This is a genomic window from Enterobacter roggenkampii (assembly GCF_001729805.1).
GTDB classification, from domain to species: Bacteria; Pseudomonadota; Gammaproteobacteria; order Enterobacterales; family Enterobacteriaceae; genus Enterobacter; species Enterobacter roggenkampii.
The window spans coordinates 4,180,097-4,408,276 of record NZ_CP017184.1 but is presented as its reverse complement, the minus strand read 5'-3'; the positions used below and the strand labels follow the sequence as shown (position 1 = coordinate 4,408,276).

The window sequence follows — 228,180 nt, the reverse complement described above, 5'->3', positions numbered from 1 at the left end:
TTAAAAACGTGTTGCTCGATGCTGATCGGCTCGCGCTTGCCTTTACGCTGCAGGTAGACAATCTCCGTCACCAGTTTGCCGCTGGCGTTACGCAGTTCGCGCCGATCGCCCGTGTCAGTCAGCGTCCAGCCCTTCGGCAACTGCGGCTGCCAGGCGCTAATCGGCCAGTGGCTGAGCATCACGTCGGCCAGCACCTGGCTGGCGGGCGGCAACTGCGGCACAACGATCGACTGCTCGGTATGAATACCGGTCTCATCGTACGTCGCCAGGAACAGACGAATGCCCACGGAAGAGAGCCCGGCCAGCGTCACTTTATGCGCATCCGCGTTGAGCATCACCAGCAGGGACTGCGTTTGCCCGTTAAAGCTGCCGGTCAGCAGCTGCTGGGAGCTTACCGCCGGGCTAATGCCGGGCGGCGGGAGCGTAACGCGGGTTCCCGGCTGGAGCCAGGCCTGGGGACGCGTCTCTTGGGTATCGGTCGAATGGCTGCAGCCTGCCAGCAGCAGCGCCGCGGTTAGCGCGACGGCGCGGTAAAAAGCGTTCATTTACGTTTTCTCTCTTTCTTATCCGGCATCGCCAGCGGCGCCAGCAGGAAGGCGGTAAAAATACCGCTCACCAGCACGATACCAAAGCTGCTAATGGCCTGCGTGGCGCTGAAGACGAGCATGCCCAGCGTCAGCAGCGTGGTCATCATCGCCAGCGTAATCGCCAGCATCGAGGTCAGCGGCGTGCCGCGCGGGTTGCTGAAAAACAGCGTGTAGTTAATGCCAATGCCGAGCACCAGCACCAGCGCCAGCAGTGAAAACAGGTTTACCGGGTGGCCCGTTGCAGCCAGTACCGCCAGCCCGCAGCTCAGCGAGAGCACGGACGGCACCAGGCTTATCAGCCCCTTACGCCAGCCGAGGCGCACCATCGCCCCGCAGGCAATCACCCCCAGCGCGGCAAACAGGAGCCCCGTCAGCAGCGTGCGGTAGAGGGCAAACAGGGTGTCAAAACTGGCTTTGCGATCGACCCAGACGACACCGTCATGGCGCGCGGCCAGCTCGCCGAGGGCCGCGCTGTTTTTTGCGTCGTCCACCGGCACGAGCACGCCGCTTTGACCGTCGGGCAGGGTCAGCCAGAGCAGACGCCAGCCTTCGCTGGCCGGGCTTTTAAGCCACGCGTCCACGCTGACCGGCATGGCGTCCAGATTCGGGGAGACGGCGTTGAGCCCTGCGCTTTTCAGCACGTTCGTTACCGCAGGCGCGGCGTTTTGCAGCAGCGTAAGATCGCTTTTCTGGCGGGCCAGCGAGTTCAGCGGCAGGGTGCGCCAGCGGGTAATTTCTCCCGCTTTCTGCGCCTCTGCCAGCGCCGGGGTAAAGGCTTCCAGCCGCTCCAGCGTTTGCTGAGGCGAAGCGCCATGAACCACAAACCATTTCTGATCCACGCTCTGTCCGGTCAGGGCGGTAATGGCCTTCTCCTGCGTCAGAATATCTTTCGGCAACGCCTGCAGCTGGGCGATGTCGTCGTCCACCTTCAGCGTGCTTATTCCCACGGCGGAGAGCAGCGCCAGCGCGACGGGAAGACCAATTGACAGTTTTTTACTGCGTCGCCAGGCGGCCAGCCAGCGCAGCATCAGGACCATAAAGGGAACCGGGCGCACCGGTAACCCGCGGCACAACCACGGATGCCAGAAAATCACCGTCAGGCAGGAGGCGCTCAGCCCCACGGCAGCGAACACCGCCATCTGGCGGATCCCGGGGAAGGGGGCCAGCATCATAATCAGGTAGGCGGCGACGGTCGTCAGCAGCGCCAGCAGCAGCGCATTGCGAACTTTGGCCAGGCTTTGCCAGGGAGAATGCTCCGCGCCGTGTACCATCCGTTCGGTCAGGTAGTAAAGCGTGTAGTCTGCCGAAATTCCGATGATGCTCATGCTCATCACCAGCGTCATCAGGTGCAGCTCGCCAAAGAGCAGCAGCGTCACCACCGTCCCCGCCAGCGCGCCGATGGCAATGGAGAGCACGCTCAGCAGCAGCGGGCGCAGAGAGCGGAACACCGCCACGATGAGCAGGAACACGCCAAGCAGGGTGGCGATACCCAGCGTCGAAACATCACGTTTGGCCTGCTGGCTGGCGTAATCGCTGTAGAACACGGTCCCGCGGGAAAGCAGCTGTGCCTGAGGGTAGTGGGCTTTCAGCGTCTCCTGCAGCGCGTTAAGCGTCGTCACGAGCCGGTGGGTCTGCTGCATATCAAATGATGAGCCCGCCAGCTCGCCGTGGAGCAGATACCAGTAGTTTCCCGCCTCATCTTTTGCGACCAGCCAGCCGTCCATCAGCCGCAGCTTCTGGCCGTTTTGCGCCAGAGCGAGCTGCGAGCCGCGCATCAGCATCAGGGGATCGTTTTGCAGCTCTTTACCGCTGACGCCGGAAAAGGCCGAGTAGAGCTGAGATAAAATCCACTGCGCCTGCGCTTCTCCGCCGTTTTGCAGGCGGGCGCGGGTGGCGGGGTCAATCAGGCCATTTCGGTGCTGCCAGAAGAACTCTCCCCAGGCCTTTTGCCCGGCGGCGTCCATCGGGCCTTTGACCTCGCTGAGCGAATCAGTGCTTTGCAGCAGCGCCAGCCACTGCTGTGCCACGCGCGGATCCGGCTCTTTGCCGGGGCTGACCAGCCAGACCAGCTGGCGGTCGAGACGCTGCATAAACCCGTCGTTGAGCGCCGGCGGGATCGCCCCCAGCGTCTGCTTCGGCAGCATGGCCAGCACGCTGCTGTTCAGTCGCGCGCCGGGCAGCAGCGACAGCAACACGCCCAGCAGAATCAGGCATAACGTGGCCCACAGCAGCGCCGGGCGCAGGGATTTACGGTGCGGCAAAGCGTTGGCGTTCGTCATCGGTCAGGCTGGCGGGCGTCAGTTGGTGGTGAGAAAGGGCGATATCGGTACGGTCGCCCTGTTTGTCGTTGAGGCGAATCGTTTCCAGATAGGTCGCGCCGCCCAGATCGAGGGTGGCGAAAATCTTGTCCAGCGGCGTCGTTTTTGGCGTAAGCACCAGCGACCAGCGGCCCGCTCCCAGGTCTTTAAAATCGATGCGGAAGTTCTCTTCCAGCACCTTGCGGTCCGCCTGGAACAGGGCGCGCAGAAGATGGTTGAACTGGAACATCTGCGGATTATTGTCGGCAGTGATGGTTTGCGGCGGCTGGCCGTTAATCGCCTGCACCATCCGCTTGTCGTCCAGCAGGAGCGTCATCGGAAACGGCGCTTTTTGATCCCACAGCAGGCCGCTGTCGCGGGCGATCAGCATCTCGCCCTGCGAGCGCAGCGGCTGCGGCATATCTTTTATCGTGCGAACCTGTTCGAAATGCGCGCGCACCACGGGCTGCTCGGTGAAGCGCTGCTGCAGCTCATCCAGCGTCACGGCGCTGACCAGCGGGCTGACGATCAGCGCCAGTAAAGGCAACCATTTCATGGTGTTACTCCCATACGTTCAAACAGTATTGCCGGGCTCACAAAGCACATTTCGCGGGTCGCTTCTTCCACCGCCACCTGAATGGTGTAACCGGTGGTCGTGCGTTTGCCGGTCTGCGCATCGAAAATTTGATAGGCAATGCGCAGGCGGTTTTCATACTCTTCAATGTGCGCGCGGACGCGAATACGCTGCTCAAAGGTCACCGCATCGCGGTATTTCACCCGGGTGTCGACGACGGGCCAGACGTAGCCGGAGGCCTTCATCTGGCGATAGCCATAATCAAACTGATTGAGCAGCGCCTCGCGGGCGATCTCAAAGTAGCGGAAATAGTTACCGTGCCAGACCACGCCCATCATATCGACGTCGTGGAACGGAACGGTGATCTCGACTTCAGTCGTAAAGCGGGGATCGGTTAGCACCCTTTACTCCTTCTCACTGGACTCTGGCAGATGCCAGAAATCGAAAAAATTAAACCAGTCGAGCGGCGACATGAGGGCGTAATGTTCCAGCCGCTGCGCATAGCGATCGACGGTATCTTGCAGTGCCTGCTGGCGTTCACCGCGCGGCAGGCGCAGCGGGTCGGCAAACGGCTCGCAGTGCAGGACGAGCTTACCCTGCTGGCGCAGGGCGAAAATCAGCACCACCGGGCAGCGCAGGATGGAGGCCAGGATAAACGGCCCCTGTGGGAACGGTGCAGGCTGGCCCATGAATCGGCTCCAGATCACGCGCCATTCGCCGCCGCGCTGCGGATTCACCGCGATGCGATCCCCCACAATCGCGACCCATTCACCGCGCTCAAGCTTCTCTTTGATGGCAATGGCGGTGTCCGGGCCGATGTCGGTGACCGACATCAAATTCACGCCAGCTTCGGGCGCCATTTCGCTCATGATTTGCTTAAAGCGCTGGGCGTTCTCGCTGAAAACCAGGGCGTTGATGATTTTACTGCCTTCCAGCTGAGCCAGGGCCCGGCAGGCCTCTACGTCGCCAAGGTGCGAGGCCAGCAGCAGTTTGCCCTGTGGAGCCGCGATGTTTAACGCTTCGCTCGCGCCGGGGGCAAAGACAATATCGCGATGAAGCTTCAGCTCGCCGCGCCAGCTGGCGACTTTATCCAGCATCGCGTTGCCGAAGCGCATGAAATGGAAAAAGCTGTTAAGCCGTGAGGGAACAGGCATGCTCCGCTGACGCAGTTCTTGCTTCACTCTCGCCATCCACTGCCGCGAGGCCTGCCGCGCCGGACGCGCGATAAGCCAGTACACGCCGATAACCGGCCACAACAGCACGGTAAAGGCCCGCCGACCCAGTAGTTCCCAGACGCGCAGCATCAGGCGCATCCCCCACAGACCCTTGACCTCGTCCTGCTGCGCCCAGTGCTGGCGGCGTCGACGGAAAAGCAGGCCGGGCATGCGGGGCAGCATGCCGAAGAAGAGCCGGGTATGCATCAGGGAGATCCGCACGTTATCTTTTAGCGCGTCGAAGTGGGACAAACCGTCCTGCGGATAGGTCACGCGCGTGGGCAGAAAGACGCTGGTGTTGCCCTGCCAGTAGAGACGAACCATCACTTCGGTGTCAAAGTCCATCCGCTTGCCGAGCGGTTCGCGCGCTGCCAGCCGCAGCGTGGGTGAAACCGGATAGACCCGAAAGCCGCACATGCTGTCTTTAAGCTGCAGCGATAAGGTTTCAATCCACACCCAAACGTGGGTGATCCAGCGCCCGTAAAGTCGGGAGCGCGGAATAGAGTCATCGTAAATGGGCTGGCCGGAAATCAGCGCGTCCGGGTGGCGCTCCGCCAGCGCCAGCAGTTTGGGGATATCTTCAATGGCGTGTTGACCGTCCGCATCCACCTGCACGGCGTGGGTGTAACCCGTCCGCGCGCACTCCTCCAGCCCTCTGATGACCGCGGCACCTTTTCCGGCGTTTTGCGCCAGACGAACCAGCGTCATCTGCGGCTGCTCCGCCGCCAGGCGCTCAAGCTCCTGACGGGTTACTGCGTCGCTGCCGTCATCCACCACCAGGCACGGCAGGCCGAACGGCGCGAGACGTGACAGCACGCTGGCAATCATCGCGCCGTGGTTGTAGCACGGGATCAGCACGCAGGGACGAAAGATTACTGACATAGACGAATTTTCCCGCTGCTGGCGGTGTGGCGCTCAGCCCCGGCATGGCGTTGATAGCTGAAGGTCAGCATCTGACGTTCGGCATGCCACTCAAGCATCAGCGTCACCGTGGTTTCCGGCAGCAGTGGTGCCTGAAACTTCACGTTTTGAATGCTGTGAAAGCGATAGCCCGGTGCCAGTAACGTCGTGGCGTAGTGCATCACCCAGTCAAGCTGCGCAACGCCGGGCAGCAGCGGTTGTACGGCGAAATGGCCCTGAAACCAGAACAGCGTTGCGTCGAGATGCAAAACGATCTCCAGCTTCTCCGGCTGTGTCTGGTGGCGCTCAATTTCATGAATTTTCATGAAATAACTCCTCTAACTGCGCATAGACACGCTTGTTCATACTGTTTACCGGCATTTCATCAACGATGCGCCAGTAGCGCGGCACCGCGACGGGTTCAAGCCACGGCAGCAGGGCGCGACGCCAGGCGAACTCCTGCGCTTTTTTATCCTGCACATACCCGCGCTGACGGGCCGTTTCATCCAGAACCAGCAGGGCGCCAATCCCCTGACGACCCCCGCGCGTGACCGGCAGGGCGGCCGCTTCGCAAATACCGTCGAGCTCCAGCAGGCGGCGTTCGATCTCGTTAAGCGAGATGCGTTTTTCTTCAATTTTGACCACTCGCCCGCGGCGACCGGCGATGCTGAAAAGCCCCTCGCTGTCGAAGTGCAGGATATCGTCGAGCTGGAGCCCTTCTGGCTCATGGATCAGTGGCGACGTAACGCGACAGGCGTCATCTTCCTGATGGAAGATCACGCCGGGGAACGGTAGCCAGGGCACGTTATCCTCCTGACGATGGCGCCAGGCGAGGATCCCGGTTTCGGTACTGCCATAAATTTCATCCGGCCAAAGGTTAAGCCAGCCGGAGGTGGTCGAGACGTCACGCCAGGGCAGCATTCCACCTGCTGAAATCAGCATCCTGACGGGCGGCGCGGCAAGCTCGGTATCCAGGCGCTTCAGGAACGCCGGGCTGCTGATGAACAGGTATTGCCTGTCAGGAGGCAGGGCGGCCAGTTGTTCTGCGTAATAGAGCATCGCGGCATGCAGCGGCAGGCCCAGCGCCATCGGCAAGACGATACGGAATGTCAGGCCATACAGATGTTGCGGTACGACCGAGGCCACAATGCTGCATCCGGCCAGACGCTCACCAAAGCGGTTAGCCAGCAGGCGGGCTTCGCGATCCAGACTGACGATGTGCTTAACCACCCGGCGCGGGGTGCCCGTGGAGCCTGAGGTGAACAGTTCAACGAAGCGGTTTTCGTCAATGATCGGCAGAGGCACCCAGTGGCTGGCTGTCTGGTGGCTGGAGGCCACCACAATCTGTTTCCCATGAAAACCAAGAGTCCGATCGCTCAGAACGCCGCTAAACAAAGATTGCTGTTCTTCAAGCTGCGAGACGCGGCTATGGCCGGGAATGACCGGTGTTTTACCGGCGTGCAGCGAGGCCAGCAGCGCAACAATAAACAGGTAGCTGTTTTCAAAGCACAGCGCCCAGCGCTCGCCTTCCTGCTGACGCAGGGTCTCGACCAGTAAGGTTACGTCGTGGCGCAACTGGCCCAGCGTCCAGGTACGATCGTCAAGCCAGGCAACAGGCGTGTCGTCAGGGCGCGGCGCATTTAACCACTGGCCCAGCGGAAGGGGGTTAGTCATTGTGCATCTCTTTTTTTATCACCCGCTGGCGCACCAGCCACTCTGCTGCCATCAGCATCCCCATCAGGATGTAAGCCACCATACCGTTCCATAGCGTCCACAGATGCATGTCGCCGTGGAGGACGGTAAACAGCGCCATCGTGCCGTTGCCGACGAAAAAACCGCACCAGACGAGGGTCACCTTACGGGTATAGCGCACGCCCTCCGGGGGCAAGTTTGGCTCGCGCAAGCGCGCCAGTCGTTCGACAAGCGGCATCGCTGTCCACAGCGAACCGCCAAACACGGCCAGCATGACAAGGTTGACGACCACCGGGTAGAGCAGCAGCCACTGGTGGGCTTTCAGCAGGTAGCTTGCCGTGCAGAGGGCGATCCCCGCCAGCGCCACGCACTGCACCACATACCGCATCGGGCTTGTGTTCCGCTGCGCCTGACGCAGCCGCAGCAGTAACACCAGAGCCATCACGGGTAATAGCCACTGCAGGCTGTTATGCGCCAGCCCAAATCCAACCAGGAAGGGCCACGCCAGCAGCATCAACCCCGTCAGAAGTGGGATGATCGGGAATGTCCGTCCGCCGCGCACGACGTCTTACTCTTCGCGCAGAAGCTGTTCGACGGCGTCTACCACATCCTGAACGGTACGAACCGATTTGAAGGTTTCCGGCTTGATTTTCTTGCCCGTTTTCTTCTGCAGATGAACAATCATGTCCACCGCATCAATGCTGTCCAGCTCCAGGTCTTCGTAAAGACGGGCTTCAGGGGTAATATCCTGCGGGTCGATTTCAAACAGTCGGGTCAGAAGGCCACAGACTTCCTGATAAATGGTTTCTTGTTCGGTCATCGTGATCACATCTCAGGCGCGTTGAGCGTTGATAAAGGACGCCAGCGTGGCGACGGAAAAGAAGTGCTGGCGCATCTCTTCGCTTTCAGCAGAAAGCACCACGCCATACTGGTTTTTCACGGCCAGACCCAGTTCCAGCGCGTCGATAGAGTCGAGACCCAGCCCATCGCCAAACAGCGCGGCATCGGTATCAATATCCTCTGCGGTAAGCTCGTCCAGATTCAGCGTGGTGATAATGAGATTCTTAATTTCAAGATAAAGCGCTTGCATCATTAATTCCTGACAAAGATTGAAGGCCTGATGTTAATCGATGCTGTAGATGCCGGTTTAACTGCCTTGCCGCCAGCGCCGGTTCTTGTTCATTTGCATCGTAAAATTCGTCGATGTTCACGCGGTCGCGGACATCCACGGTGAAGACAGGTTTTTCTGGCGGCACATCATACCAGCGACTTTTTTTATCCAGCAGATGTTCGCTACAGTGGATCAGCACCACCCGCAGATCGCTGTTACAGCGCACGGCGATATTTGCTGCGCCGCGCTGGAGGGAAATAGCTTCGCCAGACCGGGTACGTGTGCCTTCCGGGAAGATTAACAGCGTGTCGCCCTGAGCCAGACGCTGCTGGCTTGCAGCCAGCAGAGGCTCGGCTTCGCTGTTAATCAGGTAATCCGCCGCGCGGATGACGCCGCTGACAAACGGATTGCGCAGCAGCGCGCTTTTCACCAGACAGTCGGTTTCTGGCATCACCGATGCCAGAATCACGTAGTCAATTAACGTGGGGTGGTTAGCCACCACCAGACAACCCCGATCGTTGCGCAGGGCGTCAAGATTGTGAATGCGATAGTCCAGTACCCCGAGGCCACGGGCAACGGTCAGGAAGAAGCGGAAGCTGGCCGCAATGCTGCGCCGCGCAAGGCGACGGCGGTTGGTGCGGTCGCGCTGGACGATCAGCAGCAGGTTGAACCATACCAGTGACAGCAGCAGCCCGCCCACGCCAAACAGCACGAAGCAGAATCCGGTCATCACCAGACGCCATAACCAGTTAATTCGGGCAGTCAGGCGGTTCATGCGCGCGTCCATTGCCACAGCAAACGTTCGCCGGGTACCACAAACTGGCGTGCCTCGCTGAGATAGCGTTGCAGGAACACCAGGCTTTGCGGAAGGGCGGGTTCATCCCCCGTGCAGCCGCTGCGGGTTTCACACTGCAATTCCTTGCCGGATTCAATCACCAGCGCCAGCGCGTAGGGCCAGGTGGGCATCTGGTGCGGTAACGCCGGGTGGTAAAATTCCGGCAGTGCGCCGTCAAAATCGACCAGCAAGACGCGGGAGTAGCCCGCCTGCAGCAGGCTCAGGACTTCACATAATGCCTGCTGGAAGGTGTCCAGCCCGGCAGAAATGGATGACGAGACGATTGCCTGGCGTGCGGTAATCGTGAGATTGCCCACCGCCGAGTTGTGCACGGACATGGCGAAGTCGGTAGGCGATACGGATTGCCCCGTCGCCAGAGCATGCAGAATACGGTAGTTGCGCTCCAGCTCGCCGTGGCGGCTGGAATAGACGACGGCATCAATGGCGTGGTGTTGCAGCATAGCGAGACCAATGTCCACCGCCAGCTTACTGCCTGAATTGAGGCGGCGCGCGGTCATCATGGGTAAAGCGGTCAGCCGGGGAAGCGGGGCCGCTGGATCGACGGGCAGCTGCAGGCGTGACCACGCCTGCCACTCTGTGGCATCGCTGAGTCCTGGGGCTCTCGCCTGCCAGTCGATAATGTTCAGTGAAAATTTCATCTACGCGCGTCCGCGAAAAAAACCGTATTCAAAGGGCAGACCTGGCCACCCGGGCAGCTAAGCTGCTCTATTGTTCACGTTTGGTGCATATCAGCAGGGTATGCCCGACCCCAAGGTTATCCAGACGCTGTTCAACGCTGAAACCTGCGCTCTCCAGGTAACGATAAAACGCCTCTACGCTGTAAAACCGGCTATTGCCATTCGCCATACAGGTGAAATAGAGCGAGGTGGCATTCAGGCTGAAAGAGGCCGCTTCAAACTTCTGGGCATCCCAGAAAAGCTCCATGATGCACAAACGTGCGCCTGGCTTCATGACCTGTGCGACGCGCGTCAGCATGGCGACAATCTGATCCGGAGAGAAACAATCCAGAAACTGGCTCATCCACCAGACGTCGGCCTCACCCGGCAAGGCTGCTGGGCTAAGCATATCGACAGCATGGAATCCAATACGATGAGAAAAACCTGCTTTTGCGATGTTTTCCTGCGCCAGCGCTATCTGCTGCGGCAGGTCGAGGATCGTCACGGCAACATTTTCGTCATAGCGGCAGCAGCGTAACGCCCATTTACCCGTATTTCCGCCCACATCGTACAATTTTGTCGGCGAGCTTGCGAATATATATGGCAAAGCGGCGTCAAACGCGGCGTCGGAATAGTAATGATCAAAGGCGAACCAGCTCTCTTTCGCCTGAGCCGGTAATTGGGATAATGCCGGATAGATGGTTGGCCAGTTGCCAAACACCGCTAATCCCGCAGGTTTTTCTTCCTTCAGGGCGTCCGCCAGGTGAAATAGCCCTTTGTAACAAACGTCCTGAGTGAAATCCATATTTACGCGGGTCATTTCATCGTGCAGTAAAAAGTGGCCCACTTTCGCCAGAAAATAACGTCCATGCTGTTGGGTAACGATCCGCCCGCTTAATCCCATATCCAGCAGTACGCTGACGCCATAGCTGCCGAGCGTGCTGTGTTCGGTTATTTCCTCGAGGCTGGCACCCTCTTTACCTTGTTTATCGAGCCAGGCGAGAATGCCTGAGTTACGCAGACAAAGCGCGGTCTGAAATAACATCGGAGCAAAAGCGATGCGTTGCGCTTCGGTAATGGCATCCAGTGCGCTGAGCGTATCCTTTTCGTACATTGCTGCGTAACCTTTCAGGGCAAGAAATAAGGGTTATCGGGCCATATGCGGCCCGACTTTAGAAAAATATTACAGTGCGGCGCCCGCGGAGAGGTTCAGCTGAATATCGTGGTCGAGGTTATTCACCCAACGGTTATAATTTTTGTGAATTTTACCGTCAGCCGCTTTCAGGTTCATACTGCTTTCGTAGTTAATGGAATAGCTTGTTGCGGAATAAGGAATACGAACGTCGACCGAGTGGTCGCGCGCCTGCAGACGACCTTTGATAACGCCCGGACCGGCTTCCGTCATGATCCAGTCACGTTTTTGTCCTGCTTTCAAAATCGCTGTTTTTACCTGGTCGGCGGTATGACCCGCGCTCACAGTAGAGTGAACCTGAGCGATTGGGGCAGTACGCGCACAGCCTGCCAGTGCGCCAACGAATACGGCGGCAGCACACCATTTAACGATCTTTTTCATCAACAACTCCATATCAATAATAACAATTAAAGGTAGTGGTTTTTACAAATAATATTCATCCGGCGTTTCTTATGTGCCAGATGTTTTTTTAATCAATATTAATGTTTGCATTACGTTGACGCGAAGGCGGGCATAATAACATGGAAAATAATTAACAATTTCATTTTTTTTAATTTGCGTTAAATCATGATTTGCGTTTCAACGTAATGCGACCGACGTAAACAAAAACAGAATTAATATTTCCTTAACGCAAATAAAAATACCGCGACAGGTTATGAACGCGGTAATTTAAGGCGGATTATTGGCGGTTTAAACCTACCTATACAGGTAGGTCAGCTACCCAGGCAACCGGCTTTTCGGCCTTCCCGGCCCGAGCAAAATGGCCAGCTTGCTGCCGCCTTTGGTGGTCTCCATCCAGATCTTACACACGCTGGTCAGGGGGACCGAGAGCAGCATACCGACCGGGCCCAGCAGCCATCCCCAAACCAGTAAGGATAAAAAGACGACCAGCGTCGACATGCCGAGCCGGTGCCCCATCATGCGTGGTTCGAGAATATTGCCCAGCACCATGTGCACGACGAGGAATAACGCGCCGACCAGCATACATTCGTAGAAACCGTTAAACAGAAACGCCTGAATCATCGGCGGCACGGCGGAAAGCACCGCGCCAATGTTGGGCACGTAGTTCAGCAGAAACGCCAGCACGCCCCACATCAGCGCGAACTGCACGTTCATCAGCATCAGCCCCAGCCAGACGATGATCCCGGTCCAGACGCTTAGCAGCGTTTTCAGCGCCAGATATTTAGAGACGCCCTTCAGCGCCCGGTGTAAGCCAGCAATGTGAATTTGTGGGTTATTCAGTGCAAAGCGCAGCTTATAGGGGACGTGGCGGACTTCAAACAGCATAAACACCACCGTCATGACCAGCAGCAGAATGCTGGCCATCGCGCCGGAAAGCCCCGTCATCAAGGTGGTGGCGTAGGTCATGACCTTCTCGGAGTCCATCCTGCGCAGCATCCGTTCGGGTGAGATATGCAGATTAAGGAAAGGCACCATCTCCTGGAGTGCGACGATCTTCCGCGTCAGCTCTTTGTTGTACTGCGGCAGCATGGTGGAGAATTCACTCAGCGAGGCCGCCAGCACGCCGAAGAGCGCCGTCAGGGCAATCAGCATCACGATGACGACGATAGTGATGGCGACCGGGCGGCTAACGCCCCGGCGCAGAAACCAGGTGACCAGCGGATTAAGCACAATGGCAAAAAAGAGCGCCAGCAGGAGCTGAACTATGATGTCGGCGGCCGCATGGATACCCGCAAGGATAACCACCAGACAGGCGAGCTTTAATAAGATGTGGAGTCCTGCTTTGTCGGACGGGTTAGCGATCATGCGCGTTCCTTAATGTGATGACCCGGTAAGTGTAGTGCCCGGGCCTCGCTTCGTCTGGCACCGTTAATCTGAAAGTCGCTGCTGATTTTCTTATTGGGGCGTGGTAATAGTGAAACACTGTTGTAAAAAATCCAGGTAGAACCCCATGCCCGAACCTGCCGCTGAACCGGCACTGAGCGGACTGCGCCTCAATCTGCGCATCGTTTCCGTTGTGATTTTTAACTTTGCCAGCTATCTCACCATCGGCCTGCCGCTGGCGGTTCTGCCGGGCTATGTCCATGACGTGATGGGCTTCAGTGCCTTCTGGGCGGGGCTGGTGATTAGCCTGCAGTATTTCGCCACGCTCCTGAGCCGCCCGCATGCCGGGCGATACGCGGACACGTTCGGTCCAAAAAGCATCGTGGTGGTGGGATTGTGCGGCTGCTTCCTCAGTGGCCTGAGCTACCTGCTGGCTGCCTCAGCCAGCCACTGGCCGCTGGTCAGCCTGGCGCTGCTCTGCCTGGGCCGCGTCATCCTCGGCATTGGGCAAAGCCTGGCGGGAACCGGCTCGACGCTCTGGGGCGTGGGGGTTGTCGGGACGCCACACATTGGTCGGGTGATCTCCTGGAACGGGATTGTCACCTACGGCGCGATGGCGCTCGGTGCGCCGCTCGGCGTGGCCTGCTATGCGTTTGGCGGGCTGTATGGACTGTCGCTCACCATTATGGCGGTCGCGCTTGTGGCGATTCTGTTTGCGCTGCCGCGCCCGAAAGTGAAGGCCAGCAAGGGCAAGCCGCTGCCGTTCCGGGCGGTGCTCGGGCGGGTCTGGCCATACGGGATGGCGCTGGCGCTGGCGACCACCGGCTTCGGGGTCATCGCCACCTTCATTACCCTGTTCTATGACGCCAAAGGCTGGGACGGCGCGGCCTTTGCGTTAACCCTGTTTAGCTGTGCGTTTGTTGGGGCGCGCCTGCTTTTCCCTAACGGCATCAACCGTCTGGGCGGGCTGAACGTGGCGACGATCTGCTTTGCGGTAGAGATTGTCGGGCTGCTGTTGACCGGCGTAGCCAGCGCGCCCTGGATGGCGAAAATGGGCGTATTTCTCGCGGGAGCCGGTTTTTCACTGGTCTTCCCGGCGCTGGGCGTGGTCGCGGTGAAAGCGGTGCCGCAGCAGAACCAGGGGGCGGCGCTGGCGACCTATACGGTGTTTATGGATATGTCGTTGGGCATTACCGGGCCGCTGGCAGGGCTGGTAATGGCCTGGGCGGGGGTACCGGTGATCTATCTTGCCGCGGCGGGTCTGGTCATGATGGCATTGCTGCTGACGTGGCGGCTAAAAAAATGGCCCCCGGTGCAGGCACCGGAGGCCACGTCATCATCGTGAAACGTTACTGGATTACGATGGTGTTAATGATGTTTTCAGCAGCCGTCTGCGCTTTCTGCTGATCTTCCGCTGGCAGGGTGATCTGCAGGGTCAGGAGTTTGTTATCGACCTTGCCCAGCACGACAGAGGAGTACGCGGTCTGGCCCTTCGCAGAGATGATGCTGTCCAGCTGCTGCAGCTTATGGCCTTTCAGCTCGATGGATTTATTGGTCACGACCTGCAGCTGCGGGTCGCGGCCGCGCTGCTGATCTTCCAGACGTTTGGACAGGACCGCCAGATCTTCGCTGGTGTCGTCGCCCACAATCACAATGACCGCTTTCTGCCCGGTTGCGTCGGAGTAAACGTGCATGTTATTCGCCTGAGTGCCCAGCTTGCCGCTCTGGTCAGTCATATCGGCTGGCAGAGAGAAGCTGAGTTTGCCATCCATCAGATTCACCGGCTGGCCGGTCGCATTGCTTTCTGCGGATGCGCCCTGAGCAGGCGTTTTCGTGTCGCTGTTATCACAGGCTGCAAGACCCACAACCAGCAGGCCAATCCCGACATATTTAACCAGATTGCGCATTGACTTCTTCCTTTCGATAAACGGCCATAACGGCTCATTCGCTCATCTTATCACAACTGATCAAGCGAACCCTTAACCAGCCTGCAATGCCGTGATTTCAGATTTATCTGCCAGCCTTTTCAGCAGCATATTCAGCAGCACGCCGTACATGGGCAGGAAGAATACAATGCTGATGAGCACCTTGAAGCAGTAGTCCACCAGCGCGATTTCCATCCAGTGTTCGGCCATGAACGCATCCGGGCTACGCCAGAAGGCGATGAAGAAGAAGGCCAGCGTATCGCTCACGTTACCGAACAGCGTGGAGGCGGTGGGTGCCATCCACCAGCGATGATTCTGACGCAGGCGATTAAACACGTGCACGTCCAGAATCTGCCCCAGCGCGTAGGCCATAAAGCTTGCTGCGGCGATACGGGCGACAAACAGGTTAAAGTGGGTTAACGCCTCAAAGCCCTGCCAGCTTCCCATATAAAACAGGGACGAAACCCCGTACGAGATGAACAGCGCCGGGAGCATGACCGCAAAAATAATGCGGCGAGCCAGCGGTGCGCCAAAAATACGCACGGTCAGATCGGTGGCGAGGAAAATAAACGGAAAGCTGAATGCGCCCCAGGTGGTATGAAAACCAAAGATGGAGATAGGGAGCTGCACCAGATAGTTGCTGGAGGTGATCACCAGCAAATGGAAAAGCGAAAGCCAGAACAACGCTTTTACGCGCTGTGATTCAGAAAACTGCGTCATATTGTGACCTTTTTATACGTTGGGGTGAGGGAACCCAATAAAAACCGCAGCATGATACTGCTTTGGCGGGACATTGCAATGGTTAGTTTTTACGCAATCGTTAACCTGGTTTGCATTGACCGCAACGGGGCGTAAACTACAGCCGTTTTTACCTGACCGAGAAGATCATGACCGACCTGTTTTCCAGCCCAGACCACACTCTTGATGCCCAGGGCCTTCGCTGCCCGGAACCGGTAATGATGGTACGTAAAACCGTGCGCAACATGCAGACCGGTGAAACGCTGCTGATCGTTGCCGACGACCCTGCCACCACGCGCGACATTCCCGGTTTTTGTACCTTTATGGAGCATGAACTGGTGGCGCAGCAGACGGAAACGCTGCCGTACCGGTATTTGATTCGTAAGGGGTAGCCCTGACTTATTTGGGGGGAGGTTGAGGGTATCAGGCCGCACCCATGCTTGAACCTGTTCCTGAATATTTAAAAGCGAGTTTAACGGTAGATGACCTGCCTCTGGACGTCCCTGCCTTCGAACCGGAAGTTGATCAGTTGGGAAGCTATTGCCCGCTATTAACGCAGTTGCTGTTGGCTCGTTCACTTTCAGAGAGTGATGAAAGAGTGGCTGGAGATTTGTTGCAAGGCTTAGTTGAGCTGTATAGCGGTATGTTGAAAGCACCGCGCTGGTTGCGTACAAATGAAGGCATCTTGCCACTGTGAAAAAAGTCGGGTGGCGCTAACGCTTACCCGACCTACGGGACTAGAGCCGTTGTAGGCCGGGTAAGGCGAAGCCGCCACCCGGCAAGAATACGGCCTCTGCGGCCTGATGCCCTCTCCCACAGGGAGAGGGAGAACGTCATCCCTTCATCCACGCCCTGATCCCATCCAGGAACATCTGCGTTGCCATCATGACCAGAATCAGCCCCATCAGGCGCTCCAGCGCGTTTACCCCTTTTTCGCCCAGCAGGCGCAGGAACAGGGACGACTGCAGCAGGATGATAAACGTCCCGCCCCAGGCAATCAGCAGGGCAATGACCAGATGGCTCATCTGATTCGGATACTGGTGCGACAGCAGCATCAGCGTCGCCAGAATGGTCGGCCCCGCGACGAGCGGGATCGCCAGCGGCACAATAAACGGCTCTTCACCCGCAGGCAGGCCGCTGCTGCTGCCTTCCGCGCTCGGGAAAATCATCTTAATCGCAATCAGGAACAGAATAATCCCGCCGGAAATCGACACGGTTTCAGCGCGCAGGTTCAGGAAGGCGAGGATTTTTTCACCCGCAAACAGGAAGATAAACATCACCAGCAGGGCGATGAGCAGCTCGCGGATCATGATCGCCCGGCGGCGCTTCGGCTCGGTGTGCTTCAGCACCGACATGAAGATCGGCAGGTTACCCAGGGGATCCATTATCAGGATCAATAAAACCGCGGCGGAAATGATTTCACTCATGTAAATTATCCCTGAATTTCTCTAAGGTTATTATGATAATTAGCTGTATTTCTGATTGCCGGGCAATCATCGATTAATTTCGCTTGCGACTTTGGCAGCATTTTGTAAGGTGAAGCATATCCCAGTTCAATACTGGCTTGCACAATCAGCACACACCCTCAGCAGGAAAAAAATGCTATGAAAAACGTTGGTTTTATCGGCTGGCGCGGTATGGTCGGCTCTGTACTCATGCAACGCATGGTTGAAGAGCGCGATTTCGACGCTATCCGCCCGGTCTTCTTCTCCACTTCTCAGCTCGGCCAGGCTGCTCCGTCCTTTGGTGGTACCACAGGCACGTTGCAGGATGCTTACGATCTGGAAGCGCTGAAGGCACTCGACATTATTGTGACCTGCCAGGGCGGCGATTATACCAACGAAATCTATCCAAAGCTGCGTGAAAGCGGCTGGCAGGGCTACTGGATTGACGCGGCCTCGTCGCTGCGCATGAAAGACGATGCCATTATCATTCTCGACCCGGTTAACCAGGGCGTGATCGCCGATGGCCTGAACAACGGCGTAAAAACCTTTGTTGGCGGTAACTGCACCGTCAGCCTGATGCTGATGTCCCTCGGCGGCCTGTTCGCGCAGGATCTGGTGGAGTGGGTCTCCGTGGCGACCTACCAGGCGGCGTCCGGCGGCGGCGCGCGTCATATGCGCGAGCTGCTGACCCAGATGGGCCAGCTGCACCAGAGCGTCGCGACCGAGCTGGCAAACCCGGCGTCGGCTATTCTCGATATCGAGCGTAAAGTGACCGAGCTGACCCGCAGCGGCGAGCTGCCGGTGGATAACTTTGGCGTACCGCTGGCCGGTGGCCTGATCCCGTGGATCGACAAGCAGCTGGATAACGGCCAGACCCGCGAAGAGTGGAAAGGCCAGGCCGAGACCAACAAAATCCTCAATACCGCGAACACCATTCCGGTTGACGGTCTGTGCGTGCGTATCGGCGCGCTGCGCTGCCACAGCCAGGCCTTCACCATTAAACTGAAAAAAGATGTGTCTATTCCGACCGTGGAAGAGCTGCTGGCCGCGCACAACCCGTGGGCGAAAGTGGTGCCAAACGATCGCGATATCACCATGCGCGAGCTGACCCCGGCAGCGGTGACCGGCACGCTGACCACGCCGGTTGGCCGTCTGCGTAAGCTGAACATGGGGCCGGAGTATCTCTCCGCGTTCACCGTCGGTGACCAGCTCCTGTGGGGCGCCGCTGAGCCGCTGCGCCGCATGCTGCGCCAGCTGGCGTAATAATTTGTTAAATACCGGGGGTGATTTTCACCCCTTTTTTTTGCGTACTACATGGAGTAACACGCGTATGTCTTATTTTTTATCAGGAGTCATTTAGAGCGTTGGCTATGCTTTAAGGAAGAGTCATTTCTTACCTGAGGTTCGAACGGAGCAGAATGGATGCACATTTTTGTGCTGTCCCGTTCAGGTCACATTAAAAGTCGTCCCGGAGCGCTTAAAAAGGACGACATAAAAACAGGATGAATACCATGTCCGATCGTGTGGATAGAGACGTGATTAATGCGCTTATTGCGGGTCATTTCGCTGACCCCTTTTCTGTGCTTGGGATGCACCGTACTGAGGCAGGTCTGGAAGTTCGTGCCCTGTTGCCGGATGCCACAGAAGTCTGGGTGATTGAACCCAAAACCGGCCGCAAAGTCGGTAACCTTGAATGCCTCGATTCCCGTGGCTTCTTCTCGGGCGTGATGCCCCGTCGTAAAAATCCTTTTCGCTATCAGCTCGCCGTTCTCTGGCACGGTCAGCAAAACCTGATTGACGATCCCTACAGCTTTGGCCCTCTGCTTAAAGAGATGGATGCCTGGCTGCTCTCCGAAGGGACGCATCTTCGCCCTTATGAAACGCTGGGCGCCCATGCCGATACCATGGACGGCATCACCGGCACGCGGTTCTCCGTGTGGGCGCCCAATGCCCAGCGCGTCTCCGTTGTCGGCCAGTTCAACTACTGGGACGGCCGCCGTCACCCGATGCGCCTGCGTCGGGAAACCGGCATCTGGGAGCTGTTTATCCCCGGGGCACACCACGGGCAGCTTTATAAATTCGAGATGATCGACGCCCACGGCAAGCTGCGCATTAAAGCCGACCCGTATGCCTTCGAAGCGCAGATGCGCCCGGATACCGCGTCGCTGATCTGCGGCCTGCCGGAGAAGGTCGTCCAGACGGAGGAGCGTAAACAGGCCAACCGTTTTGATGCGCCAATATCCGTCTATGAAGTCCATCTCGGCTCCTGGCGCCGCCATACCGATAACAACTTCTGGCTGAGTTACCGGGAGCTTGCCGACCAGCTGGTGCCATACGCCAAATGGATGGGCTTTACCCACCTTGAGCTGCTGCCGGTCAACGAGCATCCGTTCGACGGCAGCTGGGGCTATCAGCCCACCGGGCTGTATGCGCCGACCCGCCGCTTCGGCACCCGCGACGACTTCCGCTATTTCATTGATGCCGCGCACGCCGCCGGGCTGAACGTCATCCTCGACTGGGTGCCGGGCCACTTCCCGGCGGATGATTTCGCGCTGGCAGAGTTTGACGGCACGAAGCTGTACGAGCACAGCGATCCGCGCGAAGGCTATCACCAGGACTGGAACACGCTGATCTACAACTACGGTCGCCGTGAGGTCTCAAACTACCTGGTCGGGAATGCCCTGTACTGGATCGAGCGGTTTGGCATCGATGCCCTGCGCGTGGATGCGGTGGCGTCGATGATCTACCGCGACTACAGCCGCAAAGAGGGGGAGTGGATCCCGAACGAGTTTGGTGGCCGCGAAAACCTGGAAGCGATTGAATTCCTGCGTAATACCAACCGCATTATCGGCGAGCAGGTGGACGGTGCCGTGACCATGGCGGAAGAGTCAACCGACTTTGCGGGCGTCTCCCGTCCGCCGTCATCAGGCGGCCTGGGGTTCTGGTATAAGTGGAACCTGGGCTGGATGCACGACACGCTCGACTACATGAAGCTGGATCCGGTTCACCGTAAGTATCATCACGACAAGCTGACGTTCGGGATGCTCTACAACTACACCGAAAACTTCATGCTGCCGCTGTCGCACGATGAAGTGGTACACGGTAAAAAATCGATTCTCGACCGCATGCCGGGCGACGCGTGGCAGAAGTTTGCCAACCTGCGCGCCTATTACGGCTGGATGTTTGCCTTCCCGGGCAAGAAACTGCTGTTCATGGGCAATGAGTTCGCCCAGGGGCGCGAGTGGAACCACGACGCCAGCCTCGACTGGCATCTGCTGGAAGGCGGCGACAACTGGCACCACGGCGTGCAGCGTCTGGTGCGCGATCTGAACCTGACCTATCGCCACCACAAAGCGCTGCACGAACTCGACTTCGATCCGTACGGCTTTGAATGGCTGGTGGTGGACGACCACGAGCGCTCGGTGTTTGTCTTTGTGCGTCGTGACAAAGCGGGTAACGAGATCATCGTCGCCAGCAACTTTACGCCGGTGCCGCGCGAACATTACCGCTTCGGCATTAACCAGCCGGGCAAATGGCGCGAAATTCTGAATACCGACTCGATGCACTACCACGGCAGCAACGCCGGTAACGGTGGGCTGGTACAGAGCGACGCCATTGAAAGCCACGGGCGACCCAACTCCCTGAGCCTGACGCTGCCGCCGCTTGGCACCATCTGGCTGATGCGGGAGGGCGAATGACGCAGCTTACGGCAGGTAAACCCGAACCGCTCGGGGCGCATTTTGACGGAAAAGGGGTGAACTTCACCCTCTTTTCCGCTCACGCCGAGCGGGTTGAACTGTGCGTGTTTGACGGGGAAGGTAACGAGCACCGTTACGATTTACCTGCGCGCACGGGGGATACCTGGCACGGCTACCTGGCCGGAGGACGGCCCGGTATGCAGTACGGCTTTCGCGTTCACGGTCCGTGGGATCCCGCGCAGGGGCACTGGTTTAACCCGGCGAAGCTGCTGATTGATCCGTGCGCGCACCGCGTGGACGGCGAATTTAAAGATGATCCGCTCTTCCACGTGGGCTACGGCGAGCCCGACCACCGCGACAGCGCGCCCGTCGCGCCAAAAAGCGTGGTGGTGAACGATCTTTATGACTGGGAAGACGATGCCCCGCCGCAGACGCCGTGGGGCAAGACCGTTATTTATGAAGCCCACGTCAAAGGGCTGACGTACCTGCATCCGTCGATCCCCAAAGAGATGCGCGGCACCTACAAGGCGCTCGGGCATCCCACCATGATCGCCTACCTGAAACACCTCGGCATCACCGCCCTGGAACTGCTCCCCGTCGCCCATTTTGCCAGCGAGCCGCGTCTGCAGCGGCTGGGGCTGAGCAACTACTGGGGCTATAACCCGCTGGCGATGTTCGCGCTCGAGCCGCGCTATGCCGTCCATCCGGAAAAGGCGCGGGACGAGTTCCGCGATGCGGTGAAGGCGCTCCACGCGGCGGGCATTGAGGTCATTCTGGACGTGGTGCTGAACCACAGCGCAGAAAGCGATCTCGACGGCCCGACGCTCTCCATGCGCGGAATTGATAACCGTAGCTATTATTGGATCAGGCACGATGGCGATTATGAGAACTGGACCGGCTGCGGTAACACGCTCAATCTCAGCCATCCGGCGGTCACGCATTTTGCGTATGAATGCCTGAAATACTGGGTGGAGACGTTCCACGTCGACGGTTTTCGTTTCGACCTGGCGCCCGTCATGGGACGCACGCCGGCGTTCAGTCAGCAGGCGCCATTGTTTGAGGCGATAAAAAACTGTCCGGTGCTCTCGCAGGTGAAGCTGATTGCCGAGCCGTGGGACATTGGTGAAGGCGGTTATCAGGTCGGGAATTTCCCGCCGCTGTTTGCCGAGTGGAACGACCACTACCGCGACGCCGTACGCCGCTTCTGGCTGGAGCGGAACCTGTCGCTGGGGGAATTTGCCGAGCGCTTTGCCGCGTCGAGCGATCTCTTTAAGCGCGACGGCAAACGCCCGTCGGCCACCGTTAATCTGTTGACGGCGCACGACGGTTTTACGCTCAGGGACTGCGTTTGTTTCAATCAGAAACACAATGAGGCGAACGGCGAAGAGAATCGCGATGGCACTAACAATAACCATAGCTTTAATCATGGTATAGAAGGGTTAGGCGGAAGTCTGGATGTGATAGAGCGGCGACGCGCCAGCGTTCATGCGCTGCTGACAACGCTTTTACTGTCGCAGGGCACGCCGATGCTGCTGGCAGGCGACGAGCATGGTCACAGCCAGCACGGTAACAACAACGCCTATTGCCAGGACAACACCTTAACCTGGCTCGACTGGGGTGAAGCCAACAGCGGGCTGATTCATTTTACCGCTGCGCTGATCCATCTTCGCCAGCAGATCCCCGCGCTGACCGCCAACAGCTGGTGGGAAGAGGGTGACGGCAACGTTCGCTGGCTGAATAAAGACGCGCAACCGTTAAGCGCGCAAGAGTGGCAACACGGCGTACCACGCCTGCAAATCCTGCTGTCGGATAAATGGCTGGTCACGCTGAACGCGACGGATGACGTCGCAGAGATTGTTTTACCTGACGGGGAGTGGCGAGCCGTTCCCCCCTTTGCCGGAGCGGATAATCCGGTAGTAATGGCTGTCTGGCACGGGCCTGCGCACGGAGTGTGCGTATTCCAAAGATGATAAAAAAGGAGTTAGTCATGGTTAGATTAGAGAAGAACGATCCCTTAATGTTGGCACGCCAGCTACCATTAAAAACGGTTGCCCTGATACTTGCGGGCGGGCGTGGTACCCGTCTGAAAGATTTGACCATCAAGCGCGCCAAGCCGGCCGTTCACTTTGGTGGTAAGTTCCGTATTATCGACTTTGCGCTCTCCAACTGCCTGAACTCGGGCATTCGCCGCATTGGCGTCATCACGCAGTATCAGTCGCACACCCTGGTGCAGCATATTCAGCGCGGCTGGTCATTCTTCAGCGAAGAGATGAACGAATTTGTCGATCTCCTTCCTGCGCAGCAGCGCGTTCACGGCGAGAACTGGTATCGCGGGACAGCGGATGCGGTCACCCAGAACCTCGACATCATTCGTCGCTATAACGCGGAATACATTGTGATCCTCGCCGGGGACCACATCTACAAGCAAGATTACTCCCACATGCTTATCGACCACGTCGAAAAAGGGGCGCGCTGCACCGTGGCGTGTCTGCCCGTGCCCGTTGCTGAAGCGACGGCGTTTGGCGTCATGCACGTGGATGCCGACGACAAAATTATCGACTTCGTTGAAAAACCGGCGAACCCGCCAACCATGCCGGGCGATGACACCAAATCGCTCGCCAGCATGGGGATCTATGTCTTTGACGCAGATTATCTTTATGAGCTGCTGGAAGAAGACGACAAAGACGAAAACTCAAGCCACGACTTCGGTAAAGACATCATTCCGAAAATCACCAAAGCTGGCATGGCGTATGCACATCCTTTCCCGCTGTCCTGCGTGCAGTCCGACCCGAATGCGGAACCGTACTGGCGCGATGTGGGCACGCTGGAAGCGTACTGGAAAGCGAACCTCGATCTGGCATCGGTCACGCCTGAACTGGATATGTACGACCAGAACTGGCCGATTCGTACCCATATGGAGTCGCTGCCGCCAGCCAAATTCGTGCAGGACCGCTCCGGCAGCCACGGCATGACGCTGAACTCGCTGGTGTCCGGCGGGTGCATCATCTCCGGTTCGGTCGTGGTGCAGTCGGTGCTGTTCCCGCGCGTGCGGATAAATTCATTCTGTAATATCGATTCGGCAGTCTTATTGCCGGACGTCTGGGTAGGGCGCTCGTGTCGTCTGCGTCGTTGCGTGATCGACCGTGCCTGCGTCATCCCTGAAGGGATGGTCATTGGGGAGAATGCGGAAGAAGACGCGCGTCGTTTCTACCGTTCGGAAGAGGGGATCGTGTTAGTCACACGGGAAATGTTGCGGAAGCTGCAAATCAAACAGGAGCGATGATGCAGGTTTTACACGTATGTTCTGAGATGTTCCCGTTATTAAAAACGGGCGGTCTGGCAGATGTGCTTGGCGCATTACCGGCGGCGCAAATCGCCGGAGGCGTGGATACCCGAGTCCTGCTGCCCGCCTTTCCGGATATCCGGCGCGGTATACCTGATGCAAAAGTGGTGACCCGCCGTGAAACGTTTGCCGGACGCATTACCCTGCTGTTTGGACATTACAATGGCGTAGGGATTTACCTGATCGACGCGCCGCATTTATACGATCGCCCGGGTAGCCCGTATCACGATACGAACCTGTTCGCCTATACCGACAACGTGCTGCGCTTTGCGCTGCTCGGCTGGGTTGGAGCAGAAATGGCGACGGGGCTGGATCCGTTCTGGCGTCCGGATGTGGTGCACGCGCACGACTGGCACGCCGGGCTTGCCCCGGCGTATCTCGCCGCGCGCGGCCACCCGGCGAAATCGGTCTTTACCGTGCATAACCTGGCCTATCAGGGGATGTACTACGCCCATCACATGAATGACATCGATCTGCCATGGTCGTTCTTTAACATGCACGGTCTGGAGTTTAACGGGCAGATCTCGTTCCTGAAGGCGGGGCTGTACTACGCCGATCACATCACGGCGGTGAGCCCAACCTACGCGCGTGAGATCACCCAGCCGGCATTTGGCTACGGCATGGAAGGGTTGCTGCAGCAGCGCCACCGCGAAGGCCGCCTGTCGGGCATTCTGAACGGCGTGGATGAACAGATCTGGAGCCCGGAAACCGATCTCCTGCTGGCGGCGCGCTATGGCCGTGATTCCGTGGAAGACAAAGCGGAAAACAAACGCCAGCTGCAGATTGCGATGGGCCTGAAGGTTAACGACAAAGTGCCGCTGTTCGCCGTCGTAAGCCGCCTGACCAGCCAGAAAGGGCTGGATCTGGTGCTGGAGGCGCTGCCCGGTTTACTGGAGCAGGGCGGGCAGCTGGCGCTGCTCGGCGCGGGCGACCCGGTATTGCAGGAAGGTTTCCTTGCCGCCGCCGCGGAACATCCGGGGCAGGTGGGCGTACAGATTGGCTACCACGAGGCATTTTCGCACCGCATTATGGGCGGCGCGGACGTCATCCTGGTGCCGAGCCGTTTCGAACCCTGCGGCCTGACGCAGCTTTACGGCCTGAAATACGGCACCCTGCCGCTGGTGCGCCGCACGGGCGGGCTGGCGGATACGGTATCGGATAGCTCACTGGAAAACCTGGCGGACGGTATCGCCAGCGGGTTTGTCTTTGAGGACAGTAATGCCTGGTCGCTGCTTCGGGCGATTCGGCGTGCTTTCGTCTTGTGGTCCCGTCCATCGCTGTGGCGCTACGTCCAACGCCAGGCGATGTCCATGGACTTTAGCTGGCACGTTGCGGCGCAGTCATACCGCGATCTCTATCAACGCTTGATGTAACGAGGCGAAGTTACTGATATGAACGCTCCATTTAGCTACTCTTCACCCACGCTCAGCGTTGAGGCGTTAAAGCACTCCATCGCCTACAAGCTGATGTTCACCATCGGGAAAGATCCGGTTATTGCCAACAAGCACGAGTGGCTGAACGCCACCCTGTTTGCGGTGCGCGACCGCTTAGTTGAACGCTGGCTGCGCTCAAACCGCGCCCAGCTCTCGCAGGAGACGCGTCAGGTTTACTATCTGTCGATGGAATTTTTGATTGGCCGCACGCTATCCAATGCGCTGTTGTCGCTCGGTATTTATGACGACGTCAAAACCGCACTGGAAGAGATGGGGTTAGATTTAGAAGAACTGATCGACGAAGAGAACGACCCGGGCCTCGGTAACGGCGGTCTGGGACGTCTTGCCGCCTGCTTCCTCGACTCGCTGGCGACGCTGGCGCTGCCGGGCCGCGGCTACGGTATTCGCTACGATTACGGCATGTTCAAACAGAACATCGTTGACGGGCGCCAGAAAGAGTCCCCGGACTACTGGCTGGAGTACGGCAACCCGTGGGAGTTCAAGCGCCACAACACGCGCTACAAGGTGCGCTTTGGCGGGCGTATTCAGCAGGAAGGAAAAAAATCCCGCTGGGTGGAAACGGAAGAGATCCTGGCCGTGGCCTACGACCAGATCATCCCCGGCTACGACACCGATGCCACCAACACGCTGCGCCTGTGGAGCGCTCAGGCCAGTAGCGAAATTAACCTCGGTAAATTTAACCAGGGTGACTACTTCGCGGCGGTGGAGGATAAAAACCACTCCGAGAACGTATCCCGCGTGCTGTACCCGGATGACTCGACCTACTCAGGCCGCGAGCTGCGCCTGCGTCAGGAGTACTTCCTCGTTTCGGCGACCATTCAGGATATCCTCAGCCGCCACCATCAGCTGCACAAAACCTACGCCAACCTGGCGGAGAAAACCGCGATCCACCTTAATGACACCCACCCGGTGCTCTCTATTCCGGAGCTGATGCGCCTGCTGATCGACGAGCATAAGTTCAGCTGGGACGACGCCTTTGAGGTGACCTGCCAGGTGTTCTCGTACACCAACCACACGCTGATGAGCGAAGCGCTGGAGACGTGGCCGGTGGACATGCTCGGCAAAATCCTGCCGCGCCATCTGCAGATTATCTTTGAGATTAACGACTACTTCCTCAAGACGCTGCAGGAGCAGTATCCGAACGATACCGGCCTGCTGAGCCGCGCGTCCATCATTGATGAGTCGAACGGCCGCCGCGTGCGCATGGCCTGGCTGGCGGTTGTCATCAGCCACAAGGTCAACGGCGTGTCCGAGCTCCACTCGAACCTGATGGTGCAGTCGCTGTTTGCGGACTTCGCGAAGATCTTCCCGACGCGGTTCTGCAACGTGACCAACGGCGTCACCCCGCGCCGCTGGCTGGCGCTGGCCAACCAGCCGCTCTCGGAGGTGCTGGACGAGAATATCGGCCGCACCTGGCGTACCGATTTGAGCCAGCTGAGCGAGCTGGAACAGCATATTGATTTCCCGACGGTGAACAAAGCCGTGCGCGAAGCCAAGCTGCTGAACAAAAAGCGTCTGGCGGTCTGGCTGGCGATGCACCTGAACGTGGTGGCAAACCCGAAAGCGCTGTTCGACGTGCAGATCAAACGCATCCACGAATACAAGCGTCAGCTGATGAACGTGCTGCACGTGATCACCCATTACAACCGGATTAAGGCCGACCCGACGGCCGAATGGGTGCCGCGCGTGAAGATCTTCGCCGGTAAGGCGGCGTCGGCCTACTACATGGCGAAGCACATTATTCATCTCATCAACGACGTGGCGAAGGTGGTTAACCAGGATCCGGATATTGGCGACAAGCTGAAGGTGGTATTCATTCCGAACTACAGCGTCAGCCTGGCGCAGCTGATCATCCCGGCGGCGGATCTCTCTGAGCAGATTTCTACGGCGGGCACGGAGGCATCCGGCACCAGTAACATGAAGTTTGCCCTTAACGGCGCGCTGACCATCGGCACGCTGGACGGGGCGAACGTCGAGATGCTGGAGCACGTGGGCGAAGAGAATATCTTTATCTTCGGTAATACGACGGAAGAGGTAGAGGCGCTGCGCAGGAAAGGCTACTCGCCGCGTCAATATTACGAAGAGGATGAAGAGTTGCGTCAGGTGCTGACGCAGATTGCAACCGGCGTGTTTAGCCCTGATGAACCGAGCCGCTACCGCGATCTGGTGGATTCGCTGATTAACTTTGGCGATCACTACCAGGTGCTGGCGGATTACCGTAGCTACGTCGACTGTCAGGATAAGGTGGACGAACTGTATCGCCAGCCTGAGAAGTGGACCAGCGCCGCGATGTACAACATCGCCAATATGGGCTATTTCTCGTCAGACAGGACCATCAAGGAGTATGCCGAGACGATCTGGCATATTGATCCGGTGAGGTTGTAAAAACAAAGCCCGGTGGCGCTGCGCTTACCGGGCCTACGGGATCGAGTAGGCCGGGTAAGGCGGAGCCGCCACCCGGCTTTTTTGTATTAGGACGCCAGCGACAGCTCGCGTTTCGCCGCATGTTGCAGCAACCACTGCGCCACGCGAGACTGCTGTTCGGCGTTGAGCCACATCCCTTCTTTGGTACGGCGCCAGATAGCATCATCCAGACGACGCACCCACTCGTGCTCAACCAGATAACGCAGCTCGGCTTCGTACAGCTCGTGGCCGAAATACTCGCCCAGATCGGCAATCTCTTTTGCATCACCCAGGATCAGCTCGGTATTGCTGCCGTAGGTGCGGGCATAGTGACGCGCCATCCCTTCGGTGATGAACGGGAAGCGACGGCGCAGCTTCGCGGCGTAATCATCGCGGTTATCGCCGATATCACCGCCGGGCAGTACCGCACCTTTGGTCCATGCCGGGCCAATGCCTTTGTAGTACGGCGCCAGTTTTTCCAGCGCGTGCTCGGCCAGCTTGCGGTAGGTGGTGAGCTTGCCGCCAAATACGGAGAGCAGCGGCGCCTGACCGTCAACGTCGTGAATATCGAGCGTATAGTCGCGGGTAATGGCCTGCGGTGAGTCAGACTCGTCATCGCACAGCGGACGCACGCCGGAGTAGGTCCAGACCACGTCGTCGCGCGACAGCTGTTTCTTAAAGTGCGCGTTATACACTTTAAGCAGGTAGTTCACTTCGCTCTCGTCGATCTCGACGTTCTTCGGATCGCCTTTGTACTCCACGTCGGTGGTGCCGATGATCGAGAATTCGTCCATCCACGGGATCACAAACACGATGCGCTTGTCTTCGTTCTGCAGAATGTAGGCCTGCTTCTGAGTATGCACGCGCGGCACCACAATGTGGCTGCCCTTTATCAGGCGGATGCCGTACGGGGAGGGCAGATGCATGCCGTCGTCAAAGAACTGCTTCACCCACGGGCCGGTGGCGTTCACCAGGCCGCGCGCTTTCCAGCTGAACTTCTCGCCGGTATCGATATCTTCCGCCTCGACAACCCACAGGCCGTTTTCACGACGGGCAGCGGTCGCGCGGGTGCGGGTTTTCACCTCGCCGCCTTTCTTCTCAACCATCTGCGCGTTCGCCAGCACCAGGCGGGCATCGTCCACCCAACAGTCGGAATATTCGAATCCGCGCACGATTTCTCGCTTAAGGACCGATTCTGAGCCAAAACGCAACCCTTTCGAACCCGGGAGGCTGGTGCGTTTACCCAGATGATCGTACATAAACAGACCAATGCGGATCATCCACGCCGGACGCAGATGCGGGCGATGGGGCAGGCGGAAGCGCATCGGAATCGCCAGATGCGGGGCCATTTTCAGCAGCACTTCACGTTCGGCCAGCGCTTCGCTGACCAGGCGGAATTCGTAGTGTTCCAGGTAGCGCAGGCCACCGTGAATCAGTTTGGAGCTGGCGGACGACGTCGCGCAGGCGAGATCGTTAGCTTCCAGCATCAGTACGGATAAACCGCGTCCTGCGGCATCGACCGCAATACCGGCACCGTTGATGCCACCGCCTATCACAATCAGATCTTTGGTTTCCATAACACCCTCATGCACTTTCGTTAAAGCTCAGAAATGTTCGATATCGCTCATAATAGCAAAGGAACGCGCTTTTGGTAACATCAAAAAAACAATTTAGAGTGATATGGATAACATAATGGCGTTTACCCGCCGCCAGGACGTACACTACGGGGTAAAATCTTGTCGTTGACCACTGTTAAGAGAACACCATGGATCAGTTTGAATGTATTAACGTAGAAGAAGCCCACCAGAAGATGCACCAGGGAAAAGCGGTGCTGGTGGACATCCGCGATCCGCAGAGTTTTGCGATGGGCCATACGCCGGGCGCGTTTCATCTCACCAACGACACGCTCGGCGCGTTTATGCGCGATAACGACTTCGACACGCCGGTGATGGTCATGTGCTACCACGGCAACAGCAGCAAAGGCGCGGCGCAGTATCTGCTTCAGCAGGGTTACGACGCGGTTTACAGCGTCGACGGCGGTTTCGATGCCTGGCATCGTCATTTCCCGGCGGAAGTGGAATACGCGTTTGAGCGCTGATCCCGCTATACTGTCCCCTTTTGTGTGGAAATAAGCGACCGCTGCCCATGTTGATGATCACCTCTTTTACCAACCCGCGCGTCGCCCAGGCGTTTGTCGACTATATGGCGACGCAGGGCGTTATTCTTACTATTCAGCAACATACGCAGACCGACGTCTGGCTGGCCGATGAGAGCCAGGCCGGGCGGGTAAACGAGGAGCTGGCGCGTTTTCTTGAGAACCCTGGCGACCCGCGCTATCTCGCGGCCAGCTGGCAATCCGGACAGACCGGCAGCGGATTGCAGTACAGCCGCTTTCCCTTCCTTGCCACCCTTCGCGAGCGCGCGGGCCCGTTTACGCTGCTGCTGATGGCGGCCTGCATCATCGTCTTTATTATCATGAACGTGGTCGGCGACCAGAGCGTGATGATTGCCCTGGCGTGGCCCTATGATCCGTCGCTTGAGTTTGACGTATGGCGCTACTTTAGCCACGCGCTGATGCACTTCTCGGTGATGCATATCCTCTTCAACCTGCTCTGGTGGTGGTATCTCGGCGGTGCCGTTGAAAAGCGTCTGGGCAGCGGCAAGCTGATCGTTATCACCATCATCAGCGCGCTGTTGAGCGGCTACGTACAGCACAAGTTCAGCGGGCCGTGGTTTGGCGGGCTGTCGGGTGTCGTCTATGCCCTGATGGGCTACGTCTGGCTTCGCGGGGAGCGCGATCCGCAAAGCGGCATCTATCTGCAACGCGGATTGATAACCTTTGCGTTAATATGGCTAATTGCCGGATGGTTTGATCTGTTTGGTATGTCTATCGCCAACGGTGCGCACGTCGCCGGGCTGGCCGTGGGGCTGGCGATGGCCTTTGCCGACACGCTCCATGCGCGAAAACGAACATAATTCTCAGGGATAATTGATGAAACAAACACAACGTCATGACGCCATTATCGAACTGGTAAAAAAACAGGGATACGTCAGCACCGAAGAGCTGGTGGAGCAGTTTGCCGTCAGCCCACAAACCATCCGTCGTGACCTGAACGACCTGGCCGATCAGAACCGCATCCTTCGCCACCACGGCGGCGCGGCGCTGCCGTCCAGCTCGGTCAACACCTCCTGGCACGACCGAAAAGCGACGCAGACGGCGGAGAAAGAGCGCATTGCCCGCAAGGTCGCCAGCCAGATCCCGAACGGGGCGACGCTGTTTATTGATATCGGCACCACGCCGGAAGCGGTCGCCCATGCGCTGCTGGATCACGAGAACCTGCGCGTGGTCACCAACAACCTGAACGTCGCCAATACCCTGATGCAAAAAGACGATTTCCGCATCATCCTCGCGGGCGGCGAGCTACGCAGCCGCGACGGCGGGATTATCGGTGAAGCGACCCTCGACTTTATCTCTCAGTTCCGCCTCGACTTCGGCATTCTGGGCATCAGCGGCATCGACAGCGACGGTTCGCTGCTGGAGTTTGATTACCACGAGGTGCGCACCAAGCGCGCGATCATTGAAAACTCACGCCACGTGATGCTGGTGGTGGATCACTCGAAGTTTGGCCGTAACGCGATGGTGAACATGGGCAGCATCAGCATGGTGGATGCGGTCTATACCGACGTGATGCCGCCGGCGGGCGTGATGCAGGTAATTAAAGATAATAATTTGCAGCTGGAACTGTGCTAACGGTTGTGTCGGGTGGCGCTGCGCTTACCCGACCTACAAATTGTTTTCCCTCTCCCTGTGGGAGAGGGCATCAGACCGCACAAAACTAAACGCCGTACCCCATCATCTTCAACAGCTGCTGCGCATGCTGCACCGCATCCTGTCGATGCGCCACGCCCAGCTTCTGGTACAGGTTGCGGATATGCGTTTTGATGGTGGTCGCCGCCACCGCCAGCTCGCCGGCAATCTGCTCGTTGCTGTAGCCTGAATAGATCAGCCCCAGAACCTGCCATTCGCGCTGGGTAAGCGGACTGGTGCGGATAAGCTCCGGCACTTCAGGGTGGTTTAGCAGACGTTCAACGAAGTTCTCATCGAAATGCGCAAACTTGTGGCGATGATGCTGGTTAATCTCGCGCAGAATGCGCTGGGCGCGATGCTGATCCAGCTCCGGCAGCGTGTTGAGCTGAATCAGCTGACGCAGCTGCTGGGCCATCACTTCCCCTTCAATCACAAAGTGGCTGATAAACCCGGTGCGGTTTGCCAGCTGTAGCGCCTCCAGCAGCACGCGCTGGGCATCGTTTTTACGGCCCGCCTGCCAGTAGAGCTGATTTTGCAGCAGCAGGTTGCGGTTCAGGTCGCTCATCAGGCGCAGGCTGCGCGCGTTCTCGTTCAGCTCTTCCAGCACAATCTCAGCGGGCTCTAATTCACCGAGCAGGATCTGCGCGCGGGCAATGTTGCGCCACTGGCTCTGCAGGAAGTGGTTGTTGGCAAATTCCGGTTTTGGCGTCTGACGCAGCCAGTTGGCGGCGGATTTTTTATCGCCGGTCATCTGCCAGTAAATCACCCGGACCTTGTCGGCGTTTGACACCCAGTCGCTATGATACTGGCCGTTGCCGAGCAGGTTTTCCAGGCGGTTAAGATGGTTGCGGGCGTTATCGAGATCGCCGCGCGCCAGCGAGCACTGCACCAGCAGCGCCAGGCACTGCAGCTGCTGCTGAGGCTGGAAACTGGAAAGAACATCCACACCCTGGCGGGCGCAGCTTTCTGCTTCATCCAGACGCGACCATGCCCACAGTAATTGAGCGCGAATACGCAGCAGGAACTCGTGCATCGGCAGCTGTTCCAGATGCTGCTCGCGAATCAGCTGGAACGCTTTCTCCTGGTTTTCCCAGGCGGCCTGCAGGAACCCCTGCGCGAATAAAATCTCGCTCTGCTGGATCAGGCTCCACAGCGCGTAGTGCCAGACATCATGACGACGCGCCATCTGTTCGGTTTGCTGCATCAGTGAAAGCGAGCGCGTGAGGTCGCCTTTGCAGTGCAGCACTTCGCCGTGTACGGAGGTCGCCACGATGCGGCTGTAGAAGTTGGCCAGCGGCAGTTCATCCAGCGCGACCATTGCCAGCCGTTCCGCTTCGTCCGGGTCGCCGTCGTTAATGGCCACCTGAGCGCGCAGCGCGTTGAACTCGCCGTGCAGGGTGGTATCCATCTCGCTTTCCATCTCCTGCTCGGCGCGCGCCAGCAGGGTGTTCACTTCGCTGTAGCGATGCTGGCTCTGCATCAGCCAGGCCTGCAGCAGCACCAGACGCGGATTCTCCAGCAGGCTTTCCCACGGCAGGGCTTTGAGGGACTCTTCCAGCAGGGTCAGCTCGCTGTGGTTAAACAGGCCCCACGCGTGATTGAGGAGGATATCGCGCAGCATGCTGGCATCCCCGGCGGCGAGCGCGTGGTGGATGGCCTCGCTCGGGAAGCCCTGTGCCATCCAGCTTTCGGCAGCGGCGCGGTGGATCTCCGGCAGTTCAACCGCCAGCTCCCACTGACAGCGCTGGCGCAGGAAGCTACCAAACAGCGGATGATAGCTAAACCACTCGCCGGGATCGTCCATGCGCGTCAGGAAAAGGCCCTGACGTTCAATCTCTTCGAGCTGAAGCTGACCGTTTTCACAGCCCGTTACCCGCACGATCAGCGCATCGTTCATGGAGCGCAGCAGCGAGCTTTTCAGCAGGAAATTACGCGTCGAGGGATCGACGCTGTCCAGCACCTCATCCACCAGGTAATCAGAGAGGTGGCTGGCGTTGATGCCGGCCAGACGGCGCGCTGACTGGTGCGCCGGACTGTTGTTTTGCCGGGCAGAGAGGGCAATCAGCTGCAGCGCCGTTGCCCAGCCTGCGACGTCATCACACAGACGGCTGCTTTCGGCGGCCTCAATCGGTGAGTTCAGGCGGCAGTCGAAGAACTGTTTCGCTTCCTGGTGGGTAAAAGCAAGCTGTTGGCTACCCACTTCCAGAAGCTGATCGCGCACGCGCAGGTTGGCAATACCCAACTGCGGCAGGTTGCGTGACAGCACCACTAACGTCAGGTTTTCCGGCTGATGGCGCAGGAAGAAACGCATCGATTCATGAATCACCGGGTTAGTGATGAGATGGTAATCATCAATCACCACGTAAAGCGGGCGATGCCATTCAGCCAGTTCGATAAACAGCTGAGAGAAAAGGGAGGACAGGCTGGCGTACTGGCGCTTTTGCACCATCACCTCACTGGCGACGCAGTGTCCATGGGTGGCTTGCTGTATGGCGGCAATCAGATAGCTGGCAAAACGTTCTTGCTGGTTATCGCCCTCATCAAGGGAGTACCAGCCAAGATCGCTCTTACCTGCGGCCCATTGCGAGATGAGCGTTGTTTTTCCATAACCTGCAGGGCTCGTAACCAGCGCCAGTCGGAAATTATGCGCGCCGGAAAGTTTAGCCAACAGACGCTCGCGGACCACTGTATGGTCAAGACGAACCGGGCGACTTAATTTAGACGGAATCAACATAGGTTTCACTTCACTGTGGGGAACGAGATATTTTATTTTTTTTGCGCTTCGTAATTAATACGATATAAGGTCGGTCAGAAAGAGAACTATTGCAAGTTATGTCTGGATTTGGTGGCTCTGAATTTGCACTCTGTCACAAAACATTCAGGCAGATGATGGAACTTTCTGGAAAGGGCTTTAATGCCGCGTCAATGCTGGCTTGTATGGTTGTGCTGCGGCTGCGCTGAAACTGGTTTCAGGAAGGGATAGTGACGTCAAATTTAATAAAGTGTGGGTAAAGTTCAGCGAGAATAATACCTTTCCTGGTTATGACATCCTGTTGCAAAAATATTATTCCAGGTAAGTAATTATTTCGGCAGGGTTTAATTTCATCCGAAACTGCATTTCATTTCTTTGACATTCTCCTCGGTTACTTTTTTATCTTCCGGGCACACTCGAACTATGCTCTGAGAGTGGCCTTGATCACACTTTTCTGCTCATCCCCGCTACTCCTCCCTGTCTAATCCCCTACGGGAGGAGGAAGAGGTGAAATGAGCCAGGCACACTAGCGCCAACTTGTGTTTTCTTTCTAAAGGATGCCGATCCCCTATGTCACAGCCTACCTTCAACAAAGCTCAATTCCAGGCTGCCCTGACGCGTCAGTGGCAGCGTTTTGGCCTTCATGCTGCAAACGAGATGACGCCTCACCAGTGGTGGCAGGCAGTGAGCGGTGCGCTCTCAGAGCAGCTGGATGCTCAACCTCTGGCAAAACCGGCAAACGGGCAGCGCCATGTAAACTACATTTCAATGGAGTTCCTGATTGGCCGTCTGACGGGCAACAACCTGTTGAACCTCGGCTGGTATCAGGAGGTGGGTGATGTGCTGAAAGAGCACGATATTAACCTGACCGACCTGCTGGAAGAAGAGATTGACCCCGCGCTGGGCAACGGTGGTCTGGGCCGTCTGGCGGCCTGTTTCCTGGATTCCATGGCGACCGTCGGCCAGTCGGCGATTGGTTACGGTCTGAACTACCAGTACGGCCTGTTCCGTCAGTCCTTCGCTGACGGCCATCAGATGGAAGCGCCGGACGACTGGCATCGCAATACCTACCCGTGGTTCCGCCATAACGCGCAGCTGGACGTGCAGGTTGGCATTGGCGGGAAAGTGACGAAACAAGGTCTCTGGGAGCCTGCGTTCACCATTACCGGCGAAGCCTGGGATCTGCCGGTGCTTGGCTACCGTAACGGCGTGGCGCAGCCGCTGCGTCTGTGGCAGGCGAAGCACGCCCATCCGTTTAACCTGACCAAATTTAACGACGGCGATTTCCTGCGTGCCGAGCAGCAGGGCATCGACGCCGAGAAGCTGACCAAAGTTCTCTACCCGAACGACAACCACCTGGCCGGTAAAAAGCTGCGCCTGATGCAGCAGTACTTCCAGTGCGCCTGCTCCGTGGCGGACATTCTGCGTCGCCATCACCTGGCGGGCCGCAAGCTGGCGCAGCTGCCGGACTTCGAAGTCATTCAGCTCAACGACACGCACCCGACCATTGCCATCCCGGAACTGCTGCGCGTGCTGATTGACGAGCATCAGCTGAGCTGGGACGACGCCTGGTCCATCACCAGCCGTACCTTTGCCTACACCAACCACACCCTGATGCCGGAAGCGCTCGAATGCTGGGATGAGAAGCTGGTGAAAGCGCTGCTGCCGCGCCACATGCAGATCATCAACAAGATTAACGACCAGTTTAAAACCCTGGTGGATAAAACCTGGCCGGGCAACAAAGCGGTCTGGGCGAAGCTGGCGGTGGTTCACGATAAGCAGGTACGCATGGCGAACATGTGCGTAGTTAGCGGCTTTGCGGTGAACGGCGTGGCGGCGCTGCACTCGGATCTGGTGGTCAAAGATCTGTTCCCGGAATACCACCAGCTGTGGCCGACCAAATTCCACAACGTGACCAACGGCATTACGCCGCGTCGCTGGATCAAGCAGTGCAACCCGCTGCTGGCTGGCCTGCTGGACAAGACCCTGAAGAAAGAGTGGGCCAACGATCTGGACCAGCTCATCAACCTGGAAAAATACGCTGACGACGCGAAATTCCGCGAACAGTACCGCTCGATCAAGCTGGAGAACAAAGTTCGCCTGGCGGCGTTCGTGAAAGCGCGCACCGGGATTGAGATCAACCCAAATGCGATTTTCGATATCCAGATCAAACGCCTGCACGAGTACAAACGTCAGCACCTGAACCTGCTGCACATTCTGGCGCTGTACAAAGAGATCCGCGAGAACCCGCAGGCTGACCGCGTGCCGCGCGTGTTCCTGTTCGGCGCGAAGGCGGCGCCGGGCTACTACCTGGCGAAAAACATTATCCTCGCCATCAATAAAGTGGCGGCGGCGATCAACAGCGATCCGAACGTGGGCGACAAGCTGAAGGTGGTATTCCTGCCGGATTACTGCGTCTCGGCGGCTGAAATGCTGATCCCGGCGGCGGATATCTCCGAGCAGATCTCAACCGCAGGAAAAGAAGCCTCCGGTACCGGCAACATGAAGCTGGCGCTGAACGGCGCGCTGACCGTCGGCACGCTGGACGGGGCGAACGTCGAAATCGCCGAGAAGGTGGGCGAAGAGAATATCTTTATCTTCGGCCACACCGTGGAAGAGGTGAAAGCCATCAAGGCCAAAGGCTACGACCCGGTGAAATGGCGTAAGAAAGACAAAGTGCTGGACGCGGTGCTGAAGGAGCTGGAGAGCGGCAAATACAGCGACGGCGACAAGCACGCGTTTGACCAGATGCTGCACAGCATGGACAAACACGGCGGTGACCCGTATCTGGTCATGGCGGACTTCACGGCCTACGTTGAAGCGCAAAAACAGGTCGACGTGCTGTATCGCGACCAGGAAGCGTGGACCCGGGCGTGCATTCTGAACACCGCCCGCTGCGGTATGTTCAGCTCTGACCGCTCAATCCGTGATTATCAGGCCCGTATCTGGCAGGCAAAACGCTAAGGAAGCGCGATGGAGAGTAAACGTCTGGACAGTGCCGCGCAGGCGGCGGGAATTAGCCTCAGTTACATTAATGCTCACGGCAAACCACAGTCTATTGGCGCCGACACCAAAAGACGTTTGCTGGATGCCATGCACAAAACCGACGCGAAAGCGTCGGCTGCGCCGGTGCCGAACGTGAAGGTATTCACCGCAGGTAAAAAGATGCCGCTCGCGGTGGAAGGGCGCGGCGAGTTTAGCTGGCTGCTCACGACCGAAGAGGGGCATCAGCACAAAGGCCACGCCACCGGCGGCAAAACCCTTAACCTTCCGGCGAAGCTGCCGGAGGGCTACCACACCCTGACGCTCACCCAGGACGATCGGCGTTTCCACTGCCGGGTGATCGTCGCGCCAAAACGCTGCTACGAGCCGCAGGCGCTGCTCGAAGGGAAAAAGCTGTGGGGCGCCTGCGTGCAGCTCTACACGCTGCGCTCCGACAGCAACTGGGGGATCGGTGATTTTGGCGATCTGAAGAACATGCTGGCATCCGTGGGCGAGCGCGGCGGCGCGTTTATCGGCCTCAACCCGATCCATGCCCTCTATCCGGCCAACCCGGAGAGCGCCAGCCCGTACAGCCCGTCCTCCCGTCGCTGGCTGAACGTGATTTATATCGACGTTAACGCCTTAGATGATTTCAAAAACAGCAAAGAGGCGCAGGCCTGGTGGAAACTCAGTACCACGCAGCAGGCGCTGAAGCAGGCGCGCGAAGCCGACTGGGTGGACTATTCCACCGTCACGGCGCTGAAAATGGCCGCGCTGCGCCTGGCGTGGAAAGGCTTTTCGCAGCGCGATGACGAGCAGATGGCGGCGTTCCGCCAGTTCGTGACGCAGGAGGGCGAGAGCCTGTACTGGCAGGCGGCGTTCGATGCGCTGCACGCGTATCAGGTGAAAGAGGACGAAATGCGCTGGGGCTGGCCGGTCTGGCCTGAAGCGTATCAATCCGTCGACACGCCGGAAGTGAAAGCGTTCTGTAAAAAATATGCTGATGAAGTGGACTTCTACCTGTGGCTGCAGTGGCTGGCGTACAGCCAGTTTGCCGCCTGCTGGCAGGTGAGCCAGGGCTATAAAATGCCGATTGGCCTGTACCGCGATCTGGCCGTCGGTGTGGCAGAGGGCGGCGCGGAAACCTGGTGCGACCGTGAACTCTACTGCCTGAAGGCCTCCGTCGGCGCGCCACCGGATATCCTGGGGCCGCTCGGCCAGAACTGGGGCTTACCGCCGATGGATCCACACGTCATGGCGGCGCGCGCCTACGAGCCGTTTATCGACCTGCTGCGCGCCAACATGCAGAACTGCGGGGCGCTGCGTATCGACCACGTGATGTCTGTGCTGCGCCTGTGGTGGATCCCGTACGGTGAAACGGCGGATCACGGGGCATACGTGCAGTATCCGGTTGACGATCTGCTGTCGATCCTGGCCCTGGAAAGCAAGCGTCACCAGTGCATGGTGATCGGTGAAGATCTCGGTACCGTGCCGGTGGAGATTGTCAGCAAGCTCCGCGACAGCGGCGTCTACTCCTATAAAGTGCTCTATTTTGAAAACGACCATGAGAAAACCTTCCGCGCGCCACAAGCGTACCCTGAACAGTCAATGGCAGTCGCGACGACGCATGACCTTCCTACGCTTCGTGGCTATTGGGAAAGCGGCGATCTGACCCTTGGCAAAACGCTGGGCCTGTATCCTGACGAAGAGGTGTTACGCGGTCTTTATCAGGATCGCGAGCTCTCCAAACAGGGGCTGCTGGATGCGCTGCATAAGCATGGCTGTCTGCCGAAGCGCGCCGGGCATAAAGCGTCGCTGATGGCGATGACTGCGACACTCAACCGCGGTTTGCAGCGCTATATTGCCGACAGCAACAGTGCGCTGCTGGGCCTGCAGCCGGAAGACTGGATTGATATGGCGGAGCCGGTGAACATCCCGGGTACCAGCTATCAGTACAAGAACTGGCGTCGCAAGCTGTCCACCACGCTTGAGGCGATGTTTGCCGATGACGGGGTGAACAGGCTGATCAAGGATTTGGATAAGCGGCGAAAAGCTGCTGGTAAGAAGTAATAAAAAACCCGCCAGTGGCGGGTTTTTTATTATCAGGTAGTGCTCATGTAGGTCGGGTAAGGCGTAGCCGCCACCCGACTTAGGGCATCAGACCACCATATTCAGCAGCAGCACCCCGACCAGACCGCACACCGAAATAATGGTTTCCAGCGCGGACCAGGACTTGATGGTTTCACCGATCGTCAGGTTGAAGTACTCCTTGAACAGCCAGAAGCCCGGATCGTTTACGTGAGAGAAAATCACGCTACCGGAACCGACGGCGATAACCATCAGCTCAGGGCTCACGCCCGTGGTGGCAATCAGCGGCGCAACGATGCCGCCTGCGGTGATCGCTGCAACGGTCGCAGAACCCAGCGCAATACGCAGAACCGCGGCAATAGACCAGGCCATCAGTAGCGGCGACACGTTGGTTTCATGCATCATGGCAGCGATGTATTTGTCCACGCCGCTGTCGACCAGAACCTGTTTGAACGCACCGCCACCGCCGATGATCAGCAGCATCATGGCAATGATTTTGATGGAAGAGGTCAGCGTGTCGTTGATCTGATCCATGGAGCGGCCGCGGTTCAGACCGAAAGTGAACATCGCGATCAGCACGGCAATCAGCGTTGCCATCACCGGGTCACCCAGGAATTCTGCAACGGACAGGAACGCATGACCTTTTGGCAGAACCATCTCTGCCACGGCGCGCATCGCCATCAGGATCACCGGTACCAGAGAGGTCCAGACGCTGACGCCAAAGCCAGGCATCTCTTCTTCGGTGAAGGTTTTGGCGCTGTACAGACCTTCCGGAATCGGCTTATCAATGCCTTTCAGGAAGCGGGCATAAACCGGGCCTGCCAGAATCACCGTTGGGATCGCCAGAATCGTGCCGAACAGAAGGGTTTTACCCATGTCGGCGTGGAAGATGGTGGCGATAGCGGTTGGGCCCGGGTGCGGCGGCAGGAAGCCGTGGGTCACGGACAGCGCCGCGGCCATTGGCACACCGACATACAGCAGCGGGATGCTCGCGGCAGCCGCAATGGTGAACACCAGCGGCAGCATCAGCACGAAGCCTACTTCATAGAACAGCGCGAAACCAACGGTAAAGCCGGTTAACACCACTGCCCACTGAATGTTCTTCTTACCAAATTTGTCGATAAGCGTGGTGGCAATACGCTGGGCGCCACCGCAGTCCGCCAGCATTTTACCGAGCATGGCGCCGAAGCCCATGATCAACGCCAGGCTGCCGAGCGTGCCGCCGACACCGGCTTTAATCGAGCTGATAACTTTAACCAGCGGCATCCCCTGCATCAGACCGACTGCAAGTGCCACCAGAACCAGAGCGATAAATCCGTTCATTTTGAAGCGGATCATCAAGAGCAGTAATAACACAACACCGATAGCAACGATGACTAATGGCATGATTTACCTGGCCTTTGAATTGTTATGGGTAACGTCATTGTTTCAACGACAAATTCCGGTTGTCCCAACTGGGAACAGAGAAGTAACGGCACTAATACTGATGCCTTTTAAACGATTAAGTTTAGTCGGCTGTTATGAGTGTGCTTAGTGCCCATGAGAATGATACGGGTAACATGGCGTGATTGAGAATCACCCTGGAAGGCAAAATGTGAATTATGAGACGCAGGTCAACATATAGAGGGGAGTGAAGAGGGGGAGCAGGGTTTTGTAGGCCCGGTAAGCGCAGCGCCACCGGGCAATACAGACGGGCAATGAATCAGTAGTAAGAGTGCTCGCCGCGCTGGTGTTCGGTCAGGTCACGCACGCCTTTCAGTTCCGGGAACTCGTTCAGCAGCTGCTTCTCGATCCCTTCTTTCAGGGTGACATCGACCATTGAACAGCCGTTACAGCCGCCGCCAAACTGCAGAATGGCAAAACCTTCGTCGGTAATTTCCATCAGGGAAACACGACCGCCATGGCCAGCCAGCTGCGGGTTAATCTGGGATTGCAGTAGATACTCAACGCGCTCCATCAGCGGGGCATCGTCAGACACTTTACGCATTTTCGCGTTCGGTGCTTTCAGGGTCAGCTGAGATCCCAGCTGATCGGTGACGAAGTCGATCTCCGCATCTTCAAGATACGGTGCGCTTAGCTCATCAACATAGGCGGTGAGCTGTTCAAATTTAAGGGCAGTGTCGGTGGCTTCCACGGCGTCCGGAGGACAATAAGAAACACCACATTCTGCATTCGGCGTGCCTGGATTGATCACAAACACACGGATCTGCGTCCCTTCTTCCTGATTTGCCAGCAGTTTGGCAAAGTGCGCTTGTGCAGAATCGGAAATACGGATCATAGCTTTGGCCTAATAGTTGACTAAATTACCTGGGTATAATCATACGCCCATTGAAGAAGGGCTACAAGGTACGGCACAGACACCATACCTGAACCGACGCGGCGCCGCTTTGCAAAAGCAGTCGGGAAAGTTCAGCAACGGTACTGCCTGTGGTGACGACATCATCCACAATCGCGATATGGAGACCGTCGACCGGCAATTCAAGGCGAAAGGCATTTTTGAGGTTTCTTTTGCGAAGCCGGGCGCTGAGCTGATGCTGGATGGCGGTGGCATGAACACGCGTCAGCGCGCGGGCATCATACTGACAGCCAAGCCACCGGGCGAGGGGACGGCAGATCAGGTCGCTCTGATTGTAACCGCGTCGCCAGTGGCGGCGTCGGTAGAGGGGGACATTCACCACCCTGTCGATTTTCGGCAATGCGCGGTGGCGCCGCGCCTGCAAAACCGCCAGCAGTAGCAGTCGCGCAAGGGGCTGTGCCAGGGAACTCTGGCCGGAAAACTTCAGCGCGTGAATCAGCCTGCTCAGCGGCGGAACATAATCATCCACCGCCACCAGCGCGCTCCACGGCGGGGATTTTTTCAGGCACCGGCCACAGGGCAAAGAGGGATTTGTGGCCGGTAAACCACATTGTGGACAGATCCCGATACGCCATTGCAGCGATCGCGTACAGACGGAGCAGATGCCCCACCTGCTGAGTGCCAGCGGCATTCGGCATAGCCAGCACAACCCAGGTACTGTTAGCATGTGCAACCTCCATGTGAAAAAGAGAACAGTAACTGATGAAGACGCTGTGGTGGCAGACCGTCGGAACGGGAAATTGCCATCTTGTGCTGCTGCACGGATGGGGACTGAATGCTGAAGTGTGGCGTTGCGTAAGCGAGGAACTTGCCTCGCAATTTACGCTGCATCTGGTGGATTTGCCGGGTTATGGCCGCAGCCGCGGCTTTGGCGCGATGTCGCTTGATGAGATGGCGCAGCAGGTTCTGGACACCGCGCCGCAAAACGCTGTCTGGCTGGGCTGGAGCCTGGGCGGGCTGGTGGCAAGCAAGATTGCGCTGGATAACCCCGGGCGCGTGAGCGCGCTGGTTACCGTTGCCTCGTCACCCTGCTTTAGCGCGCAGGACGCGTGGCCGGGGATCAAGCCTGAAGTGCTGGCAGGGTTCCAGCAGCAGCTAAGCGACGATTTCCAGCGGACGGTGGAGCGTTTTCTCGCGCTGCAGACGATGGGTACAGAAACCGCGCGTCAGGACGCGCGCACGCTGAAGCAGACCGTGCTGTCGCTGCCGATGCCTGACGTTGAGGTGCTTAACGGGGGGCTTGAGATACTCAAGACGATCGATCTGCGTGAACCGCTGGCGTCGCTGGCGCTTCCGCACCTGCGTATGTATGGCTATCTGGACGGGCTGGTTCCGCGTAAGGTGGTTCCACTGCTGGATAACCTGTGGCCGGAAAGCCAATCAATGGTGGTCGCTAAAGCGGCACACGCGCCATTTATTTCACATCCTGGCGAGTTTTGTTCGGCGCTGTCCGCCTTTATTCGCGCAGTGCCCACCACTCCCTGAGGCAGGCTTTTCCTTCCGGGCAATGTTTACAGCTGCCGGACAGACAACCGTCCGGCTCTTCCTGAATGCGCACCGCTTTCCCCATGGCTTCCAGTCTTTCCAGCATGGCGTCGATCATCGGCTGCGGCGTATGCAGGCTGAGGCTCAGCTGTTTCGCCTCCATTCGCCCCTGCAGTGCCAGCAGGTCACGAACCTGAATCAACGATGCCATGGGGTGTGCTCCTTAGTGACAGTCGCCTGCCGGGCTGTTGCAGCAGGTTGCGGCGGTTTTACGGTTTGCCAGCAGGTCGATGTCGACGCGGCTGCGTGCCCGCCGCAGCAGGCCGAGAACGATCACGTTAAACAGCACAACCGCGAGAATGCAGACCAGGCTGTAGCGCGGGTGCTGGCTGAAATTAACGGTTTGATAAAACAGCGTCGCCAGCGAATACGCGATGTTTAATCCCCACAGGATGGAGAAGCCCATCCAGCCGCGGCTGGACTCGCGGGCAATCGCCCCCATCACGGAGATGCATGGAATATAGAGCAGAACGAAGATGAGGTAGCTGTAGGCCGCGGACGCGCTGCCAAACTTCTCGCCCATCACGCCCATGGCACCGGTCGCCATCTCGCCGTCGCCTTTGCTCGCCTCAATCGGGTTCGCCAGCACGCTCAGGCTGAAGGTGTCCTTCAGGCTCTGCCAGGTTTCCTCTACGGCACCCAGCAGTTCGTCACCGAGGTGAAACTCCGCCGGGTTAAATTCCTGCTCCTGAATGTTCTCGGCGGTGTAGAGCGTGTTCAGGGTACCGACAACCACCTCTTTTGCCATCGCGCCGGTAAACAGCCCGACGGTTGCCTGCCAGTTATCCTCATGCACGCCAATCGGTTTGAAGACCGGCGTGATGACGCGGCTGACGGAGGCGAGGGCTGAGTCGTTAATGTTATCCGCTGCCTGTCCACTCAGGGTAAAGCTGTTCAGCGCGCTCAGGAAAACGCTGACGATGACAATCACCTTACCGGCGCGCAGGACGAAGCCTTTCAGGCGCTGCCAGGTCTGGATCGCCAGGCTTTTCAGATGGGGGACGTGGTACACCGGCAGCTCCATCACGAACGGTGACGCTTCACCGCGCATGATGGTGTGTTTCAGCATTAAGCCGGTCAGGATCGCCATCACGATGCCCAGCACGTACAGCGAGAAGACCGCCAGCGCGCCCTGCTGGCCAAAGAAGGCTGCCGCAAAGACCGCAAAGATCGCCAGACGGGCACCGCAGGACATAAACGGCGCCATCATGATGGTCATCAGACGCTCGCGCGGTGCATCCAGCGTGCGCGCGCCCATCACCGACGGCACGTTACAGCCGAAGCCGACGATCAGCGGGACGAAGGATTTGCCCGGCAGGCCCAGCGCCTGCATCAGACGATCCATCACGAACGCCGCGCGCGCCATGTAGCCGGAATCTTCCAGGAACGAGAGGAACAGGTACATCATGCCGATCTGCGGCACCAGCGGCAGAACGGTATTGATACCGCCGCCGATCCCCTGCGCGAGGAAGATGGTGAGCCATTCCGGGAAGTGCAGGGTGTAGCCCACCCACTGAATGCCGTGCACGAAGACCGCGACGGAACCGGCGTCAAAAATCGGCTGCAGCGCGCCACCGATGTTAATGGCGAGCAGGAACATCACGTACATCACCAGCAGGAAGATGGGCAAACCGAGGAAGCGGTTGAGCACAATCTTATCCACCGCCGCCGTAAAGCGGCTGGGTTCTGCCGTCAGCGCGTTACTGACCACGTCGCAGATCGAGGCGATAGCCTGGTAACGGGCATCGGCGATGTGCAGCGCCGGGTCGTCCAGCTCGTCGCTAAGACGGGCCACCGTCACGTCCAGCTTATCGGCCGCATGACCGGCATAAGCGCGGCTGTAAATATCCCCTTCCAGCATCTGCAGGCCAAGCCACAGGCGCTGTTTCGCAGGCATGGCTTTGTCCATCTCCTGCGCCAGCACGTTGGCTTCGCGCAGGAGAGGCTGGGCGTAATGCACCAGCTCAACGTCGCGATTTCCCGCGTGACGGTCAATGGCCAGCTTCAGCGCATCAATACCGCGCGCGCGCGTCGAGACCAGCGGAACGACCGGGCACCCGAGGCGCGCGGAGAGGGCATCAACGTCGATGCGTAGCTTTTGTTTCTCTGCGATGTCGAGCATGTTGAGCGCCACGATGCAGGGGATACCCAGCTCCAGCAGCTGCAGCGTCAGATAGAGGTTACGCTCGAGGTTTGAGGCATCGACCACGTTGATCAGCAGATCCGCGTCGCCGCCAAGAATGTAGTGACAGGCGATTTGCTCATCGAGCGAAGTTTGCGACGAAATGGTGGTTAAGGAGTAGGTACCGGGAAGGTCAACCAGCGTCACCTGGTTGTCTGTCGTCGTGAACTGGCCCTCTTTACGTTCAACCGTTACGCCCGCCCAGTTGCCCACGCGCTGGCGAGCCCCGGTCAGCTGGTTAAAAAGCGTAGTCTTGCCGGAATTAGGATTGCCAATTAAGCCAATAGTTAACTTTTTCATTTTTCTGGACTCACTGAAACCGCTGGCTTGTTATCGGGATAAGGCTTCGACTTCTATTAACGCGAGGTCTTTTTTACGCAGGACCAGATTCACGCGTCGGGTTTCGATATGAACCGGATCCCCTAACGGCGCCACGCGTACGACCTGGAATGACGAGCCGGGCAGCATGCCAAGCGACAGCAGCTTTTGCCGATAGGCCGGGCTAATTTCGCGGGTAAAACCGGTAATCTTCCATGCACTGTCTGGAGTGAATTGCATAACGCCTGATTCCACGAAAGGTTAAATTATCTACTATGCGATGATAATGAGAATAGTTTTTATCAGCAATATTAAAACTGTGACGGAATGTTGTTTACGGTATTAATTTACGGCCTGTTTGACCTTGCTCAATATTTGCTGCAATGCCGGGAAAACGAAAAGAGAGGTATTTGTTAACGGGGTGATAATTCGTGGTTTAAATATGGCTACACGCTATTTATTTTAATTCCCTGCGGCCTGCTTGCCGGGCGGCACTGCGTTTGCCCGGCCTACAAAACCGTAGGCCCGGTAAGCGTAGCGCCACCGGGCATGTACAACCTTAGCGTTTTTTACCCATCGCGGCCGCCAGCGCATCCATCATCGCGCTGTTGCCTGCAGGCTGGGCGTCACGTCCACGCGGCTTCGCGGCTTTCGCGGCCGGACGCTGCTGCTCGCGGCCCCCGCCGTTGCCGCCGCGGCGCGCGCTGGTGTCACCCGGCTGCTCGTCCAGACGCATGGTCAGGGCGATACGCTTGCGCTGCAGATCCACTTCCAGCACTTTGACCTTCACGATGTCGCCCGCTTTGACCACGGTGTGCGGGTCTTCAACGAACTTGTCGGCAAGGGATGAGATATGGACCAGGCCATCCTGATGCACGCCGATATCCACAAACGCGCCAAAGTTGGTGACGTTGGTCACCGCACCTTCCAGCACCATCCCTGGCAGCAGGTCGTTCATGGTCTCGATACCGTCAGCAAAGGTCGCCGTTTTGAACTCAGGACGCGGATCGCGGCCCGGTTTTTCCAGCTCTTTAATAATGTCGGTAACGGTTGGCACACCAAATTTGTCGTCAGTGAAATCAACGGCTTTCAGGTTGCGCAGGGCGCTGCTGTCGCCCATGAGATCCTTCAGCGCCTGCTGGGTGGCGGCCAGGATGCGTTCCACCACCGGGTACGCTTCCGGGTGAACGGTGGAGGCATCGAGCGGGTTATCGCCGTGGTTGATGCGCAGGAAGCCCGCGCACTGCTCAAACGCTTTTGGCCCCAGACGGCTTACCTTCAGCAGCTGCTGACGGTTCTGGAACTGGCCGTTCTCATCGCGCCAGGCGACGATGTTTTGCGCCATCATGCGGGTTAAGCCCGCTACGCGGGTCAGCAGAGGGACGGAGGCGGTGTTCAGGTCAACGCCAACGGCGTTTACGCAGTCTTCCACCACCGCATCCAGCTTGCGCGCCAGCTGAGTCTGGCTCACGTCATGCTGATACTGGCCCACGCCGATCGATTTCGGGTCGATCTTCACCAGTTCCGCCAGCGGATCCTGCAGGCGGCGAGCGATCGAGACCGCACCGCGCAGGGAAACGTCCAGGTCCGGGAACTCCTGGGCCGCCAGCTCGGACGCGGAATAGACGGACGCCCCGGCCTCGCTGACGATCACTTTCTGCGCCGTCACTTTCGGGAACTGCTTCTGCACGTCGAGGTAGAAACGTTCGGTTTCGCGGGACGCCGTACCGTTGCCGATGGCGACAAGTTCGACGTTGTATTTTTCGCACAGCGCCGCCACCACGACGGCCGCTTTCGCTGCCTGGCCGGTATGCGGATAGATGGTGTCGGTGGCGACCAGCTTGCCGGTGCCGTCAACGACAGCGACTTTTACACCGGTACGCAGACCCGGATCGAGACCCATGGTCGCGCGCAGGCCAGCAGGGGCGGCCATCAGCAGGTCGTGCAGGTTGCGGGCGAAGACGTTGATGGCTTCATCTTCGGCGCGTTCGCGCACGGTGCCCATCAGCTCGGTTTCGAGGTGCATCAGCACCTTGATGCGCCAGGTCCAGCTCACCACGCCTTTGCGCCAGCTGTCAGCCGGGGCGTTGTTCAGGCGCAGGCCGAGATGGTCGATGATGATCTGCTCGCAGTGGCTCTCTTTCGGCGGCTCGTCAAACTGCGGGTCGGCGTTCAGGGAGAGCTGCAGCACGCCTTCGTTGCGGCCGCGGAACATTGCCAGCGCGCGGTGGGAAGGGGTGGTGGAAATCGGTTCGTGGTGATCGAAGTAGTCGCGGAATTTCGCGCCTTCTTCCTCTTTACCCGCGACGACGGTAGAGACGATGTGGGCGTTCTTCCACAGATAATCACGCACTTTAGCGAGGAGGGCGGCATCTTCCGCGAAGCGCTCCATCAGAATGTAGCGCGCGCCGTCGAGGGCGGCCTTGGTGTCCGCTACGCCTTTGTCGGCGTCGATGAATTTCGCCGCTTCGGTATCCGGATCGTGGGACGGCTCGTTCCACAACAGGTCGGCCAGCGGCTCAAGACCCGCTTCAATTGCAATCTGTCCGCGCGTGCGGCGCTTCGGCTTGTACGGCAGATAGAGGTCTTCGAGTTCGGTTTTGCTCAGGGTGCCATTGATGGCGCTTTCCAGTTCGCTGGTCAGCTTGCCCTGTTCGCCGATGGATTTGAGGATCGCCTGACGACGTTCTTCCAGTTCGCGCAGATAACCCAGACGGGTCTCCAGGTTACGCAGCTGCGTGTCATCCAGACCGCCGGTGACTTCCTTACGATAGCGTGCAATAAACGGCACGGTGTTCCCTTCATCAAGCAGGCGAACGGCAGCTTCTACCTGTTCGGCTCTGGCCTGAAGTTCACCCGCAATAATGCGGCAGAGCGAATCTTTCATCATGGCTTTATCATCTGTTGAGTCGAAAAAATCAGGGGATAGTTATACGGGCTGACACGGCAAAATGCCAGCCGGGGAGGGCGCTCTCGGACTATTTTACGTAGACGATCTCATTAACGTACCAGCTGGCTTCACCGGCTGGGGTTTGCACGACGGCCAGATCGCCCACTTCCTTTTTCAGCAGCGCGCGGGCCATCGGGGAGTCGATGGAGATGTAATCCTTACGACCAAAAATTTCATCGTAGCCGACGATGCGAAAACGCAGGGTGTCACCGTCGTCGTTTTCAATCTCCACCCACGCGCCGAAGAAGACTTTGCCCTCCTGCTGCGGGGAGTAATCGACGATTTTCAGGTTCTCAAGGCACTTCGTCAGATAGCGTACACGGCGGTCAATTTCGCGCAGCCGCTTCTTGTTGTACTGGTAGTCAGCGTTTTCGCTGCGATCGCCCAGGCTCGCGGCCCAGGTCACCTTTTTGGTCACCTCAGGACGCTCTTCGCGCCAGAGGAAATCCATCTCTTTTTTGAGCTTCTCGTACCCTTCGCGGGTGATCAGGGGCGTTTTCATGGTGCTGCCTTTGCTGCCGGTTCTCTGTTTTGCGCACAATACGTACCACACAGTGTAACAGACAGGATTAATAATAATTTATGTGGTGAAATGAAAAGATAAGCTGCTGTTAAATATGCTTTGTAACAATTTCGACTAGAATTTATACCAGAATTAACTGGTCGAATACGTGCACTTTTTTAGAATACGCTGTTACAAAGACTATCCGAACCTTTGGGAGTACACACAATGCAAGAAAACTATAAAATTCTGGTCGTGGATGACGACATGCGCCTGCGTGCGCTGCTGGAGCGTTATCTGACCGAGCAGGGCTTCCAGGTTCGCAGCGTCGCGAACGCTGAGCAAATGGATCGTCTGTTGACCCGTGAATCTTTCCATCTGATGGTTCTCGACCTGATGCTGCCAGGCGAAGACGGGCTCTCTATCTGCCGCCGTCTGCGCAGCCAGAGCAACCCGATGCCGATCATTATGGTAACGGCGAAGGGCGAAGAAGTTGACCGTATCGTGGGCCTCGAAATCGGCGCCGACGACTACATTCCAAAACCGTTTAACCCGCGTGAACTGCTGGCGCGCATTCGCGCCGTGCTGCGCCGTCAGGCGAACGAGCTGCCGGGCGCACCGTCGCAGGAAGAAGCCGTTATTGCCTTCGGCAAGTTCAAGCTGAACCTCGGCACGCGCGAAATGTTCCGTGAAGACGAGCCAATGCCGCTCACCAGCGGCGAGTTCGCGGTGCTGAAAGCGCTGGTTAGCCACCCGCGTGAGCCGCTCTCCCGCGACAAGCTGATGAACCTGGCGCGTGGTCGCGAATACTCCGCAATGGAACGCTCTATCGACGTGCAGATCTCCCGTCTGCGCCGCATGGTGGAAGAAGATCCGGCGCATCCTCGTTATATTCAGACCGTATGGGGTCTGGGCTACGTGTTCGTTCCGGACGGCTCTAAAGCATGAGGCGAATGCGCTTCTCGCCGCGAAGCTCGTTTGCCCGCACCCTGTTACTGATCGTCACCCTGCTGTTCGTCAGCCTGGTGACGACCTACCTGGTGGTGCTGAACTTTGCGATCCTGCCGAGCCTCCAGCAGTTTAATAAGGTCCTGGCCTACGAAGTGCGTATGCTGATGACCGATAAGCTGCAGCTGGAGGACGGCACGCAGCTGGTTGTTCCCCCGGCGTTTCGTCGTGAAATCTACCGAGAACTGGGCATCTCGCTCTACTCGAATGAAGCGGCGGAAGACGCGGGTCTGCGCTGGGCGCAACACTACGAATTTCTCAGCCAGCAGATGGCGCAGCAGCTGGGTGGCCCGACGGAAGTGCGCGTCGAGGTCAACAAAAGCTCGCCCGTTGTTTGGCTGAAAACCTGGCTGTCACCCAACATCTGGGTGCGCGTCCCGCTGACCGAAATCCATCAGGGCGATTTCTCGCCGCTGTTCCGCTATACCCTGGCGATTATGCTGCTGGCGATAGGCGGAGCCTGGCTGTTTATCCGAATACAAAACCGACCGCTGGTCGACCTGGAGCACGCTGCGCTGCAGGTCGGTAAAGGCATTATTCCTCCTCCGCTGCGCGAGTATGGCGCCTCGGAAGTCCGCTCGGTGACGCGTGCGTTTAACCATATGGCGGCAGGCGTGAAGCAGCTGGCGGATGACCGTACGCTGCTGATGGCGGGGGTGAGCCATGACCTGCGCACCCCCCTGACGCGTATTCGTCTGGCGACGGAGATGATGGGGGAAGAGGATGGTTACCTTGCCGAGTCCATTAACAAGGACATCGAAGAGTGCAACGCCATCATCGAGCAGTTCATCGACTACCTGCGCACCGGCCAGGAGATGCCGATGGAAATGGCGGACCTGAACGCGGTGCTGGGTGAAGTGGTGGCGGCAGAAAGCGGCTACGAGCGTGAAATTGATACTGACCTTCAGGCCGGTGAAATTCAGGTTCGTATGCACCCGCTCTCCATTAAGCGCGCGGTGGCGAACATGGTGGTCAACGCGGCGCGCTACGGTAACGGCTGGATCAAAGTCAGCAGCGGGTCTGAGCTCAACCGCGCCTGGTTCCAGGTGGAAGACGACGGTCCGGGCATCAAGCCCGAGCAGCGTAAGCATCTGTTCCAGCCGTTTGTGCGCGGCGACAGCGCACGCAGCACCAGCGGTACGGGCTTAGGCCTGGCGATTGTGCAGCGTATTGTGGATAACCATAACGGGTTGCTGGAGATTGGTACCAGCGAGCGGGGCGGGTTGAGCATTCGCGCCTGGTTGCCGGTTCCGGTCACGCGGGGGCAGGTGAAAGAGAGTTGAAAAAAGGGTGGCACGAGCCACCCTTTTTTGTAGGTCGGGTAAGGCGAAGCCGCCACCCGACATGGACTACAGTTTTGGACCCGCGCTCACCAGCGCAGCACCCGCCGGGGTATCGGTATACTTCTCGAAGTTCTCGATAAACAGCTTCGCCAGCGATTCCGCTTTCTCGCGCCACTGTTCAGGCGAACCGTACGTATTGCGCGGGTCGAGGATATGCGTATCCACACCCGGCAGCGACGTTGGGATCGCCAGGTCAAACATTGGCAGCGTGAAGGTTTCGGCGTCGTCAAGAGAACCATCCAGAATGGCGTCGATAATGGCGCGGGTATCTTTGATGGAGATACGTTTGCCGGTACCGTTCCAGCCGGTGTTCACCAGGTATGCCTGCGCGCCGGATGCCTGCATGCGTTTCACCAGCACTTCAGCGTACTGCGTCGGGTGCAGCGACAGGAAGGCTGCGCCGAAGCAGGCGGAGAAGGTTGGGGTTGGCTCCGTCACGCCGCGCTCGGTACCCGCCAGCTTGGCGGTGAAACCGGAGAGGAAGTGGTACTGCGTCTGGCTGGCCGTCAGGCGAGACACCGGCGGCAACACGCCGAACGCATCCGCCGTCAGGAAAATGACCTTCGTGGCATGACCCGCTTTTGACACCGGCTTCACGATGTTGTCGATGTGGTAGATCGGATAAGAGACGCGGGTGTTTTCCGTTTTCGACGCATCGTCGAAGTCGATGGAGCCGTCGGCACGCACGGTGACGTTTTCCAGCAGCGCATCGCGACGGATCGCGTGGAAGATATCCGGCTCGGCCTCTTCAGACAGGCGAATGGTCTTCGCGTAGCAGCCGCCTTCAAAGTTGAATACGCCGTCGTCATCCCAGCCGTGTTCGTCATCACCAATCAGACGACGTTTTGGATCGGTAGACAGGGTGGTTTTCCCGGTGCCGGACAGGCCGAAGAAGACCGCCACGTCGCCTTTTTCACCGACGTTAGCCGAGCAGTGCATGGAGGCAATGCCCCGCAGCGGCAGCAGGTAGTTCATGACCGAGAACATCCCTTTCTTCATTTCGCCGCCATACCAGGTACCGCCGATCAGCTGGATACGCTCGGTCAGGTTGAAGGCAACAAAGTTTTCGGAGTTCAGACCCTGCTCTTTCCACTGTGGGTTGGTGCATTTCGCGCCGTTCATCACGATGAAATCAGGGGTGAAGTCCTGCAGCTCTTCGTCGGTTGGACGAATAAACATGTTTTTCACGAAATGCGCCTGCCAGGCCACTTCGGTGATAAAACGTACGGAGAGACGGGTGTCGGCGTTAGCGCCGCAGAAAGCGTCGACAATAAACAAACGCTTGCCGGAAAGTTGATGTGTGACGAGCCCTTTCAGGTGCTGCCAGGTTTCCGGAGAGAGCGGTTTGTTGTCGTTCTTCCCTTTGCCCTTGTCAGCCCACCACAGCGTATCGCGGGTGGTTTCGTCTCGGACGATATACTTATCTTTCGGCGAACGACCGGTAAAAATACCGGTATCGACGGCGATAGCACCAAGATTCGTCAACACACCGCGCTCGTATCCTTCCAGTGCTGGATTGAGCTCTTCCTGATACAGCGTATCGTAGTCGGGGTTGTAGACGACTTCCTGGACGTCGTGAATACCATAAGCCTTGAGATCTTGCGGGGTTAAACCAGTAACACGCATATCACTGCTCCTTAGCCAATATGTACTGCCTGAAATTGTAGGGTTTTTCTGAGGTTGTTTACCGCGACGGGGCTCATAGATTCACGCATCTGGACAAAACCCTTACTAACGGAAAACGCTGCGACTCCAGTCACAGCGCAGGCGGATTATCGCAGGAATCGCTTTTTTGTTGGGGAAAATGTTCCGAAAAGGTTAAAGGCTGGTGATTTTATCGGAAAGAATGTGAATGTAATCGCATACACGTAAGAAAATTACGTAAGAGTTACATTGGGAAAACGATTCAGCTTGGGGGGTGTTTTTTTACCCCTCAACCCAGCCCTCTTCCCAAACGGAAGAGGGTGAGGGGAAAGAGGTTTAGTGAACCTGCGGATCCGCCGGGGAGGCGTTGTTGCGGATCTCAGCGATATCCATCGAATTGAACACATAGTGCGTACCGCAGTAGTCACAGTGCATATCAATTTCGCCGTCTTCCGCCATGATGCTGTCGATCTCTTCATCCGGCAGGGTTTTCAGTGCGCCAGCGCAGCGCTCGCGGGAGCAGGTGCACTTAAACTCAACGGACTGCGGGTCGTAGACGGTCACTTCTTCTTCGTGGTACAGACGCCACAGCACGTCGGTCGCCGACAGGTTGAACAGCTCTTCCGCCTTGATGGTTTCGGTCAGTGTTGCCAGGTGCTCGAAATCATTGGTCTGCGCGTCCTGCGCAGGCAGAACCTGCAGCAGCATGCCGCCAGCAGCAGGCTGACCGTCCACTTCACCGGTGCGGATGAAGAGACGCGTCGGCAGCTGTTCAGAACGCATGAAGTAATCTTCCAGGCAGGCTGCCAGGGTATCGCCTTCCAGACCGACCACGCCCTGATAGCGTTCACCTTCCTCCGGGGAGATGGTGATCACCAGGTAGCCATTACCTACCAGCGTTTTGAGGTCAGCATTTTCAGGCACGTCGCCCTGAACGCGCGCCACGCCGCGCATCTGCTGCTGGTTATTGCCGTTGATCACCGCCAGCGACATTGGGCCGTCACCCTGCAGCTGCACGGTGATATCGCCGGCAAACTTCAGCGTTGCGGTCAGCAGGCTGGTGGCAACCAGCAGTTCGCCCAACAGGGTCTTCACCGGCAGCGGGTAGTTGTGGTTTTCCAGAATCTGTTTCCAGGTTTCGGATACGGTGACCAGTTCGCCGCGCACGGCGAATTGTTCAAACAGATAGCGGTGTAATTGGTCGTGTTGGGCCATTTTCATCTCTCGTGCGGGTGAGGGTTACTCGCTCTCACCGTGTTTAAATTTCATCAGATCGCGGCGCTCTTTTTTATCCGGTCGCCGGTCCGGGTGGGGCATGGTCAGCGCATTCATTTTGCGCGCCAGCGCGGTCTTCTCGCGCTTTTCTATGCTTTCCGCCGTCTCTTCATAAAGCAGGACGGCTTCCGGGGCGGGCCGTCGTTGTTCGGTAATGGCTTTAATCACTACCGTACGTTCATCGTTGCCCTGACGCAGCGTTAAGGTGGCATTCAGCTCAACCAGCTTGCTTGGTTTGCTGCGCTGGCCGTTGTAATGCACCTTTCCGCCGTCAATCATTTCGCGGGCAAGGGCGCGCGTTTTATAAAAACGCGCCGCCCACAGCCATTTATCCAGTCTTACCCCGTCAGAGGGTTTTTCTTTCATGGCCTCTCCTTCACGGTCAGTGAGGGGATCATCTGGCGGTAGTCGTTCAGTCCCGGGTGGCGCAGATAGCTTTTTTCAGCCAGGCCAGAGTCAGGATTGGTGACGCCCAGACAATAGCGAATGCCAAACCTTGCCGCGGAATCCAGAATGGGCTCGCTGTCGTCAATGAACAGCGTACGTTCCGGCTGCAAGCCCGTCTCTTCCTTCACCGCATGCCACAACCGCTGATCCTCTTTCGGATAACCAAATGTGTGGGTGGAAAGTAATAAATCAAGGTGTGATGCCAGACCCGTATGCTCCAGCTTCACGGCCAGGTTATGGGGATGCGCATTGGTCAGCAAAATACGGCGTTTGCCGCTTGCTTTCAGCGCATCCAGGAACGGAACCGTATCCTCGCGCAGTACGGCGCGTGGACCCTGGGCGGTGGTCATGGCACAAATATCCAGACCGAGGCGCTCGCTCCAGTAGTCCAGACAGTACCAGTTTAGCGTATGTTGCACGGCGCTATATTGCGAACGAATGAATGCCTGCGCTTCTGCCGGGGAGATTCCCTGCTGCTCGCCATAGGATTCCGGCACCAGCGTTTGCCAGAAATAGTTATCAAAGGCGAGATCGAGCAGCGTGCCGTCCATATCCAGCAGAACGGTGTCGACCTGCTGCCAGTCGATATCAAGATGCATAGGGGGGAACTCCAGCCAGAAGAAACGTGCGCGACAGGGTAGCACATCTTGTCGCGCAACGACGTTATCAGATCAGGCTCTCAGAGGAGGGGATCAGCTTAGGATTGAGGCAATTTTCATAATATTGCTGGATCTCTGCAAGCCGGGTGCGCGAGCGCTGGTAGCGTCGCAGGGCCATAAAGCCGTTCCAGAAAATGGCGATCAGCATCGCGGTCATCAGCAGAGAGGTGCCGATGTAGCGCCATAAACCTGCGCTATCTGGCATCCGGTGCAGGCCGATATGGCGCGTGCCGTTGGCGTCGGTATAAACACTCGTGACAATCCCTTCTGCGCTGAACGGCGTTTGCATCAGCATCTGCGCCAGGCGCTGGAACTGGCTCCACTGCTCCTGCGCCGGGTAGTCATAAAGCGCCACCTGCGGGTAAGGCTGATCGACCAGGTCGCTGCCTTCATCGCTTGCAATCACAAAGCCGCCCGGTGCCGGGCTGTTCAGCGCCTGAGCCGCCCGGGTGGTCTCGCGCATCATAAACGGTGATGTGGAGGTGGCGACCAGGTTATCCAGCGATTCAGCACTCACCGGACGCAGCAGCACGTTGACGCCATCCAGTCGTCCCGCTTCGGCGCGCTTTACCAGCGAGTCCCAGTCTTTACTGTTCCCGAGGTTGACCAGGGCATTTTTAAGACGTATGCACTCATCCTGCGAAGAACAGAGATCCTGCGTTTTCAGAACGATGTCACCAAAATCATCCAGCAGAACCATGCCTGATTTTTGAATGGCCGAACGCAGCGCAGGGCTGACGCGCGAATCATCGTCCGGTTTCGGGTGCAGCTGGCGGTTAACCGTCTGAGTAAGCGCCGTGGCTTTATTCACCACTTCTGATTCCGGCAGCGGCAGCGGCGGTGCGTCGTTCCAGATAATTTGCGAGCAATCGAAAGGCATGAACGGCGAGTTCTGACGCGTGTTCCATGCCCCCGGCGTGTGAATATTACACATCCCGGTTCCCTTCAGGCGCAGCGTGTCCCCCACGCGCACACCGGCTTCATCCAGTTTGTTGACGCTGGTCGCTTCAATGGTTTGCGCCCCTTTGATCCACGACAGGGTGAATTTGATGGGCATATCCAGCGGCACGAAAAGCAGCAGCATGACTAAGACCAGCGCCGCGCCCCCGGCAATGACCGTGCTGCGAAGCCAGTGCTGAAGCGGGAAATTTTTCACTTCATCATGCAGGGATAAGAAGCGCCCCTGACGCACAACGTGGCGGTCAAGGTAGATATCAATATCGGTTTTCTGGCCTAAATCCTGCGCGATCCACGGTTGCCAGTGGCGCGGGTAAATCAGGTCAATAATCCCGAGCGAGATATTGTTGAGGTGTTCCTGATCGTTTTCACCGAACAGACCCCAGCGCTTTGGCGTCCCGCGCAGGCAGTGGATCTCGCGCAACGAGGTTTTGGCCGGCGGAGCAAAGAGCCCCCAAAGCCCGCCCGCCAGCAGCAGCACCGCACCGCCCGCCAGCCAGGGGACAAACACATCCGGCGTCAGCAGGCAGAAAAAAAAGAGCAGGAAGGCGGCGACGATCAGTAGGGCTTCACGAATGCCGTCCGGGCGGCTCAGGGCGTACTCTTCATGCGTCTCCTGACGAATGTTCAGCAGTTCGATCTGCTCTGTCTCTTCGCCACGAATAGAAGCCTGCGTCGAACTGGCGCGCTCCAGCGCAAAACGCGGGGCTTCCTGAAGATATTCATTCAGCGTGTGACCGTTAAGCGAGATAACCAGAGGTAATGAATCGGTGTGAATCAGCTCAACGCTGTTTTCGTCATTAATGTATTGCTCCCAGGACGGAGGGAGATGCACTTCGACGGAATCAAGGTAATAGCGCCACTTGTTGGGGTCATCAGTCGTGATGCCGTAGCGCGTGATGGAACGCGTCACGCAGAGCACGGTATCACTCTGCGCATTAAGCTTTAACGCCACGGGCGCAGCGGTGGCACCCGTTGGCCCAGGCGTGAGCTGAGTACGGTTCAGGATTTCGAGATAGTTTTCAACCGCATCGCGCTCGTCTTGCGTGAGTTTACGCGTGGTCGCGCCCGCAAATGCAGTTAAAAAAGGCAGGCGATAACGGCGCTGTATGCGGCGCCTGTACAACCACCCTGCAACCAATGCGCCGGCCAGCATAGCAGCGAGAACAATCAAAATGGTGCTCATGCTTTCCCCATCTTACTTATCTTCTTACAGGTGTAGTCAGTAGCACCTTTACATTGAATGAGAGTCTGTGGCTGGCTATCGGCAAGTATGGAGTCGAACTTGAGCATTCTGAAGCGCATCCCAGTGACCGGTGATGATAGCAAAGCCTGTTATGGCGCGATATCAGCAAATTCCTGGAAACATTTCAACCTCTTGACATTTGTTTTGAATTGAGGACTGATCCCTGTTACGTTGCATAAATGTAAATAAAGAACGATTGACATTGCCGAAACCGTGCGGCGTATCGCACAATAACGCCAGTTCTCACTGCTAAGACCCATCACGATGAGCAAACCACTACAAAAACCCACCATTCTGAATGTTGAAACAGTCGCCAAATCGCGCCTGTTTAATGTCGAAAGTGTGGATCTGGAGTTCAGCAACGGTGTGCGTCGCGTTTATGAACGTATGCGCCCCTCGTCGCGCGAAGCGGTGATGATTGTGCCGATTGTCGACGATCATCTGATTTTGATCCGCGAATACGCTGTGGGAACGGAATCTTACGAGCTTGGGTTCTCGAAAGGGCTGATCGACCCGGGCGAAACCGTCTTTGAAGCGGCAAACCGCGAGCTGAAAGAAGAGGTGGGGTTCGGGGCGAATGAGCTTTCATTCCTGAAAAAACTGAGCATGGCGCCGTCCTATTTTTCCAGCAAAATGAATATCGTGGTGGCGGAAGATCTCTATCCTGAATCGCTGGAAGGGGATGAGCCGGAGCCGCTGCCGCAGGTTCGCTGGCCGCTGGCGCACCTGATGGATCTGCTGGAAGACCCTGACTTTAATGAGGCTCGCAACGTGAGCGCGCTGTTCCTGGTACGGGAGTGGTTGAAAGGGCAGGGGCGGCTGTAGCCCATAAAAAATGCCGGGTGGCGGCTTCGCCTGACCCGGCCTACGCTGTGTTGCCCGGTTTTTACCGGGCATTTTTACATTTAGAACAGCTCGTGCGTTTCGCCGTTATCGATAATCTCTGTACCCACCTCATGCACCGCCTGTGTGGTTGGCTGTGTGCCCTCGATGAAATACTCCTCGCGACTATTACCGCCGTTGGCGAGCTGGCCCGTGCTGCGGTCGATATTGACCGTCACCACGCCAGGCGGTGGCGTCAGCGGCTGCTCCGGCACGCCTTCAAGAACGGCCTTCATGTAGGCGTCCCAGGCTGGCTGCGCGCTCTTCGCGCCGCCTTCGTAGCCGGAAATCTGATCTTTAATCGCGCCGGAGGCCGTGGTACGCCCTAAATCGCGGCGGTGATCGTCGAAGCCGATCCAGACCGAGGTCACCACGCCCGGACCGTAACCGGAGAACCACGCGTCTTTCGAGCTGTTGGTTGTCCCCGTTTTACCGCCGATATCATGGCGCTGCAGATCGCGTCCTGCGCGCCAGCCGGTACCCTGCCAGCCTGGCTCACCGAAGATGTTGGTGTTCAGCGCGCTTTTGATCAGGAAAGACAGCGGCGTGTTGATCACATGCGGGGCGTATTCCTGCGCGCCGGTCTGCGCCACCAGCGCCTGATTCGCCTGCTCGAGCTGCGGCTGCGGCACCACGCCGTTCTGCTGCTCCTGCGACACGGCAGGATCTTCCATGTCCTTGTTTTCAAGTACTTCAGATTTCGGCGTATTGCCATAAATGACCGGAATATCGCAGTCAGGGCAGGCAATTTTCGGCTTCGCCTCGAACAGCACGCCGCCCTGATCGTTCTCGATCTTGCTGATGAAGTACGGGTCAATCAGGAAGCCGCCGTTGGCCATCACCGAGTATCCACGCGCGACCTGAAGCGGCGTAAAGGAGGCTGAGCCTAACGCCAGCGACTCGGTGCGAACGATGTTCTGCGCCGGGAAACCGAAGCGCTGCAGATACTCTGCGGCATAGTCGACGCCCATGGCGCGCATGGCACGCACCATCACCACGTTTTTCGACTGTCCCAGACCCTGACGAAGACGAATCGGGCCGGCATATTCCGCAGGGGAGTTTTTAGGCTGCCAGTCGGAACCCGCCCCCGCATCCCAGCGGGAGATTGGCACGTCGTTGAGGATGCTGGCGAGGGTCAGGCCCTTATCCATCGCGGCCGTGTAGAGGAACGGTTTGATATTGGAACCGACCTGACGCAGCGCCTGGGTGGCACGGTTAAATTTGCTCTGGTTGAAATCGAACCCGCCGACCAGGGCCAGTACAGCACCGTTCTGCGGATTGATAGAAACCAGGGCCGAGTTGACGTCCGGCACCTGCGCCAGCCACCAGGATTCGCCAACCTTGCGCACCCAGATTTGCTGCCCGGTCTGCACCGCATCGGTCACTTTACGCGGCGTGGCGCCCTGCAGGGTATCCGAGCGGTACGGACGCGCCCAACGGATACCGTCCATGCGCAGGGAGACGGACGTACCGTCCGCCAGCGTCGCAACGGCTTCCTGAGGATCGGCCTGCGTCACCACCGCAGGAAGGAGCGGCCCGTAGGTAGGCAGTGCTCTCAGCGTACTGATGATTTTTTTGCTGTCCCACGCGCTTTCGCCCACCTTCCAGAGCACGTTTGACGGGCCGCGATAGCCGTGACGCATATCGTAGTCCATCACGTTGTTGCGCACCGCGTCCTGCGCCGCCTGCTGCACTTTACGGGTGACGGTGGTGTACACGCGATAGCCATCTTCATAGGCCTTGTCGCCATAGCGATTCACCATCTCCTGGCGAACCATTTCGGTCAGGTAAGGCGCAGAGAAGGCGATCTCCGGAGCATGGTAGTTAGCGTCAATGACGTCGTTGCGCGCCTGGTCGTACTCGCTCTGGCTGATATAGCCTTCGCTCAGCATACGTGACAGGACGACGTTACGACGCGCGGTGGCGCGATCGAGCGAGTAGAGCGGGTTAAACGTGGACGGCGCTTTTGGCAGACCGGCGATAGTGGCCATTTCGCTTAAGGTGAGTTGCTCCACAGGCTTACCGAAGTACACCTGCGCAGCCGCCCCCACGCCATAGGCACGGTAGCCCAGGTAGATTTTATTGAGGTACAGCTCAAGGATCTCGTCTTTGCTCAGCAGCTGCTCAATACGGATCGCCAGGAACACCTCTTTGATCTTACGGGTCAGCGTCTTTTCAGGGCTGAGGAAGAAGTTACGCGCCAGCTGCTGCGTAATGGTACTCGCCCCCTGAGAGGCGTGACCAGAGAACAACGCAATGCTCGCGGCACGGAAAATCCCCACCGGATCGACACCGTGGTGCTCGTAAAAACGGCTGTCCTCCGTGGCGATAAAGGCTTTCACCATCACGGGTGGAATTTGGTTTAAGGTCAGCGGGATACGACGCTTCTCGCCATACTGCGCCATGAGCTCGCCATCGGCGCTATAGACCTGCATCGGGATCTGGAGACGCACATCGCGAAGCGTGGCGACATCAGGTAGCTGTGGCTCAATATATTTGTACAAACCGTAAATCGAGCCTGCTCCCAGCAGAATGCAACAGACTGCAAGGATGAATAAATACTTTACGAACTTCACCGGAGATTTCCCATTTGGTTTCACTTGGGCAGTTTCTAAACAATCGCGCGGTAGTATAAAGGCAAGCCTGATTCATTGATATAGCCGTCAGGGCGACGGGCGATAAGGAGATCGTGAAGCATGGCCTTCAAAACATGGCAAACGGGCGTTCATATTCAACAGGATAGGGTGCTGATCGTGGCGCTGGACCGGGATAAGTCCGGCTGGCGTCTGCGGCGCTGGTGGGCAATCCCGCTGGGCGAAGGCATCATTCGTGACGGCAAAATTTGCCAGCCAGAACAGCTGGTTGATGCGTTGCGCGACTGGCGAAAAACGCTGCCGCACGCCCATCGGGTGTTCCTCTCTTTCCCGGCAGCACGCACTCTGCAGCGGTCGCTTCCTCGCCCGACCGTTGCGCTGCGCGACAGCGAGCAGCTCTCATGGCTGGGTAGCGCGCTCGCCCGCGAACTGGAGATGTCTGCCGATACCCTCTGTTTCGACTACGCCCAGGATACCTTCAGCAATACCTTTCACGTGACGGCCGCACAAAACAACGAGGTCGATACCCTTCTGGCGCTGGCGAAAACGCTGCGTTTGCGGCTGGTGACCATTACCCCGGATGCCAGCGCGCTGACGAATCTTCTTCCCGCAGTGGCGCCGGCGCAGTGCGTTGCCTGGCGGGACGATCGGCAGTGGCTCTGGGCGATGCGCCACCAGTGGGGACGCCGCTTAACTACCGAAGCAAAAAACGTGGCTGAGCTGGCGGCGCTGCTGGCGCTTGGTCCGGATGACATCGCGCTGTTTGATTGCCAACGTGATCCGTGGGAAATCCTGGAACGCTGTCATGCTCCGCTGCCGGAATGCGGGGCTGATTATACCGTCGCGCTGGCGTTGGCCATGAGCGAGGTGCCCGGATGAGCATCCTGAATTTTCTGCCCTGGCGACAGCAGCGGCGCGCGCGATGCCTGCGCTTCTGGGGCGCAATGTGTATCGGCACAGTACTGTTGATGTTCGTAGTCATTGTTTGTCTGCGGATGAACCAGTTCGTGAAACTGCGCGTGCTGCAAACGGATCTGACGGGAATGCAGTCCGTGCAGCACGCGCTTGTCGCCCGGCAAAAACTGGCCGCACAGGCGCAGCTCCCCGTGCAAACCAGGCAACGACGCGCATGGCAACCGGTGCTGGAATCCCTTTCCAGCGCCATTCCTTCACAGGTCTGGCTGACAGAGCTGCGCTATCAGCCGCCTGCGCTGATATTGACTGGTTATGCCATCACCTTGCCGGCCATCTCTGCCCTGCGCGATGGGGTGGGACAACTCGCGGGCTTTACGTCCGGGACAGCGGGCGAGCTTCGGCAGGATAGCCGGGGGCACTGGCTGTTTACGCTTCATCTCAAAAGTGAGGGGTAACGCGTGAATACCTTGTTAGAACGCTGGTGCGAAAGCCGTCCCTGGCATCGGGTACTCTGCTGGTGCCTGGGGAGTCTCCTGGCAGGGCTGGTCGCGTGGGGCGCGTTGCTCAGACCGGTAGACAGGCAGTGTGCTGAACAACAACGCCAGCTGATTGAGAATGTAAGCACTAATGCATCGTTATGGCCTGTTGTCAGAAAGGGGCCGTTTCGTCCGGACGCTGCAAAGGCACGGGAGCTGGCGCCATTCTCCCCGCTCGATTTTCAGAACGATGAGACGACGCTGGTTCACTGGAAGCCGCTGCAGAATGGAGGGGAACTGACGCTGGATACGGAGTGGCAGGCCATTCCGGAACTTTTTTCCCGTCTGGCACAGCAGGATGTGCAGATCGCCGCTTTCGCGATTGCGCCACAAGGTACGGCGTTACGCCTGCAGCTGGAGCTGGAACATGCGAAATAGCGCGCGATGTTTGCTGGTTTGCTCAGTGCTGCTATTGACCGGTATGCGCGATCCGTTTCGTCCCCCGGACGATCCTTGCGCCATTGGCGAACTGGCGCAGTGGCGCTTTCGCGGCCTGGTGGAAGGGCAGGAGACTATCGGCATTTTATAGGATGGGCAAAAGCGCTGGCACCGGCTGAAAACGCATGAGCGCTTCCCGGCTGGCTGGAGGATAACCGCCGTCAATGCAGCGGAGCTGGCGGTTGATGTGGGTGACACCTGTGACCCGGGAAAATGGACGTGGCAACGAGAAGGAACGGACAAAAATGAATTTACGGATAATGCTGTGGCTGCTGGCGTTCAGCCAACCGCTGTGGGCCGCCGCGCCAAAACCGGTCACGCTGGTGGTGGATGACGTGCCTGTGGTCCAGGTGTTACAGGCCCTGGTCGCACAGGAGAACCGTAATCTGGTGGTATCGCCTGATGTCAGCGGTACGCTTTCGCTTAACCTGACGCGCGTCCCCTGGAGGCAGGCGTTACGGACGGTCGTCTCCAGCGCCGGACTCGTCTTGCGCGAGGAGGGCGGTATTTTTTATGTGCATACCGCGGCCTGGCAGCGTGAACAGCGGGAGCGTTCAGAACAGGAACAGGCGCGTCGACAGCTTGATGCCCCGCTGGTCACTCAGGGCATTCCCTTTTCCTATGCGGACGCCGGGGAGCTGCAAAAAGCCGCGGAAAAACTCCTGAGCCCAAAGGGGAGTTTATCCGTCGACAAACGTACTAACCGCCTGCTGATTCGGGATAACCAGGCTGCGGTGGATACGCTGCGGCGCTGGGCCGCCGAGATGGATATTCCCGTCGAGCAGGTCGAACTGGCGGCGCATATTGTGACCATTAACGAAAAAAGCCTGCGTGAGCTTGGGGTGAAGTGGAATCTCGCCGACGCTACCGACGCGGGCAAGGTGGGGCAGCTCACGACGCTGGGCAGCGATCTTTCTGTCGCCAGCGCCACCAGCCACGTGGGGTTTAATATCGGTCGGATTAACGGCAGGTTGCTTGATCTGGAACTTTCAGCGTTGGAGCAAAAACAGCAGGTCGATATTATCGCCAGCCCGCGGCTGTTGGCCTCGCATATGCAACCTGCCAGTATCAAGCAGGGCAGCGAAATTCCGTATCAGGTCTCAAGCGGGGAAAGCGGCGCCACCTCCGTTGAGTTTAAAGAGGCGGTACTCGGAATGGAGGTCACACCGGTAGTATTGCCGGGGGGACGCGTGCGCCTGAAATTACACATCAGCGAAAATATGCCGGGACAGGTTCTGCAGCAGGCCGATGGCGAAACGCTGGCTATCGATAAGCAGGAGATAGAGACCCAGGTGGAGGTAAAAAGTGGAGAAACGCTGGCGTTGGGCGGAATATTTTCCCAGAAGAACAAAACCGGCACTGACAGCGTACCGGGGCTTGGGAGCATCCCCTGGATTGGATCGCTTTTTCGCCATGACGGGAAAGACAACGAACGGCGTGAATTAGTGGTGTTTATTACACCACGTCTGGTCGGTATTCGCTGACGGGTAACGATCCCCGCAATGATTTTGCATTCAGTTTGTTGCAGATGTTTGACGTGGGGCATGAATTAGCATACAAGGAGTACCGATTTGAGTTGGACTTACGTCTTATTACCTTATGCGCCCGGCGCGGTGATTTAATCAGTTGCCAAACAAGCCGGAGTATTGAGATAATTTTTAGTCTGACTCTCGCTCTATTGCATATGAGGTTTCAGTTCATGTCCTGCTACGCCGGGTGTCTGCGAAGCGGGGATTACCATTAACGAATAGTCTTAGTAGTACCGATAAAATGGCAGAGAAACGCAATATCTTTCTGGTTGGGCCTATGGGTGCCGGCAAAAGCACTATTGGGCGTCAGTTAGCTCAACAACTCAATATGGAATTTTACGATTCTGATCAAGAGATTGAGAAACGAACCGGAGCTGATGTGGGCTGGGTTTTCGACGTAGAAGGCGAAGAAGGTTTCCGTGACCGAGAAGAAAAAGTGATCAACGAACTCACGGAAAAACAGGGCATCGTTCTGGCAACAGGCGGCGGCTCTGTGAAATCTCGCGAAACCCGCAACCGTCTCTCCGCCCGTGGCGTAGTGGTCTATCTTGAGACGACCATTGAGAAACAGCTGGCACGTACGCAGCGCGATAAAAAGCGCCCGCTGCTGCAGGTTGAAACGCCACCACGCGAAGTTCTGGAAGCGTTGGCCGATGAACGCAATCCGCTGTATGAAGAGATTGCCGATGTGACCATTCGTACCGACGACCAGAGCGCTAAAGTGGTTGCAAACCAGATTATTCATATGCTGGAAAGCAACTGATTCTGGCTTTATATACACTCGCCTGCGGGTAAAAGCATTAAAGGTGGATGTCGCGTCATGGAGAGGATTACAGTTACTCTCGGGGAACGTAGTTACCCTATCACCATCGCGGCTGGTTTGTTTAACGACCCAGCTTCCTTTTTACCACTGAAAGCGGGTGATCAGGCGATGCTGGTCACCAACGAGACGCTGGCTCCGCTTTATCTCGACCGCGTACGCCACCTGCTTGAGCAGGCGGGCGTAAAAGTCGACAGTGTGATTCTCCCCGATGGCGAGCAGTATAAAAGCCTGACGGTACTGGATACCGTCTTTACCGCATTGCTGCAAAAACCGCATGGTCGCGATACAACACTGCTTGCCCTGGGCGGCGGTGTTGTGGGCGATCTGACCGGCTTTGCGGCCGCAAGCTATCAGCGTGGTGTCCGCTTTATCCAAATCCCTACCACGCTGCTGTCCCAGGTCGACTCCTCTGTGGGTGGCAAAACGGCAGTGAACCATCCGCTCGGCAAAAACATGATTGGCGCGTTCTACCAGCCCGCATCGGTGGTGGTGGATCTCGACTGTCTGAAAACCCTGCCGAAGCGCGAGCTGGCTTCGGGTCTGGCGGAAGTGATCAAATACGGCATTATTCTGGATGGCGAGTTCTTTAGCTGGCTTGAAGAGAATATGGATGCGCTGCTGGGCCTCGATGAGGCAAAACTGGCATACTGCATTCGTCGTTGCTGTGAGCTGAAAGCAGAAGTTGTTGCCGCAGACGAGCGTGAAACGGGCTTACGTGCTTTACTGAATCTTGGGCATACGTTTGGTCACGCGATTGAAGCCGAAATGGGTTACGGCAACTGGCTGCACGGTGAAGCCGTCGCGGCCGGCATGGTGATGGCTGCCCGCACCTCTGAACGCCTTGGGCAGTTCAAACCGGAAGAGACGGCACGTATCATTGCGCTGCTTGAGCGTGCAGGTTTGCCGGTGAACGGGCCGCAGGAGATGTCGGCGCAAGCGTATTTACCCCACATGATGCGCGATAAAAAAGTATTGGCAGGTGAGATGCGTCTTGTACTCCCGCTTGCAATAGGGAAGAGTGAAGTGCGCGGCGGAGTGCCGCACGATGTCGTTCTTGGCGCTATCGCTGACTGTCAGCAAGCGTAACAACTAGAAAGGTCAGGCCACTGTCGCAGGTGGTCGTTTAGCTTCAGGTGAAATGCAAAGTCGTTGGCATAAGCCTTTGAGTGGGGTGTTAAATGGATGAATTCAAACCAGAAGACGAGCTGAAACCCGATCCCAGCGATCGTCGTACTGGTCGTTCTCGTCAATCTTCAGAACGTGATAACGAGCCGCAGATCAACTTTGACGATGTTGATCTGGATGCAGACGATCGTCGCCCTTCGCGCAGCCGCAACGCGCACGAAGAGCGAGCAGAAGAGGATTATGAGTCCGAAGAAGATTCAATGGACGAACAGCCTGTAGAGCGTCGCCCGCGTAAACGTAAAAAAGCCGCTGCGCCAAAACCGGCTTCCCGCCAGTACATTATGATGGGCCTTGGCGTTCTGGTGCTTGTGCTGCTGATTGTCGGCATTGGCTCCGCGCTTAAAGCACCGTCAACGAACTCAACCGAGCAAACGGCTTCCGCTGAGAAGAGCATCAACCTTTCCGGTAACGATGCGTCCAATCAGGCGAATGGCGCACAGCCAGCGCCGGGTGCTACTTCCGCAGAGCAGACCGCCGGTAACACCACAGCGCCGCAGGATGTTTCTCTGCCGCCCGTTTCTTCAACCCCAGCTCAGGGTCAGGCACCTGCTGCGCCAGAAGGTCAGCAGCGTGTGGAAGTTCAGGGAGACCTGAACAATGCGCTGACGCAGCCGCAGAACCAGCAGCAGGTTGATAACGTCGTGGTTAACTCTACGCTGCCAACTGAACCTGCAACCGTTGCCCCGATTCGCGGCGGTAACGCTCAGCCGCAAACGGCCGCGACGGAAACCAAACCGCACCAGACGCAGACTACAACACGTCCTGAACGTAAGCAGGCAGTGATTGAGCCTAAGCGTGAAACCAAACCTCAGGCAGTGGTAAAAGCGCCTGAAGTGAAAGCCGTACCGGCCCAGCCGAAACGCACGGAAACGGCTGCGGTGAGCGAGCCTGCTAAAGCGCCCGTCACGCAGACTGCGCCGAAAGCCACGGCGACCACCACGGCACCGGCTGCCACAGCGGCACCAGCCGCGACGGCAACCGCATCCAGCAGCGCGGCAGGTAAAACGGCAGGTAACGTCGGTTCGCTGAAGTCTGCGCCTTCCAGCAACTACACGCTGCAGCTGAGCAGTTCGTCTAACTACGACAACCTCAACAGCTGGGCGAAGAAATCAAATCTGAAAAACTATGTTGTTTATCAGACGACCCGTAACGGTCAGCCGTGGTATGTGCTGGTGAGCGGTGTTTATTCGTCAAAAGATGAAGCAAAACGTGCCGTAGCGGCGCTGCCAGCTGACGTTCAGGCGAAGAACCCATGGGCGAAGCCGATTCATCAGGTTCAGGCCGATCTGAAGTAATGTTTAAAGCGCAGGATGCTGTCGGAGCTTTCTCCACAGCCGGAGAAGGTGTAATCAGTTAGTCAGCATGAAAAAAAATCGCGCTTTTCTGAAATGGGCAGGGGGGAAATACCCCCTGCTCGATGATATTAAAAAGCACCTGCCTGAAGGCGAGTGTCTTATCGAACCTTTCGTGGGTGCGGGATCGGTGTTCCTCAACACCGATTTTTCTCGTTATATCCTGGCGGATATCAACAGCGACCTTATCAGCCTCTATAACATCGTTAAGCTCCGTACCGATGAGTATGTCGCAGAGGCGCGCAAGCTGTTTACGCCCGAGAACAATAACCCGGACGTTTACTACCAGTTCCGCGCGGAGTTTAACCAGAGCCAGGATCCGTTCCGCAGAGCCCTGCTGTTCCTCTATCTCAATCGTCATGGTTACAACGGCCTGTGCCGGTATAACCTGCGCGGGGAATTTAACGTGCCGTTTGGTCGCTACAAGCGCCCGTATTTCCCACAGGACGAGCTTTATCACTTTGCTGAAAAAGCGCAGAACGCGGAGTTTCATTGCCTCTCCTATGAAGAGTGTATGGAACTGGCAGGCGTCAATTCGGTGGTTTACTGTGACCCCCCATACGCGCCGCTGTCTGCGACGGCGAACTTCACCGCCTACCACACCAACAGCTTCAGCCCTGCCGAGCAGGCGCGTCTGGCGGAGATGGCGGAAAAGCTGGTCAGCAAAAGAATTCCGGTGTTAATTTCGAATCACGACACGCCTGATACGCGCGAATGGTACAAAGCCGCGAAGCATTTTCAGGTTAAGGTGCGGCGTAGCATTAGCAGCAACGGCGGCACACGTAAAAAGGTGGACGAACTCCTGGCTCTTTATCGCCCCTGAGCCGTTTTGCCCGCCGGTAAACACATTTCAAGGAGAAGCGGATGAAACAGTTTTTGATTGCTCCCTCAATTCTGTCGGCCGATTTTGCCCGCCTGGGTGAAGATACCGCCAACGCACTGGCGGCTGGCGCGGATGTCGTCCATTTCGACGTGATGGATAACCACTACGTTCCTAACCTGACCATCGGTCCGATGGTGCTCAAGGCGCTGCGTAACTATGGCATTACCGCCCCGATCGACGTTCACCTGATGGTGAAACCGGTTGATCGCATCGTGCCTGACTTCGCCGCGGCGGGTGCCAGCATCATCACCTTCCATCCGGAAGCCTCTGAACATGTGGATCGCACGCTGCAGCTGATCAAAGAGAACGGCTGTAAAGCGGGTCTGGTGTTTAACCCGGCCACGCCGCTGAGCTATCTCGACTATGTCATGGACAAGCTGGACGTGATCCTGCTGATGTCCGTTAACCCGGGCTTTGGCGGCCAGTCATTCATCCCTCACACGCTGGATAAGCTGCGTGAAGTCCGCCGTCGTATTGACGAGTCAGGCTACGACATTCGTCTGGAAGTAGACGGCGGCGTGAAAGTGAATAACATTGGTGAAATTGCGGCGGCAGGCGCGGATATGTTCGTTGCCGGTTCTGCCATTTTCGACCAACCGGATTACAAAAAAGTCATTGATGAAATGCGCCGCGAGCTGGCGAAGGTAAGTCATGGATAAATTACAGGCTATTCGGGGTGTGGCATTCGACCTCGACGGCACGCTGGTTGACAGCGCGCCGGGCTTAACGAGCGCCGTCGACCAGGCGCTGTATGCACTTGAACTCCCCGTTGCGGGTGAAGAGCGCGTCGTCACGTGGATTGGCAACGGCGCCGATGTTCTGATGGCGCGCGCGTTGACGTGGGCGCGTCAGGAGCGTGCGTCGCAGCGTTCCGCCCAGGGTAAACCGAGCGTCGATCACGCGGATATCCCGCAGGAAGAGCAGCTGCGTATTCTGCGCAAACTGTTCGATCGTTTCTATGAAGAGACCGTCGAGGGGGGCAGCTTCCTGTTCCCGGACGTTCAGGAAACGCTGAACGCGCTGCACGCGAAGGGCATCCCGCTGGGTCTGGTGACCAACAAACCCACGCCGTTTGTCGCACCGCTGCTGGAAGCGCTCAATATCGCGAAGTATTTCTCCGTCATTGTGGGCGGCGACGATGTGCAAAACAAAAAGCCTCATCCGGAACCGCTGCTGCTGGTGGCAGGAAAATTATCCTTAACGCCTGCGGAGCTGCTCTTTGTCGGCGATTCCCGCAATGATATTCTGGCTGCCCGCGCGGCCGGGTGTCCTTCCGTGGGGTTAACCTATGGCTACAACTACGGTGAAGCCATCACGCTGAGTGAGCCGGACGTCGTTTTCGACCACTTCAAAGATTTGTTGCCCGCACTCGGGCTTTCGCACAGTGAACATCAGGAATTGAACAATGACTAAGCCCATCGTTTTTAGTGGCGCACAGCCTTCAGGTGAATTGACCATTGGTAACTACATGGGCGCGTTACGTCAGTGGGTCAGCATGCAGGATGACTACCATTGCATTTACTGCATCGTCGATCTCCATGCGATTACCGCCCGTCAGGATCCTGAGAAGCTGCGCAAAGCCACGCTGGACACCCTGGCGCTGTATCTGGCCTGCGGCATCGATCCAGAGAAGAGCACCATCTTCGTTCAGTCTCACGTGCCGGAGCACGCGCAGCTGGGCTGGGCGCTGAACTGCTACACCTATTTCGGCGAGCTGAGCCGCATGACGCAGTTCAAGGATAAATCCGCGCGCTACTCTGAAAACATCAACGCCGGCCTGTTTGACTATCCGGTGCTGATGGCGGCAGACATCCTGCTGTACCAGACTAACCAGGTTCCTGTCGGCGAAGACCAGAAGCAGCACCTGGAGCTGAGCCGCGATATCGCCCAGCGCTTCAACGCGCTCTACGGCGATGTGTTTAAAGTACCAGAGCCATTTATTCCGAAGTCCGGCGCACGCGTAATGTCGCTGCTGGAGCCGACCAAGAAGATGTCCAAGTCTGACGATAACCGCAACAACGTTATCGGCCTGCTGGAAGATCCGAAATCGGTGGTGAAAAAACTCAAGCGTGCCGTGACCGACTCCGACGAGCCGCCTGTCGTACGCTACGACGTGCAGAACAAAGCGGGCGTCTCCAACCTGCTGGATATCCTCTCCGGCGTCACCGGCCAGAGCATCCCTGAGCTGGAAAAACACTTCGAAGGCAAGATGTACGGCCACCTTAAAGGCGAAGTGGCAGATGCCGTTTCCGGCATGCTGACCGAGCTGCAGGAGCGTTATCACCGCTACCGTAACGACGAAGCGTTCCTGCAGAAAGTGATGAAAGAGGGGGCGGAAAAAGCCAGCGCGCGCGCGTCCGAAACCCTGAAAGCGGTGTATGAAGCAATTGGGTTTGTGGCGAAACCTTAAGCCGCTGTGCCGGGTGGCGGCTTCGCCTTACCCGGCCTACGGGACCGTGTAGGTCGGGTAAGCGTCAGCGCCACCCGACAAAAAACACACTCTCCAAAACTAAAAAACCGGGATATCCCGGTTTTTTTACGCCTGTAAAACGCTTACTGCTGTGCCGCCGGGCCGCAACCACCGATGATCTTCGAAATGGAGATCGCCGGGTGCAGCAGGTAATCGTAGCTGCAGTTATTTTTGGTGTTCTGTACGTGACCGGTGCAGGCCGTCAGCGTCGATAACAGGCCAACCAGAACGGCGGCCTTTGCCAGTTTGAACATACGCATTCCTTGTCTTTAAAACGAAAATTGGATGTAACTCAAGGGAATAAAGGGAAAAGTTCCACTTCGGGGCGGTATGTTATCGGTAGCGGTAAGAGGGGAGTAGTCCGCTTAAGGACTACTCCAGGAAGGGAGAATATGCGTTAGTGATTGGAGAACCAGTTCAGCCTGTCGCGCAGTTCAACCACGCGGCCCACCACAATCAGCGCCGGGCTTTCGACCTGCTGCGCCAGCTCGCCTAACTGCGTCAGCACGCCATTCACCACGCGCTGCGTAATGGCGGTGCCGTTTTCGACCAGCGCGACGGGCATATCCGCATTCATACCGTGCTCCAGCAGCTTCGCCTGAATCGTGGCGGCCTGGTTTAGCCCCATGTAGAACACCAGCGTCTGCTTTTCGGCGGCCAGGTTATGCCAGTCCAGCTCGCTGCCGGTCTTCAGGTGGCCCGTCACCAGACGCACGCTCTGAGCGTAGTCGCGGTGGGTCAGCGGAATGCCAGAGTACGCTGAACAGCCGGACGCCGCCGTAATGCCGGGCACCACGGAGAACGGAATACCCGCGTCGCACAGGGTTTCCAGCTCTTCACCGCCGCGTCCAAAGATAAACGGATCGCCCCCCTTCAGGCGCACCACGCGTTTTCCCTTTTGCGCTTCGCGCAGCAGGATCTGGTTAATCTCCTCCTGCGGCACGCAGTGGTAGCCCGCGCGCTTGCCCACGAAAACGCGGTCGGCGTCGCGGCGCACCAGGTTCATGATGTCATCGGAGACCAGACGGTCGTACACCACGATATCCGCCTGCTGGATCTGCTGTAGCCCTTTCAGCGTCAGCAAACCCGCATCTCCAGGGCCTGCGCCTACCAGCACCACTTCGCCGCGATGGTCCAGCGGTTCGCTCAGCAGCTGTTCGGTCGTCTCTTCAACGGCTTTGGTGTCCTGATTCGCCAGCGACTGCGCCAGCCTGTCGTTCACAAAGAATTTTTCCCAGAAGCGACGGCGCTCGCCCACGGTCGCGAAGGTTTGCTTCACGCGTGAGCGCAGCTGCCCGGCATAATGCGCAATCTGGCCAAGATGCTGGGGCAACAGGGCTTCCAGTTTTTCCCGCAGCAGACGCGCGAGAACCGGCGAACGTCCCCCGGACGAGACCGCAATCATCAGCGGCGAGCGGTCGATAATCGACGGCATGATAAAGCTGGCTTCTTTCGGCGCATCCACCACGTTGCAGAAGATACGGCGCGCCTCGCAGGCGTCGCTCACGCGCTGGTTCACTTCATCGTCATCCGTCGCGGCGATGGTCAGCCAGCAGGTGTCCAGCAGGGATTCATTAAACGCGCCCTGTTCCAGCGTGAGCATCCCTTCCTGGGCCCAAACCTCAAACTGGGGGGCGAAGGAAAGGGCATTCACGGTCAGGCGGGCGCCAGCCTCTAAGAGCAGGCGCGCTTTGCGCTCGGCCACGTCGCCGCCGCCCACGAGCAGGCAGTCGCGGTTGCGTAATTGACAAAAAATCGGCAGGTGATCCACGACGTTACCTCACAGCATTCATGGCGGGGGAAGAATTGACGTCAGGATAACAGCAGGAATCGTACAGAACATACGGTTTTTCCTGCCGTTACCCATAAGGGGTCATAAGCCTTTCCTATTGAAAAGGCGAGGGGTTACGCTTTCAGCTGCACCTCGCCGTCCTTCACGCGGACGTCGTAGTGTTTGACCGAGAAGCTTTCATCTTCCATGCAGAGTCCGTCGGTTAAGCGGAAACGCTGCTTTTTCAACGGGCTGGCGACCCACAGTTCACCCTGATGCTCGGCAATCAGTCCGCGGGAGAGCACGCTGGCCTCGAAGAACGGGTCGATGTTGCTGATAGCAAAGACCTGTTCATCGTGGCGAGGGCGGAAAATCGCCACCTGCTCGTTGCCCAGCAGCGCACAGACGCCGGTGGCGGGGAGAATGTCGTTAATATTGCAGATGTTTACCCACTGGCTCATGCGTTTTCCTCCACCAGCGTGACCGGAATACGTTCATACGGCGTGGCCGGACGATGCTGTTCGCGCTCCGGCACAACCTGTACGTTCGGGTCGCGCTGGGTGCTGTTGATAAAGTGTTTGAAGCGCGTCTGCGCCGCCGGGGTGTTGACGGTTTCCGTCCACTCGCAGATCACCGCCTCGCGCAGGCGCGCCATCTCCGCTTCCAGATGTTCGTTCAGGCCCAGCTTGTCGTCGATAATGACCGATTTCAGGTAGTCGATGCCGCCCTCGAGGTTATCGAGCCAGGAGGCGGTACGGGTCAGCTTATCGGCGGTACGGATGTAGAACATCATGAAGCGGTCGAGATACTGAATCAGCGTGTCGCGATCGAGATCCGCCGCCAGCAGGTCCGCATGGCGCGGTTTCATCCCGCCGTTGCCGCATACATACAGGTTCCAGCCTTTTTCGGTGGCAATAATACCCACGTCTTTACCCTGCGCTTCCGCACATTCGCGGGTACAGCCGGAGACGCCGAACTTCATTTTGTGCGGGGTACGGATGCCTTTGTAGCGGTTTTCCAGCTCAACGCCGAAGCCCACGCTATCGCCGACGCCGTAGCGGCACCAGGTGCTGCCCACGCAGGTTTTTGCCATGCGCAGCGCTTTGGCGTACGCGTGGCCGGTTTCGAAGCCCGCTTCAATCAGCTGACGCCAGATTTCCGGCAGGTCGTCCTTCTGCGCGCCAAACAGGCCGATACGCTGGGAGCCGGTAATTTTGGTGTAGAGGTTAAATTCACGTGCGATACGGCCCACCGCGACCAGCCCTTCCGGCGTGATTTCGCCACCGGCAGAGCGTGGAATCACGGAGTAGGTGCCGTCTTTCTGGATGTTGGCCAGGAAGTTGTCGTTGGTGTCCTGCAGCGGCGTATGCTCGGGCTTGAGCACGTACTCGTTCCAGCAGGACGCCAGCAGGGAGCCGACGGTCGGTTTACACACTTCACAGCCGTAACCCTGGCCGTGTTTCTCCAGCAGTTCGTCGAAGGACTTTATGCCTTCCACGCGGATCAGATGGTACAGCTCCTGGCGAGAGTAAGCGAAGTGCTCGCACAGGTTGTTGTTCACTTCGATGCCCTGTTTCGCCAGCTCGGCGTTCAGCACCTGGGTGACCAGCGGAATACAGCCGCCGCAGCCGGTACCGGCTTTGGTTTCCGCTTTCAGCGCCGCAACGGTGTGGCACCCTTTGTTGATCGCGGAGATCAGCATGCCTTTGGTGACGTCGAAGCAAGAGCAAATCTGCGCGCTGTCCGGCAGTTTATCCACGCCGATGGACGGCTTGCCGCTGGAGGCATGCGCCGGGAGGATCAGCGCGTCCGGGTTTTCCGGCAGCTCGATGGCGTTGAGCACCAGCTGGAGCAGGTTACCGAAGTCGCTGGTGTCGCCCACCAGCACCGCGCCGAGCAGGGTTTTGTTGTCCTGGCTGACGATGAGACGTTTGTAGACTTCTTTGCTTTCGTCGAGATAGACATAGCTGCGCGCGCCGGGCGTGCGGCCATGCGCATCGCCAATACCGCCTACGTCCACGCCCAGCAGCTTCAGCTTGGCGCTCATGTCTGCGCCGGTGAAGGCGTTTTCGCTGCCCAGGATATGATCCACGGCGACCTGCGCCATTTTGTACCCGGGCGCGACCAGACCGAATACGCGGTTGTTCCAGCTGGCGCATTCGCCGATGGCGTAAATATCCGGGTCGGAGGTCTGGCAGGTGTCGTTAATCATGATCCCACCGCGCTGCGCGACGGCCAGGCCGCACTGGGTCGCCAGCTTGTCGCGCGGGCGGATGCCGGTGGAGAAGACGATGAAGTCCACTTCCAGCTCGCTGCCGTCAGCAAAGCGCATGGTTTTGCGTGCTTCAGTCCCTTCCTGAACGATCTCTTTGGTGTTTTTGCTGGTGTGAACCTTCACGCCCATGCTTTCGATCTTACGGCGCAGCTGATCGCCACCCATGTGGTCGAGCTGTTCGGCCATCAGCATCGGCGCAAATTCGATGACATGGGTTTCAACGCCGAGGTTTTTCAGCGCGCCCGCCGCTTCCAGACCCAGCAGGCCACCGCCAACAACCGCACCGCGTTTGCTTCGACGCGCACAGGATTCGATGGCGTTGAGGTCTTCAATGGTACGGTAAACGAAGCAATCCTGCGTTTCCGAGCCTTTAATCGGCGGGATCCACGGATACGAGCCAGTCGCCATGATCAGCTTGTCGTAAAAAACCGTACGGCCGGCGCTGGAGTGGATCACTTTTTCCTGACGGTTGATGGTGATAGCGCGTTCGCCCACCAGCACTTTTACGCCATGCTTCTCGTAGAAACCTTCACGCACCAGAGAGAGCTCTTCGGCGGTATGATGGGAGAAGTAGGAAGACAGGTGCACACGGTCGTACGCCTTGCGGGGTTCTTCACAGAACACGGTAATATCGAACTGCTCAGCATCGGCTTTATCGAGAAGATCCTCAATAAAGCGGTGGCCGACCATGCCGTTACCGATGATAGCGAGTCTGACTTTGCTCATTATTGCCTCGATTTCTTTTCTATTATTGCCTACCTTAACGATTCAGCAGGGGCGCTTATTGATGCAAATCAAATACGCCTTCGCCTACTCCTTAGGTGGTATATGACTGATTTGTCAGGATTTTTATAAGTGGCGGAAATCGCAGGCTTTTCGTGTTCGTTGAATTTGTGTACAAATCAGGGGCGGTTTTGCAAAAATCGATACGCCTGAATATCAGCTGCGTTTATTAGGGGAAAGTTATGTCTACATCACCGTTATGGCTTGTTCAGAATGTGCGTTTACCGGGTCGGGAAGGGCTGTGGCAACTTGCCATCGAGAACGGGCGTTTTGGTGATATCACCCCCATGGACGATACCCACGCCGAAAGTTATGAGGTACTGAACGCGCGCGGTGGGCTTGCTCTCCCGCCGTTCATCGAGCCGCATATTCATCTTGATACCACCCAGACGGCGGGGGAGCCGAACTGGAACCAGTCCGGCACGCTTTTCGAAGGCATTGAACGCTGGGCGGAGCGCAAGGCGCTGCTCAGCCACGAGGATGTGAAAGCACGCGCCTGGAAAACGCTGAAGTGGCAAATCGCTAACGGCATTCAGTTTGTCCGCACCCATGTGGATGTCTCTGACCCAACGCTTACCGCCCTGAAGGCGATGCTGGAGGTGAAGCAGGAGGTGGCCCCGTGGGTAACGCTGCAAATCGTCGCGTTTCCGCAGGAAGGTATTCTCTCTTACCCGAACGGCGCGGCGCTGCTGGAAGAGGCGTTAAAACTGGGGGCCGACGTGGTGGGGGCGATCCCACATTTTGAGTTCACCCGTGAGTACGGCGTCCAGTCGCTGCACATCGCTTTTGAGCTGGCGAAGAAGTATGACCGCCCGCTGGATATCCACTGCGATGAAATTGACGACGAACAGTCGCGGTTTGTCGAGACGGTGGCCACGCTGGCGTACGAGGCCGGCATCGGCCCGCGCGTGACGGCCAGCCACACCACCGCCATGCACGCCTACAACGGCGCTTACACCTCGCGGCTTTTCCGTCTGCTGAAGATGTCGGGGATTAACTTCGTCGCGAACCCGCTGGTCAACATCCACCTGCAGGGGCGCTTTGATGACTATCCGAAGCGTCGCGGCATCACCCGCGTGAAAGAACTGCAGGAAGCAGGTATTAACGTCTGCTTTGGTCATGACGATGTCTTCGACCCGTGGTACCCGCTCGGCACCGGCAACATGCTGCAGGTGCTGCATATGGGGCTGCACGTCTGCCAGATGATGGGCTATCCGCAAATCGACAGCGGCCTGAACCTGATCACCCATAACAGCGCCCGTACCTTCGGCCTGAGCGATTACGGTATTGAAACGGGAAATCCGGCAAACCTGATTATTCTGCCTGCGGAGAGTGGGTTTGAAGCGGTGCGCTGTCAGGTGCCGGTGCGCTGGTCGATTCGTCAGGGGCGGATTATTGCCACTACGCAGCTGGCGCAGACCTGGATCCAGATGGATACCGGAGGAGAAGAGGTCAGTTTCGCCAGAAACAGCCCCTCTGCGTAATGCAAAGGGGCGCAGGGTTTAGTGCGATGCCGCTGCCGCGTTGTGCTGGCGGTGGCGGGTCACAAAGCCCAGGATGAAGCACATGATGAACACCACGGCGTACAGACCGTTCGCAGTGTGCAGCGCGGCCAGCGGGCCGCTGTGGGCAACGATCGGGCCCGTCACCACGAAGGTCAGCATGGTGCCGATGGTGCCGCAGGTCAGAACGAAGTTAACCAGCTTCGGCGAGGCCACTTTGGTCTGCAGAGAGCCCAGGGTGATGATCGAGGTATAAATGGCGCTGGAGAAGAAGCCCAGGGTCAGAATGAACCACGGCATATGCTCCGGCGAACCGTTGATGAACAGATACATCAGCACGGTCGCCAGGCCCGCCAGCACGGTCAGAATGCGCTGCAGGTCGAAGAAGCGCAGGATGAAGCTAAACGCCCACATGCCGAACATGTAGGACATCCAGAAATCGCTCACCAGTTTGCCCGCGTCGTTCAGGCTCATGCCCAGACCTTTGGCGTATTCCGGTACCCAGGAGATAAAGCCCAGCTGGCCCAGGATGTAGCACAGGGCGGCGATGGAGAGGAACAGCACGCCGATACCCCATTTCTCTTTCGCCACAGGCTCTGCCGTGGTTTGCGCTTTTTTACCCAGAACCGGGAAGTCGCAGCCGAAGGTCAGAATGAAAATTGCAACGTAGACCAGACCGATGCAGGCGTAGACCCAGTACCACTCAATGCTGCGCGCCAGCAGAACGGCAGCGACCATCGGGAAGATCATTCCGGCCATGCTGAAGAAGGAGTCGGTAAACAGCAGGCGCGCGCCGCGCTGGCGGCCTTCATACATATGGGTAATCAGGAACGTCCCGATCGACATGGTGATCCCGCTGACCAGGCCGAGCACGAACATGGCGGCTGAGAACAGGGCGATGCTGTGGCTGAGCATCAGACCCGCCACGGCGGAGACCATCAGCACGAAGCCGAAGCGAAGCTGGGTTTTCAGCGGCACGATTTCCATCAGCCAGGCATTCAGGAAGATAGAGATCAGGATCCCTGCGTTGAGGAAGGTGAAGGTGTTGCTCATGCTGGAAACGGGCAGCTGGAAGTAGTCTGCGATATTCCCCATCACCATCCCGGTGACGATCACCAACGCGCCGGTCAGGGCGTAGGAGAAGAAGCTGATCCATGTGAGCTTGATGCGATTGCTGTTAGTCATGTCTGGCCTGTTCAAAAAAAGAAAAGCGCCGAAGGGGCGCTGAGAGCGGGCAGATTTTAGTCGCTAAAGTGATCCATTCCTATCTTTTAAGGGTAATGATTATGTCATTGCAGGTTTTAATGTGATCTAAATCACATTAAGTGGCGGTCTAACCAATCGTTTGCGCAGTAATAATTGTTTCAATTTCGTAAAATTAGGTAAAAGGCTGGTCTACGTTCATACTGCTCTTTAGAATCAAGCCATTCGCTTTTTATACTGCGCTTTGTTAAGGAATTCTCATGCTCAAATCAACACTGGCGGCTGTCGCAGCTGTGTTTGCTCTTTCTGCCGTTTCCCCTGCTGCGCTGGCAGCAAAAGGGGACCCTCACGTTCTGCTGACCACCTCCGCCGGGAATATTGAGCTGGAACTGAATAGCCAGAAAGCTCCGGTTTCTGTGAAAAACTTCCTCGACTATGTGAACAGTGGTTTCTATAACAACACCACCTTCCACCGCGTGATCCCGGGCTTCATGATTCAGGGTGGCGGCTTCAACGAGCAGATGCAGCAGAAACAGCCGAACCCGCCAATCAAAAACGAAGCGGACAACGGCCTGCTGAACAAACGCGGCACGATCTCTATGGCGCGTACCGCAGACAAAGATAGCGCGACCAGCCAGTTCTTCCTCAACGTGGCGGATAACGCCTTCCTCGACCACGGCCAGCGCGACTTCGGCTATGCGGTGTTCGGTAAAATCGTGAAAGGGATGGACGTGGCCGATAAGATTTCTCAGGTGCCTACCCATGACGTCGGTCCGTATCAGAATGTGCCGTCCAAACCTGTCGTGATCCTCTCCGCAAAAGTTCTGCCGTAACGTTCTTCGACGCGGGCGAGGCTCGCCCGTGTTGTGACCCCTCCCTGCGAAAGCGCGTTTTGCTGCTTATACTTGTGGCAAACGGACTATTCAGGGAGGCGTTAAGTGAAAAAACTCACCGACAAGCAAAAATCCCGTCTTTGGGAGCAGCAGCGTAGCGTCAACTTTCAGGCCAGTTGTCTCCTTGAGAAAGGTAATGGTCCATCGGATCCCGACATTGAGAGCCTGGCGCTTGGGCCTTCCGCGCCCGGGTTACCCCATCTGTGCCTTATTCACCGCCATCTCTACCGCAGAGAGATGAAGCGGGCAGGTGAGTTCCGGACCGACGATATTTTCAAAGGTGATATTCCCTTCTGCCATTTCGAATACATCGAGAAGATGGGTAATGAACTGATGGCGGCACTGGAAAGCGAAAAGTATCTGGCTGGCCTTGAGAAAGCGGCGTTCATTGAAAAAATTAGCCATTATTATTGTGAAATCAACATGCTGCATCCTTTTTCGAGTGGTAACGGTATTGCTCAGCGCGTTTTCTTTGAGCAGCTGGCGCTCCATGCGGGCTATTCACTGGACTGGCGCGATATCGATCCCGAGGAGTGGGTGTCCGCTAACCGCAGCGGCGCAACGGGGGATTTAACCGCGCTAAACGCGATCTTTGCCAAAGTAGTGAGCGAAGCGCGGGAATCTGAGTAGAATAGGGCGGCATTTTTTTCGGGAGCCGCCATGATTCTGCTGATTGATAACTACGATTCCTTCACCTGGAACCTTTACCAGTATTTTTGCGAACTGGGTGCAGAGGTGGTTGTCCGACGTAACGACGAGATTGGCCTGGCCGATATCGAGACGCTGGCTCCGCAGAAAATCGTGATTTCACCCGGCCCCTGCACGCCGTCGGAATCAGGTATTTCGCTGGAGGTTATCCAGCACTATGCCGGCAAGCTGCCGATCCTCGGCGTTTGTCTGGGCCATCAGGCGATTGCTCAGGCCTTTGGTGCCACCATCGTGCGCGCCGCCAAAGTCATGCACGGCAAAACCTCGCCGGTCACCCACACGGGCACCGGAGTGTTCACGGGGCTCAATAATCCGTTAACCGTGACGCGCTACCATTCCCTGGTCATTGACCCGTCGACGCTGCCCGACGGCTTTGAGGTGACCGCCTGGAGCGATACGCAGGAGATCATGGGGATTCGACATCGCGAATGGGATCTCGAAGGCGTGCAGTTCCATCCGGAAAGCATCCTCAGCGAGCAGGGGCACGCGCTGCTGGCAAATTTCCTCCATCGCTGAATATCTGTTGCCTTGCTGTGATTTTTTATGCATATTTTGTGATTATATTTTCACAATCAATGTGACATAAATGGATGGGCATGACATGGCAACTGAACAACCAGCAATTACCCGCGCGACATTCGATGAAGTGATTCTGCCGATTTATGCACCGGCTGAATTTATCCCGGTGAGGGGGAAAGGCAGCCGCGTCTGGGATCAGCAGGGCAAGGAGTATGTGGATTTCGCGGGCGGTATTGCGGTCACGGCGCTGGGTCATTGCCATCCCGCGCTGGTGGAGGCGCTGAAAACCCAGGGTGAAACCCTGTGGCACACCAGCAACGTGTTCACCAACGAACCGGCGCTGCGCCTGGGCCGTAAGATCATTGATGCCACGTTTGCCGAGCGCGTGCTGTTTATGAACTCCGGCACCGAAGCCAACGAAACCGCCTTTAAGCTGGCGCGCTACTACGCGACCACGCGCCACAGCCCGTACAAAACCAAAATCATCGCCTTCCACAATGCCTTCCACGGACGCTCCTTCTTTACCGTCTCCGTTGGCGGCCAGCCGAAGTATTCCGACGGGTTTGGTCCGAAACCGGCCGACATCATCCACGTGCCGTTTAACGATCTGCACGCGGTGAAAGCGGTGATGGACGACCACACCTGCGCGGTGGTGGTCGAGCCTATTCAGGGGGAAGGCGGCGTGACCGCGGCAACCCCGGAATTCCTGAAAGGGCTGCGCGCGCTGTGCGACGAGCATCAGGCGCTGCTGGTGTTTGATGAAGTGCAGTGCGGGATGGGGCGTACCGGGGACCTGTTTGCCTATATGCACTACGGCGTGACGCCGGATATTCTGACCAGCGCGAAAGCGCTCGGCGGCGGTTTCCCGGTAAGTGCGGTTCTGACGACGCAGGAGATCGCCTCCGCGTTCCACGTCGGTTCTCATGGCTCTACCTACGGCGGTAACCCGCTGGCGAGCGCCGTAGCGGGGGCCGCGTTCGACATCATCAACACGCCAGAGGTGCTAAACGGCGTTAGCGCGAAGCGCGAGCTGTTTGTGAAGCACCTGAAGCAGATTGACGAGCAGTACGACGTGTTCAGCGAGATCCGCGGGATGGGGCTGCTGATTGGCGCCGAGCTGAAGCCGCAGTACAAGGGCCGCGCGCGCGACTTCCTGCACGCCGCCGCTCGCGAAGGGGTGATGGTGCTCAACGCCGGGCCGGACGTGATGCGCTTTGCGCCGTCGCTGGTGGTGGAAGACAAAGACATCGAAGACGGCTTAACCCGCTTTGCCGCGGCGGTTGCAAAGATCGTTAAAGGCTAATATTCGGTTCGTTTCAACCGGCGCGTTAACCAAACCCCATGATGCGGACGCTGACGCCATGCCACCGACGAAATGGTGTGCATGGTGTTCAGATGCCCCAGCACGCGCTGCAAGTGTTGCTCCAGGGTGCTCATTGGCCCGTGGGTTAACGTCTCCGGCGCTTCCAGAATATTTAAATCCCCCGACTCGCCCGGCGAGTCATACTCCAGACGCTGCTGGCAGCGCTGCAGCGCAATTTCACACGACTGCAAATAGCGCTGCGCCAGATCCGGCGTCAGCATCGTATGCTCGCGCGCCAGCGTCGTCATGGCGTTAATGTGCTCAACGATAAACTGACTGTGCGTTACCCACAGCTTCATATCGGCCAGATAATGTGAGTTAAAGCCCGGCTCCTGCATCGCCTGGTTGAGCGAGTTGAACAGAGCGTTGTGCGCCTGGTTGACCTTCATGCGCTGATACGCCAGCGGGGAGGGCTGCGGGTCGTCGCTCAGGATGAGGCGAATGGCCTGCTGGTCGGCCTCCAGCGCGTCGTGGGCGTTCTGCCTGAGCAGCCCGCTCTGCCACTGCGGCCACAGCCAGACCATGCCGCCGAAGGCAATCAGGCAGCCGATCAGGGTATCAATCAGCCTGGCGACAATAAACTGTTCGCCGTTCAGCGTAAGCAGCTGCAGGGTGTATACCGCCGTCACCGTAAAGCCCACCATCGCCCAGCCGTAATTTTTGCGGATAATCAGGTAGCTCACCAGCGTGATCGCCAGCATGCCTGCCAGGGTATAGCCTTCCGGCACGTGGAAGTGCAGCGTTACGCCTGCAATGATCAGCCCGGCCATGGTGCCGCCCGCCCGGTGCAGAATACGCACCCGCGTGGCGCCGTAGCCGTTCTGGGTGACGAACAGCACGGTCATTAAGATCCAGTAGGGCTTCGGCAGATGCAGCGCCATGCCCATCAGGCTGGCGATACTGAGCATCACGCTAATTCGTGCGGCATTGCGCAGGGCGGACGATTTGAGAGACAGATAGCTTTTGAGCGCGGGCAACAGGGGAAGCCGTTTTTGTTTATCCGCCATCAGGTCGCGGGAATAAAGCGGGCGCTGGGTGCGCAGCACGCGGGCGATGCGGCTGAAGTGCCAGGCGGCAAACTGGCCGACCGGGTTATCCGGATGCTGACGGGCGATTTTCTCCAGCGCGCCGAGCTGTTTTTCCATATTAAAGCGCGTGGGATAGCGGTGGTAGAGAATATCGTCAGCCAGCACGCGCAGGCGTGCCGAGACGGTCTGCGCGTTCCAGCGGATCACCGCTTCGGCGTGGCTGCGCTCAACCAGCTTTTGCACCTCCTGCGGGTGGTGCAGGCTAACGGAGATATGCTCCTGCAGATCCAGGCCTACCTGGAAGGTGCGCAGCAGCCGTTTGTATTCGTGGTTCTTGTTGGCGGCGAGCATATGCAGCTGCTGATAGCACTGGCTTATCAGATCCACCACCTTCTGCTGGCGCGTCAGCAGCGGCGGTAAGGCTTTTTCCGGATCGGTATGCTGGGTGAGCAGGGTGTATTTGGCTTCGCAGTATTCCGCCAACTGCACATAGAGCAGGCTCAGGGATTCGCGCAGCGGCTGTTCCCGCCACAGCCAGAACCAGAACCAGTTAAACAGCCCGTACCACAGTGTCCCCAGCGCGTAGATCAGCAGCGGCTCCCACACCGGCATATTCCCGGCGAGGCTCAGCGTGAAGATGGCCGCAATCAGCGAGGCGGGTAGCAGGCGGGCGTGCAGCGAGCTGATTTCCGCCGTGACGCCGAGCGTCATCGCCAGCACCGTCAGGATCAGCGGCAGCGGGATATCCCGGGCCAGTAAAAGCTGTACGGCAAGGCTACAGCCAGCAAACAGGCAGCCGCCCACGATCAGACGTTTGAAAAAGCGCTTATGCGGTGTGTCCAGGCCAGCAATGTTGCAGCAGGCGGGCACGAGGGAAAAGAGCAGGCCTTGCTGAAGGTGTCCGAGGATCAGGCCGATGGCCACGGGTAGACACAACACCAGCGTTTGTCGCAGTGCGTAGTTAACTTCCGGGTGATAGATCAGCCTGCGCCACATGAGGAGTAGAGACAAAAACGGCGTGACACCTTGCGATGGCACGCCGTTTAAGCGGAATTAACGCGTTCCGTAAACCACGATGGTTTTACCGTGGGCGGAGATCAGGTTTTGATCTTCCAGCATTTTCAGGATACGGCCCACTGTTTCACGGGAGCAACCGACGATCTGACCAATTTCCTGACGGGTAATTTTAATTTGCATGCCGTCCGGATGGGTCATGGCGTCCGGCTGTTTCGCCAGGTTCAGCAGAGTTTGTGCGATGCGGCCCGTCACGTCCAGGAAGGCGAGGTTGCCCACTTTCTCTGAGGTGACCTGCAGACGGCGCGCCATCTGGGAAGAGAGACGCATCAGAATGTCAGGGTTAACCTGAATCAGCTGACGGAACTTCTTGTAAGAAATTTCAGCCACTTCACATGCTGTCTTTGCACGAACCCAGGCGCTACGTTCCTGGCCCTCTTCAAACAGGCCCAGTTCACCGATGAAATCGCCCTGGTTCAGATAAGAAAGGATCATCTCTTTCCCTTCTTCATCTTTGATCAGCACTGCCACCGAGCCTTTAACGATGTAATACAACGTTTCCGCTTTTTCACCCTGGTGAATCAGCGTGCTCTTTGATGGGTACTTATGAATGTGGCAATGAGACAAGAACCATTCGAGAGTCGGGTCTGTTTGCGGTTTGCCAAGCACCATGCGCTGTTATCCTCTGTTATAAGCTGTCACCAGAGTCATCAGATGCATCCGGACTCTGGGGTTGCAATCGAATTCTTACCCATACCCTGGGAAGTCGGCTACCGTAACGTTTCGCAGCCAGTAAAGTTTGATGTCCTCTGCATACATGTGTAACGTCAATGTATTACTGTAGCATCCTGAGTGTTTTAGCATAGCTTTCGCCGCGTGTCTCCTGGTGTCTCGCTTCAGCATGATGCAGGTCGCCTTCCATTGCGAGAAATGTAACGCACGCGTAATCTGTCACCAAAAATGCAACGTTGGAGTTTAAGAATATGCAAGCGCGCGTGAAGTGGGTTGAAGGTTTAACGTTCCTGGGCGAGTCCGCGTCAGGACATCAGATTTTGATGGATGGTAACTCCGGCGATAAAGCGCCCAGCCCAATGGAAATGGTGCTGATGGCGGCAGGGGGATGCAGTGCCATTGACGTGGTGTCGATTCTGCAAAAAGGCCGTCATGACGTGACGGATTGTGAGGTCAAACTCACGTCAGAACGCCGCGAAGAGGCGCCACGCCTGTTCACCCACATCAATCTGCACTTTGTGGTCACCGGTAAAGAACTGAAAGACGCGGCGGTTTCACGTGCGGTGGACCTGTCTGCGGAGAAGTACTGCTCTGTGGCGTTAATGCTGGAGAAAGCGGTAAACATCACCCATTCGTATGAAGTGATCGAGGCTTAATGTTTTGGCGGGTGGCGCTTCGCTGACCCGCCCTACAAAAGCACGACCGTTGGCCCGGTAAGCGCAGCGCCCCGGGCAAAAAACTCACGCGATCTGTTTCCCTTCCATCAGTCGCTCCACCAGCGGCGTCATGATGAGCTCCATCGCCAGCCCCATTTTTCCGCCCGGTACGACTAATGTATTCATGTGAGAAATAAACGAGCCCTGCAGCATCGCCAGCAGCCAGGGGTAGTCAATGCCTTCGAGATTGCGGAAATGGATCACCACAAAGCTCTCATCCAGGGATGGGATACTTTTGGCCGCGAACGGGTTGGAGGTGTCCACCGTCGGCACGCGCTGGAAGTTGATATGGGTGCGGGAAAACTGCGGCGTCAGGAAGTTGATGTAGTCTTCCATGGAGCGCACCACCGAATCCATCACTGCTTCGCGCGAGTGGCCGCGCTCGCTCATGTCACGCGTCAGCTTCTGGATCCACTCCAGGTTAACGATAGGCACCACGCCAACCAGCAGATCCACGTGGCGCGCCACGTCGTGCTGCGGCGTGACCACGCCGCCGTGTAATCCTTCGTAGAACAGCACGTCGGTAGGTTCCGGCAGGGGCTGCCAGGGGGTAAAGGTGCCAGGCACCTGATTCCAGGGAACGGCTTCATCATAGGTATGCAGATACTTGCGGGACTGCCCTTTACCGCTCTGGCCGTACTCAATAAAGGTTTGTTCCAGCAGGCCGAAGTCATTGGCTTCCGGACCGAAGTAGCTGATGTGTTTACCCAGATCGCGCGCCTTACGGATGGCCATGTCCATCTCCGGGCGCGTGTAGCGGTGAAAGCTGTCGCCTTCGACCTCCGCCGCACGGAGATTCAGCTGGGCGAAAATCTTGCGAAATGCGAGGCTGGTGGTGGTGGTTCCCGCACCACTCGACCCCGTAACGGCAATAACCGGATGTCTGGCAGACATAGCAACTCCCTGACTGAAAAGGGTGGAAGATCAGCCGTGAAACGCGTTGCGGGGCATGATATTGACCGTCTCATGCAGTTCTGACCACACCAGCACCACGTCGCCGCTTTTCAGCTGGCGCTTTACATCGTTGACCTTTTGCTCAAGCGAGCGTTCCTGTTCACCATAATCGGTGCCTTCGCGTAATACAAAGCTTTCAATCAGATTATCGAGCGTTTCGGGAGCCAGATCCTGCCAGGGAATAATCATGTTGCACCGTCCAGATAAGGGGTTAGCCAGTCAGGAATACGCGTCTCAAGCCACATTTTCGGGCGGCGCAGCGTGCCGCCGATAAACCCGACGTGGCCGCCGTGCTCGGTCAACTGATAGTGAACGTTGTCGGGCAGGAATTCCTGAGCGGGAATCGAGTGATGATCCATAAAAGGGTCATCTTTGGCGTGAATGATCAGCGTTGGCTGCGTGATCTTGCTGAGCAGCGGCATGGCGCTGCATTGACGATAATAGTCAATTGCATCGGCGAAGCCGTGAATTTTCGCGGTGATCAGATCGTCGAATTCGCGTATGCGGCGCACTTTTTTCAGCTGGCGCAGGCTGACCGGGAGGGTGTCCGGGTAGGCCTTCAGCTTACGCGCCGCGTTGGCCTTCAGCAGGTTGAGCAGGTAGCGCTGATAGACGCGGGAAAAGCCTTTATCCATGTGGTAGCTGCACTGCTCCAGCATGAACGGGGCGGAGACGATGACGGCGGCATCCAGCGGGACGCTTTCCCCTTCTTTAGCTAACAGGCAGGCCAGCATATTTCCGCCCAACGAGTAGCCTACGGCCGCGGTGGGCACGGTGCCAAAGTTGTCCCGCAGCCAGTGTAAAAACCACGTGCCGTCTTCTGTTTCACCCGAGTGATAGATACGCTTCTGCCGGTTCGGCTCGCCGCTGCAGCCGCGAAAATGCATCACCACGCCGAGCCAGCCGCGCGCTTTGGCCGCCTCAATGAGCCCGTGTGCATACGGGCTGTGCAGGCTGCCTTCCAGACCGTGAAAAACCACCAGCCGCGGCTTATGTCGAGCCTGATCCGGCGCTTCGCTCCAGGCGAGATCCAGAAAGTCACCGTCTGGCAGATCTAGCCGCTGCCAGTGTGGGGTGAACTGAACCTTGCGGCGGATCAGTCGCGGCAGCATGGTCTGCAAATGGCGATTGGCGACGCCGCGCATAGGCACGAACTCAGTGCTGTCTTCGGCTGCAATCTCGAAGCCTGATGGAATGATTTGGGTCATAAGCGCGATGCTGATTCTTGTCGGAAATTAACGATACTTTCCGAATTGTACCCCGTTTAGCCTGGTTTTCCGAAACATGAACTGATCCCGATCACAAATATTTACCTTGATTATTACTCTCAGGCTAATGATTCACCTCTACGCTTAATTGATGCCTTTCTCACCAGAGCGCACACTCTACTCAACGTTAAGCAAATCAAAATGATTATCTGAATCAGGAGGTTAATAATGTTATCTGGGCAAACACCCACCCGGCAATGGAACACGCGACGCAGCGAAAAAGCGCGTCGTCTGGCCTCCGTACCGGTGCAGGGCAAGGTACTGCCAACCGGCGATCTCGTCGCCATGCTGGAAAAACTGATCGCGCCAGGCGACAAGGTCGTGCTGGAAGGTAACAACCAGAAGCAGGCCGATTTCCTTTCCCGCTCGCTGGCCGAAGTGAACCCGCAGATCGTCCACGACCTGCATATGATCATGCCGAGCGTTGGCCGTAGCGAACATTTGGATATCTTTGAGAAAGGCATCGCCCGCAAGCTGGATTTCTCCTTCTCCGGGACGCAGAGCCTGCGCATCTCCCAACTGCTGGAGGATGGTCAGCTCGAAATCGGCGCGATTCACACCTACATCGAACTCTACTCCCGTCTCTACGTCGACCTGTCGCCCAACGTGGCGCTGATTGCTGGCTTTAAAGCTGACCGCAAAGGCAACCTCTATACCGGGGCGAGCACCGAAGATACCCCGGCGCTGGTGGAAGCCGCCGCGTTCCATGACGGCATCGTCATCGCGCAGGTGAACGAGCTGGTGGATGACGAGTGTGACCTGCCGCGCGTGGACATTCCGGGTTCGTGGATTGACTTTGTGGTGGTGGCCGATAAGCCGTTCTTTATCGAACCGCTGTTTACCCGCGACCCGCGCCTGATTAAACAGGAACACATCCTGATGGCGATGATGGCCATCAAGGGTATTTATGCGGAACACCAGGTGCAGTCCCTGAACCACGGGATCGGCTTTAACACTGCGGCGATTGAGCTGCTGCTGCCTACCTACGGTGAACAGCTCGGCCTTAAAGGCAAAATCTGTAAACACTGGACGCTGAACCCGCATCCGACGCTGATCCCGGCTATTGAAAGCGGCTGGGTCGAGAGCGTGCACTGCTTCGGCGGCGAGCTGGGGATGGAAGAGTACATCCGCGCGCGTCCGGACGTCTTCTTTACCGGTGCCGACGGCTCCATGCGCTCCAACCGCGCGTTCTGCCAGCTGGCAGGTCAGTACGCGGTGGATATGTTCATCGGCTCTACGCTGCAGGTGGACGGCTACGCCAACTCCTCAACCGTGACCCGCGGTCGTCTGTCCGGCTTCGGCGGTGCGCCAAACATGGGTCACGACCCGCACGGTCGTCGCCACGCCACGCCAGCCTGGCTGAACATGATCACCGAACCTGACCCAATGCAGCGCGGCAAAAAACTCGTCGTGCAGATGGTGGAAACCTTCCAGGCGGGCGTGAAGCCGACCTTCGTGGAAAAACTCGATGCCGTTGACGTGGCGAAAGCCTCCGGTATGCCGCTGGCGCCGGTGATGATCTACGGCGATGACGTCACCCACGTGCTGACGGAAGAGGGGATTGCCTACCTCTATCGGGCGAAAGATCTGGAAGAGCGTCGCGCCATGGTCGCCGCCGTCGCGGGGATCACCGACATCGGTCTGGGCGTGGATGCCAAACGCGTGGCGGAACTGCGTCAGAGCGGCAAGGTGCTCTATCCGGAAGATTTGGGGATTCGCCGCACTGATGCCACCCGCTCTCTGCTGGCGGCAGGCAGCGTGTCTGATCTCGTGGAATGGTCCGGCGGTCTCTATAACCCACCTGCGAAATTCCGGAGCTGGTAATGAAACTTCTCCCCCAGATTCAGGTTGAAGGCGGTGCCGAATGGCTGGCGCGAACCGCCACGCAGTGTCTGATTGACGAAGCACGTTTAAGCCCGAAACCCGGTCTGGTGGACAGTCGGGGGAACGGCGCGCACCACGATTTATCCCTTGCGCTGATGGAGTGCTCCGCGCACAGCCTGACCTCCACGTTTCAGGCACTGGCGCTGCAAAGCTGGCAGCGCCCGGCAGATATCGCACTTCGGCAAACCGTCGGGCGACTCGGTCGCGAAGGCGAGCAGCAGATGATGGCCGCAACCGGTGGCGTAAACACCCATCGCGGCGCGATTTGGGCGCTGGGGCTGCTGGTCAGCGCGGTGGCGATGCTCGGCGGTGATGCCAGGGCGCAAGACGTCGCCCGCACCGCCGCACAGCTGGCGAGACTGCCGGACGACGCGGCGCCGAAGGTGTTCAGTAAAGGCCTGCGCGCCACGCACCGTTACCGCGTGCCGGGCGCGCGTGAAGAGGCGCAGCAGGCGTTCCCGCACGTTATGCAGCGCGCGCTGCCGCAGCTTCGTCTGAGCCGCCTCAACGGCAGCAGCGAAACGCACGCCAGGCTCGACGCGCTGATGGCCATCATGACCTCACTCACCGACACCTGCGTGCTGTCACGTGCCGGAATGGAAGGGCTTGATGCTATGCAGGACGGCGCCCGTGCGGTGCTGAATGCCGGCGGCAGCGCAACGCCTGCGGGCCAGCAGGCGCTGGCGAGGTTAGACCGTCAGATGCTGGCGCTCAACGCCTCACCGGGCGGCGCTGCCGACCTGCTTGCCGCCACGCTGTTTCTCGACCGCATCGAAACGCCAAATTCAAAGCATTAAGAGGATGTTATGGAAAAAATCACATTGACCGTGCCAGCCAGCCGCACGTTAAGCGGCAGGGCGCTGGCAGGGGTAGTCGGTTCCGGGGATATGGAGGTGCTCTTCACCGCCGAACCGGGCCAGACGTTAACCATTGATATCACCACCTCCGTGGACAACAGCCGGGGGCGCTGGGAGGCGCTGTTCAACCGTCTGCAAACCGTCAGCAGCCTGCCCGCAGGGAAGCTGACCATCCACGACTTCGGCGCGACGCCGGGCGTGGCGCGCATTCGCATCGAACAGGTTTTTGAGGGGGTGAGCCATGCGTGATGACAGCAGCTTTATCGAACTGAAAGCGCGCCAGCGCGCGCAGGCCCTGCTCGACGAGGGCAGCTACCGCGAACTGCTGGATCCGTTTGAAGGCATTATTTCTCCGTGGCTTGGGCCACAGGGCATTGTGCCGCAGGCGGACGACGGCATGGTGGTGGCGAAGGGCACCATCAACGGCAAGCCTGCCGTCGTCGTGGCGATTGAAGGCGCGTTCCAGGGCGGCAGCATGGGCGAAGTGTCCGGCGCCAAAATGGCGGCGGCGCTGGAGCTGGCGGCGGAGGATAACCGCAACGGCATTCCGACTCAGGCGGTACTGTGCCTCGAAACCGGCGGCGTGCGTCTGCAGGAGGCGAACCTCGGTCTGGCGGCGATTGCCGATATTCACGCGGCGATTGTGGACCTGCGTCGCTACACGCCGGTTATTGGCATTGTGGCCGGAACCGTGGGCTGCTTCGGTGGGATGTCCATCGCGGCGGCGCTCTGCAGCTACCTGATCGTGACCCGCGAAGCGCGTCTTGGCCTCAACGGCCCGCAGGTTATCGAACAGGAGGCGGGCATTGAGGAGTACGACTCCCGCGATCGTCCGTTTATCTGGAGCATGACCGGCGGTGAAGTGCGCTATCAAAGCGGGCTGGTGGATGCGCTCGTCGACGACGGTATCAACGCGGTGAAACAGGCGATGAACGACGCGATTGCTAAAGGCGTTCCCGCGAAACATCGCACCGATAACTACGACGATTACCTGAACCGTCTGACGAATTTCGACACCCGCAAACAGGCTGATGCCGAACAGATTAACGCGCTTTTTGCCCGGGAGGTGAAATGATGAGTAACGCAATAAGCCGTGGCGAACGCTGGCTGGACATCCTCGCCCCGAACGCCAAACGTATCGAGGGGCTATGCCCGTCCGTCCAGGCGGCAGACGGCGAGCTGAACGGCGAGGCGGTGCGCTTTGTTGCCGTGGTGCCGGATGCCAACAACCACTTCCCGCGTGCGGCGAAAGGGGAAGTGGGGCTGCTGGAAGGCTGGACCCTGGCGAAAGTGGTCAGTGAAACCGTCGCGGCGGATGCTGACAAACCCGTGAAGCGCCCGATTGTGGCGGTGATCGACGTCCCAAGCCAGGCCTATGGCCGACGCGAAGAGGCGTTTGGGATTCATCAGGCGCTGGCCAGTGCGGCAGCAGCCTATGCGAATGCCCGCCTGGCCGGTCACCCGGTGATTGGGCTTATCGTCGGCAAGGCGATGTCCGGCGCGTTCCTGGCGCACGGCTACCAGGCTAACCGTCTGATCGCCTTTAACGACAAAGGCGTGCTGATCCACGCGATGGGCAAAGAGTCTGCGGCGCGCATCACGCTGCGTACCGTCGAGGCGCTGGAAAAACTGGCGGCGACCATTCCGCCAATGGCCTACGACATCAGCAACTACGCCACGCTGGGGCTGCTCTCTAACCTGCTGGATATCAGCAACCCGGATGCCCCCTCCGATAACGATCTGACGCTGGTGAAATCCACCCTGCAACAGGCCATCAGTGACGCTCGTCAGGACACCACGTTGAAAAACCGTCTGGGTGCTGACAATCGCCGCAGCTCGGCGCTCGTACGCGAACGTATGCGAGCCAGCTGGTAAGTAAAAAGAGACCTGCCAGATGCATCAACCCGTGGGCGCGTGACAGCGCCCACGCGGGAACCTGCATCCTGAAAATAATAATCATCGCGCCAGTGCTAAAACTTTTTTACTACAGGTGATTTATGACTTACGTAATTGTTCATGCTCTTGCACCGATTTTCGTCATCATGCTGCTGGGATTCTGGGCCGGCAAGGCAAAGATGGTCGATAACAAAAATGTTTCCCTGCTTAATATCTTCGTAATGGATTTTGCACTCCCTGCCGCGCTGTTCAGTGCCACCGTGCAAACCCCGTGGACCGGCATCGTTGCCCAGTCGCCGCTGATCCTGGTGCTGACGCTGGCGATGTGGATCACCTATGCGGTCATCTATTTCCTCGCCACCGGCGTCTTTAAGAAATCGCCACAGGATGCGGCCGTGCTGACGCTCACCGTCGCGCTGCCCAACTATGCAGCGCTGGGTCTGCCGATTCTGGGCAGCGTGCTGGGCGAAGGTTCCTCTACGTCGCTCTCCGTCGCGGTCTCCATCGCCTGCGGTTCGGTGCTGATGACCCCGTTCTGCCTGCTCATTCTGGAGCGTGAAAAAGCGCGCGCTGAAGGCAATAGCTCCGGCTCAACGCTCTCGATGCTGCCGGTGCTGATGTGGCGTTCCATTAAAAAACCGATCGTGTTGGGCCCGCTGCTGGGCGTGATTTTGTCCGCCATCGGCATCAAAATGCCGGAGCTGGTGCTGGCGGCGATCAAACCGCTGGGGCTGTCCGCGACCGCTGCAGCGCTGTTCCTGACTGGGGTGATCCTCTCTGCCCGTAAGCTGCAGATTAATACCATGGTCATCACCTCCACGATCGCCAAGCTGCTGATTCAGCCAGCCATTGCCTGGGGTATCGTCTTGATCTTTGGTCTGCACGGCTCCGTGGCGATCACCGCTATCCTGATGATTGCGCTGTCTGCGGGCTTCTTCGGCGTCGTGTTCGGTAACCGCTTTGGCGTGCAGTCGCCGGATGCAGAAGCCGTGCTGCTGTTAAGCTCCGTCCTGTGTATCCTGTCGCTGCCGCTGTTTATCTCGCTAACTTCAGGAATGTAACCATGACCACCCCATTACGCCCGCACGACCTTATCTGGCTTACTTCCCGCGATGCGCTGGAAGGCATCACTGAATCCTGGGTGGAGGCCGCCTGGCATACCGGCCTGCCGGTGGTGGTGCGGCGTGATGTGGATAGCGAAGGCCGGATCCCCGTTGGCGTGCGCGGTTTACGTCGCGACCAGCGGGCGGCCGGATGGGGGAAGCCCGAAAACGTGTTACGCGTGGTTTCACCAGAAGATCTGAGCGTTGCGGCCGAACTGCTGCGCTCGCCCTTTGTGACTCAGCCACCCGTTCAGGTGGCGCTTCAGCTTTCTCAGCAGGCGTGGCCGTGGACGTGGGGCATTACCGGCAGTACCGGCTACGCGCTGGCGACCGGTATCCCGGTGATCCATGCCGACAGCGATCTCGATCTGCTTATCCGCGCTCCGCTGCCGATCTCACCGGACGCCCTGACGACGTGGCAGTCCCGGCTAAGCCGTGCGCTGTGTCGTGCCGATACGCAGGTGGATACGCCCGAGGGCGGTTTCGCGCTGGCGGAGTGGCTGCGCGACGGCAAAACGCTGCTGAAAACCCGCCGTGGACCGCGCCTGGTGGCGGATCCGTGGCGCAGGGAGGAGTGATGAAAATAGTGTTTACCTTTCCGGGGCAGGGCACGCAGCACGAAGGCATGCTGCAAAACCTGCCGGGAACGGAACTGGCTCAGGCGCGTGAGGTGCTTGGCACCGAAGTGGATACGCTGGATAGCGCAGACGCGTTAAGCCATACCCGCGCGGTTCAGCTTTGCCTGCTAATTGCAGGCGTGGCCTGGGCGCGCGAGCTGGAACGGCGCGGCGTGGCGCCGGATATCGTCAGCGGGCTGTCCATCGGCGCTTATCCGGCGGCGGTCATTGCAGGCGCGCTGGACTTCACGGATGCGCTGAAGCTGGTGGCGCTGCGTGGCGATCTGATGGAGCAGGCGTATCCGCACGGCTACGGCCTGACGGCAATTATGGGGCTCACTCTGCCGCAGGTGGAAGACCTTATCCAGGGCACCGGGACCTACATTGCCAACCTGAATGCCGAAACGCAGATCGTGATTGCCGGAACCGATGAAGGGATGGCGGAGGCGGCGTCGCGCGCGCTGGCGAAAGGGGCGAGCAAGGCCAAACGGCTGGCGGTCAGCGTGCCGTCGCACTGCGAACTGCTGACAGCACCCGCGCAAAAGCTGGCAACGGCGTTTGAATCGGTCACGCTTTCACGCCCACGCTGCGCCTACCTGAGCGGCAGCACCGGGCGCGTGTTGTGGCAGCCGGAAAAGATCGCCGACGATCTGGCGATGAACATGGCGCGTACGGTGCGCTGGCAGGAGGCGATGATTTCAGCGAATGAACGCGAAGCCCGGCTGGCGATCGAGATGCCCCCCGGCGGCGTACTGACCTGCCTGACGCGTCAGGCGCCGTGGGAAGGAGAGACGATTTCACTGGAGCGCAGCGGGGTGGACGTGGCGGTACATCTGGCGAAGCGACTCCGTGCGTGATGGTTTAGCCCGGTGGCGGCTGCGCCTTACCGGGCCTACTACGGACTGTAGGCCCGGTAAGCGTAGCGCCACCGGGCAATAACATCAGGCACTATCCTGCAAACTGCGGGCATACATCCGCCCTTCGGCGGCCAGCGCCCGCAGGCTTGGATCCTGCTCGCGGTTGCGGGCAAAGACGATGGCGATCAGCTGTTGCATCTGGTACGGCTCGGCAAGCTTCAGGAGCTGCACGGAATTCTCATAGACCTTTTTCATCCTGCCCGGCATCAGCGTAAAGCCCACTCCCGCCTGCACCAGACTGAGCATGGAGAAAATGTCATTCACCCGGGTAACAATCTCCGGCTCGAACCCGGCGATATGAAACGCCTCCTGGAAGCCTGCATAGGTGGCGAACCCTTCCGCAAGAGAGACAAATTTCCGATCTTTATAGTCGCGCAGATCGGCCGGGCCGCGGGTATTGAGCGTCGCGGAGGCCGGTGCGGCAAGGAAGATGTCGTCATGGAACAGCGGGAGCACTTCCAGGCTGTTACGGTCGATATCGCTCTCGGAAATGGAGATAAGAATGGCGTCCAGAGAGCCTTCATCCAGCATGTGCAGCAGGGTTTCGTTGGAGCCCATCGTCAGATCCATTTCCAGATCCGGACGACGTAGCTTCATGCCCATGATCAGACGCGGCACGGTTTCCAGGGTGAGCGAGTAGAGCGTTCCGACTCGCAGCCGCCCCTGGCCGATCCCGGCAATTTTGCGCGACGCTTCCAGCCCGCGCTCCATCACCTGCATCACTTCCTGACAATATTCCAGTAAGGTCCAGGCGGAAGGGAGAGCAATCAGGTTGCGCCCCTTATGGGTAAAGAGCGGACAGCGCACGTTCTCTTCCAGCGTGTGCAGCGCACGGTGAACGCTGACGCCGCTCAGGTCCAGAGTTTCGGCGGTACGCGCGATATTCCCCTTCTCCATAAACGTCATGAAGATGCTGAGCTTGCGGAATGTAATCTCGCTCGTGTTATCGAAACTCATAGCCCTCCCGGTATCAGTCAGCCTGCAGCATCGCTTCCAGCTGTTCCTGCGCGTCCAGCCACGCCATCTCACACTCTTCAAGGCTCGATTTGGTCTTCGCCTGCGTTTGCAGGCAGTCCGTCAGTTCCGCTTTACGGCTCTGGTCATACAGACCGCTGTCGCCCAGCTTCTCTTCAACGGTAGCAAGGGTGGCGTTGAGCTTTTCCATCTCTTTTTCGAGACGGGCAATCTCTTTACGCAGCGGCTGCGTCTGGGTGCGCAGCTCCGCTTCACGGCGCTTCTGGTCTTTACGTGCCTGCGCGCTGTTGGCGTTGTCTTTCGCCGACTCTTCCGGCTGGTTCTCCTGCTTCTGCACGTCCGTCAGCCACTGCTGGTAGTCTTCGAGATCGCCGTCGAACGGTTCGACTTTGCCATCGTGCACTAAGTAGAGATCGTCCGTGGTGGAGCGGATCAGGTGACGATCGTGCGAAACGACAACCAGCGCCCCTTCGAATTCAATCAGCGCTTCGGTCAGCGCCTGACGCATGTCGAGATCCAGGTGGTTGGTCGGTTCATCGAGCAGCAGCAGGTTCGGGCGCTGCCAGACGATCAGCGCCAGCACCAGACGGGCCTTTTCGCCGCCGGAGAAGCGCTCGGTGTTTTCGGTGACCTTATCGCCCTGGAAGCCGAAGCCGCCGAGATAGTCGCGCAGCTTCTGCTCCATCTCCTGCGGCGCCAGACGCGCGAGGTGCTGAATCGGGGATTCATCCGCGCGTAAAAATTCCAGCTGATGCTGGGCGAAGTAACCCAGCTTGATGCCCTTCGCCAGGCCGATTTCACCGTTGACCGGATTAAGCTCGCCCGCCAGCAGTTTGATCAGCGTGGATTTACCGGCACCGTTGCGCCCGAGCAGACCAATACGTGAACCCGGCACCAGGTTGAGCTTGATGGAGTCGAGAATAATGCGGTCGGCATAACCCGCGCTGACCTTTTCCATTTTCAGCAGGGGATTTGGCAGGCTTTCCGGGACCCGGAAGCTGAAGTGGAACGGGTTGTCGACGTGCGCCGGGGCGATCATCTCCATGCGCTCCAGCATCTTGATGCGACTCTGGGCCTGCTTCGCCTTTGACGCCTTGGCCTTGAAGCGATCCACAAAGCTTTGCAGGTGCGCCACGCGCTGCTGCTGGCTTTCGTACATGGACTGCTGCTGGGCAAGACGCGTCGCGCGCTGGCGCTCGAAGGAGCTGTAGTTGCCGGTGTACTCGAACATCGTTTGCTGTTCGATATGAATGATTTTATCCACCACCGGGTCGAGGAAGTCGCGGTCATGGGAGATCAGAATCAGAGTGCCCTGATAGCTCTTGAGCCACTTCTCCAGCCAAATAACCGCATCGAGATCGAGGTGGTTAGTCGGTTCATCGAGCAGCAGCAGGTCAGAGCGGCAGATCAGCGCCTGCGCCAGGTTGAGGCGCATCCGCCAGCCGCCGGAGAAGTCGCTGACCGGGCGTTCCAGCTGCTCATTGCTGAAGCCCAGGCCGTGCAGCAGGCTGGAGGCGCGGGAGCGAATGGTCCACGCGTCGATGGCGTCCAGCTTGCCGTGAACGGTGGCGATGGCGTGGCCGTCGTTGCGCTCGTTAGCGGCGTTAAGTTCCGCCTCGAGCTTGCGGTACTCACGATCGCCGTCGATAACATAGTCGAGTGCCGGTTCGCTCAGCGCGGGCGTCTCCTGGTTTACCCAGGCGAGCTGCCAGTTCCCCGGGAAGGTAAAGTTACCGCCATCCGCGCTAATCTCGTTTTTCAGCAGCGCCAGCAGCGTGGATTTACCACAGCCGTTTTTGCCGACCAGGCCCACTTTCTGGCCCGGGTTGATGGTAGCAGTGGCGTTATCCAGCAGGACGCGCACGCCGCGACGAATTTGTAACGAGGAGAAAACAATCATAGAAGCGCCGTATGTTCCGACTATGTTAATTTGTCATTATGATAATGTAAGGTGTGGGCCGTTTTCCGCACCGGGCCGCCATGGTAGCCCAAAACAGCGACGATACACAAAAACAGAAACAAGACCGGGAGGGGAATGATGTCTCAGACAGCAAAAGTGCTGCTGCTGTATGCCCATCCGGAATCTCAGGACTCGGTGGCAAACCGGGTGCTGCTTAAGCCGGCTACTCAGCTCAGCAACGTGACGGTGCACGATCTCTACGCGCACTATCCTGATTTCTTTATTGATATTCCTTACGAGCAGGAACTGCTGCGTCAGCATGACGTGATTGTGTTCCAGCATCCGCTTTATACCTACAGCTGTCCGGCGCTGCTCAAAGAGTGGTTGGACCGCGTGCTTAGCCGGGGCTTCTCCAGCGGGGTGGGGGGCAACCAGCTGGCGGGAAAGTACTGGCGTAGTGTGATTACGACCGGTGAACCCGAAAGCGCCTACCGCCACGACGGGCTGAACCGCTATCCGATGAGCGACATTCTGCGGCCTTTTGAGCTGACGGCGGCCATGTGCCGTATGCACTGGATGAGCCCGATTATTGTCTACTGGGCCCGTCGTCAGGATCCGAAAGAGTTGGCCAGCCACGCCAGAGCCTACGGCGAATGGCTGGCGTCACCGATTCCGGCAGGAGGGCGTTAATGGAAGGATCGAATTTGCTCCTCGCCGGGGTGCTGTTTTTATTTGCGGCCGTCGTCGCGGTGCCGCTTGCAGCGCGTATTGGTATCGGTGCGGTACTGGGGTATTTGCTCGCGGGGATCGCCATTGGCCCCTGGGGACTGGGATTCATCAGCGATGTGGATGAAATACTCCACTTCTCCGAGCTGGGCGTGGTGTTCCTGATGTTCATCATTGGCCTTGAGCTTAACCCTTCAAAATTGTGGCAGCTCCGACGCTCCATCTTTGGCGTAGGTGCCGCTCAGGTGTTGCTCAGCGCCGCGATTCTGGGTGGCCTGTTAATGCTGACGAATTTCTCCTGGCAGGCGGCGGTGATCGGCGGGATAGGCCTTGCGATGTCGTCGACGGCGATGGCCCTGCAGCTGATGCGCGACAAGGGGATGAACCGTAACGAAGCCGGTCAGCTGGGTTTTTCGGTGCTGCTGTTCCAGGATTTGGCGGTCATCCCGGCGCTGGCGCTGGTGCCGCTGCTGGCGGGCTCCGGCGACGACCACTTCGACTGGGCGAAAATCGCCATGAAGGTGCTGGCCTTCGCGGGGATGCTGATTGGCGGACGTTTCCTGTTACGTCCGGTGTTCCGCTTTATTGCCGCGTCCGGCGTGCGCGAGGTGTTTACCGCCGCGACGCTGCTGCTGGTGCTGGGGTCGGCATTGTTTATGGACGCGCTGGGGCTGTCGATGGCGCTCGGGACCTTTATCGCCGGGGTGCTGCTGGCGGAAAGTGAATACCGCCACGAGCTGGAAATTGCCATCGATCCCTTCAAAGGGTTGCTGTTGGGGTTGTTCTTTATTTCGGTGGGGATGGCGCTCAACCTTGGCGTGCTCTATACCCATCTCCTGTGGGTTGTGGTGAGCGTCGCTATCCTGGTGGCGGTGAAAACGCTGGTGCTGTACGTTATGGCGCGCATTTACGGCCTGCGCAGTTCGGAGCGCATGCAGTTTGCGAGCGTGTTGAGCCAGGGAGGCGAGTTCGCGTTTGTGTTGTTTTCTACCGCCTCCTCCCAGAAGCTGTTTAAAGACGATCAGATGGCGCTTTTGCTGGTAACGGTCACGCTGTCCATGATGACCACGCCGCTGCTGATGAAGATGGTGGATAGACTGCTGTCGCGCCGCCTGAACCCGACAGACGATGAAGACGAAGCGCCGTGGGTGGAAGACGATAAGCCCCAGGTGATCGTGGTGGGCTTTGGCCGCTTTGGACAGGTAATCGGCCGTTTGCTGATGGCGAACAAAATGCGCATTACGGTGCTGGAGCGGGATATCAGCGCGGTCAACCTGATGCGCAAATATGGCTACAAGGTTTACTACGGCGACGCGACCCAGCTTGAGCTACTGCGCTCGGCGGGGGCAGAGGCGGCAGAATCCATCGTCATTACCTGTAACGACCCGGAAGACACGATGAAGCTGGTGGATCTTTGCCAGCAGCATTTCCCGCATCTGCATATTCTGGCGCGTGCGCGGGGACGTGTTGAAGCTCACGAATTATTGCAGGCGGGTGTGAAACACTTCTCCCGTGAGACGTTCTCCAGTGCGCTGGAGCTGGGGCGCAAGGCGCTGATCTCGCTTGGCATGCATCCGCATCAGGCGCAGCGCGCCCAGATGCACTTCCGCCGGCTGGATATGCGGATGCTGCGCGAGCTGATGCCGGTCCATACCGATACGGCGCAGATCTCCCGCGTCCGGGAAGCGCGTCGCGAGCTGGAGGAGATCTTCCAGCGCGAGATGCAGCAGGAACGACGCCAGCTCGATGGCTGGGATGAATTTGAATAAAGGGTAACGAAAGATGGCTGTACGTAAACGCTTTATCGCGGGTGCAAAATGCCCGACCTGCCAGGCGCAAGATACCCTGGCGATGTGGCGGGAAAATAATATTGATGTTGTTGAGTGTGTTAAGTGCGGTCACCAGATGCGTGAGGCCGACAAAGAGGCGCGCGAGCACGTTCGCAAAGAAGAGCAAGTTATCGGGATTTTTCATCCGGACTAGCGATATGCCCTGAGTTTTTTTAAGCTAAAGGGTACACAGGTGCAGATTTCCGCTACAATCTGCGCCAGCAATTTTCCCACGCTCAGGAGATATCATGAAAGTAGCAAAAGACCTGGTGGTCAGCCTGGCCTATCAGGTACGTACAGAAGACGGTGTGTTGGTTGATGAGTCTCCGGTGAGTGCGCCGCTTGACTACCTGCATGGTCACGGTTCCCTGATTTCCGGCCTGGAAAACGCGCTGGAAGGTCATGAAGTTGGCGACAAATTTGACGTTGCTGTAGGCGCGAACGACGCTTACGGTCAGTATGACGACAACCTGGTTCAGCGCGTTCCTAAAGACGTGTTCATGGGCGTTGACGAACTGCAGGTTGGCATGCGCTTCCTGGCGGAAACCGACCAGGGCCCGGTTCCAGTTGAAATCACCGAAGTGGAAGATGACCACGTCGTGGTTGACGGCAACCACATGCTGGCTGGCCAGAACCTGAAGTTCAACGTAGAAGTTGTTGCGATCCGCGAAGCGACCGAAGAAGAGTTGGCTCATGGCCACGTTCACGGTGCGCACGGTCACGACCATGACCACGATCACGGCCACGACGGCTGCTGCGGTGGTCACGGCCACGACCATGGTCATGACCACGGCCACGGTAAAGGTGGTTGCGGTAACGGCGGCTGCGGCTGCCACTAATACCGTTATGCGGAAAATAAAAAAGCGGGATTATCCCGCTTTTTTTACGCCTCAATAATGAGGCGGTGGCGTCTCTTCTGACTGAGAGGCGATGTTCGACGGCTGCGTAGCCTTCAGCTTTTCCGTCAGCAGGCGCATATGATCCCGCAGTTTCGCCATTTCGAGCTCATGTGCGGTCACGGTCTGGTTTAGCTCTTCGATGGTGATGTCCTGAAAAGCCAGGCGGCTTTCCAGCTCAGCCATTCTCGCTTCTATCGTTGTATCCTTCATCATTCACCTCGTTTATTTCAGATTCGCCATAATGGCCCAGCGGCGGCGCAGTTTAACTGAGTTTATCCTTAAGTACAGTTCGCATCCCTCTGGCAAGAAACTTATTTAAACAAAAATAGTCTGAAAAGTGGCGAGAATTGGACGTGTCTGTCTGTAGATTTCTTCTGCAACGTTTTATAGTACGTCACTCATTTACGTTTAACGCTGGGGTGAGAGTCCCCAGGCCCTGGAGATATGGATGAAATCACTGTTTAAAGTAACGCTGCTGGCGACGACGATGGCTGTTGCGCTGAACGCGCCGCTGTCATTCGCTGCTGATACTGCTGCGAAGCCTGCTGCCACTGCAGACAGCAAAGCAGCGTTCAAAAATGACGACCAGAAATCCGCCTACGCACTGGGCGCATCTCTGGGTCGTTACATGGAAAACTCTCTGAAAGAACAAGAGAAACTGGGCATCAAACTGGATAAAGCTCAGCTGATCGCAGGCGTTCAGGACGCATTTGCCGATAAGAGCAAGCTGTCTGACCAGGAAATTGAACAGACTCTGCAGGCGTTCGAAGCGCGTGTGAAGGGCGCCGCGCAGACTAAGATGGACGCGGACGCTAAAGACAACGAAGCGAAAGGCAAAGCCTACCGCGATGCCTTCGCTAAAGAGAAGGGTGTGAAAACCTCTTCGACTGGCCTGGTGTACAAAGTTGAGAAAGAAGGCACCGGCGATGCGCCTAAAGACAGCGACACGGTTGTCGTGAACTACAAAGGTACGCTGATCGACGGTAAAGAGTTCGATAACTCTTACACCCGTGGTGAGCCGCTCTCCTTCCGTCTGGATGGTGTGATCCCTGGCTGGACTGAAGGCCTGAAAAACATCAAGAAAGGCGGCAAGATCAAGATGGTCATCCCACCGGATCTGGCCTATGGCAAAACCGGCGTTCCGGGGATCCCTGCCAACTCTACGCTGGTCTTTGACGTAGAGCTGCTGGACATCAAACCGGCACCGAAAGCGGATGCCAAGGCAGACGCACCGGCTGACGATAAAGCCGCTGCCGCTAAGAAGTAATGCTGAAAAAAACCGCCGCCTTTAAGGCGGCGGTTTTTTATTGTGGGGCAGATATAATTAACACTGGAAAGCGTTAGGCACGCTGTATTAATTTAGTTGTCCGTGTAGATAATGAGCCTGCCCTGAAAACCTAACGACAGGCTCCTGAAAAGGAGTGTTTTTTTCATGTCCAGGTCGCTTTTAACCAACGAAACCAGTGAACTTGATTTGCTGGATCAACGTCCTTTCGATCAGACCGACTTCGATATTCTGAAATCCTATGAAGCGGTAGTGGACGGGTTAGCGATGCTCATTGGCTCCCACTGCGAAATCGTATTGCACTCCCTGCAAGATCTGAAGTGTTCCGCCATCCGCATTGCGAATGGTGAGCATACTGGCCGTAAAATTGGCTCGCCAATTACCGACCTTGCATTGCGTATGTTGCATGACATGACCGGCGCGGACAGCAGCGTCTCCAAATGCTATTTCACCCGCGCCAAAAGCGGCGTGCTGATGAAATCAGAAACCATCGCGATTCGAAACCGCGAGCATCGTGTAATTGGGCTGCTGTGCATCAACATGAACCTTGATGTGCCTTTCTCGCAGATCATGAGCACCTTTATTCCACCAGAAACGCCGGATGTTGGCTCTTCTGTTAACTTTGCCTCTTCCGTCGAAGATCTCGTCACGCAGACGCTTGAGTTCACCATTGAAGAGGTGAATGCCGACCGCAACGTCTCTAACAACGCCAAGAATCGCCAGATCGTGCTCAATCTCTATGAAAAAGGGATTTTTGATATTAAAGACGCCATCAACCAGGTGGCCGATCGTCTCAACATCTCCAAGCACACGGTCTACCTCTATATTCGCCAGTTCAAAAGCGGTGATTTCCTGGGACAAGACAAGTAATGCGTTATGCGTTAATGGTGACAGGCCCGGCGTACGGGACTCAGCAGGCAAGCAGCGCGCTGCAGTTTGCGCATGCGCTGCTGGCAGCCGGACATGAGCTGGCGAGCGTCTTCTTCTATCGGGAAGGGGTGTATAACGCGAACCAGTTTACGTCGCCGGCGAGCGATGAGTTTGATGTGGTGCGCGGCTGGCAGGCATTAAACGAAAAGCAGGGCGTAGAACTGCACATCTGCGTGGCGGCGGCACTGCGCCGCGGCGTCACCGATGCAACCGAAGCCGCCCGTCTTGGTTTGTCGGGTTCTAACCTGCAGCCCGGTTTTTCGTTAAGCGGTTTGGGCGCGCTGGCACAGGCGGCGCTCACCTGCGACAGAGTGGTGCAATTCTGATGAAGCGCGTGGCATTTGTTTTTGCGTCTGCGCCGCACGGGAGCGCTTCTGGCCGCGAAGGGCTGGATGCGTTACTTGCGACGTCCGCGCTGACCGAAGATATCGGCGTCTTCTTTTTAGGGGACGGTGTGTTTCAGCTTCTGGCGGGTCAGCAGCCACAGGCCATTCTGGCGCGGGATTACATCGCTACGTTTAAAGTGCTGCCGCTGTATGACATTGAAACCCTTTATGTCTGCGCCGACTCGCTGGCCGCTCGCGGTTTGGATGAGAAGACGCCTTTCGTGCTGGATGTGACCGTCGTGTCTTCTGCGGCATTGCGCGAACACCTTTCCCACTACGACACCGTTCTGACTTTCTGAGGCTGCCATGCTCCATACTCTGAGCCATTCACCATGGCAATGTGATATCGACGCGTTACTGAGTATGCTGCGCGACGGTGATGACCTGCTGCTGATTCAGGACGGCGTGCTTGCCGCACTTGAAGGCAGCCGCTTCGTTGAAATGCTCACGAATGCCCCCATAACAGTTTCTGCGCTGAAAGACGATCTGGATGCGCGGGGTCTTTCTGGTCAAATTTCAGCCAAAATTGACGTGGTTGGCTATACTGATTTCGTCAATCTTACTGTGACGCACGCCAGTCAAATGAACTGGTGATTTGAGATCGCTGTATATTTCTTGACACCTTTTCGACGTAGCCCTAAAATTTCGCGTCCTCATATTGTATGAGGTCGTTTTATTACGTGTTTACGAAGCAAAAGCTAAAACCAGGAGCTATTTAATGGCAACAGTTAACCAGCTGGTACGCAAACCACGTGCACGCAAAGTTGCGAAAAGCAACGTGCCTGCGCTGGAAGCCTGCCCGCAGAAACGTGGTGTATGTACTCGTGTATATACCACCACTCCTAAAAAACCAAACTCCGCACTGCGTAAAGTATGCCGTGTGCGTTTGACTAACGGTTTCGAAGTGACTTCCTACATCGGTGGTGAAGGTCACAACCTGCAGGAGCACTCCGTGATCCTGATCCGTGGCGGTCGTGTTAAAGACCTTCCGGGTGTTCGTTACCACACCGTTCGTGGTGCGCTGGACTGCTCAGGTGTTAAAGACCGTAAGCAGGCTCGCTCCAAGTACGGCGTGAAGCGTCCTAAGGCTTAATGGTTCTCCGTTAAGTAAGGCCAAACTGATTTATCTTAATGTCATACTAAACTCTTTGAGTTTTGGACAATCCTGAATTAACAACGGAGTATTCCCATGCCACGTCGTCGCGTCATTGGTCAGCGTAAAATTCTTCCAGATCCGAAATTCGGATCAGAACTGCTGGCAAAATTTGTAAATATCCTGATGGTAGATGGTAAAAAATCTACTGCAGAAGCAATCGTATACAGCGCGCTGGAGACCCTGGCTCAGCGTTCTGGTAAAAATGAACTGGAAGCTTTCGAAGTCGCTCTCGACAACGTTCGCCCAACTGTAGAAGTTAAGTCCCGCCGCGTTGGTGGTTCTACTTATCAGGTTCCAGTTGAAGTTCGTCCGGTTCGTCGTAATGCCCTGGCAATGCGTTGGATCGTTGAAGCTGCTCGTAAACGCGGTGATAAATCCATGGCTCTGCGTCTGGCGAACGAACTTTCTGATGCTGCAGACAACAAAGGTACTGCAGTTAAGAAACGTGAAGACGTTCACCGTATGGCAGAAGCCAACAAGGCGTTCGCACACTACCGTTGGTAATCCCTTCGGAGTCTTAGTCACCAGGCGGGCGCTTCAGAGAAGCCGCCCGCTCTGGGTAACTTAACTGAACGCCTAAAGATATAAACGAGGAATCAAATGGCTCGTACAACACCCATCGCACGCTACCGTAACATCGGTATCAGTGCGCACATCGACGCCGGTAAAACCACTACTACCGAACGTATTCTGTTCTACACCGGTGTAAACCACAAAATCGGTGAAGTTCATGACGGCGCAGCCACCATGGACTGGATGGAACAGGAGCAGGAGCGTGGTATCACTATCACCTCCGCAGCGACTACTGCATTCTGGTCAGGTATGGCTAAGCAGTACGAACCGCATCGCGTAAACATCATCGACACCCCAGGGCACGTTGACTTCACCATCGAAGTAGAACGTTCCATGCGTGTTCTTGACGGCGCGGTAATGGTTTATTGCGCAGTTGGTGGTGTTCAGCCACAGTCTGAAACCGTATGGCGTCAGGCGAACAAATATAAAGTTCCACGCATCGCGTTCGTTAACAAAATGGACCGTATGGGTGCTAACTTCCTGAAAGTTGTTGGCCAGATCAAAACCCGTCTGGGCGCGAACCCTGTTCCGCTGCAGCTGGCAATTGGTGCTGAAGAAGGCTTCACCGGCGTTATCGACCTGGTGAAAATGAAAGCCATCAACTGGAACGATGCAGACCAGGGCGTTACCTTCGAATACGAAGATATCCCAGCTGCAATGCAGGACCTGGCTGACGAATGGCACCAGAACCTGATCGAATCCGCTGCTGAAGCTTCTGAAGAGCTGATGGAGAAATACCTGGGTGGTGAAGAACTGACTGAAGAAGAGATCAAAAAAGCTCTGCGTCAGCGCGTTCTGAACAACGAAATCATCCTGGTAACCTGTGGTTCTGCGTTCAAGAACAAAGGTGTTCAGGCGATGCTGGATGCGGTAGTTGACTACCTGCCATCCCCAGTTGACGTTCCTGCGATCAACGGCATCCTGGACGACGGTAAAGATACCCCGGCTGAGCGTCACGCAAGCGACGAAGAGCCATTCTCTGCACTGGCGTTCAAAATTGCTACCGACCCATTCGTGGGTAACCTGACCTTCTTCCGCGTTTACTCTGGTGTGGTTAACTCCGGTGACACCATCCTGAACTCCGTGAAAGCGGCGCGTGAGCGTTTTGGCCGTATCGTACAGATGCACGCTAACAAACGTGAAGAAATCAAAGAAGTTCGTGCGGGCGACATCGCTGCAGCTATCGGTCTGAAAGACGTGACCACTGGTGACACCCTGTGTGACCCGGATCACCCGATCATTCTGGAGCGTATGGAATTCCCAGAGCCGGTAATCTCCATCGCAGTTGAACCAAAAACCAAAGCTGACCAGGAAAAAATGGGTCTGGCTCTGGGCCGTCTGGCGAAAGAAGACCCATCATTCCGCGTATGGACTGATGAAGAATCTAACCAGACCATCATCGCTGGTATGGGTGAACTGCACCTGGACATCATCGTTGACCGTATGAAGCGTGAATTCAACGTTGAAGCGAACGTGGGTAAACCTCAGGTTGCTTACCGCGAAGCGATTCGCGCGAAAGTTACCGATATTGAAGGTAAACACGCTAAGCAGTCTGGTGGTCGCGGTCAGTACGGTCACGTTGTGATCGACATGTACCCACTGGAGCCGGGCTCTAACCCGAAAGGTTACGAGTTCATCAACGACATCAAAGGTGGTGTAATTCCTGGCGAATACATCCCAGCCGTTGATAAAGGCATCCAGGAACAGCTGAAAGCGGGCCCTCTGGCTGGCTATCCGGTTGTTGACATGGGTATCCGTCTGCACTTCGGTTCTTACCACGACGTTGACTCCTCTGAACTGGCGTTTAAACTGGCTGCGTCTATTGCCTTTAAAGAAGGCTTTAAGAAAGCAAAACCAGTTCTGCTTGAGCCAATCATGAAGGTTGAAGTAGAAACTCCTGAAGAGAACACCGGTGACGTTATCGGTGACTTGAGCCGTCGTCGCGGTATGCTGCGTGGTCAGGAATCCGAAGTGACTGGCGTTAAGATCCACGCTGAAGTTCCGCTGTCTGAAATGTTCGGATATGCAACTCAGCTGCGTTCTCTGACCAAAGGTCGTGCATCATACACCATGGAATTCCTGAAGTATGATGATGCGCCTAACAACGTTGCTCAGGCCGTTATTGAAGCCCGTGGTAAGTAATCCACAGGATTAAAACCTAAGTCCCGTGCTCTCTCCAAAGGGGAGAGCACTATAGTAAGGAATATAGCCGTGTCTAAAGAAAAATTTGAACGTACAAAACCGCACGTCAACGTTGGTACTATCGGCCACGTTGACCATGGTAAAACTACCCTGACTGCTGCAATCACTACCGTTCTGGCTAAAACCTACGGTGGTTCTGCTCGTGCATTCGACCAGATCGATAACGCACCAGAAGAAAAAGCTCGTGGTATCACCATCAACACTTCCCACGTTGAATACGACACCCCGACTCGCCACTACGCACACGTAGACTGCCCAGGCCACGCCGACTATGTTAAAAACATGATCACCGGTGCTGCGCAGATGGACGGCGCGATCCTGGTTGTTGCTGCGACTGACGGCCCAATGCCTCAGACTCGTGAGCACATCCTGCTGGGTCGTCAGGTAGGCGTTCCTTACATCATCGTGTTCCTGAACAAATGCGACATGGTTGATGACGAAGAGCTGCTGGAACTGGTAGAGATGGAAGTTCGTGAACTGCTGTCTCAGTACGATTTCCCAGGCGACGATACTCCAATCGTTCGTGGTTCTGCTCTGAAAGCGCTGGAAGGCGACGCAGAGTGGGAAGCGAAAATCATCGAACTGGCTGGCTTCCTGGATTCTTACATCCCAGAACCAGAGCGTGCGATTGACAAGCCATTCCTGCTGCCAATCGAAGACGTATTCTCCATCTCCGGTCGTGGTACCGTTGTTACCGGTCGTGTAGAGCGCGGTATCATCAAAGTTGGTGAAGAAGTTGAAATCGTTGGTATCAAAGAGACTGCGAAGTCTACCTGTACTGGCGTTGAAATGTTCCGCAAACTGCTGGACGAAGGCCGTGCTGGTGAGAACGTTGGTGTTCTGCTGCGTGGTATCAAACGTGAAGAAATCGAACGTGGTCAGGTTCTGGCGAAGCCAGGCTCAATCAAGCCACACACCAAGTTCGAATCTGAAGTGTACATCCTGTCCAAAGACGAAGGCGGCCGTCATACTCCGTTCTTCAAAGGCTACCGTCCACAGTTCTACTTCCGTACTACTGACGTGACCGGTACCATCGAACTGCCAGAAGGCGTTGAGATGGTAATGCCAGGCGACAACATCAAGATGGTTGTGACGCTGATCCACCCAATCGCGATGGACGACGGTCTGCGTTTCGCAATCCGTGAAGGCGGCCGTACCGTTGGCGCGGGCGTTGTTGCTAAAGTTCTGGGCTAATTAATTATCCCTGAATTAAAAAAGGACGCTTCGGCGTCCTTTTTTGTTTTCTACCGCTCAGGCGTCGTCACAAAATTTCGCATTTTTTGCCTGCTCCCGCCCCGCATTCTGGCGTTTGTGCTATTGTAATCATAACCATTCTCACTTACACTTTGCGCATAATTTGAACGGGAGTTTCTATGTACGTTTGTTTATGTAATGGTGTAAGCGACAAAAAAATACGTCAGGCCGTTCGCCAGTTTCAGCCCCAGTCATTCCAGCAGCTTCGCAAATTTGTTCCGGTGGGAAATCAATGCGGTAAATGCGTACGTGCTGCGCGAGAGATCATGCAGGACGAGCTGATGCAGATCCCGGAATACAAAGAGATCGCGTAAGCGCCCATCTTTTCTTTGACATCCCTGTAGCCCGATCTACGCTTCAATGAGTGGAAGCGGAGGGACTATATAATGAAAGGTGATGTTAAAATCATAAGTTATCTCAATAAATTATTGGGAAATGAGCTTGTCGCAATCAACCAGTATTTTCTTCACGCGAGAATGTTCAAAAACTGGGGACTCAAACGTTTAAACGACGTTGAGTACCATGAATCTATCGATGAGATGAAACACGCTGATAAATATATCGAGCGTATTTTATTCCTTGAAGGCATTCCAAACCTGCAGGATCTCGGCAAGCTGGGCATCGGAGAAGATGTCGAAGAGATGCTGCGTTCCGACCTCAGGCTGGAACTTGAAGGCGCTAAAGATCTCCGTGAAGCCATTGCCTATGCTGACAGCGTACATGACTACGTCAGCCGCGATATGATGATCCAGATCCTGGCCGATGAAGAAGGGCATATTGACTGGCTGGAAACAGAGCTGGATCTCATTGCTAAAATTGGCCTGCAAAACTATCTTCAGTCACAGATTAAAGTGGAAGAATAAGCAACGTCTTCCAGCCTACGCATAAACCCGCTGCTGCCAGAAATGGCCCAAAAGGCAGCGGGTTTTTTATTGCCTTCTTATTAGGGCGGATTAACGAAAAGACAAGAATGCAGAGAAGCGCCATCAGCGCCGCGAGTAACGCCAGCATTGGCAGTACGCACCAGCCATGCCATGCACCCAGCGCCGCCAGGTATTTCACATCGCCATATCCCATACCTTCACGCCGGCAGATAAACCAATAGCCCCAGTAAATAACTGCAAAGGCAATATATCCGGCCATCGCACCCGCCACCGCGCTCGGCAGAAAATCAGGTTGGATACAGAGCTGGAAGAGCAGCCCAGCCCATAGCAGCGGGCAGAGAAATTTATCGGGAAGCAGACCGTAGCGAATATCGGCATGTACCAGTAAGGCAGTCAGTGAAAGATAGATCAGCAGAAAGGGGAGGGTGGTTAGCATGTAAAAGGCCTCAAACGGGTTTGAGCGCATAGTCGTTATAATCGGCCTGTCCGGCAATGCACAAAAAACGGAGATGCGTAGCGGCTCGAAACAAAGCATCGCCGCAGAATACATTGCATAAAACGTTGCGCGCTCTTACACACCCTGCGACATTGGCGCTTAATTTCTAAACGGCACTTGCGTCTTGCCCAGATTTACGTATAATGCGCGGGCTTGTCGTAATTGACGGCGGGTTCAATCAGAACCAGAGTAGCTCATTTTGTTACTCAACAATGCTCCCAATTGGGGAGCTACGTAAGAACGGTTACACTCTCCCATCAATCGTAATGGGTTTGAGGAGTAATCATTTTCGTTTATAAAATAATTGGAGCTCTGGTCTCATGCAGAACCAAAGAATCCGTATCCGCCTTAAAGCGTTTGATCATCGTCTGATCGATCAATCAACCGCGGAAATCGTCGAGACTGCTAAGCGCACTGGTGCGCAAGTCCGTGGTCCGATCCCGCTGCCGACCCGCAAAGAGCGCTTCACCGTTCTGATTTCTCCGCACGTTAACAAAGACGCGCGCGATCAGTACGAAATCCGCACTCACAAGCGTCTGGTTGACATCGTTGAGCCAACTGAGAAAACCGTTGATGCTCTGATGCGTCTGGATCTGGCTGCCGGTGTAGACGTGCAGATCAGCCTGGGTTAATCAGGTCATCGAGCGATTGAGAGGTTGAAACAATGATTGGTTTAGTCGGTAAAAAAGTGGGTATGACCCGCATCTTCACTGAAGATGGCGTTTCTATCCCAGTAACCGTAATCGAAGTTGAAGCAAACCGCGTTACTCAGGTTAAAGATCTGGCTAACGATGGCTACCGCGCTATTCAGGTTACCACTGGTGCTAAAAAAGCTAACCGTGTAACCAAACCAGAAGCGGGTCACTTCGCTAAAGCTGGCGTAGAAGCTGGCCGTGGGCTGTGGGAATTCCGTCTTGCTGAAGGCGAAGAGTTCACCGTAGGTCAGGACATTAGCGTTGAGCTGTTTGCTGACGTTAAAAAAGTTGACGTAACCGGTACCTCTAAAGGTAAAGGTTTTGCTGGTACCGTTAAGCGCTGGAACTTCCGTACCCAGGACGCTACCCACGGTAACTCCTTGTCTCACCGCGTTCCGGGTTCTATCGGTCAGAACCAGACTCCGGGCAAAGTGTTCAAAGGCAAGAAAATGGCAGGTCAGCTGGGTAACGAACGTGTAACCGTTCAGAGCCTGGACGTAGTACGTGTTGACGCTGAGCGCAACCTGCTGCTGGTTAAAGGTGCGGTCCCGGGTGCAACCGGTAGCGACCTGATCGTTAAACCAGCTGTGAAGGCGTAAGGGGATAGCAATGGAATTAGTATTGAAAGACGCGCAGAGCGCGCTGACTGTTTCCGAAACTACCTTCGGTCGTGATTTCAACGAAGCGCTGGTTCACCAGGTTGTTGTTGCTTATGCAGCTGGTGCTCGTCAGGGTACTCGTGCTCAGAAGACTCGTGCTGAAGTAACTGGTTCTGGCAAAAAGCCATGGCGCCAGAAAGGTACCGGCCGTGCGCGTTCAGGTTCTATCAAGAGCCCGATCTGGCGTTCAGGTGGCGTGACCTTCGCTGCGCGTCCACAGGACCACAGTCAAAAAGTTAACAAAAAGATGTACCGCGGCGCGCTGAAAAGCATCCTGTCCGAACTGGTACGTCAGGATCGTCTGATCGTTGTCGAGAAGTTCTCTGTTGAAGCGCCTAAAACTAAGCTGCTGGCACAGAAACTGAAAGACATGGCTCTGGAAGATGTGCTGATCATCACCGGTGAGCTGGACGAGAACCTGTTCCTGGCCGCACGTAACCTGCACAAGGTTGACGTACGCGATGCGACTGGTATCGACCCGGTTAGCCTGATCGCCTTCGACAAAGTCGTAATGACTGCTGATGCTGTTAAGCAAGTTGAGGAGATGCTGGCATGATTCGTGAAGAACGTCTGCTGAAGGTGCTTCGCGCACCGCACGTTTCTGAAAAAGCGTCTACTGCGATGGAAAAAACAAACACCATCGTTCTCAAAGTTGCTAAAGACGCGACCAAAGCAGAGATCAAAGCTGCTGTGCAGAAACTGTTTGAAGTCGAAGTCGAAGTCGTTAACACCCTGGTCGTTAAAGGGAAAGTTAAACGTCACGGACAGCGTATCGGTCGTCGTAGCGACTGGAAAAAAGCTTACGTCACCCTGAAAGAAGGCCAGAATCTGGACTTCGTTGGCGGCGCTGAGTAAGTCGGAGGAGTAATACAATGGCAGTTGTTAAATGTAAACCGACATCTCCGGGTCGTCGCCACGTAGTTAAAGTGGTTAACCCTGAGCTGCACAAGGGCAAACCTTTTGCTCCGTTGCTGGAAAAAAACAGCAAATCCGGTGGTCGTAACAACAATGGCCGTATCACCACTCGTCACATCGGTGGTGGCCACAAGCAGGCTTATCGTATTGTTGACTTCAAACGCAACAAAGACGGTATCCCAGCAGTTGTTGAACGTCTTGAGTACGATCCGAACCGTTCCGCGAACATCGCGCTGGTTCTGTACAAAGACGGCGAACGCCGTTACATCCTGGCCCCTAAAGGCCTGAAAGCTGGCGACCAGATTCAGTCTGGCGTTGATGCTGCAATCAAAGCAGGCAACACCCTGCCGATGCGCAATATCCCGGTTGGTTCTACCGTTCATAACGTAGAAATGAAACCAGGTAAAGGCGGTCAGCTGGCGCGTTCCGCGGGTACTTACGTTCAGATCGTTGCGCGTGATGGTGCTTATGTCACCCTGCGTCTGCGTTCTGGTGAAATGCGTAAAGTCGAAGCAGACTGCCGCGCTACTCTGGGCGAAGTTGGCAATGCTGAGCATATGCTGCGCGTTCTGGGTAAAGCAGGTGCTGCACGCTGGCGTGGTGTTCGTCCTACCGTTCGCGGTACTGCGATGAACCCAGTCGACCACCCACATGGTGGTGGTGAAGGTCGTAACTTTGGTAAGCACCCGGTATCTCCGTGGGGCGTTCAGACCAAAGGTAAGAAGACCCGCAGCAACAAGCGTACTGATAAATTTATCGTACGTCGCCGTAGCAAATAATTTTAGAGGATAAGCCATGCCACGTTCTCTCAAGAAAGGTCCTTTTATTGACCTGCACTTGCTGAAGAAGGTAGAGAAAGCGGTGGAAAGCGGAGACAAGAAGCCCCTGCGCACTTGGTCCCGTCGTTCAACGATCTTTCCTAACATGATCGGTTTGACCATCGCTGTCCATAATGGTCGTCAGCACGTTCCAGTCTTTGTTACCGACGAAATGGTTGGTCACAAACTGGGTGAATTCGCACCGACTCGTACTTATCGCGGCCATGCTGCTGATAAAAAAGCGAAGAAGAAATAAGGTAGGAGGAAGAGATGGAAACTTTAGCTCAACATCGCCATGCTCGTTCTTCTGCACAGAAGGTTCGCCTTGTTGCTGACCTGATTCGCGGTAAGAAAGTGTCGCAGGCCCTGGACATCCTGACCTATACCAACAAGAAAGCTGCGGTATTGGTCAAGAAAGTACTGGAATCTGCCATTGCTAACGCTGAACACAACGATGGCGCTGACATCGACGATCTGAAAGTCGCGAAAATTTTCGTAGATGAAGGCCCAAGCATGAAGCGCATTATGCCGCGTGCGAAAGGTCGTGCAGATCGCATCCTGAAGCGCACCAGCCACATTACTGTGGTTGTGTCCGATCGCTGAGACTCTGGAGACTAGCAATGGGTCAGAAAGTACATCCTAATGGTATTCGCCTGGGTATTGTAAAACCATGGAACTCTACCTGGTTTGCGAACACCAAAGAATTCGCTGACAACCTGGACAGCGATTTTAAAGTACGTCAGTACCTGACTAAGGAACTGGCTAAAGCGTCTGTATCTCGTATCGTTATCGAGCGTCCAGCGAAGAGCATCCGTGTGACTATTCACACTGCTCGTCCTGGCATCGTTATCGGTAAGAAAGGCGAAGACGTAGAAAAACTGCGCAAGGTCGTAGCGGATATCGCTGGCGTTCCTGCACAGATCAATATCGCTGAAGTTCGTAAGCCTGAACTGGACGCTAAATTGGTTGCTGACAGCATCACTTCACAGCTGGAACGTCGTGTTATGTTCCGTCGTGCTATGAAGCGTGCTGTACAGAACGCAATGCGTCTGGGCGCTAAAGGTATCAAAGTTGAAGTTAGCGGCCGTCTGGGCGGCGCGGAAATCGCACGTACCGAATGGTACCGTGAAGGTCGCGTACCGCTGCACACTCTGCGTGCTGACATCGACTACAACACCTCTGAAGCGCACACCACTTACGGTGTAATCGGCGTTAAGGTATGGATCTTCAAAGGTGAGATCCTGGGTGGTATGGCTGCTGTTGAACAACCGGAAAAACCGGCTGCTCAACCTAAAAAGCAGCAGCGTAAAGGCCGTAAATAAGGAGCGTCGCTGATGTTACAACCAAAGCGTACAAAATTCCGTAAAGTGCACAAAGGCCGCAACCGTGGTCTGGCGCAGGGTACGGATGTTAGCTTCGGCACTTTCGGTCTGAAAGCTGTTGGCCGTGGTCGTCTGACTGCACGTCAGATCGAAGCAGCACGTCGTGCAATGACCCGTGCAGTTAAGCGTCAAGGTAAGATCTGGATCCGTGTATTCCCGGACAAACCGATCACCGAGAAGCCGCTGGAAGTTCGTATGGGTAAAGGTAAAGGTAACGTGGAGTACTGGGTTGCCTTGATCCAACCGGGCAAAGTCCTGTATGAAATGGACGGTGTTCCGGAAGAGCTGGCCCGTGAAGCCTTCGGCCTGGCAGCAGCGAAACTGCCTATCAAAACCACCTTTGTAACTAAGACGGTGATGTAATGAAAGCAAAAGAGCTGCGTGAAAAAAGCGTTGAAGAGCTGAACGCTGAGCTGCTGAACCTGCTGCGTGAGCAGTTCAACCTGCGTATGCAGGCTGCAAGTGGCCAGCTGCAACAGACTCACCTGCTGAAGCAAGTGCGTCGCAATGTTGCACGCGTTAAGACTTTACTGACTCAGAAGGCGGGTGCGTAATGACCGATAAAATCCGTACTCTGCAAGGTCGTGTTGTTAGCGACAAAATGGAGAAATCCATTGTTGTAGCTATCGAACGTATTGTGAAACACCCGATCTACGGTAAATTCATCAAGCGTACGACCAAACTGCACGTACATGACGAGAACAACGAATGTGGTATCGGCGACAAGGTTGAAATCCGTGAATGCCGTCCACTGTCCAAGACTAAGTCCTGGACGCTGGTTCGCGTTGTAGAGAAAGCGGTTCTGTAATACAGTACGCCTTCTCAATACGAATAAACGGCTCAGCGATGAGCCGTTTATTTTTTCTACCCATATTGCAGAAGCGGTGTTATAATGCCGCGCCCTCGATATGGGGCTTTTTAACGGCTCTGATTTTAGAGTCTCAGGTAGTAGTTGACATTAGCGGAGCACTAAAATGATCCAAGAACAGACTATGCTGAACGTCGCCGACAACTCCGGTGCACGTCGCGTAATGTGTATCAAGGTTCTGGGTGGCTCGCACCGTCGCTACGCAGGCGTAGGCGACATCATCAAGATCACCATCAAAGAAGCAATTCCACGTGGTAAGGTCAAAAAAGGTGATGTGCTGAAGGCGGTAGTGGTGCGCACCAAGAAGGGTGTTCGTCGCCCTGACGGTTCTGTCATTCGCTTCGATGGTAATGCATGCGTTATTTTAAACAATAACAGCGAGCAGCCTATCGGCACGCGTATCTTTGGGCCGGTAACTCGTGAACTTCGTACTGAGAAGTTCATGAAAATTATCTCTCTGGCACCAGAAGTACTCTAAGGAGCGAATCATGGCAGCGAAAATCCGTCGTGATGACGAAGTTATCGTGTTAACCGGTAAAGATAAAGGTAAACGCGGTAAAGTAAAAAATGTTCTGTCTTCCGGCAAACTTGTCGTTGAAGGTATCAACCTGGTTAAGAAACATCAGAAGCCGGTTCCGGCCCTGAACCAACCAGGTGGCATCGTTGAAAAAGAAGCTGCTATTCAGGTTTCTAACGTTGCAATCTTCAATGCGGCTACCGGCAAGGCTGACCGTGTAGGCTTTAGATTCGAAGACGGTAAAAAAGTCCGTTTCTTCAAGTCTAACAGCGAAACTATCAAGTAATTTGGAGTAGTACGATGGCGAAACTGCATGATTACTACAAAGACGAAGTAGTTAAGAAACTCATGACCGAGTTTAACTACAATTCTGTCATGCAAGTCCCTCGGGTCGAGAAGATCACCCTGAACATGGGTGTTGGTGAAGCGATCGCTGACAAGAAACTGCTGGATAACGCAGCAGCTGACCTGACAGCAATCTCCGGTCAAAAACCGCTGATCACCAAAGCACGCAAATCTGTTGCAGGCTTCAAAATCCGTCAGGGCTATCCGATCGGCTGTAAAGTAACTCTGCGTGGCGAACGCATGTGGGAGTTCTTTGAGCGCCTGATCACTATTGCTGTTCCACGTATCCGTGACTTCCGTGGCTTGTCCGCTAAGTCTTTCGACGGTCGTGGTAACTACAGCATGGGTGTCCGTGAGCAGATCATCTTCCCAGAAATCGACTACGATAAAGTCGACCGCGTGCGTGGTTTGGATATTACCATTACCACTACTGCGAAATCTGACGAAGAAGGCCGTGCTCTGCTGGCTGCCTTTGACTTCCCGTTCCGCAAGTAAGGTAGGGTTACTGAATGGCTAAGCAATCAATGAAAGCACGCGAAGTAAAGCGCGTAGCTTTAGCTGATAAATTCTTCGCTAAACGCGCTGAACTGAAAGCGATCATTTCTGATGTGAACGCTTCCGACGAAGATCGTTGGAATGCGGTTCTCAAGCTGCAGTCTCTGCCGCGTGATTCCAGCCCGTCTCGTCAGCGTAACCGCTGTCGTCAAACAGGTCGTCCACATGGTTATGTGGGCAAGTTTGGGTTGAGCCGTATCAAACTGCGTGAAGCCGCCATGCGCGGTGAAGTGCCAGGCTTGAAAAAGGCTAGCTGGTAATTACCAATTGAATCACGGGAGTAAAGACAGATGAGCATGCAAGATCCGATCGCGGATATGCTGACCCGTATCCGTAACGGTCAGGCCGCGAACAAAGTTGCGGTCACCATGCCTTCCGCCAAGCTGAAAGTGGCAATTGCCAACGTGCTGAAGGAAGAAGGTTTTATCGAAGATTTTAAAGTTGAAGGCGACACCAAGCCGGAACTGGAACTTACTCTCAAGTATTTCCAGGGTAAAGCTGTTGTAGAAAGCATTCAGCGTGTCAGCCGCCCAGGCCTGCGCATCTATAAGAAAAAAGATGAGCTGCCAAAAGTTATGGCTGGTCTTGGTATCGCAGTTGTTTCTACCTCTAAAGGTGTTATGACTGATCGTGCAGCGCGCCAGGCTGGTCTTGGTGGCGAAATTATCTGCTACGTAGCCTAATCGGAGGAAAGAATGTCTCGTGTTGCTAAAGCACCGGTCGTTATTCCTGCCGGCGTTGATGTAAAAATCGACGGTCAGGTTATTACGATCAAAGGTAAAAACGGCGAGCTGACTCGTACCCTCAACAAAGCTGTTGAAGTTAAACATGCAGATAACGCTCTGACCTTCGGTCCACGTGATGGTTTCGTGGATGGTTGGGCTCAGGCTGGTACCGCGCGTGCCCTGCTGAACTCAATGGTTGTTGGTGTTACCGAAGGCTTCACTAAAAAGCTTCAGCTGGTTGGTGTAGGTTATCGTGCAGCTATCAAAGGGAATGCAGTAGGCCTGTCTCTGGGCTTCTCACACCCTGTTGAGCATCCGCTGCCGGCCGGTATCACTGCAGAATGCCCGACTCAGACTGAAATCGTGCTGAAAGGCGCTGATAAACAGCTGATCGGTCAGGTTGCAGCAGATCTGCGCGCCTACCGTCGTCCTGAGCCTTACAAAGGCAAGGGTGTTCGTTACGCCGACGAAGTCGTGCGTACCAAAGAGGCTAAGAAGAAGTAAGGTAACACTATGGATAAGAAATCTGCTCGTATCCGTCGTGCGACCCGCGCACGCCGCAAGCTCAAAGAGCTGGGTGCAACTCGCCTGGTGGTACATCGTACCCCGCGTCATATTTACGCACAGGTAATTGCACCGAACGGTTCTGAAGTTCTGGTAGCTGCTTCTACTGTAGAAAAAGCTATCTCAGAACAATTGAAGTACACCGGTAACAAAGACGCCGCTGCAGCTGTAGGTAAAGCTGTTGCTGAACGCGCTCTGGAAAAAGGCATCAGCAATGTTTCCTTTGACCGTTCCGGGTTCCAATATCATGGTCGTGTCCAGGCACTGGCAGATGCTGCCCGTGAAGCTGGCCTTCAGTTCTAAGGTAGAGGTGTAAGATGGCTCACATCGAAAAACAGGCTGGCGAACTGCAGGAAAAGCTGATCGCGGTAAACCGCGTATCTAAAACCGTTAAAGGTGGTCGTATTTTCTCCTTCACAGCTCTGACTGTAGTAGGCGATGGTAACGGTCGCGTTGGTTTTGGTTACGGTAAAGCGCGTGAAGTTCCAGCAGCGATCCAGAAAGCGATGGAAAAAGCCCGTCGCAACATGATTAACGTCGCGCTGAACAACGGCACCCTGCAGCACCCAGTTAAAGGTGTTCACACGGGTTCTCGTGTATTCATGCAGCCAGCTTCAGAAGGTACCGGTATCATCGCCGGTGGTGCAATGCGCGCCGTTCTGGAAGTTGCTGGGGTTCATAACGTTCTGGCTAAAGCATATGGTTCCACCAACCCGATCAACGTGGTTCGTGCAACTATTGATGGCCTGGAAAATATGAATTCTCCAGAAATGGTCGCTGCCAAGCGTGGTAAATCCGTTGAAGAAATTCTGGGGTAATTGACCATGGCAAAGACTATTAAAATCACTCAAACCCGCAGTGCAATCGGTCGTCTGCCGAAACACAAGGCAACGCTGCTTGGCCTGGGTCTGCGTCGTATTGGTCATACCGTTGAGCGCGAGGATACTCCTGCTGTTCGTGGTATGGTCAACGCGGTTTACTTCATGGTTAAAGTTGAGGAGTAAGAGATGCGTTTAAATACTCTGTCTCCGGCCGAAGGCTCTAAAAAGGCGGGTAAACGCCTGGGTCGTGGTATCGGTTCTGGCCTCGGCAAAACCGGTGGTCGTGGTCACAAAGGTCAGAACTCTCGTTCTGGCGGTGGCGTACGTCGCGGTTTCGAGGGTGGCCAGATGCCACTGTACCGTCGTCTGCCGAAGTTCGGCTTCACCTCTCGCAAAGCAGCGATCACGGCGGAAATCCGTCTGTCTGACCTGGCGAAAGTTGAAGGCGGCGTTGTAGACCTGAACACGCTGAAAGCAGCAAACATTATCGGTATCCAGATCGAGTTCGCGAAAGTGATCCTGGCTGGTGAAGTTTCTACTCCGGTAACTGTTCGTGGCCTGCGTGTTACTAAAGGTGCTCGTGCTGCTATCGAAGCTGCTGGCGGTAAAATTGAGGAATAAGTAGCAGATGGCTAAGCAACCGGGATTAGATTTTCAAAGTGCCAAAGGTGGATTTGGCGAGCTGAAACGCAGACTGCTGTTTGTTATCGGCGCGCTGATTGTGTTCCGTATTGGCTCTTTTATTCCGATCCCTGGTATCGATGCCGCTGTACTTGCCAAACTGCTTGAGCAACAGCGAGGCACCATCATTGAAATGTTCAACATGTTCTCTGGTGGTGCTCTCAGCCGTGCTTCTATCTTCGCACTGGGTATTATGCCGTACATTTCGGCATCGATTATTATCCAGCTGCTGACGGTCGTTCATCCGGCCCTGGCAGAGTTGAAGAAAGAAGGGGAGTCTGGACGTCGTAAGATTAGTCAGTACACCCGTTACGGTACTCTGGTGCTGGCAATATTCCAGTCGATCGGTATTGCTACCGGTCTGCCGAATATGCCTGGTATGCAGGGCCTGGTGTTAAACCCGGGCTTTGCATTCTACTTCACCGCTGTTGTAAGTCTGGTCACAGGGACAATGTTCCTGATGTGGCTCGGCGAACAGATTACTGAGCGTGGTATCGGTAACGGTATCTCAATCATTATCTTCGCCGGTATTGTTGCGGGCCTCCCGCCAGCCATCGCCCACACTATCGAGCAAGCGCGTCAAGGCGACCTGCACTTCCTCCTGTTGCTGTTGGTTGCAGTATTAGTATTTGCAGTGACGTTCTTTGTTGTCTTCGTTGAACGTGGTCAACGCCGCATTGTGGTGAACTACGCTAAGCGTCAGCAAGGTCGTCGTGTCTATGCTGCACAGAGCACACATTTACCGCTGAAAGTGAACATGGCGGGGGTTATCCCGGCTATCTTCGCTTCCAGTATTATTCTGTTCCCGGCAACCATCGCGTCATGGTTCGGGGGCGGTACTGGTTGGAACTGGCTGACAACAATTTCGCTGTATTTGCAGCCTGGGCAACCACTTTATGTGTTACTCTATGCGTCTGCGATCATCTTCTTCTGTTTCTTCTACACGGCGTTGGTCTTCAACCCGCGTGAAACAGCAGATAACCTGAAGAAGTCCGGTGCATTTGTACCAGGAATTCGTCCGGGAGAGCAAACGGCGAAGTATATCGATAAAGTAATGACCCGCCTGACTTTGGTTGGTGCGCTCTATATTACTTTTATCTGCCTGATCCCGGAGTTCATGCGTGATGCAATGAAAGTACCGTTCTACTTCGGTGGGACCTCACTGCTTATCGTTGTTGTCGTGATTATGGACTTTATGGCTCAAGTGCAAACTCTGATGATGTCCAGTCAGTATGAGTCTGCATTGAAGAAGGCGAACCTGAAAGGCTACGGCCGCTAATTGGTCGCCTGAGAAGTTACGGAGAGTAAAAATGAAAGTTCGTGCTTCCGTCAAGAAATTATGCCGTAACTGCAAAATCGTTAAGCGTGATGGTGTCATCCGTGTGATTTGCAGTGCCGAGCCGAAGCATAAACAGCGCCAAGGCTGATTATTTCGCATATTTTTCTTGCAAAGTTGGGTTGAGCTGGCTAGATTAGCCAGCCAATCTTTTGTATGTCTGTACGTTTCCATTTGAGTATCCTGAAAACGGGCTTTTCAGCATGGTGCGTACATATTAAATAGTAGGAGTGCATAGTGGCCCGTATAGCAGGCATTAACATTCCTGATCAGAAACATGCTGTGATCGCATTAACTTCGATCTACGGCATCGGCAAGACCCGTTCTAAAGCCATTCTGGCTGCAGCGGGTATCGCTGAAGATGTTAAGATCAGTGAGCTGTCTGAAGAACAAATCGACACGCTGCGTGACGAAGTTGCCAAATTTGTCGTTGAAGGTGATCTGCGCCGTGAAATCAGCATGAGCATCAAGCGCCTGATGGATCTTGGTTGCTATCGCGGTTTGCGTCATCGTCGTGGTCTGCCAGTGCGCGGTCAGCGTACTAAGACCAACGCACGTACCCGTAAGGGTCCGCGCAAACCGATCAAGAAATAATCGGGGTGATTGAATAATGGCAAAGGCACCAGTTCGTGCACGTAAACGTGTAAGAAAACAAGTCTCTGACGGCGTGGCTCATATCCATGCTTCTTTCAACAACACCATCGTTACTATTACTGATCGTCAGGGTAACGCATTGGGTTGGGCAACAGCCGGTGGTTCCGGTTTCCGTGGTTCTCGCAAATCCACTCCGTTCGCAGCTCAGGTTGCAGCAGAGCGTTGCGCAGAAGCCGTAAAAGAATACGGCATCAAGAATCTGGAAGTTATGGTTAAAGGTCCGGGTCCGGGTCGTGAATCTACTGTTCGCGCTCTGAACGCCGCTGGTTTCCGCATCACTAATATTACTGATGTGACTCCGATCCCTCATAACGGTTGTCGTCCGCCGAAAAAACGTCGCGTATAACGCTCGTTTTTTAGGTTAGTTGGAGATAGAAAATGGCAAGATATTTGGGTCCTAAGCTCAAGCTGAGCCGTCGTGAGGGCACCGACTTATTCCTTAAGTCTGGCGTTCGCGCGATCGATACCAAGTGTAAAATTGAACAAGCTCCTGGCCAGCACGGTGCGCGTAAACCGCGTCTGTCTGACTATGGTGTGCAGTTGCGTGAAAAGCAAAAAGTTCGCCGTATGTACGGTGTGCTGGAGCGTCAGTTCCGTAACTACTATAAAGAAGCAGCACGTCTGAAAGGCAACACAGGTGAAAACCTGCTGGCTCTGCTGGAAGGTCGTCTGGACAACGTTGTATACCGTATGGGCTTCGGCGCTACTCGTGCTGAATCACGTCAGCTGGTTAGCCACAAAGCAATCATGGTAAACGGTCGTGTTGTTAACATCGCTTCTTATCAGGTTAAAGCGAATGACGTTGTTAGCATTCGTGAGAAAGCGAAAAAGCAATCTCGCGTGAAGGCCGCTCTGGAGCTGGCTGAGCAGCGTGAAAAGCCAACCTGGCTGGAAGTTGATGCTGGCAAGATGGAAGGTACGTTCAAGCGTCAGCCAGAACGTTCTGATCTGTCTGCGGACATTAACGAACACCTGATCGTCGAGCTTTACTCCAAGTAAAGCTTAGTACCAAAGAGAGGACACAATGCAGGGTTCTGTGACAGAGTTTCTAAAACCGCGCCTGGTAGATATCGAGCAAGTGAGTTCGACGCACGCCAAGGTGACCCTTGAGCCTTTAGAGCGTGGCTTTGGCCATACTCTGGGTAACGCACTGCGCCGTATTCTGCTCTCATCGATGCCGGGTTGCGCGGTGACCGAGGTTGAGATTGATGGTGTACTTCATGAGTACAGCACCAAAGAAGGCGTTCAGGAAGATATCCTTGAAATCCTGCTCAACCTGAAAGGGCTGGCGGTGAGAGTTCAGGGTAAAGATGAAGTTATTCTTACTCTGAATAAATCTGGCATTGGCCCTGTGACTGCAGCCGACATCACCCACGACGGTGATGTTGAAATCGTCAAGCCGCAGCACGTGATCTGCCACCTGACCGATGAGAACGCAGCTATTAGCATGCGTATCAAAGTTCAGCGCGGTCGTGGTTATGTGCCGGCTTCTGCCCGAATTCATTCGGAAGAAGATGAGCGCCCAATCGGCCGTCTGCTGGTCGACGCATGCTACAGCCCTGTAGAGCGTATTGCCTACAATGTTGAAGCAGCGCGTGTAGAACAGCGTACCGACCTGGACAAGCTGGTCATCGAAATGGAAACCAACGGCACAATCGATCCTGAAGAGGCGATTCGTCGTGCGGCAACCATCCTGGCAGAACAACTGGAAGCTTTCGTTGACTTACGTGATGTTCGTCAGCCGGAAGTGAAAGAAGAGAAACCAGAATTCGATCCGATCCTGCTGCGCCCTGTTGACGATCTCGAATTGACTGTCCGCTCTGCTAACTGCCTCAAGGCAGAAGCTATCCACTATATCGGTGATCTGGTACAGCGTACCGAGGTTGAGTTGCTGAAAACGCCGAACCTGGGTAAAAAATCTCTTACCGAGATTAAAGACGTGCTGGCTTCACGTGGTCTGTCTCTGGGCATGCGCCTGGAAAACTGGCCACCGGCAAGCATTGCTGACGAGTAACCGGATCACAGGTTAAGGTTTTACTGAGAAGGATAAGGTCATGCGCCATCGTAAGAGTGGTCGTCAACTGAACCGCAACAGCAGCCATCGCCAGGCTATGTTCCGCAACATGGCAGGTTCACTGGTTCGTCATGAGATCATCAAGACGACCCTGCCTAAAGCGAAAGAGCTGCGTCGCGTAGTTGAGCCGCTGATTACTCTTGCCAAGACTGACAGCGTTGCTAATCGTCGTCTGGCATTCGCCCGTACTCGTGATAACGAGATCGTGGCAAAACTGTTTAACGAACTGGGCCCGCGTTTCGCGAGCCGTGCCGGTGGTTACACTCGCATTCTGAAGTGTGGCTTCCGTGCAGGCGACAACGCGCCGATGGCTTACATCGAGCTGGTTGATCGTTCAGAGAAAGCAGAAGCTGCTGCAGAGTAATCTGCAGTAACGTAAAAAAACCCGCTCCGGCGGGTTTTTTTATATCCGCGATATCCCCACTTCTCTACAATATCTGTATCAATTCTGTTCATCCCCTGGAGCGGGTAATGTGGCTGCTTGACCAGTGGGCAGAACGCCATATTCGTGATGCCCAAAAAAAAGGTGAATTCGACGATCTTCCGGGACGCGGCGAACCCCTTATGCTTGACGATGACTCGCATATTGCGCCTGAATTACGCGCGGGATACCGTTTACTAAAGAATGCAGGCTGTCTCCCTCCTGAACTCGAACAGCGCAGAGAGGCTGTTGAACTTGTCGATCTGCTAAAAGGGATCCGTCAGGACGATCCGCGACATTCTGAAATTAGCCGCCGCCTCGCCCTGCTTGAACTTAAACTGCGTCAGGCAGGAATGAACACTGACTTTCTGCACGGTGAATACGGTGAACGCTTGTTGCGGAAAATAAACGAGGAGTAGTTATGTACCGTATCGGTGAACTTGCGAAGCTCGCGAACGTCACACCGGATACCATCCGATATTACGAAAAGCAGCAGATGATCGATCATGAAGTTCGTACTGAAGGTGGCTTTCGACTTTATACCGATAACGATCTGCAGCGCCTGCGGTTTATTCGTTATGCGCGTCAGCTTGGTTTCACATTAGATTCGATCCGCGAGTTATTATCGATCCGCATCGATCCGGCACATCACACCTGTCAAGAGTCGAAAAGCATTGTGCAGGCCCGGTTGGATGAAGTTGAAGCACGCATTCAGGAATTGCAAACCATGCAGCGCTCTCTGCAAAGGCTGAATGATGCTTGTTGTGGCACGGCCCACAGCAGTATTTATTGTTCTATTCTGGAAGCCCTTGAACAGGGGGCCAGTGGGGAAACCGAGGACTGTTGATTTTTAGTCCAACCAGGTCTAGACTCCCGTCGACATAAACCATGCTCAGGAGAATTTATGAGCCGCTATCAGCACACGAAAGGACAGATTAAAGACAATGCCATTGAGGCACTTCTTCATGACCCGCTATTCAGACAGCGCGTTGAGAAGAATAAAAAAGGGAAAGGAAGTTATCTGCGTAAAGACAAGCATGCAAAACGGGGTAACTGGGAGGCCAGTGGCAAACAAGCGAATCGCTTATTTACCACTGGCCTTCCTGCTTTAAGCTTCTGATTAAACGCGCTTGTTCTGCTCTTTTAACAGATCGCGAATCTCACTCAGCAGCACTTCTTCTTTTGTCGGTGCAGGCGCTGCTGCCGGCTCTTCTTTTTTACGGTTGAGTTTATTGATCAGCTTGATAGCCATAAAAATGGCAAACGCCACAATCACGAAATCAAATACGTTCTGAATAAATACACCGTAGTGCATCACGACTGCCGGCACATCACCCTGTGCTTCACGCAACGTGAAAGCGAACTGTTTGAAATCAATGCCCCCGATTAGCAACCCTAAAGGTGGCATGATAATGTCGGCCACTAATGATGAAACAATCTTGCCGAATGCTGCACCAATAATGACACCCACTGCCAAATCCACCACGTTTCCGCGCATCGCAAATTCGCGAAATTCTTTAATAAAACTCATTTTGTTCTCCTTGTGCCAGCTGACGACTATAAGTTTAACAAATGATTAGCTAATTGCCATTCGTGATAATTAAACGTTATGCAAAATAAAAGGCACAGAAATGAGAAGGATAAAGAGCGGGTACCCCATTGAGAGCACCCGACACATTAAAGGAAGAATGGACTTGGCTGGAATAAACGTTCGACGTCGGTAATAAACTTTTTATCGGTAAGGAACATAATAACGTGATCGCCTTGCTCAATGCGCAAATTATCATTGGCAATCATGACATCATTCCCGCGCACGACAGCACCAATAATGGTGCCCGGTGGCAGCTTAATTTCGTCTATCGAACGGCCTACGACGCGTGATGTGGTTTCATCTCCGTGCGCTACGGCTTCAATGGCTTCCGCTACCCCGCGACGAAGCGATGACACACCAACAATATCCGCTTTACGCACATGGCTCAGTAACGCGGAAATTGTCGCCTGCTGCGGCGAAATGGCAATATCAATGACGCTGCCCTGAACCAGATCAACATAGGCCTTGCGCTGGATAAGCACCATGACCTTCTTTGCCCCCATACGTTTCGCGAGCATGGCGGACATTATATTCGCCTCGTCGTCGTTGGTGACGGCAATAAAAAGATCAACTTGATCAATATGCTCTTCAGCCAGCAACTCCTGATCTGACGCATCGCCATAAAATACGATCGTATTTTGCAGTTTTTCCGCCAGTTCAGCCGCTCGCTGCTGATCGCGTTCGATCAATTTTACGCTGTAATCTTTTTCCAGCCGGTGTGCCAGACCGGCACCAATATTGCCGCCGCCGACCAGCATAATGCGTTTATAGGGTTTTTCGAGACGCTGAAGTTCACTCATCACCGCACGAATATGCTGTGAAGCCGCAATAAAGAAGACTTCGTCCCCGGCTTCGACAATCGTAGAGCCCTGCGGGCGGATAGGTCTGTCGTGGCGGAAAATAGCCGCGACGCGCGTATCAATATGCGGCATATGCTCGCGCATGGTGGACAACGCGTTGCCAATCAACGGGCCGCCGTAATAGGCCTTAACGACGGCCAGGCTCACTTTACCTTCGGCAAAGTTCACCACCTGCAGGGCGCCCGGATATTCGATCAGACGGTAGATATTGTCGATCACCAGCTGTTCTGGCGCGATGAGATGGTCAATAGGAACTGCTTCTGAATTAAACAGTTTCTCAGCATCGCGGACATAGTCCGGAGAGCGGATGCGCGCGATTCGGTTTGGCGTGTTAAAAAGCGAGTAGGCCACCTGACAGGCCACCATATTGGTTTCGTCAGAACTGGTCACCGCAACCAGCATGTCGGCATCGTCAGCGCCCGCCTCACGAAGGACGCGGGGGTGCGAACCATGACCCTGCACAACGCGCAGGTCAAATTTGTCCTGTAAAACACGCAGGCGATCGCCGTTTGTATCCACTATGGTGATATCGTTGTTTTCGCCAACCAGATTTTCCGCCAGCGTTCCACCAACCTGTCCTGCGCCCAGAATGATAATCTTCATCTCTCGTGACCTGTTCTCAACATCACTCTTTGATTAGCTTAGCGTAAAAGAAGCCATCACCCTCTTCTGCACCCGGCAGATTCTGCTGACCCGGGCATTCAGGCGTTCCCGTATCGTGCAGCGCCGCGTCCGGGGTTCGTTTAAGGAAGGCCGCGATTTGCTGACTGTTTTCTTCCGGCAGTACTGAACAGGTTGCATAGACCAGCGTGCCGCCGGGTTTGAGATGCGGCCAGATGGCGTCGAGGATGTCGGATTGCAGTTGGGCAAGCTCACTAATATCACGATCGCGACGCAGCCACTTGATATCCGGATGACGACGAATCACGCCGGTTGCAGAGCAGGGGGCATCCAGCAAAATGCGATCGAATTGTGCTTCGCCACACCATTCTGCGGGTTTGCGTCCATCGCCTTGCTTAACCTGTGCCTTCATGCCCAGGCGCTTGAGGTTGTCGTAGACGCGTGAAAGACGCTGCTCATCAACGTCCACTGCCATCACGTTGGCCTGCGGAGCCACTTCAAGAATATGCGTCGTTTTGCCCCCTGGTGCGGCGCAGAGATCGAGGATCTGCTCACCGTTTTTAGGTTCGAGCCAGGTCATGCAACCCTGAGCAGAGGCATCCTGTACGGTTACCCAGCCTTCATCAAAACCGGGTAATGCATGTACCGGTGCAGGCGATGCTAAGCGCACGGCATCAGGGTATGCGTCATGGGTAAAGCCGCTCATTCCAGCGTCTTCGAGTAATGCCAGCCATGCGTCACGGGTCTGGTGATTACGATTCACGCGTAACCACATTGGCGGACGCTGGTTGTTGGCATCGGCAATGTCCTGCCACTGCTGCGGATAAGCTTTTTTCAGGCGCTTCAACAGCCAGTCCGGATGCAGGAAGCGCGCTTCGGTTTGGGCAAATTCAGCCAGAAGCTCATCCTGCTGTCGCTGGAACTGACGCAATACGCCGTTGATCAGCCCTTTCAGCTGAGGACGTTTAATCGCAACGGCACCTTCCACCGTCTCTGCCAGCGCGGCATGAGGTGGGATGCGGGTATGAAGAAGCTGATAAAAACCCACCATAATTAAATAATGTACGGTGCGCTGCTTGCCTGTCATTGGGCGGGACATCAGCTTATTAATCAGCCACTCAAGCTGCGAGAGTGTGCGCAGGACGCCAAAGCAGAGCTCCTGAAGCAGGGCTTTATCTTTATCAGAGACTTTTTGCTGCAGGGGAGGCAGGACGTTGCTCAGTGACTGGCCCTGCTCGATAACCTGCTCGACGGCCTGGGCCGCCATGCTGCGTAGATTTTGTTTTTTCATAACCGTAAAAATAAAAATGCCCGGAAACACCGGGCCTTAAGAATAAATTTGCTCAGGCAAGGCGATTGCCAGGGATAAACCATTCGCGACGGGAATTTAGTAGATCCTGAGCACTCATGGCTTTCTTACCGGCCGGTTGGAGCGATTCAAGATTCAAAATCCCTTGCGCAGTCGCCACCTGGATGCCGTTCTTGCTGGCATCAATAATCGTACCGGGTTCCACCGTAGTCGCACCGCTAATGACGGAGGCTTTCCAGACTTTTACTGGCTGCCCATCAATTTCCAACCAGCTCATCGGCCACGGATTAAAAGCGCGAATGCAACGTTCAAGCTGAGCGGCTGACAGGGACCAGTCGATCCGCGCTTCTTCTTTGCTCAGCTTTTCGGCGTAGGTTACCAGCGCGTCGTCCTGAACTTCTGGTTTTACCGTATTGTCAGCAAGCTGCTGAAGCGTCTCGATGAGCCCTTGTGGGCCAAGGTCTGCCAGTTTGTCATACAGCGTGGCGCTGGTATCGTCTGACGTAATGGGGCAGGCCAGTTTATAGAGCATGTCGCCGGTGTCTAAACCTACGTCCATCTTCATGATGGTCACGCCCGTTTCGGCATCACCTGCCCACAGCGCGCGCTGGATAGGTGCTGCACCACGCCAGCGTGGGAGCAGGGACCCATGAACGTTGATGCAACCCAGGCGCGGCATATCGAGCACGGCTTTTGGCAAAATTAAACCGTAAGCCACCACCACCATTACGTCGGCATTCAGGTCAGCAACCAGCTGCTGATTTTCCTGCGGGCGCAGCGATGCGGGCTGGAAAACAGGAAGCCCATGCTCTTCTGCCAGCACCTTGACCGGGCTCGGCATCAGTTTTTTGCCGCGACCAGCAGGACGGTCCGGTTGGGTAAAGACGCCAACAATCTGGTGACCAGACGATAACAGCGCGTCAAGATGACGCGCTGCAAAATCAGGGGTTCCCGCGAAGATAATACGTAGTGATTTAGACACGATGATCCTTGTATCCGGTGGGACGTTATGCGCGAGAACGCAAACGATCCAGTTTCTCTACTTTCTGACGAATACGCTGCTGTTTCAGCGGCGAGAGATAATCGATAAACAGTTTACCGACCAGGTGATCCATCTCATGCTGAATACAAATCGCCAGCAGATCGTCTGCCTCCAGTTCGAACGGATTACCGTCACGATCCAGAGCGCGAATTTTCACTTTCTCAGCACGCGGCACTAACGCACGCTGTTCTGGAATAGACAGACAGCCTTCCTCAATACCGGTTTCGCCACTCTTTTCAAGCAGCTCTGGGTTGATCAGCACCAGACGGCCATCGCGATTCTCAGAAACGTCGATCACGATAATACGCTTGTGAATGTCCACCTGCGTTGCCGCCAGGCCAATGCCTTCTTCGGCGTACATGGTATCGAACATATCATCAACGATACGCTGGATTTCTGCATTCACTTCTTTAACCGGTTCAGCGACGATGCGAAGGCGCTCGTCCGGAATATGTAATACTTGCAAAACTGCCATAAATTTCCAGAGTCGTGTTCAGGAGTTGATAAGAATACTCCCTCTATTCTAGACAAATCCCCCATCGATTGACAGCATCAGTGACCAATCGCAATGATTGCGGAGACCGCTTATGGCAGGGGAAAGGATGACATCTACCGAGATTTGGCTACGGCTCATGCACACAGGTTCTTTGTGTGGTGATGTCATGGTGGAAGCGGCTGCACGACTGCAGAGGCAGGAAGGCATCGACACGCTTGTCTTACGAAATGCTGGGCTGACAGCAAAGCAGGCTGAACGGTTCGTTGCGCTCAATGAGAGTGAGCTGGAACGTAGCCTGATATGGCTTGAGCAGTCGGGTCATCATTTATTAACGGCCAACCATCCCCTTTATCCCCCTTTGCTCCGCACGATCCCTGATTATCCCGGAGCATTATTCATAAAAGGTAACCCTGAGACGCTTAATACCGTTCAGCTGGCGGTGGTAGGCAGTCGTGCGCCGTCATGGTACGGCGAGCGGTGGGGGAAAATCCTGTGCGAACAACTTTCACAAAGTGGTTTCACGATCACCAGCGGGCTGGCCTGTGGTATTGATGGCGTTGCCCACAGCGCGGCGCTGTCAGTAAAAGGACGAAGTGTCGCGGTGCTGGGAAACGGTCTTTTTAGTATTTATCCACGTCGGCATCAGGCATTGGCGATGCGGCTTATTGAGTCTGACGGCGCGATAGTGTCTGAGTTTCCGCTTTCCGCGCAGCCCCGACCGGCAAACTTTCCGCGTCGTAATCGCATCATCAGCGGCCTTAGCAAAGGCGTGCTGGTCGTTGAAGCCGCGCGGCGAAGCGGTTCGCTGGTCACGGCACGGTGCGCGCTCGAACAGGGGCGAGAAGTCTTCGCCTTGCCCGGCCCGATAGGTAATCCCGGATGCGAGGGACCGCACTGGCTGATTAAGCAGGGGGCAACACCGGTAACGGAAGTCGCGGACATTCTTGAAAATTTGCAATATGGGCTGCAATGGCTGCAGGAAGATCCCGAAAAGCGACAATATTCATCAGATCAGGGAAAGGTGGCATTGCCATTTCCCAAGCTCCTGGCTAACGTAGGAGATGAGGTAACACCTGTTGACGTTGTCGCTGAACGTGCCGGCCAACCTGTGCCAGTAACGGTAGCACAGCTACTCGAACTGGAGTTAGCAGGGTGGATCGCAGCTGTACCCGGCGGCTATGTCCGATTAAGGAGGGCATGCCATGTTCGACGTACTGATGTATTTGTTTGAGACTTACATCCATAACGAAGCAGAAATGCGAGTGGATCAGGACAAGTTGACACAGGATCTTACCGATGCGGGATTTGAGCGGGAAGATATCTACAATGCGTTGATGTGGCTGGAAAAACTGGCTGATTATCAGGAAGGCCTTGCCGAACCGATGCAGCTTGCTTCTGACCCATTGTCAGTACGCATTTATACCGCTGAAGAGTGTGAACGGCTGGACGCCAGCTGCCGGGGGTTCATTTTATTCCTTGAGCAGATTCAGGTGCTAAACCTCGAAACGAGAGAAATGGTGATAGAGCGCGTCATGGCGCTGGATACCGCAGAATTTGAACTGGAAGATCTCAAATGGGTGATCCTGATGGTTCTGTTTAATATCCCGGGCTGTGAAAATGCCTATCAGCAAATGGAAGAATTACTCTTTGAAGTGAATGAAGGTATGCTGCACTAATTCAATGTGCAGCACCAAGAGTTGTTATGGCCAAATCAGCACTATTCACGGTGCATAAAAACGAGCCCTGCCCGCAGTGCGGGGCTGAACTTGTTATTCGGTCCGGGAAACACGGCCCGTTTCTCGGTTGTTCTCACTATCCGGAATGTGATTATGTTCGTCCTCTGAAAAGCCAGGCGGATGGACATATCGTTAAAATTCTGGAGGGGCAGCTTTGTCCTCTTTGCGGTGGCGAACTCGCGCTACGCCAGGGGCGTTTCGGCATGTTTATTGGATGTAGCCGCTACCCGGAATGTGAACATACGGAACAAATTGATAAGCCTGATGAAACGGCAATCTCATGCCCTCAGTGTCAGCGCGGTCAGTTGGTACAGCGCCGCTCCCGTTATGGTAAGACTTTCCATTCGTGCGATCGCTACCCTGAATGCCAGTTCGTTATCAATTTTAAGCCGGTAGCGGGAATCTGCCCTAATTGCAATTATCCGCTACTGATAGAGAAGAAAACCGCGCAAGGCATTAAACGCTTCTGCGCCAGTAAACAATGTGGAAAGCCGGTTACGGCGGATCAAAATAGTGAATAATAACCTGCCATCAGGCTCCATTGCGCATGCAGTGGACGTACTGAAAAATGAAGAAGTCATCGCCTATCCAACTGAAGCTGTTTTTGGGGTCGGTTGCGATCCTGACAGCGAAACGGCGGTGAGCCGTCTGCTTACCCTGAAACAAAGACCCGTCGAGAAAGGACTGATTTTGATCGCTGCGAATTACGAGCAGCTTAAGCCCTATATTGATGACTCTATGCTAACGCCAGCACAGCGCGAGACAATCTTCTCCGCGTGGCCTGGACCGGTCACCTTTGTTTTCCCGGCGCAGCCGACAACCCCGCGCTGGTTAACCGGACGCTTTGATTCCCTTGCCGTTCGCGTCACTGACCATCCGCTGGTGGTGGAGCTGTGCCTGGCATTTGGTAAACCACTGGTCTCAACCAGCGCCAACCTGACCGGGCAGCCGCCTTGTCGGACAACCGAAGAAGTGCTGGCGCAGTTCGGGAATGACTTCCCTGTCGCTGTCGGTGAAACGGGAGGGCGCCTGAATCCATCTGAAATTCGCGACGCTTTGACCGGCGAACGTTTTCGCCAGGGGTAATCTCATGGAAACCTATGCTGTTTTTGGTAATCCCATTGCACACAGCAAGTCACCGTTGATCCATCAGCAGTTCGCGGAGCAGTTGCAGATAGATCACCCCTATGGTCGCGTACTGGCGCCAGTGGATGCCTTTATCCCTACGCTGGAGGCCTTTTTCGCCGCGGGGGGCAAAGGTGCGAATGTGACGGTCCCGTTTAAAGAAGAAGCCTTTGAACGTGCGGATGAGCTGACCGAACGCGCTTCACTTGCTGGTGCAGTCAATACCCTAAAACGGCTTGAGGATGGACGCCTTCTGGGGGACAACACCGACGGGATTGGTTTACTCAGCGATCTGGAAAGACTCTCCTTTATCAAGCCCGGATTCCGAATCCTGCTGATTGGCGCGGGTGGCGCATCGCGGGGCGTTTTGTTGCCTCTGCTTTCACTGGACTGTTCGGTGACCATCACGAACAGAACCTTTTCCCGGGCAGAAGCACTGGCGGCGTTGTTTGCGCATACCGGCAGCGTGAGCGCGGTAGCGCTTGACGATCTTGTCGAACGTGAGTTCGATCTTGTCATTAATGCCACATCCAGCGGCATCAGTGGCGAGATCCCGGCGATCCCCGCTTCGTTGGTCAGTGCGCATATGTACTTCTATGACATGTTCTATCAGAAAGGTAAGACGCCTTTCCTGAATTGGTGTGAACAACACGGCGCGAAACAGTTAGCCGATGGGCTGGGAATGCTGGTGGGGCAGGCTGCGCATGCGGTACTGCTCTGGCACGGAGTGTTGCCTGCTGTCGAGCCGGTCATTGAAAAGCTAAAGCAGGAGCTTTCGGCGTGAATCAGGCTATTCATTTCCCGGACAGAGAGAGCTGGGATGAGCATAAGCAAGCGGTCTGTTTTCCTGTGCTGGTGCAGGGTATGCAGCTTACCTGTGCCATCCATGGAGAAACGCTGTTGCATCGTTTTGGCGGCACAGACCCGCTAGCGGTATTTTGCGAAAATCGCTGGGATCTGGAAGAGGAAGCCAGCGATTTAATCCGCGAACAGCAGGAAGACGATCAGGGCTGGGTTTGGTTATCCTGATCCAAATAGTCATTCTTCCATTTTACGTAGTTGTTCGCCGAGTATTTTAATCCTTCGATCTCTGCCTCCTTAAGGGGGCGGATCTGTTTTACCGGGCTTCCCAGATAGAGATAGCCGCTCTCCAGCCGTTTGTTCTGCGGGACCAGGCTACCGGCGCCAATCATCACGTCATCTTCTACTATGACGCCATCCAGTAAAATCGACCCCATGCCAACAAGTACGCGATTTCCGACAGTGCAGCCGTGAAGCATGACTTTATGGCCGACGGTAACATCTTCTCCAATAATGAGGGGATTGCCTTTCGGGTTATAGGACGATTTGTGCGTGACGTGCAGAACGCTACCGTCCTGAATATTGGTTCGCGCGCCAATAGACACATAGTTAACGTCTCCCCTGATGGCAACGAGTGGCCAGATACTAACGTCATCGGCCAGTCGGACATCACCAATGACCACACTACTGGCGTCGATCATCACGCGATCGCCTTGTTTGGGGAACAGATCTTTATAAGGACGTAATACTGCAGACATAACTACCTCTGAGAATGAGCGCTATACAGAAGACTTTGATCGTATTCGTCGATCGAGGCAAGGCAAAATACGTCAATATTTAAGCAGATCGGGCGGGATTTCAGCGAAAAGCGCGGAAAATCAGCAGTCGGAAAAAAAGATCTAAAAAATACTTGTGCTAAAAATTGGGATCCCTATAATGCGCCTCCATCGACACGGCGGATGTGAATCACTTCACAAACAGCCCGGTCGGTTGAAGAGAAAAAATCCTGAAATAACGGGTTGACTCTGAAAGAGGAAAGCGTAATATACGCCACCTCGCAACGGTGAGCGAAAGCCGCGTTGCACTGCTCTTTAACAATTTATCAGACAATCTGTGTGGGCACTCAAAGTGACATGGATTCTTAACGTCCTCGGACGAAAAATGAATACCAAGTCTCTGAGTGAACATGCGTAATTCATTACGAAGTTTAATTCACGAGCATCAAACTTAAATTGAAGAGTTTGATCATGGCTCAGATTGAACGCTGGCGGCAGGCCTAACACATGCAAGTCGAGCGGCAGCGGAAAGTAGCTTGCTACTTTGCCGGCGAGCGGCGGACGGGTGAGTAATGTCTGGGAAACTGCCTGATGGAGGGGGATAACTACTGGAAACGGTAGCTAATACCGCATAACGTCGCAAGACCAAAGAGGGGGACCTTCGGGCCTCTTGCCATCAGATGTGCCCAGATGGGATTAGCTAGTAGGTGGGGTAACGGCTCACCTAGGCGACGATCCCTAGCTGGTCTGAGAGGATGACCAGCCACACTGGAACTGAGACACGGTCCAGACTCCTACGGGAGGCAGCAGTGGGGAATATTGCACAATGGGCGCAAGCCTGATGCAGCCATGCCGCGTGTATGAAGAAGGCCTTCGGGTTGTAAAGTACTTTCAGCGGGGAGGAAGGTGTTGAGGTTAATAACCTCAGCAATTGACGTTACCCGCAGAAGAAGCACCGGCTAACTCCGTGCCAGCAGCCGCGGTAATACGGAGGGTGCAAGCGTTAATCGGAATTACTGGGCGTAAAGCGCACGCAGGCGGTCTGTCAAGTCGGATGTGAAATCCCCGGGCTCAACCTGGGAACTGCATTCGAAACTGGCAGGCTAGAGTCTTGTAGAGGGGGGTAGAATTCCAGGTGTAGCGGTGAAATGCGTAGAGATCTGGAGGAATACCGGTGGCGAAGGCGGCCCCCTGGACAAAGACTGACGCTCAGGTGCGAAAGCGTGGGGAGCAAACAGGATTAGATACCCTGGTAGTCCACGCCGTAAACGATGTCGACTTGGAGGTTGTGCCCTTGAGGCGTGGCTTCCGGAGCTAACGCGTTAAGTCGACCGCCTGGGGAGTACGGCCGCAAGGTTAAAACTCAAATGAATTGACGGGGGCCCGCACAAGCGGTGGAGCATGTGGTTTAATTCGATGCAACGCGAAGAACCTTACCTACTCTTGACATCCAGAGAACTTTCCAGAGATGGATTGGTGCCTTCGGGAACTCTGAGACAGGTGCTGCATGGCTGTCGTCAGCTCGTGTTGTGAAATGTTGGGTTAAGTCCCGCAACGAGCGCAACCCTTATCCTTTGTTGCCAGCGGTCCGGCCGGGAACTCAAAGGAGACTGCCAGTGATAAACTGGAGGAAGGTGGGGATGACGTCAAGTCATCATGGCCCTTACGAGTAGGGCTACACACGTGCTACAATGGCGCATACAAAGAGAAGCGACCTCGCGAGAGCAAGCGGACCTCATAAAGTGCGTCGTAGTCCGGATTGGAGTCTGCAACTCGACTCCATGAAGTCGGAATCGCTAGTAATCGTAGATCAGAATGCTACGGTGAATACGTTCCCGGGCCTTGTACACACCGCCCGTCACACCATGGGAGTGGGTTGCAAAAGAAGTAGGTAGCTTAACCTTCGGGAGGGCGCTTACCACTTTGTGATTCATGACTGGGGTGAAGTCGTAACAAGGTAACCGTAGGGGAACCTGCGGTTGGATCACCTCCTTACCTTAAAGAACCTGCCTTTGCAGTGCTCACACAGATTGTCTGATGAAAAGTAAATAGCAAGGCGTCTTGCGATTGAGACTTCAGTGTCCCCTTCGTCTAGAGGCCCAGGACACCGCCCTTTCACGGCGGTAACAGGGGTTCGAATCCCCTAGGGGACGCCACTTGCTGGTTCGTGAGTGAAAGTCACCTGCCGTCATATCTCAAAACTGACTTACGAGTCACGTTTGAAATATTTGCTCTTTAAAAATCTGGATCAAGCTGAAAATTGAAACGACACATCTTAATGGTGTGTTCGAGTCTCTCAAATTTTCGCAATCAGAAGTGAAACATCTTCGGGTTGTGAGGTTAAGCGACTAAGCGTACACGGTGGATGCCCTGGCAGTCAGAGGCGATGAAGGACGTGCTAATCTGCGAAAAGCGCCGGCGAGGTGATATGAACCTTTGACCCGGCGATGTCCGAATGGGGAAACCCAGTGTGTTCCGACACACTATCGTTAACTGAATACATAGGTTAACGAGGCGAACCGGGGGAACTGAAACATCTAAGTACCCCGAGGAAAAGAAATCAACCGAGATTCCCCCAGTAGCGGCGAGCGAACGGGGAGCAGCCCAGAGTCTTAATCAGCTTGTGTGTTAGTGGAAGCGTCTGGAAAGTCGCACGGTACAGGGTGACAGTCCCGTACACGAAAATGCACAGGTTGTGAACTCGAAGAGTAGGGCGGGACACGTGGTATCCTGTCTGAATATGGGGGGACCATCCTCCAAGGCTAAATACTCCTGACTGACCGATAGTGAACCAGTACCGTGAGGGAAAGGCGAAAAGAACCCCGGCGAGGGGAGTGAAATAGAACCTGAAACCGTGTACGTACAAGCAGTGGGAGCACCTTCGTGGTGTGACTGCGTACCTTTTGTATAATGGGTCAGCGACTTATATTCTGTAGCAAGGTTAACCGTATAGGGGAGCCGAAGGGAAACCGAGTCTTAACTGGGCGTTAAGTTGCAGGGTATAGACCCGAAACCCGGTGATCTAGCCATGGGCAGGTTGAAGGTTGGGTAACACTAACTGGAGGACCGAACCGACTAATGTTGAAAAATTAGCGGATGACTTGTGGCTGGGGGTGAAAGGCCAATCAAACCGGGAGATAGCTGGTTCTCCCCGAAAGCTATTTAGGTAGCGCCTCGTGAACTCATCTTCGGGGGTAGAGCACTGTTTCGGCTAGGGGGCCATCCCGGCTTACCAACCCGATGCAAACTACGAATACCGAAGAATGTTATCACGGGAGACACACGGCGGGTGCTAACGTCCGTCGTGAAGAGGGAAACAACCCAGACCGCCAGCTAAGGTCCCAAAGTCATGGTTAAGTGGGAAACGATGTGGGAAGGCACAGACAGCCAGGATGTTGGCTTAGAAGCAGCCATCATTTAAAGAAAGCGTAATAGCTCACTGGTCGAGTCGGCCTGCGCGGAAGATGTAACGGGGCTAAACCATGCACCGAAGCTGCGGCAGCGACACTATGTGTTGTTGGGTAGGGGAGCGTTCTGTAAGCCGTTGAAGGTGGCCTGTGAGGGTTGCTGGAGGTATCAGAAGTGCGAATGCTGACATAAGTAACGATAAAGCGGGTGAAAAGCCCGCTCGCCGGAAGACCAAGGGTTCCTGTCCAACGTTAATCGGGGCAGGGTGAGTCGACCCCTAAGGCGAGGCCGAAAGGCGTAGTCGATGGGAAACAGGTTAATATTCCTGTACTTGGTGTTACTGCGAAGGGGGGACGGAGAAGGCTATGTTAGCCGGGCGACGGTTGTCCCGGTTTAAGCATGTAGGCGGAACGACCAGGTAAATCCGGTCGTTTTTTAACGCTGAGGTGTGATGACGAGGCACTACGGTGCTGAAGTAACAAATGCCCTGCTTCCAGGAAAAGCCTCTAAGCATCAGGTAACATCAAATCGTACCCCAAACCGACACAGGTGGTCAGGTAGAGAATACCAAGGCGCTTGAGAGAACTCGGGTGAAGGAACTAGGCAAAATGGTGCCGTAACTTCGGGAGAAGGCACGCTGATATGTAGGTGAAGCCCCTGCGGGTGGAGCTGAAATCAGTCGAAGATACCAGCTGGCTGCAACTGTTTATTAAAAACACAGCACTGTGCAAACACGAAAGTGGACGTATACGGTGTGACGCCTGCCCGGTGCCGGAAGGTTAATTGATGGGGTTAGCGGCAACGCGAAGCTCTTGATCGAAGCCCCGGTAAACGGCGGCCGTAACTATAACGGTCCTAAGGTAGCGAAATTCCTTGTCGGGTAAGTTCCGACCTGCACGAATGGCGTAATGATGGCCAGGCTGTCTCCACCCGAGACTCAGTGAAATTGAACTCGCTGTGAAGATGCAGTGTACCCGCGGCAAGACGGAAAGACCCCGTGAACCTTTACTATAGCTTGACACTGAACACTGGTCCTTGATGTGTAGGATAGGTGGGAGGCTTTGAAGCGTGGACGCCAGTCTGCGTGGAGCCGTCCTTGAAATACCACCCTTTAATGGCTGGTGTTCTAACGTAGACCCGTAATCCGGGTTGCGGACAGTGTCTGGTGGGTAGTTTGACTGGGGCGGTCTCCTCCCAAAGAGTAACGGAGGAGCACGAAGGTTAGCTAATCCTGGTCGGACATCAGGAGGTTAGTGCAATGGCATAAGCTAGCTTGACTGCGAGAGTGACGGCTCGAGCAGGTGCGAAAGCAGGTCATAGTGATCCGGTGGTTCTGAATGGAAGGGCCATCGCTCAACGGATAAAAGGTACTCCGGGGATAACAGGCTGATACCGCCCAAGAGTTCATATCGACGGCGGTGTTTGGCACCTCGATGTCGGCTCATCACATCCTGGGGCTGAAGTAGGTCCCAAGGGTATGGCTGTTCGCCATTTAAAGTGGTACGCGAGCTGGGTTTAGAACGTCGTGAGACAGTTCGGTCCCTATCTGCCGTGGGCGCTGGAGAATTGAGGGGGGCTGCTCCTAGTACGAGAGGACCGGAGTGGACGCATCACTGGTGTTCGGGTTGTCATGCCAATGGCACTGCCCGGTAGCTAAATGCGGAAAAGATAAGTGCTGAAAGCATCTAAGCACGAAACTTGCCCCGAGATGAGTTCTCCCTGAGACTTTAAGTCTCCTGAAGGAACGTTGAAGACGACGACGTTGATAGGTCGGGTGTGTAAGCGCAGCGATGCGTTGAGCTAACCGATACTAATGAACCGTGAGGCTTAACCTTACAACGCCGAAGATGTTTTGGCGAAGAGACAGATTTTCAGCCTGATACAGATTTAACAGAATTTGCCTGGCGGCTTTAGCGCGGTGGTCCCACCTGACCCCATGCCGAACTCAGAAGTGAAACGCCGTAGCGCCGATGGTAGTGTGGGGTCTCCCCATGTGAGAGTAGGGAACTGCCAGGCATCAAATTTAGCGTGCTGATATGGCTCAGTTGGTAGAGCGCACCCTTGGTAAGGGTGAGGTCCCCAGTTCGACTCTGGGTATCAGCACCACTTTATACTTAGGTTAAAGTTCGGCAAGAAGTAAAAGAATTTGTCTGGCGGCTTTAGCGCGGTGGTCCCACCTGACCCCATGCCGAACTCAGAAGTGAAACGCCGTAGCGCCGATGGTAGTGTGGGGTCTCCCCATGTGAGAGTAGGGAACTGCCAGACATCAAATAAGTGAGAAGGCCATCCGAAAGGATGGCCTTTTTGCGTTATGATTCTCGTGAAAACGGTAGGCCCGGTAAGCGCAGCGCCACCGGGCAAAAAGATCTGATTAATGAATCACCTGCGACAGGAATGCTCGCGTACGTTCTGACTTCGGATGCGCAAAGAACTCATCTGGCGGCGCCTGCTCAACAATCTCCCCACGATCCATAAAGATCACCCGGTCAGCCACGGTTCGCGCGAACCCCATCTCATGCGTGACACACAGCATGGTCATGCCGGATTGTGCCAGTCCAATCATGGTATCCAGAACCTCCTTCACCATTTCCGGATCGAGGGCTGATGTCGGTTCATCAAACAGCATAATTTTCGGTTTCATACACAGTGAACGGGCGATAGCCACACGCTGCTGCTGTCCACCCGATATCTGACCAGGAAACTTATTGGCATGCTCTGCGATACGTACACGCTCCAGATAGTGCATTGCCAACGCCTCGGCTTCCTTTTTCGGCATCTTTCGTACCCAAATCGGTGCGAGCGTACAGTTCTGCAGAACGGTCAGGTGCGGAAAAAGATTAAAGTGCTGAAATACCATTCCCACTTCCTGACGCACGCGTTCGATATTGCGGATATCTTCATTCAGCTCGATACCATCAACCACGATGCGTCCTTGCTGATGCTCTTCAAGGTGGTTAATACAGCGAATGGTTGTGGATTTCCCGGAGCCGGACGGGCCGCACAGGACGATGCGCTCTCCCTGCTTGACCTTAAGATTAATATCCTTCAGGACATGAAACTGTCCGTACCATTTGTTCACGTCTTCCAGCGTAATCATCGCGTCGGCGGGTGTCATAGTTATTTGGCTCATATTTTCCTCAGTGCGGTGTACGCCCGGTGTTAAAGCGCTGTTCCAGATGCTGGCTGTAGCGCGACATGCTAAAACAAAAGATCCAGTAGATCAGGGCAGCAAAGACATATCCTTCGGTGGACATACCCAGCCAGACAGGGTCAACGGTTGCCTGTTGTACGCTGCTAAAGAGATCGAACAACCCGATGATGATCACCAGGCTGGTATCCTTGAAGAGGGCAATGATCGTGTTGACCAGGCCCGGGATGACCAGCTTGAGTGCCTGGGGAAGAATGACCAGTCCCTGCGTTTTCCAGTAGCCGAGAGCCAGTGATTCCGCCGCTTCGTACTGGCCTTTAGGCAACGCCTGCAGACCACCGCGCACAACTTCAGCGACATAGGCGGACTGGAAGAGAATCACCCCGACCAGGGCACGGATCAGTTTGTCGATCGTTGTTCCTTCTGCCATAAATAGCGGCAGCATGACCGATGACATAAACAGAACGGTGATAAGCGGTACGCCGCGCCAGAACTCAATGAAGATAACGGAGAGCACGCGAACGATCGGCATTTTTGAACGCCGTCCGAGGGCAAGTAAAATCCCCCACGGCAGAGCACCGGCTATCCCCACTGACGCGATAATCAACGTCAGCGTCAGTCCGCCCCACTGGCGTGTTTCAACGCGTTCCAGCCCCAGAAAACCGCCATACAAGAGCACCCAGACAATAATTGGATAAACCACTGCCCAGACGGCAATATAGCGTCCACGATGAGGCAGCTTTTTCCAGAACATGACCGCAACAGAGAGCAGGCCGATAACCAGCGCGAGATTAATCCGCCAGCGCTGTTCATGCGGATACAATCCATACATGAACTGACCGAAACGTTCATGAATAAACACCCAGCAGGCACCGGCTTTTGTACAGTCAGCTCGGGTTGAACCGACCCAGTTGGCCTGTAAAAACGCCCAGTTCAGCAGGGGAGGAATCAATTCCCACATGAGCCACAGGCAGACAATCGTCAGCAGGCTGTTACTCCAGCTGGAGAACAGATTCTTTCGCGCCCAGAGAATGAAACGTCCACCTGTCGAGTTGGCAGGGCGCGAGGCGTGCGACAGTATCGCTTTTGTCATCATAGATCCTTAGCGCTCGACCAGTGCTATACGACGGTTATAGAGGTTCATCAGCAGTGAAATTACCAGGCTGATGATGAGATAGACAGACATGGTGATGGCTATGGTTTCAATGGCTTGTCCGGTCTGGTTAAGCACGGTTCCGGCGAAGAGTGAAACCATATCCGGGTAACCAATAGCGGCGGCCAGCGACGAGTTTTTGACGATGTTAAGATACTGGCTGGTCAGAGGCGGAATGATGACCCGCAACGCCTGCGGAATAATGACCTGGCGAAGCGTCACCGTATGCGGTAATCCTAATGAGCGTGCCGCTTCGTGTTGCCCGTGCGGGACGGCCTGGATCCCGGCACGAATAATCTCAGCGATAAAGGCTGAGGTATAAATCGATAGCGCCAATGTCAGGGCCGCCAGCTCAGGAATTAACACCATTCCCCCCTGGAAGTTAAAGCCTCGCAGATGGGGAACATCCCAGTGCAACGCGGCGCCAAACAGCCAGTGTGCCACTAGTGGCAGGCTAACGATCAGGATGACTGCGGTGGGCCAGGTTCTACGAAGCTGACCGGTTTTGATCTGATGCTTGCGGTTAAAACGGAATACCCCAGCGGAGAGGGCAAGCGCTATCACAATTGCGCCGATGAAAGCATACAGTCCTTCGCCCGGCTGAGGAGAAGGAATGGACAACCCACGGTTACTCAGGAAAAACAGCTCAAACGCGTCGACGGCCTGACGGGGACCAGGAAGGTTACGCAGTACGGCGAAATACCAGAAGAAGATCTGCAGCAGCGGGGGGATATTGCGGAACGTCTCGATATAAACCGTCGACAGCTTCCGCAGGAGCCAGTTTTCAGAAAGACGCGCCAGGCCAATAAAGAAGCCCAGTATCGACGCGAAGACGATACAAAGCGCCGATACCAACAGCGTATTCAGTAAACCGACCACGAATACGCGTCCGTACGTCTCACCTTCCTGGTAATCAATAAGATGCTGAACAATGCCAAAGCCCGCGCTGCGATCCAAAAACGCAAAACCGGAGGTAATGCCGCGATTGTTCAGGTTGGTGATGGTGTTATGGATGAGATACACGGCGATGAGAACAACCGCAACAATAGCAATAATCTGGAATAGCCAGGCGCGGACCGCGGGATGAGAAAAGGATAGCGATCCTTTTACGGCTGAGCGGCGATGGGACATAAAGAAACCTCAGTAACCATGACTCTGGAGTGGGCACTGCATGAGCAGTGCCCGTTACAGCTATGACTTAACGTACTGGTGGCGCGTACTGAATACCGCCGTTGTTCCAGAGATTGTTCTGACCGCGTTTGATCTTCAGCGGGCTTTCCGATCCCACGTTGCGTTCAAAGATCTCCGAGTAGTTGCCCACCTGTTTGATGATGTTGTAAGCCCATTTATTATCCAGCTTCAGATCTTTGCCGAAATCACCTTCTTTACCGAGCAGGTGCGCCATATCCGGGTTAGATGGATTAGCCGCTTTCTCATCCACGTTTTTCGAGTTGATGCCCATCTCTTCTGCGTTCAGCATGGCAAACAGCGTCCAGCGAACAATGGAGAACCAGTCTTCATCGCCACGACGAACGACGGGTCCGAGAGGTTCTTTGGAGATCACTTCAGGCAGGACAATCCACTCTGCCGGATTGCTCAGCTTAATGCGTAAGGCGTACAGCTGTGACTGGTCAGAGGCCAGCGTGTCGCAACGGCCCGATTCCAGCGCTTTAGCCGACTCATCCGAGCGGTCGAATGTCACTGGCGTGTATTTCATGTTATTTGCTTTGAAATAATCGGCGACGTTCAGCTCGGTATCGGTACCCGCCTGAATACAAACGGTCGCACCATCCAGCTCTTTGGCGCTTTTCAGGCCTGCTTTATTGTGGGTCAGGAAGCCGATCCCGTCATAATAGGTCACGCCCGTAAATGACATCCCCATACCCGCGTCGCGGGAGGAGGTCCAGGTGGTATTACGGGAGAGCATGTCAACCTCGCCGGACTGCAGTGCCGTAAAGCGTTCTTTTGCCGTCAGCGGGGTATATTTTACCTTGCTGTCATCGCCAAAAACGGCGGCGGCAACACCACGGCAGACATCTACATCAATACCGGTAAATTTGCCGTTCGCATCGGCATAAGAGAAGCCAGGCAAACCGTCACTGATACCACATTGAACAAAACCTTTCTTTTTAACGGCATCCAGTGTCGTTCCCGCATGGGCTTGACCGGCTACGGCAAACATCAAGCCTGCAGCGGCCAGGCTGGCTATCATCGTCTTTTTCATAATGCTTCCTGTGTGGCGAAATTTATCGTTATAGAGGCGTTTTTTAAACGCTTTACCTGTCTGTGGCTTTGGCCAACGTTTATAAAGCAAACGTAATGCCAGTTTTGCGTTCGGCAAAATAAGAGATGAGTGAACGCTTAATGCTGAGTGTAGACAGGCTTAAATAAAACGAGCGCCCTGAAACGGTGCGAAATTACAACCTGTGCCACAAATTGGAGCAAAAGTTTTGAGGCGCGCCAGAAAAAAGAAGAGATAGTTTCCAGAGTGAATATTGGCAGGATATTCAATAATATTAATGTGTGAAAATCATCACAATAGAACAGGTAATTTAAAAAAGTGTACGAAAAAGATGTGACTGGCTTCAGGCTGAAATGAAAGGCACGAATAAATACGGGGCTATTTTTTTACTTCTTTGAAAATAGTGCACTGATTAAAAGCAAAAGCGCGGCCAGAGCCGCGCTTTCTTAACTGATGTTACTTCGTCAGGGCAACAATACCCAGCGTCAAGCCCGCCACTGCGGCAGCGCCGCCGGCGATAGCACCTGCTGTTTCCCAGTTGTCCTGGGTGGTGCCTTTCATACAGGTATTGGTATGAACCAGTCGGCCCTGGTCGTCGTAAACCGGTACACATGGAGAGTCGTGCGCGCAACCAGCAAGCAGCGCAGCGAGTAGTGCAACGGAAATGAATCTTTTCATGATGTTACCTCAGTATTATTTCTCGTCCGCTATAAAGCCAGGAGGGCAATTAACGAACTGGAGGTTATTTTACCACCGGGGTAAGTCCGCGTTACACGAGGAATAATCTCAAATTATGTAGTTTGTAAAAATCGTGGAGAAAAATCGATTTCCGGACGAATTAATGGAGACATTATGAAGGGGTAAGAGAGTGTTTTTACTTAATGCAAATCACTGTATTTTTAACATGGCTTTTGCTTAATGCCTAATTCATTGTTTATGTTAAAAATAAAAAAGGCACCAGAGGTGCCTTTTTAGGGAAATGTTAATCTTTATGGCGGGTAAAGCGTCGACGAACAACCACAAAGAAGACGGGCACGAAGAAAATCGCCAGAAGCGTTGCGGAAAGCATTCCCCCCATCACACCCGTACCGACGGCGTTTTGCGCACCGCTCCCGGCTCCGGTACTGATCACCAGCGGCATGACGCCAAGGATAAAGGCCAGGGAGGTCATCAGGATCGGTCGAAGGCGCATCCTTGACGCTTCAAGCGTAGCTTCAATGATGCCTTTACCTTCTTTCTCCATCAGGTCTTTAGCAAATTCGACGATCAGGATGGCGTTTTTCGCCGACAGACCAATTGTGGTCAGCAGGCCGACCTGGAAATAGACGTCATTGTTTAACCCGCGCAGCGAGGCTGCGAGAAGGGCCCCGATGACCCCCAACGGCACAACCAGCATAACGGAGAACGGAATGGACCAGCTTTCATACAGCGCTGCCAGACACAGGAACACCACGATCAGTGAAATGGCGTACAGTGCAGGCGCCTGGTTACCTGAAAGTCGCTCCTGGTAAGACATTCCCGTCCAGTCATAACCGATGCCGGAAGGCAATTTTGCCGCGAGGCTTTCCATCATAGCCATGGCCTCACCGGTACTTTTACCCGGGGCTGATTCGCCGAGGATCTCCATCGAAGGCATTCCGTTGTAGCGCTCCAGACGAGGTGAACCATAAACCCAGTGAGCGTTGCTAAAGGCTGAGAACGGCACCATTTCCCCGTTCGCGCTGCGCACATAAAGGTTGTTAATATCCCCTGGCAACATACGGAATTTCGCGTCGGCCTGTACATAGACTTTTTTCACGCGGCCATGATCGATAAAGTCATTCACATAGGTGCCCCCTAAGGCCGTCGAAATCGTCTGGTTGACGTCAGAAAGACTAACGCCCAGCGCCTGTGCTTTCTCCTGATCGACATCCAGTTTGAACTGAGGCGTATCTTCAAGACCGTTAGGACGCACGCGCACCAGCAGATCAGGGTGCTCTTTCACCATGCCGAGCAGCTGGTTACGCGCCTGCGTCAGCTGGGTATGCCCCAGGTTTGCCTGATCGATAAGTTCAAAGTCGAAGCCCGTTGCGGTACCTAACTCAATAATAGCGGGCAGGTTAAACGGGAATACAAGGCCGTCTTTAATCTGACTGAAAGCTTTTGTCGCGCGACCCACAATGGCTTCAACGCCATTTTCCGCCCCAGGACGCTCTTCCCAGGGCTTCAGGCTGATGAAGGCAATACCGGAGTTCTGACCCTGGCCGCTAAAGCTAAAGCCGTTTACAGTAAAGACGGATTCAACATTTGCTTTCTCTTTGTTCAGGTAGTAGTCCTGAACCTGGTCGAGAACCTGCTGAGTACGCGTCTGGGTTGCCCCCGCCGGGAGCTGAACCATTGTCATAAACACCCCCTGATCCTCTTCGGGGAGGAAGGAGGTCGGTAAGCGCAGGAAGAGCACCGCCATTCCACCGACAATAATGACGTACACCAACAGATAGCGTCCGGTCTTGCGCAAGATACCGCTCACGCTGTTACTGTAGTGCTCAACGCTCTTATCAAAGAGCGCATTAAACCAGCCGAAGAAGCCCCCTTTTTTCTCATGATGATCGGCTGAAACAGGCTTAAGCAACGTTGCACAGAGCGCTGGCGTCAGGATTAGCGCAACCAGTACTGACAATGCCATAGCGGAAACGATAGTTAGCGAGAATTGGCGATAGATCGCCCCCGTCGAGCCGCCAAAAAAGGCCATCGGGATAAAGACCGCCGAGAGCACCATGGCGATCCCCACCAGTGCCCCCTGGATCTGTCCCATCGATTTCTGCGTAGCCTCTTTCGGCGGCAGCTTGTCCTCGACCATGACGCGTTCAACGTTCTCAACGACCACGATAGCGTCATCAACCAGCAGACCTATCGCCAGCACCATGCCGAACATTGTCAGGGTATTGATGGAGAAACCGAACGCCGCCAGAACCGCGAAGGTACCCAGCAGAACGACCGGAACCGCGATAGTCGGGATGAGCGTTGCCCGCAGGTTTTGCAGGAACAGGTACATAACCAGGAAGACGAGAATAATCGCTTCAAACAGGGTCTTCACCACTTCGTGGATGGAGATTTTCACAAACGGTGTGGTGTCATAGGGGTAGACGACTTTTAGCCCCTGCGGGAAGAACGGCTGCAGTTGTGCCAGCTTGCTCTTGATGGCTGCCGCTGTATCCAGCGCATTTGCCCCGGTTGCCAGCTTAATCCCCAGGCCGGTTGCCGCCTGCCCGTTGATTTTTGTCACCATGTTGTAGTTTTCGCCACCCAGCTCAATGCGAGCCACATCTTTCAGATGCACCATCGAGCCGTCCTGGTTCACCTTGAGCGTCACACGGCCAAACTCTTCCGGTGATTTCAGGCGGGTTTGCGCGATGATCGAGGCATTCAGCTGCTGTCCTGGGATGGATGGCGTCCCGCCCAACTGGCCTGCCGCTATCTGGTCGTTCTGCGTTTTCAGCTGGTTGATAATATCCAGCGGCGTCAGCTGGTATTTGTTCATCGCATTGCTGTCGAGCCAGATACGCATCGCATACTGGGCACCGAACAGCTGCACGTCTCCGACCCCAGACGTTCGGCTGATGGCATCTTTGACGTTCGAGGCAACATAGTCGGAGATGTCATTCTGCGTGAGGTTTTTGTTGTCTGAAACAAAACCGGCGACCAGCAGGAAGCTACTGCTGGACTTCTCAACGCCAATCCCTTGCTGCTGCACCTCTTGCGGCAGCAGCGGCATGGCGAGCTGCAGCTTGTTCTGCACCTGCACCTGGGCGATGTCCGGATCGGTTCCGGACTCGAAGGTCAGAGTGATGGTGACGTTACCCGCTGAATCGCTGGTGGAGGACATATACATCAGGTTATCGATACCGTTCATGTTCTGCTCGATAACCTGGGTCACGGTATCCTGCACCGTTTGAGCATCTGCTCCCGGGTAGGTTGCGGATATCGCCACGGCGGGAGGCGCAATGGTCGGATACTGTGCGACGGGAAGTTTGAGAATGGCCAGCCCACCAGCAATCATCAAAATGATGGCAAGTACCCAGGCGAAAACCGGTCTCTGAATAAAGAAATTAGCCATGTCGTCGTCCCTTAACTGGCTGGAGCGGTGGTGGTATCAGGCGTGGCGACGACGGTTACGCCCGGTCTGACCTTTTGTAGCCCGCTGACAATCACGCGGTCACCGTTTTTCAGCCCTTCCGTCACCAGCCAGCGGTCGCCAATCGCCTGAGGCGCAACGACGGTGCGAGACTCAACCTGGTTTTTATCGTTCACCACCATCACGGTGGCATCGCCTCGCGGCGTGCGAGTCACGCCTTGCTGGGGAACCAGAATCGCATCCGGCTGCGTACCTTCATCAATCCGGGCGCGAACGAACATACCCGGTAACAGCAGATGTTGAGGATTCGGGAAAATGGCGCGCAGGGTAATCGAGCCGGTACTTTGATCCACCGTGACGTCTGAGAATTGCAATGTGCCTTTCAGCGGATAGGGCTGCCCGTTCTCCATCAGTAGCTCAACGCTGCTGGCGGTATCGCCTTTTTGCAGGCTCGTCTGCTTCAGGCGCAAAAAATCATTACTGGACTGGGTGACATCGACATACATCGGATCAAGCTGCTGAACCGTTGCCAGCGCCGCTGCCTGCCCGTTGGTGACCAGCGCCCCTTCCGTTACGCTGGATTTACCGATGCGACCATCAACGGGCGATGTCACTTTGGTATAGGCAAGGTTGATGCGCGCGCTTTCAACGCCCGCTTTGGCGGCGACGACGCTGGCGTCTGCCTGCTGGGCCGTGGCCACGGCCTGGTCATACTCCTGCTTGCTGACATACTGTGTACCGACCAGCGGGAGATAACGTTTCACCGTCAGGTGAGCAATATTGGCCGCCGCCTGGGCCTTCGCCAGCTCGCCTTTGGCGTTGTCGTAAGCCGCCTGATAGGTTGCAGGATCAATCTGGTAAAGCGAATCTCCAGCTTTTACATCGCTGCCCTCCGTGAAGTTGCGACGCAGGATAATACCGCTAACCTGCGGACGAACCTCTGCAACGCGGAACGCATCTGTTCTGCCCGGGAGTTCAGTGGTGACAGCCAGCGGTGCGCTTTTCACAATATGCACAGTGACCTGGGGAGCCTGCGGATGTTGTTGTTGGTTTTCCTGGCCATCGCATCCTGAGAGCAGCACAGCGCAGACAATGAAACCGGCTAAGGGTAAGCGTCTGAAATGATTCGTCATTACTGTTCCTTTAAATACCCGGTAACCGATATTTAGCGTGAATCGGTAGCAGGGGCAGCGGGATAAAAAAATAAAATGTAGCTGCGTATAATAATGAGGGTATTTAATGTTTTTTAATTTATAAGTGCGAATGGCAAGGTCTGAGCAGAAAAATCAGAATCAGACTCGGTTTATTTCTCTGTCTTCTTCCGGCAAGCTAATCAGTTAAATAGCGCTTAATTTGCCTCATTTATTCATGGCGTGAATTTAAACTTAAATATGTATTTAGCTAAACTATAAATTAAGAAGATTGACTTTTTTTGTGCAAAACTAAAACGGGAATTGGTGAATACTTTCGTTCTCCTGACCTGTGTTACGTATAAACTTTGTGAGTAGCGAGTCGTTGTCTATGGCGCGGAAAAAGAAAGAAGAAGCTCAACAAACCCGGCAGCAGTTGATTGAGGCGGCTATCGGGCAGTTTGCGACGCGTGGCGTAGCCAACACCACGCTGACGGACATCGCGGATGCTGCAAATGTGACGCGCGGTGCAATCTATTGGCACTTCACCAGTAAAGCTGAAATATTTAATGCCATCTGGGAGCAGCAATTACCGCTTCGCGACATTATTCGCGACAGGCTTTCCCTTTCCGAAGGTGATGATCCATTGTTAATACTTCGTGAGCAATTTATTACTGCGTTGCAGTATATTGCGCGTGAGCCTCGACAATGCGCACTTTTACAAATTTTGTATCATAAATGTGAATTTAGCAGTGACATGATTTCAGAGAGAGACATCAGAAAACGGATTGGATTCAATTATGACACGCTGCGTGCCTCGCTGGAGGCCTGTATTTCACGGAACATCATTTCGCCAAAGGTAAATGTTGATCTGACCTTGATCGTATTCCACGGCTTTTTTAGCGGAATAATTAAAAACTGGTTAATGAATAACGAAAGTTTCAATCTTTATCAGCAGGCACCCGCCCTGGTCGATAGCATTCTGGCGACACTCCCTGTCATTCGCGTATCGCCTCATGAGGATGCTTACAGCCCTGCGCCAGGTAGCATCTCCCCTCGCGCACAAAGCGCCTCTATGGTTTGCGCGCTGACGGGTTTACCTAACAGATAACCCTGAAGGGTGTTGCAGCCCAACTCGGTCAAAAAGGCCTGCTGTGCTTCGGTTTCTACGCCTTCAGCCACGACTTTCAGATTGAGTGTTTTGGCGAGGGCTACAATCGCGGAGACAATGGTGGCATCCTCGCTTTCTCCGCTGAGCTCTTTCACGAACGCCCTGTCGATTTTCAATTCACAGGCGGGTAAGCGCTTGAGGTACAGCAGGCTTGAATAGCCGGTGCCAAAATTATCAATGGAGGCCTTTACGCCCGCTTCCGTCAGCTCTGTCAGCACCCGTACACTTTCATCCGGGTTGCTCATTGCCGTGGTTTCCGTCACCTCCAGGATCAACATTTCTGGTGGCACATGATGAAGTGCCAGGCAGTTGAGAACCGTGTTGACCAGCGAAGGCTGTTCAAACTGCAGCGTCGACAGGTTTACCGCCATTGACCAGCTTTGATGTCCCTGAAGATGCCATTCACGCAGCTGGCGACAGGCTTCATTAATTACCCAGTTGCCGATAGGGATAATCAGCCCCGTTTTTTCCGCTAGCGGCAGGAAAAGGTCCGGGGTCAGTAACCCCTGCTTAGGATGCTGCCAGCGCAATAACGCCTCAAATCCAAGGAGAGGGCCGGCGGGGGCGTGAAATTTTGGCTGATACAGCAGGCGGAGCTCATTGCGATCGATCGCCATCCACAGATCGTTCATTAACTGAAGGTGGGTCTGCGCCAGCGTATTCATCGAGGGCTGGAAAAAGTGGTAACCGTTCCGGCCCATATGCTTGGTATGGTACATCGCCGCATCGGCGTTAAACATGAGCTCACGTTCGGTTTTGCCGTCGTGAGGATACAGCGCGATCCCAATGCTGAGGGTGACCATCAGTTCATAGTGGTCGAGGTTGAACGGGCTATCGATCGCGCGCACCAGCGAATTCGCCAGGGAGGCCGCATCGTCCGGGCCTTCCCCCTCAGCCAGCAGAACAAACTCATCACCGCCGATACGTGCCAGGGTGAACTGGCCCTTCAGGAGATGCAGCAGGCGCTCCGTTACGGCAATCAGCAGCTTGTCACCGACATCATGGCCGTAAGCGTCATTGATGGCTTTAAAGCCGTCGAGATCCATGAACATCAGGGCAAAATGGGTTCCCTCGCGATCGGCTTTGCTGATGGCCTGATCGAGTCGGTCTTCCAGAAGGATACGGTTGGGCAGCCGCGTCAGGGTATCGTGCAGGGCCAGCTGTGCGAGTTCCCGGTTAGCTTCCGCAAGGGACGAGGCCAGAAGTGCGGTACGCGCCTGAAGGCGGGCGTCCAGCATTGATACCAACAGGGTAATCCCAAGAATAGAGAGCGCGACAACGCTCACCAGCACCGCCAGCCAGCTCCCGTTAATACCCTCATGGTGAACCATTGTGGACATCGGAAACTGTGCGGCTTTCATCCCGGCGTAGTGCATCCCGGCAATGGCTATGCCCATGGTGATGGCGGCACCCGTGCGCATCAGCACGACCTGCGCGGCGTCGTGACGCAGGCGGAAGGTCAGCCATAATGCCGCGAGTGAAGCGGCAAGCGCAATGGCGACCGAAATGGCCACCCAGACCTTATCCCAGATTATCCCGGGCATCACTTCCAGCGCGGCCATGCCGGTGTAATGCATGGCAACAATACCGCTTCCCATCACCAGCGCACCGGGCAGCAGACGGCGCAAGCGTAGCCGATCGCAGCTCACGAGCCAGAGCGCGAACAGTGACGACCCGACGGCGATGACCATCGATAACACCGTCAGGCTGGCGTTGTAGCTCATGCTCATGGAGAGATCCATCGCCAGCATGCCGATAAAATGCATAGCCCACACGCCGATGCCCATTGCAATACCGCCGCCAACCAGCCAGACGCGGGCAGCGATACCCTCACTCCCGGCGACACGTGCCGCCATATTCAGTGCGGTATACGCGGCAAGGATGGCAACAACAAAGGAGAGGACAACAAGGATATGGTTGTATTGGCTGACCAGCATGGACGGTTCTACTCGAGTGTGGGGTTACGCTAGAGCGGTTGAGAAGGGCGAGACATTATCACCGTCGGGTAATGGCTCAAAGGGATTTAAATCCCCGTTTTTAGTGGGTAATCACGGGGAGTTTGCGCAATCAGGCGGCTAGTCGAGCTCTGAACAGTTTACGAGTTTCAGGGGATTCACGGAGTTCATATTGCGACACTTATCGGTTTCGGTGCTCATCAGTTCAATCCACTGCATCAGAAGTGCATCGAAAATCAAAACGGAGATTGCAAAAACAACCAGCCACCAGTATTTACGAATCATTGTGTCATTCCGCGAGAAGAGCGCCAGTAAAGTGGGGGAAATATACACCAAAAGCGGCGGTTTTAAAGCGGGATAAGTGAAGGTTTACAAAGCGTTGACGGAGTGAAGCAGGGAATAAAAAAGGCGCTTCCCCATGCCGAAGAGCGCCTTTTTACACAAGCATTTAACTGATTAGTATCAGTTCATGCCGTATTTTTTCAGTTTCTTACGCAGAGTACCACGGTTGATACCCATCATCAGCGCAGCGCGGGTTTGGTTACCGCGGGTGTATTGCATCACCATGTCCAACAGTGGCTGTTCAACTTCAGCCAGTACCAGCTCATACAGGTCATTAACATCCTGACCGTTCAGTTGAGCAAAATAGTTCTTCAGTGCCTGTTTAACCGAGTCACGCAGGGGCTTTTGAGTTACCTGATCCTGAGAGTTAACGGTAGAAACGGTCAGTACGTCAGAATTTACGCGTTGTTCGAACATAGTTCTGTCAGCTCTTTATTTCATTACGCAAGATTTTCGAAGTATGCCTCCAACGCCTCCAGCTGTTCGCTGGCATCCTCAATGGCGTTGAATGTGCGCCGAAACTGGTCATCTGGAGCGTGCTCCTGGAGATACCAGGAAACGTGTTTACGCGCAATTCGGTACCCTTTCGCCTGACCGTAGTGGTCATGCAGTTCCCGAACATGCGAACAAAGCAAGCGCTTAACCTCTGCCAGAGGCAGGGGAGCAAGCAGCTCTCCAGTGTCCAGATAATGCTGGATTTCCCGAAAGATCCAGGGTCTTCCCTGAGCGGCACGTCCTATCATCAGAGCATCAGCTCCCGTATAGTCGAGCACCGCTCTGGCTTTAAGCGGGTCAGTTATGTCGCCATTCGCGATAATCGGAATGGAAACTTTCTGCTTAACTGCCCGAATGCTGTCGTATTCAGCTTCACCGTTGAACAAACAGGCGCGCGTGCGTCCATGAATGGTCAGGGCCTGAATGCCACAGTCTTCGGCCAGTTGGGCAATCTCTACACAGTTACGGTGTTCCGGCGACCAACCCGTGCGAATCTTTAACGTAACAGGAACGTCCACTGCGCTGACAACCGCCGTCAGGATAGCTTTCACCTGGTCGGGGTATTGCAGAAGGGCTGAACCTGCAAGCTTGCGATTCACTTTTTTGGCCGGGCACCCCATATTGATATCAATAATCTGGGCACCACTTTCCACGTTGATACGCGCGGCATCTGCCATCTCTTCAGGCACGCTTCCGGCAATTTGCACGGTGCGAATACCGGGTTCATCAATGTGCACCATCCGAAGGCGGGATTTATCGCTTTCCCAAACCTGCGGGTTAGACGACATCATCTCGGATACGGTTAAACCGGCTCCCATCTCATAGCACAGCGTCCTGAACGGCCGGTCGGTAATACCTGCCATAGGGGCTGCGATCAGGCGATTTCTAAGCTGGTGGTGTCCGATGCGCATGAGTTAAGAAATGACCATACTGTGACTGCAAGGCGGCGTATATTACGCATTTTTTGCACGAGATGAAAGGCCAAACTTTGAACAATCCACTGTTGTAGATCAAGGAATCGCCGCTCAATCTTTCCGTTAAGAATTATTCACTATTTAAATCATTGTGTTAGACAGGAATGGCTATTTTATGAGCGCTTACAATTTCCCGTAACTTCTCATCATTTCTGAATAAATGGCCTACCTTAACGGGATAATCTGCTGTTTTTAGCAGCAGATTTTCCCTCTTCTTTGCGATCTGCGTCGCATTTTAGAACATGATATTAAGCCTCAGAATGGGCGTTATTCGACCACAACGCGCCCATGCAGAGACTGTACCGGGCGGTTATTATCGTGATGCATGGTATGGGTAAATTTCTCAAGCTGTTCTGCTGAGACGGTTAACGGCTGTTTGAGCACGATCCAGGTGACCCCTTCAGAACACGGTGGCGTGGTCAGAGATCCGCTAAAGCGCCAGTAGGTTTTCACCTTCGGCAGCAGCTTGTTCAGGTTGAGATCCTTCTCAATGGAGACGTTCTGTTCAGCCTGCTGCGGCATCACGCTCCACAGCTTATCCAGCTCCGGATTCTCAGCCCCTTTATCAAACATGACGGCTACCACGGTCAGCTCACCCGCGCTGTTTTTATGTACCAGATGCATCTCCATCGCGTACTTCTTGCCGTGCACGGTGTTTTCGCTTGGTGCATGGAAGTGGAACTGCTGGAGCGTCCAGGTTTGCTTGTCCAGAGTAATGGTGTCACGGGTGTCAGCCTGTTCGCTAGCCTGAATGGTATGGCCATTATTGGTCAGCGTTACAGGACCATCAATGTAGTGTGTTTGCAGCGGGGAGAGATGGGCGTTAGCGGTCGAATCAATATTTATCGGAGACTGGTTCATCCCGCTCTGGCAGGTCTTGTAGGCCTCGTCCAGTTCACCCCAGTGTTCCGGTGAACCTTCCCCTTCATAGCCCCAGTGTGATGCGAATGCTGAAGCCGAAACCATGCTCAGCGCAAACAGCGCTGCCTTGCCTGTAATGTGTTTCATCATATTCTTCCGGTGAATTTTTTAATACAAATCAACATGATTTGTGGGGTTATTTTACCGAAGAATGGCAGAGGGAGAGAGGATTATCAGAGGAAGAGGGGCGTGGTCAGAGGACCACGCCAAATGCTTATTTTTTACAACCGGTAATACGACACCACTCTTCTTTCTCCACCACCGGGTCGAGAGCGAAAAGATCGGCGTAGGCTTCACACACGCTGTCTGCCTGGCTTGCCAGGATACCCGAAAGTCCCAGCAGACCGCCCTCAACGGGCAGCACGCTGATTAACGGAGCCAGCTCGCGCAGTGGACCCGCCAGAATGTTTGCAACCACCACATCGGCTTTCATGGCTTCTGGCTGCGCATCCGGCAGATACAGCTCCAGTCGATCGGAAACGCCGTTGCGCTCGGCGTTGTCGCGACTGGCCTGAATCGCCTGCGGATCGATATCGATCCCGATAGCTTTTGCCGCGCCCAATTTCAGGGCGGCAATCGCAAGGATCCCGGATCCACAGCCGAAGTCGATCACCGTCTTACCATCCAGATCGAGACCATCCAGCCACTGCAGGCACAGGGAGGTCGTTGGATGGGTGCCGGTACCAAACGCCAGACCCGGATCGAGCATGACGTTAACCGCGTTTTCATCAGGAACCTCGCGCCAGCTTGGGCAGATCCACAGACGCTTGCCGAACTGCATCGGATGGAAGTTATCCATCCATTCGCGTTCCCAGTCTTTGTCTTCCAGCTGTTCGATTTTGTGCGCAAAGCCCGCGCCCAGCAGAGGGTGGTTTTCCAGAATCGCGACGACCTCTTTCATGTCGGTTTCAGCATCGAACAGGCCAATCACGTCGGTATCGCCCCACAGGCGGGTTTCGCCCGGCAGCGGTTCAAAGACCGGCGTGTCATGCGTGTCCTGGAAGGTGATAGAGACCGAGCCGGCCTCCATCAGCGCATCGCTCAGCTCTTCGGCGTTCGCGCCGGTTGTATTCAGTTTTAGTTGGATCCACGGCATGGCAAAACTCTTTATTTATCAGTAGAAATCATAGCGGGCTGTGGGACGGGCTGACCGAAACGGTTCCCCACCACAAACGCCAGTAAACTTAGCAGTAACGAAGGCACAATCGGATGGAAGCCCAGGTACTGAATCTTAAACGTTGCGAGAACGGCGTACAGCACGCCGCCAACAATCATCGCGCTCAGCGCACCGGCAGCATTTGCGCGTTCCCAGTAGAGCCCTAACACCAGCGGCCACAGGAATACCGCCTCAAGCCCACCAAATGCCAGCAGGTTCAGCCAGATGATCATCTCCGGCGGGCGCCATGCGGCTAACAGCAGCAACGCGCCTAGCACCAGCGTAATCACCGCTGACATATGCTTCAGGCGACGTTCATTTTCAACCTGTTCAGGGCGCAGGTTCAGATAGAGATCTTTAATGATCGTAGCGGAACTTTGCAGTAACTGAGCGTTGATGGTCGACATAATGGCGGCCATTGGCGCAGCGAGGAAAATCCCGGCGGCAAAAGGGGGCAGCACTTTGACCATCAGCGTCGGGATCACCAGATCCGGCACGGTAAGATCGGGGATTACCGCGCGCCCTAATGCCCCCGCCAGATGCATACCAAACATCAGGACAGCGACCACAATCGTCCCGATGATGATGCCCTTGTGAACGGCTTTGCTGTCTTTATAGGAGATACAGCGCACGGCGGTATGCGGCAGACCAATTACTCCGAAACAGACTAACACCCAGAATGAGGTCATAAAGGTCGGAGAGAGGATATCATCTGCGCCCTGCGGCGAGACCAGTTTCGGGTCAATCGCTTCCAGGGTTTCCACCGCGTGAGTGAGTCCACCCGCCGCATGGACAATCCCCACCAGCAGAACGATCGTACCGATGAGCATCACCATTCCCTGCAGCGTATCGTTCAGCACGCTGGCGCGGAATCCGCCAAACGCAGTATAGAGCGCGATGCTTACCCCGAAGATGATGAGGCCTGTCTCGTAAGGGATGCCAGCCGCCGTTTCCAGCAGACGCGCACCGCCGATAAACTGTACGGTCATCGCACCGATAAACGCCACCAGCAGGCTCAAGCTCGCCAGCCACACCAGCAAGCGGCTCTGGTAACGGGCAAAGAGCATATCGTTGAGCGTCACGGCATTGTAACGGCGCGCCAGAATGGCAAATTTTTTACCCAGTATGCCCAACGAGAGCCAGACGGCAGGCAGCTGGATCATCGCCAGCAAAACCCAGCCTAACCCGTATTTGTAGGCCGCACCGGGGCCGCCAATAAACGAGCTGGCGCTGATATAGGTCGCGGTCAGCGTCATTGCCAGCACAACGCCGCCCATCGAACGGCTGCCGAGGAAATACTCGTTCAGAAAGGCACCGGTCGTTCTTTTGCGCATGGCGTAAATGGACAATCCAAATACGACCAGCAGGTAAGCGACAAGCGGCAGAATGACTTCAAGCTGCATCATCGTCCTCCAGCGGAATATCCCGGTAGATAAATTTCACCATTGCCCAGCACAGCAGGATAAACACCAGCGGAACCAGCAGGCAGGCCAATTCGAACCAGTGCGGCAGGCCGGTGATGCCAATAGCAGAGTCTGGTAAGTAAGCGGTTACTAACCATGCAGCAAGATAGAGAAGGGTCAGCCACAGCGCCCAGCGCGCTTCTTTATGGGCCTGAACAAAACGTTTGTCCATTTTTTGTCCCTTGTGGATGAAGAAAGCGGGGATTGTACATGATGAGGCTTTCCAGGCCCCAGAAATAAAAAAGGCCGGATAATCCGGCCTTTTCACAACACAGGTCTCTTACTTCTCGTTCAGACCGAGTTTTTTCTCCAGATAGTGGATGTTGGTTCCACCATTCTGGAAGTGCTCGTCGCTCATGATGCGCATCTGCAGATCAACGTTGGTTTTGATTCCGTCGATGATCAGTTCCTGCAGGGCGTTCTTCATGCGGGCAATCGCCACGTCACGGTTTTCGCCGTAGCAGATGAGCTTGCCGATCATTGAGTCATAGTACGGCGGTACGGTGTAACCGGCGTAGATATGAGACTCCCAGCGCACGCCAAAGCCACCCGGCGCGTGGAAACGCGTGATTTTACCCGGGCTTGGCAGGAAGGTGTTTGGGTCTTCGGCGTTGATACGGCATTCTACCGCATGGCCTTTCACCACAACTTCTTCCTGCTTGATGGACAGCGGCTGACCGGCTGCGATACGCAGCTGCTCTTTAATCAGGTCAACCCCGGTGATCATTTCGGTAACCGGATGTTCAACCTGAATACGGGTGTTCATCTCAATGAAGTAGAACTCGCCGTTTTCGAACAGGAACTCAAAGGTACCCGCTCCACGATAGCCGATATCGACACACGCTTTAGCGCAACGCTCGCCGATGTAGCGACGCAGTTCCGGAGTAATGCCCGGCGCTGGTGCTTCTTCGACCACCTTCTGGTGACGACGCTGCATGGAGCAGTCACGTTCTGCCAGATAGATTGCGTTACCCTGACCGTCAGCCAGCACCTGAATTTCGATGTGGCGTGGGTTTTCCAGGTATTTTTCCATGTACACCATGTCATTGCTGAAAGCGGCTTTCGCTTCTGCTTTGGTCATGGAGATGGACTGTGCCAGTTCAGCATCGCTGCGCACAACGCGCATACCGCGACCGCCGCCGCCGCCGGACGCCTTGATGATAACCGGGTAGCCAATGCGTTTAGCATGAGCACGGTTAGCATCCATGTCGTCGGTCAGAGGGCCGTCAGAGCCTGGTACGGTTGGTACACCGGCTTTTTTCATCGCGGTGATCGCAGACACTTTGTCGCCCATCAGGCGGATGGTGTCGGCTTTCGGGCCGATGAAGATAAAGCCAGAGCGTTCAACCTGCTCAGCAAAGTTGGCGTTCTCAGAGAGGAAGCCGTAACCCGGATGAATTGCCACCGCGCCGGTGATTTCAGCGGCGCTGATGATAGCCGGGATGTTCAGATAGCTTTTTACGGACGGAGCCGGGCCAATACAGACCGTCTCATCCGCCAGCAATACGTGTTTTAAATCGCGATCCGCGCTTGAGTGCACAGCGACAGTCTTGATGCCCAGTTCTTTACAGGCACGAAGAATACGCAGTGCGATCTCGCCGCGGTTGGCGATAACAATTTTATCCAGCATGTACGCCTCGTTACTCGATGACGACCAGCGGCTCGTCAAATTCAACCGGCTGACCACTTTCGACCAGAATCGCTTTCACAGTACCTGATTTGTCTGCTTCGATCTGGTTCATCATTTTCATCGCTTCAACGATGCACAGGGTATCGCCTACGTTGACTTTCTGACCCACTTCGATGAACGCCTTCGCGTCCGGGCTCGGGGTGCGGTAGAAAGTACCAACCATTGGGGAACGTACGATGTGACCACTGATTTCTGCTGCAGCGGCAGGTGCGGCTTCAGCTGCTGCTGGTGCAACGGCTGCGGAGAGCGCAGGCTGCTGCACTGGCGCAGCGTAAGCTTGCTGCATTACCGGGAAGCTAGCGGCTGGGGCTGCACGGCTGATGCGTACAGACTCTTCGCCTTCAGAAATTTCCAGTTCGGAGATGCCTGATTCTTCAACCAGCTCGATCAGTTTTTTAATCTTACGAATATCCATGAGTGGGTTCCGTACTCTTGTTTAGTGTGATTGTGACAAGCGTTTTACCGCTGTCTGTAAAGCGTATGAATAGCCGTCTGCGCCCAGTCCACAGATAACGCCAGCAGCGATATCCGACAGATACGAGTGGTGACGGAACGGCTCTCGGGCGTGCACGTTACTCAGGTGGATCTCGATAAACGGGATACTCACCGCAAGCAGTGCGTCGCGGATAGCAACACTGGTGTGCGTAAACGCGGCCGGATTGATCAGGATATAGTCCACATTGTCTTTAGCCTGATGAATACGGTCGATGATTGCGTACTCCGCGTTTGACTGAAAATGATCCAAATCCACATTCAGCGACGCTGCTTCCGTGCTCAAACGGTTAACAATTTCGCTTAATGTCAGCGTGCCGTACTTCTCCGGCTCACGGGTGCCGAGCATGTTCAGGTTCGGTCCGTTCAAAACTAAGATCTGGAACTTATCAGTCATTATGCCGCTATCTCCTGCGATTTTCGGGTAAAAAACAAAATATACCGTCGAAGCGCAAATGTCACCTTTTCAGAGGCCAAAAACCACTGTCAGGCGAACCAAGGTCGCACATTATAACGATTTCGTAGCATTTGGCAGCTAAATACTGGTCTTATCAGGGAAGATTATCAACCGCAATCCAAAAAAGATTTGCGGTTGAGAGGCAATCTGCGGGAAAACGCACAGTTTCGCGAACTATCGCAACCACTGGCGGAACTTCTTGTAACGCCATGCTAAAAGCGCCACGGCCGCCAGCGCGTAAAAGACCGGCTGCGGAGAGAGGATCTTCACCGACCACAGATAATGAATGGGTGCGAGGATCGCGACAAGATAGACGAAGTTATGCAGCAACTGCCAGCGACGGCCCAGCTTTCGCTGCGCATATTGCGTGGATGTCAGCGCTAACGCCAGTAAAATCACCCAGCTCACAATACCCAGCGTCAGATAAGGGCGCGTCACCAGTTCGCGGCCAAGCAGTGTCAGATTGTTAATTCCCAGTTCCAGCAGGGCATAGCTGGTCAGATGCAGCGTGGCCCAGGCAAAACACCATAGCCCCAAAAGCCGACGGGTGCGTATCAATAGTGGCTGTTTAGCGTAGCGCGCCAGCGGCGAGACGAGCAAGGTGGCCAGTAAAAATTTCAGAGCCATCCGACCGGTAAAATGCTGGATATCCTTGGCCGGATCGGCGCTAAAAAGCCCCTGGCTGGCGGCCCAGAACAGCCAGAGAAAGGGGAGTATTCCGGCTAAATGCAGCAGCACTTTCAGCCAGGTAATCTGTTTTGCCGTTAAACGCACTCAGAAGTTCTCCCGTAAATTGATGCCACGGTACAGCGAGGCCACTTCATCCGCATAACCGTTAAACAGCAGCGTTGGCTGGCGCTTCACGTCCAGCGCGCCGCCGGAACCGATAAAACGCTCGGTCGCCTGCGACCAGCGCGGATGATCCACGTGCGGATTCACGTTGGCGAAGAAACCGTATTCGTCCGGAGCCGCCAGATTCCAGGTGGTTGGCGGACGCTCGCGGGTGAGCTTAATGCTGACGATAGACTTAATTCCTTTGAAACCGTATTTCCACGGCACGGTTAAACGGATGGGCGCGCCGTTCTGCGGCGGAAGCGCCTTGCCGTAAACGCCGACGGTCAGCAGCGTAAGAGGGTGCATGGCTTCGTCAAGGCGTAACCCTTCAACGTAGGGATACTCCAGCCCGCCGCCAATGAACCGGTCTTTCTGGCCCGGCATCTCGTCCGGCGCATAGCGCGTCTGGAAAGCGACATATTTTGCGTTGCTGGTGGGCTCCACCATCGCCAGCAATTTATGCAGCGGGAAGCCGATCCAGGGCACCACCATCGACCAGGCTTCCACGCAGCGCATGCGGTAGATACGCTCTTCGAGCGGGAAACGGGTGGTCAGATCGTGGTGGTCCAGCGTCAGGGGTTTTGCCACTTCGCCGTCGATTTTCAGCGTCCACGGATCGGTTTTGAGACTACCGGCGTTGGCCGCAGGATCGGCCTTGTCGAGGCCAAATTCGTAGAAGTTGTTATAGCCCGTCACTTTATCTTCCGGCGTAAGCGTCAGTTTGTTCTGCCATTGGGCGGGTTTCGTAAAGGTGAGCGGGGCGCCGGAAGGGGCCTTCGGCCGATCGTTGCCTTTAAACCAGTCGAGCAGGTCAGCGTGAGCCGAAGGCGAGAGCGAGAGCGCGGTGGCGCTGATGCCAAGCATTTTCAGGATCTGGCGGCGCTGTAACATAAAGACAGACTCGGACGTTACGTCGGCTTCCGTCAGTTTTCGGTTTTTCATGGCATCCTCCGTCATGCGTTTTCCTAAGCATGACGGAGGAGAGTGATTCGCGCGAATATGTCACGAAAATTTGAAGATTAGGCGATTTTCACCAGCGCGCGACCGTGGAACTGGTTTTCCATGATCTTACTGGCATAGTCCGGTGCCTGGCTGAGCGTAATCTCCGTGGCGCTTTGGGTGTAGAAAGATTCCGGCAAATCGCGCACCAGACGTTCCCATGCCTCAGTACGACGAGCCGCAGGTGTCATCACGGAATCCACGCCCTGCAGGCGGACGTTACGCAGAATGAATGGCATCACGGTGGTTGGCAGGGCAAATCCGCCCGCCAGCCCACAGGCGGCCACGCAGCCGCCGTAGTTCATCTGCGCCAGGACTTTTGCCAGCACTTTATCACCGACGGTATCCACCGCGCCCGCCCAGACCTGTTTTTCCAGTGGACGGGTTTCGGCGAATTCGTCACGGCCGAGAATGCGGTTTGCACCGAGCTGGCGCAGGTAATCGTGGGTACTTTCCCGACCGGAAACCGCCGCAACCTGATAGCCCAGCTTGTGCAGTAGCGTCACTGCCGTGCTGCCCACGCCCCCGCTGGCACCGGTGACGACAACTTCCCCCGATTCAGGGCGGATGCCTGCGTCTTCCAGCGCCATCACGCACAGCATCGCGGTAAAGCCTGCCGTGCCGACGATCATCGCCTTGCGGCCATCCATACCTTTCGGCATCGGCACCAGCCAGTCGCCCTTCACGCGCGCCTGCGTGGCCAGCCCGCCCCAGTGATTTTCACCTACGCCCCAGCCGGTGAGCAGGACCTGCTGGCCCGGATGGAAGCGCGGATCCTCGCTGGTATGTACCCGGCCAGCGAAATCAATACCCGGCACCATAGGGAAATTTCGGATGATTTTACCCTTCCCGGTAATCGCCAGCGCATCTTTATAATTTAAACTGGACCAGTCGATGTCGACGGTTACTTCGCCTTCCGGCAGGCGACTCTCTTCTACCGCCTGCACTGAGGCAAGCGTTTTGCCGTCCTGCTGTTCTAAGATCAAAGCCTGCATACGGGGTCCTCTCGACTCATATGATTGGAAAATAATTTCTGAAGACTATACTCGCTCAGGGAAACGCAGTGCCGATTTAACGCAATAAATTGCCAGATACACCCGATTTGGTAGTATGCCGCATTTGAAATGCAAGTTAGCGCTTACTCGCTACCCCATCAACCCACGGAGTAATCTCAAGGATGCGATTAACGACGAAGTTCTCAGCTTTTATCACCTTGCTGACGGGGCTTACCATTTTTGTCACCCTTCTGGGCTGCTCTCTGAGCTTTTACAACGCCATTCAGGACAAGCTGGTTAACCGGGTACAGTCTGTCGCGTCGGTAATTGATACGCGTCTGCTGACGACGCCGCTACCGGCACTCTCCAGGGAGCTCGATGAGTTGATGGTACCTGTTGATATTGTTCAGATCGACATTCAGCAGGGAAAGCATCGTGTGTTAAGCCACGAACGCCCGGGAAGCTATCGGCCTGCGGGCGTGGTGAGCCAGTATCGGGAAGTGACCGTACATTCCCTTAAAAATCCGGGGATGACCATACGCATGGTCTATCTCGATCCAATGGCCAGCTATTTCCGTTCCATGATGACCACCGCGCCGCTCACCGTCGCGGTGGCGTTTATCGTCCTGCTGATCTTTCTCGCGGTCCGCTGGCTGCGCCGCCAGCTCTCCGGCCAGGAGCTGCTGGAGATGCGCTCCGTGCGGATCCTTAACGGTGAACGCGGCCCGCAGGTCCGTGGTTCAGTCCACGAATGGCCGTCACGCGCCAGCAGCGCGCTGGATACGCTGCTTTCGGAAATCCAGTTTGCCAGCGACCAGCGCAGCCGTATGGATACGCTGATCCGCTCCTATGCCGCGCAGGATAATAAAACCGGCCTCAACAACCGCCTTTTCTTTGATAATCAGCTCGCCACGCTGCTCGACGATTCGGAAAAAGTGGGGACGCACGGGGTGGTGATGATGGTTCGCCTGCCTGATTTCGATCTCCTGCGCGACACCTGGGGACAGCGGGCCGCGGAAGAAAATCTCTTTACGCTGATCAACCTGCTCTCCACCTTTATTATGCGCTACCCGGGCGCGCTGCTGGCCCGCTACCACCGCAGCGACTTTGCCGTGTTGCTGCCGCATCGGACGCTGAAGGAGTCGGAAAGCATCGCCAGCCAGCTGCTGAAGGCGGTTGATGCGCTGCCGCAGAGCAAAATGCTCGACAGGGACGATATGGTCCACATGGGGATCTGCGCCTGGCGTGGCGGACAATCGACAGAACAGGTGATGGAGCATGCGGAAGCGGCCACCCGCAACGCCGTGCTGCAGGGCGCGAACGGATGGGCGGTCTATGATGATTCGCTGCCGGAAAAAGGGCGCGGTAACGTGCGCTGGCGTACGTTGATTGAGCAAATGCTAAGTCGCGGCGGACCGCGTATTTATCAAAAACCCGCGGTCATGAAAAACGGCAACGTTCATCACCGTGAACTGATGTGTCGTATTTTTGACGGTACGGAAGAGGTTATTTCTGCGGAATATCTGCCAATGGTGCTGCAATTTGGGCTGTCCGAAGAGTATGACCGTCAGCAAATTAGCCGCTTGATTCCGTTTTTATCATTCTGGCCTGAAGAGAGCCTGGCGTTACAGGTCACCGTGGAGTCATTAATACGCCCGCGTTTTCAGCGCTGGCTGCGTGATACATTAATGCAATGCGAAAAATCGCAACGCAAACGCATTATTTTTGAACTTGCTGAGGCGGATGTAGGTCAACACATCAGCCGGTTACGTCCGGTGGTTCGTTTGATCAACGCGCTCGGCGCGCGCGTCGCGGTGACGCAGGCAGGTTTGACGCTGGTCAGCACCAACTGGATCAAGGAGCTGGATGTGGAGCTATTAAAGCTACATCCGGGGCTGGTAAGGAATATTGAAAAGCGCACGGAAAACCAGCTGCTGGTACAGAGCCTGGTTGAGGCGTGCAAAGGAACGCGAACACAGGTGTTTGCCGCGGGCGTACGCGCCAGAGGCGAATGGCAAATGTTAACAGAGCGCGGTGTAATGGGTGGTCAGGGGGATTTTTTTGCTGCCTCTCAGCCGCTTGACACCAATGTGAAAAAATATTTGCAAAGATACTCGGTTTGACCTGCCGTTTACGCTGTTTTCACGTAGAATATCGCGCCTGTAGCTTTGAGTATGTCGAGCAAAAAGCCAGTAAACGACCTTTAACGGGTTACAAAGGTCAGTAAGGAGTGCTGCTGTTTACTCAGCCCTGAGGGAGTCAGGGGATGATTTTGTAACATCAGGAAACGTACTGCACAAATTTTCACCGTTGCAGATGATTTTTGCGCCTTGTCGCTGCTGCGTGTGGTTGGTAAAGTAAGCGGATTTTGTTTTCCGCCCCAGCTTTCAGGATTATCCCTTAGTATGTTGAAAAAATTTCGTGGCATGTTTTCCAATGACCTGTCCATTGACCTGGGTACTGCGAATACCCTTATTTATGTAAAAGGACAAGGCATCGTATTGAATGAGCCTTCCGTTGTGGCCATTCGTCAGGATCGTGCAGGCTCGCCGAAAAGCGTAGCCGCAGTGGGTCATGACGCGAAGCAGATGCTGGGTCGTACCCCTGGCAACATCGCCGCTATTCGCCCAATGAAAGACGGCGTTATCGCTGACTTCTTCGTGACTGAAAAAATGCTTCAGCACTTCATCAAGCAGGTTCACAGCAACAGCTTCATGCGTCCAAGCCCGCGTGTTCTAGTGTGTGTGCCGGTTGGCGCAACCCAGGTAGAGCGTCGCGCAATCCGTGAATCTGCTCAGGGTGCAGGTGCGCGTGAAGTGTTCCTGATTGAAGAGCCAATGGCGGCGGCAATCGGTGCAGGTCTGCCTGTGTCTGAAGCGACCGGTTCCATGGTGGTGGATATCGGTGGTGGTACCACTGAAGTGGCCGTTATCTCTCTGAACGGCGTGGTGTACTCCTCTTCCGTACGTATCGGTGGTGACCGCTTCGACGAAGCCATCATTAATTATGTGCGCCGTAACTACGGCTCTCTGATCGGTGAAGCCACCGCAGAGCGCATCAAACACGAAATCGGCTCTGCATATCCGGGCGATGAAGTGCGCGAGATCGAAGTACGTGGCCGCAACCTGGCTGAAGGTGTTCCACGCGGTTTCACCCTGAACTCCAACGAAATTCTGGAAGCACTGCAGGAGCCACTGACGGGTATCGTGAGTGCGGTAATGGTCGCGCTGGAACAGTGCCCACCAGAGCTGGCGTCCGATATCTCCGAGCGCGGTATGGTTCTGACCGGTGGTGGTGCGCTGCTGCGTAACCTCGACCGCCTGTTAATGGAAGAGACAGGTATTCCTGTCGTAGTTGCAGAAGATCCACTGACTTGCGTCGCCCGTGGTGGTGGCAAGGCGCTGGAAATGATCGACATGCACGGCGGCGATTTGTTCAGCGAAGAGTAGTCGAGTTTGAGAGGGTAGCAATTTGCTACCCTTTCTCTCTGACGCGAGAATACGCATAGCCTATGAAGCCAATTTTTAGCCGTGGCCCATCGCTACAGTTTCGCCTCATTCTGGCGGTTCTGGTTGCGCTTGGGGTCATTATTGCCGATAGCCGCCTCGGTACGTTCAGCCAGATCCGAACGTACATGGATACCGCCGTCAGTCCTTTCTACTTTATATCAAATGGTCCCCGTGAACTGCTCGACTCCGTTTCTCAAACGCTGTCTTCACGAGACCAGCTCGAACTTGAAAACCGGGCATTACGCCAGGAACTGCTGCTGAAAAACAGCGAACTTCTGATGCTGGGGCAATACAAGCAGGAAAACGCGCGTCTGCGTGAGCTGCTCGGCTCGCCGCTGCGTCAGGATGAGCAGAAGATGGTTACCCAGGTGATCTCCACCGTGAACGACCCTTACAGCGATCAGGTTGTGATCGACAAAGGGAGCGTCAACGGGGTGTATGAAGGCCAGCCCGTCATCAGTGATAAAGGCGTAGTAGGCCAGGTTGTTGCCGTCGCCAAACTGACCAGCCGCGTGCTGCTGATTTGCGACGCCACGCATGCGCTGCCGATCCAGGTGCTGCGCAACGACATCCGCGTGATTGCGGCCGGGAACGGCTGTACGGACGATCTGCAGCTGGAACACCTGCCGGCCAACACGGATATCCGCGTGGGCGACGTGCTGGTGACCTCCGGTCTGGGTGGCCGCTTCCCTGAAGGCTATCCGGTTGCGGTGGTCTCTTCGGTGAAGCTGGATACGCAGCGTGCCTATACCGTGATTCAGGCGCGTCCAACCGCCGGTTTACAGCGTCTGCGCTACCTGCTGCTGCTGTGGGGCGCCGATCGTAACGGTACTAACCCGATGACGCCTGAAGAGGTCCATCGCGTGGCTAACGAACGTCTTATGCAGATGATGCCGCAGGTTCTGCCGCCAGCGGACTCTATGGGGCCGCCTGCGCCAGTCCCGGCACCGGCAACGGGGTTAACGCAGCCGCTGCCGGATGCGCCGCCACCGCCTAAACTCTCTTCGGGAGGGCAGTAGTGGCAAGCTATCGTAGCCAGGGACGCTGGGTCATCTGGCTCTCGTTCCTCATTGCACTGTTGCTGCAGATTATGCCCTGGCCGGATAACATTCTCGTTTTCCGGCCAAACTGGGTCTTGCTCATTTTGCTCTACTGGATCCTTGCCCTGCCGCATCGCGTAAATGTCGGCACGGGTTTTGTGATGGGTGCCATACTGGATCTCATTAGTGGCTCTACGCTGGGCGTACGCGCCTTGTCCATGAGCATTATTGCGTACCTCGTCGCACTGAAATTCCAGCTCTTCCGTAACCTCGCGCTCTGGCAACAGGCCCTGGTCGTGATGCTGTTGTCGCTTGCTGCGGATATCGTTGTTTTCTGGGCAGAGTTTTTAGTGATCAACGTCTCTTTCCGACCGGAAGTGTTCTGGAGTAGTGTAGTAAACGGTGTGCTCTGGCCGTGGCTATTCCTGCTGATGCGTAAGGTTCGCCAGCAGTTTGCTGTGCAATAAAAGGTTTCTATGACGTCTTTGTATCTCGCTTCCGGCTCCCCGCGCCGTCAGGAACTCCTGACGCAGCTTGGGGTCTCTTTTGAACGCATCGTGACCGGCATTGAAGAAAAACGTGCTGAGGGCGAAAGTGCTCAACAGTACGTGTCACGTCTGGCGCGCGAGAAAGCGCAGGCGGGCGTGGCCTGCGTGCCGCGCGATCTGCCCGTGCTGGGAGCTGATACCATCGTTATCCTTAACGGTGAAGTGCTGGAGAAACCGCATGACGCCGAACACGCGGCGCGCATGCTGCGCAAAATGTCCGGGCAAACGCATCAGGTGATGACGGCCGTCGCGCTGGCGGACCGCCAGCACGTGCTGGATTGCCTGGTGGTGACGGATGTCACGTTCAGAGTACTTACCGACGACGAGATCGCCGCTTATATTGCCAGCGGTGAACCGATGGATAAAGCAGGTGCATACGGTATTCAGGGGCTGGGTGGCTGTTTTGTCAGGAAGATTCATGGCAGCTATCACGCCGTAGTCGGCTTACCGCTGGTGGAAACGTATGAGTTGCTGAGCAATTTTAACTCACTGCGTGAGGGAAGGGATAATTATGACGGCTGAATTGTTGGTAAACGTAACGCCATCGGAAACCCGTGTGGCCTATATTGACGGTGGCATTCTTCAGGAAATTCATATTGAGCGTGAAGCGCGGCGCGGAATAGTAGGCAATATCTACAAAGGTCGTGTCAGTCGTGTACTGCCGGGTATGCAGGCGGCTTTTGTAGATATTGGACTGGATAAGGCGGCATTTTTACATGCCTCCGACATCATGCCGCACACCGAGTGCGTCGCGGGCGAAGAGCAAAAGCAGTTTGCCGTGCGCGACATTTCTGAACTGGTGCGTCAGGGGCAGGACTTAATGGTGCAGGTGGTGAAAGATCCTCTTGGTACCAAAGGCGCCCGTCTGACCACCGATATCACCTTACCTTCCCGCTATCTGGTCTTTATGCCCGGCGCGTCGCACGTGGGCGTTTCGCAGCGTATTGAGAGCGAAAGCGAGCGCGAGCGCCTGAAGAAAGTCGTCAGCGCCTACTGCGATGAACAGGGCGGATTTATCATCCGCACCGCCGCGGAAGGGATCAGCGAGGAAGACCTGGCGTCAGATGCGGCTTACCTGAAGCGCGTCTGGACAAAAGTGATGGAGCGTAAAAAACGCAACCAGACCCGCTATCAGCTCTATGGTGAGCTGGCGCTGGCGCAGCGCGTGCTGCGTGACTTTGCCGACGCGCAGCTCGACCGCATTCGCGTGGATTCCCGCCTGACGTATGAAGCGCTGCTGGAGTTTACCGCTGAATATATCCCGGAGATGCCAGGCCTGCTGGAGCACTACACCGGGCGTCAGCCGATCTTCGATCTCTATGATGTCGAAAACGAGATCCAGCGTGCCCTGGAGCGTAAGGTTGAACTGAAGTCCGGCGGCTATCTGATCATCGATCAGACCGAAGCGATGACCACCGTCGATATCAACACCGGCGCGTTCGTCGGCCATCGCAACCTAGATGACACCATCTTCAACACCAACATCGAGGCCACGCAGGCCATTGCGCGCCAGCTTCGTCTGCGCAATCTGGGCGGCATTATCATCATCGATTTCATCGATATGAGTAATGAAGACCATCGCCGCCGCGTGCTGCACTCGCTTGAGCAGGCCCTGAGTAAAGATCGCGTGAAAACCAGCATCAACGGCTTCTCACAGCTGGGGCTGGTGGAAATGACGCGTAAGCGTACCCGCGAGAGCGTGGAGCATGTGCTGTGTAATGAATGCCCGACCTGCCATGGACGCGGAACGGTAAAGACGGTTGAGACCGTCTGCTACGAGATCATGCGTGAAATTGTGCGTGTGCATCATGCCTACGACTCCGATCGTTTTCTGGTCTATGCTTCCCCTGCGGTGGCTGAAGCGCTGAAAGGCGAAGAGTCACACGCGCTGGCGGAAGTGGAAATCTTTGTCGGCAAACAGGTAAAAGTACAAATTGAACCGCTCTATAACCAGGAGCAGTTTGACGTCGTGATGATGTAAGCGCAGTACGCTGCGTGACCAAAGCTGACAAGGAGAGATGCGTGAGGCGATTGCCGGGGATTTTATTGCTTACAGGGGCAACGCTGGTCGTGATTGTCGCGTTGCTCGTGAGCGGGCTACGCCTCGTTTTACCGCATCTGGACAGCTGGCGTCCGCAGCTGCTGGCAAAAATCGAATCCACCACCGGCGTGCCGGTGAACGTCAGCCAGGTAAGCGCCAGCTGGCAGAATTTTGGCCCGACGCTCGATGTGCGGGATATCAACGCCAGCCTGAAAGATGGCGGCCACCTCAAAATCAAACGCGTGACCCTGGCGCTGGACGTCTGGCAAAGCCTGCTGCATCTGCGCTGGCAGTTTCGCGATCTCACCTTTTATCAGCTTCAGTTTCTGACCAATACGCCCATCTCCGGCGGCGACAGCAGCCAGGGGCTTGAGGCCAACCGTTTCAGCGATCTTTTCCTGCGCCAGTTCGATCATTTCGATCTGCGCGACAGCGAAGTGAGCTTTATTACCCTTTCCGGCCAGCGTGCGGAACTGGCGATCCCCCAGCTGACCTGGCTCAACGGCAGGAACCGGCACCGCGCTGAGGGGCAGGTGAGTCTCTCCAGCCTGAACGGTCAGCACGGCGTGATGCAGGTGCGCATGGATCTGCGTGACGATGACGGTCTGCTAAATAACGGCAAAGTCTGGCTGCAGGCCGACGATGTGGACGTCAAACCGTGGCTGGGCGACTGGCTCCAGCAGAATATGCAGCTGGAAACGGCCCGATTCAGCCTTGAAGGCTGGTTGACCCTGACGAAAGGCGAATTTGCCAGCGGCGATATCTGGCTCAAGCAGGGGGGCGCGAGCTGGAAAGGCGAAAAACAACAGCATCAGCTTTCCGTCGATAACCTCACCGCCCACGTGACGCAGGAGAAAGAAGGCTGGCAGTTTGCCATTCCCGATACGCGGATCGCGATGGACGGCAAGCCGTGGCCGCGCGGTGCGCTGACGCTGGCCTGGATGCCGGAGCAGGACGTTGGCGGCACGGCCAGTAAACGCAGCGACGAGCTGCGCATCCGCGCCAGCAACCTGGATTTGGCCGCCATTGAAGGGCTGCGCTCAATGGCGGCAAAGCTCTCTCCAGACCTGGGCGAGATCTGGCTGGCTACGCAGCCGAGCGGAAAGATCGATTCTCTGGCGCTGGATATCCCGCTTCAGGCGACGGAAAAAACCCGTTTCCAGGCAACATGGAAAGATCTTGCCTGGAAGCAGTGGAAGCTGCTGCCGGGTGCGGAGCACTTTAGCGGCAAGCTGGAAGGCAGCGTGGAGAACGGCAGGCTGACGGTTGATATGCACGACGCCAGAATGCCGTACGAGACGGTCTTCCGCGCGCCGCTGGAAATCGAACAGGGCAACGCAGTGCTTAACTGGCTCCGTAACGATAAGGGCTTCCAGCTCGATGGTCGCCATATCGACGTCAAAGCCAAAGCGGTGCACGCGCGGGGTGACTTCCGCTATCTGCAACCGCAGGGGGACGAGCCGTGGCTGGGTATTCTGGCCGGAATCAGTACCGATGATGGCTCGCAGGCCTGGCGCTATTTCCCGGAAAACCTGATGGGTAAAGCGCTGGTCGACTATCTGAGCGGCGCAATTCAGGGCGGTCAGGCGGAAAACGCCACGCTGGTCTACGGCGGTAACCCCCATCTGTTCCCGTACAAACATAATGAAGGTCAGTTCCAGGTTCTGGTGCCGCTGCATGACGCCACCTTCGCGTTCCAGCCGGGCTGGCCCGCGCTGAAAAACCTGGATATCGAACTTAACTTCCTCAATGACGGCCTGTGGATGAAGTCCGACAGCGTGGCGCTGGGCGGCGTAACGGCCAGCAACCTGACGGCCAACATTCCGGACTACTCAAAAGAGAAGCTGCTGATTGATGCCGACATCAACGGTCCCGGCAAGGCGGTGGGACCGTACTTTGAGGAGACCCCCCTGAAAGAGTCGCTGGCGGCGACGCTTCAGCAGCTGCAGCTTGATGGCGATGTGAATGCTCGCTTACATCTTGATATCCCGCTGGACGGTGAGATGACCACTGCGAAAGGCGACGTCCGTCTGAAGAACAACAGTCTGTACATTAAACCCCTTGAGAGCACCCTGAAAAATCTCAGCGGGCAGTTCAGCTTTGAGAACGGTAACCTGAAGAGCGAGCCGCTGACCGCCAGCTGGTTTAATCAGCCCGTGAATATCGACTTCACGACCACAGAGGGTGAAAAGGCGTATCAGGTGGCCGTCAATCTGGACGGTAACTGGCAGCCAGCGCGAATGGATGTCCTGCCGAAGCCGATTGAGGCGTCGGTGGAGGGGGCGGTCGCCTGGCAGGGTAAAGTAGCAATCGACCTGCCTTATCACGCGGGTGCCCAGTACAAGGTCGACATCACGGGGGATCTGAAGAATCTTCGAAGCCAGCTGCCTGCGCCGCTGGATAAACAGGCCGGACAGCCGCTGCCGGTGAAGCTGAACGTCGAGGGCAACCTGAACAGCTTCGCGCTGACCGGAAACGCGGGCGGGACGAACCACTTCAACAGCCGCTGGCTGCTTAACCGCAAGCTCACCCTCGACAGGGCCATCTGGACGACGGATAGCCGCTCCACGCCGCCGCTGCCAGAGCAGACGGGCGTTGAGCTGAATCTGCCGCCGATGGACGGTGCAGAGTGGCTGGCGTTGTTCCAGAAAGGCGTTGGGCAAAATGTTGATGAAACCGCCCAGTTCCCGCAAACCATTACCGTACGCACGCCGTCGCTGATGCTGGGCGGGCAGCAGTGGAACAACCTGAGTATTGTCTCGCAGCCTGCTGCTAACGGAACGAAAGTGGAGGCCCAGGGCCGGGAGATCAACGGCACGCTGACCATGCGCAATCACGCGCCGTGGCAGGCGGCGATCCGCTATCTCTACTACAACCCGGCCGCCGCGAGTAAAGATAAACCGGCGGATACCTCGCCGCTGAGTCAAACCTCCCGCGTCGATTTTAGCGGCTGGCCCGATCTCCAGCTGCGCTGCGCGGAGTGCTGGCTGTGGGGACAGAAATATGGCCGTATCGACGGTGATTTTGCCATTCAGGGAAATACGCTTACGCTCACCGGTGGATTGATCGACACTGGCTTTGGCCGCATGACGGCAGGCGGGGAATGGGTGAATAACCCGGGCGAGCAGCGAACGTCCCTCAAGGGAGACATTAAAGGCAACAAACTGGATGCGGCAGCCAATTTCTTTGGCATCAGCACGCCGCTGCGCGGTTCGTCATTTGACGTCGATTACGATCTTCACTGGCGCGACGCCCCGTGGAAGCCGGATGAGGCCTCGCTGAACGGCATTCTGAAAACCCGCTTCGGCAAAGGTGAAATCGCCGACGTGAGCACGGGGCGCGCCGGGCAGATCCTGCGCCTGCTGAGTTTTGATGCGCTGCTGCGCAAGCTGCGCTTCGATTTCAGCGATACCTTCAGCGAAGGGTTCTACTACGATTCCATCCGCAGTACGGCGTGGATCAAGGACGGCGTTCTGCATACGGACGATACGCTGGTGGATGGCCTGGAAGCGGATATCGCCATGAAAGGCTCGGTCAACCTCGTGCGCCGCGAGCTGGATATGGAAGCCGTGGTGGCGCCGGAAATTTCCGCGAGCGTGGGCGTTGCGGCGGCCTTCGTGGTGAACCCGATTGTCGGTGCGGCGGTGTTTGCCGCCAGTAAAGTGCTAGGGCCGCTGTGGAGCAAGGTCTCCATTCTGCGCTACCGCATTACCGGTCCGGTCGATAAACCGCAGATCAACGAGGTGCTGCGCCAGCCGCGCAAAGATGCACAGCAATGATTTGACGTGGGCAGGTAATTGCCTCACTCTCAATAAATACGATCTTTATACCGCCACGGGCGGCAACGAACGAGTAGCAATACGATGAGTCTGAACCTGGTAAGTGAACATTTGCTCGCAGCGAACGGCCTGAACCATCAGGACCTGTTCTCCATTCTTGGTCAACTGACCGAACGCCGTCTCGACTACGGCGACCTTTATTTCCAGTCGAGCTATCACGAATCCTGGGTTTTAGAAGACAGCATCATTAAAGATGGCTCTTACAACATCGACCAGGGCGTTGGCGTCCGCGCCGTCAGCGGGGAGAAAACCGGTTTTGCGTATGCCGATCAGATTAGCCTCGCCGCACTTGAGCAGAGCGCGCAGGCCGCGCGCACCATTGTGCGTGATACCGGCGATGGTCGCGTGAAAACCCTGGGAGAAGTGCAGCACTCTGCGCTCTATACCAGCATCGATCCGCTGCAGAGCATGAGCCGTGAAGAGAAGCTGGATATCCTGCGCCGCGTGGACAAAGTGGCGCGCGCGGCAGATAAACGCGTGCAGGAAGTTTCAGCCAGCCTGAGCGGTGTGTATGAACTGATTCTGGTGGCGGCAACGGACGGTACCCTGGCGGCAGATGTCCGTCCGCTGGTGCGTCTCTCTATCAGCGTGCAGGTCGATGAGGACGGCAAACGCGAGCGCGGCTCAAGCGGCGGCGGCGGTCGTTTTGGCTATGACTGGTTCCTGGGCGACGTTGACGGTGAAGCGCGCGCTGACGCGTGGGCAAAAGAAGCCGTGCGCATGGCGCTGGTGAATCTGAATGCCGTCGCGGCGCCGGCGGGTTCATTCCCGGTGGTGCTGGGTGCCGGCTGGCCGGGCGTGCTGCTGCATGAGGCGGTGGGCCATGGTCTGGAAGGCGACTTTAACCGTCGCGGAACGTCGGTATTCAGCGGTCAGATTGGTCAACTTGTCTCCTCTGAACTGTGCACCGTGGTGGATGATGGCACCATGCGCGATCGTCGCGGCTCGGTCGCTATCGACGATGAAGGTACGCCCGGCCAGTACAACGTGCTGATCGAAAACGGCGTGCTGAAAGGCTACATGCAGGACAAACTCAACGCGCGCCTGATGGGCGTTGCGCCAACGGGTAACGGCCGTCGTGAGTCCTACGCGCACCTGCCGATGCCGCGCATGACCAATACCTACATGCTGCCGGGCAAATCCACGCCGCAGGAGATTATCGAATCCGTTGATTACGGTATCTTTGCGCCTAACTTTGGCGGCGGCCAGGTGGATATCACCTCCGGTAAGTTTGTCTTCTCTACCTCAGAAGCGTATCTGATCGAAAAGGGCAAAGTGACCAAAGCGGTGAAAGGTGCAACGCTGATCGGCTCCGGTATTGAAGCCATGCAGCAGATCTCCATGGTCGGTAACGATCTGAAGCTGGATAACGGCGTGGGCGTCTGCGGTAAAGAGGGCCAGAGCCTGCCGGTGGGCGTGGGCCAGCCAACGCTGAAAGTAGACAACCTGACGGTGGGCGGCACAGCCTGACCTGAGCAAACATAAAAAAAGGCGCTACAGATGTAGCGCCTTTTTTTTAACGTAAGTTACCCAGCGGTATCTCCGGATCCGGCTCGTGAGTGATGCGGTTACGCAAGTCACGACGAATAATTTCGATCGACCAGAACCAGACCAGATGGCCCACGATCTCTGACACGTGTTCATACCACGGCAGCTCAAATAGCGGTGGCGTCAACCCCATCAGCGGGAAGGAGATCATATGCACAAAGAGCTGAGCTAACGCACCTGCCAGCAAACCCTGCCAGAGTTTAATTTTCGGGAAGACTTCAGCAACGACACAATAGCCAACAGCGAAGACGATGGAGAAAATAATATGCGTTACGCCTACCCAGTTAAATATATGTCCGGCAAATGTATAAACTGCTGCGTTAGGATCGACAACGCCAAGCCAGTCGCGTAAAAATACATAGGGAGGGTTTAAAAAATTGCGGGAGCAGTCAATCTGACCTGCGGCTCTTATTAATTGCTCAGGTCCGCATGCGCCGGTGAATAAGTCGGCGGGACTGCGTGGCGGAAGCGGCACTTCGGCTCCCCATTTGACAAAAGCGGAGACGATCCCTGCAATTAAACCGATGAACGCGGCGAGTCCATAGCGCCTGCGTGAAGGCGGTGTTTGTTCAAATAGATTCATTTCTTTTCCTTGTTTAACGTCATCCTGCGAAATACATTTTATTATTCATATCAGCAACAAATTAATAACAGCCTGACGAGCAGACTGCATATAAAGTAATGGGCTGATGGCGGTAGTGTCAATTAGCTATTCCTGATAGTGGCGAAGGAATATTCCTGAATGAATACGGGATTCATCCTGGGAATATTCATCGGTCCTATGCGTTCTGGAATAAATGCATTATTCCTTTCGTCTTCCCCGCATCCCCTGAAACAGCTCCGCCACGTCCACAAAATACTCGGTCAGATAGTTAATACACACCTGGACTTTCAGCGGGAGCTTGTCTTTTTCGGTATACAGGGCGTACACCGGACGCGGATCGGATTGGTAGCGCGGGAAGAGGATCTCCAGCACGCCGCTGTTAATTTCGTTGATCACCCACATCAGCGGTACGTAGGCGATCCCGGCGCCAGCCACCAGCCAGCGCGAAATGGTCATGGGGTCGTTAGTGACAAACCGCCCCTCCGGCAGCAGTTTGGTGGAGATCCCTTCCGGGGCAATCAGCTCAAATTCATTGTCGGGCCGCACGCTGTACTCCAGCCACGAGTGGTTGGTGAGATCGGCAGGTTTCTCCGGCACACCGTACTGGGCCAGATAGCTCTTCGAAGCGCAGACGACCATCGGCATGCTGCCCAGCCGACGCGAGAACAGGCTGGAATCCTGCAGCGCGCCGACGCGGATCACCACGTCCAGGCCGTCGGCAATCAGATCCGGCGCCGGGATACCCGTCACCAGATTGACGGTAAGCCCGGGGTACTCTTTCAGCATATCCGCCGTCATGGCAGCGAGAACATTTTGTGCCATAGTTGAAGAACACCCGATGCGCAGCGTGCCGATGGGGGTGTTGTTGAAGGCGTAGAGCTGTTCGTGAACATCCCGCACTTCCAGAAGCATGCGACGACAGCCCTGATAGTAAATTTTACCCGCTTCCGTCAGGCCAATGCTGCGGGTACTGCGGTTGAGCAGCTTGACCTGAAGCTCATCTTCCAGTTTGGACACCGTCTGGCTGATAGAGGAGACGCTCATCTGAAGCTGGCGTGCAGCGGCGGTAAAGGAGCCCAGTTCAACCACTTTGGCGAAGACTGACATGCGTTTTAAACGTTCCATTGTTCACTCTGGCTTAAAAGTGATTTAGATCACATATTATAGATAACAGCATAACAGTTACGTTAATATATTATTAATTACATAACGGCTGCGCCATTCTCGCCCGGCGTTTCTTGCTCTCCTGCGGTGGCGTGCGCTAAAAAATTCTGAAGCCTGCACTCTCTCTTATCAAGGTCAACATGAGTCTGTTTCCCGTTATCGTGGTGTTCGGTCTGTCGTTCCCACCGATATTTTTCGAGCTTCTTTTATCACTGGCGATCTTCTGGCTGGTGCGCAAGGTGCTGGTCCCTACCGGGATCTACGATTTCGTCTGGCACCCTGCATTGTTCAATACCGCGCTGTATTGCTGCCTGTTTTACCTGATATCGCGCATGTTTGTCTGAGGTTGATGTGAAAACGCTAACAAGAAAAATCTCCCGCACTGCCATCACCATGGCGCTGGTTATCCTCGCCTTCATTGCCATTTTCCGCGCCTGGGTCTATTACACCGAATCACCGTGGACGCGTGATGCACGCTTCAGCGCCGATGTGGTGGCCATCGCCCCTGACGTGGCCGGTCTTATCACGGCGGTTAACGTTCACGATAACCAGCTGGTGAAAAAAGATCAGGTTCTGTTCACCATCGACCAGCCTCGTTACCAGAAAGCGCTGGAAGAGGCGGAAGCGGACGTGGCCTATTACCAGGCGCTGGCTGCGGAGAAACGCCGTGAGGCAGGCCGCCGTAATCAGCTTGGCGTTCAGGCAATGTCCCGTGAAGAGATTGACCAGTCCAACAACGTGCTGCAAACCGTGCTGCACCAGCTGGCGAAAGCAGAAGCAACGCGCGATCTGGCGAAGCTCGATCTGGAGCGTACCGTGATCCGCGCGCCGTCTGATGGCTGGGTGACCAACCTTAACGTCTATACCGGGGAATTCATTACCCGTGGCTCAACCGCCGTGGCGCTGGTGAAACAGAACTCTTTCTATGTACTCGCCTATATGGAAGAGACCAAGCTGGAGGGCGTACGTCCCGGCTATCGGGCAGAAATCACGCCGCTGGGCAGCAACCGCGTCTTTAAAGGTACCGTCGACAGCGTCGCCGCAGGGGTCACCAACTCCAGCAGTTCGCGTGATGCAAAAGGGATGGCAACGGTGGATTCCAACCTCGAGTGGGTGCGTCTGGCCCAGCGCGTGCCGGTCCGTATCCACCTGGATGAACAGCAGGGCAATCTGTGGCCTGCGGGTACCACGGCGACGGTGGTGATTACCGGTGAGAAAGATCGGGATGCCAGCCAGGACTCGTTCTTCCGTAAAATCGCCCACCGTCTGCGCGAGTTTGGTTAATCGCTATGGGCATCTTTTCCATCGCCAGCCAGCACATTCGCTTCGCCGTGAAGCTGGCGTGTGCCATTGTGCTGGCGCTGTTTGTTGGCTTCCACTTCCAGCTTGAAACCCCGCGCTGGGCAGTGCTGACGGCCGCGATTGTCGCGGCGGGTCCCGCCTTTGCCGCGGGTGGGGAACCCTATTCAGGCGCGATCCGCTATCGCGGAATGCTGCGTATCATCGGGACGTTCATCGGCTGTATCGCGGCGCTCACCATTATTATCCTGATGATCCGCACGCCGCTGCTGATGCTGATGGTGTGCTGTATCTGGGCGGGCTTCTGCACCTGGATCTCGTCTTTGGTGAAAGTGGAGAACTCCTATGCCTGGGGTCTGGCGGGCTATACCGCGCTGATTATTATCATCACCATCCAGTCCGAGCCGCTGCTGGCTCCGCAGTTTGCGGTGGAGCGATGCAGTGAGATTGTCATTGGTATCGTGAGTGCAATTGTCGCGGACCTGCTGTTCTCCCCGCGCTCCATCAAGCAGGAAGTCGACCGTGAGCTTGATGCGCTGATTGTCGCCCAGTACCAGCTGATGCAGCTCTGCATTAAACACGGCGACAGCGAAGAGGTGGATAAAGCCTGGAGCGGGCTGGTTCGCCGCACGCAGGCGCTGGAAGGGATGCGCAGCAATCTCAATATGGAGTCGTCACGCTGGGCTCGCGCTAACCGTCGTCTGAAAGCCCTTAATACGGTCTCGTTAACGCTGATTACCCAGGCATGTGAAACCTACCTGATTCAGAACACGCGCCCGGAAGTGGTCACCGATACGTTCCGCGAACTGTTCGCTGAGCCAGTGGAAACGGTGCAGGACGTGCACAAGCAGCTTAAGCGTATGCGCAGGGTTATTGCCTGGACAGGGGAACGTGACACGCCGGTAACGATCTACACCTGGGTCGGCGCCGCGACGCGCTACCTGCTGCTGAAACGCGGCGTGATCGGGAATACCAAAATCAGCGCGGCGGAAGAAGAGGTACTGCAGGGCGAAGTGGTGATCAAGCCGGAATCCGCCGAGCGCCATCACGCGATGGTCAACTTCTGGCGTACGACGCTTGCCTGTATGCTCGGCACGCTGTTCTGGCTGTGGACGGGCTGGACGTCCGGCAGCGGCGCGATGGTGATGATTGCCGTCGTGACCGCACTGGCGATGCGTCTGCCTAACCCGCGTATGGTCGCCATCGATTTCCTGTACGGCACCCTTGCCGCCCTGCCGATCGGCGCGCTCTATTTTCTGGTCATCATCCCGTCGACGCAGCAGAGCATGCTGCTGCTCTGTATTAGCCTGGCAGTGATGGCGTTCTTTATCGGCATTGAGGTGCAAAAGCGCCGCCTCGGATCGCTGGGGGCGTTGGCGAGTACGATTAATATCATCGTGCTGGATAACCCGATGACCTTCCATTTCAGCCAGTTCCTCGACAGCGCGTTAGGTCAGCTGGTGGGCTGTTTCCTGGCGATGATGGTGATTCTGCTGGTCCGCGATAATTCGCAGGCAAGAACGGGCCGCGTGCTGTTGAACCAGTTTGTGTCGGCCGCCGTCTCGTCGATGACAACCAACACCGCGCGCCGTAAAGAGAACCACCTCCCCGCGCTCTACCAGCAGCTGTTTTTACTGCTGAACAAGTTCCCGGGCGACATTGCGAAGTTCCGCCTGGCGCTGACCATGATCATTGCACACCAGCGTCTGCGCAATGCGCCGGTGCCGATCAACGACGATCTGTCGGCCTGGCACCGCCAGCTGCGTCGTACCGCGGACCACGTGCTTTCCGCCAGCAGTGATGACAAACGACGTCGCTACTTTACGCAGCTGCTTGCAGAGCTTGATATCTACCAGGAGAAGCTTAAAACCTGGGAAGCGCCGCCTCAGGTGACCGAGCCGGTAGGACGGCTGGTGTTGATGCTGCATCGCTACCAGAATGCCCTCACGGATAGCTGACTGAAGTAAAAAAACCGACGCCAAAAGCGTCGGTTTTTTTGTGGCTATACTTATTCCAGCACGTTCTTACATTTCAGGAAGGGAGGACACATGACGACCCAGGCGCTTCAGGATCACATCCTTTTTCAGACCGGTTATCTGGTCAACGGGATCTGGAAAACGCTGGACACGACCTTCGATGTGCTTAACCCCGCTACCGGGGAAGTCATCGCGAAAGTCGCGAAAGCGGGTAAAGCACAAACCGAAGAGGCTATCGCAGCGGCCACCAAAGCCTTCCCGGCCTGGCGTGCCAAAACCGCGAAAGAGCGCTCGGCGATTCTTTATCGCTGGTACGAACTGATTATTGAGAATAAAAGCTGGCTCGGGCAGCTAATGACCACCGAGCAGGGCAAGCCGCTGAAAGAAGCGGAAGGTGAGGTGGAGTACGCTGCCAGCTTTATCCAGTGGTTTGCCGAAGAGGCCAAGCGCGCCAACGGTGAAATTATTCCGCCGATCAAACCCGGCTCGCGCATTCTGGCGACCCGCGAACCCATAGGCGTGGTGGCGGCGATAACGCCGTGGAACTTCCCAATGGCCATGCTCACCCGCAAATTAGGCCCGGCGCTGGCTGCGGGGTGCACCGGAGTGATCAAACCGGCCAATAACACGCCGCTCAGTGCCTTTGCGCTGCTCACCCTAGCAAAACAGGCCGGCGTACCCGACGGCGTGCTCAACGCCGTGGCCGGGAATACCCATGAAATCAGCGATGCGATTATGGCAAGCCGAGACGTGCGTAAAATCTCCTTTACCGGCTCGACCTCCGTCGGCAAAACGCTGGTGCGTAATGCTGCCGAAACCATGAAAAAAGTCTCGATGGAGCTGGGGGGAAATGCCCCGTATATCGTTTTTGAGGATGCAGACATCGACGCGGCGGTGAAGGGGGCGATTGCCAACAAGTTCCGCAATGCCGGGCAGGTCTGCGTCAGCGTGAACCGTTTTTATATTCAGGAAACCGTCTACGACAAGTTTGTGAATAAACTTGCCGATGCCGTGAAGGCGCTCAAGGTGGGGAATGGCCTTGACGAGGGCGTTGTTGTCGGGCCGCTGATTGAATCTGCTGCGGTCGACAAGGTGCGTGAGCATGTCGACGATGCCGTCTCACGGGGAGCAACCGTACTGGCAGGGGGTAAGCCCCATACGCTTGGCGGGAATTTCTGGATGCCAACCGTGCTGGGCGACTGCCATGAAGGCATGAAGCTGGCAGAGGAAGAGACGTTTGGCCCGGTTGCGGCGTGTTTCCGTTTCACCTCGGAAGATGAAGTGATCCAGCGTGCTAACAACACACCCTACGGTCTGGCGGCTTACTTCTATACCCAGAATCTCTCACGTGTTTTCCGCGTTTCGCAGGCGATCGAGAGCGGGATGATTGGTATTAACGAGTGTGCCGTCTCCACGGAGCTGGGGCCCTTTGGCGGCGTAAAAGAGTCAGGCCTGGGTCGTGAGGGCTCCGTGCTGGGCCTGGAAGAGTATCTGGAAGTGAAAACCCTTCACATTGGGGGATTATAATAGACAGGGCGGCATCTGCCGCTCGCCTGGACTGGGTGGCTGGCAATGAAAACCTATACCTTTGATTTTGACGAGATCGACAGTCAGGAAGACTTCTACCGTGAGTTTATCCGGGTGTTTGATCTTGAACGGGAAAGCGTGACGAATCTGGATACGCTGTGGGACGTGGTGACTGGTAGTCTGCTGCCGCTACCGCTGGAAATTGAGTTCATCCATTTGCCCGATAAGCTGCGCAGACGCTTTGGCGCACTGATATTACTGTTCGATGAAGCGGAAGAAGAGCTGGAAGGGCAGCTGCGTTTTAACGCGCGGCACTGAATGAAAAAAGCCCCTGACCATCAGGCCAGGGGCAAGTCGTATGATGAGATACGACGAGGGTTTATTTATACAGTTCTGCAGTTGCATGCCAGTGGTCACCCTGATTCAGTTCGGTGACGCGATAGCTGCTGGCACCTGCTTTTTCAGCTTTGGCAGCCAGTTCGTGACGGATATCCATCGGAGAGCCGGTAACAGACGTCACGGAGATGCTGCCTATAGGCTGCAGATTTTGTGCCTGGTCGGCATTCACCTGCTGTACGGCTGCGCTTGCGCCGAAAGAGAGAACAGATGCCAGACCGAGGGTTGCGATGATCAATTTGGTTTTCATAGTCTTTACTCCTGAATAGGGTTTTTGCTCAACGGCGAGAAGGGTTGAACCGCTATTTTTATGCCTGGTGCCGTTGAGTGGAGATTTACGTGTTCAGTTATTACTAAAACTTATTTGTACAGCTCAGCGGTGGCGTGCCAGTGTGCACCAGAGCGCGCTTCGATGATGCGATAGGATGACGCACCCTTTTCTTCCGCTTTTTTGTTCAGCATCTCATGCATGTCCATTGGCGATGTGCCGACCGCGCCGACAGAAACCGTACCGATGGCCTGGCGGGATTGCGCCTGGTCAGCATTGATAGCGTCAGCCGCGAAGGCACCGAATGACAGGACAGACAGGACGCTCAGCGCCGCTACAGTTGATTTGATTTTCATGATTCTTACCTCGTCGAATTTTTTAGTGGGGTCTTGTTTCGTGACCCTCATCACAAAATCAAGTATACACTAATAACGGAAAAAATTAATACCAGACTAATGGTTTCTATTGTTATTACGTGTTAACCAGTCTTTTTTTTATAACCAAATTGCATAATATTGGATGTTTTTTGCACATTTTAGTTGGCTATATCTAATGAAATCATATGGATATCAGCTTTTGATTTTTTGTGCGATTTTTTGATTTAGCATTCACCAGGTGAATGTTAATGGGTGGTAAAAAGCACTATTTGTCAAAGGCAGAGGCAGTGAAAAAGAGGGGGAAACGGTGTGGAAGCAGAACGTTCCCCGCAGCGGCGCCACGGGGAAAGGGGATTAGAGTTCCTGTTCGAACAGAACCAGAATCGCTTCGTGGAGATCTTTAACGGAGAAACCGCTGGCTGGCGTGGTAAAGATGGTGTCATCACCGGCGATAGTCCCGAGGATACCTTCCGTTTTACCCAATGAGTCCAGCATGCGGGCAATCAGCTGTGCGGCACCTGGGCTTGTGTGGATCACCACAACGGCATCGTTGTAGTCGATATCCAGAACCAGATTCTTGAGCGGGCTGGAGGTGGTCGGCACGCCAAGTTCAGCCGGCAGGCAATAGACCATCTCCATCTTGGCGTTACGGGTACGTACCGCGCCAAATTTCGTTAACATGCGGGAGACCTTCGACTGATTGATGTTGTCGAAGCCCTGTTCCTGCAGCGCCTGAACAATTTCTCCCTGAGAACTGAATTTCTCTTCTTTAAGTAGCGCTTTAAACGCCTTTACTAATTCTTCTTGCTTAGACGAGCTTCGCATAAGTCACCCGGAATATGACGATAGAAACAACATTATTATGCATGTGGATGAATTTTTATGCAAATTATCTACTCAGCGCCAGGCTGAAATAATGTTATGAAAGGGAGTGATATTATCAGAATTCGTTATCAGAAAACATGCCTGGGTCACGCCGCGCAAATAAGCTTAAAAGTAAATTAAATGTTATCAAAATGATGTTGTTTTGGTGGCGGGGCAGGGTGTATTGTAACCACCTCTTAATTCGTTGCCGTCTGTCGTCAGATAGCCTTCTGAAGAGAGATAAAGTCGCGCGACCTCAAATTCTTTAGCTACGAAAATTGTAATTAAACACTTGCTGAATTATGGTCGCCGCAACGGATTTACAGATACTTAAGTTAACCATAATAAGGAGTTTAGGATGAAAGTCGCAGTCCTCGGCGCTGCTGGTGGTATCGGCCAGGCGCTTGCCCTACTACTGAAAACCCAACTGCCTTCAGGCTCAGAACTCTCCCTGTACGATATTGCTCCGGTAACCCCAGGCGTGGCGGTTGACCTGAGCCACATCCCTACCGCTGTAAAAATCAAAGGCTTCTCCGGTGAAGATGCGCGTCCTGCTCTGCAGGGTGCCGACGTGGTGCTGATTTCTGCAGGCGTGGCGCGTAAGCCAGGCATGGATCGTTCAGACCTGTTCAACGTCAACGCGGGCATCGTGAAAAACCTGGTGCAGCAGATTGCTGAAGTGTGCCCGAAAGCGTGCATCGGTATCATCACTAACCCGGTGAACACCACCGTTGCTATCGCGGCAGAAGTGCTGAAGAAAGCAGGTGTTTACGACAAAAACAAACTGTTCGGCGTAACCACGCTGGATATTATTCGCTCCAACACCTTTGTTGCAGAGCTGAAGGGCAAACAGCCAACAGAAGTGGAAGTGCCGGTCATCGGCGGTCACTCTGGCGTTACCATCCTGCCTCTGCTGTCGCAGATCCCAGGCGTGAGCTTCACCGAGCAGGAAGTGGCTGACCTGACTAAACGCATCCAGAACGCGGGCACCGAAGTGGTGGAAGCGAAGGCGGGTGGCGGTTCTGCAACCCTGTCTATGGGCCAGGCGGCTGCACGTTTCGGTCTGTCACTGGTTCGCGCCCTGCAGGGCGAGAAAGGCGTTGTTGAATGCGCTTACGTTGAAGGCGATGGCGAACATGCTCGCTTCTTCTCTCAGCCGCTGCTGCTGGGCAAAAATGGTATCGAAGAGCGTAAATCCATTGGTACGCTGAGCGCGTTTGAACAACACGCGATGGAAGGCATGCTGGATACGCTGAAGAAAGATATCACCCTGGGCGAAGAGTTCGTTAACAAGTAATACGAACCGTCTCCCGGCAAAAAAACGGAGCTTATCGCTCCGTTTTTTTATGCCTGTCAGTTCGTTGCCGGATATTCCTGAATGGTGACCTGCAGCGTCAGTTTCTTATCGTTGCGCATGACTTCAACAGGGATGATAGAGCCCGGGCGAATTTCTGCCACCTGGTCCATCGTCTCCAGCGCAGAAACCGCCGGCGTGCCGTTAACCGACACAATGACGTCATTGACCTGAATCCCCGCGTTGGCCGCCGGACCCCCTGGCGCCACCTCGTTCACCACGATGCCCTGGATCTGATCGATCCCGCCACCCTGGGTATGCATCGGCGCAATTTCACGGCCACCGATACCGATATAGCCGCGGATCACGCGTCCGTCGCGGATCAGCTTATCCATAATTTTGGTCGCCAGCTGGAACGGAATGGCAAAGCCGATCCCTTCCGGCGTCTCGCCGTCGTTACTCTTATCGAACGAGAGGGTGTTGATGCCCATCAGTTCGCCCAGCGAGTTGACCAGCGCACCGCCGGAGTTACCGTGGTTGATGGAGGCATCGGTTTGCAGGAAGTTCTGCCGCCCGGATGGGTTGAGGCCAATACGCCCGGTCGCGCTGATAATCCCCTGGGTGATGGTCTGGCCCAGGTTGTAAGGGTTACCAATCGCCAGGACGACGTCACCAATATGCGGGGTACGTTTACGGTTGATCGGGATGACCGGCAAACCGCCCGTTGCGTTAATCTTCAGGACGGCAAGGTCAGTCAGGCTGTCAGAGCCAACGAGTAATGCCTCAAACACGCGGCCATCCTGTAGGGCGACGATGATCTGGTCGGCATCGTTTATCACGTGCTTGTTGGTAATAATGTAGCCGCGCTCGTCCATGATTACCCCGGAGCCGAGAGTGCGGATCTCCAGCTGGTTATGGGCTGAGGTATTCAGGCCACGGTTATAGACGTTAACTACGGCAGGTGCGGCACGGCGAACGGCCTGGTTATAGGTGGCCGGCGTTTCATCCGTGCTATCGAACTGAGGGGCCGACAGTTTATTGAACTGACGTAAAGACGGCAGCGCCAGCAGCAGCAGGCCAGCGACAATCAAACCGATGACAATAGAACGTAAGAGCTTTAAAAGCATGATGCGCGTGTCGTTAAAAAAGGAACGATTTGCAGCATAACATGAGTTATCCGGACATCACACGCAGCGGTGATGTCCGGGTCGCAAATGCTTAGCGCAACAGAATATAGATAGACTCATTGCCGCGCATGACCTGCAGGGCAATAACCGCCGGTTTACTCTCCATCACCTTGCGCAGTTCGGCAATGGACTGCACGCGATTGCGGTTTACCCCAATGATCACATCTTCCTGATGCAATCCGGCCTGTGCGGCAGGGCTGCTCTTCTCAACGGTGTCGATGCGAATGCCTTTCGTACCGTCTTTCAGCTGTCCATCGCTCAGCGTCGCACCCTGCAGCGCCGGGGCGATCAGCTCCGCACTGGCAGAGGAGGAGGTGCTCTTATCCAGCGTCACTTCAACGTCCAGCGGCTTACCGTCACGGATCAGACCCAGCTTCACTTTGGCGCCGGGTTCGGTGGTCGCTATCCGCGAGCGCAGCTCGGCAAAGCTGCTCAGCGGCTTGTCGTTGAGGCTGACGATCACATCGCCCGATTTGATACCTGCTTTTGCCGAGCCGGAGTTAGGCAGCACTTCACTGACAAACGCCCCGCGCTGTACGTTGATGTTGAACGCTTTGGCGATATCGGCGCTCATCTCCATACCTTTAATACCCAGCAGCCCGCGTTTGATTTCGCCGAACTGAATGAGCTGCTGCGCCAGGGTTTTGGCCATATTGCTGGGAATCGCAAAACCGATCCCGATGCTGCCGCCACCCGGGGCCAGAATGGCTGTGTTGATCCCAATCAGCTCACCGTTAAGGTTAAGTAACGCCCCGCCGGAGTTCCCGCGGTTGATTGAGGCATCGGTCTGGATAAAGTTTTCCAGCCCTTCCAGATTGAGGCCGCTGCGTCCCAGCGCGGAGACGATCCCGGAAGTGGCGGTTTGCCCTAAGCCAAAGGGGTTACCCACGGCGACGGCAAAATCACCGACGCGCAGTTTGTCGGAGTCTGCGATGGCAATCTGGGTCAGGTTACTCGGGTTTTGTACCTGCAACAGCGCAATGTCGCTCTGGTCATCACCGCCAATCAGTTTGGCATCAAATTCGCGGCCATCGTTTAGCTGGACGCTGATTTTATCGGCCTGGCTGATGACGTGATTGTTAGTCAGAATGTAGCCTTTTGCCGCATCAATAATGACGCCGGAACCCAGGCCTTCAAAAGGCTGGGCCTGCTGGTCGGGAGACTCATCGCCAAAATATTTTTTCAGTTCTTCAGGGACGCGTTGGCTTTGTACCGCCGTGCCCTCAACCTGAACGCTGACCACCGCAGGCAACACTTTTTCCAGCATGGGGGCAAGGCTTGGAATGGCCGCCTGGCCAGGCACCTGGGAGGGAAGGGCGGCAAATACAGGGACGGACGCCGAGAGAGATAACCCGACACTTAACGCGATAGCGCTCAACAGCTGGTTTTTTTTCTTCATCGATGTTGACTCTCGTAACCTGGAATAAAGGAAAAACGGCCCCAAAAACACGTTGATGTTATTGAATTTTAAACCGCTGAACAATGAGGTGTTTAACTAAATGATAGCTGGGGTCAGGAAGAAAGGACGGGCGCAATCGCTGCGCCCGTAAAATAAATTCAGGTTGTGCGATTAATCGCGTTTTACACCGCCGCGCAGCAGGCCGGACGCGCCGTCTGAATAGTCGCGAGGCATCTGAACAGGCGCCTGGTCGTTACCGGCTTCAGAGTCTGCCAGACGGTTGCGGAACGGATTGGTTTCCGCCGTCATTTCTGGCAGCAGGCTGCTGGAGCTTTTTGCCATATGCTGATACAGCTGACGATAGTCGGTCGCCATGTTGTCCAGCAGCTCGGCGCTACGGGCAAAATGGCTGACCAGCTCTTCACGATACTCTTCCAGCTCGGCTTTGTTCTTTTCCAGTTCGTACTGCAGTGACTGCTGCTGACGCAATTTGCGATTACCGAAACGCATGGCCACAGCACCGATGACGATGCCGACGACTAAACCGATTAGCGCATATTCCCAGGTCATGAACTTCTCCCGTTGTCTTGTTGTTCCGTAGGGTGTTGGCTCGGCTCCTGCCTGTGCCTGATAATGCCACTATAACCGCTATTTCCGTAGAAGTGGAATCCTGACGTATCATCGCGTAGTGTAGAACGGCCTTTTTTTCATCAGTCACGTCTGCTGGTGAGCGTTAATTGAAGGAATAACAATAAGATTATGCAAAACCTGTCCCCTGCATCGCGATATCAACTGGCCCTAAACGAGGGCACTCATCAGCCGGATGACGTACAGCGTGAGGCGGTAAGTCGTCTGGAGATGATTTATCAGGAACTCACGGCCAAACCCGCTGAAACCGAACAGAATGGTGGGCTAAAGGCGGCATTTGGACGGTTGCTCGGAAAAAAAGCGCCACAGGCCCACGCGCCGGTGCGCGGTCTTTATATGTGGGGCGGGGTCGGTCGCGGAAAAACCTGGCTGATGGACATGTTCTACCAGAGCCTGCCGGGGGCGCGTAAACAGCGTCTGCACTTCCACCGCTTTATGCTGCGTGTGCATGAAGAGCTGACTGCGCTGCAGGGTAAAAGCGATCCGCTGGAGATTGTGGCCGACAGGTTCAAGGCGGAAACGGACGTGCTCTGCTTCGATGAATTTTTTGTGTCTGACATCACCGATGCCATGCTGTTAGGCGGCCTGATGAAAGCGCTTTTTGCCCGCGGGATCACGCTGGTGGCCACGTCGAATATTCCGCCGGATGAGCTTTACCGCAACGGCCTGCAGCGGGCACGCTTCCTGCCTGCCATCGACGCCATTAAGCAGCATTGTGACATTATGAACGTTGATGCCGGTGTCGATTATCGCCTGCGCACCTTAACCCAGGCGCACCTGTGGCTCTCGCCGTTAAATGCAGAGACCACCCGCGAGATGGATAAACTCTGGCTGGCGCTGGCGGGGGCAAAACGCGAACACGCCCCGGAACTCGAGATTAACCATCGCCCGCTGCCAACGCTCGGCGTTGAAAACCAAACGCTGGCGGTCTCCTTTACGACGCTGTGCGTTGATGCCCGCAGCCAGCACGACTACATTGCGCTTTCACGTCTGTTCCACACCGTGATGGTGCTGGATGTGCCGGTGATGACGCGGCTGATGGAGAGCGAGGCGCGGCGCTTCATCGCGATGGTGGACGAGTTTTACGAGCGCCACGTTAAGCTGGTGATTAGCGCCGAGGTTCCTTTATATGAGATCTACCAGGGGGAGCGGCTAAAGTTTGAGTTCCAGCGCTGCCTGTCTCGCCTGCAGGAGATGCAGAGCGAGGAATACCTGAAGCTGGAGCATATGCCATAAATGCCACCCTCTCCCTGTGAAGGGGGACTTGTAGGCCGGGTGAGGCGCAGCCGCCACCCGGCATTTTCCACCGCCTCGAAAAACCCAATTTGAATCACATTTAAGGGTCGATCTTTGACCTCAACTTCTCTATAATCTTGCGACCCCACGTTACGAGAAGGTTTTTTTCCCGAAACTTTCTATGTGTCGGCATGTGCTATTCGAAGGGGTAGGTTTGCCGGACTTTGTCGTGTGAACCTCAACTGACTAAACGTTTGGGTGTTCACCAACGTGTAACTTATTATTTGGGTAAGCTTTTAATGAAAACTTTTACAGCTAAACCAGAAACCGTACAGCGCGACTGGTATGTTGTTGACGCGACCGGTAAAACTCTGGGCCGTCTGGCTACTGAACTGGCTCGTCGCCTGCGCGGTAAGCACAAAGCGGAATACACTCCGCACGTTGATACCGGTGATTACATCATCGTTCTGAACGCTGACAAAGTTGCTGTTACCGGCAACAAGCGTACTGACAAAATGTACTACCACCACACCGGCCACATCGGTGGTATCAAAGAAGCGACCTTTGAAGAGATGATTGCCCGCCGTCCTGAGCGTGTGATTGAAATCGCGGTTAAAGGCATGCTGCCAAAAGGCCCGCTGGGTCGTGCTATGTTCCGTAAACTGAAAGTTTACGCAGGCAACGAGCACAACCACGCGGCACAGCAACCGCAAGTTCTTGACATCTAATCGGGATTATAGGCAATGGCTGAAAATCAATACTACGGCACTGGTCGCCGCAAAAGTTCCGCAGCTCGCGTTTTCATCAAACCGGGCAGTGGTAAAATCGTAATCAACCAGCGTTCTCTGGAACAGTACTTCGGTCGCGAAACTGCCCGCATGGTAGTTCGCCAGCCGCTGGAACTGGTTGATATGGTAGAAAAACTGGATCTGTACATCACCGTTAAAGGTGGTGGTATCTCCGGTCAGGCAGGTGCGATCCGTCACGGTATCACCCGCGCTCTGATGGAGTACGACGAATCCCTGCGTTCTGAACTGCGTAAAGCTGGCTTCGTTACTCGTGACGCGCGTCAGGTTGAACGTAAGAAAGTGGGTCTGCGTAAAGCACGTCGTCGTCCACAGTTCTCCAAACGTTAATCCATTCTGCTTACGCAGAACGATTGGCGAAAAACCCGCTTCGGCGGGTTTTTTTATGGATAATGCGCAGGTTATCCACAATATCCATGCATATATCTTCTCTTTTTCCACATTTCCAGAATCCCCTCACCACAAAGCCATCAAAATCTGGTAAACTATCATCCAATTTTCTGCCCAAATATCGGTGAATACTCGATTTTTGTTCGATTCTTGAACAATGTGTCTTCTCTGGGATGGGCGATACAACATCTGGCTGGCCCCTGTTGGGCTGGTAGCAGTAAAAATTCTGAATATACCTGGAGGTTTTCATGGCTGTCGCTGCCAACAAACGTTCGGTAATGACGCTGTTTTCTGGTCCTACTGACATTTATAGCCATCAGGTTCGTATCGTGCTGGCCGAGAAGGGTGTCAGTTTTGAGATCGAGCATGTGGAAAAGGATAACCCGCCTCAGGATCTGATCGATCTCAACCCGAGCCAAAGCGTACCGACGCTGGTGGATCGCGAGCTGACCCTGTGGGAATCCCGTATCATTATGGAATACCTGGATGAGCGTTTCCCGCATCCGCCGCTGATGCCTGTTTACCCTGTTGCGCGTGGTGAAAGCCGCCTGTACATGCAGCGTATCGAGAAAGACTGGTATTCGCTGATGAACGTGATCACCAGCGGATCCGCTGCGGAAGCCGACGCTGCGCGTAAGCAACTGCGTGAAGAGCTGCTGGCAATCGCCCCGGTGTTTGGTCAGAAACCGTTCTTCCTGAGCGATGAATTCAGCCTGGTGGATTGCTACCTGGCACCGCTGCTGTGGCGTCTGCCAATCCTGGGCGTAGAGTTCAGCGGTCCTGGCGCGAAAGAGCTGAAGGGCTACATGACTCGCGTCTTTGAGCGCGACTCTTTCCTGGCATCTTTAACTGAACCGGAACGTGAAATGCGTCTCGGCCGAGGCTAATGACTGTGGAAATGTCACAACTTACCCCACGCCGTCCGTATCTGCTGCGCGCCTTCTATGAATGGCTGCTGGATAACCAGCTCACGCCGCACCTGGTTGTGGATGTGACGTTGCCGGGCGTGCTGGTTCCAATGGAATACGCACGTGACGGACAGATTGTACTGAACATCGCCCCGCGCGCGGTGGGTAACCTGGAGTTGGCAAACGATGAGGTGCGCTTCAACGCGCGTTTCGGCGGCGTACCGCGCCAGGTTTCCGTACCGCTGGCTGCTGTGCTGGCTATCTACGCGCGTGAAAACGGTGCGGGTACCATGTTCGAGCCGGAAGCGGCATATGATGAAGACGTTGCCAGCCTGAATGATGACAATGCATCTGATGAGCGTGAAAGCGACACGGTGATGTCAATTATCGATGGCGACAAACCCGATCATCAAGATGACAATGACCCTGATGACGATCCGCCTCCGCGCGGTGGTCGCCCAGCGCTACGCGTTGTGAAATAAATCCGCTTGCGCCGTTTGTAAAAAGCCAGTGATATCACTGGCTTTTTTTATTTCTGTATCAATCTACCGTTGTAATATTTTTAAATAAGCATTGTTTATATCTCTTGTTTCTTCATTGCTTGATTAATAATTAAATAGATTTATAAACCCCATGAATAAGTGAGGTGTGAACTAATATCAAAACGATGAGAAAAGTAAAGAGGAATTCTGAGTAATATTATTTTTTTGATGTTGATCTCTTTTTTGATTGGGTAATTCCTTAATAAAATAAGGAAAAAATCATTTTGTGGTTATCCTTAATAGAATAGTTAATTTTGCTAAATTGCATGTATTTATAAAAACAATACTATGTGCACATGCTGACAAGCATGACGACAATCAGTAACTGGTAAAGGTATTTATCATTACTGGGTTAAATATTGCAATTACTCATATGTTAAGGATTAACAAGTGAAAAAAGTTTTACTCGCTACTGCGCTTTCTCTGTGTGTGACTTCAGCATTTGCTGCAGACCCTTCAGCTGTACTGAAGGTTAAAGGTACGCTGACGAATGCAGCATGTACGCCAGTATTAAGCAACGGCGGTACTGTTGACTACGGTACAATTAATTTGGGCAGTCTGAACGCTTCTGCTGTCAACCAGTTGGGACAGAAGAATATCGATTTGACCATTAACTGCACCGCAGCAACAAAAGTGTCCTGGAATATGGTTGACGATCGCGCTGATACTAACGCGGGTCTGACCGTAGAAAACGGTATGTTTGGTGGTGGTATTATTAAAGGCGCTAGCCAAACTTACGGTGTGGGCAAAACCGCGGGTGGCGTTAACATTGGCTCTTACGCTCTGCTAGTTAAAGTAGACAGCGTAACGGCTGATGGTGCTGCGGTAGATCCAATCTATCAGCAGAACGCGACGGGTACCTGGACCAAATCCACCAACGGTTCTTCTCAGGGCAGCCATATTCGTGACTTCACCGTTGCGTCTGCAGGTTCTCTGGATCCGCTGGCCTTCCAGACCGCGACCTTCCCGCTGGCAACTTCACTGGCTCTTCAGGACACCACAACTCTGGCGATTACGGACGATACTCAGCTTGACGGTCAGTTGACCATCAGCCTGCGTTATCTGTAAGACTTTATTGAGTAAAAGTAATTTTAAAATAATCCAGAGAGTGAATGTTCTGCATTTACTCTCTTTTTAACAGCACGATAAACATGGAATGTTCTGTTGGGCTATCAAGGAGATAATATTATGCAATGCATAAGGTCGAATATATTTAAAACACTTTTTACTGTCGCTTTATTTTCCGCCAATTTTGCGGTGCATGCAGAAGGTATGGTGCCAGAAACCAGCCTGCTAATTATTGATGAAGCCACACACAGCGGTACCATTAACGTAAAAAATACGGATTCACACCCATCCTTATTATATACGAACGTTGTAGACCTGCCGGACGACCAGGGGCTTAAGTTGATCGTCACGCAGCCTGTGGTTCGCCTTGAGCCGGGCCAAACGCAGCAGCTTCGTTTTATTTTGCAAAGCAAGCAGCCGCTGGATGTTGAGCATTTAAAACGCGTCACATTTGACGGTATTCCACCAAAAAATGACGATAAAAAAATTAAAATTGGCATTAATATTCGCCAGGATATTCCAGTGCTAATACGCCCGGCTACGCTGGGGGTCGTGACGGATGCGTGGAAATACCTCAAATGGTCTACGGTCGGATCTTCTGTAAAAGTAACCAACCCAAGTAAGTACGTTGTTCGTCTGGCACAAAAAGTCGTATTACAACCTTCAGGCGCAAACGCCACGCTTTCCAAAACTTACCTTCTGCCAGGTGAGACGATGACGGCTGCGTTGAACAAAACGAGCAGCGGTGATATCCACGTTAAATTTTTCCCGGCCAGCCGTTATGGCATTGAAGTGCCGAGTTTTACCTCAGAATTAAATAAATAATATAGGGATCAAACGGTGAATAAAAAAAGCCGTATTGCACTTTGTGTCCGCGCAGTTCTCTGCGGCACCTTGCCTCTGATGATGTTTGACTCCGCCTCCGTACTCGCAAGGGAAGTGACGTTTGATACGGGGGTAATGAAAACGCTGGGGTTATCGAGCGACTTGAACCATTATTTCGCTGAAGCACCGCGTTTTCTGCCCGGAACCCATTCCGTGAACGTTAAAGTGAATGGTGATGATCGCGGAATGGCCGCCGTCCGTTTCAATAAGGACGGCGTGCTGTGTTTTGATAACGATCTGCTTGATTTCGCAGGCCTCATGCCAGTCCCCCTGAAGGCAGGCGAGGCGTGCCACAACATCCGCGACGACTACCCGAAAGCGGTAATCAACGCGTTGCCAAACCAGGAAGCCGTTGAGTTGTATCTGCCGCCTGAAGCGGTAAACAGCCTGTCGTCGGATATCCGAAACTTCCAGCACGGCGGTGCCGCCGGGATGCTCAACTATTCGCTTTTCAGCACCCGTAACGAATATGGCGGTAGCGACAAAACCCGCTATTCGCAGGCCAATCTGGAAGCGGGTTTTAACGCATTTGACTGGTCGCTTCGCAGTAATTACATCCTGACGGATGACAATGGCAAGAAAAATGCCGACAGCATTTACACCTACGCAGAGCATGTTTTTGTCCCGCAGAAGTTAACCATGCAGGTCGGTGAAATTAATGCCATGTCTAATGTGCTGAGCGGCATACCCATTACCGGTATCCAGCTTATGCCGACTAGTGGGCTGACAAAAGACGGCAGCGGCGTCAGCGTGTCAGGCATTGCCCGTTCCTCCCAGGCTCGCGTGGAGATTCGCCAGAACAATCAGCTGATCTTCAGTACGCTCGTGCCCGCGGGACCATTTACGCTGGATGACGTGCCGGTTGCGCGTAACAACGTCGATTTAGACGTTTCCGTCGTAGAGTCGGACGGCTCCACGAATCACTTTATTGTTCCTGCTGCCGCAGTGAAGCAGCGAAATCTTTCTCGCCCGCAGGGGCTTACCGTGTCTGCCGGTCAGGTACGCAGCATCGATAGCGACTACAGCGATCCGCTGGTGATGAACGTTTCCGACGGCTGGCGCATTTTCCCGTGGATGAACCTTCTGGCCTCCGGTACTGCCGCTCAAGATTACCAGGCAGCTGGCGGTCGTACCGATTTTCTTATCAGCGATCTTTGGTCTGTTTCCACGACGGTTGCGGCAAGCAAAGAGTCGTTTGGTGACAGCAACAGTGGACTTAAAACCGAGCTAGGAAGCGATCTTACGCTTTCCTCTCATGTATCGCTTTCCACCAGCGCGACGCACTACAGCGGCGGCTACCGTGAGATGGCAGAAGCGATGGACGATGACTATCAGGGGTACGATAACGCCTACTCCGGCAGCATACGTTTCTCATCCGGTCTGGCAGGCGTTTTCTCAGCAGGCTTCAACTATAACCAGAGCAGCGGGAACTCTGAGGATTCCCGCTATCTGCTTCTGTCGTGGGGTAAGACATTTAAATATGCCAGCGTTACCGCCAACTGGCAAAGCGCTGTGGGCAACGTCGATGACGACCAGGATGATGAAATGCTGTACATCAACGTCAGCATTCCGCTGAGTCCGGGGCAGTCTGTCAGCACTTACATGCGCAAGCAGGGCGACAATACCACTTACGGTGTGGCCAACAGCGGTTCGCTGGGCGAAAACACACACTACTATATCGCCGCCGATCGTGACCAGTCGTCCAGCGATAATAGCTTCAACGGTAACCTTAACACCAACCTGCATTATACCCAGCTGAGCGTGGGTGGTGGCAGCAACGGTGATCACCAGCGTAACTATAACGCCACCCTGGCGGGCGGCATCGCTATGCACAAAAATGGCGTGACGTTCTCGCCGTATGCGATTCGCGATACCTTTGCGATTGCCAGACTGAGCGAGAAGAAAAGCGGGGTAGAAATCGCTACGCCACAGGGTACGGTCTGGACCGATGCCTGGGGACAGGCGGTTGTACCTTCGCTAAACGAGTGGCGCAATTCGCGTATAGAAGTGGATGCCAACAAACTGCCGCAGAATATGACGCTGGCAAACGGCACCCGATATATCGCCGCAGGTCACGCTTCAGTCAGCGAGCTTGATTTCAAGGTGCTGAACAGCCGACGTGTGATGCTGCGTATGAAGCAAACCGATGGTCAGCCGCTGAGAAAAGGGCTGGCAATCGTGGATGAGAAGGACAACTACATTGTGACGGTCGTTGATGATGGTCATGTCTTTATCAACGATGCGGATCAGTTACCGGCGCTGTACGCCATGGACGCCAACAACAATCGTTTGTGCAAACTCGATTTCGCTCTTCCTGAGAAACGCAATGAAGACGCCTTCTATGAAGAAGTAAACGGAGTATGCCGATGAATTATCAACAAACAGTAGGATTAACAGCGCTGGGGATACTTTTCTTCGTGGCGACTGCAAATGCGGAAGATTGCCAAATATCGCTTTCGCAGCCGGTGGTGGATTACCATGAAATGCGTCGAGATAATATCGATAAAACCCAGCAGAACTGGCACAAAATGGCGGACCGTACCCTCAACGTTAATGTTTACTGTCCGCAGCCGCAGCAAATGGCGGTGTTGTTACAGGGGACGGCAGGCGATAAAGGGCGCTTCACATTCGGCCAGTCTGGCGGGATGGCGGTTAAAATCGATGATATGACCATCGACGGTAAAAATTACACCGTCGGCAAAACGGTCGATCAGCTCGGTTTTACTCCGCAAAGCGGCACGCCTTCGCCGTTTTATGTGCGTAATAATGAAGCGGTTATTGCGGTTGATAATAATCAGGTGCCTTCAGGCCAGCAGATGAATTTCCGGGTCACGCTATCACCTGTGCTGGATGACAATGCGTTTAGCCGCATCACCGATCAAACCGTACTGGAAAGTGACTTAACCTGGACTCTGCTGACGAGGTAGCATTTCGGGGAGTAAAAAATAGCTCTTCATTATTTCTATCGCCAATGAAATGCCTGTTTTTTTCTTGCAGCTGACTCAAGCATTGATAGGCTGGCAACCTTCATGCTGAAATATCTGAAATTTTTTTGATTACGCTGTAGGTAACAAAGGGAATAAACCGGAAGGTTTATTCCCTTTTTTCTTACACTTCCAGGTAGTTCAGTATCCCGTCAGCCGCTTTGCGCCCTTCGGCAATCGCCGTCACCACCAGGTCGGAACCGCGAACGATATCGCCACCGGCGAAGATTTTCGGGTTGCTGGTCTGGAAGGCATTATCGCTGCCTTCTGGCGCAATAATACGGCCCTGCGAGTCCAGCTCAACGCTGTGCTTCGCCAGCCATTCCATGCTGTGAGGGCGGAAACCGAACGCCATCACCACGGCGTCAGCGGGGATCACGTGCTCGGAGCCTGCCACGATTTCCGCGCGACGACGGCCTTTCGCATCCGGGGCACCCATCTCAGTGCGCGCCATCTTCACGCCGCTCACTTTACCGTTGGCATTCACTTCAATACCCAGAGGCTGGATGTTGAACTGGAATTCTACGCCCTCTTCACGTGCGTTTTTCACTTCACGCTTAGAGCCCGGCATGTTCTCTTCGTCACGACGGTAGGCGCAGATCACGTGTGCCGCATTCTGACGAATGGAGGTACGCACGCAGTCCATCGCGGTATCACCGCCGCCCAGCACCACCACGCGTTTGCCTTCCATGCTGACGAAAGGCTCATCGGCGGTTTCGCCGTAGCCCATGATCTGCTTGGTGTTGGCAATCAGGAACGGCAGCGCGTCGTACACGCCCGGCGCGTCTTCGTTCTCCAGACCGCCGCGCATGGACTGATAGGTGCCCACGCCCAGGAACACGGCGTCGTAATCCTTCAGCAGGTCGTCGAGCTGCACGTCGCGGCCCACTTCTGTGTTCAGTTTGAACTCAATGCCCATGCCGGTGAAGATTTCGCGGCGACGGGTCATGACCTCTTTTTCCAGCTTGAAGGCCGGGATACCGAAGGTCAGCAGGCCGCCGATCTCCGGATGACGGTCAAAGACCACCGCCTTCACGCCGTTGCGGGTCAGCACGTCCGCACAGGCCAGGCCCGCCGGGCCCGCGCCGATGATCGCCACGCGCTTTTCGGTTTGCTTCACGCCGGTCATGTCCGGACGCCAGCCCATCTCAAACGCTTTATCATTGATATAGCGCTCGATGTTGCCGATGGTCACCGCGCCAAACTCGTCGTTTAGCGTACAGGAACCTTCGCACAGACGATCCTGAGGACACACGCGGCCGCACACTTCCGGCAGGGTGTTTGTCTGGTGAGAGAGTTCGGCGGCTTCAAAAATACGTCCTTCGTTGGCCAGCTTCAGCCAGTTCGGGATGTAGTTGTGTACCGGACATTTCCATTCGCAGTAAGGGTTACCGCAGGACAGGCAGCGGTCTGCCTGTGCTTTGGCCTGGCCTTCTGAAAACGGCTCGTAGATTTCAACAAATTCAATTTTGCGGATCTTCAGCGGTTTCTTTGGCGGATCAACACGCTGCAGGTCGATAAACTGGTATACGTTCTGGCTCATCTGAATTCCTTACTGCGCCTGCACGCGCAGCTCTGCTGCGCTACGACTACGGTGACCCAACAGGGCTTTAACATCGCTGGACTTCGGCTTAACCAGCGCGAATTTCGCAGAGAACGCCGGCCAGTTCGCCAGGATCTCTTCGCCGCGCGAAGAACCGGTATGCTGCACGTGTTCGGTAATCAAACCGCGCAGGTGTTCTTCGTGAATGGCCAGCGTGTCAACGTCCAGCACTTCTACCAGTTCAGGGTTCACGCGTTTACGGAACTCACCGTCTTCATCCAGGACGTAGGCAAAACCGCCCGTCATGCCTGCGCCGAAGTTCACGCCGGTTTTACCCAGAACGCAAACAATCCCGCCCGTCATGTATTCACAACCGTTATCGCCAATGCCTTCCACCACGGTGATAGCACCGGAGTTACGCACCGCAAAACGCTCGCCCGCACGGCCCGCGGCAAACAGACGACCGCCGGTTGCGCCGTACAGGCAGGTGTTACCGATAATGCTGGCTTCATGGCTGCGGAAGGCTGAGCCGACCGGAGGACGTACCGCCAGAAGACCGCCCGCCATGCCTTTACCGACGTAGTCGTTGGCATCGCCGGTCAGGTACAGCTCAACGCCGCCTGCGTTCCACACGCCGAAGCTCTGACCCGCAGTACCGCTGAAGTGTGCGGTAATCGGATCGGCTGCCAGCCCTTGGTCACCGTGCGTCTGCGCGATGTAGCCGGAGAGGGAGGCACCCACGGAACGGTCGGTGTTGCGGATATCAAACCAGAACGTTTTGCTCTGCTTGTCGTCCACATACGGTTTCGCCTGCTGCAGCAGCTGCGCGTTCAGCACGCCGTTGTCGAACGGCGGGTTGTTCTCGGTGCAGTAGACCGCTTTGCCAGGATGCGGCTGCGCGGTTTCCAGCAGCTTAGACAGCTCGAGCTTCTGCTGCTTCGCCGTGAAGCCTTCCAGCTCTTTCAGCAGGTCGGTACGGCCAATCAGGTCTACCAGGCGCTTCACGCCCAGCTGCGCCATCAGCTCGCGGGTTTCACGGGCGATGAAGTCAAAGTAGTTGGTCACTTTGAACGGCAGACCGTGATAGTGATTCTTACGCAGCTTCTCGTCCTGGGTTGCAACGCCGGTTGCGCAGTTGTTCAGGTGGCAAATACGCAGGTATTTACAGCCGAGCGCAACCATTGGGCCGGTACCGAAGCCGAAGCTTTCCGCACCCAGAATCGCCGCCTTGATGATGTCGAGGCCGGTTTTCAGGCCACCGTCCACCTGCAGACGGATCTTGTGACGCAGACCGTTAGCCACCAGCGCCTGCTGGGTTTCCACCAGGCCAAGTTCCCACGGGCAGCCCGCATATTTCACGGAGGAGAGCGGGCTTGCGCCGGTACCACCGTCATAACCGGCGATGGTGATAAGGTCCGCATAGGCCTTCGCCACGCCGGTGGCAATGGTGCCGACGCCCGGTTCGGAAACCAGCTTCACGGAGATCATCGCTTTCGGGTTGACCTGCTTCAGGTCGAAAATCAGCTGCGCCAGATCCTCGATAGAGTAGATATCGTGGTGCGGCGGCGGGGAGATCAGCGTCACGCCCGGTACCGAGTAGCGCAGTTTGGCGATGTACGGGGTAACTTTATCACCCGGCAGCTGACCGCCTTCGCCCGGTTTCGCACCCTGAGCGACTTTAATCTGAATCACGTCGGCGTTGACCAGGTACGCTGGCGTCACGCCAAAGCGGCCGGATGCCACCTGCTTGATACGGGACACCTTGTTGGTGCCGTAACGGGCAGGATCTTCACCGCCTTCGCCGGAGTTAGAGTTGCCACCGATGCTGTTCATGGCTTCCGCCAGCGCCTCGTGGGCTTCCGGGCTCAGCGCGCCGATGGACATCGCCGCGGTATCGAAGCGTTTGAACAGTTCGGATGCCGGTTCGACTTCGTCAATGCTGACCGCTTCATCACCCGGATTCAGGGCAATGAGGTCGCGCAGCGTCGCCGCCGGACGGTTGTTCACCAGCTCAGCGTACTGCTGATAATCACGGTATTCTCCGCTCTGAACCGCCTGCTGCAGCGTGCGCACCACGTCAGGGTTGTAGGCATGATACTCGCCGCCGTGAACGTATTTCAGCAGACCGCCCTGATCCAGCGGCTTACGTGCCAGCCAGGCGCGCTTGGACAGGTTCACCAGATCCTGCTGGAAGTCAGCAAAACCGGCGCCGCCGATGCGGCTGACCACGCCCTGGAAGCAAAGGTTGGCGACCTCATCATGCAGGCCGACCGCTTCAAACAGCTTCGAGCAGCGGTAGGAGGCAATGGTCGAGATGCCCATTTTGGACATGATCTTGTACAGACCTTTGTTGATGCCGTTACGGTAGTTCAGCATCACCGCGCGGTAATCTTTGTCGATCGCGCGAGTATCCACCAGACGGGCCAGCGTTTCATAGGCCAGGTACGGATAGATCGCCGTCGCGCCAAAGCCTAACAGCACGGCAAAGTGGTGCGGGTCGCGCGCGCTGGCGGTTTCAACAATGATGTTGGCGTCGCAGCGCAGGCTCTTATCCACCAGACGCGTCTGGATAGCGCCCACCGCCATTGGTGCAGGCACCGGCAGACGGTTTTTCGCGATGTTGCGGTCGGACAATACCAGCAGCACGGTACCGTTACGTACCATCTGTTCGGCTTTGTCGCACAGCGCATTCACCGTCTCTTCGAGGCTCGCGTCGTTCACGTCGAAGGTAATATCGAGCGTGTCGGCGCGGTAGTGCTCCTCTTTCATGGTGGTGAGCTGTTTGAAATCGGAGTACAGCAGGATCGGCGATTTAAAGGTCAGACGGTGCGCCTGGCCTTCGGCCTCGCAGAAGACGTTCATCTCGCGACCGATGCTGGTGGCCAGCGACATCACGTGGGCTTCACGCAGCGGATCGATTGGCGGGTTGGTGACCTGCGCAAACTGCTGGCGGAAGTAGTCGTAAATGATGCGCGGCTGGCTGGAGAGCACGGCAAACGGGGTATCGTCACCCATCGAGCCGACCGCTTCCTGGCCGTTCTCACCGAGCACGCGGATGACGGAGTCCAGCTCTTCCGCGCTGTAGTTAAACTGCTTCTGGTAGCTGGCGAGGGTGTCATCGTCCAGCTCGCGGCTGCCCACTTCTTCATCCGATAGATCTTCAAACGGCACCAGACGACGCACGTTTTTCTCCATCCACTCTTTGTACGGATGGCGGCTCTTCAGATCGTTGTCGGTTTCGGCGGAGTGCAGGATGCGTCCACTGCGGGTGTCGATCACCATCAGCTCGCCCGGACCGACGCGGCCTTTCTCGACCACTTCGTCAGGCTGGTAATCCCAGATGCCGACTTCAGAGGCGCAGGTGATGAGCTTATCTTTGGTGATGACGTAGCGCGCCGGACGCAGGCCGTTACGGTCCAGGTTACACGCAGCGAAACGACCGTCGGACATGACGATGCCCGCCGGGCCGTCCCACGGCTCCATGTGCATGGAGTTAAAGTCGAAGAACGCGCGCAGCTCAGGGTCCATATCCGGGTTGTTCTGCCAGGCCGGCGGCACGAGCAGACGCATGGCGCGCACGATATCCATCCCGCCCGCCAGCAGCAGTTCCAGCATGTTATCCATCGAGCTGGAGTCCGAGCCGGTTTCGTTCACGAACGGCGCGGCATCGTGCAGGTCAGGGATCAATGGCGTCTGGAACTTGTAGGTACGGGCGCGGGCCCACTGGCGGTTACCGGTGATGGTGTTGATCTCACCGTTGTGTGCCAGGTAGCGGAACGGCTGCGCCAGCGGCCAGCGTGGAACGGTGTTGGTGGAGAAGCGCTGGTGGAACAGGCAAATGGCCGATTCCAGACGCAGGTCCGCCAGGTCCAGGTAGAAGCGCGGCAGGTCAGCCGGCATACACAGACCTTTATAGATGTTCACCAGGTTAGAGAGGCTACAGACGTAGAACTCTTTATCGTCCTGGAGACGTTTTTCAATGCGGCGGCGGGCAATAAACAGACGGCGTTCCATATCACGCGGACGCCAGCCCGCAGGCGCGTTGACGAAAATCTGTTCAATACGAGGCAGCGAGGAGAGGGCGATTTCACCGAGCACCCCTTCGTTGGTTGGCACATCGCGCCAGCCGACAATCGACAGGGTTTCACGCTGAAGTTCTTCTTCGACGATGCGGCGTGAGGCGGCAGCCTTTTCAGGATCCTGGTTCAGGAACAGCATGCCGACAGCGTAGTTTTTGGCTAAACGCCAGCCGCGCTCTTCCGCCACGATGCGGAAGAAACGATCCGGTTTTTGCAGCAGCAGGCCGCAACCGTCGCCAGTTTTACCATCGGCAAGGATGGCGCCACGGTGCTGCATACGGGCCAGTGCGTGAATAGCGGTACGCACCACCTTGTGGCTAGGTTCGCCTTCTATGTGGGCGATCAGGCCGAAACCACAGTTATCCTTCTCAAGGGATTTATCGTACAACATATCAGTGAACCTCCCCAGGCTCGTCGGGCTTCCCACTGAACTTTACCGTGGCGCACAGGCACAGAAAGAGCATGGCGACGGGGTTTGCGTTTCATACGCGGACCTCGCATTCGCCCTCTTTTTCATCCTTTCGCGCAGGTAAACAAGTTTGAGGACTTGCTTCAGAGGGAATCTCAATTACTGCATAAATATGATGAGCAGGCCGCTCATCCAGAAAGCTTCCAGCGGATTTCCAACTTATCGGGAATTGGTACACAGGTCAAATGGCAATCTTATTTATACAAAAATGTGCTAAAGAGAGTTTATCTGTTTGTATTTTAAGGTTATTTAACTAATTTTACATTGAATGAATGCCCTGAAAGAGCGCAGCGGAGTGTGATCTGACTCACTATATGAAAGCGGTATTATCCATGTAGCGTGCTGAATAGCGGTTTTATAGCAGAACAATAATCTGGCATTGGCCGCAAACCCGCATAAACACACTGTTTTTCAGTGATGGCGCTATAAATGAAAAAAACAATCAGAACATAAGGAAAAGTAATCACATGCGGCGTGAATGAAATTGCAGTAATCCTGAGTATTTATTCATATAGATAAAGGCCGTCCAGGGCGATTGATCCAGGTCATCGCCGACAGAGGCTAAAAATGGCAGGCTTGTCCCCTTTCTCCGGGACGGTCTATCAGATTATGCAGTTACAGAAATTAGTCAATATGTTTGGTGGGGATCTTTTGCAGCGCTACGGGCAAAAGGTTCATAAGCTGACGCTGCACGGCGGGTTTAGCTGCCCGAATCGCGACGGCACCATCGGGCGCGGGGGCTGCACCTTCTGTAACGTTGCGTCGTTTGCCGATGAAGCGCAGCAACATAACTCTATCGCTGAACAGCTTGCTCATCAGGCCAGCCTGGTGAACCGTGCGAAGCAGTATCTGGCCTATTTTCAGGCTTACACAAGCACGTGGGCGGAGGTGCAGGTATTGCGATCGATGTATCAGCAGGCCGTCAGCCAGGCCAACATCGTTGGGCTGTGCGTGGGAACCCGCCCGGACTGCGTACCGGACGCGGTGCTGGACCTGCTCAGCGAGTACAAAGAACAAGGCTACGAGATCTGGCTGGAGCTGGGCTTGCAAACGGCACATGATAAAACACTGCACCGTATCAACCGTGGCCATGATTTCGCCTGCTACCAGCGCACCACGCGGCTGGCACGCGAGCGCGGGCTGAAGGTCTGTTCACATCTGATTGTCGGTCTGCCCGGTGAAGGTCAACAGCATGGCCTTGAAACCCTGGAAAAAGTCGTTGAAACCGGCGTGGACGGCATCAAGCTTCATCCGCTGCATATCGTGAAGGGCAGCATTATGGCGAAAGCCTGGGAGGCCGGGCGGTTAAGCGGTATCGAGCTTGAGGACTATACGGTGACGGCGGGGGAGATGATTCGCCACACGCCAGCGGAGATTGTCTACCACCGCATCTCGGCCAGCGCCCGCCGTCCAACGCTTCTGGCACCGCTGTGGTGTGAGAACCGCTGGACGGGGATGGTGGAAATTGACCGCTACCTGCAGGAGAACGGCGTACAGGGTTCGGCGCTGGGCCGCCCGTGGGTTCCGCGTCTAGCGGCGACGGCCGCCTAACAAACTCCCCAGCATGCCGCGTACGATCTGATTGGTGACCTGTCGCGCGGCGCTTTTCGCCATGGTCTGCACTACGCCGTCGCGTTTGCCGCCGCGCGGCCCGGTGCTGCCGAACAGGATGTCTTTGAGTCCACCAAGAATGCCGTCATCCACGGCGACAGACTGCCCTTTAGCGGCAGGCGCATCCTGCGATTCCGTTGTCGCCTGGACTCCTTTTTGCAGCATCTCGAACGCAGATTCGCGATCCACCTCGTCTTCGTACTTCCCGTAAACCGGTGAGTGGTTAATCAGGCCGTTGCGTTCATCGTCGGTCACCGGCCCCATGCGCGAGCAAGGCGCAATGACCATGGCGCGTTCCACCACGGACGGGCTGCCCTTCGCATCCAGGAACGAGATCAGCGCTTCACCGGTGCCCAGCGCCTGAATGGCGGCTTCGGTATCAAAGGCCGGATTGGCGCGCATGGTTTGCGCGGCGGCTTTTACCGCTTTTTGATCTTTCGGCGTGAAGGCGCGCAGGGCGTGCTGTACGCGGTTACCGAGTTGTCCCAGTACGTTATCGGGGATATCCGACGGGTTTTGCGAGACAAACCAGACGCCGACGCCTTTGGAGCGGATCAGGCGGATAACCTGCTCGATCTTGTCCAGCAGCACCTGCGGTGCATCGTTAAACAGCAGGTGCGCTTCATCAAAGAAGAACACCAGCTTCGGCTTCTCAAGGTCGCCCGCCTCTGGCAGCTGTTCGTAAAGTTCAGAGAGCATCCACAGCAGGCTGGCGGCGTAGAGTTTCGGCATCTGGTAGAGCTTCTCGGAGCTCAGGATGTTAATAATCCCTTTGCCGCTGCTGTCGGTGCGCATCCAGTCTTTGATCTCCAGCATCGGCTCGCCGAAGAAGTGCTCGGCACCCTGTTGCTCCAGCGTCAGTAGGCCACGCTGAATTGCGCCCACCGAGGCGCTGCTGATGTTGCCGTACTGGTTCTGGAAGGATTTGGCGTTATCGCCGATGTACTGCGTAATGGCGCGCAGATCTTTGAAATCAAGCAGCAGTAGTCCCTGGTCATCGGCAATACGGAAGATGATATTCAACACGCCGGACTGCACGTCGTTGAGGTTAAGCAAACGGGCCAGCAGCAAGGGACCGAGATCGGAGACGGTGGCGCGCACCGGGTGGCCTTTTTCACCGAAGATGTCCCATACCACCACCGGGTTACCGTGCGGCGTCCAGTCCGTGATGCCGATATTCTTCAACCGTTCGAGCAGTTTTTCAGAGGCGGTCCCTTCCTGAGCCACACCGGTTAAATCGCCTTTTACGTCAGCCATAAAGACCGGTACGCCAATCTCTGAAAGCGACTCCGCCAGCTTTTGCAGGGTGACGGTTTTCCCCGTCCCGGTCGCGCCGGTGATCAGACCGTGGCGGTTCGCCATCGCGGGCAGTAAATAGAGCTCTTTTTCCAGCGTCCGGGCAATTAACAATGGTGTACTCATGATGCGCTTCCTCTCGTAGTCCTGGGTGGAGTATAGGCAACCTGACGGTAAAACGGCTGAGTAAATTGCTGACTTTGCGGCGCATTATCCAGCGCGGACTATGCTTTTGCATACGGTTCACAAAATAGTGGGAAACTATGTCCAGATTCTTCTTTAACGATCGCAAACAGCTGGTCAACGATGCCATTGAAGGCATACTGCTCTCTGCGCCACATGCCAATCTCGTCAAGCTTGATATCGATCCGGCCATCAGGATCGTCGCGCGCGGCGACTGGGATAAAAGCCGCGTGGCGGTAATTTCCGGCGGTGGCTCAGGCCATGAACCCGCACACGCCGGGTTTGTTGGCAAAGGGATGCTGACGGCGGCTGTGTGTGGCGATCTTTTTGCCTCGCCGAGCGTGGATGCGGTACTGAATGCCATCGTCGCGGTCACGGGCGATCGCGGCTGTCTGCTGATCGTCAAAAACTACACCGGCGACCGCCTGAACTTCGGCCTGGCCGCTGAAAAGGCCAAACGCTACGGCCTGAAGGTGGAGATGGTGATTGTGGCGGACGATATCGCGCTGCCGGATAATAAGCAGCCGCGCGGTATTGCCGGTACGGCACTGGTGCACAAGATTGCGGGCTATGCGGCGGAGCAGGGGAAATCGCTGAGCGAGGTACGGGATATTGCGCAACAGGCCTGCGATAACCTCTGGAGCCTGGGCGTAGCGATGCAAACCTGCAACCTGCCGGGCAGCGACGATGAAGAGGGGCGCATTAAACAAGGCCATGTCGAGCTGGGCCTGGGCATTCACGGCGAGCCCGGGGCTTCCGTGGTGGATACGCAAAACAGCAAAGCCATTATCGACACTCTGGTGACGCCGTTAAGCGCGCAGGCGGGTAAGGGGCGTTTTGCGGTGCTGATTAACAATCTTGGCGGCGTATCGGCGCTGGAGATGGCGCTGCTGACCAAAGAGCTGGCGCACTCGGCGCTGAAAGAGAATATCGCGTACCTGATTGGCCCTGCGCCACTGGTCAGCGCGCTGGATATGAAAGGCTTTTCTCTGACGCTGCTGAAGCTCAACGATTTCTTTGAAAAGGCGATTCACGCCGACGTCGAGACGCTGGGCTGGCAGAAGCCCGTGGCGTTTGCGCCACTGCGTACCGTGGCGCATAGCGCCATTCATGACCGTGTGGAGTATACCCCGTCTGACAATCCACAGGTGCGTGCGTTTGTCTCCTCCGTGTCGACAACGCTGCTCCAGCTCGAAAACCGCCTGAACGCGCTGGATGCTAAAGTGGGGGATGGCGATACCGGCTCTACCTTTGCGCAAGGGGCGCGGGATATTGCGCATCGCCTGGAGGGGAACGCGCTCCCGCTTAATGATGTGCCTAAGCTGCTGTTACTGGTTGGCGAGCGGCTGGCTACGGTGATGGGCGGGTCGAGCGGGGTGCTGATGTCGATCTTCTTTACCGCGGCCGGGCAAAAGCTGCACGATGGTCAGACGCTCCCGGAGGCCTTGCTCAGTGGACTTACGCAGATGAAGCAGTACGGCGGAGCGGATCTTGGCGATCGCACGCTGATCGATGCGCTGCAACCGGCGCTGGAGGCGTTACAGAAAGGCAATATTCAGGCGGCAGCGCAGGCCGCGCAGCAGGGCGCAGAAGCAACGTCGAAAATGGCGAAAGCCGGCGCGGGACGCTCGTCGTATGTCAATAAAGAGAACCTGGATGGGGTGATGGATCCGGGAGCGGTCGCGGTAGCGGAAGTATTTAACGTATTGGCGCAGCAGTGAAAGTAGGCCGGGTAAGGCGAAGCCGCCACCCGGCAAACTCACATCAGAAATCTGCTTTCAGCACCACGCGGTAGCGGGCTTTGCCGTCGCGCACGTGCTGGATCGCTTCGTTGATTTTTGACATCGGATACAGTTCGGTGGTCGGCGCCACTTTGGTGCGTCCGGCGAATTTCATCAGTTTGCGCAGCTCGTACGGCGTACCGGTTGCAGAACCGGAGATGCTGCGATCCCCACCGATCAGGGTAAACGCCGGAACCGGCAGCGGCTTCATTACCGCACCCACGGTGTGGAAGTTACCGCCGTAAGCCAGCGCTTCAAAGTACGGCTGCCAGTCGAGATCGACGTTCACGGTGTTGATGATCAGGTCAAACTGACCCGCCAGCGCGTTCAGCGCGTCCGGATCGCGGCTGTTCACCACTTTATCCGCCCCCATCGCCAGCACTTCTTTCTCTTTCGCCGGGTTCGAGCTGAACGCCGTGACTTCACAGCCCATCGCGTGCAGCAGCTTAATGGCAATATGCCCCAGTCCGCCGATACCGATGACGCCGACGCGGCTGGTGGCGGTGATATGGTGCATCAGCAGCGGCTTGAAGACGGTGATGCCGCCACACAGCAGCGGACCGGCGGATTCGATATCAATGCTGTCCGGCAGCGGGATAACCCATTGCCAGTCGGCGCGCAGTTTATCGGCAAAACCACCTTTGTTGAGAATGGTGGGAACGGCGCCTTCGAGGCAGTTGATTTGATTGCCGCTGATACAGGCATCGCAGTGACCGCAGCTGCGTGCCGTCCAGCCAATGCCCACGCGCTGGCCCACTTTGAGCCCTTTGTCCTGCGCGGCGCTACCGAGCGCCACGACGCGGCCAATAACTTCGTGCCCGGCAACCAGCGGATAGCTGGAGAAGCCCCATTCGTTGTCGATCATCGAGAGATCCGAGTGGCAGATCCCGCAGTAATCAACCTGTACTTCGACGTCTTCTGCTTTTAGTTCGCCCGCATCGTACTCGTACAGCTCAAGTTCTGCACCCGCCTGCGGTGCGGCGTAGCTTTTTATCTTCGACATCGTGTTTCCCCCGTTGTGGTGTGAACTGAGAGTGTAGAGCATTCAGTTTACAGCCGCTTAACAGAAGAGGGCAGGAACGAAAGTTACAGACTTTTCAGCATTCTGACTTCGCAATCAACGTGGCCGGTACAGCCCAGCGGCGCATCGATATGCTCAAAGCCCAGATGTTCATACAGGCCGATGGCCTCTTTGAGGAAGGCGGTCGTTTCCAGGTAGCAGCGGGTAAAACCCTGCTTGCGCGCGTGATCCAGCGCCATCAGCGCCAGCTTTTTTGCCAGTCCTTGTCCGCGTGCCGTTGGCAGGAAATACATTTTCTGCAGTTCGCAGATATCCGGCTCGCTGCAGCTGAGGGGCGCCACGCCGCCGCCGCCCACGACCTGGCCGTTCTGCTCGATGACCCAGTAGGCATGACCAGGCTGGCTGTAGAGCTGGAAAAGCGCGTCCAGATTCGGGTCGGCAACCGTGTAGCCCTTGTCAGCCGTCAGGCCATATTCGGCAGAAACGGTGCGAATAACGGCGGCGATAGCCGGGTTATCCTGCTCAGCGATCCGGCGCATCGTCGTCGCGACGGGGGTAATCACGCTCATAGCATTACTCATTACAAAAATTGACACATAACTGCTGTTAATAGCACCGCAGAAAGGGGAGTGCAAGCGAGGAGTTTTCAGGAAGGTTACCCCTTACGCCCTGAAGCGTAAGGGGTAAAAGCATTACAGGGCAGCGATAACCGCCTGCTGCTCAATCAGTTTGGTCTTCGCATCGGCGAAGGCAACCAGACGCTCACGCTCTTTCGCGATGACCGCTTCCGGCGCGCGGGCAACAAAGCCTTCGTTCGCCAGCTTGCTTTCGATTTTGCCAATTTCCACGTCGACTTTCGCCACTTCTTTCGCCAGACGAGCCAGCTCAGCGTCTTTGTCGATCAGACCCGCCATCGGGATCAGCAGCTCGGCGCCGTCGATGATTTTGGTCACGGAAACCGGACCTTTGTCATCAGCAGGCAGCACGGTGATGCTTTCCAGACGCGCCATGGTTTTCAGGAAGGTGTTGTTCTCGGTGACGCGACGAACGGCCGCTTCGCTACAGCCGCGCAGCAGCAGCTCCAGCGGTTTGCCCGGCGCGATGTTCATTTCAGCACGAATGTTACGTACCGCCACGATCGCCTGCTTCAGCCACTCGGTATCCGCAGACGCCGCTTCATCAACCTTAGCCGCATCGAACGCCGGGAACGGCTGCAGCATGATGGTGTCGGCGTTGATGCCTGCAATCACCTTCACGCGCTGCCAGATGGTCTCGGTGATGAATGGAATAACCGGATGCGCCAGGCGCAGCAGGCCTTCCAGAACGGTAATCAGCGTGTTGCGCGTGCCGCGCAGTTCCGCCTCAGTGCCGCCGTTCATGACCGGCTTCGCCAGCTCCAGATACCAGTCACAGAACTGGTTCCAGGTGAATTCATACAGAATGCCCGCCGCGATATCGAAGCGGTAGCTGTCCAGCGCGTCGCGGAACGCTTTCACGGTCTGGTTGAATTCCGCCAGGATCCAGCGGTCGGCCAGGGAGAGGGTCATCTCGCCGCCGTTGAAGCCGCAATCCTGATCTTCGGTGTTCATCAGCACGAAGCGGCTGGCGTTCCACAGCTTGTTACAGAAGTTACGGTAACCTTCCAGACGCTTCATGTCCCAGTTGATGTCACGGCCGGTCGAGGCCAGCGCTGCCAGGGTGAAGCGCAGGGCGTCGGTACCGTGAGCCTCAATCCCGTTCGGGAACTGCTTCTCGGTGCGCTTGCGGATTTTCTCCGCCAGCTGAGGCTGCATCATGTTGCCGGTGCGTTTTTCCAGCAGCTCTTCCAGAGAAATACCGTCAACCATATCCAGCGGGTCAATGACGTTACCCTTGGATTTGGACATCTTCTGGCCTTCATCGTCGCGGATCAGACCGGTCATGTAGACGGTATGGAACGGAACCTGCGGCTTGCCGTCTTCGTCTTTGATGAAGTGCATGGTCATCATGATCATGCGGGCAATCCAGAAGAAGATAATGTCGAAGCCGGACACCATCACGCTCGTTGGGTGGAACTGACGCAGCGCGTCGGTGTTTTCTGGCCAGCCGAGGGTGGAGAAGGTCCACAGCGCGGAGGAGAACCAGGTATCCAGCACGTCTTCGTCCTGACGCAGGGCAACGTCAGCGCTCAGGTTGTTTTCCTGGCGCACTTCATCTTCGCTGCGGCCAACGTACACGTTGCCTTCGTTGTCGTACCATGCCGGGATACGGTGACCCCACCACAGCTGACGGGAGATACACCAGTCCTGAATATCGCGCATCCAGGAGAAGTACATGTTTTCGTACTGCTTCGGCACGAACTGAATGCTGCCGTTTTCAACCGCTTCCACAGCCGGTTTCGCCAGCACGTCGGCACGCACGTACCACTGGTCGGTCAGCATTGGCTCGATAACCACGCCGCCACGGTCGCCGTATGGCACGGTCAGATCGTGAGGTTTGATCTCTTCCAGCAGGCCGAGTGCGTCAACGGCAGCCACGATGGCTTTACGCGCGGCAAAGCGTTCCAGCTTCTGGAACTCGGCCGGGATGTCGCTGGAATAAACGTCGGATTCGTTGCCTTTGGTGTCGTACACTTCTGCGCTTTCGCGGATATCGCCGTCGAAGGTCAGAATGTTGATCATCGGCAGGGCGTGACGACGGCCCACTTCATAGTCGTTGAAGTCGTGCGCCGGGGTGATTTTCACGCAGCCGGTGCCTTTTTCCATGTCGGCGTGTTCGTCGCCCACAATCGGAATACGGCGGTTTACCAGCGGCAGCACCACGAATTTGCCAATCAGATCTTTATAACGCGGATCTTCCGGGTTAACGGCCACGCCGGTATCGCCCAGCAGGGTTTCCGGACGGGTGGTCGCGACCACCAGGTAATCTTTACCGTCAGCGGTTTTTGCGCCGTCGGCCAGCGGATAGCGGATGTGCCACATGGAGCCTTTAGACTCGCGGTTTTCCACTTCCAGATCGGAAATCGCGGTGCGCAGTTTTGGATCCCAGTTAACCAGGCGCTTGCCGCGGTAAATCAGGTCTTCTTTATACAGGCGGACGAAGACTTCTTTCACGGCGTTGGAAAGGCCTTCATCCATGGTGAAGCGCTCGCGCTCCCAGTCCACGGAGTTGCCGAGACGGCGCATCTGACGGGTAATGGTGCCGCCAGATTCCGCTTTCCACTGCCAGATTTTGTCGATGAACGCGTCGCGACCGTAGTCGTGGCGGGTTTTCCCTTCTTCAGCGGCAATTTTACGCTCAACCACCATCTGGGTCGCGATACCCGCGTGGTCAGTCCCCGCCTGCCACAGGGTGTTTTTGCCCTGCATGCGCTGGTAGCGGATCATGGTGTCCATGATGGTCTGCTGGAAAGCATGACCCATATGCAAACTGCCGGTGACGTTCGGCGGCGGGATCATGATGCAGAAGGACTCTTTGCTTTCGTCGCCGTTAGGCTTGAAATAGCCCTGCTGTTCCCAGTGCTCGTAAAGCGGCTGTTCGATATCGCGTGGGTTATATGTCTTTTCCATTATTTCCAGGTTGCCGTATTCAGGTTAAAACCAGCCAGGCGGTACGCTTTATAGCGTTCGCGCGCCAGTTGTTTCAAGGATTCTTCGTAAGGGACAAAGTCTACCACTTCTGTGAAAGCGGTGGCAAAATCTGCAAAATCTATCCGCAGGCTAATCAGAATGTCGCGCGCGCTGCTGTTGCGCTTTTGCGGCCAGGCAATTTCCACCGGCGCCCCGCCGCGTGGCCCTTCGCCTGACAGGTTATGCGGAACAAAGCTCTCCGGCGGGCGGGCCCACAGCGCTTCATCGAGACGAATCGCCTGCTGCTCATCTTCACAGGCTATCAACACGCGTTTGCCTGCGCGCCAACGTTCTGCGGCAATTTCACACACCAGCTGTTCGACGGCGCTGAGTCCCTCCTGATGGGTGTCGTTGTCCAGAAGGTAGAACGTTGCATTCTTCATATATGGGGCTTCTTGTCGTGGATTTAAATGCTAAGCCGGGTGGCGCTTCGCTTACCCGGCCTACGGTTGAGTGGCGTGTAGGCCGGGTAAGGCGAAGCCGCCACCCGGCACTTTGTATCACTCGTCGCCGTTAAAACCCGCACGATTGAGCAGGAACTGCGACAGCAGCGCCACCGGACGACCGGTTGCGCCTTTGGCCTTACCGGAGCGCCATGCGGTGCCCGCGATATCCAGGTGCGCCCAGTTGTACTTGCGGGTAAAGCGCGCCAGGAAGCATCCCGCGGTGATTGCCCCGCCAGGACGTCCGCCAATGTTCGCCATATCCGCGAAGTTAGACTCCAGCTGCTCCTGATATTCATCCCCCAGCGGCAGACGCCATGCGCGGTCACCGGCCTGCTCCGAGGCGCTAATCAGCTCGTGTGCCAGCGGATTATGGTTAGACATCAGGCCGGTAATGTGGTGGCCAAGGGCAATCACACAGGCACCGGTCAGGGTGGCGACGTCAATGACCGCTTCCGGCTCGAAGCGCTCAACGTAGGTCAACACGTCACAGAGTACCAGACGGCCTTCGGCGTCGGTGTTCAGCACTTCTACCGTCTGGCCAGACATGGTGGTCAGGACGTCACCCGGGCGATACGCGCGACCGCCGGGCATGTTTTCGCAGCCCGCCAGGACCCCGATCACGTTGATCGGCAGCTGAAGTTCCGCGACCATGCGCATCACGCCGTAAACCGCCGCCGCGCCGCACATGTCGTATTTCATCTCGTCCATGCCTTCGGCAGGCTTGATGGAGATACCGCCGGAATCGAAGGTCAGGCCTTTACCGACCAGCACGACAGGGCGCGCGTCTTCGGCCGGGTTGCCCTTGTACTCGATAACCGACATCAGGGATTCGTTCTGAGAGCCGTTACCCACCGCCAGGTAAGAGTGCATTCCCAGCTCTTTCATCTGCTGTTCGCCGATGACGCGGGTAATCACGTTTTTGCTGTAGGCGTCGGCCAGCTGGCGCGCCTGAGAGGCGAGGTAAGCGGCGTTACAGATGTTCGGCGGCATGTTGCCGAGATCTTTTGCCGCTTTAATACCGGCGGCAATCGCCAGACCGTGCTGGATGGCGCGCTCGCCGCTGGTCAGCTCGCGACGGGTTGGCACGTTAAAGACCATTTTACGCAGCGGACGACGCGGCTCGCTTTTATTGGTCTTCAGCTGATCGAAGCTGTACAGGCTCTCTTTTGCCGTTTCGACTGCCTGACGCACTTTCCAGTAGGTGTTACGCCCTTTAACGTGCAGCTCGGTCAGGAAGCATACCGCTTCCATTGAACCGGTATCATTCAGCGTATTGATGGTTTTCTGAATCACCTGCTTGTACTGACGTTCATCCAGCTCGCGTTCTTTGCCGCAGCCAATCAGCAGAATGCGCTCTGACAGTACGTTCGGAACATGGTGCAGTAACAGCGTCTGCCCAGGTTTGCCTTCCAGTTCGCCACGGCGCAGCAGGGCGCTAATATAGCCGTCACTGATTTTATCGAGTTGTTCGGCGATCGGGGAGAGTCGGCGTGGTTCAAAGACGCCCACAACGATGCAGGCACTCCGCTGTTTCTCCGGGCTACCGCTTTTTACACTGAACTCCATGCACTACGCTCCTGAATCTTAAAGACAACGGCGGCGGCTACGGATAGAATTGAAACCTTTCGTAACTCATGTCCGCTGTTGTGGTGACTTCGTGTTAATCTTACGTTACTACGGTTTCGACACGTCAGAAAAAGTCCTGAAGCGTGAATCCGCCGGATGTTTTAATCTTAGCGATGATTTCGACGACTCAAGAGAATAAATGACGTTTAAGCCATGAAACAAGCGATTTTCCAGCAAAGAGACGGGTTTTTACGGGCGTATTTAAAGTGATAATCATAAGATATCTGGTGCGGGAGACGCTCAAAAGCCAACTGGCGATCCTCTTCATCCTGCTGCTGATTTTTTTCTGTCAGAAGCTGGTTAAGATCCTCGGTGCGGCCGTTGACGGCGAAATTCCAACAAATCTGGTGCTTTCCCTGCTTGGTTTAGGGATCCCGGAAATGGCGCAGCTTATCCTGCCGCTAAGTCTTTTCCTTGGCCTGCTCATGACGCTTGGGAAACTCTACACCGAGAGTGAAATCACGGTGATGCATGCCTGTGGCCTGAGCAAAGCGGTGCTGGTCAAAGCCGCCATGATACTGGCGCTGTTCACGGGTATCGTTGCGGCGGTGAATGTGATGTGGGCGGGTCCTCTGTCTTCTCGCCATCAGGACGAAGTGCTGGCCGAAGCGAAAGCCAACCCCGGCATGGCGGCGTTAGCCCAGGGGCAGTTCCAGCAGGCAACCGACGGGAACTCCGTGCTGTTTATTGAGAGCGTTGACGGCAGCAAATTCAACGATGTCTTCCTGGCGCAGCTGCGTCCTAAAGGTAACGCGCGTCCTTCTGTGGTGGTTGCCGACTCCGGTCAGCTTGCTCAGCGCAATGATGGTTCTCAGGTCGTGACGCTGAACAAAGGCACCCGTTTCGAAGGCACCGCGATGCTGCGTGACTTCCGCATTACGGATTTCCAGAACTATCAGGCCATTATCGGCCATCAGACCGTGGCGCTCGACCCAACGGATACCGAGCAAATGGACATGCGTACCCTCTGGAATACCGATACCAACCGAGCGCGTGCTGAGTTCCACTGGCGTATTACGCTTGTCTTCACCGTGTTTATGATGGCGCTGATTGTCGTTCCGCTGAGCGTGGTGAACCCGCGTCAGGGACGCGTGCTCTCTATGCTGCCAGCGATGCTGCTTTACCTGATCTATTTCCTGCTGCAAACCTCGATTCGTTCCAACGGCGCGAAGGGTAAGCTGGACCCTATGGTCTGGACATGGTTCGTTAACAGCCTGTACATCTTACTGGCGCTGGGGTTAAACCTGTGGGATACGGTGCCTGTGCGCCGCATACGTGCCCGATTCTCGCGTAAAGGAGCCATCTAATGCAGGCGTTTGGCGTTCTTGATCGCTATATCGGTAAAACCATTTTTACCACCATCATGATGACGTTGTTCATGCTGGTGTCCCTCTCCGGCATTATCAAATTTGTCGATCAGCTGAAAAAAGCCGGGCAGGGGAGCTATGACGCGCTGGGCGCGGGGATGTATACCCTGCTCAGCGTGCCGAAAGATGTGCAGATCTTCTTCCCGATGGCGGCCCTGCTGGGGGCGCTGCTGGGGCTGGGGATGCTGGCGCAGCGCAGTGAGCTGGTCGTTATGCAGGCTTCGGGTTTTACCCGTATGCAGGTCGCGCTGTCGGTAATGAAAACCGCCATCCCCCTGGTGCTGTTGACCATGGCGATTGGCGAGTGGGTCGCGCCGCAGGGCGAACAGATGGCGCGTAACTACCGTGCTCAGGCCATGTACGGCGGCTCACTGCTCTCGACTCAGCAAGGTTTATGGGCGAAAGATGGTAAAAACTTCGTCTACATCGAACGGGTGAAGGGGAATGATGAACTGGGCGGGGTGAGCATCTACGCTTTCGATGACCAGCGCCGTCTGCAGTCCGTTCGCCACGCCTCTTCGGCGAAGTTTGACGCCGAACATAAGCAGTGGCGGTTGTCCCAGGTTGATGAATCTAACCTGACCGATCCGAAACAGATTACGGGTTCTCAGACGGTAACGGGTACGTGGAAAACCAACCTGACGCCCGATAAGCTCGGCGTCGTGGCGCTGGATCCTGACGCGCTCTCCATCAGTGGTTTGCACAACTATGTGAAATACCTGAAGTCGAGCGGACAGGATGCGGGACGCTATCAGCTCAACATGTGGAGCAAAATCTTCCAGCCGATGTCCGTGGCGGTAATGATGCTGATGGCGCTGTCGTTTATCTTCGGCCCGTTGCGCAGCGTGCCGATGGGGGTCCGCGTCGTGACCGGCATCAGCTTCGGCTTTGTGTTCTACGTGCTCGATCAGATCTTCGGTCCGCTGACGCTGGTTTATGGCATTCCGCCGATTATCGGTGCGCTGCTGCCAAGCGCCAGCTTCCTCCTGATCAGTCTCTGGCTGCTATTGAAACGCTCCTGATTGACCTCGCCTCGCTTCCGGTTACCCGGGAGCGAGGCTAATCTCCTGTTTCACCCCGCACTTTTTCTCACAACCTTCAACGTCCCGCCGCGAATTTGAGTATTATTGAGCGATAACGTCGTGAAGGGATCCTCTATGAAGCAAATTCGAATGCTTGCCCAGTATTACGTCGACCTGATGATGAAGCTTGGGCTGGTGCGTTTTTCCATGCTGCTTGCGCTGGCGCTGGTCGTTCTGGCCATTGTCGTGCAAATGGCGGTTACCATGGTTCTGCATGGTCAGGTCGAGAGTATCGACGTCATCCGCTCCATCTTCTTTGGCTTGCTTATTACTCCCTGGGCGGTCTATTTCCTTTCCGTGGTGGTTGAACAGCTGGAAGAGTCCCGTCAGCGTTTGTCTAAGCTGGTGGATAAGCTGGAAGAGATGCGCGAGCGCGACCTGAAGCTCAACGTCCAGCTCAAAGACAACATTGCGCAGCTGAATCAGGAGATTTCAGATCGTGAGAAAGCGGAGGCCGAGCGTCAGGCCACCCTGGAACAGCTGAAAATCGAAATGAAAGAGCGCGAGGTCACGCAGATCCAGCTTGAGCAGCAATCTTCTTTCCTGCGATCGTTCCTGGATGCGTCGCCGGATCTGGTGTTCTACCGTAATGAAGATAAAGAGTTTTCCGGCTGTAACCGGGCGATGGAGCTGCTCACCGGGAAAAGCGAGAAGCAGCTGATACACCTGAAGCCGCAGGACGTTTACTCTGAAGAGGCGGCGGCCAAGGTCATGGAGACCGACGAAAAAGTCTTCCGTCATAACGTCTCGCTGACCTATGAACAGTGGCTGGATTACCCGGACGGGCGCAAAGCCTGCTTTGAGATCCGTAAGGTGCCCTACTATGACCGCGTGGGGAAACGCCACGGCCTGATGGGCTTTGGCCGCGATATTACCGAGCGTAAGCGCTATCAGGATGCCCTGGAGCGCGCCAGCCGCGACAAGACCACCTTTATCTCCACCATCAGCCACGAGCTGCGTACGCCGCTTAACGGCATCGTCGGGTTGAGCCGTATTCTGCTGGATACCGACCTGACCGCAGAGCAGGAAAAATACCTCAAGACTATCCATGTTTCAGCGGTCACGCTGGGTAATATCTTCAACGATATTATTGATATGGATAAGATGGAGCGCCGTAAAGTTCAGCTTGATAACCAGCCTGTGGATTTCACCAGCTTCCTTGCCGATCTGGAAAACCTGTCTGGCCTGCAGGCGCAGCAGAAGGGATTGAGCTTTGTCATGGAGCCAACCCTGCCGCTGCCGCATAAAGTGGTGACGGACGGCACGCGACTGCGCCAGATCCTGTGGAACCTGATCAGCAACGCGGTGAAATTTACCCAGAAAGGAAAGGTTGCGGTGCGTATCCGCTATGACGAAGGTGACATGCTGCACTTCGAGGTGGAAGACTCCGGGATGGGTATTCCGCTGGAGGAGCAGGACAAAATCTTCGCCATGTACTATCAGGTGAAGGACAGCAACGGTGGGAAACCGGCCACCGGTACGGGCATTGGCCTGGCGGTCTCTAAACGTCTGGCGAAGAGTATGGGCGGCGATATCACCGTTGCCAGCCAGCCGGGCAAAGGGTCAACCTTCACGCTGACGGTCCATGCCCCTGCGGTGGCGGAAGAGGTAGAGGATACCTTTGAAAATGACGATATGCCGCTGCCTGCCCTGCACGTCCTGCTGGTGGAAGATATTGAGCTGAACGTAATTGTGGCGCGCTCTGTGCTGGAAAAACTGGGCAACAGCGTGGATGTCGCGATGACCGGTAAAGCCGCGCTGGAGATGTTTAAACCCGGCGAATACGATCTTGTTCTGCTGGATATTCAATTACCGGATATGACCGGGCTGGATATCTCGCGCGAGTTGACGCGTCAGTACGCGGCCGACGAACTGCCGCCGCTGGTTGCCCTGACGGCGAACGTGCTGAAAGATAAAAAAGAGTATCTCGATGCCGGTATGGACGATGTACTCAGCAAGCCGCTGGCGGTGCCTGCTCTGACCGCTATGATCAAAAAGTTCTGGGATACCCATGATGAAGAGGAGAGCACCATGACGTCTGTTGATAGCGCAAAAGCCCAAACGATACTCGATACCGCGATGCTGGAGCAGTACATCGATCTGGTGGGGCCGAAACTGATTACCGACGGTCTGGCGGTGTTCGAAAAAATGATGCCGGGCTATCTGAGCGTGCTGGAATCCAACCTGACGGCTCGTGACCAGAAGGGTATCGTGGAAGAAGGACATAAAATCAAAGGTGCCGCCGGCTCGGTTGGCTTACGCCATCTGCAGCAGTTGGGGCAACAGATTCAGTCGCCTGATTTACCTGCATGGGAAGATAACGTGGGTGATTGGGTTGAAGAGATGAAACAGGAATGGCAAAACGATGTGGCGGTGCTAAAAGCCTGGGTTGACGCCAGAAAAAAATGACCCCGGATTAACCGGGGTGCGCGAATACTGCGCCAACACCAGGGAAATCGTGGCTGCGCCTGTTTTTAAACGTTATTTTTGAAAGGGCGCTGCCTGAAAAATTTAGGCCGCACGCAGATAAGATAGCAAATCTTAAATGGTTTGTTACATGAATCAGTGAAATGTGTGAAGCATAGCGTTTTAATCAAAATTATTAATGTGCTTCAGCAAGTTGCAGAAAAGGATTGTCATGATGAAAAAGATTGGTGTCGTGCTAAGCGGATGCGGTGTTTACGATGGCTCTGAGATACATGAAGCCGTCATCACGCTGCTGGCCCTGGCTAAGCAGGGAGCCGAGGTGATTTGTTTTGCACCGGACAAAAATCAGGCGGATGTGATTAACCATCTGACCGGTGAGCCGATGGCGGAAACCCGTAACGTGCTGATTGAAGCCGCGCGCATTGCGCGAGGTGTCATCCATCCTCTTATTCAGGCAGACCCTGCAGAGCTTGATGCGCTCATTGTGCCAGGTGGGTTTGGCGCAGCCAAAAATCTCAGTACCTTTGCCGCGCAGGGCGCGGAGTGTCAGATCGATCCTCATCTCAAAGCGCTGTCGCAGGCCATGCATGCGGCAGGAAAACCGCTGGGCTTTATCTGTATAGCACCTGCGATGTTGCCTAAAATTTTTGATTTCCCGCTGCGCCTGACTATCGGGACGGATATTGATACCGCAGAGATTGTCGAAGAAATGGGGGGCGAACACGTTCCGTGCCCGGTGGATGACATTGTGGTTGATGAAGATAACAAGATTGTCACCACGCCTGCGTATATGCTGGCGAAGAATATCGCGGAAGCCGCCGTGGGCATTGAAAAACTGGTCGCCCGCGTGCTGGTGCTGACGGAATGAGGCGTCCGTTTTCCGCAGGCGCATGGGTGAAACGCCTTCTTCTACGCATTGTTCTCGTCATGGCGGTGTTCTGGGGAGGCGGGCTGGCCGTGTTCAGCATTATGCCGGTCCCGTTCTCTGCCGTGATGGTTGAGCGTCAGCTCGGCGCGTGGCTCAGCGGCGATTTCGGCTATGTTGCCCATTCTGACTGGGTAAGCATGGACGAGATCTCTCCGTTTATGGGGCTGGCGGTCATCGCAGCGGAGGATCAGAAATTCCCGGAGCACTGGGGGTTCGACGTTGCGGCCATTGAGAAGGCGCTGGCGCATAACGAACGCCATGAAAACCGCGTGCGCGGCGCGTCAACCTTGTCGCAGCAGACGGCCAAAAATCTGTTTCTGTGGGACGGCCGCAGCTGGGTGCGAAAGGGGCTGGAAGCGGGGCTCACCCTGGGCATGGAAACGGTCTGGAGCAAAAAGCGCATTCTGACCGTGTATCTCAACGTTGCCGAGTTTGGCGACGGGGTATTTGGTGTCGAAGCTGCATCACAACGCTATTTTAATAAACCCGCCAGCAAGCTGAGCATGTCTGAGGCGGCGCTGCTCGCGGCTGTTCTGCCTAATCCCATCCGTTTTAAAGCCAGTGCCCCCTCAGGGTACGTGCGAAGCCGTCAGGCGTGGATTATGCGCCAGATGCGTCAGTTGGGAGGAGAAGGGTTTATGGAGAGCAACAAACTTATGTAGGGCGGGTAAGCGCAGCGCCACCCGCCTGAAGGGCAGAGACCTTAATCTTCGTCGAACCCTGCGTTAAACAGCGCAATCACCGCCGCCAGCGCTTCCTCTTCCTGGGGGCCGGTGGCTTCGACTTCAATCTGACGCCCTTTGGCGGAATCCAGCATCAGCAGCGCAATGACGCTGTTCGCCTCCGCTTCGGTACCTTCGTCATTCCGCAGCAGAACTTCTGCATCGAAACCCTGCATCAGCTCAAACAGCTTCATCGCCGGGCGCGCATGCATGCCCAGCTTATTGGTGATCTCAACGGTCTGTTTTACGGTCATGTTTTACGTTTTTCCAGCGTGCGATGACGGGACTGAACGTTCTTCCCGCGCGAGCGGAAATAGTCGGCCAGCTGTTCGGCGATATAAACCGAACGATGTTTACCGCCGGTACAGCCAATCGCTACCGTCAGGTAGCTACGATTGTTTGTCTCCAGCATAGGTAACCATAGCTCAAGGTAGCTTCGCGTCTGGTAGATAAAATTGTGAACTTCTGTGTGCCTGTCGAGGAAGGCCGCGACGGGTTTATCCAGACCGGTCATAGGACGCAGTTTCGGATCCCAGTGTGGGTTCGGCAGGAAGCGCACGTCGAAAACATAATCCGCATCAATCGGGATACCGTGCTTGAAGCCAAAGGATTCGAACACCATCGTCAGTTCGCGCTCGCGTTTACCCAACAACCGGGTACGCAGCATTTCCGCCAGCTCGTGAACGGACATCTCAGAGGTGTCGACAATCAGGTCGGCGCGAGAACGCAGCGGCTCCAGCAGATCGCTCTCTTCATCGATTGCGCTCTCCAGGGAGAGGTTCTTACTGGAAAGCGGGTGCAAACGACGGGTGTCGCTGTAGCGACGGATCAGGGTATTACGGTCTGCATCGAGGAACAGCAGCTGAGGCGAGAACGTGTCAGGCAGGTTACTCATTGCCTGCTCGAAGATCTCTGGCGATTCCGGCATGTTACGAACGTCGATACTGACGGCGGCCGAGGTCTGTCTCTCCGCAAGCGTACGGGCCAGGTCGGGCAGCAACACGACCGGAAGGTTATCGACGCAGTAAAAACCCATGTCTTCCAGCGCGCGCAGAGCCACGGATTTCCCCGACCCTGAACGACCGCTGACAATCATCAGCACCATGTTCCGTTTCTCCTCAGGACAACAGATGTGAAGGCCATCTCCTGGTTATGCATCATCCTGATTGCCTTCTGCTTCGGTGATAATTTGATAAAGCTCTTCATCACTTTGAGCCGAGCGCAGTCGACGGCAAATGGTTTTATCAGCCAGACGTTTCGCGACCAGCGACAGCGTATGCAGATGGGTTTTCGTCTGGTCAGCAGGCACCAGCAGCGCGAAGAGGAGATCGACGGGCTGGTTATCAATGGCATCAAAGGCGATCGGTGTTTCAAGCTGCACAAACACACCGACGGCACGCAGGGTGTCCTCTTCCAGCTTGCCGTGCGGGATTGCGATGCCGTTGCCGATACCGGTACTGCCCATCTTTTCACGGGTCAGAATCGCTTCGAACACCACCTGCGGCGGCAGGCCCAGCTGTTTTGCGGCCAGTTCACTGATGATTTCCAGCGCACGTTTTTTGCTCTGGCAGTGAACCGCACTGCGGGTACATTCCTGGTTAAGGACATTGCTCAGTTGAAGAGCGGAATCGTTGTTCATCATAATTTCACCTAAGCGCTAACTGTACAAATGGCCTGTTGTGTTTCACAACAGGCCGTCCTGCACCCGTTAACTGCCCGGACAATTAGTGTTGTTTCAGTTTATCTTTATGTTTATTGAGCTGTCGCGCAAGCTTATCAATCAAGCCGTCGATAGCAGCGTACATGTCTTGCCCTTCCGCACTGGCATGCAGTTCCCCCCCGTTAACATGCAGGGTGGCATCCGAGATATGAGTCACTTTCTCCACTTTCAACACAATGTAGACCTGATTGATCCTTTCGAAATACTGCTCGAGTTTTGCAAACTTCGCGTTCACAAAGTCGCGTAAAGCCTCAGTAATTTCGACGTTTTGTCCAGTGATGTTGAGCTGCATAGTGTCTTCCTTATCGGTTGTGTCAGACCAGCTGTTTACGCTGGTTGGACGGCGGAATGGATAAAGACTCTCGATACTTCGCAACAGTACGACGTGCCACCATAATACCCTGATCGGACAGCATGGTGGTTAACTTACTGTCGCTTAGTGGCTTCGCGGGATTCTCCGCGGCGATCAACTTCTTCACCAGAGCACGAATGGCCGTTGACGACGCTTCGCCGCCGCCCTCGGTATTCACATGGCTGGAGAAGAAATACTTAAGCTCAAAAATACCGCGTGGACTGTGCAGATACTTCTGCGTGGTGACACGGGAAATGGTTGATTCATGCATCTCGACGGCCTGAGCGATATCCGCCAGCACCATCGGTTTCATATACTCTTCACCCTGCTCAAAGAACGCCTGCTGCTGTTCGACAATACAGCGGCTGACGCGTAGCAGCGTATCATTTCGGCTCTCCAGACTTTTGATCAGCCATCGCGCTTCCTGCAAATTGCTACGAATATATTGGTTGTCGGCGTCGTTACGCACGCTGGTGCACATGGAGGCATACTGCTGGTTGATTTGCAGGCGAGGGATGCTGTCTGAATTCAGTTCAACGACCCAGCGGCCGTTGTGTTTTCTGACCAGTACATCCGGGATCACGTACTCGGGCTCGCTGGTCTGGATCGACTGACCGGGGCGCGGATCGAGCGACTGGATCAGATTCACCGCTTCTTTCAGCACCTCTTCTTTCAGGCGCGTGACGCGCATCAGGGTGCGGAAATCGTGGTTCGCCAGCAGATCCAGATGATCGCTGATGATCGCGCGCGCCTCCTCGAGCCATGGCGTCTCTTTGCTGAACTGAGAAAGCTGAATCAGCAGGCAGTCGCGCAGATCTTTTGCGGCTACGCCTACCGGATCGAAACGCTGGATGCGCTTCAGAACGGCTTCGACTTCCTCAAGCTCAATCTCGTCGTCGCCCATGCTTTCCAGTATATCGTCGAGGGTGACGGTCAAATAGCCGGTGTCGTCAACGGCATCGACAATCGACGTGGCAATCGCGCGGTCGGTATCGGAGAAGGGGGTGAGTTCCACCTGCCACATCAGGTAATCCTGCAGCGACTGGGTGGTTTCGCCCTGATAGACCGGTAGCTCATCGTCCTGGTAGTCTGCACGCGTACCGGAAGGGGTTCCGGCGGTGTAGATTTCATCCCAGCTGGCATCAAGCGGAAGCTCGTCGGGCATCTCTTTTTGTTCGAGTGCATCCGCGGTATCGAGCGCTTCAGTATCCTGCGATTGCTGGGTATCTACCTCGTCATGAAGATCGGTTTGTTCCAGCAGGGGGTTACTGTCCAGCGCCTGCTGAAGCTCCTGCTGAAGTTCTAACGTGGACAGTTGCAACAGGCGAATTGCCTGCTGTAGCTGCGGCGTCATCGCCAGTTGTTGGCTGAGCCTTAATTGCAAACCTTGCTTCATGTTCAGAGCATTTTTCTCCGGTTCGGCGTTACGTTACCTCTACCCTATCAGAGTCTGAAGTCTTCCCCAAGATAGACGCGCTTAACATGATCGTCTTCGAGGATCTGCTGCGGCGTACCGTGGGCGATCAGATTGCCCTGGCTGACAATATAGGCGCGTTCACATACGGCCAGCGTTTCACGCACGTTGTGGTCGGTGATCAGTACGCCAAGCCCGCTGTCGCGCAGGTGCTCAATGATACGTTTAATGTCGATAACGGAGATGGGGTCAACGCCCGCAAACGGTTCATCCAGAAGGATAAATTTCGGGTTTGCGGCCAGCGCACGCGCAATCTCAACGCGACGGCGTTCGCCCCCGGAGAGTGCCTGACCGAGGCTGTCGCGCAGATGCTCAATGTGGAACTCTTCCATCAGCTCGTTGGCACGATCCTGACGCTGTTCGTTGGTCAGGTCGTTACGAATTTGCAGGACCGCCATCAGGTTGTCGTAAACGCTGAGACGACGGAAAATGGAGGCTTCCTGCGGCAGATAGCCGATCCCGCGACGCGCGCGCGCGTGCAGCGGCAGAAGACTGATGTCTTCATCGTCAATGATAATGTTGCCGGCATCGCGCGGCACAATACCCACGACCATGTAGAAGGTGGTCGTTTTACCCGCACCGTTCGGGCCAAGCAGCCCCACGATTTCGCCGGAGTTGACGGTCAGACTGACATCTTCTACGACACGGCGGCCCTTATAGGCCTTCGCGAGGTTTTTTGCAGTTAATGTTGCCATAACGAATTAGTTACTCTTCTTCTGTGCCGGGGCCTGGCCCTTGCCTTTGTCCTGCAGCTGCGACGGAACCAGTACGGTGGTCACGCGTTTGCCTTTCTCGCTGGAGGCCTGCATTTTTTGCTCTTTAACCAGATAGGTAATCTGGTCGCCGGTAATGTTGCTGTCCAGCTGTTCCAGATACGCATTCCCGGTCAGGATGACCAGATCCTTCGCCAGCTCATAGTGCATGTGCGTAGCGCGGCCTTTCACCGGCTTGCCGTTGTCCTGCATCTGGTAGAAGGTCGCCGGATTACCATAGCCATCGATAATCTCTTTGCCCTGCTCGCCACCCGGACGGGTCACGACCACTTTGTCGGCGTTGATTTTGATGGTGCCCTGGGTCATGACGACGTTACCCGTGAAGGTGACGACGTTACCCTGCATATCGAGAGACTGGGTGTCGGACTCAATATGGATCGGCTGGTCGGTATCGCCCGTTACAGCAAGCGCGGGGAGACTGGCCGCCAGCATCGCGCTGGCGATAATTACTTTAAGGCTGAGTTTGTTTGTTTTGAATTTCATAGGAGGTTCTAACCTTTTCAATCAGCTCGGCGTTCTTGCTGCGTAAGTTCCCGCGCATTCTTAAACCGCTGGAATTAAATGTTGTGCCATACAGTGTGACCAGATCCTGCGACGTCACGTCCTGGGTTACCAGGTTGATCTGGGCATTATCCGTCGTAATTTTTCGCAGTTGCGAGTCAGCGGTCAGGGCGTTGACTTCAACGTGGCCATACAGATAAAGCATACGGTCATTTGTCAGTTTGGCCCGATCTGACTTAATTGACCACGTCGGCACTTTGT

At 55.7% G+C, this 228,180-nt stretch carries 226 protein-coding genes, 2 tRNA genes, 4 rRNA genes and 1 pseudogene (2 of these 233 only partly in view); 133 read left to right on the top strand and 100 right to left on the bottom strand.

The window, feature by feature from the left end; translation table 11 throughout:
- The 15 genes from BFV67_RS20740 to BFV67_RS20670 form a co-directional block, all read right to left on the bottom strand.
- Nucleotides 1–545 carry the 5' portion of a DUF3261 domain-containing protein gene (locus BFV67_RS20740; RefSeq protein WP_008503090.1) on the bottom strand. 34 nt of this gene lie to the left of the window's left edge, so the window shows 545 of its 579 coding nt (coding positions 1–545); it begins with the start codon at nt 543–545; its stop codon lies off the left edge, out of view.
- Nucleotides 542–2,866, bottom strand: coding sequence for an MMPL family transporter (locus tag BFV67_RS20735; RefSeq protein ID WP_069598853.1), 2,325 nt, complete (start codon nt 2,864–2,866; stop codon nt 542–544). The genes BFV67_RS20740 and BFV67_RS20735 overlap by 4 nt, the downstream gene beginning before the upstream one ends.
- On the bottom strand, nt 2,835–3,440 hold the full coding sequence (locus tag BFV67_RS20730; RefSeq protein WP_045372068.1) for an outer membrane lipoprotein carrier protein LolA: 606 nt from the start codon (nt 3,438–3,440) through the stop codon (nt 2,835–2,837). Before BFV67_RS20730 ends, BFV67_RS20735 begins: the two co-directional genes overlap by 32 nt.
- Nucleotides 3,437–3,859, bottom strand: coding sequence for an acyl-CoA thioesterase (locus BFV67_RS20725; protein ID WP_008503087.1), 423 nt, complete (start codon nt 3,857–3,859; stop codon nt 3,437–3,439). The genes BFV67_RS20730 and BFV67_RS20725 overlap by 4 nt, the downstream gene beginning before the upstream one ends.
- A 3-nt stretch (nt 3,860–3,862) precedes the next feature.
- Entirely contained in the window at nt 3,863–5,554 is a 1,692-nt protein-coding gene (locus tag BFV67_RS20720; protein ID WP_069598852.1) for a glycosyltransferase family 2 protein, read from the bottom strand.
- Nucleotides 5,545–5,898 carry an ApeI family dehydratase gene (locus BFV67_RS20715; RefSeq protein WP_008503085.1) on the bottom strand — a complete coding sequence of 118 codons (354 nt, stop codon included), beginning with the start codon at nt 5,896–5,898 and terminating at the stop codon, nt 5,545–5,547. Before BFV67_RS20715 ends, BFV67_RS20720 begins: the two co-directional genes overlap by 10 nt.
- Nucleotides 5,885–7,246 (bottom strand): class I adenylate-forming enzyme family protein, encoded by a 1,362-nt coding sequence (locus BFV67_RS20710; RefSeq protein ID WP_039267163.1) that lies wholly within the window; start codon nt 7,244–7,246, stop codon nt 5,885–5,887. The genes BFV67_RS20715 and BFV67_RS20710 overlap by 14 nt, the downstream gene beginning before the upstream one ends.
- A complete protein-coding gene (locus tag BFV67_RS20705; RefSeq protein ID WP_198925665.1) occupies nt 7,239–7,778 on the bottom strand; it encodes a COG4648 family protein in 540 nt (179 codons plus the stop codon). The genes BFV67_RS20710 and BFV67_RS20705 overlap by 8 nt, the downstream gene beginning before the upstream one ends.
- A gap of 54 nt (nt 7,779–7,832) precedes the next feature.
- Entirely contained in the window at nt 7,833–8,084 is a 252-nt protein-coding gene (locus tag BFV67_RS20700) for an acyl carrier protein (protein ID WP_008503082.1), read from the bottom strand.
- A gap of 12 nt (nt 8,085–8,096) precedes the next feature.
- A complete protein-coding gene (locus BFV67_RS20695; protein WP_008503081.1) occupies nt 8,097–8,354 on the bottom strand; it encodes a phosphopantetheine-binding protein in 258 nt (85 codons plus the stop codon).
- The gene (locus BFV67_RS20690; protein WP_008503080.1) at nt 8,335–9,150 is read right to left on the bottom strand and encodes a lysophospholipid acyltransferase family protein; all 816 of its coding nucleotides are present in this window, start codon (nt 9,148–9,150) and stop codon (nt 8,335–8,337) included. Before BFV67_RS20690 ends, BFV67_RS20695 begins: the two co-directional genes overlap by 20 nt.
- Nucleotides 9,147–9,869, bottom strand: a complete 723-nt coding sequence (locus BFV67_RS20685) for a beta-ketoacyl synthase chain length factor (RefSeq protein WP_069598851.1) — start codon at nt 9,867–9,869, stop codon at nt 9,147–9,149. Before BFV67_RS20685 ends, BFV67_RS20690 begins: the two co-directional genes overlap by 4 nt.
- A gap of 67 nt (nt 9,870–9,936) precedes the next feature.
- Nucleotides 9,937–11,001 carry a class I SAM-dependent methyltransferase gene (locus BFV67_RS20680; protein ID WP_008503077.1) on the bottom strand — a complete coding sequence of 355 codons (1,065 nt, stop codon included), beginning with the start codon at nt 10,999–11,001 and terminating at the stop codon, nt 9,937–9,939.
- 69 nt (nt 11,002–11,070) lie between these two features.
- Entirely contained in the window at nt 11,071–11,460 is a 390-nt protein-coding gene (locus tag BFV67_RS20675) for a lipoprotein (protein ID WP_008503076.1), read from the bottom strand.
- Between the two features lie 336 nt (nt 11,461–11,796).
- Complete coding sequence (locus tag BFV67_RS20670) at nt 11,797–12,846, bottom strand: AI-2E family transporter (protein WP_008503075.1); 1,050 nt, start codon at nt 12,844–12,846, stop codon at nt 11,797–11,799.
- A gap of 145 nt (nt 12,847–12,991) precedes the next feature.
- Between BFV67_RS20670 and BFV67_RS20665 the strand changes: the two genes are divergently transcribed.
- A complete protein-coding gene (locus BFV67_RS20665) occupies nt 12,992–14,209 on the top strand; it encodes an MFS transporter (protein WP_069598850.1) in 1,218 nt (405 codons plus the stop codon).
- Nucleotides 14,210–14,213: 4 nt separating this feature from the next.
- Here BFV67_RS20665 and BFV67_RS20660 read toward each other — a convergent pair whose 3' ends face one another.
- Both BFV67_RS20660 and BFV67_RS20655 read right to left on the bottom strand, forming a co-directional pair.
- A complete protein-coding gene (locus BFV67_RS20660; protein ID WP_008503073.1) occupies nt 14,214–14,771 on the bottom strand; it encodes a DcrB family lipoprotein in 558 nt (185 codons plus the stop codon).
- A gap of 72 nt (nt 14,772–14,843) precedes the next feature.
- Complete coding sequence (locus tag BFV67_RS20655; RefSeq protein WP_008503072.1) at nt 14,844–15,509, bottom strand: 7-cyano-7-deazaguanine/7-aminomethyl-7-deazaguanine transporter; 666 nt, start codon at nt 15,507–15,509, stop codon at nt 14,844–14,846.
- A gap of 167 nt (nt 15,510–15,676) precedes the next feature.
- Here BFV67_RS20655 and tusA point away from each other — a divergent pair, with 167 nt between their 5' ends.
- Nucleotides 15,677–15,919 carry a sulfurtransferase TusA gene (gene tusA / locus BFV67_RS20650; protein ID WP_017693840.1) on the top strand — a complete coding sequence of 81 codons (243 nt, stop codon included), beginning with the start codon at nt 15,677–15,679 and terminating at the stop codon, nt 15,917–15,919.
- 44 nt (nt 15,920–15,963) lie between these two features.
- The gene (locus BFV67_RS20645) at nt 15,964–16,224 is read left to right on the top strand and encodes a hypothetical protein (RefSeq protein ID WP_235610610.1); all 261 of its coding nucleotides are present in this window, start codon (nt 15,964–15,966) and stop codon (nt 16,222–16,224) included.
- Between the two features lie 136 nt (nt 16,225–16,360).
- On the opposite strand, the gene yhgN is transcribed toward BFV67_RS20645, so the two are convergent.
- The gene (yhgN, locus tag BFV67_RS20640) at nt 16,361–16,954 is read right to left on the bottom strand and encodes an NAAT family transporter YhgN (protein ID WP_003861574.1); all 594 of its coding nucleotides are present in this window, start codon (nt 16,952–16,954) and stop codon (nt 16,361–16,363) included.
- Between the two features lie 177 nt (nt 16,955–17,131).
- Here yhgN and asd point away from each other — a divergent pair, with 177 nt between their 5' ends.
- The 6 genes from asd to glgP all read left to right on the top strand — a co-directional run bounded on the left by asd (nt 17,132) and on the right by glgP (nt 27,852).
- Nucleotides 17,132–18,235 (top strand): aspartate-semialdehyde dehydrogenase, encoded by a 1,104-nt coding sequence (gene asd / locus BFV67_RS20630; RefSeq protein ID WP_021242179.1) that lies wholly within the window; start codon nt 17,132–17,134, stop codon nt 18,233–18,235.
- 248 nt (nt 18,236–18,483) lie between these two features.
- The gene (glgB, locus tag BFV67_RS20625) at nt 18,484–20,670 is read left to right on the top strand and encodes a 1,4-alpha-glucan branching enzyme (RefSeq protein WP_021242180.1); all 2,187 of its coding nucleotides are present in this window, start codon (nt 18,484–18,486) and stop codon (nt 20,668–20,670) included.
- Nucleotides 20,667–22,640 carry a glycogen debranching protein GlgX gene (gene glgX / locus BFV67_RS20620; protein ID WP_069598849.1) on the top strand — a complete coding sequence of 658 codons (1,974 nt, stop codon included), beginning with the start codon at nt 20,667–20,669 and terminating at the stop codon, nt 22,638–22,640. Before glgB ends, glgX begins: the two co-directional genes overlap by 4 nt.
- A gap of 17 nt (nt 22,641–22,657) precedes the next feature.
- Nucleotides 22,658–23,953, top strand: coding sequence for a glucose-1-phosphate adenylyltransferase (gene glgC / locus BFV67_RS20615; protein WP_008503066.1), 1,296 nt, complete (start codon nt 22,658–22,660; stop codon nt 23,951–23,953).
- Nucleotides 23,953–25,386, top strand: a complete 1,434-nt coding sequence (glgA, locus tag BFV67_RS20610; RefSeq protein ID WP_008503065.1) for a glycogen synthase GlgA — start codon at nt 23,953–23,955, stop codon at nt 25,384–25,386. The genes glgC and glgA overlap by 1 nt, the downstream gene beginning before the upstream one ends.
- Before the next feature lie 18 nt (nt 25,387–25,404).
- The gene (glgP, locus tag BFV67_RS20605) at nt 25,405–27,852 is read left to right on the top strand and encodes a glycogen phosphorylase (protein WP_008503064.1); all 2,448 of its coding nucleotides are present in this window, start codon (nt 25,405–25,407) and stop codon (nt 27,850–27,852) included.
- An 86-nt stretch (nt 27,853–27,938) separates the two neighbouring features.
- On the opposite strand, the gene glpD is transcribed toward glgP, so the two are convergent.
- Nucleotides 27,939–29,447 carry a glycerol-3-phosphate dehydrogenase gene (glpD, locus tag BFV67_RS20600; RefSeq protein WP_069598848.1) on the bottom strand — a complete coding sequence of 503 codons (1,509 nt, stop codon included), beginning with the start codon at nt 29,445–29,447 and terminating at the stop codon, nt 27,939–27,941.
- A 188-nt stretch (nt 29,448–29,635) separates the two neighbouring features.
- Between glpD and glpE the strand changes: the two genes are divergently transcribed.
- The 3 genes from glpE to BFV67_RS20580 are packed head-to-tail and all read left to right on the top strand — an operon-like array spanning nt 29,636 to nt 31,621.
- Nucleotides 29,636–29,968, top strand: coding sequence for a thiosulfate sulfurtransferase GlpE (gene glpE, locus BFV67_RS20590; protein WP_008503062.1), 333 nt, complete (start codon nt 29,636–29,638; stop codon nt 29,966–29,968).
- A 47-nt stretch (nt 29,969–30,015) separates the two neighbouring features.
- The gene (gene glpG / locus BFV67_RS20585) at nt 30,016–30,846 is read left to right on the top strand and encodes a rhomboid family intramembrane serine protease GlpG (protein WP_023294729.1); all 831 of its coding nucleotides are present in this window, start codon (nt 30,016–30,018) and stop codon (nt 30,844–30,846) included.
- Between the two features lie 16 nt (nt 30,847–30,862).
- Complete coding sequence (locus BFV67_RS20580) at nt 30,863–31,621, top strand: DeoR/GlpR family transcriptional regulator (RefSeq protein WP_008503060.1); 759 nt, start codon at nt 30,863–30,865, stop codon at nt 31,619–31,621.
- A gap of 85 nt (nt 31,622–31,706) precedes the next feature.
- Here BFV67_RS20580 and malT read toward each other — a convergent pair whose 3' ends face one another.
- Nucleotides 31,707–34,412: an HTH-type transcriptional regulator MalT gene (gene malT / locus BFV67_RS20575; RefSeq protein ID WP_008503059.1), complete on the bottom strand. Its 2,706-nt coding sequence runs from the start codon at nt 34,410–34,412 to the stop codon at nt 31,707–31,709.
- Nucleotides 34,413–35,000: 588 nt separating this feature from the next.
- Here malT and malP point away from each other — a divergent pair.
- Together malP and malQ are read left to right on the top strand one after the other, a co-directional pair.
- Nucleotides 35,001–37,394, top strand: coding sequence for a maltodextrin phosphorylase (gene malP, locus BFV67_RS20570; RefSeq protein ID WP_069598847.1), 2,394 nt, complete (start codon nt 35,001–35,003; stop codon nt 37,392–37,394).
- 9 nt (nt 37,395–37,403) lie between these two features.
- Nucleotides 37,404–39,482, top strand: coding sequence for a 4-alpha-glucanotransferase (gene malQ / locus BFV67_RS20565; RefSeq protein ID WP_008503057.1), 2,079 nt, complete (start codon nt 37,404–37,406; stop codon nt 39,480–39,482).
- An 87-nt stretch (nt 39,483–39,569) separates the two neighbouring features.
- Here malQ and gntT read toward each other — a convergent pair whose 3' ends face one another.
- The 3 genes from gntT to gntX all read right to left on the bottom strand — a co-directional run bounded on the left by gntT (nt 39,570) and on the right by gntX (nt 42,523).
- Nucleotides 39,570–40,886 carry a gluconate transporter gene (gene gntT, locus BFV67_RS20560; RefSeq protein WP_013099097.1) on the bottom strand — a complete coding sequence of 439 codons (1,317 nt, stop codon included), beginning with the start codon at nt 40,884–40,886 and terminating at the stop codon, nt 39,570–39,572.
- Between the two features lie 316 nt (nt 40,887–41,202).
- Entirely contained in the window at nt 41,203–41,778 is a 576-nt protein-coding gene (nfuA, locus tag BFV67_RS20555) for a Fe-S biogenesis protein NfuA (protein WP_008503055.1), read from the bottom strand.
- A 61-nt stretch (nt 41,779–41,839) separates the two neighbouring features.
- Nucleotides 41,840–42,523: a DNA utilization protein GntX gene (gntX, locus tag BFV67_RS20550; RefSeq protein WP_023294725.1), complete on the bottom strand. Its 684-nt coding sequence runs from the start codon at nt 42,521–42,523 to the stop codon at nt 41,840–41,842.
- A gap of 35 nt (nt 42,524–42,558) precedes the next feature.
- Between gntX and bioH the strand changes: the two genes are divergently transcribed.
- Nucleotides 42,559–43,341, top strand: a complete 783-nt coding sequence (bioH, locus tag BFV67_RS20545) for a pimeloyl-ACP methyl ester esterase BioH (protein WP_039267155.1) — start codon at nt 42,559–42,561, stop codon at nt 43,339–43,341.
- Here bioH and feoC read toward each other — a convergent pair.
- The 5 genes from feoC to greB all read right to left on the bottom strand — a co-directional run bounded on the left by feoC (nt 43,313) and on the right by greB (nt 49,353).
- A complete protein-coding gene (gene feoC, locus BFV67_RS20540; protein ID WP_008503052.1) occupies nt 43,313–43,552 on the bottom strand; it encodes a [Fe-S]-dependent transcriptional repressor FeoC in 240 nt (79 codons plus the stop codon). The two genes, bioH and feoC, sit on opposite strands and share 29 nt — an antisense overlap.
- Nucleotides 43,553–43,564: 12 nt before the next feature.
- The gene (gene feoB / locus BFV67_RS20535; protein WP_021242189.1) at nt 43,565–45,883 is read right to left on the bottom strand and encodes a Fe(2+) transporter permease subunit FeoB; all 2,319 of its coding nucleotides are present in this window, start codon (nt 45,881–45,883) and stop codon (nt 43,565–43,567) included.
- 30 nt (nt 45,884–45,913) lie between these two features.
- The gene (feoA, locus tag BFV67_RS20530; RefSeq protein ID WP_008503050.1) at nt 45,914–46,141 is read right to left on the bottom strand and encodes a ferrous iron transporter A; all 228 of its coding nucleotides are present in this window, start codon (nt 46,139–46,141) and stop codon (nt 45,914–45,916) included.
- A 319-nt stretch (nt 46,142–46,460) separates the two neighbouring features.
- The gene (locus BFV67_RS20525) at nt 46,461–48,791 is read right to left on the bottom strand and encodes a Tex family protein (RefSeq protein WP_021242190.1); all 2,331 of its coding nucleotides are present in this window, start codon (nt 48,789–48,791) and stop codon (nt 46,461–46,463) included.
- A gap of 88 nt (nt 48,792–48,879) precedes the next feature.
- Entirely contained in the window at nt 48,880–49,353 is a 474-nt protein-coding gene (gene greB / locus BFV67_RS20520) for a transcription elongation factor GreB (protein ID WP_008503048.1), read from the bottom strand.
- A gap of 228 nt (nt 49,354–49,581) precedes the next feature.
- Between greB and ompR the strand changes: the two genes are divergently transcribed.
- Entirely contained in the window at nt 49,582–50,301 is a 720-nt protein-coding gene (gene ompR / locus BFV67_RS20515; protein ID WP_001157751.1) for an osmolarity response regulator transcription factor OmpR, read from the top strand.
- Nucleotides 50,298–51,644 carry a two-component system sensor histidine kinase EnvZ gene (gene envZ, locus BFV67_RS20510; protein ID WP_008503047.1) on the top strand — a complete coding sequence of 449 codons (1,347 nt, stop codon included), beginning with the start codon at nt 50,298–50,300 and terminating at the stop codon, nt 51,642–51,644. Before ompR ends, envZ begins: the two co-directional genes overlap by 4 nt.
- 66 nt (nt 51,645–51,710) lie before the next feature.
- Here envZ and pckA read toward each other — a convergent pair whose 3' ends face one another.
- From pckA to BFV67_RS20485, 5 genes are all read right to left on the bottom strand, one after another.
- Nucleotides 51,711–53,330: a phosphoenolpyruvate carboxykinase (ATP) gene (gene pckA, locus BFV67_RS20505; RefSeq protein WP_021242192.1), complete on the bottom strand. Its 1,620-nt coding sequence runs from the start codon at nt 53,328–53,330 to the stop codon at nt 51,711–51,713.
- A gap of 354 nt (nt 53,331–53,684) precedes the next feature.
- Nucleotides 53,685–54,569, bottom strand: coding sequence for an Hsp33 family molecular chaperone HslO (gene hslO, locus BFV67_RS20500; protein ID WP_161958630.1), 885 nt, complete (start codon nt 54,567–54,569; stop codon nt 53,685–53,687).
- A gap of 18 nt (nt 54,570–54,587) precedes the next feature.
- Nucleotides 54,588–54,989: a ribosome-associated heat shock protein Hsp15 gene (gene hslR, locus BFV67_RS20495; RefSeq protein WP_008503044.1), complete on the bottom strand. Its 402-nt coding sequence runs from the start codon at nt 54,987–54,989 to the stop codon at nt 54,588–54,590.
- Nucleotides 54,986–55,669 (bottom strand): GMP/IMP nucleotidase, encoded by a 684-nt coding sequence (gene yrfG / locus BFV67_RS20490; protein ID WP_069598846.1) that lies wholly within the window; start codon nt 55,667–55,669, stop codon nt 54,986–54,988. Before yrfG ends, hslR begins: the two co-directional genes overlap by 4 nt.
- A 67-nt stretch (nt 55,670–55,736) precedes the next feature.
- Nucleotides 55,737–57,872 (bottom strand): intracellular growth attenuator family protein, encoded by a 2,136-nt coding sequence (locus tag BFV67_RS20485; RefSeq protein WP_008503042.1) that lies wholly within the window; start codon nt 57,870–57,872, stop codon nt 55,737–55,739.
- A 324-nt stretch (nt 57,873–58,196) separates the two neighbouring features.
- Between BFV67_RS20485 and nudE the strand changes: the two genes are divergently transcribed.
- Nucleotides 58,197–58,757, top strand: coding sequence for an ADP compounds hydrolase NudE (gene nudE, locus BFV67_RS20475; protein WP_008503041.1), 561 nt, complete (start codon nt 58,197–58,199; stop codon nt 58,755–58,757).
- A gap of 80 nt (nt 58,758–58,837) precedes the next feature.
- Here the strand turns inward: nudE and mrcA are convergent, their stop codons facing one another.
- Nucleotides 58,838–61,390, bottom strand: a complete 2,553-nt coding sequence (mrcA, locus tag BFV67_RS20470) for a peptidoglycan glycosyltransferase/peptidoglycan DD-transpeptidase MrcA (RefSeq protein WP_023326230.1) — start codon at nt 61,388–61,390, stop codon at nt 58,838–58,840.
- 120 nt (nt 61,391–61,510) lie between these two features.
- On the opposite strand from mrcA, the gene BFV67_RS20465 reads away from it, so the two are divergent.
- The 12 genes and pseudogenes from BFV67_RS20465 to trpS all read left to right on the top strand — a co-directional run bounded on the left by BFV67_RS20465 (nt 61,511) and on the right by trpS (nt 71,479).
- Nucleotides 61,511–62,287 (top strand): type IV pilus biogenesis protein PilM, encoded by a 777-nt coding sequence (locus tag BFV67_RS20465; RefSeq protein ID WP_069598845.1) that lies wholly within the window; start codon nt 61,511–61,513, stop codon nt 62,285–62,287.
- Nucleotides 62,284–62,778, top strand: coding sequence for a PilN domain-containing protein (locus BFV67_RS20460; RefSeq protein ID WP_069598844.1), 495 nt, complete (start codon nt 62,284–62,286; stop codon nt 62,776–62,778). The genes BFV67_RS20465 and BFV67_RS20460 overlap by 4 nt, the downstream gene beginning before the upstream one ends.
- Nucleotides 62,779–62,781: 3 nt before the next feature.
- The gene (locus BFV67_RS20455) at nt 62,782–63,237 is read left to right on the top strand and encodes a HofO family protein (RefSeq protein ID WP_069598843.1); all 456 of its coding nucleotides are present in this window, start codon (nt 62,782–62,784) and stop codon (nt 63,235–63,237) included.
- Nucleotides 63,158–63,631 (top strand): annotated as a pseudogene (locus BFV67_RS20450) (HofP DNA utilization family protein). Before BFV67_RS20455 ends, BFV67_RS20450 begins: the two are co-directional and overlap by 80 nt.
- A complete protein-coding gene (gene hofQ / locus BFV67_RS20445; RefSeq protein ID WP_069598842.1) occupies nt 63,543–64,781 on the top strand; it encodes a DNA uptake porin HofQ in 1,239 nt (412 codons plus the stop codon). Before BFV67_RS20450 ends, hofQ begins: the two are co-directional and overlap by 89 nt.
- A 286-nt stretch (nt 64,782–65,067) precedes the next feature.
- Entirely contained in the window at nt 65,068–65,589 is a 522-nt protein-coding gene (aroK, locus tag BFV67_RS20440) for a shikimate kinase AroK (protein WP_003861630.1), read from the top strand.
- 57 nt (nt 65,590–65,646) lie between these two features.
- Entirely contained in the window at nt 65,647–66,735 is a 1,089-nt protein-coding gene (gene aroB / locus BFV67_RS20435; protein ID WP_023326225.1) for a 3-dehydroquinate synthase, read from the top strand.
- A gap of 92 nt (nt 66,736–66,827) precedes the next feature.
- A complete protein-coding gene (damX, locus tag BFV67_RS20430; RefSeq protein WP_032675573.1) occupies nt 66,828–68,129 on the top strand; it encodes a cell division protein DamX in 1,302 nt (433 codons plus the stop codon).
- A gap of 67 nt (nt 68,130–68,196) precedes the next feature.
- Nucleotides 68,197–69,009: an adenine-specific DNA-methyltransferase gene (dam, locus tag BFV67_RS20425; RefSeq protein WP_008503033.1), complete on the top strand. Its 813-nt coding sequence runs from the start codon at nt 68,197–68,199 to the stop codon at nt 69,007–69,009.
- Between the two features lie 41 nt (nt 69,010–69,050).
- A complete protein-coding gene (gene rpe / locus BFV67_RS20420) occupies nt 69,051–69,728 on the top strand; it encodes a ribulose-phosphate 3-epimerase (protein ID WP_008503032.1) in 678 nt (225 codons plus the stop codon).
- Complete coding sequence (gph, locus tag BFV67_RS20415) at nt 69,721–70,482, top strand: phosphoglycolate phosphatase (RefSeq protein ID WP_069598841.1); 762 nt, start codon at nt 69,721–69,723, stop codon at nt 70,480–70,482. Before rpe ends, gph begins: the two co-directional genes overlap by 8 nt.
- A complete protein-coding gene (trpS, locus tag BFV67_RS20410) occupies nt 70,475–71,479 on the top strand; it encodes a tryptophan--tRNA ligase (protein ID WP_023298773.1) in 1,005 nt (334 codons plus the stop codon). The genes gph and trpS overlap by 8 nt, the downstream gene beginning before the upstream one ends.
- A gap of 143 nt (nt 71,480–71,622) precedes the next feature.
- Here the strand turns inward: trpS and BFV67_RS20405 are convergent, their stop codons facing one another.
- The 4 genes from BFV67_RS20405 to nirB form a co-directional block, all read right to left on the bottom strand.
- A complete protein-coding gene (locus BFV67_RS20405; RefSeq protein WP_008503029.1) occupies nt 71,623–71,793 on the bottom strand; it encodes a YhfL family protein in 171 nt (56 codons plus the stop codon).
- A gap of 143 nt (nt 71,794–71,936) precedes the next feature.
- Nucleotides 71,937–73,310 (bottom strand): siroheme synthase CysG, encoded by a 1,374-nt coding sequence (gene cysG, locus BFV67_RS20400; protein ID WP_023326222.1) that lies wholly within the window; start codon nt 73,308–73,310, stop codon nt 71,937–71,939.
- Between the two features lie 134 nt (nt 73,311–73,444).
- Nucleotides 73,445–73,771, bottom strand: a complete 327-nt coding sequence (nirD, locus tag BFV67_RS20395; protein WP_008503027.1) for a nitrite reductase small subunit NirD — start codon at nt 73,769–73,771, stop codon at nt 73,445–73,447.
- On the bottom strand, nt 73,768–76,311 hold the full coding sequence (nirB, locus tag BFV67_RS20390; RefSeq protein ID WP_063436672.1) for a nitrite reductase large subunit NirB: 2,544 nt from the start codon (nt 76,309–76,311) through the stop codon (nt 73,768–73,770). The genes nirD and nirB overlap by 4 nt, the downstream gene beginning before the upstream one ends.
- A gap of 239 nt (nt 76,312–76,550) precedes the next feature.
- Between nirB and BFV67_RS20385 the strand changes: the two genes are divergently transcribed.
- Complete coding sequence (locus tag BFV67_RS20385) at nt 76,551–77,852, top strand: cytosine deaminase (protein ID WP_008503025.1); 1,302 nt, start codon at nt 76,551–76,553, stop codon at nt 77,850–77,852.
- 18 nt (nt 77,853–77,870) lie between these two features.
- Here BFV67_RS20385 and tsgA read toward each other — a convergent pair whose 3' ends face one another.
- The gene (gene tsgA, locus BFV67_RS20380; protein ID WP_023345023.1) at nt 77,871–79,055 is read right to left on the bottom strand and encodes an MFS transporter TsgA; all 1,185 of its coding nucleotides are present in this window, start codon (nt 79,053–79,055) and stop codon (nt 77,871–77,873) included.
- 278 nt (nt 79,056–79,333) lie between these two features.
- Between tsgA and ppiA the strand changes: the two genes are divergently transcribed.
- From ppiA to argD, 4 genes are all read left to right on the top strand, one after another.
- Entirely contained in the window at nt 79,334–79,906 is a 573-nt protein-coding gene (gene ppiA, locus BFV67_RS20375; RefSeq protein WP_014885514.1) for a peptidylprolyl isomerase A, read from the top strand.
- A gap of 105 nt (nt 79,907–80,011) precedes the next feature.
- Nucleotides 80,012–80,596 (top strand): putative adenosine monophosphate-protein transferase Fic, encoded by a 585-nt coding sequence (locus BFV67_RS20370; RefSeq protein ID WP_023345022.1) that lies wholly within the window; start codon nt 80,012–80,014, stop codon nt 80,594–80,596.
- 30 nt (nt 80,597–80,626) lie between these two features.
- The gene (pabA, locus tag BFV67_RS20365) at nt 80,627–81,190 is read left to right on the top strand and encodes an aminodeoxychorismate synthase component 2 (RefSeq protein ID WP_008503021.1); all 564 of its coding nucleotides are present in this window, start codon (nt 80,627–80,629) and stop codon (nt 81,188–81,190) included.
- 85 nt (nt 81,191–81,275) lie between these two features.
- The gene (gene argD / locus BFV67_RS20360; RefSeq protein ID WP_201258620.1) at nt 81,276–82,496 is read left to right on the top strand and encodes a bifunctional acetylornithine/succinyldiaminopimelate transaminase; all 1,221 of its coding nucleotides are present in this window, start codon (nt 81,276–81,278) and stop codon (nt 82,494–82,496) included.
- Here the strand turns inward: argD and BFV67_RS20355 are convergent.
- Complete coding sequence (locus BFV67_RS20355; RefSeq protein ID WP_023345020.1) at nt 82,493–84,580, bottom strand: YccS/YhfK family putative transporter; 2,088 nt, start codon at nt 84,578–84,580, stop codon at nt 82,493–82,495. The genes argD and BFV67_RS20355 overlap by 4 nt on opposite strands.
- A 57-nt stretch (nt 84,581–84,637) precedes the next feature.
- Nucleotides 84,638–85,270, bottom strand: a complete 633-nt coding sequence (gene crp / locus BFV67_RS20350; RefSeq protein ID WP_000242758.1) for a cAMP-activated global transcriptional regulator CRP — start codon at nt 85,268–85,270, stop codon at nt 84,638–84,640.
- 311 nt (nt 85,271–85,581) lie between these two features.
- Between crp and BFV67_RS20345 the strand changes: the two genes are divergently transcribed.
- Entirely contained in the window at nt 85,582–85,986 is a 405-nt protein-coding gene (locus BFV67_RS20345) for an OsmC family protein (protein WP_023345019.1), read from the top strand.
- Between the two features lie 84 nt (nt 85,987–86,070).
- Here the strand turns inward: BFV67_RS20345 and BFV67_RS20340 are convergent, their stop codons facing one another.
- From BFV67_RS20340 to BFV67_RS20330, 3 genes are read right to left on the bottom strand one after another with little or no spacing between them, the layout of a single operon-like run.
- Nucleotides 86,071–86,940, bottom strand: a complete 870-nt coding sequence (locus tag BFV67_RS20340; protein WP_008503017.1) for a phosphoribulokinase — start codon at nt 86,938–86,940, stop codon at nt 86,071–86,073.
- A gap of 30 nt (nt 86,941–86,970) precedes the next feature.
- Nucleotides 86,971–87,189, bottom strand: a complete 219-nt coding sequence (locus BFV67_RS20335; protein WP_008503016.1) for a YheU family protein — start codon at nt 87,187–87,189, stop codon at nt 86,971–86,973.
- Complete coding sequence (locus BFV67_RS20330; RefSeq protein ID WP_045909321.1) at nt 87,186–88,208, bottom strand: hydrolase; 1,023 nt, start codon at nt 88,206–88,208, stop codon at nt 87,186–87,188. Before BFV67_RS20330 ends, BFV67_RS20335 begins: the two co-directional genes overlap by 4 nt.
- Nucleotides 88,209–88,436: 228 nt before the next feature.
- Between BFV67_RS20330 and mdcA the strand changes: the two genes are divergently transcribed.
- From mdcA to mdcH, 8 genes are all read left to right on the top strand, one after another.
- Nucleotides 88,437–90,092 carry a malonate decarboxylase subunit alpha gene (gene mdcA / locus BFV67_RS20320; RefSeq protein ID WP_069598839.1) on the top strand — a complete coding sequence of 552 codons (1,656 nt, stop codon included), beginning with the start codon at nt 88,437–88,439 and terminating at the stop codon, nt 90,090–90,092.
- Nucleotides 90,092–90,949, top strand: coding sequence for a triphosphoribosyl-dephospho-CoA synthase (locus tag BFV67_RS20315; protein ID WP_021242211.1), 858 nt, complete (start codon nt 90,092–90,094; stop codon nt 90,947–90,949). The genes mdcA and BFV67_RS20315 overlap by 1 nt, the downstream gene beginning before the upstream one ends.
- Before the next feature lie 9 nt (nt 90,950–90,958).
- Nucleotides 90,959–91,258: a malonate decarboxylase acyl carrier protein gene (gene mdcC, locus BFV67_RS20310; protein ID WP_023294711.1), complete on the top strand. Its 300-nt coding sequence runs from the start codon at nt 90,959–90,961 to the stop codon at nt 91,256–91,258.
- A complete protein-coding gene (locus BFV67_RS20305) occupies nt 91,251–92,084 on the top strand; it encodes a biotin-independent malonate decarboxylase subunit beta (RefSeq protein WP_045409163.1) in 834 nt (277 codons plus the stop codon). Before mdcC ends, BFV67_RS20305 begins: the two co-directional genes overlap by 8 nt.
- Entirely contained in the window at nt 92,084–92,884 is an 801-nt protein-coding gene (mdcE, locus tag BFV67_RS20300) for a biotin-independent malonate decarboxylase subunit gamma (protein ID WP_069598972.1), read from the top strand. The genes BFV67_RS20305 and mdcE overlap by 1 nt, the downstream gene beginning before the upstream one ends.
- Nucleotides 92,885–93,006: 122 nt before the next feature.
- Complete coding sequence (locus BFV67_RS20295) at nt 93,007–93,966, top strand: AEC family transporter (protein WP_069598838.1); 960 nt, start codon at nt 93,007–93,009, stop codon at nt 93,964–93,966.
- 2 nt (nt 93,967–93,968) lie between these two features.
- Nucleotides 93,969–94,586 (top strand): malonate decarboxylase holo-ACP synthase, encoded by a 618-nt coding sequence (locus BFV67_RS20290; protein WP_021242216.1) that lies wholly within the window; start codon nt 93,969–93,971, stop codon nt 94,584–94,586.
- Nucleotides 94,586–95,482, top strand: coding sequence for a malonate decarboxylase subunit epsilon (mdcH, locus tag BFV67_RS20285; RefSeq protein WP_023294708.1), 897 nt, complete (start codon nt 94,586–94,588; stop codon nt 95,480–95,482). Before BFV67_RS20290 ends, mdcH begins: the two co-directional genes overlap by 1 nt.
- A gap of 84 nt (nt 95,483–95,566) precedes the next feature.
- Here mdcH and BFV67_RS20280 read toward each other — a convergent pair whose 3' ends face one another.
- Both BFV67_RS20280 and BFV67_RS20275 read right to left on the bottom strand, forming a co-directional pair.
- On the bottom strand, nt 95,567–96,499 hold the full coding sequence (locus BFV67_RS20280; RefSeq protein ID WP_069598837.1) for a LysR family transcriptional regulator: 933 nt from the start codon (nt 96,497–96,499) through the stop codon (nt 95,567–95,569).
- Between the two features lie 13 nt (nt 96,500–96,512).
- Nucleotides 96,513–98,417: an ABC transporter ATP-binding protein gene (locus tag BFV67_RS20275; protein WP_055322448.1), complete on the bottom strand. Its 1,905-nt coding sequence runs from the start codon at nt 98,415–98,417 to the stop codon at nt 96,513–96,515.
- Between the two features lie 138 nt (nt 98,418–98,555).
- Here BFV67_RS20275 and kefG point away from each other — a divergent pair, with 138 nt between their 5' ends.
- The 4 genes from kefG (at nt 98,556) to slyD (ending at nt 101,811) form a co-directional block, all read left to right on the top strand.
- Entirely contained in the window at nt 98,556–99,107 is a 552-nt protein-coding gene (kefG, locus tag BFV67_RS20270) for a glutathione-regulated potassium-efflux system ancillary protein KefG (protein WP_014885493.1), read from the top strand.
- Nucleotides 99,107–100,912: a glutathione-regulated potassium-efflux system protein KefB gene (gene kefB, locus BFV67_RS20265; RefSeq protein WP_023345015.1), complete on the top strand. Its 1,806-nt coding sequence runs from the start codon at nt 99,107–99,109 to the stop codon at nt 100,910–100,912. The genes kefG and kefB overlap by 1 nt, the downstream gene beginning before the upstream one ends.
- 13 nt (nt 100,913–100,925) lie before the next feature.
- Nucleotides 100,926–101,126, top strand: coding sequence for a YheV family putative zinc ribbon protein (locus tag BFV67_RS20260; RefSeq protein ID WP_008503011.1), 201 nt, complete (start codon nt 100,926–100,928; stop codon nt 101,124–101,126).
- A 94-nt stretch (nt 101,127–101,220) separates the two neighbouring features.
- Nucleotides 101,221–101,811, top strand: coding sequence for a peptidylprolyl isomerase (slyD, locus tag BFV67_RS20255; RefSeq protein WP_008503010.1), 591 nt, complete (start codon nt 101,221–101,223; stop codon nt 101,809–101,811).
- Between the two features lie 51 nt (nt 101,812–101,862).
- On the opposite strand, the gene BFV67_RS20250 is transcribed toward slyD, so the two are convergent.
- Nucleotides 101,863–102,081, bottom strand: coding sequence for a protein SlyX (locus tag BFV67_RS20250; protein ID WP_008503009.1), 219 nt, complete (start codon nt 102,079–102,081; stop codon nt 101,863–101,865).
- A 238-nt stretch (nt 102,082–102,319) separates the two neighbouring features.
- Between BFV67_RS20250 and fkpA the strand changes: the two genes are divergently transcribed.
- The 11 genes from fkpA to bfr all read left to right on the top strand — a co-directional run bounded on the left by fkpA (nt 102,320) and on the right by bfr (nt 110,520).
- A complete protein-coding gene (gene fkpA / locus BFV67_RS20245; protein ID WP_008503008.1) occupies nt 102,320–103,138 on the top strand; it encodes an FKBP-type peptidyl-prolyl cis-trans isomerase in 819 nt (272 codons plus the stop codon).
- A 165-nt stretch (nt 103,139–103,303) separates the two neighbouring features.
- Complete coding sequence (locus BFV67_RS20240; RefSeq protein ID WP_003861697.1) at nt 103,304–104,026, top strand: helix-turn-helix transcriptional regulator; 723 nt, start codon at nt 103,304–103,306, stop codon at nt 104,024–104,026.
- Nucleotides 104,026–104,412, top strand: a complete 387-nt coding sequence (tusD, locus tag BFV67_RS20235) for a sulfurtransferase complex subunit TusD (RefSeq protein ID WP_023345014.1) — start codon at nt 104,026–104,028, stop codon at nt 104,410–104,412. The genes BFV67_RS20240 and tusD overlap by 1 nt, the downstream gene beginning before the upstream one ends.
- Nucleotides 104,412–104,771 carry a sulfurtransferase complex subunit TusC gene (gene tusC, locus BFV67_RS20230; RefSeq protein WP_008503006.1) on the top strand — a complete coding sequence of 120 codons (360 nt, stop codon included), beginning with the start codon at nt 104,412–104,414 and terminating at the stop codon, nt 104,769–104,771. Before tusD ends, tusC begins: the two co-directional genes overlap by 1 nt.
- Nucleotides 104,772–104,778: 7 nt before the next feature.
- Nucleotides 104,779–105,066 (top strand): sulfurtransferase complex subunit TusB, encoded by a 288-nt coding sequence (gene tusB, locus BFV67_RS20225; RefSeq protein ID WP_008503005.1) that lies wholly within the window; start codon nt 104,779–104,781, stop codon nt 105,064–105,066.
- A gap of 124 nt (nt 105,067–105,190) precedes the next feature.
- Complete coding sequence (gene rpsL / locus BFV67_RS20220) at nt 105,191–105,565, top strand: 30S ribosomal protein S12 (RefSeq protein WP_000246815.1); 375 nt, start codon at nt 105,191–105,193, stop codon at nt 105,563–105,565.
- A gap of 96 nt (nt 105,566–105,661) precedes the next feature.
- The gene (rpsG, locus tag BFV67_RS20215; RefSeq protein ID WP_004106370.1) at nt 105,662–106,132 is read left to right on the top strand and encodes a 30S ribosomal protein S7; all 471 of its coding nucleotides are present in this window, start codon (nt 105,662–105,664) and stop codon (nt 106,130–106,132) included.
- A 96-nt stretch (nt 106,133–106,228) separates the two neighbouring features.
- Nucleotides 106,229–108,343 (top strand): elongation factor G, encoded by a 2,115-nt coding sequence (gene fusA / locus BFV67_RS20210; RefSeq protein WP_021242224.1) that lies wholly within the window; start codon nt 106,229–106,231, stop codon nt 108,341–108,343.
- Between the two features lie 69 nt (nt 108,344–108,412).
- Nucleotides 108,413–109,597 carry an elongation factor Tu gene (tuf, locus tag BFV67_RS20205; RefSeq protein WP_014830236.1) on the top strand — a complete coding sequence of 395 codons (1,185 nt, stop codon included), beginning with the start codon at nt 108,413–108,415 and terminating at the stop codon, nt 109,595–109,597.
- 179 nt (nt 109,598–109,776) lie between these two features.
- The gene (gene bfd, locus BFV67_RS20200; protein ID WP_008503493.1) at nt 109,777–109,971 is read left to right on the top strand and encodes a bacterioferritin-associated ferredoxin; all 195 of its coding nucleotides are present in this window, start codon (nt 109,777–109,779) and stop codon (nt 109,969–109,971) included.
- A gap of 72 nt (nt 109,972–110,043) precedes the next feature.
- On the top strand, nt 110,044–110,520 hold the full coding sequence (bfr, locus tag BFV67_RS20195; RefSeq protein ID WP_008503492.1) for a bacterioferritin: 477 nt from the start codon (nt 110,044–110,046) through the stop codon (nt 110,518–110,520).
- Here the strand turns inward: bfr and BFV67_RS20190 are convergent.
- Nucleotides 110,504–110,977, bottom strand: a complete 474-nt coding sequence (locus BFV67_RS20190) for a prepilin peptidase (protein ID WP_069598971.1) — start codon at nt 110,975–110,977, stop codon at nt 110,504–110,506. The two genes, bfr and BFV67_RS20190, sit on opposite strands and share 17 nt — an antisense overlap.
- Nucleotides 110,978–111,357: 380 nt before the next feature.
- Between BFV67_RS20190 and rpsJ the strand changes: the two genes are divergently transcribed.
- The 31 genes from rpsJ (at nt 111,358) to BFV67_RS20035 (ending at nt 126,187) form a co-directional block, all read left to right on the top strand.
- Entirely contained in the window at nt 111,358–111,669 is a 312-nt protein-coding gene (gene rpsJ / locus BFV67_RS20185) for a 30S ribosomal protein S10 (protein WP_001181005.1), read from the top strand.
- Between the two features lie 32 nt (nt 111,670–111,701).
- Complete coding sequence (gene rplC, locus BFV67_RS20180) at nt 111,702–112,331, top strand: 50S ribosomal protein L3 (RefSeq protein ID WP_003863274.1); 630 nt, start codon at nt 111,702–111,704, stop codon at nt 112,329–112,331.
- Between the two features lie 10 nt (nt 112,332–112,341).
- Nucleotides 112,342–112,947: a 50S ribosomal protein L4 gene (gene rplD, locus BFV67_RS20175; RefSeq protein WP_000424395.1), complete on the top strand. Its 606-nt coding sequence runs from the start codon at nt 112,342–112,344 to the stop codon at nt 112,945–112,947.
- Nucleotides 112,944–113,246 carry a 50S ribosomal protein L23 gene (rplW, locus tag BFV67_RS20170; RefSeq protein WP_000617546.1) on the top strand — a complete coding sequence of 101 codons (303 nt, stop codon included), beginning with the start codon at nt 112,944–112,946 and terminating at the stop codon, nt 113,244–113,246. The genes rplD and rplW overlap by 4 nt, the downstream gene beginning before the upstream one ends.
- A gap of 17 nt (nt 113,247–113,263) precedes the next feature.
- On the top strand, nt 113,264–114,085 hold the full coding sequence (rplB, locus tag BFV67_RS20165) for a 50S ribosomal protein L2 (protein ID WP_008457150.1): 822 nt from the start codon (nt 113,264–113,266) through the stop codon (nt 114,083–114,085).
- Nucleotides 114,086–114,101: 16 nt separating this feature from the next.
- Entirely contained in the window at nt 114,102–114,380 is a 279-nt protein-coding gene (gene rpsS / locus BFV67_RS20160; RefSeq protein ID WP_001138117.1) for a 30S ribosomal protein S19, read from the top strand.
- 14 nt (nt 114,381–114,394) lie between these two features.
- Nucleotides 114,395–114,727, top strand: coding sequence for a 50S ribosomal protein L22 (rplV, locus tag BFV67_RS20155; RefSeq protein ID WP_002919773.1), 333 nt, complete (start codon nt 114,395–114,397; stop codon nt 114,725–114,727).
- Nucleotides 114,728–114,744: 17 nt separating this feature from the next.
- Nucleotides 114,745–115,446: a 30S ribosomal protein S3 gene (gene rpsC, locus BFV67_RS20150; RefSeq protein ID WP_000529945.1), complete on the top strand. Its 702-nt coding sequence runs from the start codon at nt 114,745–114,747 to the stop codon at nt 115,444–115,446.
- A gap of 12 nt (nt 115,447–115,458) precedes the next feature.
- On the top strand, nt 115,459–115,869 hold the full coding sequence (gene rplP / locus BFV67_RS20145; protein ID WP_002919759.1) for a 50S ribosomal protein L16: 411 nt from the start codon (nt 115,459–115,461) through the stop codon (nt 115,867–115,869).
- Nucleotides 115,869–116,060 (top strand): 50S ribosomal protein L29, encoded by a 192-nt coding sequence (gene rpmC / locus BFV67_RS20140; RefSeq protein WP_003863282.1) that lies wholly within the window; start codon nt 115,869–115,871, stop codon nt 116,058–116,060. The genes rplP and rpmC overlap by 1 nt, the downstream gene beginning before the upstream one ends.
- Nucleotides 116,060–116,314 carry a 30S ribosomal protein S17 gene (gene rpsQ / locus BFV67_RS20135; RefSeq protein WP_008503489.1) on the top strand — a complete coding sequence of 85 codons (255 nt, stop codon included), beginning with the start codon at nt 116,060–116,062 and terminating at the stop codon, nt 116,312–116,314. The genes rpmC and rpsQ overlap by 1 nt, the downstream gene beginning before the upstream one ends.
- A 166-nt stretch (nt 116,315–116,480) precedes the next feature.
- On the top strand, nt 116,481–116,852 hold the full coding sequence (gene rplN / locus BFV67_RS20130) for a 50S ribosomal protein L14 (RefSeq protein WP_002919748.1): 372 nt from the start codon (nt 116,481–116,483) through the stop codon (nt 116,850–116,852).
- Nucleotides 116,853–116,862: 10 nt separating this feature from the next.
- Nucleotides 116,863–117,177: a 50S ribosomal protein L24 gene (rplX, locus tag BFV67_RS20125; protein WP_003863287.1), complete on the top strand. Its 315-nt coding sequence runs from the start codon at nt 116,863–116,865 to the stop codon at nt 117,175–117,177.
- A gap of 14 nt (nt 117,178–117,191) precedes the next feature.
- Complete coding sequence (gene rplE, locus BFV67_RS20120; protein ID WP_001096202.1) at nt 117,192–117,731, top strand: 50S ribosomal protein L5; 540 nt, start codon at nt 117,192–117,194, stop codon at nt 117,729–117,731.
- A gap of 14 nt (nt 117,732–117,745) precedes the next feature.
- On the top strand, nt 117,746–118,051 hold the full coding sequence (gene rpsN, locus BFV67_RS20115; RefSeq protein ID WP_003863291.1) for a 30S ribosomal protein S14: 306 nt from the start codon (nt 117,746–117,748) through the stop codon (nt 118,049–118,051).
- A 30-nt stretch (nt 118,052–118,081) separates the two neighbouring features.
- Nucleotides 118,082–118,474, top strand: a complete 393-nt coding sequence (gene rpsH / locus BFV67_RS20110) for a 30S ribosomal protein S8 (RefSeq protein ID WP_006178918.1) — start codon at nt 118,082–118,084, stop codon at nt 118,472–118,474.
- 12 nt (nt 118,475–118,486) lie between these two features.
- The gene (rplF, locus tag BFV67_RS20105; protein WP_003863296.1) at nt 118,487–119,020 is read left to right on the top strand and encodes a 50S ribosomal protein L6; all 534 of its coding nucleotides are present in this window, start codon (nt 118,487–118,489) and stop codon (nt 119,018–119,020) included.
- A 9-nt stretch (nt 119,021–119,029) separates the two neighbouring features.
- Nucleotides 119,030–119,383: a 50S ribosomal protein L18 gene (rplR, locus tag BFV67_RS20100; RefSeq protein WP_003863297.1), complete on the top strand. Its 354-nt coding sequence runs from the start codon at nt 119,030–119,032 to the stop codon at nt 119,381–119,383.
- A gap of 14 nt (nt 119,384–119,397) precedes the next feature.
- On the top strand, nt 119,398–119,898 hold the full coding sequence (gene rpsE / locus BFV67_RS20095; protein WP_003863299.1) for a 30S ribosomal protein S5: 501 nt from the start codon (nt 119,398–119,400) through the stop codon (nt 119,896–119,898).
- A 6-nt stretch (nt 119,899–119,904) separates the two neighbouring features.
- Nucleotides 119,905–120,084 carry a 50S ribosomal protein L30 gene (gene rpmD, locus BFV67_RS20090; protein ID WP_003863301.1) on the top strand — a complete coding sequence of 60 codons (180 nt, stop codon included), beginning with the start codon at nt 119,905–119,907 and terminating at the stop codon, nt 120,082–120,084.
- Between the two features lie 3 nt (nt 120,085–120,087).
- Entirely contained in the window at nt 120,088–120,522 is a 435-nt protein-coding gene (rplO, locus tag BFV67_RS20085) for a 50S ribosomal protein L15 (protein ID WP_003863304.1), read from the top strand.
- A gap of 7 nt (nt 120,523–120,529) precedes the next feature.
- Entirely contained in the window at nt 120,530–121,861 is a 1,332-nt protein-coding gene (gene secY, locus BFV67_RS20080; protein ID WP_003863305.1) for a preprotein translocase subunit SecY, read from the top strand.
- A 31-nt stretch (nt 121,862–121,892) separates the two neighbouring features.
- Nucleotides 121,893–122,009 (top strand): 50S ribosomal protein L36, encoded by a 117-nt coding sequence (rpmJ, locus tag BFV67_RS20075; protein WP_000868187.1) that lies wholly within the window; start codon nt 121,893–121,895, stop codon nt 122,007–122,009.
- Between the two features lie 146 nt (nt 122,010–122,155).
- A complete protein-coding gene (rpsM, locus tag BFV67_RS20070) occupies nt 122,156–122,512 on the top strand; it encodes a 30S ribosomal protein S13 (protein WP_008503488.1) in 357 nt (118 codons plus the stop codon).
- A 16-nt stretch (nt 122,513–122,528) separates the two neighbouring features.
- Entirely contained in the window at nt 122,529–122,918 is a 390-nt protein-coding gene (rpsK, locus tag BFV67_RS20065) for a 30S ribosomal protein S11 (RefSeq protein WP_003863312.1), read from the top strand.
- A gap of 32 nt (nt 122,919–122,950) precedes the next feature.
- Nucleotides 122,951–123,571, top strand: a complete 621-nt coding sequence (gene rpsD / locus BFV67_RS20060) for a 30S ribosomal protein S4 (RefSeq protein WP_004868345.1) — start codon at nt 122,951–122,953, stop codon at nt 123,569–123,571.
- 25 nt (nt 123,572–123,596) lie between these two features.
- Entirely contained in the window at nt 123,597–124,586 is a 990-nt protein-coding gene (locus BFV67_RS20055; RefSeq protein ID WP_002919219.1) for a DNA-directed RNA polymerase subunit alpha, read from the top strand.
- A 40-nt stretch (nt 124,587–124,626) separates the two neighbouring features.
- Nucleotides 124,627–125,010: a 50S ribosomal protein L17 gene (gene rplQ / locus BFV67_RS20050; RefSeq protein WP_001216368.1), complete on the top strand. Its 384-nt coding sequence runs from the start codon at nt 124,627–124,629 to the stop codon at nt 125,008–125,010.
- Between the two features lie 107 nt (nt 125,011–125,117).
- The gene (locus tag BFV67_RS20045; RefSeq protein ID WP_032675568.1) at nt 125,118–125,486 is read left to right on the top strand and encodes a DnaJ family domain-containing protein; all 369 of its coding nucleotides are present in this window, start codon (nt 125,118–125,120) and stop codon (nt 125,484–125,486) included.
- Nucleotides 125,487–125,488: 2 nt separating this feature from the next.
- Complete coding sequence (zntR, locus tag BFV67_RS20040) at nt 125,489–125,914, top strand: Zn(2+)-responsive transcriptional regulator (protein ID WP_021242972.1); 426 nt, start codon at nt 125,489–125,491, stop codon at nt 125,912–125,914.
- A gap of 57 nt (nt 125,915–125,971) precedes the next feature.
- The gene (locus tag BFV67_RS20035) at nt 125,972–126,187 is read left to right on the top strand and encodes an alternative ribosome-rescue factor A (protein WP_023294702.1); all 216 of its coding nucleotides are present in this window, start codon (nt 125,972–125,974) and stop codon (nt 126,185–126,187) included.
- On the opposite strand, the gene mscL is transcribed toward BFV67_RS20035, so the two are convergent.
- From mscL to def, 5 genes are all read right to left on the bottom strand, one after another.
- Nucleotides 126,188–126,598 (bottom strand): large-conductance mechanosensitive channel protein MscL, encoded by a 411-nt coding sequence (mscL, locus tag BFV67_RS20030; RefSeq protein WP_008503483.1) that lies wholly within the window; start codon nt 126,596–126,598, stop codon nt 126,188–126,190.
- Nucleotides 126,599–126,744: 146 nt separating this feature from the next.
- Nucleotides 126,745–128,121: a Trk system potassium transporter TrkA gene (gene trkA / locus BFV67_RS20025; RefSeq protein ID WP_008503482.1), complete on the bottom strand. Its 1,377-nt coding sequence runs from the start codon at nt 128,119–128,121 to the stop codon at nt 126,745–126,747.
- A gap of 22 nt (nt 128,122–128,143) precedes the next feature.
- Nucleotides 128,144–129,430, bottom strand: a complete 1,287-nt coding sequence (gene rsmB, locus BFV67_RS20020; protein WP_025912244.1) for a 16S rRNA (cytosine(967)-C(5))-methyltransferase RsmB — start codon at nt 129,428–129,430, stop codon at nt 128,144–128,146.
- Between the two features lie 52 nt (nt 129,431–129,482).
- Entirely contained in the window at nt 129,483–130,430 is a 948-nt protein-coding gene (fmt, locus tag BFV67_RS20015; protein WP_045418179.1) for a methionyl-tRNA formyltransferase, read from the bottom strand.
- Between the two features lie 25 nt (nt 130,431–130,455).
- Nucleotides 130,456–130,965 (bottom strand): peptide deformylase, encoded by a 510-nt coding sequence (gene def, locus BFV67_RS20010; protein WP_008503479.1) that lies wholly within the window; start codon nt 130,963–130,965, stop codon nt 130,456–130,458.
- Between the two features lie 127 nt (nt 130,966–131,092).
- Here def and dprA point away from each other — a divergent pair, with 127 nt between their 5' ends.
- The 6 genes from dprA to BFV67_RS19980 are packed head-to-tail and all read left to right on the top strand — an operon-like array spanning nt 131,093 to nt 134,876.
- Complete coding sequence (gene dprA, locus BFV67_RS20005; protein WP_069598836.1) at nt 131,093–132,217, top strand: DNA-protecting protein DprA; 1,125 nt, start codon at nt 131,093–131,095, stop codon at nt 132,215–132,217.
- Entirely contained in the window at nt 132,189–132,662 is a 474-nt protein-coding gene (gene smg / locus BFV67_RS20000; RefSeq protein WP_008503477.1) for a DUF494 family protein Smg, read from the top strand. The genes dprA and smg overlap by 29 nt, the downstream gene beginning before the upstream one ends.
- A 26-nt stretch (nt 132,663–132,688) precedes the next feature.
- A complete protein-coding gene (locus BFV67_RS19995; RefSeq protein ID WP_069598835.1) occupies nt 132,689–133,243 on the top strand; it encodes a DNA topoisomerase family protein in 555 nt (184 codons plus the stop codon).
- Nucleotides 133,236–133,808 (top strand): L-threonylcarbamoyladenylate synthase type 1 TsaC, encoded by a 573-nt coding sequence (gene tsaC, locus BFV67_RS19990; RefSeq protein ID WP_008503475.1) that lies wholly within the window; start codon nt 133,236–133,238, stop codon nt 133,806–133,808. Before BFV67_RS19995 ends, tsaC begins: the two co-directional genes overlap by 8 nt.
- 4 nt (nt 133,809–133,812) lie before the next feature.
- A complete protein-coding gene (aroE, locus tag BFV67_RS19985; RefSeq protein ID WP_025912248.1) occupies nt 133,813–134,631 on the top strand; it encodes a shikimate dehydrogenase in 819 nt (272 codons plus the stop codon).
- The gene (locus BFV67_RS19980; RefSeq protein WP_023345007.1) at nt 134,628–134,876 is read left to right on the top strand and encodes a DUF1488 family protein; all 249 of its coding nucleotides are present in this window, start codon (nt 134,628–134,630) and stop codon (nt 134,874–134,876) included. The genes aroE and BFV67_RS19980 overlap by 4 nt, the downstream gene beginning before the upstream one ends.
- Here BFV67_RS19980 and BFV67_RS19975 read toward each other — a convergent pair.
- Nucleotides 134,852–135,406: a gamma carbonic anhydrase family protein gene (locus BFV67_RS19975; RefSeq protein WP_025912249.1), complete on the bottom strand. Its 555-nt coding sequence runs from the start codon at nt 135,404–135,406 to the stop codon at nt 134,852–134,854. The two genes, BFV67_RS19980 and BFV67_RS19975, sit on opposite strands and share 25 nt — an antisense overlap.
- Before the next feature lie 471 nt (nt 135,407–135,877).
- On the opposite strand from BFV67_RS19975, the gene BFV67_RS19965 reads away from it, so the two are divergent.
- From BFV67_RS19965 to rrf (BFV67_RS19940), 6 genes are all read left to right on the top strand, one after another.
- Nucleotides 135,878–137,419, top strand: a 16S ribosomal RNA gene (locus BFV67_RS19965).
- Between the two features lie 85 nt (nt 137,420–137,504).
- Nucleotides 137,505–137,580, top strand: a tRNA-Glu gene (locus tag BFV67_RS19960).
- Nucleotides 137,581–137,762: 182 nt separating this feature from the next.
- Nucleotides 137,763–140,667: ribosomal RNA gene (locus tag BFV67_RS19955) — 23S ribosomal RNA — on the top strand.
- Between the two features lie 65 nt (nt 140,668–140,732).
- A 5S ribosomal RNA gene (rrf, locus tag BFV67_RS19950) occupies nt 140,733–140,848 on the top strand.
- A 14-nt stretch (nt 140,849–140,862) separates the two neighbouring features.
- Nucleotides 140,863–140,938: transfer RNA gene (locus BFV67_RS19945), tRNA-Thr, on the top strand.
- Nucleotides 140,939–140,981: 43 nt separating this feature from the next.
- Nucleotides 140,982–141,097: ribosomal RNA gene (gene rrf / locus BFV67_RS19940) — 5S ribosomal RNA — on the top strand.
- The 16S, 23S and 5S rRNA genes sit together here with 2 tRNA genes alongside, the layout of an rRNA operon.
- A 106-nt stretch (nt 141,098–141,203) precedes the next feature.
- Here the strand turns inward: rrf (BFV67_RS19940) and BFV67_RS19935 are convergent.
- From BFV67_RS19935 to BFV67_RS19905, 7 genes are all read right to left on the bottom strand, one after another.
- Nucleotides 141,204–141,962: an amino acid ABC transporter ATP-binding protein gene (locus BFV67_RS19935; protein ID WP_008502871.1), complete on the bottom strand. Its 759-nt coding sequence runs from the start codon at nt 141,960–141,962 to the stop codon at nt 141,204–141,206.
- Between the two features lie 7 nt (nt 141,963–141,969).
- The gene (locus BFV67_RS19930) at nt 141,970–143,073 is read right to left on the bottom strand and encodes an amino acid ABC transporter permease (protein ID WP_008502870.1); all 1,104 of its coding nucleotides are present in this window, start codon (nt 143,071–143,073) and stop codon (nt 141,970–141,972) included.
- 9 nt (nt 143,074–143,082) lie between these two features.
- Complete coding sequence (locus tag BFV67_RS19925; RefSeq protein WP_069598834.1) at nt 143,083–144,264, bottom strand: amino acid ABC transporter permease; 1,182 nt, start codon at nt 144,262–144,264, stop codon at nt 143,083–143,085.
- 67 nt (nt 144,265–144,331) lie between these two features.
- On the bottom strand, nt 144,332–145,357 hold the full coding sequence (locus BFV67_RS19920; RefSeq protein WP_008502868.1) for an amino acid ABC transporter substrate-binding protein: 1,026 nt from the start codon (nt 145,355–145,357) through the stop codon (nt 144,332–144,334).
- A gap of 474 nt (nt 145,358–145,831) precedes the next feature.
- Nucleotides 145,832–146,053: a lipoprotein gene (locus tag BFV67_RS19915; RefSeq protein WP_008502867.1), complete on the bottom strand. Its 222-nt coding sequence runs from the start codon at nt 146,051–146,053 to the stop codon at nt 145,832–145,834.
- Between the two features lie 304 nt (nt 146,054–146,357).
- Entirely contained in the window at nt 146,358–149,471 is a 3,114-nt protein-coding gene (locus BFV67_RS19910; protein WP_023294691.1) for an efflux RND transporter permease subunit, read from the bottom strand.
- 11 nt (nt 149,472–149,482) lie between these two features.
- Nucleotides 149,483–150,622, bottom strand: a complete 1,140-nt coding sequence (locus tag BFV67_RS19905) for an efflux RND transporter periplasmic adaptor subunit (RefSeq protein WP_045372042.1) — start codon at nt 150,620–150,622, stop codon at nt 149,483–149,485.
- Between the two features lie 388 nt (nt 150,623–151,010).
- Here BFV67_RS19905 and envR point away from each other — a divergent pair, with 388 nt between their 5' ends.
- Entirely contained in the window at nt 151,011–151,730 is a 720-nt protein-coding gene (envR, locus tag BFV67_RS23600) for an acrEF/envCD operon transcriptional regulator (protein WP_071965109.1), read from the top strand.
- Here envR and BFV67_RS19900 read toward each other — a convergent pair.
- The 14 genes from BFV67_RS19900 to acuI form a co-directional block, all read right to left on the bottom strand.
- On the bottom strand, nt 151,646–153,727 hold the full coding sequence (locus tag BFV67_RS19900) for a putative bifunctional diguanylate cyclase/phosphodiesterase (RefSeq protein WP_069598833.1): 2,082 nt from the start codon (nt 153,725–153,727) through the stop codon (nt 151,646–151,648). The two genes, envR and BFV67_RS19900, sit on opposite strands and share 85 nt — an antisense overlap.
- A 138-nt stretch (nt 153,728–153,865) precedes the next feature.
- Entirely contained in the window at nt 153,866–154,030 is a 165-nt protein-coding gene (locus BFV67_RS19895; RefSeq protein WP_008502862.1) for a DUF2556 family protein, read from the bottom strand.
- Nucleotides 154,031–154,207: 177 nt separating this feature from the next.
- The gene (fis, locus tag BFV67_RS19890; RefSeq protein WP_000462905.1) at nt 154,208–154,504 is read right to left on the bottom strand and encodes a DNA-binding transcriptional regulator Fis; all 297 of its coding nucleotides are present in this window, start codon (nt 154,502–154,504) and stop codon (nt 154,208–154,210) included.
- A 23-nt stretch (nt 154,505–154,527) separates the two neighbouring features.
- Entirely contained in the window at nt 154,528–155,493 is a 966-nt protein-coding gene (dusB, locus tag BFV67_RS19885) for a tRNA dihydrouridine synthase DusB (RefSeq protein WP_008502861.1), read from the bottom strand.
- Between the two features lie 330 nt (nt 155,494–155,823).
- A complete protein-coding gene (locus tag BFV67_RS19880; RefSeq protein ID WP_069598832.1) occupies nt 155,824–156,564 on the bottom strand; it encodes a carbonic anhydrase in 741 nt (246 codons plus the stop codon).
- A gap of 127 nt (nt 156,565–156,691) precedes the next feature.
- Nucleotides 156,692–157,573, bottom strand: a complete 882-nt coding sequence (prmA, locus tag BFV67_RS19875; protein WP_063418696.1) for a 50S ribosomal protein L11 methyltransferase — start codon at nt 157,571–157,573, stop codon at nt 156,692–156,694.
- An 11-nt stretch (nt 157,574–157,584) separates the two neighbouring features.
- Nucleotides 157,585–159,036: a sodium/pantothenate symporter gene (panF, locus tag BFV67_RS19870; RefSeq protein WP_008502858.1), complete on the bottom strand. Its 1,452-nt coding sequence runs from the start codon at nt 159,034–159,036 to the stop codon at nt 157,585–157,587.
- Nucleotides 159,026–159,268: a YhdT family protein gene (locus BFV67_RS19865; RefSeq protein WP_021242290.1), complete on the bottom strand. Its 243-nt coding sequence runs from the start codon at nt 159,266–159,268 to the stop codon at nt 159,026–159,028. The genes panF and BFV67_RS19865 overlap by 11 nt, the downstream gene beginning before the upstream one ends.
- 108 nt (nt 159,269–159,376) lie before the next feature.
- Complete coding sequence (accC, locus tag BFV67_RS19860) at nt 159,377–160,726, bottom strand: acetyl-CoA carboxylase biotin carboxylase subunit (protein ID WP_003860388.1); 1,350 nt, start codon at nt 160,724–160,726, stop codon at nt 159,377–159,379.
- 10 nt (nt 160,727–160,736) lie between these two features.
- Nucleotides 160,737–161,201 carry an acetyl-CoA carboxylase biotin carboxyl carrier protein gene (gene accB, locus BFV67_RS19855; protein ID WP_008502856.1) on the bottom strand — a complete coding sequence of 155 codons (465 nt, stop codon included), beginning with the start codon at nt 161,199–161,201 and terminating at the stop codon, nt 160,737–160,739.
- 21 nt (nt 161,202–161,222) lie between these two features.
- The gene (gene aroQ, locus BFV67_RS19850) at nt 161,223–161,675 is read right to left on the bottom strand and encodes a type II 3-dehydroquinate dehydratase (protein WP_008502855.1); all 453 of its coding nucleotides are present in this window, start codon (nt 161,673–161,675) and stop codon (nt 161,223–161,225) included.
- A 234-nt stretch (nt 161,676–161,909) separates the two neighbouring features.
- Entirely contained in the window at nt 161,910–162,509 is a 600-nt protein-coding gene (msrQ, locus tag BFV67_RS19845) for a protein-methionine-sulfoxide reductase heme-binding subunit MsrQ (protein ID WP_069598831.1), read from the bottom strand.
- Nucleotides 162,510–163,511, bottom strand: coding sequence for a protein-methionine-sulfoxide reductase catalytic subunit MsrP (gene msrP / locus BFV67_RS19840; protein WP_069598830.1), 1,002 nt, complete (start codon nt 163,509–163,511; stop codon nt 162,510–162,512). It abuts the gene before it with no gap.
- Nucleotides 163,512–163,588: 77 nt separating this feature from the next.
- Entirely contained in the window at nt 163,589–164,563 is a 975-nt protein-coding gene (gene acuI, locus BFV67_RS19835) for an acrylyl-CoA reductase (NADPH) (protein WP_069598829.1), read from the bottom strand.
- 182 nt (nt 164,564–164,745) lie between these two features.
- Between acuI and csrD the strand changes: the two genes are divergently transcribed.
- Nucleotides 164,746–166,686 carry an RNase E specificity factor CsrD gene (gene csrD / locus BFV67_RS19830; protein WP_063618048.1) on the top strand — a complete coding sequence of 647 codons (1,941 nt, stop codon included), beginning with the start codon at nt 164,746–164,748 and terminating at the stop codon, nt 166,684–166,686.
- A gap of 80 nt (nt 166,687–166,766) precedes the next feature.
- Here the strand turns inward: csrD and BFV67_RS24410 are convergent, their stop codons facing one another.
- Nucleotides 166,767–167,000 carry a hypothetical protein gene (locus BFV67_RS24410; protein ID WP_162230876.1) on the bottom strand — a complete coding sequence of 78 codons (234 nt, stop codon included), beginning with the start codon at nt 166,998–167,000 and terminating at the stop codon, nt 166,767–166,769.
- Here BFV67_RS24410 and mreB point away from each other — a divergent pair.
- The 7 genes from mreB (at nt 166,969) to tldD (ending at nt 177,010) form a co-directional block, all read left to right on the top strand.
- On the top strand, nt 166,969–168,012 hold the full coding sequence (gene mreB / locus BFV67_RS19825; protein ID WP_000913396.1) for a rod shape-determining protein MreB: 1,044 nt from the start codon (nt 166,969–166,971) through the stop codon (nt 168,010–168,012). The two genes, BFV67_RS24410 and mreB, sit on opposite strands and share 32 nt — an antisense overlap.
- Before the next feature lie 62 nt (nt 168,013–168,074).
- Nucleotides 168,075–169,091 carry a rod shape-determining protein MreC gene (gene mreC / locus BFV67_RS19820; RefSeq protein ID WP_008502850.1) on the top strand — a complete coding sequence of 339 codons (1,017 nt, stop codon included), beginning with the start codon at nt 168,075–168,077 and terminating at the stop codon, nt 169,089–169,091.
- On the top strand, nt 169,091–169,579 hold the full coding sequence (gene mreD / locus BFV67_RS19815) for a rod shape-determining protein MreD (RefSeq protein ID WP_008502849.1): 489 nt from the start codon (nt 169,091–169,093) through the stop codon (nt 169,577–169,579). Before mreC ends, mreD begins: the two co-directional genes overlap by 1 nt.
- A gap of 9 nt (nt 169,580–169,588) precedes the next feature.
- Nucleotides 169,589–170,182: a Maf family protein gene (locus BFV67_RS19810; protein ID WP_021242285.1), complete on the top strand. Its 594-nt coding sequence runs from the start codon at nt 169,589–169,591 to the stop codon at nt 170,180–170,182.
- On the top strand, nt 170,172–171,641 hold the full coding sequence (gene rng / locus BFV67_RS19805) for a ribonuclease G (protein ID WP_008502847.1): 1,470 nt from the start codon (nt 170,172–170,174) through the stop codon (nt 171,639–171,641). The genes BFV67_RS19810 and rng overlap by 11 nt, the downstream gene beginning before the upstream one ends.
- 41 nt (nt 171,642–171,682) lie before the next feature.
- Nucleotides 171,683–175,480: an AsmA2 domain-containing protein YhdP gene (gene yhdP, locus BFV67_RS19800; RefSeq protein WP_021242284.1), complete on the top strand. Its 3,798-nt coding sequence runs from the start codon at nt 171,683–171,685 to the stop codon at nt 175,478–175,480.
- 84 nt (nt 175,481–175,564) lie between these two features.
- A complete protein-coding gene (gene tldD, locus BFV67_RS19795) occupies nt 175,565–177,010 on the top strand; it encodes a metalloprotease TldD (RefSeq protein ID WP_021242283.1) in 1,446 nt (481 codons plus the stop codon).
- A 46-nt stretch (nt 177,011–177,056) separates the two neighbouring features.
- Here the strand turns inward: tldD and BFV67_RS19790 are convergent, their stop codons facing one another.
- Complete coding sequence (locus BFV67_RS19790) at nt 177,057–177,671, bottom strand: YagU family protein (protein ID WP_008502844.1); 615 nt, start codon at nt 177,669–177,671, stop codon at nt 177,057–177,059.
- Nucleotides 177,672–177,890: 219 nt separating this feature from the next.
- Nucleotides 177,891–178,817, bottom strand: coding sequence for an HTH-type transcriptional activator AaeR (aaeR, locus tag BFV67_RS19785; protein WP_008502843.1), 927 nt, complete (start codon nt 178,815–178,817; stop codon nt 177,891–177,893).
- Nucleotides 178,818–178,996: 179 nt separating this feature from the next.
- Between aaeR and aaeX the strand changes: the two genes are divergently transcribed.
- The 5 genes from aaeX to BFV67_RS19760 all read left to right on the top strand — a co-directional run bounded on the left by aaeX (nt 178,997) and on the right by BFV67_RS19760 (nt 183,976).
- The gene (gene aaeX / locus BFV67_RS19780) at nt 178,997–179,200 is read left to right on the top strand and encodes a p-hydroxybenzoic acid efflux pump operon protein AaeX (RefSeq protein WP_003860416.1); all 204 of its coding nucleotides are present in this window, start codon (nt 178,997–178,999) and stop codon (nt 179,198–179,200) included.
- 7 nt (nt 179,201–179,207) lie between these two features.
- On the top strand, nt 179,208–180,140 hold the full coding sequence (gene aaeA, locus BFV67_RS19775) for a p-hydroxybenzoic acid efflux pump subunit AaeA (protein ID WP_008502842.1): 933 nt from the start codon (nt 179,208–179,210) through the stop codon (nt 180,138–180,140).
- A gap of 5 nt (nt 180,141–180,145) precedes the next feature.
- Nucleotides 180,146–182,113 carry a p-hydroxybenzoic acid efflux pump subunit AaeB gene (gene aaeB / locus BFV67_RS19770; RefSeq protein WP_008502841.1) on the top strand — a complete coding sequence of 656 codons (1,968 nt, stop codon included), beginning with the start codon at nt 180,146–180,148 and terminating at the stop codon, nt 182,111–182,113.
- Between the two features lie 90 nt (nt 182,114–182,203).
- Nucleotides 182,204–183,658, top strand: a complete 1,455-nt coding sequence (locus BFV67_RS19765) for an NAD-dependent succinate-semialdehyde dehydrogenase (protein WP_069598828.1) — start codon at nt 182,204–182,206, stop codon at nt 183,656–183,658.
- A gap of 45 nt (nt 183,659–183,703) precedes the next feature.
- Nucleotides 183,704–183,976 carry a barstar family protein gene (locus BFV67_RS19760; RefSeq protein ID WP_008502839.1) on the top strand — a complete coding sequence of 91 codons (273 nt, stop codon included), beginning with the start codon at nt 183,704–183,706 and terminating at the stop codon, nt 183,974–183,976.
- Between the two features lie 61 nt (nt 183,977–184,037).
- Here BFV67_RS19760 and yhcN (BFV67_RS19755) read toward each other — a convergent pair whose 3' ends face one another.
- The 3 genes from yhcN (BFV67_RS19755) to argR all read right to left on the bottom strand — a co-directional run bounded on the left by yhcN (BFV67_RS19755) (nt 184,038) and on the right by argR (nt 185,524).
- Entirely contained in the window at nt 184,038–184,304 is a 267-nt protein-coding gene (yhcN, locus tag BFV67_RS19755; protein WP_069598827.1) for a peroxide/acid stress response protein YhcN, read from the bottom strand.
- A gap of 110 nt (nt 184,305–184,414) precedes the next feature.
- Nucleotides 184,415–184,678, bottom strand: a complete 264-nt coding sequence (gene yhcN, locus BFV67_RS19750; RefSeq protein ID WP_008502837.1) for a peroxide/acid stress response protein YhcN — start codon at nt 184,676–184,678, stop codon at nt 184,415–184,417.
- A 375-nt stretch (nt 184,679–185,053) separates the two neighbouring features.
- Nucleotides 185,054–185,524, bottom strand: coding sequence for a transcriptional regulator ArgR (argR, locus tag BFV67_RS19745; RefSeq protein WP_008502836.1), 471 nt, complete (start codon nt 185,522–185,524; stop codon nt 185,054–185,056).
- Nucleotides 185,525–185,921: 397 nt separating this feature from the next.
- On the opposite strand from argR, the gene mdh reads away from it, so the two are divergent.
- A complete protein-coding gene (gene mdh, locus BFV67_RS19740) occupies nt 185,922–186,860 on the top strand; it encodes a malate dehydrogenase (protein WP_008502835.1) in 939 nt (312 codons plus the stop codon).
- Between the two features lie 56 nt (nt 186,861–186,916).
- Here the strand turns inward: mdh and degS are convergent, their stop codons facing one another.
- The 3 genes from degS to zapG all read right to left on the bottom strand — a co-directional run bounded on the left by degS (nt 186,917) and on the right by zapG (nt 190,013).
- Nucleotides 186,917–187,984 (bottom strand): outer membrane-stress sensor serine endopeptidase DegS, encoded by a 1,068-nt coding sequence (degS, locus tag BFV67_RS19735; protein WP_008502834.1) that lies wholly within the window; start codon nt 187,982–187,984, stop codon nt 186,917–186,919.
- A gap of 91 nt (nt 187,985–188,075) precedes the next feature.
- Nucleotides 188,076–189,443: a serine endoprotease DegQ gene (degQ, locus tag BFV67_RS19730; RefSeq protein WP_021242281.1), complete on the bottom strand. Its 1,368-nt coding sequence runs from the start codon at nt 189,441–189,443 to the stop codon at nt 188,076–188,078.
- Between the two features lie 171 nt (nt 189,444–189,614).
- Nucleotides 189,615–190,013, bottom strand: coding sequence for a Z-ring associated protein ZapG (zapG, locus tag BFV67_RS19725; RefSeq protein WP_008502832.1), 399 nt, complete (start codon nt 190,011–190,013; stop codon nt 189,615–189,617).
- 189 nt (nt 190,014–190,202) lie between these two features.
- Here zapG and zapE point away from each other — a divergent pair, with 189 nt between their 5' ends.
- The 9 genes from zapE (at nt 190,203) to BFV67_RS19670 (ending at nt 198,853) form a co-directional block, all read left to right on the top strand.
- Nucleotides 190,203–191,327 (top strand): cell division protein ZapE, encoded by a 1,125-nt coding sequence (gene zapE, locus BFV67_RS19720; protein WP_023344996.1) that lies wholly within the window; start codon nt 190,203–190,205, stop codon nt 191,325–191,327.
- Between the two features lie 299 nt (nt 191,328–191,626).
- Nucleotides 191,627–192,055, top strand: a complete 429-nt coding sequence (rplM, locus tag BFV67_RS19715; RefSeq protein ID WP_003860434.1) for a 50S ribosomal protein L13 — start codon at nt 191,627–191,629, stop codon at nt 192,053–192,055.
- A gap of 15 nt (nt 192,056–192,070) precedes the next feature.
- Nucleotides 192,071–192,463, top strand: a complete 393-nt coding sequence (gene rpsI / locus BFV67_RS19710; RefSeq protein ID WP_003860436.1) for a 30S ribosomal protein S9 — start codon at nt 192,071–192,073, stop codon at nt 192,461–192,463.
- 308 nt (nt 192,464–192,771) lie between these two features.
- The gene (gene sspA, locus BFV67_RS19695) at nt 192,772–193,410 is read left to right on the top strand and encodes a stringent starvation protein SspA (RefSeq protein ID WP_008502830.1); all 639 of its coding nucleotides are present in this window, start codon (nt 192,772–192,774) and stop codon (nt 193,408–193,410) included.
- Between the two features lie 5 nt (nt 193,411–193,415).
- Nucleotides 193,416–193,913, top strand: a complete 498-nt coding sequence (gene sspB, locus BFV67_RS19690) for a ClpXP protease specificity-enhancing factor (protein ID WP_025912562.1) — start codon at nt 193,416–193,418, stop codon at nt 193,911–193,913.
- Nucleotides 193,914–194,363: 450 nt separating this feature from the next.
- Nucleotides 194,364–195,041: a DUF1120 domain-containing protein gene (locus tag BFV67_RS19685; protein WP_008502828.1), complete on the top strand. Its 678-nt coding sequence runs from the start codon at nt 194,364–194,366 to the stop codon at nt 195,039–195,041.
- Nucleotides 195,042–195,161: 120 nt separating this feature from the next.
- A complete protein-coding gene (locus BFV67_RS19680; protein ID WP_069598826.1) occupies nt 195,162–195,866 on the top strand; it encodes a fimbria/pilus chaperone family protein in 705 nt (234 codons plus the stop codon).
- A 78-nt stretch (nt 195,867–195,944) separates the two neighbouring features.
- Nucleotides 195,945–198,296 (top strand): fimbrial biogenesis usher protein, encoded by a 2,352-nt coding sequence (locus BFV67_RS19675; protein ID WP_418251748.1) that lies wholly within the window; start codon nt 195,945–195,947, stop codon nt 198,294–198,296.
- On the top strand, nt 198,293–198,853 hold the full coding sequence (locus BFV67_RS19670; protein ID WP_023294675.1) for a DUF1120 domain-containing protein: 561 nt from the start codon (nt 198,293–198,295) through the stop codon (nt 198,851–198,853). The genes BFV67_RS19675 and BFV67_RS19670 overlap by 4 nt, the downstream gene beginning before the upstream one ends.
- Before the next feature lie 181 nt (nt 198,854–199,034).
- Here the strand turns inward: BFV67_RS19670 and gltD are convergent, their stop codons facing one another.
- Both gltD and gltB read right to left on the bottom strand, forming a co-directional pair.
- Nucleotides 199,035–200,453: a glutamate synthase subunit GltD gene (gltD, locus tag BFV67_RS19665; RefSeq protein WP_047746908.1), complete on the bottom strand. Its 1,419-nt coding sequence runs from the start codon at nt 200,451–200,453 to the stop codon at nt 199,035–199,037.
- Between the two features lie 9 nt (nt 200,454–200,462).
- On the bottom strand, nt 200,463–204,923 hold the full coding sequence (gene gltB, locus BFV67_RS19660) for a glutamate synthase large subunit (protein WP_021242273.1): 4,461 nt from the start codon (nt 204,921–204,923) through the stop codon (nt 200,463–200,465).
- A 687-nt stretch (nt 204,924–205,610) separates the two neighbouring features.
- Between gltB and mnmL the strand changes: the two genes are divergently transcribed.
- The gene (mnmL, locus tag BFV67_RS19655; RefSeq protein ID WP_100245852.1) at nt 205,611–206,552 is read left to right on the top strand and encodes a tRNA modification radical SAM protein MnmL/YtqA; all 942 of its coding nucleotides are present in this window, start codon (nt 205,611–205,613) and stop codon (nt 206,550–206,552) included.
- On the opposite strand, the gene BFV67_RS19650 is transcribed toward mnmL, so the two are convergent.
- Nucleotides 206,532–208,034, bottom strand: coding sequence for a helicase HerA-like C-terminal domain-containing protein (locus BFV67_RS19650; RefSeq protein WP_023344992.1), 1,503 nt, complete (start codon nt 208,032–208,034; stop codon nt 206,532–206,534). The genes mnmL and BFV67_RS19650 overlap by 21 nt on opposite strands.
- Nucleotides 208,035–208,171: 137 nt before the next feature.
- Here BFV67_RS19650 and BFV67_RS19645 point away from each other — a divergent pair, with 137 nt between their 5' ends.
- Nucleotides 208,172–209,812: a dihydroxyacetone kinase subunit DhaK gene (locus tag BFV67_RS19645; protein ID WP_069598824.1), complete on the top strand. Its 1,641-nt coding sequence runs from the start codon at nt 208,172–208,174 to the stop codon at nt 209,810–209,812.
- 43 nt (nt 209,813–209,855) lie between these two features.
- On the opposite strand, the gene ahr is transcribed toward BFV67_RS19645, so the two are convergent.
- From ahr to pepA, 5 genes are all read right to left on the bottom strand, one after another.
- The gene (ahr, locus tag BFV67_RS19640; protein WP_008502818.1) at nt 209,856–210,875 is read right to left on the bottom strand and encodes an NADPH-dependent aldehyde reductase Ahr; all 1,020 of its coding nucleotides are present in this window, start codon (nt 210,873–210,875) and stop codon (nt 209,856–209,858) included.
- Between the two features lie 83 nt (nt 210,876–210,958).
- Nucleotides 210,959–211,462: a GNAT family N-acetyltransferase gene (locus tag BFV67_RS19635; RefSeq protein WP_008502817.1), complete on the bottom strand. Its 504-nt coding sequence runs from the start codon at nt 211,460–211,462 to the stop codon at nt 210,959–210,961.
- Nucleotides 211,463–211,585: 123 nt separating this feature from the next.
- The gene (locus tag BFV67_RS19630; protein ID WP_055321273.1) at nt 211,586–214,441 is read right to left on the bottom strand and encodes a valine--tRNA ligase; all 2,856 of its coding nucleotides are present in this window, start codon (nt 214,439–214,441) and stop codon (nt 211,586–211,588) included.
- Nucleotides 214,441–214,884: a DNA polymerase III subunit chi gene (gene holC, locus BFV67_RS19625; protein WP_025912557.1), complete on the bottom strand. Its 444-nt coding sequence runs from the start codon at nt 214,882–214,884 to the stop codon at nt 214,441–214,443. Before holC ends, BFV67_RS19630 begins: the two co-directional genes overlap by 1 nt.
- Before the next feature lie 117 nt (nt 214,885–215,001).
- Nucleotides 215,002–216,513 carry a leucyl aminopeptidase gene (gene pepA, locus BFV67_RS19620; protein WP_008501434.1) on the bottom strand — a complete coding sequence of 504 codons (1,512 nt, stop codon included), beginning with the start codon at nt 216,511–216,513 and terminating at the stop codon, nt 215,002–215,004.
- Nucleotides 216,514–216,779: 266 nt separating this feature from the next.
- Here pepA and lptF point away from each other — a divergent pair, with 266 nt between their 5' ends.
- The 5 genes from lptF (at nt 216,780) to mtgA (ending at nt 223,039) form a co-directional block, all read left to right on the top strand.
- Complete coding sequence (lptF, locus tag BFV67_RS19615; RefSeq protein WP_069598823.1) at nt 216,780–217,880, top strand: LPS export ABC transporter permease LptF; 1,101 nt, start codon at nt 216,780–216,782, stop codon at nt 217,878–217,880.
- Nucleotides 217,880–218,962 (top strand): LPS export ABC transporter permease LptG, encoded by a 1,083-nt coding sequence (gene lptG, locus BFV67_RS19610; protein WP_045910114.1) that lies wholly within the window; start codon nt 217,880–217,882, stop codon nt 218,960–218,962. The genes lptF and lptG overlap by 1 nt, the downstream gene beginning before the upstream one ends.
- A 135-nt stretch (nt 218,963–219,097) precedes the next feature.
- The gene (gene arcB / locus BFV67_RS19605; protein WP_008501438.1) at nt 219,098–221,431 is read left to right on the top strand and encodes an aerobic respiration two-component sensor histidine kinase ArcB; all 2,334 of its coding nucleotides are present in this window, start codon (nt 219,098–219,100) and stop codon (nt 221,429–221,431) included.
- A 232-nt stretch (nt 221,432–221,663) separates the two neighbouring features.
- The gene (gene elbB / locus BFV67_RS19600) at nt 221,664–222,317 is read left to right on the top strand and encodes an isoprenoid biosynthesis glyoxalase ElbB (RefSeq protein WP_039265405.1); all 654 of its coding nucleotides are present in this window, start codon (nt 221,664–221,666) and stop codon (nt 222,315–222,317) included.
- Nucleotides 222,314–223,039 carry a monofunctional biosynthetic peptidoglycan transglycosylase gene (gene mtgA / locus BFV67_RS19595; RefSeq protein WP_023326169.1) on the top strand — a complete coding sequence of 242 codons (726 nt, stop codon included), beginning with the start codon at nt 222,314–222,316 and terminating at the stop codon, nt 223,037–223,039. The genes elbB and mtgA overlap by 4 nt, the downstream gene beginning before the upstream one ends.
- A gap of 41 nt (nt 223,040–223,080) precedes the next feature.
- Here mtgA and npr read toward each other — a convergent pair whose 3' ends face one another.
- From npr to lptC, 8 genes are all read right to left on the bottom strand, one after another.
- Nucleotides 223,081–223,353, bottom strand: a complete 273-nt coding sequence (npr, locus tag BFV67_RS19590) for a PTS phosphocarrier protein NPr (RefSeq protein WP_003861872.1) — start codon at nt 223,351–223,353, stop codon at nt 223,081–223,083.
- Nucleotides 223,350–224,204, bottom strand: a complete 855-nt coding sequence (rapZ, locus tag BFV67_RS19585) for an RNase adapter RapZ (RefSeq protein WP_008501442.1) — start codon at nt 224,202–224,204, stop codon at nt 223,350–223,352. The genes npr and rapZ overlap by 4 nt, the downstream gene beginning before the upstream one ends.
- Nucleotides 224,205–224,249: 45 nt before the next feature.
- On the bottom strand, nt 224,250–224,741 hold the full coding sequence (gene ptsN / locus BFV67_RS19580) for a PTS IIA-like nitrogen regulatory protein PtsN (RefSeq protein ID WP_008501443.1): 492 nt from the start codon (nt 224,739–224,741) through the stop codon (nt 224,250–224,252).
- Nucleotides 224,742–224,823: 82 nt separating this feature from the next.
- A complete protein-coding gene (gene hpf / locus BFV67_RS19575; protein ID WP_008501444.1) occupies nt 224,824–225,111 on the bottom strand; it encodes a ribosome hibernation promoting factor in 288 nt (95 codons plus the stop codon).
- A gap of 22 nt (nt 225,112–225,133) precedes the next feature.
- A complete protein-coding gene (gene rpoN, locus BFV67_RS19570; RefSeq protein WP_008501445.1) occupies nt 225,134–226,567 on the bottom strand; it encodes an RNA polymerase factor sigma-54 in 1,434 nt (477 codons plus the stop codon).
- Between the two features lie 47 nt (nt 226,568–226,614).
- On the bottom strand, nt 226,615–227,340 hold the full coding sequence (gene lptB, locus BFV67_RS19565; protein ID WP_008501446.1) for an LPS export ABC transporter ATP-binding protein: 726 nt from the start codon (nt 227,338–227,340) through the stop codon (nt 226,615–226,617).
- 6 nt (nt 227,341–227,346) lie between these two features.
- Nucleotides 227,347–227,901 carry a lipopolysaccharide ABC transporter substrate-binding protein LptA gene (gene lptA, locus BFV67_RS19560; protein WP_008501447.1) on the bottom strand — a complete coding sequence of 185 codons (555 nt, stop codon included), beginning with the start codon at nt 227,899–227,901 and terminating at the stop codon, nt 227,347–227,349.
- Nucleotides 227,870–228,180, bottom strand: the 3' portion of a protein-coding gene (gene lptC, locus BFV67_RS19555; RefSeq protein ID WP_021242266.1) for an LPS export ABC transporter periplasmic protein LptC. The gene runs 265 nt beyond the window's last position; only the last 311 of its 576 coding nucleotides appear in the window; its start codon lies off the right edge, out of view — the gene reads right to left on this strand; the stop codon is at nt 227,870–227,872. The genes lptA and lptC overlap by 32 nt, the downstream gene beginning before the upstream one ends.

Bases quoted from the DNA above. Each gene is read 5' to 3' on its own strand.
- BFV67_RS20735 (WP_069598853.1), bottom strand. From the start codon at position 2,866: ATGACGAACGCCAACGCTTTGCCGCACCGTAAATCCCTGCGCCCGGCG.
- BFV67_RS20730 (WP_045372068.1), bottom strand. From the start codon at position 3,440: ATGAAATGGTTGCCTTTACTGGCGCTGATCGTCAGCCCGCTGGTCAGC.
- BFV67_RS20720 (WP_069598852.1), bottom strand. From the start codon at position 5,554: ATGTCAGTAATCTTTCGTCCCTGCGTGCTGATCCCGTGCTACAACCAC.
- BFV67_RS20715 (WP_008503085.1), bottom strand. From the start codon at position 5,898: ATGAAAATTCATGAAATTGAGCGCCACCAGACACAGCCGGAGAAGCTG.
- BFV67_RS20710 (WP_039267163.1), bottom strand. From the start codon at position 7,246: ATGACTAACCCCCTTCCGCTGGGCCAGTGGTTAAATGCGCCGCGCCCT.
- BFV67_RS20705 (WP_198925665.1), bottom strand. From the start codon at position 7,778: ATGCTGCTGGCGTGGCCCTTCCTGGTTGGATTTGGGCTGGCGCATAAC.
- BFV67_RS20700 (WP_008503082.1), bottom strand. From the start codon at position 8,084: ATGACCGAACAAGAAACCATTTATCAGGAAGTCTGTGGCCTTCTGACC.
- BFV67_RS20695 (WP_008503081.1), bottom strand. From the start codon at position 8,354: ATGCAAGCGCTTTATCTTGAAATTAAGAATCTCATTATCACCACGCTG.
- BFV67_RS20690 (WP_008503080.1), bottom strand. From the start codon at position 9,150: ATGAACCGCCTGACTGCCCGAATTAACTGGTTATGGCGTCTGGTGATG.
- BFV67_RS20685 (WP_069598851.1), bottom strand. From the start codon at position 9,869: ATGAAATTTTCACTGAACATTATCGACTGGCAGGCGAGAGCCCCAGGA.
- BFV67_RS20680 (WP_008503077.1), bottom strand. From the start codon at position 11,001: ATGTACGAAAAGGATACGCTCAGCGCACTGGATGCCATTACCGAAGCG.
- BFV67_RS20675 (WP_008503076.1), bottom strand. From the start codon at position 11,460: ATGAAAAAGATCGTTAAATGGTGTGCTGCCGCCGTATTCGTTGGCGCA.
- BFV67_RS20670 (WP_008503075.1), bottom strand. From the start codon at position 12,846: ATGATCGCTAACCCGTCCGACAAAGCAGGACTCCACATCTTATTAAAG.
- BFV67_RS20665 (WP_069598850.1), top strand. From the start codon at position 12,992: ATGCCCGAACCTGCCGCTGAACCGGCACTGAGCGGACTGCGCCTCAAT.
- BFV67_RS20660 (WP_008503073.1), bottom strand. From the start codon at position 14,771: ATGCGCAATCTGGTTAAATATGTCGGGATTGGCCTGCTGGTTGTGGGT.
- BFV67_RS20655 (WP_008503072.1), bottom strand. From the start codon at position 15,509: ATGACGCAGTTTTCTGAATCACAGCGCGTAAAAGCGTTGTTCTGGCTT.
- tusA (WP_017693840.1), top strand. From the start codon at position 15,677: ATGACCGACCTGTTTTCCAGCCCAGACCACACTCTTGATGCCCAGGGC.
- BFV67_RS20645 (WP_235610610.1), top strand. From the start codon at position 15,964: ATGCTTGAACCTGTTCCTGAATATTTAAAAGCGAGTTTAACGGTAGAT.
- yhgN (WP_003861574.1), bottom strand. From the start codon at position 16,954: ATGAGTGAAATCATTTCCGCCGCGGTTTTATTGATCCTGATAATGGAT.
- asd (WP_021242179.1), top strand. From the start codon at position 17,132: ATGAAAAACGTTGGTTTTATCGGCTGGCGCGGTATGGTCGGCTCTGTA.
- glgB (WP_021242180.1), top strand. From the start codon at position 18,484: ATGTCCGATCGTGTGGATAGAGACGTGATTAATGCGCTTATTGCGGGT.
- glgX (WP_069598849.1), top strand. From the start codon at position 20,667: ATGACGCAGCTTACGGCAGGTAAACCCGAACCGCTCGGGGCGCATTTT.
- glgC (WP_008503066.1), top strand. From the start codon at position 22,658: ATGGTTAGATTAGAGAAGAACGATCCCTTAATGTTGGCACGCCAGCTA.
- glgA (WP_008503065.1), top strand. From the start codon at position 23,953: ATGCAGGTTTTACACGTATGTTCTGAGATGTTCCCGTTATTAAAAACG.
- glgP (WP_008503064.1), top strand. From the start codon at position 25,405: ATGAACGCTCCATTTAGCTACTCTTCACCCACGCTCAGCGTTGAGGCG.
- glpD (WP_069598848.1), bottom strand. From the start codon at position 29,447: ATGGAAACCAAAGATCTGATTGTGATAGGCGGTGGCATCAACGGTGCC.
- glpE (WP_008503062.1), top strand. From the start codon at position 29,636: ATGGATCAGTTTGAATGTATTAACGTAGAAGAAGCCCACCAGAAGATG.
- glpG (WP_023294729.1), top strand. From the start codon at position 30,016: ATGTTGATGATCACCTCTTTTACCAACCCGCGCGTCGCCCAGGCGTTT.
- BFV67_RS20580 (WP_008503060.1), top strand. From the start codon at position 30,863: ATGAAACAAACACAACGTCATGACGCCATTATCGAACTGGTAAAAAAA.
- malT (WP_008503059.1), bottom strand. From the start codon at position 34,412: ATGTTGATTCCGTCTAAATTAAGTCGCCCGGTTCGTCTTGACCATACA.
- malP (WP_069598847.1), top strand. From the start codon at position 35,001: ATGTCACAGCCTACCTTCAACAAAGCTCAATTCCAGGCTGCCCTGACG.
- malQ (WP_008503057.1), top strand. From the start codon at position 37,404: ATGGAGAGTAAACGTCTGGACAGTGCCGCGCAGGCGGCGGGAATTAGC.
- gntT (WP_013099097.1), bottom strand. From the start codon at position 40,886: ATGCCATTAGTCATCGTTGCTATCGGTGTTGTGTTATTACTGCTCTTG.
- nfuA (WP_008503055.1), bottom strand. From the start codon at position 41,778: ATGATCCGTATTTCCGATTCTGCACAAGCGCACTTTGCCAAACTGCTG.
- gntX (WP_023294725.1), bottom strand. From the start codon at position 42,523: ATGCTAACAGTACCTGGGTTGTGCTGGCTATGCCGAATGCCGCTGGCA.
- bioH (WP_039267155.1), top strand. From the start codon at position 42,559: ATGAAGACGCTGTGGTGGCAGACCGTCGGAACGGGAAATTGCCATCTT.
- feoC (WP_008503052.1), bottom strand. From the start codon at position 43,552: ATGGCATCGTTGATTCAGGTTCGTGACCTGCTGGCACTGCAGGGGCGA.
- feoB (WP_021242189.1), bottom strand. From the start codon at position 45,883: ATGAAAAAGTTAACTATTGGCTTAATTGGCAATCCTAATTCCGGCAAG.
- feoA (WP_008503050.1), bottom strand. From the start codon at position 46,141: ATGCAATTCACTCCAGACAGTGCATGGAAGATTACCGGTTTTACCCGC.
- BFV67_RS20525 (WP_021242190.1), bottom strand. From the start codon at position 48,791: ATGATGAAAGATTCGCTCTGCCGCATTATTGCGGGTGAACTTCAGGCC.
- greB (WP_008503048.1), bottom strand. From the start codon at position 49,353: ATGAAAACGCCCCTGATCACCCGCGAAGGGTACGAGAAGCTCAAAAAA.
- ompR (WP_001157751.1), top strand. From the start codon at position 49,582: ATGCAAGAAAACTATAAAATTCTGGTCGTGGATGACGACATGCGCCTG.
- envZ (WP_008503047.1), top strand. From the start codon at position 50,298: ATGAGGCGAATGCGCTTCTCGCCGCGAAGCTCGTTTGCCCGCACCCTG.
- pckA (WP_021242192.1), bottom strand. From the start codon at position 53,330: ATGCGTGTTACTGGTTTAACCCCGCAAGATCTCAAGGCTTATGGTATT.
- hslO (WP_161958630.1), bottom strand. From the start codon at position 54,569: ATGAAAATGGCCCAACACGACCAATTACACCGCTATCTGTTTGAACAA.
- hslR (WP_008503044.1), bottom strand. From the start codon at position 54,989: ATGAAAGAAAAACCCTCTGACGGGGTAAGACTGGATAAATGGCTGTGG.
- yrfG (WP_069598846.1), bottom strand. From the start codon at position 55,669: ATGCATCTTGATATCGACTGGCAGCAGGTCGACACCGTTCTGCTGGAT.
- BFV67_RS20485 (WP_008503042.1), bottom strand. From the start codon at position 57,872: ATGAGCACCATTTTGATTGTTCTCGCTGCTATGCTGGCCGGCGCATTG.
- nudE (WP_008503041.1), top strand. From the start codon at position 58,197: ATGAGCAAACCACTACAAAAACCCACCATTCTGAATGTTGAAACAGTC.
- BFV67_RS20465 (WP_069598845.1), top strand. From the start codon at position 61,511: ATGGCCTTCAAAACATGGCAAACGGGCGTTCATATTCAACAGGATAGG.
- BFV67_RS20460 (WP_069598844.1), top strand. From the start codon at position 62,284: ATGAGCATCCTGAATTTTCTGCCCTGGCGACAGCAGCGGCGCGCGCGA.
- hofQ (WP_069598842.1), top strand. From the start codon at position 63,543: ATGAATTTACGGATAATGCTGTGGCTGCTGGCGTTCAGCCAACCGCTG.
- aroK (WP_003861630.1), top strand. From the start codon at position 65,068: ATGGCAGAGAAACGCAATATCTTTCTGGTTGGGCCTATGGGTGCCGGC.
- aroB (WP_023326225.1), top strand. From the start codon at position 65,647: ATGGAGAGGATTACAGTTACTCTCGGGGAACGTAGTTACCCTATCACC.
- damX (WP_032675573.1), top strand. From the start codon at position 66,828: ATGGATGAATTCAAACCAGAAGACGAGCTGAAACCCGATCCCAGCGAT.
- dam (WP_008503033.1), top strand. From the start codon at position 68,197: ATGAAAAAAAATCGCGCTTTTCTGAAATGGGCAGGGGGGAAATACCCC.
- rpe (WP_008503032.1), top strand. From the start codon at position 69,051: ATGAAACAGTTTTTGATTGCTCCCTCAATTCTGTCGGCCGATTTTGCC.
- gph (WP_069598841.1), top strand. From the start codon at position 69,721: ATGGATAAATTACAGGCTATTCGGGGTGTGGCATTCGACCTCGACGGC.
- trpS (WP_023298773.1), top strand. From the start codon at position 70,475: ATGACTAAGCCCATCGTTTTTAGTGGCGCACAGCCTTCAGGTGAATTG.
- BFV67_RS20405 (WP_008503029.1), bottom strand. From the start codon at position 71,793: ATGTTCAAACTGGCAAAGGCCGCCGTTCTGGTTGGCCTGTTATCGACG.
- nirD (WP_008503027.1), bottom strand. From the start codon at position 73,771: ATGAGCCAGTGGGTAAACATCTGCAATATTAACGACATTCTCCCCGCC.
- nirB (WP_063436672.1), bottom strand. From the start codon at position 76,311: ATGAGCAAAGTCAGACTCGCTATCATCGGTAACGGCATGGTCGGCCAC.
- BFV67_RS20385 (WP_008503025.1), top strand. From the start codon at position 76,551: ATGTCTACATCACCGTTATGGCTTGTTCAGAATGTGCGTTTACCGGGT.
- tsgA (WP_023345023.1), bottom strand. From the start codon at position 79,055: ATGACTAACAGCAATCGCATCAAGCTCACATGGATCAGCTTCTTCTCC.
- ppiA (WP_014885514.1), top strand. From the start codon at position 79,334: ATGCTCAAATCAACACTGGCGGCTGTCGCAGCTGTGTTTGCTCTTTCT.
- pabA (WP_008503021.1), top strand. From the start codon at position 80,627: ATGATTCTGCTGATTGATAACTACGATTCCTTCACCTGGAACCTTTAC.
- argD (WP_201258620.1), top strand. From the start codon at position 81,276: ATGGCAACTGAACAACCAGCAATTACCCGCGCGACATTCGATGAAGTG.
- BFV67_RS20355 (WP_023345020.1), bottom strand. From the start codon at position 84,580: ATGTGGCGCAGGCTGATCTATCACCCGGAAGTTAACTACGCACTGCGA.
- crp (WP_000242758.1), bottom strand. From the start codon at position 85,270: ATGGTGCTTGGCAAACCGCAAACAGACCCGACTCTCGAATGGTTCTTG.
- BFV67_RS20345 (WP_023345019.1), top strand. From the start codon at position 85,582: ATGCAAGCGCGCGTGAAGTGGGTTGAAGGTTTAACGTTCCTGGGCGAG.
- BFV67_RS20340 (WP_008503017.1), bottom strand. From the start codon at position 86,940: ATGTCTGCCAGACATCCGGTTATTGCCGTTACGGGGTCGAGTGGTGCG.
- BFV67_RS20335 (WP_008503016.1), bottom strand. From the start codon at position 87,189: ATGATTATTCCCTGGCAGGATCTGGCTCCCGAAACGCTCGATAATCTG.
- BFV67_RS20330 (WP_045909321.1), bottom strand. From the start codon at position 88,208: ATGACCCAAATCATTCCATCAGGCTTCGAGATTGCAGCCGAAGACAGC.
- mdcA (WP_069598839.1), top strand. From the start codon at position 88,437: ATGTTATCTGGGCAAACACCCACCCGGCAATGGAACACGCGACGCAGC.
- BFV67_RS20315 (WP_021242211.1), top strand. From the start codon at position 90,092: ATGAAACTTCTCCCCCAGATTCAGGTTGAAGGCGGTGCCGAATGGCTG.
- mdcC (WP_023294711.1), top strand. From the start codon at position 90,959: ATGGAAAAAATCACATTGACCGTGCCAGCCAGCCGCACGTTAAGCGGC.
- BFV67_RS20305 (WP_045409163.1), top strand. From the start codon at position 91,251: ATGCGTGATGACAGCAGCTTTATCGAACTGAAAGCGCGCCAGCGCGCG.
- mdcE (WP_069598972.1), top strand. From the start codon at position 92,084: ATGAGTAACGCAATAAGCCGTGGCGAACGCTGGCTGGACATCCTCGCC.
- BFV67_RS20295 (WP_069598838.1), top strand. From the start codon at position 93,007: ATGACTTACGTAATTGTTCATGCTCTTGCACCGATTTTCGTCATCATG.
- BFV67_RS20290 (WP_021242216.1), top strand. From the start codon at position 93,969: ATGACCACCCCATTACGCCCGCACGACCTTATCTGGCTTACTTCCCGC.
- mdcH (WP_023294708.1), top strand. From the start codon at position 94,586: ATGAAAATAGTGTTTACCTTTCCGGGGCAGGGCACGCAGCACGAAGGC.
- BFV67_RS20280 (WP_069598837.1), bottom strand. From the start codon at position 96,499: ATGAGTTTCGATAACACGAGCGAGATTACATTCCGCAAGCTCAGCATC.
- BFV67_RS20275 (WP_055322448.1), bottom strand. From the start codon at position 98,417: ATGATTGTTTTCTCCTCGTTACAAATTCGTCGCGGCGTGCGCGTCCTG.
- kefG (WP_014885493.1), top strand. From the start codon at position 98,556: ATGTCTCAGACAGCAAAAGTGCTGCTGCTGTATGCCCATCCGGAATCT.
- kefB (WP_023345015.1), top strand. From the start codon at position 99,107: ATGGAAGGATCGAATTTGCTCCTCGCCGGGGTGCTGTTTTTATTTGCG.
- BFV67_RS20260 (WP_008503011.1), top strand. From the start codon at position 100,926: ATGGCTGTACGTAAACGCTTTATCGCGGGTGCAAAATGCCCGACCTGC.
- slyD (WP_008503010.1), top strand. From the start codon at position 101,221: ATGAAAGTAGCAAAAGACCTGGTGGTCAGCCTGGCCTATCAGGTACGT.
- BFV67_RS20250 (WP_008503009.1), bottom strand. From the start codon at position 102,081: ATGAAGGATACAACGATAGAAGCGAGAATGGCTGAGCTGGAAAGCCGC.
- fkpA (WP_008503008.1), top strand. From the start codon at position 102,320: ATGAAATCACTGTTTAAAGTAACGCTGCTGGCGACGACGATGGCTGTT.
- BFV67_RS20240 (WP_003861697.1), top strand. From the start codon at position 103,304: ATGTCCAGGTCGCTTTTAACCAACGAAACCAGTGAACTTGATTTGCTG.
- tusD (WP_023345014.1), top strand. From the start codon at position 104,026: ATGCGTTATGCGTTAATGGTGACAGGCCCGGCGTACGGGACTCAGCAG.
- tusC (WP_008503006.1), top strand. From the start codon at position 104,412: ATGAAGCGCGTGGCATTTGTTTTTGCGTCTGCGCCGCACGGGAGCGCT.
- tusB (WP_008503005.1), top strand. From the start codon at position 104,779: ATGCTCCATACTCTGAGCCATTCACCATGGCAATGTGATATCGACGCG.
- rpsL (WP_000246815.1), top strand. From the start codon at position 105,191: ATGGCAACAGTTAACCAGCTGGTACGCAAACCACGTGCACGCAAAGTT.
- rpsG (WP_004106370.1), top strand. From the start codon at position 105,662: ATGCCACGTCGTCGCGTCATTGGTCAGCGTAAAATTCTTCCAGATCCG.
- fusA (WP_021242224.1), top strand. From the start codon at position 106,229: ATGGCTCGTACAACACCCATCGCACGCTACCGTAACATCGGTATCAGT.
- bfd (WP_008503493.1), top strand. From the start codon at position 109,777: ATGTACGTTTGTTTATGTAATGGTGTAAGCGACAAAAAAATACGTCAG.
- bfr (WP_008503492.1), top strand. From the start codon at position 110,044: ATGAAAGGTGATGTTAAAATCATAAGTTATCTCAATAAATTATTGGGA.
- BFV67_RS20190 (WP_069598971.1), bottom strand. From the start codon at position 110,977: ATGCTAACCACCCTCCCCTTTCTGCTGATCTATCTTTCACTGACTGCC.
- rpsJ (WP_001181005.1), top strand. From the start codon at position 111,358: ATGCAGAACCAAAGAATCCGTATCCGCCTTAAAGCGTTTGATCATCGT.
- rplC (WP_003863274.1), top strand. From the start codon at position 111,702: ATGATTGGTTTAGTCGGTAAAAAAGTGGGTATGACCCGCATCTTCACT.
- rplD (WP_000424395.1), top strand. From the start codon at position 112,342: ATGGAATTAGTATTGAAAGACGCGCAGAGCGCGCTGACTGTTTCCGAA.
- rplW (WP_000617546.1), top strand. From the start codon at position 112,944: ATGATTCGTGAAGAACGTCTGCTGAAGGTGCTTCGCGCACCGCACGTT.
- rplB (WP_008457150.1), top strand. From the start codon at position 113,264: ATGGCAGTTGTTAAATGTAAACCGACATCTCCGGGTCGTCGCCACGTA.
- rpsS (WP_001138117.1), top strand. From the start codon at position 114,102: ATGCCACGTTCTCTCAAGAAAGGTCCTTTTATTGACCTGCACTTGCTG.
- rplV (WP_002919773.1), top strand. From the start codon at position 114,395: ATGGAAACTTTAGCTCAACATCGCCATGCTCGTTCTTCTGCACAGAAG.
- rpsC (WP_000529945.1), top strand. From the start codon at position 114,745: ATGGGTCAGAAAGTACATCCTAATGGTATTCGCCTGGGTATTGTAAAA.
- rplP (WP_002919759.1), top strand. From the start codon at position 115,459: ATGTTACAACCAAAGCGTACAAAATTCCGTAAAGTGCACAAAGGCCGC.
- rpmC (WP_003863282.1), top strand. From the start codon at position 115,869: ATGAAAGCAAAAGAGCTGCGTGAAAAAAGCGTTGAAGAGCTGAACGCT.
- rpsQ (WP_008503489.1), top strand. From the start codon at position 116,060: ATGACCGATAAAATCCGTACTCTGCAAGGTCGTGTTGTTAGCGACAAA.
- rplN (WP_002919748.1), top strand. From the start codon at position 116,481: ATGATCCAAGAACAGACTATGCTGAACGTCGCCGACAACTCCGGTGCA.
- rplX (WP_003863287.1), top strand. From the start codon at position 116,863: ATGGCAGCGAAAATCCGTCGTGATGACGAAGTTATCGTGTTAACCGGT.
- rplE (WP_001096202.1), top strand. From the start codon at position 117,192: ATGGCGAAACTGCATGATTACTACAAAGACGAAGTAGTTAAGAAACTC.
- rpsN (WP_003863291.1), top strand. From the start codon at position 117,746: ATGGCTAAGCAATCAATGAAAGCACGCGAAGTAAAGCGCGTAGCTTTA.
- rpsH (WP_006178918.1), top strand. From the start codon at position 118,082: ATGAGCATGCAAGATCCGATCGCGGATATGCTGACCCGTATCCGTAAC.
- rplF (WP_003863296.1), top strand. From the start codon at position 118,487: ATGTCTCGTGTTGCTAAAGCACCGGTCGTTATTCCTGCCGGCGTTGAT.
- rplR (WP_003863297.1), top strand. From the start codon at position 119,030: ATGGATAAGAAATCTGCTCGTATCCGTCGTGCGACCCGCGCACGCCGC.
- rpsE (WP_003863299.1), top strand. From the start codon at position 119,398: ATGGCTCACATCGAAAAACAGGCTGGCGAACTGCAGGAAAAGCTGATC.
- rpmD (WP_003863301.1), top strand. From the start codon at position 119,905: ATGGCAAAGACTATTAAAATCACTCAAACCCGCAGTGCAATCGGTCGT.
- rplO (WP_003863304.1), top strand. From the start codon at position 120,088: ATGCGTTTAAATACTCTGTCTCCGGCCGAAGGCTCTAAAAAGGCGGGT.
- secY (WP_003863305.1), top strand. From the start codon at position 120,530: ATGGCTAAGCAACCGGGATTAGATTTTCAAAGTGCCAAAGGTGGATTT.
- rpmJ (WP_000868187.1), top strand. From the start codon at position 121,893: ATGAAAGTTCGTGCTTCCGTCAAGAAATTATGCCGTAACTGCAAAATC.
- rpsK (WP_003863312.1), top strand. From the start codon at position 122,529: ATGGCAAAGGCACCAGTTCGTGCACGTAAACGTGTAAGAAAACAAGTC.
- rpsD (WP_004868345.1), top strand. From the start codon at position 122,951: ATGGCAAGATATTTGGGTCCTAAGCTCAAGCTGAGCCGTCGTGAGGGC.
- BFV67_RS20055 (WP_002919219.1), top strand. From the start codon at position 123,597: ATGCAGGGTTCTGTGACAGAGTTTCTAAAACCGCGCCTGGTAGATATC.
- rplQ (WP_001216368.1), top strand. From the start codon at position 124,627: ATGCGCCATCGTAAGAGTGGTCGTCAACTGAACCGCAACAGCAGCCAT.
- BFV67_RS20045 (WP_032675568.1), top strand. From the start codon at position 125,118: ATGTGGCTGCTTGACCAGTGGGCAGAACGCCATATTCGTGATGCCCAA.
- zntR (WP_021242972.1), top strand. From the start codon at position 125,489: ATGTACCGTATCGGTGAACTTGCGAAGCTCGCGAACGTCACACCGGAT.
- BFV67_RS20035 (WP_023294702.1), top strand. From the start codon at position 125,972: ATGAGCCGCTATCAGCACACGAAAGGACAGATTAAAGACAATGCCATT.
- mscL (WP_008503483.1), bottom strand. From the start codon at position 126,598: ATGAGTTTTATTAAAGAATTTCGCGAATTTGCGATGCGCGGAAACGTG.
- trkA (WP_008503482.1), bottom strand. From the start codon at position 128,121: ATGAAGATTATCATTCTGGGCGCAGGACAGGTTGGTGGAACGCTGGCG.
- rsmB (WP_025912244.1), bottom strand. From the start codon at position 129,430: ATGAAAAAACAAAATCTACGCAGCATGGCGGCCCAGGCCGTCGAGCAG.
- def (WP_008503479.1), bottom strand. From the start codon at position 130,965: ATGGCAGTTTTGCAAGTATTACATATTCCGGACGAGCGCCTTCGCATC.
- dprA (WP_069598836.1), top strand. From the start codon at position 131,093: ATGACATCTACCGAGATTTGGCTACGGCTCATGCACACAGGTTCTTTG.
- smg (WP_008503477.1), top strand. From the start codon at position 132,189: ATGTTCGACGTACTGATGTATTTGTTTGAGACTTACATCCATAACGAA.
- BFV67_RS19995 (WP_069598835.1), top strand. From the start codon at position 132,689: ATGGCCAAATCAGCACTATTCACGGTGCATAAAAACGAGCCCTGCCCG.
- aroE (WP_025912248.1), top strand. From the start codon at position 133,813: ATGGAAACCTATGCTGTTTTTGGTAATCCCATTGCACACAGCAAGTCA.
- BFV67_RS19975 (WP_025912249.1), bottom strand. From the start codon at position 135,406: ATGTCTGCAGTATTACGTCCTTATAAAGATCTGTTCCCCAAACAAGGC.
- BFV67_RS19935 (WP_008502871.1), bottom strand. From the start codon at position 141,962: ATGAGCCAAATAACTATGACACCCGCCGACGCGATGATTACGCTGGAA.
- BFV67_RS19930 (WP_008502870.1), bottom strand. From the start codon at position 143,073: ATGACAAAAGCGATACTGTCGCACGCCTCGCGCCCTGCCAACTCGACA.
- BFV67_RS19925 (WP_069598834.1), bottom strand. From the start codon at position 144,264: ATGTCCCATCGCCGCTCAGCCGTAAAAGGATCGCTATCCTTTTCTCAT.
- BFV67_RS19920 (WP_008502868.1), bottom strand. From the start codon at position 145,357: ATGAAAAAGACGATGATAGCCAGCCTGGCCGCTGCAGGCTTGATGTTT.
- BFV67_RS19915 (WP_008502867.1), bottom strand. From the start codon at position 146,053: ATGAAAAGATTCATTTCCGTTGCACTACTCGCTGCGCTGCTTGCTGGT.
- BFV67_RS19910 (WP_023294691.1), bottom strand. From the start codon at position 149,471: ATGGCTAATTTCTTTATTCAGAGACCGGTTTTCGCCTGGGTACTTGCC.
- BFV67_RS19905 (WP_045372042.1), bottom strand. From the start codon at position 150,622: ATGACGAATCATTTCAGACGCTTACCCTTAGCCGGTTTCATTGTCTGC.
- envR (WP_071965109.1), top strand. From the start codon at position 151,011: ATGGCGCGGAAAAAGAAAGAAGAAGCTCAACAAACCCGGCAGCAGTTG.
- BFV67_RS19900 (WP_069598833.1), bottom strand. From the start codon at position 153,727: ATGCTGGTCAGCCAATACAACCATATCCTTGTTGTCCTCTCCTTTGTT.
- BFV67_RS19895 (WP_008502862.1), bottom strand. From the start codon at position 154,030: ATGATTCGTAAATACTGGTGGCTGGTTGTTTTTGCAATCTCCGTTTTG.
- fis (WP_000462905.1), bottom strand. From the start codon at position 154,504: ATGTTCGAACAACGCGTAAATTCTGACGTACTGACCGTTTCTACCGTT.
- dusB (WP_008502861.1), bottom strand. From the start codon at position 155,493: ATGCGCATCGGACACCACCAGCTTAGAAATCGCCTGATCGCAGCCCCT.
- BFV67_RS19880 (WP_069598832.1), bottom strand. From the start codon at position 156,564: ATGAAACACATTACAGGCAAGGCAGCGCTGTTTGCGCTGAGCATGGTT.
- prmA (WP_063418696.1), bottom strand. From the start codon at position 157,573: ATGCCGTGGATCCAACTAAAACTGAATACAACCGGCGCGAACGCCGAA.
- panF (WP_008502858.1), bottom strand. From the start codon at position 159,036: ATGCAGCTTGAAGTCATTCTGCCGCTTGTCGCTTACCTGCTGGTCGTA.
- BFV67_RS19865 (WP_021242290.1), bottom strand. From the start codon at position 159,268: ATGGACAAACGTTTTGTTCAGGCCCATAAAGAAGCGCGCTGGGCGCTG.
- accC (WP_003860388.1), bottom strand. From the start codon at position 160,726: ATGCTGGATAAAATTGTTATCGCCAACCGCGGCGAGATCGCACTGCGT.
- accB (WP_008502856.1), bottom strand. From the start codon at position 161,201: ATGGATATTCGTAAGATTAAAAAACTGATCGAGCTGGTTGAAGAATCA.
- aroQ (WP_008502855.1), bottom strand. From the start codon at position 161,675: ATGACTGATAAGTTCCAGATCTTAGTTTTGAACGGACCGAACCTGAAC.
- msrP (WP_069598830.1), bottom strand. From the start codon at position 163,511: ATGAAAAACCGAAAACTGACGGAAGCCGACGTAACGTCCGAGTCTGTC.
- acuI (WP_069598829.1), bottom strand. From the start codon at position 164,563: ATGCAGGCTTTGATCTTAGAACAGCAGGACGGCAAAACGCTTGCCTCA.
- csrD (WP_063618048.1), top strand. From the start codon at position 164,746: ATGCGATTAACGACGAAGTTCTCAGCTTTTATCACCTTGCTGACGGGG.
- mreB (WP_000913396.1), top strand. From the start codon at position 166,969: ATGTTGAAAAAATTTCGTGGCATGTTTTCCAATGACCTGTCCATTGAC.
- mreC (WP_008502850.1), top strand. From the start codon at position 168,075: ATGAAGCCAATTTTTAGCCGTGGCCCATCGCTACAGTTTCGCCTCATT.
- BFV67_RS19810 (WP_021242285.1), top strand. From the start codon at position 169,589: ATGACGTCTTTGTATCTCGCTTCCGGCTCCCCGCGCCGTCAGGAACTC.
- rng (WP_008502847.1), top strand. From the start codon at position 170,172: ATGACGGCTGAATTGTTGGTAAACGTAACGCCATCGGAAACCCGTGTG.
- tldD (WP_021242283.1), top strand. From the start codon at position 175,565: ATGAGTCTGAACCTGGTAAGTGAACATTTGCTCGCAGCGAACGGCCTG.
- BFV67_RS19790 (WP_008502844.1), bottom strand. From the start codon at position 177,671: ATGAATCTATTTGAACAAACACCGCCTTCACGCAGGCGCTATGGACTC.
- aaeR (WP_008502843.1), bottom strand. From the start codon at position 178,817: ATGGAACGTTTAAAACGCATGTCAGTCTTCGCCAAAGTGGTTGAACTG.
- aaeX (WP_003860416.1), top strand. From the start codon at position 178,997: ATGAGTCTGTTTCCCGTTATCGTGGTGTTCGGTCTGTCGTTCCCACCG.
- aaeB (WP_008502841.1), top strand. From the start codon at position 180,146: ATGGGCATCTTTTCCATCGCCAGCCAGCACATTCGCTTCGCCGTGAAG.
- BFV67_RS19765 (WP_069598828.1), top strand. From the start codon at position 182,204: ATGACGACCCAGGCGCTTCAGGATCACATCCTTTTTCAGACCGGTTAT.
- BFV67_RS19760 (WP_008502839.1), top strand. From the start codon at position 183,704: ATGAAAACCTATACCTTTGATTTTGACGAGATCGACAGTCAGGAAGAC.
- yhcN (WP_069598827.1), bottom strand. From the start codon at position 184,304: ATGAAAACCAAATTGATCATCGCAACCCTCGGTCTGGCATCTGTTCTC.
- yhcN (WP_008502837.1), bottom strand. From the start codon at position 184,678: ATGAAAATCAAATCAACTGTAGCGGCGCTGAGCGTCCTGTCTGTCCTG.
- argR (WP_008502836.1), bottom strand. From the start codon at position 185,524: ATGCGAAGCTCGTCTAAGCAAGAAGAATTAGTAAAGGCGTTTAAAGCG.
- mdh (WP_008502835.1), top strand. From the start codon at position 185,922: ATGAAAGTCGCAGTCCTCGGCGCTGCTGGTGGTATCGGCCAGGCGCTT.
- degS (WP_008502834.1), bottom strand. From the start codon at position 187,984: ATGCTTTTAAAGCTCTTACGTTCTATTGTCATCGGTTTGATTGTCGCT.
- degQ (WP_021242281.1), bottom strand. From the start codon at position 189,443: ATGAAGAAAAAAAACCAGCTGTTGAGCGCTATCGCGTTAAGTGTCGGG.
- zapG (WP_008502832.1), bottom strand. From the start codon at position 190,013: ATGACCTGGGAATATGCGCTAATCGGTTTAGTCGTCGGCATCGTCATC.
- zapE (WP_023344996.1), top strand. From the start codon at position 190,203: ATGCAAAACCTGTCCCCTGCATCGCGATATCAACTGGCCCTAAACGAG.
- rplM (WP_003860434.1), top strand. From the start codon at position 191,627: ATGAAAACTTTTACAGCTAAACCAGAAACCGTACAGCGCGACTGGTAT.
- rpsI (WP_003860436.1), top strand. From the start codon at position 192,071: ATGGCTGAAAATCAATACTACGGCACTGGTCGCCGCAAAAGTTCCGCA.
- sspA (WP_008502830.1), top strand. From the start codon at position 192,772: ATGGCTGTCGCTGCCAACAAACGTTCGGTAATGACGCTGTTTTCTGGT.
- BFV67_RS19680 (WP_069598826.1), top strand. From the start codon at position 195,162: ATGCAATGCATAAGGTCGAATATATTTAAAACACTTTTTACTGTCGCT.
- BFV67_RS19675 (WP_418251748.1), top strand. From the start codon at position 195,945: ATGATGTTTGACTCCGCCTCCGTACTCGCAAGGGAAGTGACGTTTGAT.
- BFV67_RS19670 (WP_023294675.1), top strand. From the start codon at position 198,293: ATGAATTATCAACAAACAGTAGGATTAACAGCGCTGGGGATACTTTTC.
- gltD (WP_047746908.1), bottom strand. From the start codon at position 200,453: ATGAGCCAGAACGTATACCAGTTTATCGACCTGCAGCGTGTTGATCCG.
- gltB (WP_021242273.1), bottom strand. From the start codon at position 204,923: ATGTTGTACGATAAATCCCTTGAGAAGGATAACTGTGGTTTCGGCCTG.
- mnmL (WP_100245852.1), top strand. From the start codon at position 205,611: ATGCAGTTACAGAAATTAGTCAATATGTTTGGTGGGGATCTTTTGCAG.
- BFV67_RS19650 (WP_023344992.1), bottom strand. From the start codon at position 208,034: ATGAGTACACCATTGTTAATTGCCCGGACGCTGGAAAAAGAGCTCTAT.
- BFV67_RS19645 (WP_069598824.1), top strand. From the start codon at position 208,172: ATGTCCAGATTCTTCTTTAACGATCGCAAACAGCTGGTCAACGATGCC.
- ahr (WP_008502818.1), bottom strand. From the start codon at position 210,875: ATGTCGAAGATAAAAAGCTACGCCGCACCGCAGGCGGGTGCAGAACTT.
- BFV67_RS19635 (WP_008502817.1), bottom strand. From the start codon at position 211,462: ATGAGCGTGATTACCCCCGTCGCGACGACGATGCGCCGGATCGCTGAG.
- BFV67_RS19630 (WP_055321273.1), bottom strand. From the start codon at position 214,441: ATGGAAAAGACATATAACCCACGCGATATCGAACAGCCGCTTTACGAG.
- holC (WP_025912557.1), bottom strand. From the start codon at position 214,884: ATGAAGAATGCAACGTTCTACCTTCTGGACAACGACACCCATCAGGAG.
- pepA (WP_008501434.1), bottom strand. From the start codon at position 216,513: ATGGAGTTCAGTGTAAAAAGCGGTAGCCCGGAGAAACAGCGGAGTGCC.
- lptG (WP_045910114.1), top strand. From the start codon at position 217,880: ATGCAGGCGTTTGGCGTTCTTGATCGCTATATCGGTAAAACCATTTTT.
- arcB (WP_008501438.1), top strand. From the start codon at position 219,098: ATGAAGCAAATTCGAATGCTTGCCCAGTATTACGTCGACCTGATGATG.
- elbB (WP_039265405.1), top strand. From the start codon at position 221,664: ATGAAAAAGATTGGTGTCGTGCTAAGCGGATGCGGTGTTTACGATGGC.
- mtgA (WP_023326169.1), top strand. From the start codon at position 222,314: ATGAGGCGTCCGTTTTCCGCAGGCGCATGGGTGAAACGCCTTCTTCTA.
- npr (WP_003861872.1), bottom strand. From the start codon at position 223,353: ATGACCGTAAAACAGACCGTTGAGATCACCAATAAGCTGGGCATGCAT.
- rapZ (WP_008501442.1), bottom strand. From the start codon at position 224,204: ATGGTGCTGATGATTGTCAGCGGTCGTTCAGGGTCGGGGAAATCCGTG.
- ptsN (WP_008501443.1), bottom strand. From the start codon at position 224,741: ATGATGAACAACGATTCCGCTCTTCAACTGAGCAATGTCCTTAACCAG.
- hpf (WP_008501444.1), bottom strand. From the start codon at position 225,111: ATGCAGCTCAACATCACTGGACAAAACGTCGAAATTACTGAGGCTTTA.
- rpoN (WP_008501445.1), bottom strand. From the start codon at position 226,567: ATGAAGCAAGGTTTGCAATTAAGGCTCAGCCAACAACTGGCGATGACG.
- lptB (WP_008501446.1), bottom strand. From the start codon at position 227,340: ATGGCAACATTAACTGCAAAAAACCTCGCGAAGGCCTATAAGGGCCGC.
- lptA (WP_008501447.1), bottom strand. From the start codon at position 227,901: ATGAAATTCAAAACAAACAAACTCAGCCTTAAAGTAATTATCGCCAGC.